Below are 230,686 nucleotides of genomic sequence, written 5' to 3'. Positions count from 1 at the left end.
CTGATATTTCAGAAGACGGTCATAAAATTCCAAAAACAGTTTCCTACTCCAATGGTTTTATTATCGGTATCTGCCAGGGAATAGCTACTCTACCTGGTCTGTCCCGTTCCGGAACCACAATTGCGGCATGTCTTTTAAGCGGGTTTGACCGGAAATTTGCTGTAAAATATTCATTTATTATGTCAATCCCTGCTATTTTAGGGGCAGCAGTTCTGGAACTAAAAGATATTGGAAAAGAAACAATTACTTTTTCCCAGTTTGGTATTTACCTGATTGGAGCTATTGTTGCCGGTGTAGTAGGTTATGTATGTATGAAAACTATGCTTGTAGTAGTACGTAAGAAGAAATTTAAAGGATTTGCATTCTATTGCTTTGCAGTAGGTATATTTGCAATTGTTGCGCATTTTGTATTTTAAGTAAGGAGAGACAGATTCATGACTGCGAATTCGCAAAGAACCAGTAACGGAACGAAGAAAGGAAGCACCGCCAGAAAAACCAGTACGGCGAAGAAGACAAACGGAAGAAAACCACAGACCAAAAACAAAAGACAGACTTCCAGGAAACAGTCTTATAACAAACCAGGTGCCATACTTCGGGATGAAATTATATTGTGGGCGATATTGGCAGTTTCCGTAATTATCTTAATCAGTAATTTCAATCTCGGGGGTTCTCTTGGCCAGAAAATCAGTTCCCTTTTTTTTGGTGTGTTTGGTTTTATGGCATATATCGTTCCATTTATTTTATTTTTTACAACAGCATTCATCATTTCTAACAAACAAAATTCAGCCGCATGGAGAAAAACGGCAGCTGTATACGCATTTTTAATTGCTCTGTGTTCTATTTTTGAATTAATCGTAAACAGTTACGATCCGGAGAAAAAAATTCTCGAATTTTACCAATTCAGTTCTAAGTATAAGACCGGTGGCGGTCTTGCCGGCGGATTGCTCTGCAAGGCATTTTGCCCAACTATCGGCATCGTAGGCGCCTATGTGCTTATCATCATTCTGATGCTGATCTGTATTGTTTTAATCACTGAGCGTTCTTTATTTGCGGGTATGAAAAACAAAACCAGCAGAGTTTATGAAAACGCAAGAAAAGATGCTTCCAGAAGAAAAGAAATCTCCGCTGCAAAAAGACAACAGCGGGATATGCAAAGAGATCAGCAGAAACAGCAGGAGTTAAAAGAAGTACTGGATCAAATCCGTGCTGAGACTGCGGGCGTAGTGGTAAAACCACGGGAAGAAGCAGCCGCCGGGAAGCGAAGTACTAAAGCCAGTAAACGGCTGGGTAAGAAGATATCAGGAGTGAGTATGGATACGGCACTGCAGAACGGCGACAATACCTTTGATGAAATACATGAGGTAATACCGTCTGTTCCCCCGTCTCCGGCCATGGCACAGATTGACTTTACAATACAGCGTAATGACAGTGAGACAGCAGCGCCTGCTAATGACAGCAGCGGTGGTATTACGATCATGGATTCCGAACCGGGCAACCCGGAGACAGAAATCGAAAAAGAATCTTCTGATATTGATTTTGTGATTACAAACAATAATTCGGACGATATAACAGATACGGAACCGGTAATAGACGAGTCTATTTTTGATGTGAAAGACGAACCTGCTCCTACCCCGGAACCTGTTTTTGAAACGTCACCGGTAATGGATCCTATAGAAGAGGAAAAAATGCCGGATATCACGGTTCCGAAACTTAAATTTCCAGATGCAGCTCCTCCGGCCAAAGTGAACAGGAGCTCCAAATCTTCTCCTGCAGAAGTACAGGCGGGAATCCAAACGGTAGAGCAGGAAATGGAAATAACCGCACAGGTTGTAAAACCCCAATATGTATTCCCATCCATCGATTTGCTGAAAAAGCCAAAACGAGGAAAGAATGGCGATACAGACAAAGAATTGCGTGAAACAGCAATTAAACTACAGACTACTCTTCACAGCTTTGGTGTTGACGTAACAGTAACCAACGTTAGCTGCGGGCCTTCTGTAACAAGATATGAACTAACCCCTCAGCAGGGTGTAAAAGTCAGCCGTATCGTAAATCTTGCAGATGATATTAAATTAAATCTGGCTGCAGCTGATATTCGAATTGAAGCACCGATACCTGGCAAATCTGCTGTTGGTATTGAAGTTCCAAACCATGAAAACAGTGCTGTTATGTTAAGAGAACTTCTGGAATCAGATGATTTTAAGAATCATCCCTCCAATCTGGCATTTGCTGCCGGTAAAGACATTGCCGGAAAAGTAGTTGTAACGGATATTGCAAAGATGCCCCATCTTTTGATCGCAGGGGCTACCGGGTCCGGTAAATCCGTCTGTATCAATACCATTATCATGAGTATTTTATACAAAGCGAAGCCAGAAGATGTGAAACTCATTATGATCGATCCTAAAGTCGTGGAGTTAAGTGTTTATAATGGAATTCCTCATCTTATGATTCCTGTTGTAACCGACCCTAAAAAAGCAGCGGGAGCCCTGAACTGGGGCGTAGCTGAAATGACCGAACGATATAAAAAGTTTGCGGATCTAAACGTGAGGGATCTGAAGGGATATAATGCAAAAATTGAATCCGTTGCAGATATAGAGGATGAAAATAAGCCGGAAAAACTACCTCAGGTCGTTATCATTGTAGACGAGCTTGCAGATCTTATGATGGTGGCACCGGGAGAAGTAGAAGATTCCATCTGCCGTCTGGCACAGCTGGCACGTGCTGCCGGAATTCATCTGATCATAGCGACCCAGCGTCCTTCGGTCAATGTAATCACCGGTCTGATTAAAGCGAATATGCCGTCCAGAATAGCATTTTCCGTTTCATCCGGTGTGGATTCCAGAACGATTATCGATATGAACGGGGCTGAAAAGCTGCTGGGTAAAGGTGACATGCTCTTTTATCCACAGGGATATCAAAAACCTGCACGAGTTCAGGGTGCTTTTGTTTCTGATTCCGAAGTTGGTGATGTGGTAGAATTCCTCGCTCAGACGAATATGAGCGGTGATTATAACAAAGAGGTAGAAGAGCAGATCAGTAAAGTCCAGCAGGCTGTTAACGACAGTTCTTCCGGCGGCAGCGAAGTAGATGCTTATTTTACAGATGCAGGAAAATTCATCATTGAAAAAGATAAGGCTTCTATCGGGATGCTGCAGCGCGTATTCAAAATAGGTTTCAACAGGGCAGCCCGTATTATGGATCAGCTTGCTGAAGCAGGGGTTGTTGGCGAAGAAGAAGGCACGAAGCCCAGAAAAGTTATCATGTCAATGGAAGAATTTGAAAATTACATTGACGAGTACATTTAATATTGAATTTTTGATAGGTTTGCTTTATAGTAGTAATGAGGTAAAAAATAGAGCCTATAAGACTCTGTTAAAAATAGGAGGATGATTATGTACAAAATACGTAAAGCAGAAAAACTTGCGGACAAGATTTTTCTCATGGTAGTTGATGCACCAAGAATTGCCAAACATTGTCTGCCAGGACAATTTGTCATCGCAAAAGAGGATGAAAAAGGGGAGAGAATTCCACTTACCATCTGTGATTATGATGCAGAAGAAGGAACAATTACCATCGTATTCCAGATCGTAGGTGCTTCCACAGAAAAATTCTCAAAAATGCAGACGGGAGATTATTTCAGAGATTTTGTAGGACCTTTAGGACAGCCTTCTGAACTTTGCACAGAAGACCTGGAAGAAGTAAAAAAGAAAAAAATCTTATTTGTAGCGGGTGGTGTTGGTACAGCTCCGGTATATCCCCAGGTAAAATGGCTACATGAACAGGGAATTGCAGCAGACGTTATTATGGGTTCAAAAACGAAAGATTTATTAATTCTGGAAAAAGAAATGGAAGCAGTTGCAGGCAATCTTTATGTCACAACTGATGATGGTTCATACGGCAGAAGCGGTATGGTTACAAAAGTCATTGAAGACCTCGTTCAGAACGAAGGAAAAGAATATGATGTTGTAATCGCAATCGGTCCGATGATTATGATGAAATTTACATGTCTGACCACAAAGAAGCTGGGTCTTCCTACTGTTGTCAGCATGAATCCGATAATGGTAGATGGTACCGGCATGTGCGGCGCCTGTCGTTTAACCGTAGGCGACGAAGTAAAATTTGCATGTGTAGACGGACCTGAATTCGACGGACACTTAATTAATTTCGATGAGGCCATGAAAAGACAGCTGATGTATAAAACAGATGAAGGCCGTGCAATCTTGAAATTGCAAGAAGGAGATACACATCATGGCGGATGTGGAAATTGCGGAGGTGACAAATAATGGGTGACGTATTAAAAAAGGTTCCGGTAAGAGAACAGGCTCCGAAAGTCAGAGCCGCCAATTTTGAAGAAGTATGTCTTGGATACAATCAGGACGAAGCCATGGAAGAAGCAGTACGCTGCATCAACTGTAAAAATGCAAAATGTATTACCGGCTGTCCTGTTTCCATCAATATCCCGGGATTTATCAGTGCAGTGAAAGAAGGAAATATAAAAGAAGCTTATAACGTTATTTCCGAATCCAGTTCCCTCCCGGCTATCTGCGGACGTGTATGCCCTCAGGAGAGCCAGTGTGAAGGAAAATGTATCCGCGGAATCAAAGGTGAACCTGTTTCCATCGGTAAACTGGAACGTTTCGTAGCTGACTGGGCAAGAGATAATGATGTTAAACCACCTGCACCGGCATCCTCCAATGGACATAAGGTAGCTGTGATCGGTTCCGGTCCTGCAGGACTTACCTGTGCCGGTGATCTTGCAAAAATGGGATATGATGTTACTATATTTGAAGCCCTTCATGAGCCGGGTGGAGTATTAGTATATGGTATTCCGGAATTCCGTCTTCCGAAATCAGATGTTGTTGCTAAAGAAGTAGAAAACGTAAAATCTCTTGGCGTAAAGCTGGAAACAAACGTTATTATAGGTAAATCCACAACCATTGATGAGTTGATGAATGACGAAGGATTTGAAGCGGTATTTATCGGATCCGGCGCAGGTCTTCCAATGTTTATGGGCATTCCTGGCGAAAATGCAAACGGAGTATTCTCTGCAAATGAATATCTGACCAGAAATAACCTGATGAAAGCATTCCGGGAAGATTATGACACACCAATCGCACGTGGGAAAAAAGTAGCAGTAGTCGGCGGAGGAAACGTTGCAATGGATGCTGCAAGAACAGCTCTGCGTCTGGGTGCAGAAGTACATATTGTTTACCGCAGAAGTGAAGCTGAACTTCCAGCCAGAGTAGAAGAAGTACATCATGCAAAAGAAGAAGGCATCATCTTTGATTTATTAACCAATCCGATTGAGATTCTGGTGGATGAAAACGATGCTGTGAAAGGCATGAAATGTATCCGCATGGAACTTGGGGAGCCGGATGCATCCGGCAGAAGACGTCCAGTGGAGATTCCGGGATCTGAGTTTGAATTAGAACTGGATACGGTAATCATGTCACTTGGAACTTCTCCAAACCCATTGATTTCTTCCACAACCATCGGTCTGGATATTAATAAACGTAAATGTATTATCGCTGATGAAGAAACCGGTAAGACCAGCAAAGACGGTGTTTACGCAGGCGGAGATGCCGTTACAGGCGCAGCTACCGTTATCCTTGCTATGGGTGCCGGAAAAGCCGCAGCAAAGGGAATTGATGAATTTTTAAAAAACAGATAATTGGTAAAATCAATAATCATTATGTATAGAATGAGGGCGGAAGCGGTACCTTCCCCCTCATTTCTAATATAAAAGTTTTAGATAATATAAAATCACAAAAAAGCATAAGGAGCAATCGCTATGGTAAAACACATTGTACTTTGGAATTTTATAGAAACTATGTCAGCAGATGAAAAAAAAGAAGCGGGGCTGAAAATGAAATCTGTCCTGGAACCTCTGAAAGACGTAATACCAGGCGTTATTTCATTAAAAGTAGTTCTGAATGAACTTGACAGCAGCAACCGTGACATCGCCCTGATTGCAGAATATGAGAGCGTAGAAGCACTGAATAATTATACCGTTCATCCTGCACATGTAGAAGCCGGTAAATTTGTCAGAAGCGTAACCTGCAACCGTGCCTGCCTGGACTTTTAATTCTCAATGAAAATAACATTAATTACCGTAGGCAAAATAAAAGAAAAATATTTTACAGATGCCATTAAGGAATATGCCAAACGCCTCAGCCGGTACTGTAAGCTTGAGATTCTGGAACTGGCTGATGAAAAGACACCGGATGGGGCAAGTGAAGCAGAAGAGTTGCAGATTAAAGCAAAAGAAGGCGAACGTATCCTAAAAGCCATCAAAGAGGGTACTTATGTATTTGCTCTGGCAATTCAGGGAAAGAAAATGTCTTCCGAAGACTTCGCAGACACAATCAACCGTCTTGGCATCGGCGGTGACAGCCATCTGATGTTTATCATCGGCGGTTCTCTGGGACTGGATGAGCGGGTATTAAAAAGAGCTGACCGCCTGATCAGTTTTTCTGACATGACCTTTCCCCACCAACTCATGCGGGTAATTTTATTGGAGCAGATTTACCGTTCCTATCGAATTATACAAAATGAACCCTATCACAAATAAATCATGTATAAAATGAAATCTTAGATTATGCTATAGCAGAGGATTACATGATAAGAACAACAACGAAGTAATTATGAAAATTTTTTACTCAAAGAAGATCAGAAAGCAAAAGTTATTTTCAGAAATGAAAAGACTTTTGCTTTTTTATTATGCAATTTCCATTTCTATTGACAATATCAGATCCACCCATTATAATAACATTAGTTATATAACTATAGTTATTTATAAGGAGTGTTATGCCTAAACAAAAAATAACCAAACAAAAAATTCTGGATTCCGCTTTTGAATTACTGCGTTATAGCGGTCATGAAGCGGTGAATGCACGCAGTGTAGCGAAAGCGACAGGCTGTTCCGTCCAGCCAATTTACAGTTATTATGAGAATATGTCTGAGCTTATGCTTGATTTATTTGACCATACCCAGCAGTTTTTAAGCCAGTATATTGAAAAAAATGCATCACAGGAATGCTACTTTGCGTCCATTGGCAAATGCCATATCGGATTTGCCAAAGATGAGAAGTTTCTATTTCGTTTTCTGTATCTGTCTGAATATATGAATGCTGCTAATTTTGAAGATATTATCCGACAGTGTACCAGAGATGATGTTACGGAATCCATTATGAATTCCCTTGATTTGAATAGGGAAGAATCAAAAAAAATTTACCTGAACATGATGCTCTATACTCACGGCATTGCTTCCATGATCGCTACAGGAGCCGCGGATATTCCCTATGAGGATGTACAGAGTTTAACGGATGCGGCATTTAGAGCATTTTTAGACCAGTCCAGAAAGGAGACTTAAACATATGAAACTCATAATTCATGATCTGCAGAAAGAAGAATTTCATAAACTTATGCCGGATATAAAAAAAGATACCCCGATTATTGGGGATGACCAGAGTATCCATCCATGCATTGGCTGCTTTGGCTGCTGGTTAAAAACACCTGGCACCTGTATGATACGCAGCGATGCCTACGGTGACATGGGTTATCTGATTTCACAATGTGAAAAAATAACCCTCATCAGTAAGTGTTGTTATGGAGGCTTTAGCTGTTTTGTCAAAAATGTATTAGATCGGAGTCTGCCTTACCTCCATCCTGATTTTGTAATTAAAAATGGTGAAATGCATCACAGACAGCGCTATCAAAAAGAGTTAGAGCTGAACGTGCATTTTTACGGAGAAGATATCACTGATCAGGAAAAGGAAATTGCTAAAGAACTGTTAAAAGCAAATTCCATTAATTTGTACTGTAGCTTAAACTCTGTTACTTTTTCAAAAAGTCCTTATCAAATAAAAGGAGGCTCTGAGATATGAAAATTGCACTGATAAATTGCAGCCCCAAGACCAAAGACAGCAACTCAGAATTCCTGTACCAAAAGCTTCTGACTCTTTTTGCGGGGAAGGCAGAGTTGCTAGAAATGCATCTGCGAAAAAAAGAACTTGATGAAGATTCCATCACCCATATTTGTGAATGTGATACCCTGTTATTCATTTTTCCACTCTATATAGATGCACTCCCTTCTCATATGACCGGATGCCTGGTTCAGCTGGAAAGTGTATTGAAACGATACATACCAAAGAAAAAACGAATGGTATATGCAATCGCTAACTGTGGTTTTTATGAAGGGAACCAGAACAAAATTGCTTTGGATATTTTAAAATGCTGGTGTCTAAAGGCAGGTGCCGACTGGGGATATGGCATTGGAGTGGGCGGCGGCGGCATGCTTCCTATGCTGGGCAAATCTTCAGCAGATAATGGACCTATGAAGAATATCATTCATTCACTTGATCATTTTACCGATATGATTTTATACGGAAAAACAAGAAATAATATTTATATATCTCCTGGATTTCCCCGATTTGCTTATAAATTTGCAGCAGAAATGGGCTGGAGACAGGGGATTAAACGAAATGGTTTGAAGAAAAAGGAAATTCACAGACATGCGGTAAACCAGATAAAACAATGTAAATTTAAACAGTCTGATTCATAAAAAAACAGAAGTTTATCAGTATACGATAGACTTCTGCTTTTTTTGATTGGCTTCCTTGACACGGTAATGTATAATAGCTGTAGAATGTAAAACAATTCAATTTTTGATACAGGAGGCAAACAATATGAGAGATGAACTACAGAAACGCTGTCAGCTTTTTATAGAAAACAGAGATATTGTAAAATACGCATTCGGTTGGGAAAGTGCCTATATTTATCCACTGTGTGCAAGCTTATATACAATAAAAGGAATACATGCAGATGCCGGAGTTATGAAGGACTGCCGGGATCTCCTGAGGGAGAAGACTGGTTTTCTCTCTAATTTCAGAGGCATATCGAAAATGGCAACGGTTACCATGCTTTCCCTTTCTCCCAACGCGGAGTATAAAATGAACCAATTACTGGATATTTACGGGAGGCTAAAGGAAGTGTTCTGGGGATCTGAATACCTGACCGTAGCTGCATCTGTTATATCGGATATGGCAGAGCCCCGGCAATACGAACAGATTACCCAGAGAACCAGAATGATTTATAATCGAATGAAAGAAGCACATCCTTTTCTTACATCGGGAGAAGACAGCTCATTTGCTGCCCTGCTAGCCCTTTCCGAACTAGATGATATCTATATAGAGCAGGAAATGGAACGGTGCTACTCACTTCTGAAACCATACTTCTATTCCGGTAATGCCGTACAGTCCTTAAGCCATATCCTTGCACTGGGTGAAGGATCTCCAGAGCAGAAGTGCACAAAGGCAATAGAACTATTTGAATATCTGAAATCCCACGGCCATAAATACGGCACAAGCTACGAATTGGCTTCCCTTGGAGTTTTGGCACTGTTAGATACGGATGTGAAAACCCTGGCGCAGGATATCATGGAAGTGGATGATTATCTTCATTCCCAAAAAGGGTTCGGTGCATTTGGTATTGGCGCAAGGCAGCGTTTGATGTATGCAGGCATTCTGACCATGTGTGACTACATGCCGGAGTTACAGCCTATGAAGACGGCAGCACTTAATGGAGTGGTATCACTTGTGATCGCACAGCAGGCGGCACTTTGTGCTTCCGCAGCCGCTGCCAGTGCCGCCGCAGCATCTGCTTCCAGTTCATCGTGCTGATAGGGACACCCGGGATGAAATGTCCGCAAAACAATTGGGCATGACCCATGACGGGAGATTTTCCCTGCAGCAGTATGTACGGCTTGTAGAAGTTAAATTCCCCTCTGACGGGAAATCAAATGACTAACGTATAGGGGAGCGCGCCGATGACGGAATGCATTTTCATACACACCCTATGTAAATATACAATATAAATCAGGAGATCAGATACATGAAAGATAACAGTAACTTAGAAAAAATGGAAGCGCTGATCGCTTCCTATCCCATCTGCCAATACGGCTTTCTGGACACCAGAGATCTGGTTTTTTCAGATCACGTCAGGCAGATATGCCAACAGGAATGTGAATGCTACGGTACAACCTGGTCCTGCCCGCCGGCAGTAGGCAGTGTGGACAAATGCAGCAGAAAATGCCTGAACTATCGAAAAGCACTTTTATTTACCACTTTGGCTGAGGTCAGCGATACCGCTTTACTGGAAGAGACCCTGGCTACCCGCAAAGATCATGAGGAGGTCACCAGAGGGTTGCTTCTGGATATCAAAAACAGCATGTATGAAGATTGCATGGCTCTTTCCAGTGAATCCTGCCATATCTGTGAACAATGCACTTATCCGGATGCTCCCTGCCGCCACCCGGATAAAATGTTTCCCTGTATTGAAAGTTATGGCATCCTGGTAACCGAATCCGCCGAAAAATGTCAGATCGATTTCTTTTATGACAGCACTACCGTGACCTGGTTTGGAATGATTTTTTTTGACAGGTATAAGTAAATAATTCTCTCATATATTGTGTAATAAAAGGCAAAAATAGTATATGAGTTCGAAGAAAAAGCCGTTGTATTATAAGATGACCCAGGCAATGGAAATACCAGACGACCTGACTCTTGGTGCAGTACTGGTATCACTTACAGGACAAGAGGAAGCCTTTATCGAAAATTATAGAGGTATTATCGAATATACGGACAGCAGGCTTATGTTAGCCACTAAAACCTGTAAATTGGAGATTCTGGGAAAACATCTGGTAATTATGTATTATACCAGCGATGAACTGAAAGTGAGAGGACATATCGAACAGATAAACTATTTATAAACCAGGAGGGGCTCTGTTTGATAAAAAGGCTGTTGCAGTTCATAAAGGGCTATGTTAGAGTCCGGGTACAGGGAAATTCCTATGAACGGTTTTTAAACCTCTGTGCCAACCACTATATTTACTTATGGAATTTACTACCTACCGATACCTGTTACGAAGTGAATATGACAATTAAGGATTTTCGCCAGATCCGGCCTCTGGTCCGTAAGACAGGGACAAAAATTGCAATTAAAAAACGTTATGGGCTTCCCTTTTTTCTGCACCGCCACAAAAAAAGGAAGTTATTTCTGGCAGGCTTTCTGGTCTGCCTGGCAATGTTGTTTTTGCTTTCCTGTTTTATCTGGGATATCCGTATTGAAGGAAATTACTCAGAAACAAGGGAAGTGATATTGGAATACCTGAACGAAAACGGTGCCGGACACGGTGCTAAAAAATCCAGCATTGACTGTAAAGAACTTGCCGCTGCACTGCGGCGCCAGTTTTCAGACTTTATCTGGGTATCGGTGAAAATTAAAGGTACCCGCCTTTTTATTGATGTACAGGAAAATACCGATCTGGAACTGGCAGAAGAAAAAGAATACGATGACAGTGATATTATTTCCAATGTAAACGGAACCATCGTAAAAATGATTACGAGAGCCGGTACTCCCCAGGTGAAAGTGGGGGATGAGATCAAAGAAGGCGATTTATTAGTACTTGGGAAACTGGATATTTTAAATGACAGCGGAGAGGTAAGTAACGTGCGATATGTCCCCTCTGATGCAGATATCTACGTGAAAACCACTTATCCCTATGTAAACGAATTTCCACTTGCCTACAAAAAGAAGCAATATACCGGACTGGATAAAGAAGGCTTTTATCTGAAAGTATTTCAGGATATCATTGGAATAAATCGTCCTTCTTCGAATTTTGAGCAGTCCGATACCGTAACGCAGGAATACCAGGCAATGCTGACAGAAGACTTTTATCTGCCTTTAAGCTTCGGCAAATCAGTAGTAAAAGAATACCAGATTGTGGACAAAAAATACAGTAAAGATGAGGCAAAAAAGAAAGCTACAGAAACTCTTAATAAATTTCTTGAAAAAATTCAGGAAAAAGGGGTTCAAATATTTGAAAATAATGTTAAAATAGACGTAGGTGAGAAAACCTGTAAAGCAGAAGGAGAATTAATTTTGATTGGGAAAGCAGGCAAAAGAGTCCCTACTGAAGTCATTACTTCTCCGCAGGAAGGAACTATGAGTGAATGAGCATCGTTGAAATCATAACCTCTGTTCCCATGGAACATGAGAAGAATGTGTTCGGGCAGTTTGACCAGCACATTAAGAAAATTGAAAAAACACTGAACGTAACGATAATCTCCAGGGAGGGCGCCTTAAAAATTCTTGGAAGCGAAGCCGCCGCCCTGAAGGCGAAGAACATTATTTTACAGCTGGTGGAATTATCAAAAAAAGGCAATATAATCAGCGAACAGAATGTAGATTATACGATTGCCTTATCTTTTGAAGATAAAGAATCTGCAATTGTTGAAATCGACAGGGACTGTATCTGCAATACCATCAGCGGTAAACAAATCAAGCCAAAGACACTGGGTCAGAAAAAATATGTGGATGCCATCCGTGAAAAGATGATTGTATTTGGAATCGGGCCTGCCGGTACGGGTAAAACTTATCTTGCGATGGCAATGGCAATTAATGCATTTAAAAATGATGAAGTAAGCCGCATTATTCTGACCCGGCCTGCCATTGAAGCGGGAGAGAAGCTGGGCTTTCTGCCTGGTGACCTGCAGAGTAAGGTTGATCCGTATCTGCGTCCGCTGTACGATGCCCTGTATCAGATTATGGGGCCGGACAGTTTTCAGAAGAATATGGAAAAAGGATTGATCGAAGTTGCACCACTGGCATATATGAGGGGACGAACCCTGGATAATGCCTATATCATTCTGGACGAGGCACAGAATACTACGCCTGCACAGATGAAAATGTTCCTGACCAGAATCGGTTTTGGATCAAAAGTTATTGTTACCGGGGACTTAACACAGAAAGATCTTCCCGCTGCTGCAAAATCAGGTCTGGATGTTGCCGTTCAGGTTCTGAAGAAAGTAGAAGATATTGCATTTTGTATGTTAACCAGCAAGGATGTTGTAAGGCATCCGTTGGTACAGAAAATTGTACAGGCATATGATGATTTCGAAAAGAGATCTAAGTCCCGGGAGTCCACAGGTAAAGTCCGGCGTACGAGAACTTAAGTGGAAAATATAGTAAAAACAGAAAGGACGTCACAATATGACAATACAGTATGAAGAAGAATGCCGGATACCCTTTTCTTTTGATTACCGGGCAATGGCTGAAAAAGTAATTCGGGAAGCTCTGGACTACGAGAAGTGTCCCTACGAAGCCGAAATAAACCTTACTTTAACTTCGAATGAAGAGATCAGAGTCATGAATTATGAATACCGCGAAATCGACAGGGCAACCGATGTGTTGTCTTTTCCTATGCTGCAATATGACGAACCTGCCGATTTTGAGTATTTGGAAGATGTATGGGCGGAATGCTTTAATCCGGAATCCGGGGAATTATTATTAGGCGATATTGTAATTTCCGTAGAAAAGGTTTTGGAACAGGCAGAAGCTTATGGGCATTCTGCAGAAAGGGAATTTGCTTTTTTGATAGCGCACAGTATGCTTCATTTAATGGGTTATGACCATATGGAGCCGGAGGAAGCGAAAGTTATGGAAACCAAGCAGGAAGAAATTTTAAATGCGCTGAAAATAAACAGATAAGAAGGACGAAAACTATGAAAAAATTAACAGTACTTGCATTATTGACTTTGACAGCAGTTACTTTTACCGCCTGCCAGAAAAAAGGAGAGACCGAACCTGCAACACAGACAGCACAGAATGATACCACAGCTGATCTGGAAACAGATTCAGAACTGGAGACCGGTTCATTTACCGTCAATAACACGGATGACCAGAATCCCACACGTGAGACACCAAACGCCCAGGGGCAGGTGCACAGCTATCTGACAGGAGCATTAACCGATGTCAATCTTGCATATAAGCGTCCGATTGCGATTATGCTGAATAATATCATAGACGCCTGCCCACAGGCAGGTATTGCCCGTGCAGGCATTGTATACGAAGCACCGGTGGAAGGCGGCCTGACACGTCTTATGGGCATCTTCGAGGATTATACAGATATGGAGAAAATCGGTTCCGTAAGAAGCTGCCGTGACTATTATGTACGGTATGCCTTAGAATTTGATGCAATCTATACACACTTTGGACAGGCTGTTTATGCTTTTGATCTGTTAAATTCTGACCGGGTTAATAACATCAGCGGACTGGAATACCAGGAGAAAGCCGGCAAACTAAAAGGCTACGCAGGAGAAGATATTTTCTACCGCTCCTCAGACAGGCCTTCCCCACACAATGTATATATCAGTGCCGAGGGAATCGAAAAAGCAATTGAAAAGAAAGGCTACAGCACAGAATTAGCGGATGATTATACCGGGCATTATAAATTTGCCAAGGACGGCGAAGAAGTTACCTATACAGATGGTTCCGCCCAGCATATAGAGCCGGCTTACCAGATCAACAAACCCTGGTTTGATTACAACACAGAGGACAAGCTTTACTACCGTTCCCAGTATAAGAAAGAGCAGATTGATCAGCTTACCGATGAGCAGCTGGCATATAAAAATGTAATTTTCCAGTATTCCCAGATAGAGAATTATGACGACAACGGTTATTTGAACATAGACACAAAATCAGGTGGAAATGCAATTGTATTTTCAGACGGTACTTACCAGAAAGGAACCTGGAAGAAAGATGATGAATGGGGTCCTGCAAAATACTATGACGCCTCCGGGAAAGAGATCGTATTAAATCAGGGCAAAACCTGGGTCTGCATTGTACCTAAAAATTATGAAAGTAATGTAGTAATTCAGTAGTTAAATGCTGCCGTCCGCGGCAGGATATTTGGTCTGCGCTTCGCTCCGGTCGTTGCCAGACGAACGTCCACTGGACGTTCAGCAACCCTCGGCAGTTGCCAAATGGTTCCGCAATCGGCGCCCGTTTGGCTCGCTGCTCGCGGGAATAAAACATGAGATGAACGAGGTATGACGTGGGAAAGAAGAAGAAGAGTAATTCGTTTTTAGTGCAGGGTACGATTCTTGCGGTAGCTTCTATTCTTGCCAAGATTATAGGCATGATTTACCGCATTCCGCTGACAAATATTCTGGGTGATGAAGGAAACAGCTATTATTCAACAGCAAATGAAATTTACACCATTCTGTTGATGGTATCCTCCTTCAGTCTCCCTCTGGCAGTATCCAAGCTGGTATCTGAACGGTTACATTTAGGACAGAAAAAAAATGCATATAAAGTTTTTAAGTGTTCCCTGAAATTTGCGGTAATCGCAGGAGGAATCGTCTCTGTTTTAACCTTCCTGCTGGCAGGTGTGATTTCAAAAGACATTATGAAGACAGAAATGGCTTCCTATGGACTGCGGGTGTTAGCTCCGGCGGTATTTATATTTGCGATCGCAGGAGTATTCCGTGGTTTCTATCAGGGGCATGGTTCTATGGTGCCTACGGCAGTGTCCCAGGTCATTGAACAGATTGTAAATGCTGTGGTATCCGTTGCCGCAGCAGGCATATTATTTAATTATGGAGCGAGTCTTGTCAAGGAAAAAGGCAACAGTTCCCTCGCCCCGGCATTTGGTGCTGCCGGCGGTACACTGGGTACGGTTGTCAGTGTTGCTGTGGCACTTATTTTCCTGGTAGCCATATTCAGCTCCTATCAGCGAAATTTTAAAAAACAGATGCGGCAGGATCCAACCAAAAGGCTGGAACCAGATGCACTGATCTACAAAGCAATCCTCTGGACAATCATTCCGGTTGTTTTAAGTACGGTAATTTACAACATTATTACTGTATTGGACCAGGGTATTTTTAATGCTGTTTTATCCGGTCAGGGATTCTCGGAAAAGCAGTATACCACCATCTGGGGCGTCTATGTGGGAAAATTCCGGGTATTAATGAATGTACCCCTGGCACTTGCTTCCTGCCTGGCACCGTCTGTGGTTCCCAGTCTGACTAAGGCGATGGTCGATCATGATTTTAAAGATGCCTCTTTAAAGGTGCGCAACACCATACGGTATACCATGGTACTTACCATTCCTTGCGCTGTTGGAATGGCAGCACTGGCTACTCCCATCATGAAACTCCTGTTTAATGACGGACGTGCCCTTACTTCCGGAATCATGCAGACCGGTGCATTAATGATCGTTCTGTTTGCGCTGTCAACGCTGACGACGGGAATACTTCAGGGCCTTAACCAGTTGAGGGCTCCATTAATTCACGCAGCAATTGCCCTGGTACTACATATATTTGTATTAATGTTTTTATTAACAAAAGCATCTCTGAATATTTACAGTGTTGTCTACGCAAATATATTCTTTGCCTTTGTAATCTGTATACTAAATGCCCTTTCCATCCGGAAACATCTGCATTACCGTCAGGAGCTGAAAAAAACTTTTTTAATTCCGCTTCTGTCATCAGCAGTTATGGGTCTTGTCGTATTTGGGGTACAATGGCTTTTAAATAAACTTATGGGCAATACAGTTTCCACGGTTATTGCAATTTTAATCGGTGTAATCGTTTACAGTGTCTGCCTGATTAAGCTTAAAGGCATCAAAGAGCGGGAAATACTGGATCTTCCAAAAGGCCGGCTGATGGTAATAATATTAAAAAAATTCCGCATTTTATAGAAAGGCAACCGATGAAACCGATAAAAAGAGTAGCTGTAATCCATGATATGTGCAGTGTGGGAAAAGCTGCTATGACTAATATACTACCGGTATTTTCCATTATGGGAATCGAACCCTGTCCGGTACCGACTATGATACTTTCCACTCATACCGGCGGTTTTGGAAAACCGGTAATGATGCCGCTTCCATCTTTTGTGACAGAAGCGGCCAAACATTTTAAAAATAATCAAATTTCTTTTGACTATATATTTATAGGGTATCTGGGCAATATCCAGGTTGTCCGTGAAGTTTTGCAGTTTTTAAAGTACTTTCCGGATGCAGATGTTTTATTTGACCCTATTATGGGAGACCATGGAAGCTTCTATATGAATTTTGACGAATCTTATAATCAGGCAATGTGGGAATTGCTTCCCTATAGTACACTGGTGACACCCAATTATACAGAAAGCTGCCTGCTTACGGGAGAGTCCTGTCTGGAATACAGCAATGAAGAACAGATCGCACGGATAGCAGAAAAGTTAAGGCGAAAAGGCTGTCGCTGTTCTGTAATTACAAGTGTTCCATTACAGGATTTTCCACAATCCATCGCATTGTGTGAAGGTGAAACAGTAGAAATTCTTTCAAAAGCCAGCACCGGAAGATCTTATCACGGTACCGGTGATTTGTTTGCCAGCGTACTGCTGGGGAAACTTATGAAAGGTTTATCTTTGGCTGCTGCTGCTAAAGAAGCACATCAGTTTGTCTGCAAATGTATACAGTCCAGTGATCAGAACGGATATCCTGTAAAAGAAGGAGTTCTCTTAGAGCCAAATCTTAAATATCTATTGCCGTGAACAATGAGCCAAGCGGATGCGCTTGCGGAACCATTTGGCGACTGCCGCGAGGGTCACAAATTCCGCGTAATGCGGATTTTTGACTGAATAGTGACAAAATTCGTGAATAAGTAATCAAAGAATGCCGATACTATTTCCAAAGGAGTGATCTTATGAAATGGAAATATAGTGTCGGCGTTTTATTTAGTGTCTGCTTATTGTGTTTCGCCTATTATGCCAGCTACCGCTGGACACAAAGCTATGAACTGCAACCCGGACAAGATAATATATTGAATATGCAGGCAAAAGACGTATCTTTTAGCAAAGATAAAAAAGTATCCGCATCCGATGTTTCTGATAAAGGAAAATTCTATCTAAAAGAAGAAAATGGAAAAATAACCGTATACCGTACGAACGGGGATATCCTCTATGAGTATACGAACATCAATATGAACCGCCTCCCGGAAAGTGTACAGGAGGAGATCGAAGAGGGTAAGTATTTAAAAGATTTTAGTGAGTTGTATGATTTTTTGGAAAACTATTCAACTTGAGAGAATAGTTAGGTTTTTCTGAGTAAAGACGCTTTGTATTAGGAGGTTGTACGATAATGTGGGTAATGGCAGGCCTTGTTGATTACACAAAGCGTCCCCAATCAGTAATCTCCAACTACCACTAGACGATTTCCTAAAAATGGTGTAAGATAGTTTGGAAATAGTGAAGGAGGCACAAAGTGAACATTCGTGAAAAACTAATAGATAAAAAAAGAATCGTTGTAAAAATCGGTTCCTCATCTTTGACACATGAGGAAACAGGTGCATTGAACCTGACAAAACTTGAAATTCTGGTACGTGAATTAAGTGATCTTCGCAATATGGGGAAAGATGTTATTTTAGTATCTTCCGGTGCAATTGCGGTTGGAACAAAAGCAGTAGGTATGGAATCCAAACCGGATGAAATAGCGAGAAAACAGGCATGTGCCGCAATTGGACAGGCTAAGCTTATGATGATTTACCAGAAGCTGTTTTCGGAATACGGACAAATGGCTGCCCAGATTTTAATGACAAAGAACACAATGGTAGATAATTTAAGCAGAAAAAATGCATTGAATACCTTTCAGGAATTATTAAAGCTTGGCGCAATTCCTATCGTTAATGAAAATGATACAGTATCTACCTATGAAATGCGCTTTGGTGACAATGATACTCTTTCGGCCATTGTAGCCGCCCTGGTTGGGGCAGACCTTCTGATTCTGCTTTCTGATATTGACGGACTGTTTACCGACGACCCTAATCAGAATCCCAATGCAAAGTTTATAGATATCGTAGAAACTCTGGATGATCATTTAATGGGCATGGGAAAAGACAGCAGCAAAAGCAGCGTTGGAACAGGCGGAATGGCAACCAAACTGGTTGCAGCCAAAATAGCTACTTCCGCAGGTACCGATATGGTAATTGCCAACGGGGAAGATTTTCATGTTCTACATAAAATAGTCCAGGGACGTAACCATGGAACTCTGTTCCTGGCAAAATCCGATGCAGATTTCTTCCTGATTGATTACCTGGAAGAAATGCAGTAATATAATACAGTAAGTAGTTTAAGGTTGAAAGAAAATTATGATATAGAAAGGACGCCACGATGTGATTCTTTCAACCTGTTTAATTGTGGCAGCATTGCAGGCTTGCCTGCAATATGCAATGGGAATCATTATGAATCAGGAAAAATTAGATCGAATCAATGAACTGGCAAGGAAATCTAAGGCCGAAGGACTTACCGAATCAGAGAAAAAAGAACAGGCAGATCTTCGAAGAGAATACATTGAATCCATCCGCAGCAATCTTAGAAGCCAGTTAAATAATATTGATATGCAGGAAGAAGACGGCACCATCATTAATTTAGGTGAAAAGTATGGAAAAAAAGGAAATTAGAACACTGATATTTCAAAAACGTGCACACCTTACAGAAGAGCTAATCCGCTCAGACAGTCATGCAATCTGCCGCAAAATTATAGATTCAGAAGATTTTCAAAAAGCAGAGTGCATCTACGTCTATATGGATTATAATGGTGAAGTTTCTACCAGAGAACTTATCGAAGAGGCCTGGCGGCAAAAGAAACGCGTAGCGGCACCAAAGGTAACAGGTGCGGATATGGTTTATTATTATATTCATTCTTATGATGATGTAGCTCCCGGATATTTTCATATTCCGGAACCGGTTACCACAGCCCAGGCGCTGGAAGAAAATGCCCTGTTAATCGTACCCGGCGTGGCTTTCGATACTGCGTGCCACCGATGCGGTTATGGTAAAGGATTTTATGACCGCTATCTGAATATACATAAAAAACACAGAACAATTGCGATTGCTTTTGATTTTCAGTTAGTAGGCAGCGTCCCATCTGATGCACATGATATCCTGCCTCAGATGCTGATTACACCTACTGCAAGCTATTTTGCATAACCGGAAACACTAATACCCATAAAATGATTGTGAGGAGGATTAAGATGCAGACATTACAGGAAATCGGGCAGAAAGCCCAAAAGGCAAAGCCATCATTACAGACTTTAGAAACCCTGAAGAAAAATGCCGCACTGGAAGCAGTAGCAAATGCCCTTTTAGAGGAAAGCGACACCATATTAAAAGAAAATGAAAAAGACATCGAAGCTGCCCGTGCAAATCAGATGAAAGAAGGACTGGTTGACCGCCTTCTTCTGACCCGCGCACGAATTGAAGGAATGGCAGAAGGTCTGACACAGCTGGTTACCTTAGAAGACCCTATTGGAGAAGTTCTTTCTATGAAGAAGCGTCCCAACGGACTGATGATCGGACAAAAAAGAGTTCCCCTTGGAGTAGTTGGCATCATCTATGAATCCCGCCCCAATGTTACGGCAGATGCCTTCGGACTCTGTTTTAAAACGGGAAATGCAGTCATTTTAAAAGGCGGAAGCGATGCAATTCATTCCACTAAAGCAATCGTTTCCGTAATACAGAATGCATTAGCTGATTTAAATATTACCAGGGATGCAATTCAGCTGATTGAAGACAGTAACAGGGAAACGACTACTGCATTTATGAAATTAAATCAGTATGTGGATGTACTGATTCCCAGAGGGGGCGCCGGCTTAATTCAGGCAGTTGTCAATAACAGCACCATTCCGGTAATTGAAACGGGAACTGGAAACTGCCATGTCTATGTAGATGAAACGGCAGACCTTGATATGGCAATTGATATCATTTTCAATGCAAAAACCCAAAGAATCGGCGTATGCAATGCATGTGAATCCATTGTTGTACATAAGAATGTAATAAATAATCTGCTTCCGGCACTAAAAGAACGTCTGGATGAAAAAAATGTGGAGCTTCGGGGCGACCAGCCTGCAATTGATGCTGTTTCGGGTATTCTGCCTGCTGTAGAAGAGGACTGGGGCAGTGAATATCTGGATTACATCCTGTCTATAAAAACCGTTACATCCATAGAAGAAGCCATTTCTCATATCAACCGGTATAATACAGGACATTCAGAAGCAATCATAACGAATGATTATTCCCATTCCCAGAAATTCCTGGAAGAAATTGATGCTGCCGCTGTCTATGTAAATGCCTCTACCCGCTTTACGGACGGATTTGAGTTTGGATTTGGTGCTGAGATCGGAATCAGTACGCAGAAACTTCATGCCAGAGGACCAATGGGTCTCCTTGCACTGACGACAACAAAATATATCATTTACGGGAATGGTCAGATCCGTAAATAAAATTTAAATTCCAGATTGGCGATCGTGATTGCTGATCTGGAGTTTTGTCATATTTGCACATTTTAATTCATATACTGATAAGAGGAAGGGGTGTGCAGATGTGGTAAAATTAAATCAAACTTATACATATGATGAAATCATGCAGTGTATCTATGAACTGGAATGCCGATTTTCCGATCTTTTGAAATTGTCCGTCATAGGATACAGCCACGATGAGCGAAAAATACCAATGCTTCAGATGGGAACGTCTGAGAAATGCCTGATTTGCAGTGCTGGGATACATGGCAGAGAAAGCATTAATCCGATCTTAATGTTAAAAATAATTGAGGATTACTGCATTTGTCCGGAATCCGGGAGTAAACTGTTGGAAGAATACAGTCTTTGTTTTCTGCCGCTTATGAATCCGGACGGATATGAAATCGCTTTATGCGGATATCAGTCCATCCGCAATCCAATCTACCGCCATACAATTTTAATGGATGGTATCCCCTATGAGGAATGGAAATTCAATGGCCGGGGAGTGGATATTAACCGTAATTTTCCATGCAAATCATTCCGGGTGCAGGGGAGGATGCTTTATCCCGGAAGCGAGAATGAAACACAGGCTTTAATCGGAGTATTCAGGCAATTTCCAAATTCAGTTGGGTACATAGATTTTCACTCCAGAGGACAGATCATTTATTACTTCCGTAACGCAATGCCAGCGTCTTATAATAAGGAAAGTGAACGAATGGCAAAACACCTTCAGTCACTTGCCCATTATGACCTTGGCAGCAGTGCAGAAGAATTCGGGGATGTAAGCAGTGGTGGAAACTCCGTAAACTATTACTCAGAGATATTCAAAAAGCTGGCTCTGACAGTGGAAACCGTCGCAGACGAAGCCGTATTTCCCCTGGATACCGAATATCAGATCCATACTTATGAAGAAATCAAAAAGATTCCTTTTTCTTTCCTTGAGAAATATTCTAAAAAATAATGATCGCTTTTTTTGTCGGTTTTTGTTATAATATTTTCATATGCCTTGAGCATGTCTGAAAATTACAGGTACCTGACAAGTACAGCATTGCGAAATGATAAGGAGTAAGATACATGAATCTGGAAAAAGAATTTGAAGAAGCATTAGACAAAATAGATTTAAATAAAGAACCCCCGGCAACGGAACCTTCTCGTCAATACTATTTTATAAAAAAGTGCCGTGAAATGGTTCGCCAGCAAAGCGAACATCTGGGCCGGAGGTTAACTGCATCCACCGTTACCTTTGGCTGTCAGATGAATGCCAGGGACTCCGAAAAATTAACCGGTATCCTGGAGCAGATCGGATACGAGATCATAGAAGATGAACATGCAGATTTTGTAATTTATAATACCTGCACCGTAAGGGAAAATGCAAATCAGCGAGTATACGGCAGACTGGGTGCTTTAAACAGCATCAAGAAGAAAAATCCCCACATGCTGATTGCTTTATGCGGCTGCATGATGCAGGAACCGAAAGTTGTTGAAAAATTAAAACAAAGTTACCGTTTTGTAGACCTGATTTTCGGTACTCATAATATCTATAAGTTTGCTGAATTAATTGCCACACGTTACGATTCCGGCCGTATGGTGATTGATATCTGGAAAGACACAGACAAAATCGTGGAAGATCTTCCAAGCGAACGGAAATATCCGTTCAAATCAGGCATTAATATCATGTTTGGGTGTAACAATTTCTGTAGTTACTGTATCGTACCTTATGTGCGTGGAAGAGAGCGAAGCCGGAATCCTAAGGATATCGTCCGGGAAATTGAACGTTTAGTGGCAGATGGCGTGGTGGAAGTCATGCTTTTAGGACAGAACGTAAATTCCTATGGAAAGAACCTGGAAACGCCTATGAGCTTTGCCGGACTTTTGAAAGAAATCGAAAAGATTGAAGGACTTGAACGAATTCGGTTTATGACCTCCCATCCAAAGGATCTGTCAGAGGAACTGATTGAAACTATGAAGAACTCGTCAAAGATTTGCAGACACATGCATCTTCCCCTGCAGTCCGGCAGTTCCAGAATTTTAAAAGAAATGAACCGTCATTATTCGAAAGAGCAGTATCTGGATCTTGTGGACAGGCTTCGCTCGGCTGTACCTGATATTTCCCTGACCACAGATATTATAGTAGGTTTTCCGGGTGAGACGGAAGAAGACTTTCTGGAAACGCTGGAAGTAGTGAGAGAAGTCCGCTTTGACAGTGCGTTTACCTTTATTTATTCCAAACGTACCGGAACTCCCGCAGCAGCCAAAGACGATCAGGTGCCGGAAGATCAGGTGAAAAACCGCTTTGACCGGCTTTTAAAAGAAGTGCAGGAAATTTCCAGAGAGATGTCAGCCAGATATACCGGCGCCGTTCTTCCAGTGCTGGTAGAAGAGGTAAACGACCACAATAACAGTTACATGACAGGACGTTTAAGCAATAACCTGCTGGTACATTTTCCGGGTACACCGCAACTGCTTGGCAAAATTGTAAATGTACACCTGCAGGAATGCAAAGGCTTTTACTATATGGGCGAAATTGTAATATAGAGAGGAACAAAAAGCGTGGAACAACTAACACCAATGATGAAACAATATATGGCTACCAAGGAACAGTATAAAGATTGTATTTTATTTTACCGCCTTGGTGACTTTTACGAAATGTTTTTTGATGATGCCATAACTGCATCAAGAGAACTGGAAATTACATTAACAGGGAAAAATTGTGGACAGGAGGAGCGGGCGCCAATGTGCGGCGTTCCTCATCATGCTGTAGAAGGCTATTTAACAAAGCTGGTAGCAAAAGGCTACAAGGTGGCGATTTGTGAACAGGTAGAAGACCCGAAACTGGCAAAAGGAATTGTAAAAAGGGAAGTTTTGCGTATCGTAACGCCCGGTACCAATTTAAATACCCAGGCTCTGGATGAGACCCGGAATAATTATCTGATGTGTATCGTCTATATGGCCGACAAATACGGCGTATCCATTTCTGACATTACAACCGGCGATTATTTTGTAACTGAACTGGATTCTGCCCGGAAATTAATGGATGAGATCACCAAATTTTCTCCAAAAGAAATTATTTGCAATCATTCCTTTTATGTCAGCGGTATGGATATCGATGATCTGAAAAACAGGCTTGGCATCACCGTATATTCACTGGAATCCTGGTACTTTGACGATGATTTGTGTAAACGGTGCCTGATGGATCATTTCAAACTAAACAGTCTGGAAGGACTTGGACTGGCTGACTACGACTGTGGCGTCATTGCTGCTGGAGCAATCCTTCAGTATCTGACGGAAACCCAGAAGACATCCCTTGCCAATCTGACCAGCCTTACTCCCTATGTAACAGGAAAATATATGATTATCGACAGTTCCACCAGACGAAATCTGGAACTGTGTGAAACCCTGCGTGAGAAACAAAAACGCGGCTCCCTTCTGTGGGTTCTGGATAAGACCAAGACCGCCATGGGCGCCAGGATGCTGAGAAGCTTCATTGAACAGCCGCTCATTGACAAATCTGAAATCAATTCCCGTCTGGATGCCATTGAAGAATTAAATCAAAATGCGATTTCCAGGGAAGAAATTCGGGAATACTTAAATCCGGTATATGACCTGGAACGGCTGATCAGTAAAATCAGTTATAAATCAGCCAATCCCAGAGATTTAATTGCTTTTAAAAGTTCCCTTTCCATGCTCCCCCACATTAAATACCTGCTGGGTGACTTTAAAAAGGAACTGCTTATGGATATCTTTGAGCAGATGGACGAGCTTAAAGACCTGTGTGATCTCATCGACAGCTCTATTATGGATGAACCGCCAATTACCATAAAAGAAGGTGGAATTATCAAAGAAGGATGTAATGAAGAGATCGATAAGCTGCGCCATGCAAAAACCGAAGGAAAGACATGGCTGGCTGAATTAGAAGCCAAAGAGAGGGATAAAACCGGGATCAAAAACTTAAAAATTAAGTTTAACAAAGTTTTTGGTTACTATCTGGAAGTTACCAACTCCAATAAAAACATGGTTCCTGATTATTATACACGTAAACAGACTCTGGCAAACGCAGAACGATATATTACACCGGAATTAAAAGAGCTGGAAGATATTATTCTGGGAGCAGAAGACAAGCTGTTTGCTTTAGAATATAACCTCTTCAACGATGTGCGGGACCGGATAGCTGCAGAAGTTGTTCGAATTCAGACGACGGCAAAAGCAGTGGCTAAAATTGATGTATTTGCCTCTCTTTCCCTGATAGCGGAACGCAATAACTTTGTACGCCCTATAATCAACGAAAAAGGGATCATTGATATAAAAGAAGGCCGCCATCCCGTAGTTGAAAAAATGATCTCCAATGATATGTTTATTTCCAACGATACATATCTGGACAATGGCAGTAACCGTATCTCCATTATCACAGGTCCTAATATGGCGGGTAAATCCACTTATATGCGCCAAAGTGCCCTGATTGTATTAATGGCACAGATTGGCTGCTTTGTACCGGCGGCAAACGCAAAAATCGGCATCGTAGACCGAATCTTTACCCGTGTGGGTGCTTCTGACGACCTGGCATCCGGGCAAAGTACCTTTATGGTGGAAATGACTGAGGTTGCCAACATACTGAGAAATGCCACTTCCAACAGCCTGCTGATCTTAGATGAAATCGGACGGGGTACCAGTACCTTTGACGGTCTGAGTATCGCCTGGGCAGTGGTAGAACACATTAGCAATCCAAGACTTTTAGGTGCCAAAACCCTTTTTGCCACCCACTACCATGAACTTACGGAACTGGAAGGCAAATTAAGCAGTGTCAATAACTACTGTATTGCCGTAAAGGAAAAAGGAGATGATATTGTCTTCCTTCGTAAAATAGTCAAAGGCGGTGCAGACAAGAGCTATGGTATCCAGGTTGCAAAATTAGCCGGGGTGCCGGAAAGCGTTATTGAACGTGCCAAACAGCTGGTAGAAGAACTGAGTGATGCGGATATTACGGCAAAGGCAAGGGAAATCCAGGCTGACACCGGCAATAAAACAAAAGTTAAAACAAAGAAATATGATCAGGTAGATTTAGAGCAGATGTCTCTTTTTGATACGGTCAGCGACCAGGATATTCTTCAGGAACTAAAGGAGATGGATATCAGTACACTGACTCCAATTGATGCACTTAACACAATTTACCGTCTTCAGAATAAGTTAAAGAATCGGTGGTGATACAAGTGTGAAACAAAAATCATTTCAAACTTTCTATTAGCGCAGTACCGCAGACTAATCTGCGGTATGCAGGAGGTATACGCATGAAGACGATCGAAGTTTTAGATCAGCAGACAATCGATAAGATAGCGGCAGGAGAAGTGATTGAACGCCCTGCTTCCGTGGTAAAAGAGTTAGTGGAAAATGCCATTGATGCAGGCGCAAATGCAGTAACCGTTGAAATCCGGGATGGCGGTACTTCTCTGATCCGCATTACGGATAACGGAGAAGGGATAGTTCAAGGTCAGGTTCCCCTGGCGTTTCTACGCCACGCTACCAGTAAAATCAAACGGGTAGAAGACTTGCTGGGGGTTACTTCCCTTGGATTTCGCGGAGAAGCGCTTTCCAGCATTGCTGCCGTCTGCCAGGTAGAATTAATTACGAAAACCGCAGGCAGTCTTACCGGTACCCGTTATATTATTGAAGGCGGGATCGAAAAATCCATAGAAGAAATCGGTGCTCCTGAGGGTACGACTTTCCTTGTGCGCAACATTTTCTTCAATACTCCCGCCAGAAAAAAGTTTTTAAAATCCAGTATGACAGAAGCAGGTTACATCAATGACCTGATGGAGCGTCTGGCATTATCCCATCCCAATGTTTCCTTTAAATTCATTAGCAATAACCAGACGAAAATGCATACCTCCGGGAATGATAACCTGAAGGATATCATCTACAACGTCTATGGGCGTGACATCGCAAACCATCTCATCACCCTGGAGAATGCCAATGAACAGGTATCTCTGAAAGGCTATATCGGTAAACCGATTATTTCCAGAGGAAACCGCAATTACGAAAATTATTTTATAAACGGGCGTTATATTAAGAGCAGCATTATAGCCCGGGCAATCGAAGATGCCTATAAAACATTTATGATGCAGCATAAATATCCCTTTACCGCCATTCATTTTACCATGGATGGAGACTTACTGGATATCAATGTACATCCCACAAAGATGGAGCTTCGATTTGCAGATAATGAAAAAATGTACCAGCTGGTTTATGACTCTGTTAAGCAGGGGCTGACTCAGAAAGAACTGATCCCGGAAGTTACCGTCAAAGAAGATAAAACAGAAAAAATAAAAGAAGCAAAAGTTCTGCAATCCATTCCGGAGCCTTTTGAAAAGAAAAGGCTGGAACAGATGCGTGAGAAAAGCAATTATCAGGCCTCGCCGGCAAAACCTTTTGCACCGAAATCAGATACTTCCCGTTCTTTTGCAGAAAATGCACCAGTTCCGCCACGTAAGCCCGTATCCTCTGCATCATTCGTTACCCCTGCGTCGGCAAATACACCTGCCAGCCATTCAGAACGGAATATGCTTCCGGACGCTCAGGCTGATACATCTGTACAAACGGATGCAGCGGGAACTTTGCATAAAGCTTTGCATAAAGACGTTGCCGCAGACCTAAAGAAGACTTCAGAATCGCAGGTAGAATCAGACCTGAAGAAAACAGCAGATTCAGATGCTGGTGCAGATCAGGCGGACCAGGCATTGATAAAATCTTCCCAGCAGCTGGACCTCTTTGAAGGAAAACTGCTTTCGAAGGAAAGTGTATCAGAGCACCGGATTATCGGACAGGTATTCGGTACTTACTGGCTGGTTGAATTCCAGGAAAAGCTTTATATCATTGATCAGCATGCGGCACATGAAAAAGTTTTATATGAAAGAACCATGAAGAATCTCAATGACCGCACTTATACTTCCCAGTATTTAAGCCCGCCCATTATTTTGACACTCAGTATGCAGGAAGAAGATCTGTTAAATCGTTACATGGATAACTTCACCCAAATCGGTTTTGAAATCGAACCATTTGGAGGCAAGGAATATTCCATTCGCGCTGTACCCGATAATTTATTCGGGATTACCCAGCAGGATCTGTTTATCGAGATGCTGGACAGTCTGGGTGAACAGACCGGGCGTATGAAAGCAGAAGTAATTAACGAAAAAATTGCTTCCATGTCCTGTAAAGCCGCTGTAAAAGGCAACCATAAAATGACTGCCATGGAAGCAGAAAACCTGATTGCCGAACTTCTCACATTAGAGAATCCATACAACTGCCCTCATGGAAGACCTACGATTATTTCTATGACAAAGTATGAAATGGAAAAGAAATTCAAGCGTATTGTTTAAATTGAAGAAGGGAAAGGTTCCTATGAAAAAACCACTCATTATATTAACCGGTCCCACAGCCGTTGGAAAAACCGAGCTATCCATCGCCCTGGCGAAAGCAGTAAACGGCGAAATTATCTCTGCCGATTCAATGCAGGTATACCGTGGAATGGATATTGGCTCTGCAAAAATAAAGCCCCCGGAAATGGATGGGATACCGCACTATCTTATAGATGAATTTGATCCGGACGAGGAATTCCATGTAGTGAAATTCCAGGAATATGCGAAAAAATATATGCAGAAAATCTGGGACAAAGGAAAAATCCCGATTTTAACAGGCGGCACCGGTTTCTATATACAAGCTGTTTTATATGATATTGACTTTACGGAAACCACAGGCAACATTGCTTACCGGCAGGAACTGGAAAAACTGGCATCCATAAAAGGAAGTGAATATCTGCATGAAAAACTGCGCATAGCAGACCCCAAATCAGCTTTTGAAATTCATCCAAACAATGTGAAGCGGGTAATTCGGGCACTGGAATTTTACCACGACACCGGTCAGCCCATCTCCGAACACAATGAGCATGAGCGCCAGAAAGAATCCCCTTATAATTTTGCATATTTTGTTTTAAATGATTTGCGGTCAAACCTGTATGATCGAATCAATATCAGAATAGACCGTATGCTGGAAGAAGGGCTTTTAAAGGAAGTTGCGCAGTTAAAAGAAAAAGGTTATACCAAAGAAATGGTGTCCATGCAGGGACTTGGCTATAAAGAAATCCTGGATTATCTGGAAGGAAACTGCACCCTGGAAGAAGCCGTTTATATCTTAAAACGGGATACCCGGCATTTTGCTAAGCGCCAGATTACCTGGTTTAAGAGGGAAAAAGATGTTATCTGGATGGATAAAGACCATTTTGCTTATAATAATACGGAGATACTCCAAGCTATGCTGAGCATTTTGAAAGACAAAAAAATAATGTAACACGTTCTATAGCGTGTCTGAAAATTGCTTTCTGACACGCTATAGGCTCTGACATATGCTTTTGAAAGGATATTATGAATAATTACAAAATAGAAGAGATGTATGAGACACTTGGGATTAATAAAAAAGTGTTTGCATATGGAAAAGAGATCGAAAGCGGACTCAAAGACCGTTTTGAAAAAATAGATGAAACCGTAGAATTCAATCAGTTAAAAGTCATCCGCGCATTGCAGCAAAACCGTGTATGTGCAGAACATTTCACCTCCAGTACCGGTTATGGATACAACGATGCCGGTAGAGAAACGCTGGAAGCTGTTTATGCCAGTGTTTTTCATACGGAAGCTGCCCTTGTTCGCCCGCAGATAACCTGTGGCACACATGCTCTGGCAGTAGCACTTTCCGGAAATTTAAGACCAGGTGATGAACTTATTTCTATTTCCGGAAAACCTTATGACACATTAGAAGAAGTCATAGGTATCCGTCCTTCCAACGGTTCCCTTGCAGAATATGGGGTATCCTATAAACAGGTAGACCTTTTAGAAGACGGAAGTTTTGACTATGAAAAAATAAAGGAAACACTAAGTCCAAAGACAAAAATGATTGAGATCCAGCGTTCCAAAGGCTATCAGACCCGTCCAACACTGTCTGTTACAGCCATTGGCGAAGCAATTGCATTTGTGAAATCCATAAATCCGGATATCATCTGTATGGTAGATAACTGTTATGGTGAATTTGTAGAATGCATAGAGCCTTCTGATGTAGGCGCAGATATGGTAGTCGGCTCCCTGATTAAAAATCCGGGCGGGGGACTGGCTCCCATCGGCGGATATATTGCAGGTACCGAGAAATGCATTGAAAACGCTTCTTACCGTCTGACCTCTCCGGGACTGGGAAGAGAAGTCGGCGCGACATTGGGCATCATGCAGTCCTTTTACCAGGGTCTTTTCCTTGCCCCGACCGTAGTGGGCGGAGCACTGAAAGGCGCTGTTTTTGCTGCAAATATCTATGAGAAACTGGGATTTAAAGTAGTTCCAAACGGGCAGGAAAGCCGGCACGATATCATACAGGCAGTAGAATTTGGCTTCCCTGAAGGCGTCATTGCTTTTTGCGAAGGCATTCAGGCTGCCGCACCGGTGGACAGTTATGTTACACCAGAACCCTGGGCAATGCCGGGATATGACAGCGATGTCATCATGGCTGCCGGTGCGTTCATTCAGGGTTCCTCCATTGAGTTGAGCGCAGATGGTCCTATAAAACCGCCTTACGCTGTTTATTTTCAGGGAGGGCTTACCTGGCAGCATGCGAAGCTGGGAATTTTAAAATCTCTGCAGCGGCTGATAGAAAAGGACTTAGTACAGCTTCCTTAACCGGAAGATAAGGAGTGTATTATGAAAAATGTTTTCGTCATCGGAGCAGGTGCTTCCGGTCTGCTCGCTGCAATTACAGCCGCCAGAAACGGGGCCGCCGTCACCATATTGGAAGGCATGGAAAAGCCAGGTAAAAAGCTTCTTACAACCGGCAACGGTAAATGCAATATCACCAATACTGCCATGTCCGATCCAAATGTCTTCCGATCCAGTGACCCGGAATTTGTAAAACAGATTCTGGAGCAATTTGGCGTATCGGATACACTGGCGTTTTTTGAAGACCTGGGACTGCTGCTCAAAGACCGCAGCGGCTATATTTATCCTTACGTGGAACAGGCATCGGCTGTTTTAGACCTGCTTTTAATGGAAGTAAAAAGGCTTTCCATAAAGCTGAAATGTATGGAAAAAGTAAAACAGCTTTATCATGCACAGGGAAAATGGCAGATCCAAACAGCCAGCTGGACATATACGGCAGATGCTGTGATCTTAAGCACCGGGTCAAAGGCTGCCCCCGTTACCGGATCAGATGGCAGCGGCTATGAACTGGCTGAGAGCGTGGGACACCGGATTATTCAACCTCTTCCTGCACTTGTGCCATTAAAAGCAAAAGGAGACTGGTTTAAAAGCCTTGCCGGGGTACGCAGTCATGCCCGGCTGACACTTTATGCAGATCAGAACTGCATTTTGAATGAGACAGGTGAATTACAGTGGACAGATTACGGCATTTCAGGAATTGTGGTATTCCAGCTTAGCCGTTATGCAGTCCGGGCTTTACAGGACAATAAACATGTCATGGTAAGTGTGGATCTGATGCCTGATATTCAAACAGAAGATCTGGTAAAAATAATGCAGAACCGATGCCATCATTATCCCAAACGGTCGGCAGAAGAGATTCTGACTGGTCTTTTAAATAAGAAAATGATTACGGTAATACTGAAAAAAGCCAAAATCAAAAATACGAAGCCGGCATCTTCCGTATCACCCAAAGAAATAAAAGAACTTACTGACTGTATTAAAAACAGTTTGGTGCAAATCAGCGGTTTCCGTGATTTTACCCAGGCTCAGGTGTGTTCCGGCGGTGTTCCTACAAAGGAAGTACAAAATATAACCCTGGAATCCAGAATCGCCCCAGGGCTTTTCCTTACGGGAGAAATTCTGGATGTTGACGGAGCCTGCGGCGGCTATAATCTGCAATGGGCATGGTCCAGCGGTTATGCAGCCGGATTTCACAGTACCATATAAAATAGACAGAATAAAATGAGATAAAAAAGAGGAGGATATGAATGATTAGGATTCCCCAGATAAAATTACAGCCGGAACATTCCAGTGAAGACTTGACAAGGGCAATCTGCAAAGAGCTGAAAATAAAGGAAACAGAACTAAAAAGTTTCCATATTATAAAACGTTCCATAGATGCACGCAAAAAGCCGGATATCAAATACAGCTATACCATCGATGCGGAGGTTGAAAAAGAGCATTTGATATTAAAAAAATGCAAAAACAGCCAAATCGTAAAATCCACGCCGGTTTCTTATCAAATACCGCCTTGTGGAGAAGAAGCATTAAAAAACCGTCCGGTTATTGTAGGAATGGGACCTGCCGGATTGTTCTGCGGCCTGCTTCTCGCAAAATGCGGTTACCGTCCATTGATACTGGAACGGGGCGAAGACGTAGATGCACGCCAGGAGACAGTGGAACGCTTCTGGAAAGGAAATCCCCTGAATCTATCCTCCAATGTCCAGTTCGGAGAGGGCGGAGCAGGAACTTTTTCTGATGGAAAACTAAACACCATGGTAAAAGATCCCAAAGGCCGCGGCCGTTATGTACTGGAAACATTTGTGGACGCCGGTGCGGACAGTTCTATTTTATACCTGAATAAGCCCCATATCGGTACGGATGTCCTTCGCAGCGTAGTAAAAAATATGCGAACAGAAATACAGCGTCTGGGCGGAGAAGTACGATTTAAAAGCCAGATGACAGATCTTCAGATCCGGGACGGGAAACTTGAAAGTATCTGTATCAATGACAGTGAAATCTTAAAAACCGAAATTGTGGTTCTTGCAACCGGTCACAGCGCCAGAGATACTTTTACCATGCTTTCAAGGAAACCGCTTGCTATGTCGCCAAAATCTTTTGCTGTAGGACTTCGTATCGAACATCCACAGAGTATGATAAACGAATCCCAATATGCAAGAACCGAACTGAAAACGCTGCCTGCGGCTGATTATAAGCTTACGAAAAAACTGGATAACGGCAGAGGTGTATATTCCTTCTGTATGTGCCCGGGTGGCTATGTGGTAAATGCCTCTTCTGAAAACAACATGACTGCAGTAAACGGTATGAGTTATCAGAAACGAGACGGTAAGAATGCGAACAGCGCCATCGTCGTAACGATCACACCGGAAGATTACGGTGCGACAGATCCATTGAGCGGTGCCAGATTTCAGCAGAGTCTTGAACAGAAAGCTTATCAGCTGTGTAATGGCAAAGTTCCGGTACAGCTGTTTGAGGATTTTGTAAAACATCGCAGTAGCAGCGGGCTTGGTGATTTTGCTCCCGCAATAAAAGGTGCATATGACTTTGGGAATTTAAGAGAATGTCTGCCAAAATTCCTGGGCGACTCAATCGAACAGGGCATTCTGGGCTTTGACCATATGATCCGGGGTTTTGCAAGAAAAGATGCCATTCTTTCCGGAATCGAGAGCAGGACGTCATCTCCTTTGCGTATTACAAGAGATGATTTCTTTGAAAGTACCATAGGCGGTTTGTATCCCTGCGGGGAGGGTGCCGGCTATGCAGGAGGGATCACCAGTGCGGCAATGGACGGCTTAAAAGTAGCGGAAGCTATTATCAAAAAATTCCATTCTTTTTAAGACATCACAAAATTTTAAGATTAATAAGTGTGTACTTTGTCATAAATCTATGATAAAATGATGATTATTTATAGTCTTGTTTTGACAGGATAAATCCTGATTCAAGGCTTCCTGCCGGGAGAGCTTGAAAGGGAATACTATGAATGAAGCAATTACAATGAAAGAATTACCTACAGATGACAGGCCTTATGAAAAATGCCTTGCGATGGGAGCACAGGTGCTGTCAGACGCTGAACTTCTGGCTGTTATCTTAAGGACCGGATCCCAGGGGATTCAGGCACTGGAACTGGCACAGGAGGTTTTGCAATGTTCAAAAGTAGAACATAACCTTTTGGGTCTCCATCACTTAAGTATTTCCGACCTTATGAAAATGAAGGGAATCGGAAAAGTAAAAGCCATACAGATCAAGTGCATTGTGGAATTGTCCAGAAGAATTGCAAAATCTTCTGCAAAGGGCAGCCTATGCTTTACAAAACCGGAAACCATTGCTGACTATTATATGGAAGATTTCCGTCACTGTACCCAGGAACAGATGCTTTTATTAATGCTGAATACCAAAAGCAGGCTCCTGTGTGACCATATAATTTCAAAGGGTACGGTAAACGGAGCACTGATTACGCCCCGGGAAATTTATCTGGAAGCGCTGCATCATCATGCGGTATTTATTATCCTTGTGCATAATCACCCAAGCGGTGATCCCTCTCCAAGCAGAGAGGATATCCTTTTAACCAAGCGGATCCGGGATGCAGGTCTTATGATTGGCATTGAACTGCTGGATCATATTATTATTGGTGATAAAAAGTATTTAAGCTTCAAAGAACGAGGACTTTTGTAACTATGAGGGAGAGAAGAAGCCATGTTATTAGGAATTGACCTTGGCACAGACACGATAAAAATATGTGATAAAAATAATAAAATAATGATTGCAGAAAAAAATATGATTGCAATCCGGGACGAGCTCCAGGTTATCGGCATCGGTGACGAAGCATACGAAATGTATGAAAAGACGCCTGTGAATGTACAGGCCGCCTGTCCTATGATGCATGGTGCAATTGCCGATGCCAAAAATATGGAACTGCTTCTCGTGGGACTTCTGCGGCGGTGTTCTTCCCTTTTACCAGTTCATCCAACGATTTATATTGCCGTTCCAAGTGACATTTCCGCAGTGGAAAAGCGGGCATATTACAATGTGTTAAGCGGTAATATTAAAGCGAAAAAAATCTGTCTGGTTGATAAAGGAGTCGCTGATGCCATAGGCATTGGACTTCCCATCGATGTACCAATTGGAAACATGGTAGTAAATATCGGAGCCGGTACCACTGATATCTCCGTATTAACCGGCGGGCAGATACTGCTCAGTAAAATGCTCCAGTATGGAGGCCGGAAGTTAGATGAAGATATCTGTACCATGGTACGGCGTATGTTTCAGCTGAACATTGGTATGCGGACGGCAGATAAACTGAAAAATGCCCTGGCTTACATCATTGATGGGCCGGCTGCTTCCCTTGAAGTATATGGTATCAGTACGGTGTCCGGATTGCCTAAAAGCGCTGTGATACCGTCTCTTTCTGTAAGTGTCTGTATCATGGAAACCATCGACAGCATTATCCAGAACATAAAAAGTACACTGAACCGCATACCACCGCAGTTTCTGGCAGATATCCGGAAAAACGGCATTTATCTAAGCGGCGGTGTCTCCGGGATACCGAACCTGGCGGAATATATGAGAAGAGAACTGGAAGTTCCCGTATATCTTGTCAGAGAACCTGTTACCAGTACACTTCGCGGACTTCTTGCTATCATGAATCATAAAGAATTAGAAACGTGTACTTATTCATTAAAAGATCTAACAGGAAATACCATATAAAGAGGAATCGTTATGAAGAAAAAGAATTCGATAAAAAGCAAAGCAATTTTACTGATCATTTCAGCTGTATGCGGTGTTATGATTGTACTGTCTTTCACAGTAGATATGAGCAGCGGACCGCTGAAGCAGGTTGGCGAATTTGTAATTACCCCCCTGCAAAGCGGTATTAACCAGGTTGGAACCTGGATCGCTGGAAAAGGGGATTATTTCCAGAATTCTGCAGATCTGGTTACTGAAAATAAATCCCTGCAGAAAAAAGTGGATGATCTGACGATTGAAAATACCCGTCTTATTCAGGATCAGGAAGAATTAAACCGTCTTAGAGATCTCTACGAACTGGATCATCAGTATGAAGACTACGAAAAAGTCGGCGCCAGAGTAATCGCAAAACAAAGCGGAAACTGGTTCCATATGTTTACTATCGACAAGGGCAGCAATGACGGATTTGCAGTAGATATGAATGTCCTGGCAGGCGGAGGCCTTGCCGGAATCATTACCGAAGTCGGGCCGAACTGGTCTACTGTCCGTTCCATTATAGACGATTACAGCAATGTAGGCGCTATGGTTTCCCCAACGAATGAACAATGTATTATTGCCGGTGATCTCAGGTTAATCGATGAAGATAAGGTAAACCTGATTAAATTAACGGATACCGACAATAAAGTAAGTGTTGGAGATAAAGTAGTTACTTCCAATGTCAGCAGTAAATTTTTGCCTGGCATATTGATTGGTTACATCAGCGAGATAAATGACGATTCTAACCACCTGACAAAATCCGGATATATTTCTCCGGCTGTTGATTTTAGAGATATCCAGGAAGTACTGGTAATCAAATCTTTAAAACAGCAGATCGAAACTAAAGAGACGGAACCAAAGCAGACGGAAGCCAAAGGGCTGGACGAAACCGGTGATACCGAAAGTGAAACATCATCTGAGACGGAATCACAGTCAACGGAAGCACCTAAGTCCGTTGAGTAACATACAGATAGGAGATAAGATATGAAAAGCAAGGTGATACTTTTTTTTGTGCTGTTAATATGTGTTATTCTACAATGCACATTGCTGCCGGCACTTTCTATCGCTTCTATTACACCAAATTTACTGATCATTGTGACCGTATCCTTTGGGCTGATGAGAGGTAAACGTTCCGGACTGTGGATTGGCTTTGTCTGTGGACTCATGGCAGATCTTCTCTTTGGTGATACCATGGGATTCCATGCCATCATCTATATGTATATTGGTTATTTAAACGGATTCTGCTACCACATATTTTATGATGACGATATTAAAATGCCGGTTGTTTTAACCGCTGCCAGTGACCTGGTATATGGAATCATTGTTTATGGATTCCAGTTCCTGCTTCGTGGAAGGGTTGACTTCTTCTTCTATCTGAGGCGGATTATCATGCCGGAGGTCATCTATACCATTGTATTGACATTTCTGTGCTACCGTATACTATTATTTATCAACCGTAAACTGGAGAAGTCAGAACAGAGGAGTGTAAATAGTTTTGTTTAAGTATGTAAAAGATACCATTTCAAAAGCAGCAAAGTCGCGTATGGTAATACTTGTAGTCGTATTCCTGATACTTGCATTTATACTGGTATACCGCTTATTCACACTGCAGATTGTAGAAGGTGAGAGTTACCTGAACGACTTTACCATGCAGATTGAAAAAGAGAGAACTCTAAAAAGTACCCGGGGAATCATCACGGACCGAAACGGAAAGTTACTGGCTTATAATAAGCTTGCCCATTCTGTTTCATTTGAAGATACCGGAGCTTACGATAACCTTACCATGCATGAAAAAAATCTTGCCCTGAATGGCAGCATGTATGGCATACTGAAGATTCTCGAAAAAAATGGAGATAAAGTAACCGATAATTTTGGAATTACCCTGAACAGTGCCGGAGAGTATCAATTTGTCTACAGCGGAACAAACTTGCTGCGATTTAAAGCAGATATCTATGGACAGGCTTATATTGAAAACCTGACCGAGGCGCAGACCAATGCATCCGCCTCCCAGATGATGGATGACCTTTGCGCAGAGAAAGGGTACGGTGTACTTTCCAAAGAAAATACAAAAGAAGAACTGGCTAAATATGGTCTTCCGGAAACGTTGACAAAAGAAGAAACTCTCAGTATTGTAATAATGCGAAGCAAAATAGCCGCAAACAGTTTCCAAAAATATTTAGCGGCAACTCTGGCTACCAATATCAGTGATAAATCCATGTCCACAATTATGGAAAGCAAAGATAAATATCCAGGTGTGGATGTAGTGGATGACACAATCCGGGTCTATGATAACAGCATCTATTTTGCGCCGATTATCGGCTATACCGGTCAGATCTCTTCCGAAGAATTAAATGAGCTGAACAAAGACAGTGAAGTGTATAACCAAAACGACATTGTAGGTAAAATCGGTCTGGAACAGGTTTATGAAAACCAGCTTCAGGGATTAAAAGGTTCTGAAAGAGTATATGTAAACAACCTTGGAAAAATTCTCAAAAAAGATAACCGTGTGGAACCCCAGGCCGGAAATAACATTCAGCTGACACTTGATACCGATTACCAGATAGCTGCATACCGGATTCTGGAACAGTATATAGCCGGTATTGTTTACACCATGCTGATCGATACGAAAGAAGTGAATATAGAAGATTATGCTACCACAGATGATATCAAAATTCCGGTATACGACGTATATTACGCGCTTTTTGAAAACAACGTTCTGGATGTAAACCATATTTCATCAGCAGATGCCAGTACAACGGAAAAGCGGGTATACCAACAGTTTTTAAGTGAACAGTCCAATGTTTTTGCTGCTATCAAATCGGAACTGACCTCGGATTCACCGGCGGCTTATAAAGACTTGGGTAAAGATATGCAGGCCTATATGACCTATGTGGTTAATAATATGCTGATGGAAGGAACCGGTATTCTGCAGAAAGATGCTATTGATAAATCTGATGAAACATATCTGGCATGGACGAATGACGGGAGTATCAGCCTTCAGGAGTATTTAACTTATGCAATTTCAAAAAACTGGGTTGACATCTCCAAAATACCGGTAGATACGGAATATCTGGATTCCAAAGAAGTATACAGCGCGCTTTCCGACTATATTGCGAAATATTTATCTACGGACACGCATTTCAGTAAAAAAATCTATCGATATATGATAGAATCCGATACGTTAAGTGCTACAGATGTATGTCTGATGCTCTTTGACCAGGGTGTTATTAAAATGAACGAGGAAGATTATAATTCCCTTGCCTCCGGCAGTCTGACTGCATTTGACTTTGTACATGCCAAAATTTACAGCCTGGAACTTACCCCTGCGCAGTTAGCGCTTGATCCATGTTCCGGATCTTTGGTAATAAATGACCCGAATACTGGAGAAGTACTTGCCTGTGTGACTTATCCGAGTTATGATAATAACAGGCTGGCAAATGATATGGATTCCGAGTATTATGCAAAATTGGCTACTGACTTGTCCAGCCCGTTTTATAATAAGGCAACTCAGGAAATTACGGCTCCCGGTTCTACCTATAAGATGGTGACGGCTGCCGCAGGTGTTACCGAAGGTGTTATTGGAATTTATGATACAATTAATTGTACCGGTACTTTTGACTTAGTTGATCCGCCAATCAATTGCTGGAACAAATTCGGACACGGTGCCGAGTCGTTAGTTACTGCACTACGTGACTCCTGTAACTTCTATTTCAACACGATTGGTTATACGTTAGGTGACGTAGGTGCAGAAGATGGCAAAGCTGTAGATGAAGTAGGTATCGAAAAGCTTGCTAAATATGCTGAGATGTTCGGTTTCGATGCTCCTACCGGAATTGAAATCGGTGAAACAGATCCTCATATTTCCGACAATGGTATGGCACCATCCGCAATGGGACAGGGTACCAATGCATTCACAACCTCACAGCTCTCCAGATATGTAGCAACGATAGCAAATGGAGGAACCTGTTACGACCTGACACTGCTTGATAAAATTTCGGATTCCGATAACCGTGTACTGGAAGAGAAAAAACCGAAAGTTCATAATAATGTTGAATTGGATCCTGAACTCTGGACTGCTATTCATACAGGTATGAATGAAATGGTAAAATCAAATAATATTCTAAAAAATATCAAAACAGATATGGCAGGTAAAACCGGTACGGCACAGGAAACAGGCGTACCCAGTCATGCTCTTTTCGTTGGGTATGCACCTTACGATAACCCGGAAATCGCCATCGCCGTTCGAATTACTAATGGTTATACCTCTACCAATGCAGCTTCTGTTGCAGGGGATATGGTGAACTATATATTTAAAAACAAGGAAGCAGATGAAATTATACCTGGACATGCTATTCAGGTAGACGCAAACACTCAGAGATTCGACTAACATCCATCTGTCAGGCAGCGTGTAAAGGAATCCCTTTACACTGTCTGATACAGGCGGTACCCCAAATTACTGCGGTACTGAACGATGTCAGGGTTGAAAGAAAATTGAGAAATGAAAGGACGCCACGCTGTGCTTCTTTCAACCTATTTTATTTGTGGCAGCATTGCAGGCAGGCCTGCAATATGCGATGGGTATCACTATGAATCAAAGTTCCGTCATTATTAAAAGCAATAAGTATGGACTTATTGTAATACTGGATGATAAACTTCCCTTTGATGAATTGCTTCAGGCAGTCGCAGATAAATTCCTGGAATCTACAAATTTTTTCCAGGATGCTAAAATGGCGATTACCTTTCGGGGGAGAGTACTTACGAAACAGCAGGAGAAAGACATGGTTTCTGCCATTGTAAATAATTCAAGAATCCATATCCTATGTGTGGTAGACGAAAGAAAAGACGATGAAGAGTACTATAAAAATGCCGTCACTGCTGCTATGGAAGAGTTGGACAGGCGTGACGGACAGTTCTATAAAGGTACACTGCGTGCAGGGCAGGTATTAGAGGTTGAAACCAGCATTATTATTCTCGGGGATGTAAATCCAGGGGGGATCGTGACTTCCAAAGGCAATATAGTAGTACTTGGTTCCTGCCGTGGAAATGTATATGCAGGTGCCAGCGGCAACCGGGAATGCTTTGTTGCCGCACTGGTAATGAAACCTAACCAGATTCGCATTGCCGATAAAATAGCGCGAAGCGCAATCACAAAAAAGGCAGATACCGGGGAATATGCCATTGATCCCAAGATTGCTTACATAAAAGATGATCATATCTTTGTTAAAAACATATCTCAGGATGCGTTAAATGACATCTCCCTTTAACAACCAATTGAAATCTAATCCCCGTCAGGCTGATGGGGCATTAAAGAATGAAAACACACCAGATAACGAAAATAAATAAGTGTTATTTTGGAGGATAGAGCATGAGTGAAGTAATTGTAATAACGTCCGGAAAGGGCGGCGTTGGTAAAACAACCGCTACAGCCAATATCGGTACCGGTTTGGCGAAATTAAATAAAAAAGTCGTTTTGGTTGACACAGATATCGGGCTTCGTAATCTGGATGTTGTCATGGGACTGGAGAACCGGATTGTCTACAATCTTGTGGATGTTATAGAAGGAAACTGCCGTTTAAAACAGGCACTGATCAAAGATAAACGGTATCCCAATCTGTATTTGCTGCCATCAGCACAGACCCGGGATAAATCCGCAGTCACTCCGGAACAAATGGTAAAACTCACAGAAGATTTAAAAGAACATTTTGACTATATCCTGCTGGATTGTCCCGCCGGAATCGAACAGGGCTTTCGTAATGCCATTGCAGGCGCTGACAGAGCCGTTGTAGTAACTACACCGGAAGTATCCGCCATTCGGGATGCTGACCGCATTATCGGGCTTTTAGAAGCCGCTGATATCCGAGACATTGATTTATTAATAAACCGTCTGAGAATGGACATGATTAAAAGAGGAGATATGATGTCGGTAGAAGATGTAATCGATATCCTTGCCGTGAATCTGATCGGAGCCATTTTAGACGAAGAAAGCATAGTTATTGCCACCAATCAGGGTGAACCGCTGGCTGGAAACGATACCCGTGCCGGACAGGAATTTTTAAGTATCAGCCGTCGTATTACTGGGGAAACTGTTCCTATGACGGATCTAACTAAGACAACCACGTTCTTTTCAAGATTTTCCAACATTTTCAAGAAAAATTGAGAGGAGCCGGCATGATAAATTTCCATGGATTTCGAAAAACATGTTCTAAAGATGTAGCCAGAGACCGGTTAAAGCTTTTGCTCACCAGTGAGCGGCTGGATTGCTCTGCTGAAAATATGGCACTTATGAAAAAAGACCTGATCAAGGTAATACAAAAGTACATGGACATTGATGAAGAAAGCATGGATATACATATTGACGTGATAAATGAGATAGAACAGGGTGCAGGGAATGTTAAAACAATACAAATTAAAGGATTATAAATTTAGATTAGTTATATGGGTTACGGCACTGTCCATACTGGGCGTAATGGTTGTTGGAAGCGCACAGGAGGATTTAATGTCCAAGCAGATCATCGGTCTGATTCTTGGACTTGTCTGTATGGTCATCATTTCCTTGATTGACTATACCTGGATTATGAATTTTTACTGGATCGCCTATCTGGGTGGTGTTATATTAATGGCATTGCTTCCTGTATTGGGCAGGGAGGTAAACGGAGCACAGCGTTGGATCGTAATCGGAGGTCTTCAATTCCAGCCTTCCGATATTGTAAAAATTATATTAATCGTATTTTTCGCCAAATTTCTTTCTAAATATGAAGAAAAACTGAATAGCCCTAAGATTATATTACCGGCATTGGTACTGCTTGCCATTCCATGGTATCTGATATACCGCCAGCCTAATCTTTCAACGAGTATTCTGGTTGTTTTAATTTTTTCTACAATGATGTTCGTTGCGGGGTTGAGTTATAAAATCATTGGTGGTATTATAGTAGTAGCTGTTCCGGCAGCGGTGTTATTTTTCAGCATTATATTACAGCCAAACCAGACGCTGCTGCAAGGTTACCAGGCAGGCCGTATTCTGGCATGGTTAAAACCGGAAGAGTATCCCGAGCTGGCATATCAGCAGATGAATTCTGTCATTGCTATTGGCTCCGGCCAGCTATATGGCAAAGGTCTGGATACCAATCTTGTTTCATCCGTGAAAAACGGTAACTTTATCGCAGAGCCCCAGACAGACTTTATCTTTGCCGTTGCAGGTGAGGAATTAGGATTTCTGGGATGTTGTATCATTATCATTCTGGAACTTTTGATTGCGGTAGAATGTATCCGTATTGGGAAAAAAGCAAGAGATTTAGCCGGAACATTGGTATGCTGTGGTATGGGAGCACTGATATTCCTGCAGACATTCATCAATATCTGTGTTACAACGAGGATATTGCCAAATACCGGTCTGCCGCTGCCATTTGTAAGTGCAGGTCTGACATCGCTGGTTACGCTTTTTATAGGTATCGGAATTGTTCTGAATATAGGACTTCAGGTTCGAAAATATTAACGGAGGTAAAGAGAGAATGAATATTGGCTTAATTGCACATGATTCCAAGAAAAAACTTATGCAGAATTTTTGTATCGCCTATCGGGGGATTTTATTAAAAAATGATTTATACGCAACAGGAACTACCGGAAGGCTTATTGAAGAAGTAACATCTTTAAATATCCACAAATACCTTGCCGGTCATCTGGGTGGAGAGCAGCAGATGGGAGCACAGATCGAAAATAATCAGATTGACTTAGTAATCTTTTTAAGAGATCCGCTGTCACCTAAAAAACATGAGCCGGATGTGAAAAATATTTTCCGCTTATGTGATACCCATAACATACCTCTTGCAACCAATCTTGCAACTGCGGAACTATTGATTAAATCATTAGACAGAGGAGATTTAGAGTGGCGTGAAATGTACAAGTAATAAACGATTAACTCCAAGAGAATTACGGCATCAGCAGCAGAACAGGCAAACTATGAAAACCGTAATCACATTTTGTGTTTTACTGGTTGTTTTACTTGTAATACTTGGCTTTTTAGCATATTTCTTTTTAATTAAAGGCCAGAAGGATGCTGAACTGGTGATGCCTTTTGACCGCAATCAGGTAACCCTTGGCTTGCAGAGAGATGAGGCTCAGACGACAAACTACGCTGTACCATTTACTCAGGATCTCTGTGTAGCAGGTGCAGATGTTCCAATGGATGGTCTCAATTTAACCTCTAAAGGTGCAGGATTGTTTGATTTGACCAAACATGAAGTATTATATTCCAAAGATGTTCATGAACGTCTCTATCCGGCCAGTCTGACCAAAATCATGACAGCCCTTGTAGCGTTGAAATACGGGAATCTGGATGATGTAATTACTGTTGATGAAAGTGCTCTTGACATCGATCCGGAATCTTCTGTCTGTTATCTGCAGTTAGGAGATAAATACACCTTAAGACAACTGCTTTACGGTCTTTTAATTGCATCAGGAAACGATGCCAGCGTAGCAATCGCAGAACACGTAGGGGGCAGTGTGGAAGAGTTTGTGCAGATGATGAATCAGGAAGCTTATGATATCGGCGCTACAAACACACACTTCACAAATCCTCACGGATTGCAGGACGAAGAACATTATACTACCATTTATGATGTATACCTGATGTTCCAGGAAGCACTCAAATACGATGATTTTTGTGATATTATCAATCAGAAAAGTTACGTTGCCAAGTTTAAACTGGCTGACGACACCGAAGTGGAACGTGTGTGGGATGCTACCAACCATTACTTTATGAAGCTGGCACAGGCGCCGGAAGGAGTTACTGTATTTGGTGGAAAAACAGGTACTACGGATGAAGCAGGAGCATGTCTGGCACTGATGAGTAAAGACCCGTATGGAAACCCATTTATTTCAATTATCATGGGTGCTGAGACCAAAGATCAGCTATATATTGAAATGAATGATTTATTGTCTAAAATTAACAAATAGAGGTTGTAATTTCAAAACTTATGCAGTATAATTGTACATATAAAATCGTGCATGAAGAAACTGAAGGAGGAGATTACAATGATACAGATAATCGCAGGCAAAAAAGGAAAAGGCAAAACAAAGCTATTACTTGACAAGGTGAATGCCGAAATTAAGTCCGTACATGGTAATATTGTCTACTTAGACAAAAGCGCTAAGCATATGTATGAATTAAACAATAAGGTTCGTTTAATTGATACATCGGATTTTTCAATCACTAATTGTGATGAGTTCGTAGGATTTATTTATGGGATAATTTCTCAGGATAACGATTTGGAACAAATGTATTTAGATAGTTTCTTAAAGATAGCAAAATTGGAAAATGATGATATTACAGCGACTCTTCAAAAACTGGAATCTGTCGGTGAGAAGTACAACATCACGTTTGTGTTGAGTGTATCTGTGGATGCTGATGAACTGCCGGAAATTGCAAAATCAAAGGTAATCATATCCCTGTAATACATAGAACGAATATAAGGCTGGGTCCTTTTGTGGATACCCAGCCTTTTTTGCGGCATGTAACAATTAATCTCTGCCCATCTGGCCGATGCGGCCATAGATACTAATCATATATAATCCCGCAAGCCCAACCAGAGCATAAACAATTCTTGAAATCCAGCTCATATTGCCGAATAAAAAGGCTACGAGGTCGAATTTGAAGAATCCGATTAATCCCCAATTGATCGCACCAATGACCACAAGTGTCAATGAAGTATAATCTAACCATTTAGAATTCATTTGCTTTTTACCTCCTTATAGTGGTTATTTTCTATTTTTTCCAATTTACTAAATTTTATACAAAAATCTAGGTTGTCCAATCGAAATGAACGTGGTAAAATGTTCGGGAAGGGAGGCTACAATGTTGCCTATTAAGAAAAAAAACAAAAAAATAACGAAAATGAAGCGTTTTCCACTTTTTAATATCGGTACTCTGATGTTTGGAATCGTTTTTGTATATATGATAATCTGCATAGTGATATATCTGACAAGTACTCATGTAACAGCCTATGAAGTCACAGCCGGCCCGCTGTCCGGAAACTACCGATTCAGTGCTTTGGCATTAAAGTCCGAAAAAATAGTAACAGCCGAACAATCCGGCAATATTAATTATTATGCCCGGGAAGGCTCAAAAGTAGGTGCTGGAAATAACGTTTATTCTATTGGCGGAGCGCTTCAGACAACGACACCTGCCACGACACCTGCCACGACGCCGGCTACAACAACTGATACCCCAAAAAAAGAATCAGAAACCAATGCTGAAGGACAGTCAGAGTCCTCATCCGGTACCGAGTCAGAAACTACCCAGGTACCAGCCGAAACTGAAGCTGCAGTTGATTATCTGGACAGTAAAAGCTTATCCAAGGTAAGAAGTAATATGGCAAACTTTGCTTCCGGTTTTAACGAAATGTCTTTTCAGAATGTCTACAATTTTAAAGCAGATACCGAAAGCACTGTCTTAGAACTGGCAAATGAAAAAACGTTGTCCGATCTGGAAAACTCTGACGGTCAGCTTTCTGTCCTGGGCAGCCTCTATCAGGCTCCACAGGAAGGAATAGTAGTATATGCGGTAGATGAGTATGAGAATCTGACCATAGAGGATATAAAACCGGAATCTTTTGATCAGAAAAATTACCATAAGCAGAATCTCCGTCTGAATAAATCGGTAAAAACAGGAGATGCGGTATATAAACTGGTCACCGATGAAAACTGGTCACTGATTATTCCTCTGGATAAAAAACTGTTAACGGAACTGACCGATAAAACAACAGTACGTTTTCGTTTCCTGAAGGATGGCACTGCATTTAACGCAGATTTCTCCATTATTCAGAATGGAGAAAATTCTTATGGAAAACTGGATATCAGTAATTCTGTCATTCGGTACGCCGGAGAGCGTTTTGTAGATATTGAGCTGGTGTTAAACAGAGAGACCGGACTCAAAATACCAAAAAGTGCAATCGCGGAAAAGCAGTTCTTCAAAATCCCTAAAGAATTTGTTACAGAGAACAAAGAAAATGACAATGAAGTCAGCATTCTGAAAGAGAGCGTGGGAAAAGACGGAAAAACTGTAACGAAATACATAACTGCAACTGTTTATGAAAAAACGGATACGGATTATTATGTGGGTACGACGCTTTTTAAGGTGGGTGACTATATATTGAAGAAAGATTCTTCCAAAAAGTACCAGATTTCAGAAACTGGAAGCCTGCAGGGTGTTTATAATATAAATAAAGGATATGCCGTATTCCGGGAAATTACTATCATAGATGAAAATGAGGAATACTGTATTGTATCAGCGGGTTCTTCATACGGCCTGTCTCAATATGACCGTATTGTTCTGAATGCAAATACGGTAAATGATGAAGATATTGTTTATTAAAGCTGAGGATATTGTCTATTAATAATGAGGATATTGTCTATAAAGCAAATAAGATAGTTAATTAAAGATATTGATATAGTCAATTAAAGCTAAAGCTATAGTCTATTAACAGGAGGATTCAATGATGTTAAAAGAAAATCTATATGATATACAAAAGCGGGTAGAAGCCGCTTGCAAAAGGGCCGGACGGGATAGTTCAGAAGTCACCCTTATTGCAGTCAGTAAGACAAAACCCGTATCTATGATCGAAGAAATCATGGCTGAGGGAGTCGTTGATTTCGGTGAAAATAAACCACAGGAATTAAAGGATAAATACGAAATTCTTCCAAAAAACTTAAAATGGCATATGATTGGCCACCTACAGAGGAATAAAGTGAAGTATATTATAGATAAAGCCTGTATGATCCATTCCGTAGACAGTTTACGTCTGGCGGAAACCATCCAGCAGGAGGCAGAAAAACAGGGGCTGGTCATGCCTGTGCTGATTGAGGTAAATATTGCCAAAGAAGAGTCGAAATTTGGCGTATCCCTGGAAGATACCGAAGAATTGGTACGCCAGACGGCGAAACTCCCTAATCTCAGAGTGGAAGGTCTGATGACAATTGCGCCTTTTGTCGAAAAAGCTGAACGAAACAGGGTATATTTCGAAAATTTAAGAAAATTATATGTTGACATCAAAAGCAAAAACATTGATAATGTTAATATGTGCAATTTGAGTATGGGCATGACAGGTGACTACGAAATTGCCATTGAGGAAGGTGCAACTCTGGTACGCGTTGGGACAGGCATCTTTGGTGAAAGAAATTACGTGAAATGATAAAACGATAGGAAGATAGGAGATTTATAATGAGTGTTTTGGATAAGTTCTTGAATGCAATGAAGTTGAATGACGACGATTACGACGATGATGATTTTTTAGATGATGAAATCGACGATTATGAGGAAGAACGTCCGAAAAAGCGTTTCTTTAATAAAATAGAAGAAGATGACTATGATGACTATGACGATTATGATAACAGGTCCGCTCAGGTTCCAAAAATGAAGAGTCAAAATAAAGGGCAGCAGAAGGTGAAACCTGTTCATCAGCAGCAAAGCACTAGCAGTAAAGTATCACCTATGCGTCCCAGAAAGTCAGGGATTGGTATGGAAGTATGTGTAATTAAACCAAGGAGCATGGAAGATGCGAGAGAAATTACGGAGACACTTCTTGCAAGCTGCACAGTGGTATTAAACATGGAAGGATTAGATCTGGATATTGCCCAGAGAATCATAGACTTTGCTTCTGGTTCCTGCTATGCTATCAATGGAAATCTGCAAAAGATCAGTAATTACATTTTCATTATAACTCCATCGGGTGTAGATGTCTCCGGTGATTTCCAGGAAATATTGAGCGGAGCGTTTGACGTACCCTCTATTCACACAGGTTACTAGGTTTCATTATGAATAAAGACGAAGAATTGTTTCAAAAGCGGCTGGCTGATCTGGCTGACCGGGCTTTATCGAAAGGTATCACGCTGTACAGTGATTTTATGAATCTGAATGAACTGAATATTTTTCATAGCTCTACCCAAAAGTTTTCCTATATCAGCTGGAAAACTTTTGGTGGTTATGAACTCGCAGAGCGTCAGATGGCAGCCTTTATTCCTGATGCTTTTTCTTTGCGTTCGGAAGTAGAAATAATAGAGAATTTCCCTATAGCGTGCATACAGATCGCACCATTAAACCAGAAATTTGCAGATGTACTGAATCACAGGGATTACTTAGGCGCCATTCTAAATCTGGGAATTGAACGAAGTAAAATAGGGGACATCCTGGTGATGGATCAGTCTGCCTATCTTTTTTGTTGTAAAGGAATGTCTGAGTTTATCTGCAAGGAACTGACACGTATCAAACATACGGTAATATCCTGTAAAGCAGTTCCTTTTTCTGAGCTCGCTTATACGCCCAAAACAGAGCTCATCAAGGGGACAGTAGCTTCTATTCGTCTGGATTCCCTTTTGGCGCTTGCTTTTAAAACTTCCAGAAGCAGCCTGGTATCTCTGATCGAAACCGGAAAAATCTTTGTAAATGGGAAGTTAATTACTTCCAATGGTTATGCCTTGAAAGAGGGAGACATAATATCAGCCCGTGGCTATGGGCGTTTTCGTTATGTTACAGCACTCTCTCAGTCAAAAAAAGGGCGAACCTTTGTTGAAATCGAAAAATATATATAGGAGAAACCACCTTATGAAATATACAGCAGAACACAAAAGCCTTCCGGTACATAAAGAAGGAAAAGAAATTTATCAGATTCATTTTGAGAATGATTTTGAAAAATTAGAATCTTATTTAAGCGAACTGGATGTAAAAACTAAGAAACTTTGTATCGTAACCGATTCAAATGTAGGCGCACTTTATGCCGGTACACTTACCGGGATATTGGAAAAAGTGTGCGCCAGAGTCACTGTATTCACTTTTCCTGCAGGAGAAGAAAATAAAACATTGGATACCGTCAGGAATTTATATGAACATCTCATTTTAGAACATTTTGACCGAAAAGATATGCTGGTAGCTTTAGGCGGCGGCGTTGTCGGTGACCTCACCGGATATGCTGCAGCTACCTACCTGCGGGGCATTTCCTTTATACAGGTTCCCACTTCTCTTTTAGCCCAGGTGGACAGCAGTATCGGCGGTAAAACCGGAGTCGATTTCGATCGTTACAAAAATATGGTAGGTGCTTTTCATCAGCCCAAAATGGTATATATGAATATGTCGGCACTGAAGACACTTCCGGATGAACAATTTTACTGCGGTATGGGTGAAATTTTAAAACATGGCTTAATCAAAGATGCCGGTTACTATGAATGGGTAATCGAACGGATGAGTGAAATTACCGAACGGGACAGTCAGACACTACTGGACATGGTTGAGATCAGCTGTAAAATCAAACGCCGGGTCGTAGAACAGGATCCATATGAAAAAGGAGACCGGGCACTGTTAAACTTCGGGCATACCATCGGCCATGCCATTGAAAAACTGAAAAATTTCGAATTGCTTCATGGACAGTGCGTTGCTCTGGGATATGTTGCCGCAGCTCACATTTCCTGGAAACGGGAACTGCTCAGTACCGAAGAGTTCTTTGAAATCCGGGATATGAATGTGGGATTTGATCTTCCTGTATCTTTTTCAGGGCTGGATTCTAAAGACATCCTGGATGCTACCAAACTGGATAAAAAGATGGAAGCCGGGCAAATCAAATTTATCTTACTAAAAGGAATCGGCCGTGCTTACATTGACAAAACGGTAACGGATGAGGAAATACTTGCTGCTGTCGACTTTTTGAATGCGGAAATAGAGGATGAAAATGAATAAAAATAACAAAAAATTAATATGCTGGGTAATGGGCATTATTGCTTTCGCTTTATTACTAGGACTGGATCAGTTCACAAAGCATCTGGCTGTATCCAATCTGGCAGGGCAGGAGCCATTTGTACTGATCCCGGGTGTCTTTGAACTGCAATACCTGGAGAACCGCGGTGCAGCTTTTGGTATGTTTCAGAACCAGCGATGGCTGTTTCTAATTATGGCAGTGATTATTTTAGCTTTTATCGGCTACTGCTATCAGAAATTCCCGGTTACAAAGCATTATCTTTGGCTTCGCATTACCTGTGTTCTCCTTGGCGCAGGTGCGGTTGGGAATATGATTGATCGCGTTGTAAATGGATTTGTAGTTGACTTCTTCTACTTTTCACTCATCGACTTCCCGATCTTTAATGTAGCTGACTGCTATGTGGTTGTCTCCCTGATCTTACTGATTATCCTAATCTTTTTCTACTACAAGGAAGAGGACTTCGCCTGTCTGTCCCTCAGGCATAAAACTGCATCAAAAGAGGAGAACTAGATGGAAACCATACATTTTACCGTATCCGCAGAAGATAACAGTCTGCGGATTGATAAATATCTGTCGGATAATATGGGCGAGATGTCCAGATCTTATCTTCAAAAACTGCTCAAGTCAGAAGATGTGAAGGTAAATGATAAAACCGTTAAGGCAAATTATAAGGTGGCTTCCGGTGATGTGATAAGCGTTACCGTACCAGAACCGGAAGAAGTAAATATCCAGCCGGAAGACATTCCACTGGATATTTTATATGAAGATGAAGACCTTATTGTGGTAAATAAACCAAAAGGCATGGTCGTACATCCCAGTGCCGGTCATTTCAGCCAAACCCTGGTTAATGCCCTTATGTTCCACTGCCGTGAAGAATTATCCGGTATCAACGGCGTTATGCGCCCCGGAATCGTTCACCGGATAGATATGAATACCACCGGCTCTTTGCTGGTATGCAAAAATGATTTTACACACAATCATATTGCGGAACAGTTAAAGGAACATACTATTCAGAGAAAATACCGGGCTATCGTCCACGGCGTCCTGAAAGAAGATGACGGTATTGTGGACGCCCCCATCGGCAGACATCACACAGACCGAAAGAAGATGGCAGTAAACTATAAAAATGGAAAACCTGCGGTCACTCATTACCATGTCTGCCAGCGTTTTTCCAATTTCACGTATATTGAATGCCAGTTGGAAACCGGTCGTACCCACCAGATACGTGTCCATATGAAAAGTATCGGACATCCCATTTTAGGGGATGATGTCTACGGTCCCATAAAGTGTCCTTATCACCTGCAGGGGCAGACACTGCATGCTATGCTCCTTGGATTTATACATCCCAGAAAAAAATGCTATATGGAATTTACGGCACCTCTGCCAGAGTATTTTATAAATTTACTGAATAAATTATAATAATTAAGTGAAATTAGTATACATTGTACCAAAATTGTTTTATAATAGTAACATAAAGCAAAGGTAGAAAGGATGTGTTTTGTATGGCTTGTAAATCAATTATAACAATCGGAAGAGAATTTGGTAGTGGCGGTAAAGAAATTGGTATGAAGCTGGCAGACTCCTTAGGCATCAAGTGCTATGATAAGGAACTTCTCGACAGAGCAGCAAAAGACAGCGGCATCTGTCAGGAATTATTTGAAAATCATGATGAGAAACCGACAAACAGTTTCTTATATTCACTGGTTATGGATACATATTCCATGGGATATTCATCAGCAGCATTCTCAGATATGCCAATTAATCACAAAGTATTTTTGGCTCAGTTCAATGCTATTAAAGATATCGCTAAAGAAGGTCCATGCGTAATCGTCGGCCGTTGTGCAGACTATGCGTTAGCAGATTTTCCGGATTGTATCAATGTCTTTATCCATGCAAGTATGGAAAATAAAATTAACAGAATTGCCGCTAAATATGACCTGACGAATGCAAAAGCAAAAGATCTGATTATTAAAACAGATAAAAAACGTGCCAGCTATTACAATTACTTTTCCAGTAAAAAGTGGGGGGAAGCAACCGGATATCATCTTTGTGTAGACAGTGGTTTTCTTGGCGTTGACGGCACCGTTGAAGAACTGTTAAGTTTTATTAAGATCAAAGAAAGCAGATCATAAGTCAGAAAGGGCAGCACGGAAGATGAAATTTGTAATTCAAAGAGTAACACATGCCAGCGTTAGAGTTGATTCCGAAGTTATTGGCACTATCGGAAAAGGGTTTCTGGTACTGATTGGCATCAGCCAGACAGATAACCGTGAAACAGCGGATTCCCTGGTAAAGAAAATGACCGGGCTTCGCATCTTTGAAGATGAAAATGGTAAGACCAATCTGTCCTTAAAGGATGTGGATGGCAGCCTGCTGCTGATTTCCCAATTCACGCTTTACGCAAACTGTAAGAAGGGCAACCGCCCAAGTTTCATAGAAGCCGGTGAACCAAAGATGGCAGAAGAGTTGTATGAATACATTATTGCAGAATGTAAAAAGCAGGTGCCAAATGTCCAGAGAGGCAGTTTTGGTGCCGACATGAAAGTAGAGTTATGTAATGATGGACCTTTTACGATCATCTTAGAATCCTGACTTCAAAGCTGTAGGATAGCCCGAAGTTTACATAACAATATTACGTAAACTTCGGGCTTTGTTTTATATTTTAGAAAATCCGGACACAATATATGTTATAGATGCATTAAAAGATCTGACGGATGTAGTGAATTTATTTTTGAAGACAATGGAATCGGAATGAAACCTGAATTTATAGATCATATCTTTACGAGTTACAGGCAATAAATACCGCATTGACACACATAGATGCAGAAACGATACTAAAAAAGATACCCATCATCGCCATGAGTGCAAATACTTTTGCAGAAGACATAGACATGGCATTACAATCCGGTATGAATGATCAGCTGGCAAACCCGCCTGACATACCGAAAATTATGAATATTCAAAACAAATGGTTGTAAACAATATTAACAGAAAAACACTAGGAGGTTTCAATTGAAAAAGAACACAAATATAGGCAGCGTGAAAATAATCCCGTTGGGAGGCTTTGATAAAATAGGTATGAATATTACCGCATTTGAATACGAAGACAGTATTATCGTCGTAGACTGCGGGATTTCATTTCCGGACGAAGATATGCTTGGAATCGATAAAGTTATTCCGGATGTCACTTATTTAATCGAGAATAAGGATAGGGTTAAAGGATTTGTCATTACCCATGGCCACGAAGACCATATCGGGGCTCTGCCATACATCCTGCCCCAGATCAATATTCCGATCTATGCAACCCAGCTGACTATGGGATTAATCGAGCATAAATTAGAAGAAGCCCATCTGATGAAAAATACCCGCCGTAAAGTAGTGAAGCATGGCGGTATCATTACCCTGGGCTCCTTCCGTATTGAATTTATCAAAACCAATCACAGTATTGCGGATGCCAGCGCACTGGCAATCTATTCACCCGCTGGTATTATCGTGCATACCGGTGACTTTAAGATCGACTATACACCGCTGTTCGGTGATGCAATCGACTTGCAGCGTCTGGGCGCACTTGGTAAAAAAGGTGTACTTGCTCTTATGTGTGACAGTACCAACGCTTTGCGTCCCGGCTTTACTCCATCAGAGATCAAGGTTGCAAAGACATTCGACACACTGTTTGAAGAAAACAAATCACACCGGATATTTGTTGCCACCTTTGCTTCTAATATAGACAGGGTACAGCAGATTATTAACACTGCATATAAGTTTGGACGTAAAGTTATTCTGCAGGGGCGCAGTATGCTGAATGTAATTCGGATTGCATCGGATCTGGGCTATGTTAAAATACCTAAGAACACCCTGATCGATATTGATCTTATGAAGAATTATCCCGACGAAAAACTGGTTTTAATCACAACCGGAAGTCAGGGAGAATCCATGGCAGCTTTGTCCCGTATGGCTGATTCCACCCATAAAAAAGTCTCCGTAAAACCGGGGGATGCTATTATATTAAGCTCAACGCCAATTCCCGGAAACGAAAAAGCCGTTTCCAAAATTATAAATGAATTATCCATGAAGGGCGCCAATGTTATTTTCCAGGATACCCATGTATCCGGACATGCATGCCAGGAAGAGATCAAACTGATCTATTCCCTGGTTCATCCGAAATATGCTGTGCCAATGCATGGAGAATACCGTTTCCGTGCTGCTCAGGCAAACCTGGCACAGTCACTTGGTATCCCAAAAGAAAATACATTTCTGATTGAATCCGGCAATGTACTGGCACTTTCCGAAGATAAAGCCAGTGTTATCGGACAAGTTCCTGCAAGAGGCGTCATGGTAGATGGACTAGGCATCGGTGATGTGGGGAATATCGTCATGCATGACAGACAGAGCCTGTCTGAAAATGGTATCATGGTTGTTACCGTTACCCTGGAGAAAGATACAAACCAGGTTCTGGCTGGACCGGATATTATCTCCAGAGGATTTGTTTATGTCCGGGAATCCGAGGAATTAATGTCCCAGCTGCGCAGCCTTGCCGCTGATACGCTAGAACGCTGTAATAAGAAGAAAATAACGGATTGGGGTAAAATTAAATCCGCACTCCGGGATGATCTTGGAGATTTTCTGTGGAAGAAAATTAAAAGATCGCCTATGATACTGCCAATCATTATGGAAGTATAAATAAAAGCTTTTACAAACAAGGAGCATTTCGCTTTGATATTACGCGAAATGCTCCTTGTTTTATGTTAGAGCACACTCCCATAGTAGAATGAAGAAAACGTCCTACGCTGAAAAGATCCAGCTGCTTTATAGGTTTTATACGTTCTCTGCCATGGTCCGCCCCCTTCTCTTTCCGAGCACTACATCATTTTACAAAGCGTCACCTTTCTCACCTAAACGCAAAAACATTAATCAGTTTTCTTCTTTTTCATGGACAGCAGTTTATCCAGATAAATTGATTTCATCTGCCTGCTTGCCAGCATCTGCTTCACCGGTGGAAGTTTTAAAATAGTTCCGAATACAGCTGCCATCGCTCTGTGGTTGGCAAAGGCATGATTATCAAAAATCAGGTTCTGAAGCGTTCCCTTTTCGATTGCCTGCAGTACAAACCGGTGGGTACTGTTTACCGGAGTAATAATCTGAACCGCCCGGCGTTTCAGCTCAATGGCTTTTGTGGGACAGTTTCCAGCACACACACCGCAGCCAAGGCAGATATCCGTATCAATAACGGCATTCTTGTCCTCCATTTTAATTGCCAGGATTGGGCAGACTTTTGCACACTTGCCGCAGGAAATACATTTTTCTTTCGATACCTCCGGTATATAATTTGTGGTTGCAACCGGCTGCATGGGGCTGAACTTCCTTGCTGCCTGTAAGGCCTCACAGCAGCATCCACAGCAATTGCAGATAAACATTGGATCTTCCCTTACATTCTCACCTATCTGTACCAAATTAGACGCATAAGAGCGTTCCAGCGCATCGTAAGCTTCTTCTTTGGAGATAAGCCTGGCATGGCCTCCGTGTTCTGCAAGTGAACGTGCCACATTTCCAAAGGTCAGACAGACATCCAGGGGAGCGTCAATTTCACAGGGATGTCCCGCATGAAACATCTTGTGCCTGCAGTAACAGGTGCCAAGTCCGATATACTGCGCATCTTCCACAATGTGGCTGGCACGCTCATGATCCAGTATATGGAGTGTATTTTCTGTAGACAATACCGGTTCCTGTACAAAAACGCGCCCCAGTCTTGTTTCTGTTGCATAAAAGAGATCTTTTACAAAATCCTCCTCCACATTCATGTACTGATAATACAGTTCGCTTAAATACTTCTGATCAATGTCCCCTCTGGTCCTCATCAGGGCAAATTCAAAGAATCCGGCCATAGGCGGCGGCATCACAAATTTTCGTTGTCCATTATGAAAAGAATCAACCAGTAATGCTTTTTCACATAGGTGATCCAGCACCTTTTCTGCTTTTAATTCTGTCGTACCCCAGATCTGTGCCGCTTTTTTAGCCGTAAAAGGCCGTATCGGCAGCAGCGATATCCATTTTGCTTCTTTTTCCGAATATAAAACCTCAAGGATTTTGTATAGTGTTTGCGAAGCAGGAGCACCCTGGGTAAACCAATTAATTCGTTCTTCCAAATTTTTATAAGCTTCTTTTGAAGTAATATGTCCCATATTCTCACGCTTTCTCAGTGTCATTACACCAGTTTCATTTTGTATTGCAATAGAAATATTTTAAAGTAAAATATTTCTATTGTCAAATTACTTTCGGGACATTTTTTAAATTAGCAGAGCTTATGGTCTTTGCGGCATGGTAAATGAAGCTAATGCCCGATTCAGATAATCATTAAAAGGCTTCATTTTACGGAAGATATCAACAGACAGATCCAAAAATCCATCTACGTCAGCAAACTGTGCATCACTGATTGCATATTCCAAAGCCCATGATTTATGTTTCAGAAATTCTGCAAGGGGATGGTTCTTATCATAACCTCTTGGAACATTTTTCAGCTTTTCGCCAAATACCTGGAAATTCTCCCGAAAATCCTGATTGTTTATAATATCCAAAAATTCCACACCATGTCCGGTCAGGTAGTCCCGTACTAAAGTGGTGGCATCCGGGAATTGCGTGGCAAAGACACCGCCGCCAAGTATGGATTCCCCGGGTTTCACGCAGATAAAATATCCTGCCGGAATAGGGAGACGTCCTGCGGATGAAATATGTGCACGAAAAGAGGGATTATATGGGGATTTGTCCTTGCTGAAACGGGTATCCCTATTTAATCGAAACACCAGATCTTTTGCTTTCAGCCATGCGATGGAATCGTCAAACGCTGAAATCCGTACAATCATTTCCTGGATTAGGCCTTCAAATTTTTCCTTTGCTTCCTGATACAGTTTCTTATTTTCCTGCATCCATTCCAAAGAATTGTTTTCCTGCAGCATTGTTAAAAACTCTAAAATTACCTTGTTGTTCATCTTTGTCCTCCTTGATGATTGCATAATATATGCGCTTTTAATTCGTTACACTTAATTAGACAACTGTGGCTTGCGGTTGTGACATCTTTTTTAAGAAAATTTTCTATTTACAATACCCGCTGCACCGTTGTATGCTTATAGCGTATAGCCGATATACAAATAGAAACTTTAAGGACAGATAAATAAGCTTATGGATAACCTGGAAAAGAAACAATTACGATTTCAAAATGCCTGTCACAAAATACGATATGGCAAAAAAAACTTCAATGGCATCGGAACCCTGTCAGAAAAGACGCTCCATGCAGTATTAAAAGAATATTATGAGCCACGGGCTGACCATCAGGAAATACGGGTAGCTTCTTACGTAGCAGATATCATGACAGACCAGGAGATCATTGAAATACAGACCCAGAATTTTAACAAACTCAGAAAAAAGCTGGAAGTATTTACGGAAGTCAGTGACGTTCGAATCGTTTACCCTATAGCCAGTACCAAATGGCTGCTCTGGGTAGATAAAACTACCGGTGAGATATCTTCACCCAGAAAAAGTCCGAGACGTGGTAACTCTTATGATATTTTCCATGAGCTGTACAGAATTAAGGAGCTTCTTAAAAATCCCAGAATTAAGTTAAGCATTGCCATGATTGAGATAGAAGAGTACCGCTATCTGGATGGATGGAGCCGTGACAAGAAAAAAGGATCCTCCCGCTGCGAACGGATCCCGATAGCCCTAACGGATGAAATCCTCATAGACAGCCGGGAAGATTACCATAAGCTCATTCCCCCGGGGCTAAAGCCTGATTTTACATCCAGAGACTTTAAAACTGCTTCTAAACTGTCCCTTTCCAAAGCACAGCTGGCATTAAATGTGCTTTATAACTTAGAAGTTGTTCAAAGAACGGGAAAGAAGGGAAACTTGTACACCTACTCTACGGAGCGTTGATTGCAAAGTTCCCCCGGGTGGTTTATGCTGATAATTGGAGGTGAACGTAATGGATTGTAATAAAGTGGGATTGCTGATATTGGAATTGCGTAAAGAAAAGAATATGACACAAAAAGAAATTGCAGATGCCATGAATATCAGTGACAAGGCTATTTCCAAGTGGGAGAGAGGACTTGGCTGTCCCGATGTATCACTGCTTAGTGAACTATCCCAAATATTAGGAGTAAATATAGAAAAAATACTGCAGGGGGATTTAGACCCCAACCATACAGACGGAGGCAATATGAAAAGAGTAAAATTTTATCTGTGCCCGACTTGCGGCAATGTCCTGACAAGTACGGCAAAAGCAGAACTTTCCTGCTGCGGCAGAAAATTAGAACCCCTGGAAGAAAAGCCAGCGGATGCAGATCATCAGATAACGGTAGAAGACATCGATGATGAAGCCTATATTACCATAAATCACGAAATGACACGGGAACACTACCTTACCTTTGCAGCATATGTTACCTGCGACCGGTTACAGCTAATCAAATTATATCCCGAACAAAATGCAGAACTTCGCATCCCTAAAATAAGGAGTGGGAAATTCTACATCTGCTGCAGCAATCATGGTCTGTTCTCGCTTTTACCGCCCCGAAAGAGCCGGAAAAGTGAAAATAACTAAATTGCAGGATGGTATGGATACAGTCAATATTACTGTTGACTGCATCCATTTTTACAAAAATTCTATTTCTATTTTTTCTGTTGGCTGACCTCTCATTTCACTATATATTATATCGCAGTAATCTATATTTCCCTTATTATCCAGTTCTTCGGTAATATGTAATAATATTTCCAGACTTTCCTTTCTGAAATTCTCCTTTACGGGCGGCACAATCTGTTGAAACGCCTTCTTATGTATAACGCGTCCTTTAACAATGTAAAAAAGCTTCCTGCCACTGTCAGTTTCCAGATTCAAAAGTACATGCCCCTTCATCCAATGGTCATAAGAATCTATCCCCTTTTTCAAGTATTTCAGGTTTTCAACAGCATCCCGATAGAATGCCGCTGTTTCGTATTTTTCTTCTTGTGCAGCTTTGCTCATTTTCTTTTGCATCTCTCTTATAAACTGTTCCCGTATAGAAGCTTTCTTACAAAATTCCATCAGCGCCCGCTGTGTATCCTCCCAGTTATCCCGGGTAAGCGGTTTGGGAAAGATATGATAGGTAAGCTGGTATGTTCTTTTCACTTTCTCAATCGGATACACATTTTTCATAAAGTCCATAATCTGCAACAGTGTGCTTCTGCTGCGAAAAGGCCCAAAGCAGTTTTCTTCCCTGCGGTTAGCAATGGAAAGCAGTCTGTCCGGAAATGTCTGTCCTACCTTCAGGTAAACGTACCGGTCATCGTATTTCATCATTACGTTAAAATAAGGGCGGACTTGTTTAATAAGTTCACATTCCAAAAGCATAGCTTCCAGATGGGTATCGGTAACCACATAGTCGATATCTTTTATAAAAGGTGCCATTCGATTTACCTTATCCCATTTTGGAGTTTCCACAAAATAAGATTTCACCCGTTTCTTCAGGCATTTACTTTTCCCAATATATATTATTTTTCCTTTTTCATCCAGCATTTTATAGACTCCCGGGGCTTCCGGAAGATGTTCTAATTTTTCTGAGATCTGATCTGTCATAGGCGCACCATGCCTCCGCTTTATCCTTGGTTTATAACACTTTCCATTATCATAATATAGAATTGCGCCTGCGTCAAATTTTCCCTGGAGCGTGTTTGAAAAATACTATTGGCACTGCATGAAATTACCATTCCGGAATCTGATGACAAGAAATTACGATATAGAATCATTATTTCCGGTCATCATTCCTCACTGTATCCGTTATGCATTCCTGCTAAAATAAAACCATCAAATACAGCAGGAGGTATTAAAATGAGAAAAGCTTTTATATGTCCAACCAAATACGTACAGGGAGAAGATGAAATCCGAAACCTGGGTTACTTCGTAAAAACATTCGGATCATCCGCATTACTGATTGCCCACCCGGATGATGTCAGCCGAGTTAAGGAAAAGCTGCTGATAACTGCAAAGGAGTATCAGATCTCTTTTGTCGAAAGCGGATTTAAAGGCGAATGTTCCAGACAGGAAGTAGCACGCCTGCAGGAACTGGCAAAAGAAAAAGGCTGCCACTGTACCATTGGACTTGGCGGCGGAAAGGCGATTGATACCGCAAAATGCGTTGCAGCAGGCGAAGCTTTGATCATTGTTCCCACGATTGCAGCTACCGATGCCCCAACCAGCCACTCAGCAGTTCTCTACACACCGGAAGGTGCATTTGATGACTATGCATATTTCAAACAGAGTCCCAGTGTTATCTTAATTGACACCACGGTAATTGCCCAGGCACCTTCCCGTTTTCTGGTTTCCGGAATGGGAGATGCCCTGTCTACTTATTTTGAAGCAAGGGCAACTGCTGCCTCCTATTCAAATGTAAATGCCGGACTTCCCTGCGGGTTTCGGGAAGGATACTGCGGTCCTGCCAAAGGTACTAATACCGCAATGGCGCTGGCATCTCTGTGCTATCAGACTCTGATGGAAGATGGGGAGAAAGCCAAAACAGCCTGTGACTGTAATCAGGTCACTCCGGCACTGGAAAATATTATTGAAACCAATATTCTATTATCGGGGCTTGGATTTGAAAGTGCCGGACTTGGAGGTGCTCATGCCATTCATGACGGACTTACCATTTTTGAAGGTACCCACAAATATTTCCACGGTGAAAAAGTAGCCTTTGGTACACTGGCGCAGTTAGTCCTGGAAAATGCTCCTTCAAAGGAAATCGAAGAAGTTTTGGACTTCTGCCTTAAAATTGGACTTCCGGTTTGCCTGGAAGATATCGGGGTGGATCAATTTACGACGGAAGAACTGATGGAAGCTGCAAATAAAGCTTGTATTCCGGAAGAATCCATCCATGCCATGCCTTTCCCGGTAACACCTCAATCAGTGGCTGCTGCAATCATTACAGCAGACCGTATCGGAAAAAACTTCAAAGAGGAAAGCAGGTGCGGCAAATGAAAAAAATAATAAATAATCCTCAAAATGTTGTTATGGAAATGTGCAATGGCATTGTCCTTGCACATCCTGATCTGGAACTCATACCGAAATATAAAATTATCAAAAAGCGAGACGTAAATAAGGAGAAAGTAATCCTGATCAGCGGAGGCGGCAGCGGGCATGAACCTGCACATGCCGGCTTTGTAGGGGATGGACTTCTGGATGCCGCCGTATGCGGCGATGTATTTGCTTCTCCCTCACAGATTCAGGTATATCAGGCAATCCGGGAAACAGCCGGGGACAAAGGCACCCTGCTGATTATTAAGAATTACAGCGGTGACATAATGAACTTTAAAAATGCAGCATATCTGGCAAAAGAAGATGGCATATCTGTTGATTATATAAAAGTTGATGACGATATCGCCGTAAAAGACAGTCTGTATACCGTTGGAAGAAGAGGTGTTGCAGGTACCGTGTTTGTACATAAAATTGCAGGTGCCGCAGCGGAGAGGGGTATGGATTTAGCACAAGTGAAGCGCCTGGCTGAAAAAACCGTAGCTAATGTAAAAAGCATCGGCTTTGCCTTTACCTCCTGTACGGTTCCAGCCAAGAGGACGCCTACTTTTGTTCTTGGTGACGATGAGATGGAATATGGCGTGGGAATTCATGGTGAGCCGGGGATTAAGCGTGAAAAACTCATTACCGCCGATGAACTGGCGATGAAAATGGTGGATGCACTTTTAGAAGAGCTTAAGCCGGATACGGACCAGGAAATTGCCCTTCTGGTAAATGGCTTTGGTGCAACCCCTGCCCAGGAATTATACCTGTTGAATAATTCAGTAAATAAGGAACTGGCAAAGCATCCGGTTATAGTTTCCCGAACCTTGGTAGGAAGTTACATGACCAGTATCGATATGGCAGGCGCATCTTTGTCTATTCTGAAACTGGATGAGGAATTAAAGGGCCTGCTGAGCGCCCCCTGCAGTGCTCCGGTTTTTACGATTCAGGATTGGAAGCAAAGTATTCCTTATACCCCAGCCGGGAACATGTCTGGTACCGGAGTTAAAGCCAGCTATGAGATCGAAACAAGCCCGGATTACGCAATCATTCATCATAACTGTATCAGCCTGCAGAATATGGTTTACATGATCGATTGTATGAGTGCATCCGTAATAAGAAATGAAGTACCTTTCTGCGAGCTTGATTCCCATGCAGGAGACGGCGATTTCGGTATGAGTATTGCCAAAGGATTCCGCCGGCTTAAAATGGAATGGAACGAGATCATCACCCATCATACAGACACCATCGGGAATTTCCTGGATGCTTGTTCTATGGTTATCATGGAACACTGTGGAGGAGCTTCCGGTCCCATCTGGGGATCTGCCTTCCGTGCAGCAGGAAAATACGCGCAAGCAAAAACGGAGCTGACCATTTCTGAATTTGCACAAATGCTGCAGGCATCAGTAAAAGGGATTCAGGCAACCGGAGAGAGGTCGTTTGGAAGAGGTGCAGAAATAGGCGATAAAACACTGATTGATGCCTTTCTTCCCTGTGCAAATACCTGGAGCCTTTGTGCTAAAGCCGGGGAGGATATTTCCACCACTCTTATAAGAGCAGCTAAGGCAGCAGAAGACGGTGCCAAGGCCACAGAAAAAATCGTTGCCCGCATGGGCAGAGCCGGAACAGTGGGAGAGCGGAGTCTTGGATATCCGGATGCCGGAGCCTATGGGCTGGGTGTCATATTCCGGGATATAGCAGAAGCAATGAAAGTGCATGGAATCGATTACTAGATATACAAGTAAACCATTAAAATATTTCATTTATGAAGGTAATTGTGAAAATGATATCTTTTTTACACTTACCAAAGAAGATGCGATTAACCGATTAAAAGATAAATTACAGTAAACAGAAGTACCGATTCCCATACATGAACCAGAAACTCCAATGAAATGATCCCATACAAAAACCTTGTGAAGAAGACTCCCCTGCAATAGGCGGACCATTCTTAACAAGGTTTTTTTACATGGAAATCGGCATACTCATAAGAAACAGGCTGTAAATATGGCTAATTCTACAGACTCATTTCTGTGAATAAGTAACTATTGTTTTCTTTCCCAAATTATATTATTCTTAACGTAAAGATTATAGTTTCCTTTGGAAATTATTTTATTTATGAATGAAAATTAATTTTGGGGGAGGTGGTTTTATGAAACTGGAATGGATGGGAGAATACCGGTCATTTGTGGAGAAATTGATTAAGTATGCAAATGTATATGCTTCAATTTATAACAAAGAGGATTATTATGGAACAAGTATTCCGATTTCATTTTCACAAATCCAGGTATTGGAATATTTACTGGAAAATGAGGAACTCAATCTGAACATGTCTGAAATTGCAGGAAGGCTGGGAATCAGTCCCAGTGCTTTCACAAAACTGGTAAATAAATTAACGCAAAAGGATCTGTTGGAAAAGTTTTATCTGGAGGGCAACCGGAAAAATATTATTATCCGGGTAACGGATCATGGACGACGCCTGTATCAGAATTACTCCAATTATATCTATGAAAAATCCTTCTCGAAAATGTTCCGTGCCGGAGAAGGACTTCCGAAAAAATATCTCCCCGTCGTAGCCCGAATGCTGGAAGCAGGCATCTGGCTGGATCAGGAGAAAGAAGTAAAAACACCCCAGGTATTAATTCCGGTTGGAAAAAACCATAAATAGTGCAGGTAGATGATTTTAAAGGAGGACCGTGTATTATGAATAAATTACTTGCCATTGATCAGATCTTCGATATGGAACAATGGACGAACCTGCAGCGCTCCCTGGCTGAGGTGACAAACATGGCAATCCTTACCGTGGATTACAAAGGTGTACCGGTAACAGAACATAGCTGCTGCCATGAATTTTGTAAAAAGGTACGGAACGATCCGACACTGGGCAAATTCTGTCAAAAGTGTGATTCCAGAGGCGGATTGGAAGCGGTACGGATAAATGAGCCCTATATATACCAATGCCATTTCTCTATAGTTGATATTGCTATCCCCATTATTGTGAATGACAAATACCTGGGTGCTGTAATGGCTGGACAGGTACGTCTGCCCATTCATAAAGATGACAGCTTTATGGAGAAGATATTCAGTCCCGCCAACCCCAGAATTATCGAGGAAGCAAAAGAAAATTTCCGACAACTCTATAACGAAATCCCATTTTTATCCTATGAGCGTATGCAGATGATTGCTATGATGCTTTATTTTCTCTGTAATTATATGGTCAAAGAAGCAATTCACAAAGAACAGATTATAGAAATGTATGAAACTGTAGTCAACAGACACCAGGAAATCCTGGAGGAGCCTCCTGGCGCTCATTATACGATGGAATCCGCCCGTAAAATGAAAGCAGCTCTATCTAATGTAATTTTGAATTCAAATATAGAGAATGCCGGATGTGATGTTCCTGTCTCCACAAACAGCATTATCATAAAAGCATTTGATTACATCTACCACCACAAAGGAGAATCGCCTTCTTTGAAAAACATGGCTGCATACTGCAATGTCAGTTCCAGCTATCTGAGCAGGCTTTTCACAAAAGAAGTGGGAGAGAGTTATTCTTCTTTTACGGCCAGGTTAAAAATTGAATGGGCAAAAGCTCTGCTGGAATCATCGGATGCGCCCATTTCCGAAATCAGTGATGAACTGGGCTACAGCGAAGCCGGTTATTTTATAAAATCCTTTAAAAAGTATGTAGGCGTAACTCCGGCTGTGTACCGCACTTACTGTAAAGGCTGAAAACAGACTGTTTGAAAACCTCAAACAGTTCTTTTTTATAACGGAAATCTCATGGATACGATACCGTATAACGGTTACAATACTTTTGTGCAGTAAATAAACCTACTTAACGAAAGGATGCGATATCATGGATATCTGGGAATTACTTTTCAGAAGCGTCCTGACAATTATCATTTTATCAGTTATGACAAAGATCAGCGGCGCCAAACAGATTGCGCAGATGACCTTTTATGATTATATTGCAGGAATCGTAGTCGGAACACTTGCTGGAGAGCTTACAATCAATCATACGGTACCTATTTTTTACGGTATTCTTTCTATCCTTATTTTTTTTCTTCATTCCATATTGCTTTCTTTCTATTCCAGAAAGAGCATTACGCTGAGGAGGATCTTAGTTGGTAAGCCAATTTTTCTTATTGCAAATGGACTCATACAATACGATGGGTTAAAGCAGGCCAAATTTGACATCAATTTACTGTTAAGCCAGCTTCGCACTCAGGGTTATTTTGATATCAGTGAAGTTCAATATGCCATTCTTGAGCCGGAAGGCAGTATCTCTGTAATGCCAAAAGACTTTGCACGTCCACCGAAATCCTCCGATTTTTCCTTTCCGGCTAAGGATGATTCCCTCCGGGCAAATATCATTATTGATGGAAAGATCATGAAGCACAATCTGGCGCCTTATGGTAAAGACCAGGTATGGTTGATGGAAGAACTGGATAGGCAGGGATACCAGGATCTTAAAAAAATAACCCTGGCTACACTCAGCGACTCCGGGATTTTAACAATTCTTCCCAAACACAACAACAATAGCAAACGTTCTTCTTTAATGTAATCAGCTGTTTTACCTAAAGGGAGCAATAGGAGTAAACCATGAATTGATATGAAGAGTACAGACGAAAGGGACAAGTTAGGGGTGGATTCTCCGATTACAAAAAAATCGAGAGGGAGTCGACCTCTTTTTGGCATACTTATTTTTATTATCATACGACAATAAAAGCAAAAAATCAAACTGCATTTCAGTTACAAAAACGGCTTTTGGTTTACAAATCATGTATTTCAATTACAAAAGTGGCATTTCGTTTACAAATATTTAATTGTCAGTTACAAAGATAGTCTTTCACTTTACAAAGTGGCATCTCGTCTTACAGGTGAGTAATCAAACTGCAATCAAGTGCGTATTTTTATGTATAGCAATATAAATATATCGAAAAACGATAAATTATACTTGAATATCAATATTTACCATGCTATAATACAAACAGCTTAAGAAGCAATGACTTATAAAATCATTTTATCTAATTATATTGTAAAAGGAGGCAATCAAATGAACTGGAACAAAGACAAGAGTCTGGCGCTGTCCAGAATCTGTGTACTGTTATTTTCTCTCTGCCTGATTGCAGGCTGCATTGGCGCTCCATGGCTGTTTGGGATATTTATAAAGACAGTGGGGCCGTACTTAGACAATAAACTGACTTTATTTTTAATCACGGTATACACATCTGCGGTATTTGTAGCAGTTGCACTGTACAATTTACATTGTCTGTTAAACAATATCCGTAAAGACATTGTATTCGAAAAATGCAATGTAAAATGCCTGCGTCACCTTTCCTGGTGCTGTCTGGCAGCAGGTATGATTTATCTCTTAAGTGGATTTTACTTTGCACCATTTTGGGTACTGGCTGTTATGGCTTTATTCATGAGCCTGATTCTAAGGGTGATTAAAAATGTATTTGCCCAGGCTGCCGAACTTAAAGAAGAAAATGACTATACCATATAGAAGGGATGTGCCGGTATGGCTATTATAGTAAATCTTGACGTGATGATGGCACGTCGTAAAATCAGTTCCGGAGATCTTGCTGAAAAAGTTGGGATCACACCGGCTAACCTGTCAATCTTAAAAAATGGAAAAGCAAAAGCAATCCGTTTTTCGACATTGGAAGCCATTTGTAAAGCATTACAATGTCAGCCTGGTGATATTCTGGAGTTCCTGGAAGAAGAATAACCGTACGTAATCGAACAGAGGAGGTTTATTTTATATGGAAAATCAAGAAATGGTAAGCCAAAGCGGCCTGCCTTGTGAAAGTGCGCCTATTTTAGATCAAATATCAACGGTAAACGAATCAAAACCCCTTATTTCCGATGGTAAAGACAAAGGATTTGCATTAACCTATCTGATACTCGGCTATGGCCTTGTATATGTTTTTTCGTCATTTCTTAATTTTAACCGCAATATAGCACTGTTCACGATAGCATATGTTATCGGAGTTCTGGCATACGTCTTTGCCCGCAAACAAAGACCTGCGAAGGAAAGTTTCTTTTGGCTGGCTATTCTGCTGGGTGTGGGAATTCCCTATGGTTTTTGGAGCGTTATGAGAGTCATTCAGATACTGGCACTAATCGTGATTGCCGCGTATTGGACACTTTCCGTAACCGGAATACTACTTAAGGACAATAAATCCAGTGAATGGGTAATGCTGGACTTATGGAATGCATTCATTATTATCCCCTTCTATAACTTCACTTGCCAGTTTCGCGTACTAAAATCAGCACTCCGAAAATCCAGGTCAGGAAATAAGGTGATTTCGGCAGCTTTAGGGCTTTGTATTGCCATTCCGGTTCTGGCTGTCGTGCTTCCGTTACTCTCAAGTGCAGATAGTGGTTTCCGACAATTATTAGTTGAAACAAGAGATTATTTTTACCGACATTTATTTGCAAATATTCTTCGTTTTGTGTTATCATTACCTATATCAGCTTATATGTTTGGACTTATATATGGATGCCTTTATCACCGCAATACGGATCATTTTCATATGGATTCCATCAGTAAAATAATGATAAAGACTCACTGTATCGCAGATACTGCCATTGATACAGCGGTCCTATTAGTTTGTATATCCTATGGGTTATTTATCGGATTACAAAGCAGTTATTTATTTTCAGCATTTGCCGGGATACGCCCCGAATATTTTACCTATGCCCAATATGCCCGTCAGGGATTCTTCGAGTTATGCATTATTGCAGTCATCAATGTACTGATTATCCTCGGAGCAAACGCTTTCAGCAAAACACAAAAGTGCGATAACAGGATTTTACGATGGATAAATGTTATCCTTTCCGTTCTGACCCTGCTTTTGATTGCAACAGCAATGAGTAAAATGTTCTTATATATTTCTGTGTACGGCCTTACGGTAAAGCGGATACTGACAAGTGTCTTTATGATTTGGCTGACCGCAGTATTTCTAATGACTATAATATGGCAGTGGAAGAGGATTCCAATCATCCGGCTAGCAATTATTTTTGGAGCAATTCTATTTTGTTTTCTATGTATCCTGCCTGTCCAACAATATATTGCAAACTTTAATATGTTATAAGAAACTAAATAATAAGTTGTATATACCCCCTTTTAAGAATCGCAGATTTAATTCGTTTTGTGTAATAAAATTATTAAAATTGTAATAAGGAGAGAGAAACCATGGATAGAGAAGACTGTCCGGTTCAAAAACTGGGCTATGAATACTTTGAAAAGGTAGTCAATATGATCGGCGGTAAATGGAAGATGCGTGTACTTTATATACTTGGCTTAAACAAAATTTTATCCTATGATGAATTAAAAAATGCACTGGGAAATGTTCCGCACAACAAATTGACCAAACAGTTAAAAGAACTGGAAGAAGATGCACTTATCATCCGAACAGAAAATTCAAAAATTCTTACTAAAGTAGAATATTCATTAAGCAAAAAGGGATACGATCTGCTTCCAATGTTATTAGAAATGTGTAACTGGGTATTAAAATATGAAGTGGAAAAGTTTGCATCAGCGGAAAACCAGACACATAGCACTGTTAATTAAAGAACCATATAAGTAATTAGACAGAATTACTCTTTAATTGATGGAATTTTAATACTGTAGATAAATAATAAATAATTAAAATCGCAAGCTTTTTCGAACACACGTTCTGCAAGGTGTAAATTGACAGAAGAGTACATACAAGAAATTTATCTATGAAAGATCCTGGCGAGTAATCGGATATTTATTAATTAAAACAAGTAGTCCATAAAGTTTAAAATCACAATATAGACGCAGGATATTTTACACACTGCAAGACGGTGTAATGTGATGTTGCGGGCTGGTCAATTATTTTACCGAAGTATACCTTTTACAAAGATATACCATAATAAGGTTGGCAAATATATTGATTATTATGGTATATCAAAAAAGATTTAGCAGCGTAAACCTATAATGATATCATTTTAAAGTATAATGATAAGACAAGCATAAACAGATAAAATGAAATAACATTAATAGATTATAAAATGAGTATGAACAATATACATAAGGACTAAAATATTAACTTAAACTAATAACCACGGTGATCAGGCAAAATAATATAAATAGCCGGTTATACATTGTTTCCTTGTTAGTTAGTCGGAAAAAACTGTATTTGTCCGCTTAACTATTCTAACTCCCATCTGCTTCTAAAATCTCCGGTTAATTCCTATATTACCGAATATCTATAAATAATGTCTATTTTCGTTTTCTAAATTATACAGCCATGTTCTTTTTTCCAAAACCATAATCTGTTCACCCTTCGTATCCAGCTCTCCGTTAAGCATAAAACCTAAATTTTCATATAAAGTGAATGCCCGCTGGTTATCCGGATAAAGACTCAGATAAATTTCGCTGCATGAGTATTTCCGGAACAAATACGCAATAAGGCTAGACAAAGCTTTTTTTCCGTGACCTTGCCCCTGAAATTTGTGATCGATTAATAATCGGTCCATCCATACACGTTTTTCCGATAAAATCTCTCCATACATGGTAAACCCGATTAGCTGGTCTCTATAGTAAATTCCCCGTGGCTGCCAATCATTCAATTCTTCCGCCTCTTTTAGGCATTCCAACGGGGTTTCTATGAAATGCTTCTGTTCTTCTGGCAGATGCAAATTCAGTATGTCCTGTAAATTTGATTTCGTTACTTTTTCAAAATGGTATTCGATATTTTCACCCATTCGAACATATATTCTCTTTTTGCTGTCATTAAAAGATTTCTCCATATTATTTTTCATTTTTCTTTACTCCTATGAATATTTACCTATTTTCCTACCAGTATACCACAATATGGTACATTAATTTTTAAAAAAACCGCCGAGAAAAAATACTCGACGGCCAACTGGGGCTCTTTTACGTTGTTACTATAATGCTTTTATGTTCTAAAATCTCTATTAGGAAGAACTGATTCCTCTATTGTTTTAATTCTGTTGAGTAATAAGGTACGACTATCCTTTGTCCATAATGCACATCTTCTGTTAACATAGAATTAATATTCAATACTTCGTTTATATAGCTATTTACAGAATCATAATCATCGGTAATATATTCATTTGCTATACCCCATAATGTATCATTATGTCCTATACGGACTTCTGTATAGTATTTGTATGTCTGTGGTTTTGTCTTGCTGCTTGCGCTGACAATAAAGCTATTGCAGGCAATTAAGATCATTGCTGCTATTACTAACGAAGCCAGACTTAAAATCACTCTGCGGTCAAATAATAACTTCACTATTTCATTTTTCATAGAATGCATATTCTCTCTCTTTCCCATAATAACTAAATCCCCCTTCTACACTTGATTGTATTCATTTTTGATTATTTTATACAAAAAACTTGTCCGAACATTTGTTACGAACGAGTGTTCGATTTACTGACATTATATTACAAGAACAGACGTTTGTCAACACTGTTTCGACAAAATTACGAACAAGTATTCTAAACATTTGTTTGCATTTTGCACAAAAATATGATAGTATAAGGAAAATAGATGTATTAGGAGGTATGTGTAATATGGCATATGGCAAAATTTCTAAAAAACAAGCTGAAATATTAGAATATATAAAAAATGAAATTTTAAACCGTGGTTTTCCACCAGCAGTTCGGGAGATCTGTGAGGCAGTACATTTAAAGTCGACCTCTTCTGTTCATTCCCACTTGGAAACATTAGAGAAAAACGGTTATATCCGACGTGACCCTACGAAGCCAAGGGCGATTGAAATACTCGATGACAATTTTAATATGGTCAGACGTGAGGTTGTGAATGTTCCAATTGTTGGAAGAATCGCTGCCGGCCAGCCTATCCTTGCAGTGGAGAATGTAGAAAGCTACTTTCCTATCCCATCCGAGTTTATGCCGAATGCACAGACCTTTATGCTTACCGTTAAAGGTGAAAGTATGATTAATGCCGGCATCTTCGATGGTGATCAGATTCTCGTACAAAAGCAGAACACCGCACAAAATGGTGATATCGTGGTTGCCTTAATAGATGACTCTGCTACAGTAAAAACATATTATAAAGAAGATGGGTACTATCGCCTGCAGCCGGAAAATGATACAATGGAGCCAATAATCGTTGAAAATGACGGACTTTGTATACAGGGAAAAGTAATTGGAGTTTTCCGTTTCATTCATTAAATCATGCATTTTCGTTTCTATTTATAAGGAACAACTTAACTTTTACATATTTAAAGGAGCTATTTCACTGAATGATAAACTGAACCTTTACAGGTCAGTAATAATTATATCATCGGTGTATAGCTCCCTCTTTTTACCAAACATTATTACGTTATTCCACTGACTCTCCTTCTGTATCCTGCTGCACTGACCATTGTGCAAACACTTTATGTCCAATACGTACACAGTTATCCGGCTGTAGTTCTTTAACCATCCCTACCCCCTGACCGGAACCGGAATTAAAAGCCAGTTTCAGGATACTGTCAGCCTGTTTTCTTGCGTCATTGATAACCGTTCCCAGCATCTCTTTATTTTCTACCGCTTTGATTGCAGACTCTGTTCCATCTACCCCCACAACCTGGATTTTCCCTTCATATCCTGCCTTTTTAATTGCAGATATTGCGCCTAGAGCCATTTCATCATTATTACTGAAGACTACTTCTATCCTATCTTTGTATTCTTCCAGCCAACCTCCCATTTTTTCTTCCCCCTGGGATTTTTGCCAGTTTGCAGTGGCATTGGCAAGCTTCTCCAGCACGATATTATTGTCTAACAATGGCTTCAGACAGTATTCAGTACGGATCAGGCTATCCTGATGTCCCTGTTCTCCCTCCAGAATAACATATTGAATCCTGCCGTCATGGTTGCGGTCTACGCTTCCCGGGTCTTTTAGATATTGTTCTAAAACGATTTCACCCTGCATGGTTCCGGCTTCCTCCGGTCTGGAACCTACATAATAAACTTTATCCCATCGCTTCATATCCGCGCTAACCGGCTCCCGGTTAAAGAATATAACCGGTATATCCGCATTCTTAACCTTGTCAATTATCGTAGCTGCTGCAGTCCGGTCAGCAAGATTCATGCAGATCACATCATATCCCTGAGAGATGAATTTATCAGCCTGTTCATTTTGCAAAGTCTGGCTGTTCTGACCGTCTACGATATTCAGAGTAATGTTGTAACCCTCTTCCTTTTCCATCTTCTTTACCGATTCTTTCAATCGGCTGATAATCGATTCAATAAACACATCATCCTGATAATAGACCGATACACCTATTTTCAATTCCGGCAATTGCTCCTTTTTCTGTTCTGTTGCCAGCGTACTGCATCCAGCCAGACAAAGAATGACCATAGCTGCTTCCATTAATAATTTTTTCACCTTCATAATCTCTCTCCTGATTTACCTTACAAAAGGGAATAGTAACCTCTGATTCTCTTCTGAATACATGTGTTCGTGATCCACAATTTTAAATGCAATTTCTGTTCTTTCTTTTTCTTCCCTGCCGTTGATTGCATTGATGGCATCCCTCACTCCCAGATACCCCATGCTGTAATCATCCTGGACAACAATGCTGACAATGTTATCATTTTCTAGATAACGAATAACTTTGCTGCTGCTTCCCACACCATACAGCTCTGTAAGCTGCGGCGGATACTGATCTTCATATTCCTTTAAAGCCTTTGCGGCATTTTCCAGTATTTCCGTATCGAACGCCACAATCACATCCACATTGTTTGTTCGCAGATAGTTTAAGATGGTTTCACTGCTGTAGTCCGCATGCTCCCATTCCAGTATCTCATTATAACTGATCTTCATGGTATCCCGAAATGCTGCCTCCCGGTCTAAAACGCTGCTGCAGGAAATGTCTCCGTTAATCAGAAGCACTTTTTTACGGAAATTTCCATGTCGCATCACTTCTTCTGCCAATGCAGTTCCCATCTTCTTATTGTCACAGGCAATAACTTCATAAGGCAGCTTGGAATCCACATTCGATTCCACAAGAACCACCGGGATATTTCTTTTCATTTTAGCCAGAGATTCTGCCATATGCTCATGATCTACAGGAGCGATAACAATGGCATCTGCATCGGAATTCACTTCCCGTTCCAGTAATTCGATTTGTTCTTCCAGTTTATTCGCTTCCTCATTCCCCAGACTGATCATGCGGATATTTGCATTCAGATCTGTTCCTGCCTGCTCTGCCCCCTGTTTAAAATTCTCCCAGCTCTCACTCAGCTTTCCTCTTGTAATAACGGAGATATTTTTCACCGGAATCTCTTTTACATTTGTCTCCCGGGATAAGATATAGAGGCTGAAAAATAAAATTGCTCCTAATATGAAGACAGGAAAATAATATTTCTTTTTCAAAATGCTCCTCCCTCCTGACCGATCTCTTCTATCGGAATCCTTGGCAAATGAATCGTCACCCTTGTCCCTTCATCCGCTTCACTTTCTACGTGTACGCCGTAATCCCTGCCAAAATACAGACAGATTCTTTCATGCACGTTATTCATTCCGATACCGGAGCCTCTGCTCCTTACCCGCTGTTCCCTTGATAGCAGGCTTGCCAGTACATCCGGAGCCATTCCGATACCATTATCACATACCTCTATGAAGAGATCCTCATCCCTGATATAAGACTTAATGACAATCTTACCCCCATCATCTTCTAACATGTATTCCATTCCGTGATAGATGGCATTTTCCACCATAGGCTGAATAATCAGCTTCATAGTAGCCAGCTGCAAAGTCTCTTCCTCCGCCTGAATCTCATAAGTAAACTTATTTTTATAACGGATGCTCTGTATGGTGAGATAGTTGCGGGCATGTTCTAACTCGTCTTTAACCGTGATAATAGACTTCCCTTTACTGATACTTATCCGAAACAGTCTCGCAAGGGAGGTAACCATGGTAATTGCTCCTTCATAACGTTCATTTTCAATCATCCAGATGACAGAATCCAGCGTGTTGTACAAAAAGTGGGGATTAATCTGGGTTTGCAGCGCATCCAGTTCACTTTTACGTTTCTGTTCCTGCTCCACTACAATGTCATCCATTAATTTCTTCATCTGTTCTACCATAGAACGCACCGTCTTGCCCAGATGCATAATCTCGTAGGGACCACTGGCTGTAATTTCTACATTCAAATCTCCTTTTTCCAGCTTCTTAACAGATTTTTCCAGGCGCTTAATGGGGTTTGCAATTCTGGCGGATACCAAAAGGCTGACAAATATTAATACGAATAATCCAAAACAAAAGATAAACAGAACAAAGATCCGGATCTGGGAATATTTTGCCACAACTTCTGTAAGGGGCGTAACTGCCACCAGTTTCCACCCGGTATAACCTACGGTTTTTATGGTTACCAGACGCTTTTCGCCCTGAAAGATCTCCGTATGGTTTCCATCATCTAACCCTGCTGCTTCCACATTGGATTCTTTCTCTAATTTCGAATATAATAACTGCTGCTTTGGATGATAAATAATCTCTCCATCTGCATCCATGAGATAGACATATCCGGAATCACTGATATTTGCACTTTGGCACACCCGCTCAATTCCGCTGAAATTCATATCTACCAGCAAGACGCCATTTTCCCTTTTGCCATTCTTCGTGATTTCAACATCATTACTCATCGATACTACCCAGCGGTATCGGTTATCCGGATCATTAAACAGATTTTGTACATGGGGTTTTGAAAAATGCAGATTTTCAATCTGAGCTTCCGCATTTCTGAACCATTCCTCATCCCTAGGATCAATATTTTCTTTGAGATTAGATAAGGGAGCTGCAGCTTCAACCTTTCCGAACAGATTAAAAATAGCGATACTCACCAGCTGTTCCCGGTTGGTGTTGTAAAGCAGGTCCAGCTGCTCTACGATAGTGTCTTTGGCAAGATCCGCATTTTTAATTACCTGATAATAAACAGAATTGGAGACATTCATAATATTTCTCAAATAAGTATCCAGAAATTGATTCGTCTGGTCAATGACATGCTTGTTTTCCTGTTCCACCATATGCTCTGCCGTATTGGTAAAATTCAGATAGAGGGGCACAGCAATCAATACCATTCCAACTACGGAAAGCAGTGTAAAATAAATGGAGAGCATGTTCTGAATGCTTTTTTTCTGGTACCATTTTTTTGCTTTAGATATGTACTTTTTAATTATTGGAATCATAGCAACCTCTATTAGGTATTACGGTATCTGGATGGGGACACACCAAACTTTTTCTTAAACACATAACTGAAATAGTTTGGTTCCAGATATCCTACCTTTTCTGCAATCTGATAGCTCTTGTCGTTGGTTGTATTCAAAAGTTCCACTGCTTTTTCCAGCCTGGTTTCTGTCAAATACCCGATAAAACTGCTTCCGGTTTCCTTTTTGAAAATCGTAGAAAAATAAGTAGGACTGACATGAAGGAGTTCGCTGAGCCTTTCTACAGTCAGCTCACTGTCTGCATAATTGTCCCGTACATATTGTACTGCCGTATCCACCATATAACTGGACGTATGAACACGCTCACTTTTTATCATACTGCTGATCCGCAGGCTGATTTCCTGTACCCATCTTTGCAGGTTGTCCATGGAACCCAGTTTTTCCAATTGATTGTCGTTATTAAAATTTTCACCTAATGCCTCTTCCAGATCTAAGCCATAAGTCTGGCAGAGACGCAGCAGGGAAATCTTAATTTCCATAAAATAAATCCGGTACTGCTCTATTTCCAAAACCGTATCACCGAACTTGGCAAATACCTCTTCAATTTTTTCTATAATGTCTTCTCTTTTTCCCATTTTTATAGCAGTGACTATCGCATGTTCATCCTGACCTTTAAACTGCAGCAGCACAGAAGTATCCGGCTCCACATCACCGATATAAATAGCTCTTCCGGACCCCAGAACCAGTCTGTAATCCAAAGCAGACTGCGCTTCTTTTCTGGCGTAGCGTAAGGTCTGTGGCTCATGGCACATAAGGCTGATACCACCGGATATCACAAGCCCGTAAATTTTCTGGGACTCCCTGCATACCTCATCAATTCCGGAAATCAGATCATAGATTTCTTCTCTGCATCTGGCATTGACGATAATTGCAATAATATCTCCATAGAAAAAACTTGTAAAATCACAGTATTTTCTAATTTCCTCATCTACGAGATGTTTGATCGTGATAGGAATAAGAGCATCATCATGATTTTTAAAGATATTTTCTACCGACTCTTCCAAAACCCCCTTTTCAATCTGAATCAGGCAGACGATAAATCCTGTGGCATCTACATTAATTCCCGCCATGGCTGCACTGCGGTTAAATTGCTCCTGGGTAACCCTCCCTTCCAGAAGGCTGACTAAAAACTGCTCCCGGATAACCGGAAGACTGTCCATATAATGCTGCCTGAGATTCTCCAGATTTCTCATACTTTCATACCGTTCATCCAGAGAAAGCCTGAGCTTTGTCAATATTTTTCCCATATCCTCTGCATTCACAGGTTTAAGTACATACTCTACTACATTAATAGAAATTGCTTTGTGGGCATATTCCAGATCGTCAGAACCGGAAAATACAATCAGCTTCGTAGACGGATTTTTCTTGCGCAAAGCTTTTCCCAGTTCAAGTCCATCCATAAAGGGCATCATAATGTCTGTCATCATCACATCCGGCTGAAGCTTTTCAGCCAGATCCAGAGCCTCCTTGCCGTTTTCCGCACTTCCAATCACCTGGAAACCATACTTTGCCCAATCAATTTTACGGATAATCCCCTCCCTGATTTCTGCTTCATCGTCCGCTATAATCACCTTATATAAGTCCATATACACTCCTAAAAAATATATTTTTTTATTTGAAAATTAACGCGAAATTATTTTGTTATTATAACATAAAAAGATGCGTAAAGGAATTTTTTCTTTCCATTACGCATCTTTTTCGCGTGCATATTAATAATTGAAAATGCTAATATAAATTCCTTTGTATGTTAAAATATAATCCCACAGATTAGTGCCGCTATAATTGCCAGAACCAGGCTGAATATAATCCTGTCCATAGTTTTTAGCGAAACATTTATTCTGCCATAGAGACAGTCCCGCACGGTTTTCTTTTGCTCTATATCATCCTGCTGCTCTGCTGATGATAAATCATTTATTTGTTCTTCCATATCTTTATGTTTACTCCTCCATAAGTTCTGATCCTTTTCCTCAATGTATCATTATGTTATTTCTTAGCAAGATATTTACGTACATCCAATGATACGGCAACGATAATAATTAAACCACGAATGATATACTGCCAGTATGGACTTACGCTGATAAAAATTAGTCCATAGTTGATAACCTGTAATAGAGTTGCTCCAATCAATACACCTGGAATGGTTCCCACACCCCCTGTAAAGGAAACCCCACCAATTACACATGCTGAAATTGCGTCCAGCTCATAATTTAATCCGGTGTTGCTGGTTGTCGATCCTGATCTAGCAGCCTCTAAGAAACCTGCAATACCATACAGCACACCAGAAATCATGAAGATAATCATAATATTTTTTACAACATTAACTCCAGACACTTCAGCTGCCTCCGGATTACCGCCAATTGCAAACATGTTTTTTCCAAGCTTTGTCTTATTCCAGATGATATACATAATTACTGCAATTACTGCCAGATAACATACCAGATATGGAATCTTAAATTCACTGGTAATTTGAAAACCGCCCGTTACAAAATGAATATATCGCTGATCAAGATTAGCAACCGGCTGTGCCCCAAGCGGCGGGCGATCAATATAAAGACAAGATACACCATATGCTATTAACTGAGTGCCCAAAGTAATTATAAATGCATGTACCTTCAACTTAGCAACACCAAACCCATTGATTAATCCAAATATAACTCCTACCGCAATTGCACCCAGCAGAGGAACAAACAGCGGTAATGCCGGAAGGTTTGGATACATTCTTGCTGCATATGTAGTTGACTGCAGCAAAGATGCTGAAATGATCGCTGTAAGACCTAAGATACGGCCGGCAGAAAGGTCCGTTCCCTGTAGTACGATCAACCCTGCAACCCCTAACGCCAGAATAGCTCTTGTAGAAGCCTGGCTGAGTATATTCGTAAAATTACCAAGTGATAAAAAGCTTGGTTCTTTTATGATAAAGAAAACGATCATTAGTATCAATACAATATATAACGCGTATTTTATGAGAAATTCTCCAACGTTAAATTTCTTTCCTTCTGTTTTTAATTTTTCCATATCTGCACCTTCCGTTCTTAAACATATTTCGCTGCCTGAGCCATAATCCGCTCCTGATCCAGCTCTTCAGTATTTGTAATTCCCGACACATGTCCATTTGACATAACTAGTATACGGTCACAGATGCCTAGCAGCTCGGGCATCTCAGAAGAAACCATGATTACTCCTTTTCCTTTTGCAGCCAGGTCAATAATCAACTGATAAATTTCATACTTCGCACCAACATCAATTCCTCTTGTTGGTTCATCTAAAAGTAAGATCTCCGGCTCTGTTAATAACCATCTTCCTATAATTACCTTTTGTTGATTTCCACCGGATAAACTTCGTATTGCTGTCTTTTGGGATGGGGTTTTAACATTCATACTGTCAATTACCCATTTAGTATCTTCTATCATTTTTCTGTTATCTAACAGTCCCATTTTACTATAACGGTCTATATTAGCGATTATGCTATTAAAAAGAATATTCAGACCGCCAAAAATACCTGTCGCACGACGCTCTTCTGTAAGAAGGGCAAATCCATTTTTAATTGCTGTTCTGGAATCTTTATTATCGACAGGTTTTCCGTGGAGCAGGATCTCACCCTCGCTCTTATGGGCAATGCCGAAAATGGTTTCGATTAACTCTGTTCTCCTGGATCCTACCAGACCTGCAATTCCAAGAATTTCTCCCTTATGAAGTTCAAAAGATGCATCAATAACGGAGGGTTGGTATTTCCCGGTTAAATGTTTTACCTCCAGAATGACTTCTCCCATTTTATTGGTCTTAGGCGGAAAACGGTTAGTCAGATCACGTCCAACCATCAGCTTAATGATCTTATCCGTGGTCAGTTCTGCCGCAGATTTGGTATCTACCCACTGTCCGTCACGCATGATGGTAACTTCGTCTGATATTTCCAAGATCTCTTCCATTTTATGAGATATGTATACAATTGCACATCCCTGGTCTCTTAAACGGTTAATAATGCGAAACAGATGATCTACTTCTTCCTGAGTAAGAGAAGAGGTCGGCTCATCTAATACCAGAATCTTCGCATTGTAAGATACCGCTTTGGCGATTTCTACCATCTGTCTTTGGGATACAGACAGCTTCGCCATTTTTGATTTGGGATCTACATCGATTTCTAATTTATCAAATACTTTTTTTGTTTCCTCATACATAGAACGCTGACTGATAATCCCACCTTTGCTTGGATATCTTCCCAGCCAGATATTATCCATAACATCTCTTTGCAATACCTGATTCAATTCCTGATGTACCATTGCAACTCCATTTTCCATTGCCTGTTTGGGATTGGAAAATTTAGTCTTCTTTCCCTCTACGATTATCTCTCCGCCATCTTCATCATAGACACCAAATAAACATTTCATTAAGGTAGACTTTCCGGCGCCGTTTTCACCCATCAGTGCATGGACGGTGCCAGGCCTTAATTTTAACTGTGCATGATCAAGGGCTTTTACACCTGGAAACTGCTTTTCAATATCTATCATTTCCAAAACATATTTTTCTGCCATATTCCATTCACCACTTTTCCTTTACTTAGCAACTGCACAATGAAGATTACCTACACTGTGCAGTTACCTATTCCATATTTATTTGCCTGTAAATTCCTGATAAGGGATACGGATTGCATATCCGGTATCATCAAACTGATATTCTGTTCCATCAATAGCACTTTTGCCTTCAGCCAGGTTCATGCCTGTTGTAAATAACGCTTCTGCCATTGCAGGTGCATCCTGAAGAACTGTTCCAGACATAAAGCCCTGTTTGATTAAATCCTGTGCTGCTTCTGTTGCATCTACGCCATATACCGGTATAAATTTTTCTGCATCGCCATTGTTATATCCCTGTGCCTGTAACGCTGCAATAGCCCCCTGTGCCATTCCATCGTTATTAGCAATAACTACTTCAATCTTATCACCTAATTTAGAAAGCCATGCTTCTGTTGCATTCTGTGCCAGAGACTGATCCCAGTTACAAACCTGAATTTCCAGCTGCTCTGTTTTAATCCCTGCTTCTTCTACTGTCTTAACAGAATATTCTGTTCTTGCAACTGCTTCCGGGTTATCCGGCTCACCTTTTAACATTACATACTGCAGAACGCCATCGCCGTTTTTATCATATTTTGCTGTATCTGAACTCCAAAGGTCTGCAATCATCTTGCCCTGGATAATCCCCGCATCTTTTGCATTGGTACCTACAAAACATGCTTTGTCATAAGATTTAATTGCTGCCTGGTCAACTGGCTCTCTGTTAAAGAATACAACCGGCTTGTCCGCTGCTTTGATTTTATCCACTACAGTCTGAGCCGCTCCGGTATCATTTAGATTAACCATTAGAAGATCCACATCTTTTTGAAGAATGGTATCAATACTGTCATTCTGTGTAGGCTGGTCACCCTTACCGTCATAGAAGGTAAAGTTAACCTTGTCCGGATTTTCTTTTTGAATCTTTTCCAGATTCTGTCTAACGGTAGAGATATAAGTATCATCAAATTTATAAAGAAATACTCCTACTTCCTTTACCCCGGCTGTATCTCCGCTTCCTTCATCTGTCTTTGCAGTGTCTCCCTGAGCTTCTTTTGTTTCAGCAGTTGTACCTGCTTCTGTGGTTTTCGTTGTTGAATTTGATTCTGTGGTTGAAGAACCACAACCTGCCAATAAAGCTACTGATGTACATGCCGCTAAACCTAGTGCTAAAAATCTTTTTGTCTTTCTCATGGAATGTCCTCCCTTTTCTTTGTACATTTTGTACATGTTTTATATTCATCTTTCGTTGTTATTATATATTTTTTGGCCATAATACTCCATACAAATTTATTAGGAAAAATATAGAATTTCTTAAGCAAAAACAGTGAAAAAATAGATCCTCTTCTATAAAAACTTATAGATGAGGACCTATTTTATCATCTTACTTTTTTATTTCGGGCATATCCAGATCATCGTTTCGAATGATTATTTTGCTTGCAATTTGATCTCGTTGCTGTACTTACCATAGACATTCTTACCATTTGATTTCCTGTAAGCACGTACTCTGTAAGTATAAGTTTTTCCTTTTTTCACTTTCTTATCTTTAAAAATGGTGGTATCGCGGTCTACAATTCCAATACGGCTCCAGGTTTTGCCTGTTTTCCTGTAAATTCGGTATCCGGTTACAACAGAAGATACTTTTTTCCATGTTACTTTTACGCTTCCTTTTGATGCCTTGGCTCTTATAGCCGGGCTCTGGGGAACTGCTTTAATGGAAACTTTTTTATACTTGCTGTAAACTGTTTTACCATCTGCTTTCTTATATGCCTTTACTGCAAATTTGTATTTCTTACCAAGCTCAGCTTTTTTGTATACATAGGATGTAGTGCTGTTTTTCTTGATTGTTTTAACTGTTTTCCATCCCTTGCTGGTCTCGTTCATTACTACGTATCCGTCAGCATCAGCAACTTTATTCCAGCTTAATTTAATGTATCTGGAAGCCTGATTTGCCGCTTTTACAGTTACGGTAGATGCCTGCACCTTCGCTGCTGCTTCTTTGTCTGGGTCTGCTTTTAATCCCTGAATTGCTTTTGTCAGCGCTGCAGTCTGGGCATCGATTGCTGCCTGGGTTGCTTTTGGATCTGCTGCCACTTTTTCTGCCTCTGCAATTGCTGCAGATAATGCATTAAAGGATGCATCGGTATAGTTGCCTTTTTTAATTGCCTTTGCTTCAGCAATCTTAGCGTTTAATGCAGTCTTAGATGGCTGTGGTGTTACGACCTGCAGATTCTTTATCGCTGCATCCAGTGCTTTTACCTGGGCATCGATTACTGCCTGGGTTGCTTTTGGATCTGCCGCTACTTTTTCTGCTTCTGCGATCACATCGGTTAATGCCTTAAAGGATGCATCGGTATAGTCACCTTTTTCTATCGCTTTTGCTTCTGCGATTTTCTTGGTTAACTCTGTCTTAGATGGCTGTGGTGCTTCTACTTCCAGATTCTTTATTGCGTTATCCAGTGCTTTTACCTGGGCATCGATTGCTGCCTGGGTTGCTTTTGGATCTGCCGCTACTTTTTCTGCTTCTGCGATCGCATCGGTTAATGCCTTAAAGGATGCATCCGTATAATCGCCTTTTTCTATCGCTTTTGCTTCTGCGATTTTCTTGGTTAACTCTGTCTTAGATGGCTGTGGTGCTTCTACTTCCAGATTCTTTATTGCGTTATCCAGTGCTTTTACCTGGGCATCGATTGCTGCCTGGGTTGCTTTTGGATCTGCCGCAACCTTTTCTGCTGCTGCAATTGCATCGGTTAATGCTTTAAAGGATGCATCCGTATAGTCGCCTTTTTCTATCGCTTTTGCTTCTGCGATTTTCTTGGTTAACTCTGTCTTAGATGGCTGTGGTGCTTCTACTTCCAGATTCTTTATTGCGTTATCCAGTGCTTTTACCTGGGCATCGATTGCTGCCTGGGTTGCTTTTGGATCTGCCGCTACCTTTTCTGCTGCTGCAATTGCATCGGTTAATGCTTTAAAGGATGCATCAGTATAATCGCCTTTTTCTATCGCTTTTGCTTCTGCGATTTTCTTGGTTAATGCTTCTTTTGATATCTCAGATTTTACCATCTGCACTTTTCCAACAACAGAAGAACTCTCTGCCTTAACTTCTACTTCAGCTGCTCCTGCCTCGTAACCAGCTTTTGTAAATGCCAGCTTATAAGTTCCGTAAGGAATTTTGCTAAAGTTATAGATACCGTTCAGATTGGTAATCGTAGAAGCAATTTCATTGCCGTCTGCATCTGTTAATGCAACATTTACCTGATAAATCGGTGCATCATTCTCATCAACAATAGAACCTTCTATTGCATTGGAGTTTTCTACCTCATCATAGCTTGTTACTTCCAGATTGTCAAAGATCATGCTTCCACCGTTTCGTTTGTTAAATCCTACAGATCCGGCTTCATTAAATAATCCATTTACGACTGCTTCTTTCATGACTTCCGTGCCGTCTACCCAGAGTGAAAGTTTATTACCAACTAACTCTGTCTTTATGTGGCTTGTTTTTCCGATTTCCATCATAGGACCGCTAAACATTCCGGAATAATTATTGGAAGTGCCATTCCAGTATTCCCAGAACCATTTGCCTTCGGAATCACCATATCCTACATAAAGTCTCTGGTTATGGTTATTTGCTCTTAATACAAAGCCGAAACGAAGCGGGCTTGCCTGAGGCGTTACATCTGCTTCAAAGATTCCGTCTTTAAATTTCGGTGCTGCTGTGTCAATAATACTTGGGCGGTCGGAGCCAAATGAGGCTTTCAGCGCGCCGCTGCCATTGTACTGCACGGATTCGATTTCAACCTGGGATGGATTGCCTGCCAGATTTTGAATACTGTCTACTCCATTTTCGAAGTAATTGAAGTATTCCGGAATCTCTTTCACCTGAAGTGTGAAATCAAAGGTGGTCATCGTATCTGCCACCGGTGTTACCTGCTGTGCGTAAAGGGATCCATAACCATCTTTTACAACCTTTGCAGAATAATTACGGATAAAGATATTCTCTAACTTGTAGCTGCCCTTGTCATCCGTGCGGATTTCAATTGGAGCCAGGTTATTGGAGGAAAGTGTAATCTGTGTGTCTGCAATTGGTTTTCCATCTGCATCTTTGACTGTTCCGCTGACGGAACCAATAATTGCAACCAGCTTTTCAGTTGCAGCTGTTAGTTTATCAGTTGCTGTTTCAACCTGTTCTTTTGTCGCATTCTGGTTGTTTAAAACTTCTTCTGCTTCTGCTAAAGCTTCCGCAAATACACCCCAGGTTTCAGTTGTGTAATCCTGCTGGAATTTTGTGTTTGCTGTGTTAATCGCTTTTTGCAGATCTCCTTTTTGGATATCGCTCACTTCAATTACCAGGTCATCCAGAATAAAATCTTTGTAACCGCTGAAGTTTTTCGCTCCATCACCTGCACTGGCATATTCTTTCAGATCCGGTGCTGTACTGGTTGAATAAATACCAAACCAGGACTGTCCGGATTCTCCTCCGATTAAGGAGAAGCTATATTCCTTTGTCTGACCGATTGCTTCCGGCATGGTGTATAACTGAGTATTGCCTGCAAATTCTCCTTCGCCTACCGTTACTTTATAGGTGTCCCTGCTTCCCATCTGATATTTGAACTTGACGTTATAGGTAACACCCGGCTCAAAATGGAAGTTCTGCGGAATCGTCTGGTAAATCATGGAATTATTGGAGGTAAGTCCATTGATTTTAACAGACCAGTCGCCATTTAATACATCGTCTAATTTCTTCTGTCCCTGTTCATTCGCGTTATATCCAGCCTGGGTATACGGTGCATGACGCTCAGAGAGATGGATACGGTTGTCGGTAACTGCACCTGCACCTGATCCGGGACCTGCGATTACGAATGGGAAAATACCCTGTGCATTATTTTCAAAATCCTGCTGGAACCTGGTAACCATACCGTCCTTGTCTGTTTCTTTAACAAGATCCATACCGGTTTCCACAACACGAAGATCATCAAAATACGTATCTCCGTCACCTTGATCCCGTTTCAGAGTCAAAGTAACTTCACCGCCTGCCGGTGCTTCAAAGAATACATACATATTCTGAACATAGCTGGTACCGCCTGTTGTTGCTCCGCTTCCCGTATGATGCTGATTTGAAGAAACGATATTCTGTACAATAGAGCGTCCCGTATAATTAGAAGCAATTTCCTTGCCATCTGCATTTACGGTCATATATGCTTTCGCATTGCTTCTGTTATCAACTCCTACATACAGTGCATATTTCTTTCCTGCTTCCAGATTTGTTAAAGCCTTACTGGTTACGGATACGTCGCCGCTTAATTTTAACATCGGGTTTTCGCTGGAGTTACGGAAGATTTCAGCCAGACCGGTTCCTGCTTTTGTCCAGTAAGAATCCAGACTACCGCTGTTGAATCCAACATCATAAATATATGGTGTGGACTGCCAGTCTACCGGAAGCTGTCCTTGTTCGCCCTGGTATACAACGTAAGGTGTCTCTGCTTTCACATTTGCTAAGGTTACCTGACCATTAGCTACCGGAACTACGGTTTTATTCTGCTTTCCTTCATCGGTCAGTTCATATACAACAACATTTGCAAGGCCTTCCCATCCGCCTGGAAGTTCCCAGGTAGTATCGCCGCCTTTGGTATTCCAGTGATACAGTTTTTCCTCTGATGCAATCTCGCCGTTTGTATCCCAATACCATGGAAGCAGATAAGTCTCATCTCCCGGATTGGAACCGTCACCGCCGGTAGGTGCACCTTTGGAAACTACTTTTCCATTTAATGTGATTGTTCTGGAACGGTAAGCCTTAAGATCTCCTGCGTAATCATTGGAATCTCTGGATACAACAACGGTATTCTCTTTTGCGTCATCCTGCAGTGTGATTTCCATTTCCGGTGTCCACTGGAAGGTTCCGCCGCCGTTCTTCATAGTTACCGGCTCTCCGTCTACCCACTTCATTACCTTATAATGCTGCAGGAATTTAGTCAGTACGTTATGGGTAAATGTGGTATTGATATAGTTGCTGTAATCGGTTCTTCCACTCCAGCCCTCGAAATCGGTCATGTTTAATCCACCCAGCAGAGGTGACTGTGCAGCTCCGTTATAGCTTGGGTAATCAGCAACCCAGGAATCCTTCTGGTGGTTACGTAAGAATCTCATTACTTCACTGTTCTGTCCCTTTGCTGCATATCCGCCATACCCCAGATCTGCTGCCCAGTGCTGCAAAGTAGAATCATATTCCTGTGTGGGACCCCATTCTGTGGTAAATCGCCAGCCATGGTCATTCATCTGTTTTGCAATCTTTCTGGATTCCCATGCATCCTCATTTCCACTGGTATTATTTCCCCACACATCCAGGTAGATAAAGTCCAGATTATTTCCAACCTTTGCCTTTAGTTCATCTAACCTGCTTTCACGCCTGTTGCTTGCAAGGTCATACATACCATTGATACCGATTCCCTGGTCTAACCAGTTCCAGCCAAAATTGTGTCTGGATAAATCATCATCAAAAGCTTTTGCTTCCGGATACATTTCACTTGCATTGATGTGGATACCAAAACGTGCGCCTAATGCTCCACCTTCAGTCATCAATTCGTTCATATCCTTGGCACCGCCGATTCGCTCACCGATATTGCCATAATCAGGATGTCCGGAATCATGTCCTTCGGAACCATAGCCTTTTAAAATAATACTCTGTCCGAGTCCATCGGTATTCAGGTAAACGCGTTTCACACCATCTAATGTTGTAAGGAATGGATTTGCAGCCTCACTACCAAAATTCATTGCAATACGCTGTGATACCAGATCCGGCACTTCCTCAGATTTAAACGGATTGTTCATGATTGCACGATATGCAATTGCACCATCCTGCCAGTCAATCTGATCATCCGCATTCTCATCACCGGTAATGACTACTTTTGCGCTTGGCATAACATCAGCATCATGTTCTACCACATATGCTTTTTTCACTCCATTCACAGAAGGTTCTACCTTGCGGTCATAATACCATAATGTGCTGGAAAGCCCCAGTGATTTACCGGCAGCCAGATTCGTTGTTTCCGCCCATACTCTGGTATTGCTGGATCCGCCGGAACCAACATAAGCCGCTTTATGTGTACCGTTATACTCTGAATTACTCCACAATCCGGCACTTAATTCATCATTGGATACAAAACCATACATGAAATCTTCCTTAGAAAATGTCATGCCGTCTTTCACATCCACATAGCTGTCACCGGAGATAGACGTATTGCTGGATACCTTAGCTGCCTTTAAGTTTGCGCCCTTTTGGGTGCTTCTTACAGAAATCAGGCTGTGATGGGGTATTTCAATCGTCTGAACCGGATATACATCATTATCCAGGTTATTCAAAACCTTCGTAATGTCAAATGACAGTTCATTATCTTTTACTGCGATTATGGCAGTCAGAACAGCATCAATATTCTGTCCTTTTAAAGTCATCGTATAGGTAGCTTTATCCTTATCAAACTTCACATCCAGATTATCTTCCGTTACCTTAATTTCGGTCCCATTGATTTTAATTACATCGATAGCTTCGGTCTGACCGTAGAATACTTTTCCCTTTAAATCACCTTTCATGGTGTATTTTACAACACTTGGGAATTTCTCTGCCACATCAACATCCATTTGATCGGATGAAATGGTTCGATATGCCACTTCTGGTGCTTTTTCCAGTACAATAATTTCAACTGCAACAGCACCGTCTGCAACTGTAATATCTTTTTCTGCAACCAGGTAGCCCTCTTTTGTTACGGTTACTTTATACTTTCCTGAAGCTACATCAGCAAAATTATAATTACCATCTTTATCGGTTTGAACAGTCTTGCCGTTTAATTTTACCGTTGCACCTTCTACCGCCTGTGTTTTCCCATCCACATTTTCCATTACTTTACCGGATACGGCAAATGTTTCTGCTTCGGCCTGACCAGTATAATGAATATCTTTCAAATAGACATCTGTGAGTTCAGTTCCAAATGTCCCTGCCTTAATACCAATTTGATTTCCCTGATCTACAATTTTGCTAAAATCAACATCACTGAATAAAGCAGTTCCATCTACATAGAAATTAGCCTTTTTATCTGCAGTCCATTCCACTTTAACCTTCACGGTAGAACCTGCAGCAGGTACGGTGCCAACATTGGGACTCCATGGGTCAGTTGCTTCCCCGTATTTCTGCCAATACCAGCCGGATGCATTGTAACCAAAGAACATACCGTGGTTCTGGTCTTTGTATCCTATGTAAATACCGGTACGATTCAGGCTCCCTGCCTGTTCTGTCTTGAAATTTGCTTCAAAGTATCCCGCTTCATTAAAATTATATTCTTTCCCATTTGTAAAAATAGCAGGAGGATTAGTTGCACTTGGGTTATTTCCATTAGCTGATCCGGATTTTAAATGAAGGTATCCATCTGCCACTTCACAGATTTCTCCACCTTTTTGCGTGGAAGTATCCTGTGCCCAGCTATCATGAATACCATCCTCCAGAGCGCCTTTGTTGTTTTCCTCAGTAGTTTCCTGCTTTGCATCAAGAGGCGTTTCTGTTTCTGCCAGTGCTTCAGATTCGGATTCAGTAACGATTTCTGTCTCTGTTTCAGACTGTGATTCTTGTACTTTTGAATCATTTTCTGAAGAATCAGACTCATCATTTGCTTCTGTTAAATTCGTTTCTCCCGACTCATTTTCTCCCTCTGACGGCTCAGTTTCAACACCATTATCAGCCGCATTTTTGGCACCACCCGGTACCACTTCCGCTTCCATATTTACGTCTTGTGATTCTGTTCCATTGCCTTCCGCGTATGCCGTAGCAGGTAATGCAGAGCTCAAAACCATAGACATGGATAGCATAAAACTTAGTGACTTAGTTAAGTTTTTTCTCTTCATAAACTCTTTCTCCTTTGATGGATTTATAACATAAAAAGCATCAGATCAATCGCAGCCAGCTTTCACAATTGACCGAAACTTATGCTATACATATTGCCAATTTTTTAATGATATTGCGCGTTTTATATAGCTGTTTTTATCATTGAAACTATTATAACATTTCTATAGTATATATTTATTTGTATATTCGTTTCCTTTTTTTGCACTAATTGCACATTTTTACCAACTCTAATTTTGTGCTAAATCCCTTCATTATCTGTCTTTTTCCCGTACCTGTCTCCAAGAATTCTTTCTATTCATTTTGTATTTTAAATTTGCATTATCTGCAGCTAAATTATACGAAATATGAGCAAAAAAACCGGCAGCAAAAATCAGTTTAACTACTGAAATTTGCTGTCGGTTTTTCTCAGACTCAGATACATAATTAGAAAGATTGCAGACTTATTTTATTCAGGGAACCCGCAGCTGTCTTAAACAATAATTTAAAATAGCAGCGTAGGTGGATGCGTCATAATGAAGGCCATCCGCTGTTCCATATCCATTCTCAATTAAATATTTATAAGTATCAATATATCCTATTTTTTGTGAAAGTGTTGCTGTCATCGTACTATTAAATTGTTCTACTGCGGCATTTGTCACACTGCCGCCATAACCATCCACAACCGGATTAACAGACATAAAATACACATCTGCTCCTGCGCCAACCCAACCGTCAATTTTACTATTTAAATATCCAGCATAATCACCCGGCCGGTAAACATCATTTACACCAAGATTTATGACGATCGCACAATTTGGTACAATGCTGGCATCTATCACCGGTGCAGCTTCCGATACCAGCCAGTCATAACCCATGCTGACCTCGCAGATCCACTGACATAAAGGATGATTCGCAGCCGAACTCATACCTACAAATCTGGAATCTCCAACCATGATAACCTTATCGTATACCTGAAGCTGATCTCTTGAAAATTCCGACTCTGCTGTCTCTTTTTTCCCCGTTCCTTCGGTGTTTTCAGCATTTTCAGCATCGCCGGTCTGTTTACTTTCTTCCTCATCTTCCTGACGCAGTACTAACTGGGGACCTTCCTCTTTTATGGCTTCATCCAACTCTTCTTTTGTCTGAATACCAAGTTCCGTACTGAGATCAAAAGGAAGTGGACTGCCTTCATCAGTATCTGGACTTTTTTCTGATATTTCCACTGGTTTTGCAGATGCCTGAGGTATAATGATCGTATTTTTTATTATTAAATCTAGATTCGCTTTTGTTTCTATTCCTGTTCCAAACCGGAGATTAAACGGAAGGTCACTTGCCCAGACAGTCATTGAATTTTGATACATTCCTGCTGAGAAAACAATCATAAATGTAACAGCTAAATGGATTCTTTTTTTCATAAATAAACGCCCCTGATCCTAAAATTTAATTATTATTGAAACAATCCTTTTATCCAATTGATAAATTTATCAATTAAGTTTTCTGCCTTTGCAGCAGTATCTGATTCTGATGAAGATTCCGTCTGATCCGCAGCATTTATACTGCCTGGTTCATTTTCTTCCGGAGTAATTTCAGTACCGGTCTGGCTATCCATACTTTCGGAATCTGCCGGATTTTCTATTGTACTATTCTCAGTCGTTTCCATGTTTGTTTCCATACTATTTGTCTGAATTTCTGATGCATTTACCGTCTCTGTTTGTGATGCTGAGTCTGTTTCCAAGACCGCTCCTGATTCAGTTTTTTTCGTTTCATTTTCTCCCTCAGTTGTTGGATTTGCCTGATCATTTGTGGCATCTCCTACAACATCTCCAAGTATAGAATCATTGGTGTTGTTTAGAATATTATCCGGTGCAAGCGTCTCGGATTCCTGATTATTTTCTTCTTTATCAAACAAATTTGAAAAGAAATTTTTTATAGAATCCCATAACTTTGAAAAGAAGTTCTTTTGTTCCTCCGATGCATTATCCAGGGCATCTTTTACATTATTTTCCACCCTGTTTAAAGTATCTTTTAGGGATTCATAGTCATAATCCTGTGCACCGATTTTTTCCATCAGGGAAGTAAGAGATGCAACCTGTTCTCCGGTAAGTGTAACAGAAGCTTCACTTGCTGCCTTTTCAACAATCCCTTTTATTTCCTCCGGACTGGTTACTTCACCTTTGATCACTTCCATTTTTACACCATTGATCAACTGGATAGCTTTATCTTTTCCGATCGTATCACCAAGCTCTCCGGTCTGAATCAGTTCATCCGTGGCAAGCTGCTTTTTTTCTTCGCTTAATGTGCCATCGGAAGCTTTTTCATACGCTTTTAAAATTCCAGTCAATGCTCCTGTACCCGATACTTCGATGGGGCATGCCGCAACCACATTACAATTTGTAACGCCGGCTGTTGTCAGAGTAGATGCAATCATATTACTGGTAACCCAGGTCAGATTTGCTGTTTTTACCTGTATTCCGCCGGAAGTTGTCGGTTCAATATAGGCACAGCTGTAAGTCCTTGTCCCAATTACCTCTTCGGAAGCAATCCCTTCCAGATACTGGCGCTCTTCTGTATTATTTACTTCGATTACCTCAACCGCATTTTTCTCTACTCCAAAGTATTTAAACATCGTATCTTTTTGTTCCTGAGACAGATTCGCTCCAAGAGTCACCACCTTACTGCTGTCTGCAAAGGCAGTGATCGATACCAGACAAGACAGGCAAAATGCCGCCACTGTCATTTTCAATAATTTTTTCTTCACGTTTCTCCTCCAATCCGAGATTTAGAATCCCTGCATCTTGATAAAGCACTTCAGACACGAACTGGTCTGTCTGCTTACAGATGTCCATTATTGTACCATATTTTGTGAATTTTTACTATCATCTGGTTTATTCTTAAGTTTTCCATAATAAAATTAACTTTTATTTTACCTTCAAAAGAGTTATAATACTTACCATAATGAGTTCGAAACCTTCCTCATTTAAAACAAAACTAAAGGAGAAAATTATGAGAAACAAAAAAGTATTATTTATGGCACAGGCGTCCATAATTGCTGCGATCTATGTAGTGTTGACAGTCCTGTTTGCCCCATTCGGATTTGCCAGCATCCAGATCCGGATATCAGAGGCGCTGACAATCCTGCCTTTTTTTACTCCGGCTGCAATTCCGGGATTATTTATTGGATGTATATTTGGTAATCTGATCAGCGGTGCAATTCCCATCGATATTGTGTGCGGCAGCTTTGCAACACTAATTGCAGCATACTGTTCTTATTTGCTCCGACGCAGAAAATATCTGGTTGTGCTTCCACCGATTATTGCCAATACTTTGGTTGTGCCTTTTGTCCTTTATTATGGATACGGCATCAATTTACCAATTCCACTGATGATGCTTACAGTGGGAATCGGAGAAGTTCTCTCGTGTGCAGTCCTGGGACTTATTGTACTTAACGTGCTGGATAACTATAAACATATTATTTTTCGAAAATGGGTAAGTTGAATCTGTTACAGTTTTCATGCCAATAGTCATGGAAAATACATAAAAAGAGCCTGAATGGGCTCTTTTTATGTGCTTAAATCTTATACCATTTTATTTCGTTCGCTTCCATACTAAGGTTGAAGCTGCTTCCGTCTCCACGGTAAACAACGGTTTCCTGTGGTTCATATGTGTTGTTGACCACGCAGTATTTACCATTTTTTATGTAAGCATGAACCTCAACATTATAATTCGTACTAAACCAATTATGGATATTTTCTTCATCATGGGTACTCCATAAGATTGAGCGGTAGAGCATACGGCTGTTTTCAAAGCTGTAAGGAAGTCCGCTGATATAAACGGCACGTCCCTTTCCGAATTCATTGACTGCCAGCTGCACTTCTTTTTCCCGCTGAACAAGTACCTGGGTTCCTTCCAGTGCGAACATATTTTTCTTGCCTTCGCCAAAATCAATCACTTCTCCGGAATCTTCCATAATAAAATGTTTGTGGTTTTCCCAGTTATATTTATCATAGCCAAGGGTGAATCCCCGTTCTTCTTCTACACCGAACACATTTGCCAATTGAATGAAACGTCCATTTTCCTGATGGGCAGTAGGTTCGCCAACACCGATAATACCGCCGCCATTGTGTACAAACTTTTTAATACTGGCAGCAATTTCCGGATCGCACCACCATTCACCGCCGGTATGTGCTGTATCTGCATCGCCTACGTTCAGAATCACATCAATATCATTGAGAATCCCGGGATTTTCTTTGATATCCTGGAAACTAATGAACTTTACGTCAAATGGTGCACCAGCCAATGCCTCGATTACACCGGCATACGAATAATTCTGTTTGTAGTAAAGTGCATGATGAACCATATGACATCCCCAGGCTCTCATTTTACCCCAGCAGTTTAAGACTGCAACTTTTTTAATACAATAAGGAACTGTGCCTTTGATATTTTCATAAAGTGTCCTGAATTCTTCGCAGACATCCTCTACATAATCGACAAATTCCGGAAATTCCAGCGCCAGTTTCAGATATCCGCCATAACCGATACGGTCAACAGGCTTTCTTAAAATAGCACGTCTTGCAGTTACCCAGCCTTCTTTTGCTTCCTTTACAGGATCTTTTCCTTCACAAAAAGTGTCCGGGAAGAAGTATGGCAAAAGTCTGCCTTCTGTATATTTTACACCCTCAATATCACTGATCAGGCGAAGGGTGGAACCATTTCCAACACTTCCTACCACCGCATCCAGTCCCAAAGACTTGAATTCTTCCATAAATGGTTCTGTTCCAATCCAGTGGTCTCCTAAGAACATCATTGCTTCTTTCCCGCATTCATGGGTAAGTTCTACCATTTCTTTTACAATTTTGGCAACTTCCCTTCTCTGGAATGCCTGGAAATCCTGGAATTCCTTTGTGGGTATGCGGTATTGGTTATTATAATAACCCTGATCGATAATATATTCCGGGCGGAACGGGTATCCCATTTCCTTTTCAAACTGTTCCAGAATATATGGACTCACCGATGCGGAATAGCCATACCAGTCTACATATTTTTCTCTGGCCAGTTCATCAAATACTAAGGTGAACTGATGAAAAAATGTAGTGAATCGAAGTACATTTACGTAAGGATGGTCCTCGATAAACTTTTTAAGTCTGTCTAAAGTATAGGCATGAGTCTTTGGCTGTCTTACATCAAAAGTAATCTGATGTTCTACATCCTTCCAGTCATTCGTTACTGCATTATACATATGTACCGGATCCCACATGATATAAGCCAGAAAACTAACCGTATAATCATGGAACGGAACTGCCTTAAGTGTCACATCTCCAGTTGCTTCATCATAGCTCCAGGCATCTGTCGAAACTGCTTCGCCAGTAGTTCGGTCAATTACTTCCCACCAGCGTTTGATATCATCCCTGCAATTGGGTGTCAGCATATCCGGATATAATCCTTTCATCAGATGAATGGATAATTGATTTTCTTTTGCTGTATAAAACGGTGTCATCAGATACATCTGCTGTATCTCTTCCGGATTTGCCATCGCCCAGCTATTATCTTTACGGGTCGTATAATAAGTAGAGTAAATTTTAGCATCCACATCACGAAGTTCTGCCGGGAAATCTGTACCGTCACAATCCCGGATCGCATCTGCTCCCCAGCGTTTCATAACTTTTAGAGTTTCCGGAATTACATCTATGTCGGTTGGTATCGTAACACGACCTTGCTTTTGGTTCATATAAAAAGTCCTCCTAAATTATCCGGAGCCTGCGCCCCGTTTATTTATATTTTCTGTTATAAAGCCAAAGTAAGAAAACCAGCCCTGCCAGACCCACCAGCATCATACACAACCAGGGTGCGCCTACATTTTTCTGCCCGATCACAATCAGTGATACGCAGACTACAAATATAATGAAGACTATTATGCCGGTGATTACTTTTTTTGTTGTTTCATTCATAATATTATCCCCCTTATCCTTTCAGGCCGCCAAGTGTCATTCCCTGGGTCAGCTTCTTCTGGACGCACATATAGAGAACCAGTGTCGGAATCATAACAATTACAAGTCCGGCATACATCTGGCCATACTCAACTGCTGATTTCTGAGCCGCCATAAGGTTCATAAGGCCCACAGGCAGAGTCTTGATCTCCGGCTTAGTAAGCAATGTCATAGAAATAATATATTCATTCCAGAATGCAAGGAAGTTAAATAAGATGACGGTTACAACACTTGGTTTTGCCATGGGCATGATAACCTGTACCATGGTGCGGCAGTAGCCGGCGCCATCCACATAAGCAGCTTCTTCATAATCCTTTGCCAGTGATTTAAAATATCCAGACAGAAGGTAAATGGTAAAAGGAAGTGCTGTAGCTGCATAAACGATCGATAAAATAAACAGATTATTCAGGAAAAACGGATGTCCTAAGATTCCGCGGGCTATCTTATCTCCATTATTCAGCATTAAGAAAATCGGCACTACGATATAGTTAACATTGATAAACAAACCGGCCATAAATATAATATTCCAGAATGCGCTGGATTTAAATTTAAATCTGGCAAGAACATATGCAGCCGGAAGTGCAATCACAACCAAAAGAACAATTGCAACTACGGTAACGATTGCTGAATTTAACATGTAAGACCCCATGTTGGCTTTCTGCCAGGCATCCACAAAGTTTTGCAGATGTATACCTTCCGGTATGGACCATGGATTTCCATAAAACTCAGAATTTTGCTTAATAGAAGCAATAAATACCCAGGCAACCGGAACGATAATTACGATTGCTAATATTGTTAATACAATATAGATGACCGCTTTATAAACTTTTGAACCACTTGATTTCTGATCATTTTTCATTCCAATCCACCTCCTTAAAATTCCAGTTCTTCACGTTTTGTTACCCCATTCAGAATTGCAGCCAGGGCAAATGAGAATAAGAATACCATAACGCCGATTGCCATACCATATCCATAAGATGAATTTGTATATGCCTCCTGGTACATGTAACTCAAAAATACGCTGGATGCTCCATCAGGACCGCCATTTGTCATTGCTCTTACGAACAGGAAACTCATATTGATGGTACTGATGATAAAGAACGTAAGCGTTGTACGAATATTCGTCCAGATCAGCGGAAGTGTAATGGAGAAAAACTGTGTTATGCGTCCTGCTCCTTCCAGGCTGGCAGATTCATATAAGCTCTCCGGTATGTTTGCCATACTGGCCATATACATAACCATGTAGTAACCAATTGCCTGCCACACCATTGCAATCACAATACTGTAAATTACGATTTTTTGATTTCCCAGCCACAATGTTGGATTATCAACGCCTGCCTGTCCTCTGAACAGATTCAAAAAGGAATTTAACAAACCAAGATTCGGATCATAAATCGCTGAGAAAATAGCACTGATAACAACTACGGATAAAATGTTCGGTATGTAGAAAATTACTCTGTAAAAATTTTGTCCTTTAATCTTTTCACGGGATAACATAGCCGCAAAAATCAATGACAGTGAAAAAGTAACGATTGTTACAAGAACAATTAATAATACTGAATTTTGAAATGCCTGATAGAACTTATCGCTCTGAAACAGCTTTTGAAAATTCTGGAGTCCCACAAAAGTTTTATCATCTGTATATCCACCCCATTTAAACATAGACATGCGGAATACGTCAATTGTAGGTATAATCATAAATATTATAAACAGGATTACGGCGGGAGCTAAACAAAAGAATATGAATCTCCCTCTCCCTCTTCTATTTTTCATGGCTTCATCTCCAATTCTAAATTTGCAGCTGTAATACTGCCTGATAAAAAACAGACGGTGAACATTCATTCACCGACTGTTTTTTCGTTTATAAATGTTACTTTAAAGCTGCACGCAGCGCATCGCTGTCTTTTTTCACCTGCTCTACCCATTCATCAACGGTCTTATCACCACTTACCAGTGAGTTGATCGGATCGAAGAATGTAGTACGAACTGTGACACCTTCTACTGGATCTGTAGTTGCAAATGCGTCCATAACAGCAACAGCACCTGTATCGTAGATTGAGTAGTAAAGTTTAGCATCGCCGTCTAATTTGTCTGCCATACCCTGGATTGGCTGAACTGCTCCGCCTTTTTCTGCGAAGATTCCAGCTGCTTCATCTGTATACAGATAAGCAATAAACTGTTTTCCAAGATCCTGGTTTTCTGCTCCCTTAGGCATCCAAACCTGCTCAAAGAATGTGTAAGAAGCGCGTTCTCCACCGTCTTTTACAGCCGGAAGAGCTGTGAATCCCCATTTGAAACCATCTGCACGAGGTGCATCTGCCATTTCACCGATAACCCAGTTACCATTTGGCATAAATAATGCTTTGTTATCCAGAATCATCTGCTGATTCTTACGGAAGTCATTGTCATTTGCATTTGCCGGTGTTGTGCTTTCTGTGTATGTAGCCAGTTTAGCAACAATATCAAATACTTCTTTTGCTTCCGGTGTATCCCAGATACCTTCTTCATAACGAAGTGCTTTCTGGAAATTGTCGTTGCCCATTGCTTCATGCATCAGTGAATAGAAGAATGCATCAAAATATCCTGCTGTAGGGTATGTAAATAATGCAATGCCTTCTGCTTTTGCTTTGTCGCCTAATTCCCACATTTCATCCCATGTTGTAGGAACTGTCCAGCCTTTTTCTTCTAACAGCCCTTCATTATAGAATAATCCGCAAGGACCATAGAACATAGGCATAAGATAAGTTTTGCCATCACCATAAGGATTTGTTATGGAGTTGTCAACGAAACCTGGAAGAATCTTATCACCTACTGTTTTGTCTTCGCCAGGAACTGTCATTGATAAAACATCTGTTAAGTCAACAATATTGTTGTCTTTAATAAAAGTTTCTGTCAACGCAGATTCTCCGCCTACAGGACGCATGATAACATCCGGATAATCACCGGATTTCATTGCTGGTGTAATGATATCTTCTAATTTCTTGTCAATGGTTAATTCAACTGTAACGCCAGGATTTGCTTTTTCGAAAGCTGCACAAACTTCTTTCCACATATCTTGTCCATAAGCTGTTTCTACTGCTGCTACTTTCAGAGTCTGCTCTTCTCCGGCTGCCGCTGTATCAGCTGCCTGCTCGGTATCAGCTGCTTCAGATTTAGCTTCTGTTGCCGCATCTGTTCCTGCCTCAGATTTTGCTTCTGTTGCAGCGGTTGTATCTTTTGCTGCTGATGTGTCAGATGAACTACCACTTCCACACGCTGTAAGACCAAGCGTCATAGCTGCTGCCATAGTCATACAAAGTACTTTTTTTACCTTTTTTGCCTTCATAACATTTTCCTCCTAATAATTTAAATGTTTGATACGTTGCCGCATCATTACTTTGTACATTAAGAATAATCGAAATTACGGGATTTATCAATACATATATTGCTCCATATTTTATATTTATTGCTTTTTACTTCTAAATAAATAAAATACATTTTACACAAGACTTTTTATACTTTATCTCTCTAAAGTTTCAATTCACCCAATATATTGCACAATTTTTTTCTGTTTTATCTGGTTTTATTATTTTATTGTAATAACAAAAGACATCTGATATAATCATTATATCTAAATTGGATTTTTTTCATTAGCGCAATATAACTAATATTATAGGAAAATTTTTTTAACATTCGACAGAAAACGACAGAAAAATCCCCATAACTATATGAATTGGAAGGGAGAAAATATGGGAAATACACGCTATCAACTGACAGAATCAGGACATGAAAAAATGCCGGTAAAACTGCTGTATGTAACTTCTGCCCGCTATGAAGGAGACTGGCCGAGCATTAAACATTCTCACTATTTCACGGAACTATTCTATGTACGAAAGGGTGCCGGCAATTTTATTGTTGAAGATAAATCCTTTCCCATTATAAAAGATGATCTGGTAATAATCAACCCGCATTTGGAACATACAGAAAAATCCCTCGACACCACACCTCTAGAATATGTAATCTTGGGGGTCGAAGGACTTAGTTTTTCTTTTGGCGATAATCAGGAATATACGGTTTTTAACTGTCAGAACAACAAACATAACATGATGTTCTATTTTACCTCTATGCTTCAGGAGATTGAACAGAAGCAAAAAAATTACGAACTGGTTTGTGCGGATCTCCTTGAAGTTTTAATTATTAACCTGATCCGCCATGCAGATTTTGCATTTGAAATCGCTCCTGCCCAGAAAGCAAGCAGGGAATGCAGCCGTATTAAGCGTTATATCGACTCCAACATTTCCGATAACATTACACTGGATACCCTGGCGGAGATGGCTCATCTGAATAAATATTATTTCGCTCACGCTTTTACGGATTCCTACGGACTTTCACCTATTAATTATCTGAGCGAAAAACGGATACAGGCCAGCAAAGAACTGCTTACCGCTACCGATCACAGCATTGCTGAAATTGCCCAGCTGTCCGGTTTTTCTTCTCAGAGTTATTTTGCCCAGAGTTTCCGAAAAGCCTGTGGGATGAGCGCCGGAGACTACCGCAAGATGATGAAGAAAACATAAATTTCCAATTATTCAGTATATTGATTTTCTGCTAAGCAGCCTGCATTCAAGCTTCCAGAAATGATTGAAAATCCTTAAGTTAATGACATTGGTTCATAGACCTAACTGGCTGTAGTGCTGTAACCAAAGATATATGTAGTAGAATGAAGAAACAAGCTGCAGTGAGAAGATCAGCTGCTTTATGCATTTTATATGATCTATGCCAATAACGTCCGGCATGCCACAACCCCGGGGGTCCACCATGCTGAGAAACCAGCTTTGTGGCGACAACCTGCATCCCGGAAAGAGAAGGGGGCGCACCATGGCAGGCGTTTGGAAGGCGTATAGCAGATCTGAGCATTTACTTACCTTGCCGGAGTGTTTTTTGGCGGATAGTATTCGACTGGCTCCCATCGGATACTAAGCGGGCACTGAACCGAGAAATGCATCAGGATTTCTCGGTGAATGCCCGCGTGCCGCCAAAAAGCGCTCCGGGAAGGTTAGAAAATGCCAGTTCTGCGGTAAGCCTTCCAAACGCCTGCCATGGTCCGCCCCCTTCTCTTTCCGCGCACTACACCTATCTACAAAGCGTCCCCTTAATCAGCTAAACCCAAATTCAAGATAAAATTGTTCGCTGTAGTCCTAATACTTCATCGCTTCTAACGCTGATATCTTTACTGCCTTATTCGCGGGATAATAGCCTGCGATAACACCGATCAGAGTGGAGAACAGCATTGAGAACCCAGCCAGCCACAATGGGATTACCGAGGTCCTGCTGCCTTTTTCCATCAAAAGATTTACCAGGGCATCAAATGAGGTAAATACAAAATGCTGGGCAGACATATTCATAATTACGGATACGGCAAAGCTTACCAGTATTCCAATGATTCCTCCCAGGAGTCCGATGATTGCAGCTTCCATAAGGAACATACTTTTAATATCGCTGATAAAGCAGCCCAGGGATTTCATTATACCGATTTCCCTGGTTCGCTCGGTAATAGACATAATCATGGTATTTGCAATACCAATTGCAGCAACCAGCAGGGAAATAGCTCCCAGGCCGCCCAGCATAAACTGTTTCTGCCTGGCTTCCTTAGCCATAGGTTCCCTTATGCTTTCCATTGAGCTGGTCTGAAACCCCATGTCTTTAATCGTTTGCTCTACTTTTCCCACTTCTTCAACATTGTCCGTCTGAACCATAACCTGGGTAAATTCCGGCGCTGCTTTTACTTTTTTATTTTTTGTCAACAGTTTTTGAATTGCCTGAAGGTCTTTCAGCTTCATAATCAATCCTCCGGAGGTCTCTTCTCCTTTTCCAAAGTCCTCTTTCATGATCCCGCTGATTTTAAGTACGGCCAGCTCTTTGTACTTTTTAGTTTCTTCTCCTTGCGGACTATCCATATCGGAAGAAGGGGCATTCCCGGATGTCTCCTGTTCCATTAAAAAACTAATTTCTTCTTTCAGGGGTTCAAAATAAGGCTTCGCCTCGGGATTGGTCCAGTAATCTACCATATTGCTGCCGTCCGGTCTTTTCGTATCCGCAAACTGATAGGCAAATGCAGACCCTGCCAGAACTTCATAAGGTTTCTTTCCCGGATAATCCCCTTCCTTCAAACGATATCCCAGCTTTTCAATTGCATCCTCCGGCATTCCGATAATACTGATTCCCTGTCCCTGATACCGATGATTTTTCCCGGTGGCAATGAGCGTATTCTCACTGGTTAAACTTACTTTAGGTGCCGCCAGAACTACGTGTTCTATAGCCTGAAGGCTTTTCACCGCTTTCTCGTCCAGCTTTAATTTCCCTTTTTGATTACCAGGTGTGGGCATCACTGTAATCATGGTCAGATCTCCCATTTCCGAAAGCATCTTCTCCTGAGACTCTTTCATGCCTATACCAATTGATATCATTATGATAATAGCACAGCAGCCAATGACGACCCCCGAAACGGTCAGAAAAGTTCTTCCTTTTCTCCGATAGAGGTTTCTGGCACACATCCGAAGTTTATCATACATTTTCATTCTATTGAAACCTCCGTTTATTCATCATCATCCTGCTCCTCGAACTCTTCGTACAGAAATGCTTTCTTTCGCTTCCTTTTCTTCACAACCGCAATGACAATGATCAGAATCAGTATGAGTCCTCCGGCTCCTGCTGCGTAAGAAAGCATATTTGTACCGCCTTCCGGTGGAAGTTCCTCTCCCATTGCGGCTTCCTCTCCAAAGTTCATATCTCCTGCCGGATCTTGCGGCTCCAGCACATTAATGGGTACCGCTATATTTATAGTTCTTGATTTATTTGCAGAATCCTCATATTTAATTTTGACCTGAAGCTCCTGTTTTCCGATATTCTGGGGAGTTATAAGAAAGTCAATGGTGCCGTTGGAACCGGATTCAAAATTCCCCAGATACTTATAGTTTTCCGTTGTTTCCACATCCCCTTCCAGAGAAGCCTCTACATTGTAAACGGCACTTTTGCCTTTATTTACATAGGGAAGACTTAAAGTAGCTTCCGCAAATTGATGCATTTCTTCCTGGCTCTGGGGCACATTCACCTTGAGTCTGTCCGGCTGTATAACCGGAATAGAGAGCTTTTCTGCGGATGTTGCCTGGGTGCGGGTTTTGTCATGCACGTACTCATACTTAAAACTAATATCCACTTTCGAATTTTCAGGCTTTCCATTTGCCAGTGCTTTGATGGTAACTTCCTTTTCCATTACCCCTCCCGGCCCTATTTTATCTATGTAAAAGGAGTTGGATGAATCGGTAATTGCAAGTGCATCCCCCAGTTCCAGAGACATAATCATATTTTCAGCCGCCGTTATGGAACTGGTATTCTTTATCTGCAATTTCAAATGAAATTCTTTTCCTGCAGTTACTTTTTTCCCATACTCATATTTGCTTACGATTATATTGGGAACCGGCGTATCGATATTTTTTTTATCATCTGACGGAGCCGGCTGCCCGCCAAAAGAATCTCCTGATCCGGATCCTTCCAATGGGTTGAAAACTTCCTGGCTATCATTTGGCTCTTCTGTTCCCTGTCTTTTTGATACTACCGTGGGAATCATGATTTTTTCCACTTTCTGCTCATGGATCATACCTTCTGTTGTTTGGTAATCGTATTCAAGCGTTACGGTAATGGTCTGGACTTCAGATTGAATCTCCTCTGCTGTTTTCAGATGCAGTTTACAGCTCTTTTGGCTTTGCGCCCCTACTTTTCCTACGTCCAGCGAACCGGTAAGTTCCTGGGACAAAAGCCCTTCTCCTGTTTCAACGCTTAATCGGGCATTTTCTATCGGCAGCTCTTTGCTTTTATTTTCCACTATCAGAACTGTCTGAAATGATTTTCCCGCTTTGATCGGCTTTTTTATTTCTCTTCTGCTGATCCTGATTACAGGTGGGGAGACTGCAGGAATATTTTCTCCCTTTGTTTCATCGGTAACTGGCTCTGTAATCCCTTCTGCAGATGTTTCTGTACTGTTTGCCCCTTCACTGCCTGATGATTCAGCAACCGGCGGCTTCTCAGGCGGATTTGCTGCCTCTTTGGCTTCACTTATAATACCGGGATACCCCATGGCAATGCTGATTATCAACCCCCAGATACCGATCTTCTTTAAATATTTCTTTAAATTCATTCCCTTCACCTTTTAACCTCCTGATTATTTTCTCATAATTAATCTTTGTATTACTTTTAGTCACGTTTTCTTAAGCATTTTTAATACCGGGGTCTTTCTGAACCGCCGTATCTTTCACAATATCCCCATCGATTAAAGTTACTATACGGTCAGCATACTTTGCCATTTCCGGGTCATGGGTGACCAGTACAATTGTCTGATTGTATTTATGAGCCATACCGACAATCATGTTCATTACCTCTGCCGTTGTTTTGGTATCCAGATTTCCAGTTGGTTCATCTGCAAATATTACTTCCGGATGGGTAACAAACGCCCTGGCTATCCCCACACGCTGCTGCTGGCCTCCGGACATCTGTGAGGGATAATGCGCACCTCTTTTGCCCAGACCAACCTTATTCAACAGCTGCATTGCCCTGTGCATCCGTTTATCCATCTCTACCCCGCGGAACACCAGGGGCAGAGCTACATTTTCAAGTGCCGTTAAATTAGGCAGTAAATTATACGCCTGAAAAATAAATCCAATATGCAGCTGACGAAACGCAGCCATGTTTTTTTCACTTAGCTTCGTAATTGAAGTATTTTTAATAAAAATTTCGCCTTTTGTGGGTTTTTCAAATCCTGCAAGATGATTCAGCAGTGTACTTTTTCCAGAACCGGAAGTACCAAAAATACAGCAAATTTCCCCTTTATGAATAGAGAGGTTAATTTTTTTAAGAGCGACTACCTTTTCATTTCCTACGATATATTGTTTACGGATATTTGATACTCTGATAATTTCTTCCATTTTGTCCTGCGCCTATTACAGGCTTACCTGCAATACTGCCGCTTCCTCCTCCTTATTACTGTTCAGAAACCAGAATAACAGGAAAATTTTAAAAAATAACAGCAGATTTAGTGAAGAAATATGAAGATTAAAAAGATAAGATACTCCCAGATCCGATTTCATGGTACAATAATATTACTTCGGGTATCTGTTTATATGAAAGGTATCCTGTAACAGAGGAGGTAATACATGAACAAGTTGCAAAAAATTATGATTGCAGACGATGATGCTGAAATCCGGGAAGTAATCCGTATTTTATTAGAAGGGGAAGGATATCAGGTTATTGAAGCGGCAAATGGGAAAGAAGCCATAGAGATGATGGAAAGTTCCATTGTTTTGATTATATTAGACGTAATGATGCCCGGATGTTCCGGGATTATCGCCTGTAATGAAATCCGCAAAGAACATATGGTTCCTATTTTATTTCTGACCGCTAAGTCAAAAGAAGAAGATATTGTGATCGGTTTTTCTGCAGGCGCTGATGATTATCTTGTAAAACCATTTTCTTACACTGAGCTGCTCTCCAGAGTAAAGGCATTAATCCGCAGATACTGCATCTACATGGGACAGGATACCAAAAGCCTGGGACATATTTATCTCCAGGATATAGAAATCGATATGGATGCTCAGCGAGTGACAAAATCCGGAAAGGAAATTACATTGACGGATCTGGAATATCAGATTCTGGCACTCCTTGCTACTCATCGGAAAAAGATTTTTTCCGCTCAGAATATATATGAAAGCGTATGGAAGGAGCCTTATTATTCCTTTTCCAGCAATACGGTCGCCGTCCATATCCGAAACCTGAGAAAGAAACTGGAAGATGATATACAGAATCCGCACTATATACAAAACGTTTGGGGAAGGGGTTATCGCATTGTCTAAAATCAAGAATATTTTTTCTAAGAAATTAGCCAGAGAGCTGGTGCTCGCTGTTACCGTTTCTTTGCTGATCGCCTACCTGGCATACGAACCGCTTTCTGGATTTGGATATTATCTGCTGGATAAAACACTTATGTCTCCCTCCTATGTAAAACGTACAGAAGAAGATTTCGTCCAGAAACTGCAGAGTTTTATTGATGAAAATGAGATTACATCCAAAGAAATTTCTCAGATACACAAATGGATGAAAGAACAGGGTAATACTTCTATATCTTTTTACTATAAAGATTATGAAATATTCAATTCTGATTTTGGTGCGGTTCCTCCGGAAGGAGACAGTCTGGAAAATTATTTTAACCAGTATATTAAAAACAATTTTACAGAACCGGTACAGGAACAGGGGGATATTCCCATGTATCAAATAACTTTTTCGGACCATATCACGCTGGATACCCAGGTTTTTTGCTACTTTTATGTGAAGTATTATGTGGTGCTGTACTATGCCTGCCTCTTTCTCTGCTTTTTGATTTTCCTGCTGCTTTTCTTATTTTTCATCCACAGGAAAATCCAATATATTAACAAACTCGCAGAAGATCTTGAAATCTTAGAAGGTGGGGATCTGAATTATAAAGTCCGGGAAAACGGCTGTGACGAGCTCTACCGCCTGGCGGTGGGCATCAATCAGATGCGGAAGTCTATTATCGAGCGGGATGAAAATGAACAGGCTGTAAAAGAAGCACACCAAAAGCTGATTACCGCCATGTCCCATGATCTGCGCACTCCCCTGACCTCCCTGATCGGATATGTGGAATTGCTGATTCTGGGCAGATACCAAAACCAGGACCAGCTGCACAACTTTTTAGGGCATATTAAAAATAAAGCCTATAAGATTAAGCAATTATCAGATAAATTATTTGAATACTTTCTGGTATCCGAACGAGGGGAAGAAGCATATCAAAAAGAACTGATCCCTACGATCAATTTGATTACCGGTCTGTCAGACGATCAGTTATTTACACTGGAAAGTGAAGGCTTTGAAATTGAATCCCAGTTTGATCTGGATTCCCTGAAGAGCAACTGCTATCTGGACATTGAATATGTACAGAGAACCCTGGATAACATTTTATCCAATATTCATAAGTATGCCGATGCCAGCTACCCGCTGCATGTTATTTCCAGAGAAAAAGACGGATACTTTGTACTTGAATTTCATAATAGAATTGAGGAAGATCTGTCCGCACACGAAAGTACCGGAATCGGTATTAAGACATGTGAGCGGATTATGCACATTCACGGAGGATATTTTGAATGCTACAAAGACGGGATCTGGTTTATCAGCAGAATTAAAATGCCTGTAATTTCTAAAAGCACTTCATCCGAATAAACAAAACAGAACACCCCTGCATTTTTACGCGCCATATGCGGCACTAAAATCCAGCAGGGGTGTTCTGAACTAAAAATCAATCGTAAAATTTCCCTTTATAAAAATTCTCATTTCCAAGCTTCTTTGCAGTCAGCCGGAACATAACGCAGCCATCTGGGCAAACAATATCCTTGCTGTATTTATCATTACCGCCGATGTTCTCTAAATCTCCACCGCTTCTGACAGCTTCCATGATTGGATATAACATCATCATTACTTTTGAACAAATTCCCTGTCCATCCCCATTTACAGGGCATCCATAGGTACAGGTATATTTATCTCCTATTTCCTCGCCATTTCGGCAATACCGCTCTGTATGGTCGCTGCGTAGAAATCCTGTTACCTCAATCTCAAATTCGTATTCTTCATCATACCATTTTTTCATTTATAGACCCTTTCTATTTTTAATTATACTGCCTGATAGACAGTGATATTGCTGCATAGCAGAAATGCACCGTATTCTGCTAAAATACGATGCACAGCCATTCTATTATTATAATTCTTCTACTGAAATGCTCTTGCCATCTCTCCAGATTCTCTCCAGATCGTAGAATAAACGATTTTCCGAATCAAATACATGAATGATAATATCACCATAATCCAGCAGAATCCAGTTTGCTGTCTGGTAACCCTCTACCTGCTTTGCCTGATATCCTGCTTTGCCCAGGGCTTCTTCTACGTTATCTACTAACGCCTGCACCTGATTTTTATTAGTTCCGCTGGTAATGATAAAATAATCAGCCAATACGGATACTTCTTCAATATTGATGACCTTCAAATCCTCTGCCTTTTTTTCTTCTAAAGCAGCACATGCGATTTTAGCCATTTGTTTTGACTTGTTTTCCAAATTATTTTCCCTCCTGTCTCATTATTTGCTTTTCTCTGTTAACTTCTTTATAATACTCAAAAGCTCTCTCTGTCATTGGGTCCAGTACATTTTTTGTAGACCTCAGATACGAAAGGGTGTCCCGTAAAATGATATACAGAGCTTCATCAATGTCAGAAAATGCCATTTTCCTTGTCAATTCCAGATTCTGGGCTTTGTAACGCCACGGCTCTATATAATCCGCTATATAGACGATTTTCTCCAAAAGAGACATGCCTGGCCTTCCTGTGGTATGATATGCAATGGCATTTAAAATATCCAGGTCTGTAATCTTATACTTTTCTTGCGCGATCTGTGCTCCTGCTTTTGCATGAAGTAAATATGGATTTTCCCGTTCTGCATCCGATATGGGAATCCTGTTCTTTTCGCAGATACTGATTTTTTTCTCGTTGGGAATACATTTCGCACAATCGTGCAGCAATCCGGCTGCCTGTGCTTTTCTCACATCCTCCCCATAACGCATTGCCAGTGCGGCACTGGTGTACATAACGCCCTGGGTATGGGTAAAACGATCTTCATCCAGATATTTTTTCAGCTTATCCTGCATTTTTAAAATATTGAATTCACTCATTTTCTTCACACTCCTGATACATGCAATGCTCTTCAATATATTGTATTACTTCGTCAGGAACATAATACTTAATTGATTTGCCCCTGCAGATCCAGTTTCGGATCGTACCGGATGAAATATCAATATTTGGAGTATCCAGCTTTTCTATTTTAGCTTGAAAGAGCTCTTTTAAATAATCAATCTGGCGGTTTAATTTCTCCGGTTTCACATGGTCTCTTACCGCTACTACAAGGGTACAGAGGCGGCAGATATCTTCCGGCTCTTTCCATGTTTCAAAAGTAAACAGGGAATCGGCTCCCATAATAAAGTAATAATCTGTATCGGGGTTCTCCTTCACCAGACGGCTAAGCGTCTCCCTGGTATAGGTATAACCCTCGTCATGTGTCTCTGCCATAGAAAGTTCAAAATGCGGATTACTGCTGACTGCCCGGGAAACCATTGCCACCCGCTGTGCTGTTGTCGCACGCCCCTGGCGCTCCTGCTTGTGAGGAGGATTGCCGGAGGGCATAAACAGCACATAATCCAGGTCAAACTGCAGATATGCGTTTTCTCCCAGAATCAGATGTCCGATATGGATCGGGTCAAAAGTTCCGCCCATGATACCAACTTTTTTACGTCGCTGCTTCATTCTTTGAATTCCCCGCTTTTATAAAGGAAGTTGAATCTTTTTCTTTTCGTCTTTTCCTTCTTTATAAAGTACAATTTTCTTTCCGATAACCTGTACTACCTGTGAACGGGTACGCTCCGCTACCATAGATGCCAGCTCTTTCGGATCGTCCATACAATTCTGAAGGACATTAATCTTTATTAATTCTCTTGCTTCCAGGGCTTCTTTGATCGCCTGGGTATTTTCTGGTGTAAGACTGGATTTTCCAATCTGGAAAATAGAATCCATAGTCATTGCCAGACCTTTTAAATACGCACGTTGCTTACTTGTCATCTTTCCCTCCGATACGGATGCCTGGTAATCACGTTATCCGGGCACATGTATCCTCTTTATCTATATAAAATTATTTATAGTAATCAAACTGCAGTCCATACATACGCACGGTGTCGCCTTCTTCAATGCCTGCAGCTTCTAATTCATTCAATATGCCGGTATCTTTTAAGAACTTCTGGAAGAATGCAAAGCCTTTTTCCGACTCCAGATTGGTATAACCCAGCATTTTTTCAATTTTCGGTCCTTCTACAATGTAGGTATGCTCTTCCTCCGTAGATTTTTCTACCGTATATGGAAGATTCTCAGTCATATTAAATTGATCCGGGAAAAATTCCTGTTCAAATACCATCGGAGTTTCCGGCACCGTATCTAACAGTTCCCGTACATAATACAATAACTCTTTCAAACCTTTTCCGCTGACTGCGGATATGGCAAACACCTTAATTCCCTGAGGTTCGAATTCATCCCTGATCTTCTGAACAGGATCTTCATCACCCTCAAAAATGGCATCTATTTTATTTGCCGCAATCACCTGAGGCCTTGCTGCAATTTCTTCATTATAAGCTTTTAATTCTTCGTTGATTTTATAGATATCTTCGATTGGATCACGTCCTTCTGTGGATGCTGCATCTACCATATGGATCATCACTTTTGTACGTTCAATATGACGTAAAAACTCATGTCCAAGACCAACACCTTCGGAAGCACCTTCAATCAACCCCGGTATATCTGCAATTACATATCCTTTTCCACCGTCCAGGTCTACTACTCCCAGATTGGGATTTAAGGTTGTAAAGTGATAATTGGCAATCTTAGGTCTCGCATTCGTAACGCGGGATAACAACGTAGACTTTCCTACGTTTGGAAATCCAACCAGTCCCACATCTGCAATCACCTTTAATTCCAGATTCACCATAAGTTCCTGAGCCGGCTGTCCCGGCTGTGCATATTTTGGTACCTGCATAGTGGGTGTGGCAAAATTCATATTGCCAAGTCCGCCTTTTCCGCCCTTTAAAATAACCTGCCTGCGGTTATCTCCGGACATATCTGCAATTACCTTATTGCTTTCAGCCTCTTTTATTACCGTACCTTCCGGAACCTTCAGTATCAAATCACTGCCGTTGCCTCCATGGCAGCGTTTCTTTCCGCCCTGCTCACCGTCCTGCGCACTGAACTTGCGTTTATGGCGGTAGTCTGCCAGCGTATTCAAGCCTTCGTCTACTTCAAAAATAATATTTCCGCCTTTTCCGCCGTTTCCTCCGTCAGGACCGCCGTTGGCAACATATAATTCTCTTCGAAAGCTTACATGGCCGTCCCCGCCTTTACCAGAACGTATGGATATTTTTGCTCTGTCTGCGAACATTTCCATTCACCTTCTTTCTAAAAAAATAGGCTTCAAACCAATTTGATTTGAAGCCACCTTTACTATTCTGCTGATACTGGAACGATAGAAACTTGTTTCTTATCTCTTCCTTTTCTTTGGAATCTTACAACACCATCAACTAAAGCGAATAAAGTATCATCTCCACCACGTCCAACGTTAACACCTGGGTGAATTTTAGTTCCACGCTGTCTGTAAAGAATATTTCCAGCTTTTACAAATTGTCCGTCAGCTCTTTTCGCGCCTAATCTCTTAGATTCGGAATCTCTACCATTTTTAGTAGAACCAACTCCCTTTTTATGAGCGAAAATTTGAAGGTTCATTTTTAACATAGTCTTACACCTCCTTGAATATAATCTTGATATATTCGTTACCGTAATTATTTTGGATATCCTTTAAACCAAGAATCATCGAATCCAGCAAGAGCTTCGTCTCTTTTGAAACTGCACCTTCCAAGATCAACTCTACCAAGCCGTCATCATCCTGCCTTACGGCGAATTTATCCTCAGTAAACTGCTCTATGGAATTAATTGCATTCACAGTCAGTACAGATACGGCAGCACAGATAATATCCTGTCCTTCTTCCCCGTAACCCGCATGGCCTTTGGCTACAAATCCTCTATATACTTCTGAACTCTTATAAACTGTGATTTTAATCATTGACAATTAACCGTTAATTTTTTCAATTTTAACTTGTGTAAACTGCTGTCTATGACCGTTTTTCTTATGATATCCAGTTTTTCTCTTATACTTGTAAACAATAACTTTTTTCGCTTTACCGTTTTTCACAACGCTACCGGTTACAGTTGCGCTTTCAACGTCAGCTCCAACTTTAAGACCATCATTGCTTACTGCAAGTACTTGATCAAAAGTAACAGTCTCTCCAGCTTCTACTCCAAGCTTTTCTACGTTAATGATATCGCCTTCGGCTACTTTGTACTGTTTACCACCTGTTGCAATAATTGCGTACATATGGCACCTCCTATTATCATTACTCGCCAGATTTGGTGATCATCTGCATGACTCTTAGACCTCTCTGTGCGGCATACTAGAGTATAATATCATACTGAAGATTTTACGTCAACTATTTTTTCAAAATTTACCCAATAAATAGCGCAAACAGGCTAGGGTGTGTTTAAATTCTTATTTTTCCGGGACAATTTCAATCCAGTATCCGTCCGGATCTTCAATAAAATAAATTCCCATCGCTTCATTTTCGAAACAGATGCATCCCATTTCTTTGTGTCTCTGATGAAATCCTTCATAATCATCGGTTACAAATGCCAGATGGTATTCGAGATCCCCCAGATTGTATGGCTCTTTACGTTCTGTCAGATAGGTGAGCTCCAAAGTAAAATCGGTAATGCCATCACCCAGATAAACAAGCTTAAAAGAACCGTCAGATGCATTTTTTTCTCTCACCGGCTTTAATCCAAGTGCTTTTTCGTAAAAAGTGAGGGATTTTTCTAAATCCAGAACATTAAAGTTAAAGTGGTTAAATTTAATCATAATTATACCTCCCGCATATCGCAGGCCTGCCTGCAATACTGCCTTAATAAGTAGTTTGAAAGCGCTTTTCTATCAAACTAGTTTACTCCTGCTATTATGTGCAATTTTATATCATTGATTCATATTTTATTCAAGCGTGGCACACTGCTGTCAGAATGCCATTTCATGCCATTTCAAGTGCGCTCTGCATTGGCTTAAAAATTTCATGGAAATCCTTAAATTCCATAACACATTCGCCTACCTGTCCGCCTTTTGGGGAAAGCAGGCCGTGATAGTCACTGCCCCCTGTAAGAAATAAATGATAATATTCCGCCGTAGCTGCAATCTCCTTCATATCAAACGGTGTATTAGACGGATGCAGTAATTCCACACCGGTAAGCCCCGCTTCCACTAATTTTGGAATCAGCCGGATATTCTGCTGCTGTCCCGGATGGGCAAGTACTGCCTTTCCGCCTCCTTCTGCAATGGCTTTTACAACCTCTTTTGTGTCGGGATACTCATAGCTGACCCTTAAGGGTCCGTTTTCCCGGTACATCCGCTGCATCCAGGAGCCGAACATGGCATCGATCTGCCCTGTTTTATAGAGTACATAATTAATATGCTGGCGATAAATGCAGCACCCATCTGTCTCTTTTTCTGCTTCTTCGCGGCTGATCTCATAACCCATTTCCCGAAGCCGTTTAATCTGCCATAAGCTCCGCTCATGTCGCATTTCAAGTACCGGCTTCATCAGTCTGGCAACCGGCTCATAATCGGCTATATTGTATGCCAGGATATGGGCATCCAGTTTTGTCTCAGGATCCCTGCTGCCGCATTCCATTCCCATAATTACCTGAATATGGTGTTTTCTGCCAAGCGCTTTCAGAATATCTTCTTTTGGCGGCGCATCATGGTCTGTAAGTGCAATCACATCCAGTCCTTCCCGGACGCTTTTTTCAAAAACCTCTTCTGCTGAATCACTGCCATCGGAATAACGGCTGTGTAAATGTAAATCCGCTCTGATCATTAAGTCACTTCCTTTGTATCTCAGTAATTGCTTTTACCTGTTCTGCCAGGGATTTTTTTACTTTTTTCCTGGTTACTTCCACCAGTTCTAATGCCGTCATATCTACCAGTGACGCTTTGACGGGATCTTTGGACAGATATGCCTCAAATCCATCCAATAACTGCTTTTTAGAATCCGGAGATTTCATATTAATAAAATCAACAATAATAATGCCCGAAATATTGCGCAGCCGCAGCTGCCTGGCAATTTCCCTGGCTGCTTCCAGATTGATTTTTAAAAAGGTTGCTTCCTGATTCTTATGACCGTCATATTTGCCCGTATTCACGTCGATGGATGTCAGGGCTTCCGTAGGCTGAATGACCAGATAAGCTCCGGATTTCAGCCATACACGCTCTTTCAATGCATCTTTTAAAGCCTGATCCAGACTGTACAGTTTTTTCAGGGGCAGCAGTGAATCTTCATAAAATGACAGTTTATCCAGATCCTCCGGCTGGTATTCGGCAAGGAATTCCTGCATGGAATCATACAACCCCTGGTCATCTGTTAGAATTGTTTCCAGTTTGCCGCTGTAAGTATCCCGCAGCTGGGTCAGATAATTCTTGGGGGTCTGGTAAAGACACGAAAAACAGGTCCTGAATCTGGCCCGTTCCTTTAAGTTTTCATATTGTCCTGCCAATTGGCAGACTTCCTGCCTTAACTCCTCATGTGATGCCTGCGCTGCATTGGTACGGATAATCCAGCCATATTGGTCTGAGCGGTATTCTTCCAGCAGGTTCTTAAGGTCTTTTCTCTGAAATGGAGACAGTTTACCTGATACCCCTATCCGTGTGTTTCCACTTGTCAGAACTAGATATTTGCCGGTAAAGCTTAAATTAGAAGTGACAGTAGGTGCCTTCGTTTTCATATTTTCACGGCTTACCTGCACCAGAAGCTCATCTCCCGCCACCAATCTGCGGGAGTTCATTTTACTGGTATAGTAAGGTGTAGGATTTTCTTCCAAAGAATAGTAACAAGGCAAACCACTTTTGATTTCAATAAAAGCAGCCTGGATATTTTGTACAATATTCTGTACTTTTCCGATATAAATATTTCCCAGAAGTGAATCTACCCCTTCCGGTTCTAAATGAAATTCTACCGGTTTTCCATTCTGAAGGAGCGTTGTTAAAATCTGCCCCTCCTCCCTTGTGATAACCAGCTTACTGTTTTTTTCTTCCATCTCCATTGCTACCCGGGAATATCCTCTCCCAGATCTTCCAGAGAAACCAGACTGCGCTTTTTCTCATTTCCAAGATCTGCATAGACTTCCAGCCGATGAACCAACAGACTGAATGGTTCCATTTCCATTCCCAGATACTGGGCAAATGCCTCCATCACAAGTTCCGGCTTCAGATTATTGACACTTCCTGTAGCAAGCTGCATATATATTCCGTCTTCCCGAAGTTCCAAAGCATATATCATAGGCTTGATATCTACTTCTTTTTCACTTTTTTTTGTTTTCTTTATAATTGTGATGGTTTCCCGGTCATAAAACTCCGCCAGCCGGCTCTTATAATCCTGATCCGGTTCTTTCCCTTCTCTGAAGTTTACCAGATAATCGGCAGCAGCAACCAGAGACATCGCTTTGCTTGCTTTTTCCTGGGGAATTCTTCGGAAACTTAAGACTTTCATTCCTTCCACCATGCAAGCATTTAACTGCTCAATTGCGTCTTTTGATGAAATTTCAGTCTGAACTTCAATATCCAGATATTCTCCCGTACTGGTAAGACCCACACCCAGAGGGGCTGCAAATGACATAATCATATGGGGGCTGAACCCTTCAGTAAAAGCAATGTCAATATTTCCCCTTCGCATTGCTTTTTGAAAATAGCGCATGATATCAAGGTGTCCGATAAATTTCATAGCACCCTCTTTGGCAAATTTAATTCTTACTTTCAATACACACGCCTCCTTTGTATATTCCCGCACCGCATCCAGAGCAACCCTGACGGCAGTTATTTGTAATTGTTTCTGAAACCGCTTTTTTCCATTCTTGTATCAGGAAATTCTTTGAAACACCGATTTGTATAAAATCCCAGGGAAGTATTTCATCCATGGAACGTTCTCTGGTCGTATAGAAATCCGGATCTATGCCCGTGTGTACAAATGCTTCCATCCAGGTTTGATTCTTAAAAGTCTCGGACCATGCATCATAAAGTGCACCGTTTTGATAAGCATCCAGTATGGCTGCCCCTACTCTGCGGTCTCCTCGTGCCAGCAGCCCTTCCAAAACAGTAACATCCGCTTCATGCCAGTTATATTTAATACTTTTGCGATTTAACTGGTCCTTCACTTCCTGGTTAACTATTCTGGCTTTTCCTAAAAATTCTTCTTTTGTGTTCATCCCTACCCATTGGAACGGCGTAAAAGGTTTTGGCACAAAAAATGAGGTACTGACCGTAATCTGGCATTTACCGTTTCGCTCCTCTTTGGGTATCTCATAATACCGTCTGGCAATGCGGTCAGCCAGATGTGCGATCTCTTTCATATCTTCTTCCGTCTCAGTAGGAAGTCCCAGCATAAAATACAGCTTTACCCTGTTCCAGCCGCCTTCAAATGCCTGGCCTGCACCCTCTATAATATTTTCTTCGGTCAGCCCTTTGTTAATTACATCGCGCAGGCGCTGGGAGCCGGCTTCCGGGGCAAATGTAAGGCTGCTCTTTTTCACATCCTGCACTTTGCTCATAACATCCAGGGAAAAAGCATCGATACGAAGGGATGGCAGGGAAATATTAACCCCTTTTCCTTTGAATTCTTCGATTAAATAGTTAACTAATCCTTCCAGTTGGGAATAGTCACTGGAGCTTAATGAACTTAAGGAAATTTCTTCATGCCCGGTATTTTTCAGCATTTCATATGCGTATTCCTTCAGCATAGCAAGATCCCGCTCTCTGGTGGGCCGGTAAAGCATTCCCGCCTGGCAGAAACGGCATCCGCGGATACAGCCCCTTTGTATTTCCAGCACTACCCTGTCCTGGGTTGCTTTAATAAACGGAACAACCGGTGCTTTCGGATAATAAGTATCCGTAATATCCATTACAATCTGTTTTTCTACAAATGCCGGTGTATCCGCACTTTTTGGTAGAAAAGAAGCAATGGTTCCGTCTTCTTTGTATGTTACTTCGTAAAGAGACGGTACATAAATTCCGGGGATGAGGGCAGCAGCTTCTAAAAATGCCTTCCTTCCTTTTCCATTGGATTTATATTCTTTATACAGATCAATCAATCGGAAATATACCGTTTCTCCTTCTCCTATATAAAACAAGTCAAAGAAATCCGCCAGGGGTTCTGGATTATAACTGCATGGACCACCGCCGATTACGATTGGACAATTCTCATCTCTGTCTTTGCTTAGAAGCGGAATTTTACTCAGATCCAGTATCTGCAGTATATTTGTATAGCACATCTCATATTGAATGGTGATTCCAAGAAAATCAAATTCTTTGATTGGCTCCTGTGATTCCAGTGCAAACAACGGGATATCCTTTTCTCTTAAGACCTTATCCAGATCCATCCATGGAGAATACACCCTTTCACACCAGATATCCTCTCTTCGATTCAGCATATCATAAAGAATCTGAATTCCAAGATGTGACATCCCGATCTCGTAGACATCGGGAAAGCACATGGCAAAGCGGATATCCACCTTTTCTTTATCTTTTATAACCGAGTTGACCTCATTACCGATGTAGCGGGCAGGCTTCTCGATTTTTAGCAGTATTTCATCATTTAAAGCTAGTTTTCTCATATATTTCCTTTCTATTTATATCTATTGCACAAATTCATTCGAACCTATTTTTAATTTTTCCGAGTGAAAAATGGATATAAAACACGATTCAACATTGCAAAAGCAATTGATATATGATTGAGACAATCTAATCTATACCATTATATACAGTTTAGGAAAGAAATTCAAGCAAATATCTTTCGTCAAGCGGAATCAACTGTGCATCTTTATTTTGGAGAAAACATCTAGAGCAAAGGATATTGAATCGTTTGCTTCTACTTTCTGCTGCTTAACTTTTCCTGATATGACCAGTATAACTGCCGTATCTTACAATTTCTTTACAAACATATTGAAAAAGCACGATGGCAAAATCAATTCAGATTTTTACTCTCGTGCTCTTTTCACTCTTATTTTTGATTACTTGCTTTTTACATAGGTGTTCATTTCGTGTACTCAATATTCATAATATGGCTACTTATCTGTTGTGACCACCGCTCTCATACCTGTCAAGATCACAATATCCAACCCCTGTCAGTGTACAGTTTCTCTCATTCAACGCATTCACTACCGCCTCATACAGTGGCCTTGCTTCCGGAGCCAAACCAAGTACTTCTGCAAGTGTCATCTGCTGTGCCATTGCAAGCATCGGATTGTCCAGCATTCCCGGAGACATCTGATTGAATAATTCCACCGCCAAAGGCTGGGACAAGATTTCTTCCCATGTACTGTCCAGACTAAAGCGCTCATATGCCAGGTTCGTTGTAGTCTCATATTCATACTCATATATTCCAGAGCCTACAGTAATCACATCTTCTTTCTCCGGCAAATGAATCTCTGCCTCTGTATTTGCAGGAACGCTCACATACCCATGAATCTTTCCATTTTTGCAGCTCCAGTTGCTTTCAATCCTGCCGTATACCGACTCGAATTCCACTCCTGCTTCATCGATCCCTTTTACAAACAGCGGCTGTACTTTGAACTTTTTATAACCTGGCTTCAACTGGCTCACACCGGCAATCTTCCGGTACATCCAGTCGCCAATGGAACCATAGGCATAATGATTCAATGAATTCATTCCCGATACATCAAAACTTCCGTCCGGCATGATGGAATTCCAGCGCTCCCATATTGTCGTTGCTCCCATATTCACAGCATAGAGCCATGACGGATAATCTTCTTTCATAAAAATAGTTGCCGCCAGTTCATGTTCTCCGTTTTCGGATAATACATGACACAGATACGGTGTTCCGACAAAACCGGTTGCCAGGTGATTTTTGTGATTTTCAATATTGGTTTTCAAGGTCTGTAAAATACGCGTCCTGTCTTTTTCTCTCGCCAGGTTAAAATACAAAGATAAAATCGCTCCGGTCTGCGTCTCACTGACAATACGCCCCGTATTCGTATAATATTCCTGCCGGAATGCTTCCAAAGTCGTATCATACAATTTCTGATATTTTTCTGCATCTTGTGCAAATCCGAGTACTTCTGCGGTCTGTTTCACCAGATTTGTCACATACAAATAATATGCATTTGCAATCATATATTTATCTGTCGCACCGGTTCTGTCTGCACTTTCCTCCTTATCCAGCGCCAGCCAGTCTCCATACTGGAATCCGGTCTGCCAGAGTCCGTTTTCCCCGCGCTGATTTCGGATATAGTCTACCCATTCATGCATACATTTCCAGTTTTCTTTCAGAATGCCTTTATCACCATAGGTCTGATATACCACCCATGGCACAATGACTGCCACGTCACTCCATGCCGCAGAGCTGTATGAACCCAGAATATCCGGTACGACATGCGGAACGCCCTTTTCTAAGGAGGACTCTGCCGATACATCTCTCATCCATTTCCGGAAGAACAATGCCGTATTCCGGTTAATAGCTGCTGTCCATGAAAAAATCTGTGCATCCCCTGTCCATCCGAGACGCTCGTCCCGCTGCGGACAGTCCGTCGGAATATCCAAAAAATTGTCCCTCTGCCCCCACGCAATATTCTTTTGCAGTTGATTTACCTTTTGGTTAGAACACTGAAAATCTCCCAGCTTTTCCATATCAGAATGCATCACGCAGGCGGTAAACTGCTCCGTTGTCAACTCCTCCATTCCCTCTACACAGATATATCGAAAACCATGGAACGTAAAATGCGGAAGAAATGTCTGTCCCCCTCCATTGCAAATATAGGTATCCTCTGATTTCGCCTGACGTAAAGTCTCTGTATAAAAATTCCCGTCTTTATCCAACACTTCTGCATGACGGATCACAATCTTCTGCCCTTTTCTGCCATGCACTTTCACTTCTACAATACCGGTCAGATTCTGTCCGAAGTCCACCAGCTTTTCCCCTTTTGGTGTCACGATCAGTTCCTTTGCCGGAATTCTTTCGGTAATACGAACCGGCTCATTTTCCTGGGCTGTCAGAGTATGCTTGTTAAAATCCATGATAGACACAGTACCTACCCTGATTCCGGAATCCTCACCACTGCTTTCTTCACAAACGGTTGTATCAATTGTTTCGCCCATGTAGATCTCACTGTAACGGACTTCACCTGTCCGGACTTTCCAGGTTTCATCGGTGCAGATTATCTCTCTGCTTCCGTCCTCATATTCCATATGTATTTCCGCAAATACACCAACTCTGTCACCGTAAATATTCGGTGTCAGCATAAAACCAAAGATTCCTTTATACCAACCGTTTCCGACCATGATTTCAATTTTATTTTCTTCCCGGAGCATTTCGGTAATGTCATAGATCTGGTATTGAAGACGGTGATGATAGCTTGTCCAACCTGGTGTCATCTGGTCTTCTCCGATACGCTTACCGTTCAGTGATGCCTCATAGACACCTCTGGATGTGGCGTAAATTCTGGCTCTTTGAACTTTTCCTTTTGCTGCAAATGTCTTAGAAAAAATCGGACATGCCGTTTCTTCTTCGGGAAAATCATGTGTAATCATTTTTGCCTTAAATACTTCCGGGTTCAGGATCCCTGTCTCAAAAGACATTTCTCCGGATGCCGTATTCTCATGATTATCTGTCACTTCTACTGTCACATTGTAGAGTGTTTCATCCTGTAAATCGTCTCCTGCATAGGCAATCAGCACGGAATCTTCGCTCTCCACTTTTATTTCCCAGTCAACTTTTTGGCAATCCTTTACTACAATGTGATAAAGCTGTTGTACGGTGTCATTTACCTCTGATTCCAGCTTCCATGAAAACCGTGGATTTTTCTCCGCGATTCCGATTGGATTTACTCTATATTCTGTTCTCAAATCATAAAGTTTCATGTTATCTATTCCTCCACTTTTTAAGAATTCTCTTTTAAACATCGTTTCCCGATATTATATTACTTTTTATATCTCCATTTTTATTGCAGATTTGTTCGATTTCTTTTATAATTTAACTGTAACTTGCTATAACACACCAAATACATATTTGTTATAAAATGGAGAAAATACATGATTTCCTTACAAGACATTAAAGATTTTTGTCATCTGAATTATCTGGATTCCGGTATTCCTGTTTACCTGTATCAGAAAGATACTTTATTGCAGACATTTCCAGAGCAGTCCCCCTGCACATATCCGCCAAAGCATTACATTGAGGAATTTGTCGATACGACAGATAACATCGCACATCTTTCCACTCCATACGGTGCTTATTTTGTTGCCATAAAACCAAAAGATTTACAGAAATTTCGCATTGTGTTAGGCCCAGCAAGTTATATTCCGTTTACCGACGCAGATTTTCATGCCATGTATACAGAATATGCAGTTGTTCAGGAAGAACGGGCAGCTTTTAAAGCATTCTTTCAAGTTATTCCGCCGATTGCTTTAAAAGGTCTTATGGCAAAAGCTGCCGTTTTTAATTATTTTCTGAACCACGAAATTTGTTCTCATTTTGACCTGTTGGAACCTGTTAGCATTTCAGACTCTTCTGCACACGCAGAAAAACATATAGAATCCATTTATCAACAGAAAGAAGATTTTCACCACAATAATTCTTCTGAAATCGAATCCCTGATTCTTCATTTTGTAGAATCAGGAGATGTGGATGGTCTGAAAAAAATGACTTTGCAGCCTTCCATCATACATTCTGGTACTGTTGCACCAAATCAGCTCCGTCAATTGAAAAATCTGAATATTATTATGACTGCACTTGCATCACGTTCTGCAATCTCCAGCGGTGTAGATGCAGATGATGCATTCCAGATGTCCGATTTATATATTCAAACAACAGAAAAATTAAATGATCCCTCCGCTGTTCAAAATCTGAATTTCCAGATGCTTCTGACATTTGCACAAAAAGTAAAAGATAAATTGATTCCAAAAACCTCTGATGAAGCACTGCAACAAGCCATTCGGTATATTCTTCAACATACCAACTGTCCGATTACAGCTGCCGAGGTTGCCCACCATGCGGGATTCAGCCGTTCCTATTTTTCCACCTATTTTAAAGAACAGCTGGGTTTTACTATCAGTGCATTTATCCTGCGCTGTAAACTAGAAGAAGGAAAACATCTGCTGCAGTTTACAGACAAACCGCTCAGTGTGATCAGCAATTACCTGTGTTTTTCCAGTCAAAGCCATTTTCAGACTGCCTTTAAAAAGCAATACCATGTTACACCTCTTCAGTTCCGCAAACAACCAGAGCTTTACGGACGAGGGTTGCTGGAAAATGAGAGATAATCGACTGTTTTACCTCTGTAATTCTGCGGATCAGTTTTTCCTGCCAGTTCATCATCAAACGTACGCAGGGTTCCTCTCATTGCAGCCGTATTGGGAATAATGTTCGGAGCATCTCCCGCGTGAAACTGCCCAATCGTCAATGAAACCTCACTTCCAAACGGACATTCTCTGGCTAATAATTCCTGTAGCCCGAGATGTACATGTACCCCTGCCGTGATCGGATCTATGCATACCTCCGGAGAAGATCCATGTCCTCCCTTTCCGATCAATACAATTTCAAAACCATACACAGACGATAACGGTGTTCTTCCATATGTAATCATACATTCGATTCACTCCCATATACTTTATATTTCTGTCTCACTTCACATTTTTCTTTTTCCATTACTTCTTTTTACGCTTTTCGTTTTGCAATTTCCTCTCTCAACTGAGGAAGTCTCTTTTCTAAGTCAAACTTCATGCTCATTATAAACATAACTACAAACATTGCTGCCGGAATGTAAATGGAAAATGAGAAAATTGCCTGTTTTGTTGCCGATGTAGCTGCGGTCATTGCTGGATCATATGCTACCAATGCGAGACACCATCCAATAATAGAACCTCCAATACCGCTTCCAACTTTTCCTCCAAAACTGGATGCAGCCTGTGAAGATGCTACCATTTTCTTACCATATTTGTACTCATTATAATCAATAGACATTGCTGTCATAACTCCCATCAGACACATCATCGGAATATTTGCAAGTGAAGAAAAACAGCTCATAACCACGTTAAATACAAAATTATACGGGTTTCCAATTCTTACAATCGTACAAATAGCTCCAACAGCAAAGGACACTCTCAATGTCTTAGTAACACCAAGATGTTTAATCATTGGTCCTACAATAATGAATCCAACCAATGTCGGAATCAAGCCGATTGCTCCCATAATTCCCATCAGATTATCATTTCCGTAAATCCATTTTGCATAATAAACACCTGATGAACTTGTAATTGCATACAGAACAGCACTTATAAAGTTCATGATCAAAATCATAACCCAATACTTATTCTGGAACAGTTTTATAACCGCTTCTTTAAACGGAACTGCTTCTTCCTCTTCTTTTTCCTGTACTTCTGTTTCACCCGAAATCACTTCTTTACTTGTCTTATAGCAAAGTAAAAATGCTAAGATTACAAATGCTCCTGCAATTGCACCAAATTTGATCCATGCACTCTGTGTACCACCTAACATATTTGTAACCGGAATTATTGCAACTGCCATGATCATACCGGATACATATCCTGATGCTGCACGCCATGTTCCCATTCTGCCTCGTTCTTCCTGACTGTTTGTACGAACAATCATCAGAGATGCATACGGGATACATACTGCCGTATAAGCAACTGCCGTAAATAACAGATTTGTAATTATCAAATAAGCAAGTTGCAGACCTGCGTTTCCTTTCGGCACAGTGAACATCAATACGGTGAGAATACCGGCAGGTATACCGGCTTTCAAAAGCCATGGTCTGTATTTTTCTTTCCCCGGTTTCGTATGGTCTACGATATTTCCCATGATCAGATCTGTAAATGCATCCACAATCTTACAGAGCATCAGAACCGTAGCAACCGCTCCTGCTGCCACTCCTACTTTATCTGTATAAAAGTAGGTTATCTGTCCGATCAATCCACTCATCGCATTCAATGCGAACTGTCCCAGTGAATCCCCCAGAAAATCTCTTCTGCGCATTGTCCGCTGTACGCCAAACTTATCTTTTCCTAATTCTTTCGCCATCTTATGCATCCTCTTTTTCCTTTTCTTTTATTGATTTACCGCTGCGAGAATCTGCTCCAATACTTCTCTCTTCATTCCCGGTACAAAGCTCAACAACTGCCGAAGCGGCATATCATTCATCATCGCTGACATCATTTCATCATTGACCACTTCATTATTCTGATTTGCTTCCGCCATCTCCGCTGCCTGCTGGTTGCCGCCCATCATCTGACTGAACACAGCTTTGCCTTTCTCATCTCGCATCAGTTCGCCTATACAGGTATTCAAAGTAAATACTTTCTTTATCTTTCTGGTTCCTTCTACCTGAATCGTTGTGTGCAGCAGTACTTCTTCTGCATTCTTACCAACTTGAATCTCATAAGCGCCGCTCTCCACATACCAGCCATGAATCTCGGTATTCCAGTAAGCGAATGCTCTTGCGTCTAATTCAAAGGATACTGTCTTCTTTTCTCCCAGCGCAAGTTCAATTTTGTCAAACGCTCTCAGTTCTTTTACCGGGCGGGCTGTTTCGGTTTCTCCCGGAGCCACATAGATTTGAATAACTTCTTTTCCGGCTCGGTTTCCTGTATTTTCCACATCAACAGAAACGGTGATAATTTCATTATCTGTCATCTGCGTTCTGTCAAGATTCAAATTGCTGTATGTAAATGTCGTATAAGAAAGTCCGTAGCCGAACGGGAACAATACTTCCTGCTTTTTACTTGTATAGTATCGGTATCCCACGAATACACCTTCGCTGTAAACCGCTTCATCCACACCTTTTCCATAAGTCAGATAACATGGGGTATCTTCCAGACGAAGCGGAAACGTCTCTGCCAGTCTGCCGCTTGGATTTGCCGTTCCATAGAGCACGTTGACAACTGCTTTTCCAACTGCCTGACCTCCTAAGTATGCTTCTACGATTCCTTTCACCTGATTTTTCCACGGCATTGTCACAGGAGAACCATTATGCAGTACGACGATGGTATTCTTCTGTACTTTACTGATCTTCTCGATCAAGGTGTTCTGACAATTTGGAAGATTCAGATGCTTCCGGTCATATCCCTCTGATTCGAAGTTGTCCGGCAATCCGGCAAAAACAACAGCAACCTCAGCCTCTTCTGCGACGCGTACCGCTTCATTCTGCAACTCTTCATTTACTTCATCAACAATATCATCAAATCCTTTTGCAAAGGATACATCTGAGATTTCCTTAACCGCCTCAACCGCAGACTCTACTTTCCAGCTATTGATGTGAGAACTTCCGCCTCCTTGATATCTCGGTGTTTCTGCATATTTTCCGATAAAAGCAACTTTCTTGTCTTTCACAAGCGGAAGTATCTCATCCTCATTCTTCAAAAGAACAATACATTCCGCCTCCGCCTCGGCTGCAAGTTCATGGTCTTTTTCATATTCAAATGTAACACCCTGCTGACGATTTTCTATGAATTTGAAAATAACATTTAAGATTCTTTCACATGCTTGATCCACAACCGCCTCATCCAGACTTCCGTCCTGAACTGCTTTTACAATCATTGCGTCATTGATTCCCCCTGAGGCAGGCATTTCCAGATCCATTCCGGCTTTTAATGCCTCTACACGGTCATTGACCGCTCCCCAGTCGGACATTACATATCCGTCAAATCCCCACTCATCACGTAAGATATCTGTCAGATATTCTTTGCTTTCTCCGACATAAGTTTCGTTGATACGGTTATAAGAATTCATAACCGTCCACGGTCTTGCCTGTTTAACTGCTCCTTCAAATGCCGCCAGATAGATTTCCCGAAGTGTCCGTTCATCCACCTGGGAGGAATTGGTCATACGGCGTTTTTCCTGATTGTTTGCCAGAAAATGCTTCATGCTGACGCCCACATTTTGGCTCTGTATACCTTCTGTCAAGGCTGCCGCCATCTCAGATGCCACAAGCGGATCTTCGGAATAATATTCAAAGTTACGACCACATAGTGGGGAACGCTTGATATTCATTGCCGGTCCGAGAATAGTGCTAATATCTTTTGCCTGGCATTCCTGTCCAATCGCCGTTCCAATCTTTTTTAATAACTTTCTGTCAAAGCTGGCTGCTGTTGCACATCCTGTCGGGAAACAAACCGCCTTAATGCTCTCATTGATTCCCAAGTGATCAGTCTGTTCGTCCTGTGCACGAAGTCCATGCGGTCCATCCGTTACTTTCACGGAAGGAATCCCCAACCGTTCTATGCTTTTTAACTGCCAAAAATCTGCACCGGAACACATCCCGGATTTTTCTTCCAAGGTCATCTGCGCAATCAGATTTTGGATATCTTCTCTCTTCATGTTAAGTTTCCTCTTTCTTTTCTAATAGAATTGATTCATTTTATAATCCTATTTTACTTATTGAAAGCAGGATTGAATTTCATTTTTGTTCTTTATATTGTATTTTTGTTCTTTGTTTCGAATGTACCGCTTCCCAGCGCTATTTGGATAGTATTCGACTGGCTCCCATCGGATACTAAGCGGGCACTGAACCGAGAAATGCATCAGGATTTCTCGGTGAATGCCCGCGTGCCGCCAAAAAGCGCTTCGGAAAGGTTAGAAAATACCAGTTCTGCGGCCAGCTGACGGAGTCCATACAAGTTTCCCACACCCATCTTTCCGTACACTACCTACATCTACAAAGCGTCATTACTCACCTAAACCCAAATTTAAGATAAAATCGTTCCCTGTAGTATTAGAGCATATCAGAAAAAGAGGAACTGCCTCAGCAATCCCTCCATTGACCAACCGGGTACACAAAAGACCTAATTAAATCAATCAATCTCTAATTCATGTATACCCATATCTGACTCTATTTCCACATAGATCTTTCTTATGCCCGTTCGTCTAATAAACACCATCAACTGTCCATTGTATGTTTTTCGCTCATTCGAAGAATACGGCGTAACATCGGACAAATCTCCATTTTCGATTCCGGCAAGTTCCCCATCTCCATTTACCTGGATTTTAATCTCTCGGTCATCCCCGATTGGGATCTGACCGGCATCATCCATAAGTTTGATCTCTAATTGATATAGATAACCCGGTCTTGCAGAAATTTCATTCCAGCAAGTATTTGTTATAGCATCTTTTCCTTTCCACAAATCCCATACTATTTTCTTTGCTCCATCTGAGGTTTTTAGTTGATGGGTCAAACAAATCCTTCCACTCGCATCACAAGCGACTGCTTTTAAAATGCCAGGTTCAAACGGTATCCGAAAGCAAAACGTACCATCATCATGGAGCTGGTTCTGTCTGCCTGCCTGTTTTTCATTTAAATATAGTTTTACTTCCGGGAGATTAGAAAAACATTTAACTAAAATCATCTCTCCTATTTCATAATTCCAGGTATCACTAACCGGAATCCACTCTTGCGTTCTTCCATCATCCTTTCTTGTGGAAATGTGCAAGACATCTTCTTTACTCCAAAAGGATTTTCTTTTATAAAATTCTGGTTTTCTATATCCGGCACAGGTTATAATTCCAGCCGGTGAACCATGCACAGGCCAGCCCTGTGCCTCTCCCAGGTAGTCAATACCGGTCCATAAAAATTGTCCACTGATATATGGATTTTCCTTTACTGCCAGCCATGCCTGGTAGCTATGGTTGTTCTCACTTCCCAAAAATGGTTTGTCAGGGAACTCCTTGTGATCGTCTGCATACAGGTGTTCCTTATAGTTATATCCTACAACGTCTAATGGATGCAAAAGACCAAGTTTGGACGAAAGTTCCGGAAATGCTGCTGCTAAGGTAACTGGTCTTGTCTTGTCCTCCTGCTTAACAATATCTGAAAGCCTCTTCGCCAAAACTGTCAAACGCTTTGTATTTGGTCTGTTAGGATCATACATACGCTCTGCAGCGGGCTTATTTGAATCGTTATTACCAGTCATAGTTTCAAACATGGGATGACAATAAGGATCATTTGGATAATCTACTTCATTACCAATGCTCCATAAGATTATAGAAGGATGATTTCTCCCCCGCCTTACCATCGCTTTTAAATCAGCTTCATGATATTGGGGGAAATCCTCAAAATATCCCTGATGCTTAGGGGGATATACATTATGCCCGTCAGACCATTTGTTCTTGGCATTCTCCCACTCATCAAAAGCCTCATCCATCACGAAAAATCCCATACTATCACAAAGTTGATATAACTCCGGCATATGTGGATTATGGCTGCATCGAATTGCATTACATCCACAGTCTTTCAGTATTTCCAGTCTTCTCTGCCATACTTCTGCCACCATAGCCGCTCCCAGACAGCCTCCATCATGATGTATACAGACTCCTTTTAGCTTTGTTTCTATGCCGTTTAAAAAGAATCCTCTTTGTGCATCGAAGCAGATCGTCCGAATACCGACCATCTCTTCCTGCACCTGATAGGGTGCCTTATCATCAATTTTGTAAAAGGTTTGCATCTTATATAGATTCGGTTCTTCGGGTGACCACAGTTTTGGATTAGATACCATGCCAGACATGATACATTTTTTGGTCTCAAGAGCATTTAAAACTGTTTTATCCTTTATTCGTAAAGCGATATTTCCACATGCATCTGATAAAATAGTCTCTATATTAACCGTGACGCTTTGATCTGACGTATTCTCGATACAATTAGCTACCTCTATCTGTGCAGCATCCCTATTCATCTGTTTTGTCTGAAAAAAGATTCCATACTCTTTTGGATGCACTTTCTCTTCTATCAAAAATGTAACTTTTCTAGTAATACCACTTCCGGTAAACCATCTTGAATCTGCAATATCCGTATGGTTCACCTTTACACTGATCTCATTATCCATTTCCTCCCCAAAACATAAAAACGAAGTTAAGTCATAGGAAAAGGTAGTATATCCATTTGGTCTTTTCCCCAGATAGTAACTATTACACCAAACCTGGCTGTTTTTATAAATCCCGTCAAAAACCACACGGATGCATTTTCCTTCATATTCTTTGGGAAGTGTAAAATGCAGCCGATACCAGCCGACTCCGCCGGCAGTGTATCCCGTTCCACTGGAATATTCTTTTGAAAATGGAATTTCAACGGACCAGTCATGAGGCAGCCTGACACTTCTCCACTGACTATCATCAAATCCTTTATACCAGGCTTCTTCACATTCTCCTAAATGGAATTTCCAATTTTCATTTCTATTTTCTATAATTGTATTCAAGTTTTTCACCATCTCTTTCATCTATTGAAATCTGCCGCATTATTCCGGCTAAACAGTTTTTTTTAATTCAAAGTTTCCCGATTTGTATTCTCTGGCCTTTCATTAACGAAATGTATGATAGGCACGAAATTCTTATAGCATAAGAAACCCGCCAGAGCAAATCCATAAAGTATCATATAGACAGGTACATATTGCAGCAGTATAAACGTGCCAAGACAAATCATTAAACTTAAATTATATCTGCCCGCCTTAACAATGCTTAGTTTCGCGTTAAGTATAACTGCCTCTTTTCCCGTCTGCTTCCATGTGCTAAAGACTATAAATAAATTCACACTAAAGGTAATCAGAATGCACATAAAGAAAATTAGAAACCATCTGAAACCTTCCATAATTTGTAATCTGTCCGTCATCGTTAATTCACTTAAAATTAGGATCATCAGAAAATCCAGTATTATCGTAACTTTTAAACAGGGTAAAAAATTCGCTTTAAGGGATTTCAGGTAGCAAATAATGATCCCATTGTTTTTTTCCACATCCCGTAAACTTTCAAACATCGCATAAAGAGATGGTCCAACCGTCACTCCCGCTGCAAAAAACAACGGCGCTGTCGTGAGCTGAAATTTTACAAATAAGAAAAGGCCCATTATCGGCAAGTTTACCAGAAAGAACAGCATATTTAGTTCCAACAGCCAGAGAATATAATTCAAATAACTGATATATCCATAAACCTTATAAAAATCTTTCTTCATTACACCGCTGCCTTCCTACTTTTACTTTGTACCACTGTTGCCAATTCCAAGATTAATATGGAACAGACTTTTCTGCCCCGCAAAATAAACTACAATCTGAGGTATGGATAAAAGCAGTGACATGCACATACATACAGATAAATTAATTGCTCCTGTAGGATTTGAGGATGCAGAAAGATTTGCTGCTCCAAGCGCCAGAGTCATCCTGTTGGTATCCGAAATATAGATTAATGGTCCAAATACATCTCCCCACGTTGCATTAAAAGTGAAAATTGCGATAGCACACAGAGCAGGTTTAACTAATGGTATTACAATCTTTCGGTATATACCCATGTAACTTAATCCATCAATCTCAGCCGCCTCATATAGCTGACCTGGTATAGCAGAAATAAACTGTCTTGTAAAAAATATATTATAGGCTGATCCAACCCACTGTGGAATAATGAGCGGCCAGACAGAATTATAAAGTCCAACCCTGGTAAATAAATAAAATACCGGAATAAGTGTAATCTGCCCTGGCAGCATCATTGTACACAGCATAATTAAAAACAATTTATTTTTATGTTTGTAACGCATTCTCGCAAAACCAAATGCTACAAAAGTACTGGAAAACAGCTGACCGGCAATACCTAATGCTACTACTAATAACGTATTTAAAAACCATGTTCCAATTGGTTTTTCTCCGTCAAATGCACCGGAAAACAGCTCCGTAAAATTCTTCCAATAAAACTCCTTCGGCATCATGGTGAACAGCTCTTTGGCATTGGTATCCGGAGTTGCCAGTGCAATGCTAATCATATATAAAAAAGGGCAAAGAAGGATACCTGCAAATAAAATCAATATAATATACGTAATTATTTTTGAAGTCTGCGACATATTTTTATCTAACATTATTTTATCTCCTCCTCATAAAAGACCCATGCGCTGGATGATTTCAGTACCAATACAGACAGAATCATAACAATTATAAACAGCACCCAGGCCATAGAAGACGCGTATCCCATTCTGAAATAACTAAAAGCATTGCGATACAGGTAAGGCACAATCATACTGCTGGCATAATCCGGTCCGCCATCCGTCAGCATGTATACCTGGGTAAAAGTCTGTAAGGAACCAATGATACCTGTAATAAGATTAAAGAAAATAATTGGTGTAATCTGAGGAATTGTAATCTTGCGAAACATATAAAATCTGGTTGCACCATCAATAAGAGCTGATTCGTACATTTCCTCGCCCACACTATTGATAGCAGAAAGCAAAAGAATCATGGTGCCTCCCACTCCCCAGATTGCAAGAAATACAAAACCGAACAGTACATAATCCTTACTGAGCAGCCATGCAGGTCCCTTTATTCCAAAAATCCCCAGAAATTGGTTAACCAGACCATCTGTTGCCAGAATACGCTTAAACAGGATACAGGAAGCAACTGCCGGTACCACAGCCGGTAAATAGTACAACGTTCTGAAAACCCTCATCCCTTTTAATCGGAAACTAAGTAAATATGCCATAGCAAGGGATATCAGTAAACTCAGCGGTACGCTGATGATCGTATAGACAAACGTATTTCTTAAACTAATCATGAACCTGTCATCTTCCAACAGCCTTTGATAATTATGTACACCAGTAAAATTTATCTTGGAAATAGAATCCCAGTCTGTAAAGCTAATCAGAAAGGAAAAAATCATAGGACCAATCGTCAAGACCAGAAAACCGATCAGCCATGGAGATATAAATATAAAAAACCACCGTTTTTGATTTGCTTCTCTTCGGGAACTTACCGCTTTTTTTGAATGTGACATCTCTTATTCCTCCTGTCCTATTTGTAATACTTGATAAGTTTCTTCAATTTCCCATCCATATTTCTAAGTGCCTCATCAACAGTTTCTCTTCCTAAGAGCATCTCTTTAATTCTCGACTGCAGTTCACCTGTCAATTCACTGCTATATGCTCCTTTGGAGATTCCATCTACTTTCACCCTGCTTTGTTCCAATCCAATAACATCCAGACTTAACTTTTTACCATTTACCTCCTGATTGACGAAGGTATCACTTCCTAATACCTTGAGATTCGCCGGACAGTCTGCAAGGGTTTGCGCCAGCATATTTTGCCCCTCTTCTCCTGTCATAAATTGGATAAACCGCCATGCTGCCTCTTTTTTCTCAGGGCTGGACTGCTTGTTAATGGACAATGCACTTCCCATAGCCCATGCTGCCGGTGTCTCTTGGGTTGGTGTAGGCGCAATATCAAAGTTGAGTTCATCCATTTTTGTATATGGTTCTACATTCCAGAATCCGGTTAAAATCATGGCACAACGCTGCTGTGCAAAAAAGTTATCCCCATTAGATCCAGACTTTTCTAACTCTTCATAAGGAATAATCCAACCATTTTGATAACATTTATTATAGTCTTCCATGAATTCTTTCATCTGAGTTGAATCTACACCAATTTCATAATCCTCATTTACGATATTTGCCCCATAGCTTAAAATTAGTGGACCACATGTTCCCAGATAATCTGTAGAAGCAGCCCCCCACTGGTCAGTCTCACCATCTCCATCGGTATCCTTTGTCAACCGTTCACATGCTTTCATATAATCATCCATCGTCCAGTCCTTATCCGGATAAGAAATACCGGCTTCATCAAACATATCTTTGTTATAATAAGTGATTGTTGTACCGCCTCTGTCAGGTAAAGCATAGATACCTTCATCTGTTTCATATCCATCCATACCCCCACCAAATGTTTCCTCCAAATCTAAATCCGATTCTTTAACCGGTCCGCTTAAATCCTCCAATACCCCTTTTTCTGCAAATGTAGTGCAACTGCTTGGCTGTACCTGCAGAACATCCGGTGCATTTTTACCAACAAACATCGTTTGTACTTTTGTATCATAATCTGAAGCAACCGTAGTTACTTTCACCTTAATATCCGGATTCTCTTTTTCAAACATGGCAATGCGGTCTTTATAACAACCGATGTAAGTAGAGTCACCACCCCAGTGTATAAATTCAATCTCAATTTTTCCGTCTGTATCTTTTTTTTGACAACCGCAAAAAAGAAAGGTACAGACAGATGCTGCCAGCATAAGCTGCAATAATTTCTTATTCATAATTCTGCCCTCCTGCTTCTAAAAATGATACCCGTTCCAAATTCCTGACCTGTGTTTTACCTTGTCTTAGTTGATTGTAATAGACTGAAAGCGATTTCACATTTTTATAGAGCAATAAGATATTATGCATAATATTTTTATCTTATCCTGTAACAAAACGACAAATATATACAATTTTTTAATTATTTCTCTAGTTATTATTTTATATTTTGCAACCGCTTTCAAAAATTATTATAACAAACCATACGAAATAATCAACATGTTTCTTGCCATCATTCATGAAAATAGCAGAATCCACAATTTGTATGAACTCAAATTGTGGATTCTGTATATATGTATTTTTAATTTTATTTTATCATCCTGCAGGATGACCTGATAATTAACGAAACATCTGTAATCTGCTCTTTTGGCATCTCTCTTCTCTCTGCAGCCCCTATTGCAGTTTCAACCAGCTTCTTTGAAAAATCCTCGTAATCGCAGGCAACACCGGTTAAATCCGGAATTAATATACTAGATAAAATGGTATTGTCAAACCCTATGATTGAAATATCCTCCGGGATTTTCAATCCTGCTTCCCCTATGGCTTTCATGACGCCACAGGCAAAAAAATCATTGATACAGATCACCGCTGAGGGAAGTGATTTTTTTAATAATTCTTTCATGCTATTGTAGCCTGAATCAAAATTATAATTTTCGGTTTCTACCAGGTACTCTTCGCGGTATTCCAAACCATGTTCCCTTATAAGGCTTCGGTAACGAATTCTTTTATCTAAGGTTGATTTCACCGTCTTACAACCTCCCATAGCTGCAATTTCCTTATGGCCTAAATCAACTAAATAATTCATGGCAAGTTCCATCGCATATCCTTCATCCATCCCAATCTTATAACAATTTACACCTTGAGGCCGTCCTGTAGCTACTACTGGAATTGTTTCAGAAATCCGATTTATAATCTCTACATATTCCTCATCTGCTACTACCTGATCTACATTTCCCCCTAGTATAATAATTGCATCTACACACTGTTCATACAATTTTTGTATCTGTCGCTTTTCCAGTTCAAAGTCACTCAAAGAACTGAGCATCATTAGCATATAGCCTCTTTCATTTGCTACACGTTCACATTCTGCAGCCATCTTGGAATAAAACACATTCTCAATATGCGCTACCACAATTCCAATCATTTTTGTTCTCGAAGTACTTAGCCCTTGCGCCAGAGCATTCGGTTTATAATCATATTTGCGGATAGCCGCTTCCACTCGTTTACGTTTTTCTGCACTGACTCTGGCCGCATTGCTCATTACCCGTGAAACGGTAGAAGGTGAAACGCCAGCTTCTTCTGCAATTGTATAAATATTAGCTCGATCTTTTGCCATTCTATTTTCCAGCTTTCCTTCCAACTCTATTTTTCTTCATTATAGACTAAAATCGGAAATGGTACAACCCGTAAATGCCAGTTGTTACAGCATGACGGTTCAAAAGCAAAGGAATATCAGACTGCCTTATTCCCGGGAATTTGAAATCAGATAACTCTTGTCAGCATTTCATGATACTGTTCTGCTATATTTAATGCATGGTCTCCGATACGTTCAAAATCTGTCAGCAACTCGGAAAAGAAAATACTTGCGTCAGCGATACATTCGCTCTTTCCCATCCTCTCCATCTGCTGTTTCAGATTCTCATTTCTTATATCATCAATTTTCTGTTCGTCACGGGAAGTTTTCTCCAACATCGTTTTTATATCAGATACATTGCTGCCAGCCACATCTTCCAGAATCTGAAGGCTCATATCTCTCATAATCAGTATCTCTTTTTTTGCCTTATCTGAAAAATTAACATTCATTTTCTTCATACTGACAGCATATCCGAGAATATTCATGGCATGGTCACCGATTCGCTCCAAATTACCAAGAATCTTGTAATATCCACTGATTTTGACCGAATCTTCCGCTGCCATCTCATGGTGCATAACAGACACAATATACCGGGAAACCTCTGCATTCAGATAATCAATATAATCCTCCTTCTGCTCCAGCTCCTCTTTATCATTTGATGAGCTGTGAAGTACGGCATCAAAACTACCGGTAACGGTCTCACAGACCATGTTCCGCATCCGCTCGATCTCCTGGTCAATCTGTGTCAGAACCAATGCCCCCTGCCCCATTGCATAGTGGCTTTCAAAGGGCTGTATGTATTGCAGATGCAGCATTTCTTCCTGTTCACTTTGTTTATCCGGCAGAATCTTTTCTGCCAGATGTGCCATATAAGTACCAAATGGCAGCAAAAGCAGCGTGGTGACAATATTAAACACCGTATGTACATTGGCAATCTGAGCCACTGAATTCCCGGGAGTAAGTTGCTCCATAAGAACTGTAAATGGAGTGATCAGACAGATTACTGTAAATATAAAAGTTCCGATAACATTAAACATCAGGTGAATGACCGTCGTCCGTTTTGCATTGGTCTTAGTGCCAATGGCTGCTAAAACTGCTGTGATACAGGTTCCGATATTCTGTCCGAACAAAATGTATACTGCGCTGGACAGAGGAATCATACCGGTACCGGCCAGAGCCTGCAGGATGCCGACCGAGGCTGAGGAAGACTGTATGATGGCAGTAAAGACAGCACCAATCAAAATACCTACCAGCGGATTGCGGAAGGTTGTCATGAAATGGATAAAGGTTTCGGAGTTCTGAAGAGGTACCATAGCAGAACCCATCATATCCATACCGATGAAAAGCACACCCAGACCTGCAAATATTTCACTGATATGCTTTACTTTTTCATTCTTAACAAAAAGAATTGCTGCAACGCCCAGAAAGGCGATCAGCGGAGCGATCATACCGATATCCAATGCGATCAGCTGTCCGGTGATGGTGGTACCGATATTGGCGCCCATGATTACCCATACCGCCTGTTTTAAGGTCATAAGACCAGAGTTTACAAAACCAACGACCATAACAGTCGTAGCTGAAGAGGATTGGATTACTGCCGTTATGGCTGCTCCCGCCAAAACTCCTTTAAACCGGTTGGAGGTGAGTTTTTCGAGGATTTGTTTCATCTTGTTTCCGGCGGCCATCTCTAAGCCGCTGCTCATCATCTGCATGCCGTATAAAAACAAGGCAAGACCGCCGAGAAGCATTAAAATATCAGCTAGTTCCATTCTTTTTTCTCCCATTCTTGTCATAATATTTACACTGTAACCTGTGCATAACCAAAAGATACGCAGAATTTACAGCGGACGCTTTTTCCCGTCTGACTCATGGGTAATATTCAGTTTGTCATAAAACTGGACGGGCAGCGAAGCCCGATATAAGAACAGCAAAAATACGCCTCCGCCGAACATCATGTAATAGATACTCTGAGGCATATACAGTTCTGAGATCCAGGAACCAGAAGACAGATCTCCGCGAAACAGACTGTATACCTGATTTAAAAGGACTCTGCCCGGAGGCACAGAATGTTCCAAAACCTGCTCATTTATGGTGTGCTCCGCAGTATAAATGCTATACTGGTTTTCCGTACCGGCAGTCTGGGAATGGTAATTATCCCGGTGAGCGGAAGCAGCTGGAAAAAAAGTGTTTCTTACTGCTGTCTGCACAAAGAAGACAGCTGCTAAAATAAAGATCACACAGGCAATTTTGTTTATTATATGAAAGCTTTTCATCTCTTAATACAGCACTACTGCGCATGCTGAGCCGCATTCTTGAAGTATACGGCCTAAATTTCCGTTTTTGATACGCATAGTATTTTCTCCTCAGTACATTTGTTGCTTTCTCTATTATAATCTTACTTTTCTTTTTCTGCAATCATTTCGTGGATAAATCAAATTTTCTTTCGAAACTGACAAATACTGACATGGAACCCTTGAATCCGGGTTTTCTATGGGCACCCTGGATGTTAAAGGATATGTGCCACTTATAAAGCGGTTTTGGGTAGCAAAAAGCCGCCTGCTCCTTTTTGGAGCAAACGGCTGTGGTTAATAGCGGGTACTTATGTATCACATGTGTTTAATTAGTAAAATAAAGAAAATCCGCACAGGGGCGTTCCGCTCCACCAGAAGGCCTGTTTAAAACCTTTCCATCGTAATAAAGTGTTGTGGATCCTCCGCCATCTAAATTGTAAGCATAGCGGCATCCCCATTTTTGAAGCTCCGCTATTATTTCATAATGGTTTAGCCCAAGTGAATATCCTTGTTTTCTTCCATCGGCAACAAGAAGTACATAATCATTTGGTCTAATCATCCCTACCACTGTTCGTGGATCTTTATAACTTGTAACACCTAAATTTTGAATTATATCTGGTGGTAGTGCAATTCCATTATTTATCAACACTGGGCTAAAATTATAGGTATCTTTGACTCCCATATCTAACAAAGCTTGCCCCCAAAGCCCCATTGGCGGCGTAAACATTGTTCCATCCTTCTTAATGGCCATCGTTGTATAACTTGTAGCATAATTACCATAGATCTTCCCATTTTTGATACACATTCCCTTTGGTGAGGGTTGGCCTGATGCATAATCAAAAGCGCTTCCATTAACACCAATTATACCACCATTTTGAGGCACAGCTTGTGAAGTTAATTGTCTTGTACCACCATAAGTCCCATATGACAAAGCAGATTTTAGCTGCTTAGGACTACTAGTCTTTATTCTCGCCACCCAGTACACAGAACTATAATTCTGCTTTTTATTAATCTTCACTGACAAGGTACTGCTGCGGTATTCCAGATAAGTAGCCGTATTGATGCTTTTGGTATTCATTTTTCTGGAAGCATCCATAACCCCTTTGGAATTCACATAGTAATAATACTTGCCTTTTTTCAGCCAGGTATTTTTTTGCAGTGCACCGGAGCTGGAAAAATAGTAATTCTTTTTCTTAACTGCTGTCCACTTTGTCTTCATTACACCTTTAGAATCCAGGAAATAGCGGTCTCCCTTTGAAGTAATCCAGCCCGTTTTCTTTTTCCCTGATTTGGTATAATAATACCATTTGCCGCCGATTTTCTGCCATCCACCTCTGAATTTCGGAATCCATTTACCGTCTTCCCCGACAAAATAGCTTTTGATCCATCTATTCGTCAACATGTAGCCCTTTGAGCCAAGATAATAATCCCCAACCCAGCGCTTCTTCAGCATTTTGCCTTTTCTGTCGAAATAATACCATTTTTTATTGATCTTTTTCCACTTATTTTTTACCTTTTTCCCGGAAACATAGTAATACTTCGAACTTTTTACCGTCTTCCAGCCGGTTCTCTTTGCCGCCTGTGCCGTAGAATCGCTCAAAGCAAAACCGATCAATACGCAGAATAATAAAAGGATCATCCGCAATTGTGTCTTTTTCCTGTTGTACTTCAAAGAATAGCTCCCCCTTTTTATTTCTTCAGAGCATATGTAAAGAATACTCTTAGTAGATTTTAACAGAATTGTAACATTTTCGCAATAGGGGGACTACAATTTATAGGATAAACTTTTACGGGGAAATTTTTATGGGATGTTAATAAATCCCGGGAAAAGAGCGGGAAAACACCACTCTTTACCTCTGCGCAAGTTCTTTCGTAATATCCTCCCATGTAACGCCTCTCTCAACCATGAGTACCATTACATGATACAGGAAATCCGATACCTCATATTTGATTTCTTCCGGATCCGGATTTTTAGCTGCAATTACGATTTCCGTAGCTTCCTCGCCAACTTTTTTCAGGATTTTATCAATGCCTTTATCAAAGAGATAATTTGTATAAGAACCTTCTTTCGGATGATCCTTCCGGTCTTTGATTACTGCATATACATCATCGAATACTTTCATTGGATTAGTATTGTCGTATTCTTTCTTTACCAGATCACGGTAGAAGCAGCTTTGGTGTCCCGTATGGCAGGCTGCACCTACCTGGGAAACTTTTGCCAGAATCGTATCATTATCACAATCGATCCGAAGTTCTTTTACATACTGCAGGTGTCCGCTTGTAAGCCCTTTTGTCCAAAGCTCGTTCCGGCTTCTGCTCCAGTATGTCATCTTGCCTGTCTTAATTGTAGTCTCGAATGCAGGCTCATTCATATATGCCATCATAAGTACTTCCTGTGTTTTATAATCCTGGACTACTACTGGCATCATTCCATCGGAATTTAACTTAAAATCAGACCATTTAAGCTTGCTTTCATAGGTGTTCACCACAATGTCCCTTCTTTTAAGTTCCCCTTTTAAATCCATCAGATCTATGGATGGATCTGATAATAGATTACCGGATATGCCGGATACCTGTTCGATGGATAAAAGTGCAATCATCTTTTCCTTATCCAACAGCGACAGAATCGGTACGGCTCCTACAGAAACAGCACTTACTGCTTCGTATAAATGAAGGTTATCACCTAATAATAAGACTTCGCTTGTATAGGTCTCAAGGAGTTCCTTTTGCTCTTTTAATAATGCAAAATTATCTGCACATGCCGCAATTTTCTCTTTGCCAAAGCGCTTGGATACTTCCGGCATTAGATCCAGGTTGCTTTTCTTAGCCATATTTAAAAAGGCTTTTTTGCAGCCTGCGTATATCAGTTTTTTTACATCTTCTACTCTTTTTATATTTCCGCCGCCCAGGATGGGAATATCTATTTCTCTTGAAATTTCTTTAATCAGCTTTAAAGATTGGTCATGTTCGCTGTCCGTATTGGATAAATCAAAGATGATTAATTCATCCGCACCATTGTTGCTGTAATGCTGTGCGAGCTTAACCACATCTCCATCTGCAAATACACGGTTATCGAAAAATCCCGTTACGGCAATTCCTTTTTTAATAAAAATATGAGGTATTAATTTCTTATGTATCATTACAAACTCCCTTTCGTTGATAACACGTCCATTATTCTGGAATCATAAGTAACTGCTTCATCTAAAGCCTTGGCAAATGCCTTGAACATTGCTTCTGCCATATGGTGGTTATTCCCCGGTGTCAAGACCTTCATATGCAGATTCATTGCCGCTGCATATGAAACGGCATAGAAAAACTCTTTTACCATCTCGGTATCCATATCGCCCATACGGTCCGCGCTAAAAGATGCATCATAGGACAGATACGGTCTGCCGCCTAAGTCAATGGCACAAAGCACCAGTGTTTCATCCATGGGAAGTATAATATCACCATAACGGCGGATTCCCCTTTTGTCCCCTGCAGCTTCCCGGATAGCCGTACCCAGTACAATTCCGGTGTCTTCGATTGTATGATGGCAGTCTACGTCCAGATCCCCGGTTACACAAACCTTAAGGTCAAATAATCCATGTCTGGTAAAGCCATCCAGCATATGGTCAAAAAAACCTATGCCGGTATGGATATCTGATTTTCCCGTTCCATCCAGATCCAGAGTAAGGCTGATCTGGGTTTCCCGGGTATTTCTCTCAATTGTTTTTATCCTGGTCATAAATGCCTCCTATTTTTCAAAGCGGACTTTAATAGAATTCGCATGGGCGGTTAGCTGTTCCGCTGTTGCAAATTTAATAATGTCCTCATGAATTGGCTCCAGAGCTTCCCTGGAATAATAAATAATACTGGATTTTTTAATAAAATCATCAACACTTAAAGGAGAAAAGAATTTCGCTGTGCCATTCGTAGGCAATACATGGTTTGGTCCTGCAAAATAATCGCCCAAAGGCTCACTGCTGTACTCTCCGATAAAAATGGCACCTGCATTTTTAATTTTGGTCATTACCTGGAAAGGATCTTTCGTTACGATCTCCAGATGCTCTGATGCGATTTCATTTACCGTATCAATTGCATCTTCCATATTTTCAGCGATTAAAATATAGCCGTAATTATCAAGGGATTTCTGAATAATTTCTTTTCTGGATAGCTCCGCGGTAAAGGCATCCACTTCTTTCGATACTTCCTTTGCCAGTTCCAGGCTGGTTGTAATAAGAATCGCCGAAGCCATCTCATCATGCTCTGCCTGGGATAAAAGGTCTGCTGCAACAAACCTGGGATTGGCTGTCTCGTCTGCAAGAACCAGTATCTCACTCGGGCCTGCAACAGAATCGATGCTCACATGCCCATAGACTGCTTTTTTCGCCAGCGCCACATAAATATTGCCGGGTCCTACAATCTTGTCTACTTTAGGGATACTTTCCGTACCAAATGCCAGTGCCGCGATTGCCTGGGCACCGCCTGCCTTATATACTTCATCCGCCCCTGCCTCATGGGCTGCCACAAGAGTAGAAGGATTTACTTTACCGTCTTTCCCAGGTGGTGTTGTCATAATAATCTTCTCAACACCTGCTGCCTTGGCTGGCACAATATTCATTAAAACAGAAGATGGATAAACTGCCTTGCCCCCAGGAACATAAACCCCTACTTTAGAGAGCGGTGTTACCTTCTGGCCCAGCATTGTTCCGTCCGGTTTGCTGTCAAACCAGCTGTACTGCCGCTGCTTTTCATGATAGGAACGAATATTTACCAATGCTTTCCGGATCACCTCTACCAGACTTTTATCCACCTGTTCATATGCTTCCTGAATTTCCTCTTCCGTCACCCGGATATTCTCTGCACCTATATCTGCCCCGTCAAAACGCCTGGTATAATCAAAGACTGCCTTATCCCTGTCATTTTTTACATTCTGGATAATCTCTGTCACACGTCCTTCAAACTCTCCGTAACTGTTTGGACTCCGCTTCAAGAGGTCTTCCAGTACATTCTGCATGGTATCTTTCGTCAATTCAACAATTCTCATAATAACCTCCTAGGTTTTCCTGCACTTATAAGACTGCTTTTAAATCCGTTAAAAGCTTCGTAATTCTGTCGTTTTCCATTTTCATACTTACCTGGTTTACTACCACCCTTGCAGATAACGGACAGATTTCTTCTAAAATCTCCAATCCGTTTTCCCTGAGCGTGGAACCCGTTTCCACAATATCCACAATTACTTCCGAGAGTCCCACAATGGGCGCTAACTCAATCGAGCCGTTTAGTTTAATAATCTCCACCGTCTGATGCTTTTTATTATAAAAATAATCTTTTGCAATGTTCGGATATTTCGTTGCAACCCGGATTAATTCCTGGTGCTTTAATAATTCTCTTGCAGAAGCCGGACCGCAGACACACATCCTGCATTTTCCGAATCCCAGATCCAGTACTTCATACAGCTTCCTCTGTTCCTCTGCAATGGTATCTTTTCCTACAATTCCGATATCAGCCGCACCATACTCTACATAAGTGGGTACATCCGGACCTTTAGACAAGAAAAATTTCAATTTCAGTTCCTCATTTACAAAAATCAGTTTCCGGCTGGTCGGGTCTTTCATTTCTTCACAGGTAATTCCTATTTTTTCAAAAACCTCCAGGGTCTGTTTCGCCAATCGTCCTTTCCCAAGGGCAAACGTTAAATATCTCATTATCCTCCTCCAGTGCTGCATTTACTGCAGCTTTAAATATAGTGGGTGTGAAATGTTTTCTTTCACACCTTATCCTCCAGTGCTGCATTTACTACAGCTTTTTTTATTATAGCAATAACGTTGTAAGTTCCGCAGGTTTCATAACCTTCGTTTCTGTATTTACAGAGAGTATTCTATCCTTTTCTTCGAAATACAAGATTTCCGTAATGCGGCTGCGCCTTGCAAATATCAGATAATCCTCTAAGGACAGACTTTCCTTCTGACAGATCAGTTCCACATAATTATTTTCTATCCGAAGATGCTTTGCCAGTGTAATCGCTTCTTTTCTCTGCTCTTTTTTATATAAGATCAGACGGTTTACCTGCTCCACCGGCACATCGATTTTCTGTCTGGACAGAGCTGTCAGCAGCTGGTCTACTACCACTACGAAACCTATAGACGGCGCATCTTTTCCGAAATGTCCCATCATATGGTCGTAACGTCCGCCTTTCACTATGGCATCCCCTGTTCCAAAGGTATATCCCCGGAAAATAATCCCGGTATAATACATATAATTGCTGATCATTCCCAGATCAAAAGAAACATATTTCTCAACACCGTAATATTTCAAAATGCCATATAGTTCTTCCAGTCTTGCAATTGCTTTCAGTGCTCCTGGATTAGAAGTAAGGAGTTTTGCCCGTTCCAGTGCATCCACTGTTCCAAACAGCTGAGGAAGGGTTGCAAACACATTTTTTAATTCTTCACTGATATTCTTTTCAGATAACAGTTCTTCCACACCAAACATATTTTTATTGGAAATCAGTTCACGCAGTTCTTCCTCTGTCCCCACATTTTCCTCATCAATCCCTGCTTCCGTTATCAGGCTTTTGAAGAATTCCACATGACCGATGCTGATCTGGAAATCTTTGAGTCCTGCACTGCGCAGTGTCTCAATGACCAGGGTGATAATCTCCGCATCTGCATCCACACTGTCATCTCCGATAAATTCCGCTCCCAGCTGGGTTGTTTCTTTTAAACGCCCCTGATAACTGGAGTTGTTAATAAAGGTGTTGCCCATATAGCAGAGACGCACGGAAAGATCTTCTTCCGTGAAATACTTTGCTGCTGCCCTTGCAATGGACGGTGTAAAGTCCGGTCTTAAAACCAGTGTGTTTCCTTCTCTGTCAAAGAACTTATACAGATCTTTGGATGGAATGGTTCCAACATCCTGACCAAATACATCAAAATATTCAAAAGTCGGCGTTTCTATATCCCGGTAGCCATAGGATTTTAAGACTTTATGCAGATTGTCCTGTAAAGTAAGTTTCTTTTCACACTCTGCATTATAAATGTCCCTGACACCTTCCGGCGTATGTAATAATCGTTGATTCATCTCTCTCTCCTCTTTCTGAAAATCTTAATTCGCTTTACTTTATCGTGGTAACGTGATAATTCACTACTATATAAAATTATTTAACATTATAATAGATGGACGAAAAAAAGTCAATCCCTCATATCTAAATCCTTTTGCAGTGCATCTAAATAAGGTACTAAAATACCACCTTTACTCTCCAGCTTAAATTCCTGGGGAAGTTCTTCATAACGAAAGCTTTTTCTGCCGCCTTCTGCCGCCCTGTCCCAGAAAAATTTCACTCGCTCATAGGGCAGATAAAAAAATTCATTCTTTTTGGTATAGAAGATAATCAAAAAAGAAATCCCACCCTGCTGTTCAAAGGTTCCCATAAACTGTACCTGATGCTCGTGGATATTCTGGAGCGCGAAAGTATCCGCATTACATTCTTTTGCGTCAAAACAAACAGGTATTCCCTGCACTGCTCCAATATAATCAACCGTACTTTTCTGTTCAAAATATGCCAGTGTAATATGACGGTTTTCTTTATCAATTCTGATTGGAGTAATCGGAGTGGGGATTTTCTGAATCAATGCCAGTCCCTTTTCCTGATACTGTTCGTTAGAACGGTTGATTAAGTCTTCCAATGTGGACCCTCGAAGTCCTCTTGAATTCCATGTAGACATATGGATGATCCTTTCTTTTTTATGTTTCAAATCAATCAGGAAACGTTTAACATATCCCAAAGACCTTGTCAAACACAAGCGGCACTTTAGCCGTAAATTCTTTTCCAGAAAGATAGCCCAGTTCCCCTTTGATCTGCGGCATCACCAATTGATAGGAATGAAGCATCTGATATTTGACTCCAAATGCTTCTGCAAACTTCTGATTTACTTTTCGGTTTCCATATTTGGCATCTCCGATTATGGGATGTCCGATGGATGCCAGATGAGCGCGGATCTGGTGGGATCTTCCTGTGATCAGCCAGACTTTTAATAAAGTAATACCATTTTTCGTTTCCAAAGGCGTATACTGGGTGTGTATGGGAAGCGCACCTTCTGTACATTCCCGGCTGATCTGTACCTTATTTTGCTTTTCATCTTTTGTAAGCCAGCCATCAATCGTCTGCTCTTTAGCCACTTCTCCAGAAACCAGGCAGAGATAATATTTGTGCAGGCTCCTGTCCTTAAAAACCTCAGCCATGGTCTGCAGTCCAATCAGCGTTTTCCCTGCTACGATCAAACCACTTGTATTGCGGTCTAAACGGTTGCAGACTGCCGGACGGAAAGTCTTCAGTTCTTCCCCGGTAATCTGCTCTGTTTCAAGAAGATATGCAAGCATTTCTTCATTTATGGAAATATCACTGCTCTTCGCCTTTTGGGAAAGCATATTTGCCGGTTTATTCAATAGGAGTATATGCTTGTCTTCATAGATAATCTGAAGTTTACTGGTCATTTTAATGTTGGTAATATCCGTATTTTTCTTTGAAAATTTTTCAAAAGTTTCATCAGAGAGAAAAAACCGTATTTCATCATGAAGTGCGGTTTTTTCATTTCCATTTGCTTTTTTGTTGTTCAAAGTTATATTTTTTTTACGAAGCATTTTATAGAGGAAGCTTTTGGATGCTTCACTTAGATATTTTGCCAGCAGTTTATCCAGACGCTGACCGGCTTCATTTTCATTTACAATTACTAATTTCATATTTGTACCGCTGCATACTGCAGTCCAGAGGGTTTCTGAAAATTCATTCCCGCCATTTGTAGAAAGCAATTTTCAAACACTCTTTTGCCTGCAAAGCTGTCACCTTTCTTCCTCGTTCTTATAAAGAGATCGCCAGTATTACATGCTTCATCAATTCGCTTCTGCTAAGATCCGGATAATCTTCACTGGGGGTAAAGGTTCCCTCTGCTTCCAGTTCCTCTTTCTTTGGATAAAGCATATCAATTCTTTCCAGATAATGTTTCAGATCGGTAAAAATTTTTACATTTGATTTATATCCGTTGCCTTTCAGTATCTCCTTTATATGCTTTTCTGCAAAAGATGGGTCTGCCTTTGGACTGCTGCTATACCCTATGACGTGAGTGCCGCATACCACCAGACTGTCAATGGGGGTATTTTTCTCATAAGCAGTAATCGTCAGCTCATAAGCGCAAACCATATCTTTTACATGAGACTGAATCTTCTGATAAATCTCTTCACTTATAGGCTTTTGCATAAACATCATCACCATTCCAACTGCAGAGCGGCTTGCCGGAAGGCATCCCATAACTGCCACGAAGGTAAACATATTAAGTCTTGTGCCTGTTTGAATCAAACCGGTCACAAATATAATTACCGGAATCAGGAACAGAATAAATGTTATCAGTCCCCGCTTTTTCTTCTGGGAAAGAATATAGCCGCGTTTTCCCTTTGAAACTTTCTTCATCCGTAATCTCCTCACAATTCTACTTATTTTTCTGCCGTTATTATTTACCGGGACGCTGGGTTTTTACTTATTTCTTCTTATGCACGTTCCGGATTGTTTTCTTCTTCACCGGCTTATTCTTATCTTTTCCATTGCCAAACGAAGCACCATTATTTTTTTCACTTTTTCCCCCATTTTTATCCCCCGACGGCTTACCATACCTGCCGGATGAATAACTGGAAGATTTCCCTTCCCCTCTTATAGGGCGAATCAGGCATTTTTTATCAAACCCAATCAGATCTGTGCGGTGTGCTTTGGTCAGAGCCTCCGTTACCAGTTCCAGATTTTTTGGATTCCGGTATTGAATCAGCGCTCGCTGCATTGCTTTTTCGTGGGGATTATTGGGAACATAAACCGGTTCCATTGTCCTTGGATCTACGCCTGTATAATACATACACGTTGAGATAGTCGACGGCGTCGGATAAAAGTCCTGTACCTGTTCCGGCATATATCCCAGATCGCGAAGATATTCTGCAAGTGCCACTGCTTCTTTTAAAGTAGAACCCGGATGGGATGACATCAGATATGGTACCAGGAACTGATTCTTCCCACATTTTGTATTCAGGTCTTTATATTTATGCACAAATTTTTCATAGACACTACGCTCCGGTTTGCCCATTTTACTAAGTACTTTATCCGAAATATGCTCAGGGGCTACTTTTAACTGGCCACTCACGTGATGCTCCACCAATTCTTTAAAAAATGAATCATCCGGATCATAAATTAAATAATCAAAACGAATGCCGGATCGGATAAATACCTTTTTCACATTTGGCAGTTCCCGCAGTTTACGCAAGAGCGACAAGTAATCACTATGGTCTGTTTTCAGATTCTTACAAGGAGTGGGGAACAGGCATTGCTTTTTGGGACACACACCTTTTTCAAGCTGTTTGTCACATGCCGGCTGCCTGAAATTTGCAGTAGGACCTCCCACGTCATGAATATATCCTTTAAAATCTTTCTCCCATATAAACTGGTTTGCTTCAGCCAGGATTGATTCGTGGCTCCTGGTCTGGATGATTCTTCCCTGGTGAAAAGTCAGGGCGCAGAAGCTGCATCCCCCAAAACACCCCCGATTGCTTACCAGACTATACTTCACTTCTTCAATTGCCGGAATCCCGCCTTTTTCATCATAAGAAGGATGCCAGGTTCTCATATATCCAAGAGAGTAGACCCGATCCATCTCTGACTGGCTTAAGGGCTTTGCAGGTGGATTCTGCACCACATGCCACCCGTCCTTATAGCTTTCTACCAGACGTTTCCCGGTAAATGGGTCGGTGTTGCAATACTGGACATAGAAACTTTTTGCATAGTTCAGCTTGTCTGCTTTCAGTGCTTCATAGGGCGGCAGTGAAACCGCATCATAAACGATGGATAAATCTTTCGTTTTAAATACGGTTCCATCAATAAAGGTCAGATCTTTCATTTCAATACCGCTGTTCAGTGCATCTGCAATTTCTACAATGGAACGTTCTCCCATACCGTAAGAAATCAGATCAGCACCTGAATCCAGTAAAATGGAGCGTTTTAGTGCGTTCGCCCAGTAATCATAGTGTGCCATCCTGCGCAGACTGGCTTCGATACCGCCAATGATAACCGGCACCTTTTTGTACACCTGGCGAATCAGATTGCAGTAGACAATTGTCGCATTGTCCGGCCGTTTCCCCATTTCTCCTCCTGGACTGAAAGCATCTGTTTTTCTTCGCTTCTTGGATACCGAATAATGGTTCACCATGGAATCCATATTTCCTGCTGAAACAAGAAAACCAAGCCTCGGCTCTCCAAGCGCCATGATACTTTCTTTGTCTTTCCAATCCGGCTGGGCAATAATCCCTACCTTATATCCGTTTGCCTCCAGCATGCGGCTGATCACCGCGTGGGCAAAGGAGGGATGATCCACATAGGCATCCCCTGTTACATATACAAAATCCAGCTGGGCAATGCCGCGCGCCTTCATATCTTCCCTGTTTACGGGCAGAAACTGCTTACTCATTCGTACTCCTGTCCGCCTGCTGTCTGCAGGCATAAATCAATTGTAAAACACGCTGCTAACGAAGATGTTCATACGTATTATTTAATACATCATGATAATTCAAAATATAATAATCTGCCAGGGCTTTCTTTTTCTCAATCTGCCCCATGGAGAATGCATCCTCCACTGCACATACCTTCATTCCGGCGTTCTTACCCGCCAGAATCCCCATGCTGATATCTTCAAATACCAGGCATTCCTTTGGTGCAACCCGAAGATCCTCACTTACTTTAAGGTATATATCCGGAGAAGGTTTTCCTTTTGCCACCTCACAGGCGGTCCGGACTGCATCAATCCGGTCATCCAGATGCTGTGCATGCATCACTGCCTCCACAAGTCCTCTGCCATTACTGGTTGCAATCCCCGTTTTAATACTGCGCTGCTTCAGTTCGTCCAGGAACTCAGATGCGCCGGGTTTTAGAGGCACCTCATTGGCATACTTATCATACGCCATATCCATCCAGTCCTGTTTGATCTCCTCTGTGGTTTTGGGAAGGAAAAATGCGGTCCTGAAATAATCAGCGGTCTCTGTAAAACTCATACCTTCAATCGCCTCATGAAGTCCTGCCGGTACCTGAATCTGAAATCTGTTCAGGTATTCTATATCTATCTTGGGCCACATCCACATGGAATCTGCCAAAGTTCCGTCTAAGTCAAATATGACCGCTCTGATTCCTTCTAACATCCGCTTCCTCCGATCCTTTCTATTTCCTCTCCGGTCAACGGGCGGTATTCTCCCTTAGCCAGATGTTCATCCAGACTGATTGCTCCCATTGACAGGCGTTTTAAATACACAACCTGCTTTCCTACCGCTTCAAACATCCTTTTTACCTGGTGAAATCTCCCCTCCCGTATGGTAAGGCACACTTCTGATATTTCACCGCTGGTTAAGATCTCAAGATTCGCCGGCAGTGTAGGTTTGTCTTCACCGATATCCACGCCCTGCAAAAATGTTTCCTGATCCGCTTTTGTTACCATTCCATCGACTTTTGCATAATAAGTTTTATCCACATGTTTTCTTGGAGAAAGCAGTTCGTGGGCAAGGGCACCGTCATTTGTAATCAGCAAAAGCCCTTCTGTATCTTTATCCAGCCTTCCCACCGGGAAAAGTTCCTCTTTCTTCCCCGAAGAGATGAAATCCATCACTGTTTGATGCAGGTTATCCTGGGTGGCTGTCACACAGCCTGCCGGCTTATGGAACATGTAGTACTCATATTTCCGGTATGTCACTGGACTTTGACCGACACACACCGCATCCCTGTCCGAATCCAGCTTCATCTCAGGCTTCTTAACAACTTCTCCATTAACTGTAACCAATCCTTTTCGGATCTGGCTCTTTACTTCTGTTCTGGTTCCCGCTCCTGCGTTAGCCAGATATTTATCTAATCTTATCAGACTCATTTACTGTAATCTCCATCCAGGGTAATATTTATTCTTCAGCGAACCATTGGCTGCTTTCGCAAATCCCAGCGGATATCCATCCACACAGACCAGAATCCAGCCTTTTAAGCCCTTCGCCTCGGCATCCTCAAGTTCTATCGTTTCACCCTTTAAGTATTTCACCGTCCGCTCATCACTGCCTGAAAAAGAGATGCTGTATGCTGCCTGGTCTCTTTTCAGACTCATCGCCAGTGCCTGGCTTGGCTCAAAACGGTTTTTCTTTATTTCTCCCAGATATAATCCTGTACGCAGAAACCGCAGTCCCCGGATATTACCAAGGGCTTTTGGTATGGCATAAACCCGGTTATCATATACAGTAATATTCCTGTCCGTAAAATCCAGCCTTAAATACTGGTCAAAAAATTCCTGGCATTCTTTTGGCAGCACCTGCTTCTTCTTTTTTGTCTTTGCGCCGGTATCCGTGGCAACGAAATCCCCGTTCTTTTTTAGAAGTGCCGCAAAATGTCCCTCTCCAGCCATTTTATGGGGCCAGATACGGACGCAGTTCCTTAACTGCTCATCTCCACCGGCAGCGCCTGGAATCCCTTTATCGAATCCCTTATAGCCTTTCATCGGTATCACTTCAAATTCCGTTCTTTCCGACAGCAGAGTGGCAATCGAACACTCATCCTCCAGTGCAGAGAACGTACAGGTGGAATAAAGCAATAAACCGCCCGGCTTTAACATATCGGCTGCCATCAGCAATATTTCCTTTTGAATGCCGGCATAATATTCCGGTCCATGTTCTATCCAGCTCTTGATCATAGCCGGATCTTTGCGGAACATCCCTTCTCCGGAACAGGGTGCATCGATTAATATTTTATCGAAAAAGCCTTTAAAATAAGGCAGTAGTTTCTGTGGGGATTCGCTGGTTACCAGAATATCCGGTAGTCCGAACAGCTCCAGATTCTTCAAAAGACCTTTTGCCCTGGAATTGCTGATATCATTGGCAACCAGGACTCCCGTCCCCTTTAATTTAGCTCCCAGCTCCGTTGCCTTTCCACCGGGCGCCGCACAGAGATCCAGCACACAGTCCCCCTCTTTTACAGGAAGTCTGTCTGCAGGTATCATCGCACTTGGCTCCTGCACATAGTATAACCCTGCATGGTAATGAGGATGCTTCGTAACGGCCTGTGAGTCGTCATAAAAAAATCCATTTTCCACCCAGGGTATTGGCTCTAATGAAAAAGGCGTCAGTTTTAAAAATTCTTCTACCGTTATCTTACTTGTATTCACACGAAGACCATGAACCCGTTCCTGGCCTGCGCTGTTTAAATATGCTTCATATTCCTCTGCTCCCAGCAGTTCCTTCATGGAATCCGCAAAGTCCTGTGGTAAATTCATTTATTGCTCCTTTGTTGAAGAGCGTCTGCACGCTCTAATCTATGTATTTTATTTCGCCAGTGACTGGGCGCGGTATCCTTCTGCAATAATATCCAGCTGCTTGTGAAAACGTTCCAGCTGTTCAATATCGTTCAATTCATAGATACGGTAAAATTCATCCTGAATCTTAATGATCTCTCTCTTATTCGCCAGATGATACAGATTCTGTATGTTATTTAAGATATCTGATACCAGATTCGCCTGAATCTGGAAGGAATTCTGCGCATCCATAATTTCACTGCGCACCGAAGACATCTCATTATCCAGCACAATAATCGCATCCGCTGCTTTGCTTAACTTCATGCGGATATGCTCCGGAATATTTCGTTTATATTTGTACTGCAGCGAATGTTCGATTGTTGACCAAAAATTCATTGCCAGTGTCCGGATCTGTATCTCAACCTGAATCCGTTTACTTCCTGCTAATGTCTGGACCTCATAATAGACGATCATATGATAGCTGCGGTATCCGCTGGATTTCATATTGGCAATATAATCCTTTTCGCTCTTTACAGACATATCTGTACGGTTTCGGATAATCTCCACTACTTTTTCAATATCCTCCACGAACTGACAGATAATGCGTACACCTGCGATATCATCTAATTTTTCTTCTATTTCATTCAGCGGTATTTTCTTTTTCTGTGCCTTTTCCAATATGCTGGATATGGCTTTCACCCGCCCCATAACCTGTTCTATAGGTGAATACTTCCCACGTGCCCGATGCTCTCTGATCAGATGCTCAAACTTCACGGTCAGTTCATTCACTGCTAATTCATATGGATCCAGAATTTCTCTCCATAATTGTATTTCCATATACCTGATTCTCCTCTTAACTATAATAATTCCCCTTAATATTTTAGTATATCACACTTCATATGCATATTTCAACTTTCGATCTTCTAAATAACGAAGAACCCAGTAGGGGTTAACACTGACTTCTTCCTTTCGGTCTGTTCTGATATAGATTCCAAAATGCAGATGTACGTCAAAATTTCCTGTCGTACCCTCCGTTTTACTATACCCGGTATCTCCCATATATCCCAGAAGTTCTCCTGCCTGAACCTCATCACCTTTCTTAAAATCCCCTGCATAAGAACTCAGATGCGCATAGTAAAAATATCCGCCATGCTCTGAGCGGATACCAATACGCCAGCCGCCTTTTTCCAGCCATCCCACCTGTTCCACAATACCCTTTGATACGCTGACCACCGGATATTTCCCTCTTACATTTTCTTTGGGGAAAATGTCTGTTCCTTCATGCCCCCGTTTGCCGCCGTAATTGCGCTCCAGCATCCAGGAGTCTTCAAAAGAAGTCTGAGATTCATCCTCACTGGTACTGTCCGGCACGGGGTAATACAATACGTCCTCCCATACAGCAGCATAGCTTTGCTGAATCTCCTGCAGCGCATGTAAATTATACGCCTGAAAATAAGTCCGCCATAAATAATAATCCGAAGGGGTAAGTACGGACGTTTTCACATGATCCAATTCAAACTGGTATTTGGGCATCCACACGGAAAGCAGGTCATAAACCGGAACGTCTTCCGCCTTACTGACTTCCATTAACCGCCGAAAATTATCTTCCCCAATTTTCTGGCTGCGAAATCCCATTGTCTCATTGGAGTGATACGTTAAATTGAATATTTTTCCCTGGGTATGTAAATAATCGATGCATCCATAACAAAAAATGCCCACCAGAAGAATTACACAGATATTTCGAAGAAGCTTTATTTTATTCATCTATTCGACTCTTCCTCTAGAGCCTGTTTGAAAACGCTTGTGCCCAAACACGCTCTGATAGCAAGCCCAAGCCACAGACTTTCTATTCTCATGATTAATATATGCGTAGATTTGCTGATTTAGAATCAAAAAATGACATTTTTTCAGGAATGAATCTCTTCAGGCACTTCATATACTATAAAAAACATATTCGCGCTGTCTGACGTAAATAACGATATATAATTAAAATTTACTTCCTGTTAGAGCGTGTTGAAAATTGCTTCTAAAACACGATCCAGAAATTATATATTGTTATTTATGCCAGATAGTCACAGGTACAGCATCTATGAAAAAAATGCTCTATGGCCTGGTCATTACGACCGCACTGGTCTTCCTCTATCTCTGCCCCGCAGACGGCTTTGATGCCTCACTTGCCGGACTGCTCCTTTGGTTCCAGACACTGGTGCCTACCCTGCTTCCCCTGATGATCCTGTCCAATCTGATTATTAATCTGGGACTGATCGAACCGCTGATGTTTCTGTTTGCTCCCATCTTTCGCTTTCTGTTCGGCGTGGGTACAAACGGAAGCTATGCACTCACTGTGGGATTCTTCTGCGGATATCCCATGGGTGCCAAGGTCATTGCAGACCTTACCAATGAAAAACAGATTACCCTTCCCGAAGCACAATATCTTCTGGGGTTTTGCAACAATGTAAGCCCCATGTTCATTATCAATTTTCTGGTATTGGAACATCTGCATAAGGAAGAACTGATTATTCCCACCATTGTAATCATATACGGTGCCCCATTACTTTATGGATTGTTTACCGGCATCAGATGCAGAAAACAATTCCGTGAATCCACTTCTTTACATACAAATACAGCACCTACCACGACATTGAATTTTGGACTGGTAGATGCCTGTATTATGAACGGTATAATAAATATTACAAAACTGGGGGGATACATCATGCTCTTTGCCATACTGGCAAAAATCGTATTATATCTGCCCATCTCAAATGCAGTCATAAAAGCTTTCCTGGTTGGCATCATGGAAGTGACCAATGGGATTCATACTATATCTATGGAAAATGCCTCCTTTACCATCCAATACCTGCTTTTGATTGCAATCTGTTCTTTTGGCGGATTGTCTTCAATTGCGCAGACAGAAAGCATGATACACGAAAGCGGTCTTCGCCTTTCCAAGTATGTAATATCAAAGCTCATCATTACTGTCATCGCCCTTGCTCTTGCCGCATGTTATCTGCTGTAAAAAGGGGTTCACCCAAGTGTTCAATGAAACGCTTTACTCTGCAGCTTCGCCTTCGCCGCTCTCTTCCATTGCTGTTGCAACATAATTATTTGGAACAGACTGCGGAGACAGTTCGCTGCGGTTTTTATTTACAATATCATAACAAGACTGAATAGAATTCAGGAATGTATTATATTTAGCACCTGCCGTATCAATCGTATGGCTCATAATTTTTTCTAAGTTTTCCAGCATCTCATCCGTATATTGAATCGCGCTCATACGGATACTGTTAGCATCATTTGTTGCGTTGTCCAGAATTTCCTGTGCCTGGCGGTTGGTATGTTCCAGAAGTGCATTTGACTGTGCAACTGCCTGCTGCATGATTTCATCCTGGCTGATCATCTGCTGCTGCTGTGAAGTAGCATCCGCCAGCATACTGTCTGCTTTTGCCTGGGCATCTGCCAGTATGGCATCTTTATTGCTGATTATCTTCTGGTATCTCTTTATCTCATCCGGAGTCTTCATGCGAAGTTCTCTAAGTAATTCTTCCAATTCTTCTTTATTTACAACAATTTTAGTAGAAGACAAAGGCTGAAATTTACAACTGTCTACATACTCTTCAATTTCTTCAATAATTTGTTCGATTCTGCTGCTCATTATAATCTCTCCTTATTATTCTTTCTTTCCCATATTTTATTATAAATTCTATCAACTACGACCGGTGGAACGAATTTCGAAATATCACCGCCATATGCGGCTACTTCCTTCACAGTTGTCGAACTCAAATAAGCATATTCCAAACTTGTTGTAAGAAATATTGTATCGATATCCTGATCCATAATACGGTTCGTCTGCGCCATCTGCAATTCATAGTCAAAGTCTGTTATCGCCCTAAGTCCCCTTACGATAAACTTTGCATCACATTTTTTCACAAAATCTATGGACAGTCCCGTAAACGATTCTATCCGGATATTCGTTATGTCTTTTGTCGCTTCAAGTAATATATTAACACGTTCCTCTACAGAAAACAACGGGGTTTTTGTATTATTATTCAAAACTCCTACGATCAGCTCGTCCACTAATGCTGCCGAACGTGCCATTACATCCAGATGCCCAAACGTTACCGGATCAAAACTTCCCGGATATACTGCTCTTCTCATGCTAATCTCCCTTCGGCCCGCTTTATGAAGACGTGGGCGTTTGTCTTATATTCTTTATACTTTTCGATTATATAGCCAATACTTACCAGATAAGAAAAATCTGTCTCTTTTGATGCTTCCACGATAATCAATGTATCTTCCGTAATACAGGAAGAATCTGCAAATGCCTCTAAGACACGCCTTTCCCACTCCAGATTATAAGGCGGATCCATAAATACAATATCAAATGGCTCCTGCCCCTCTAATTTATGTATTGCACTAATGGCATCACAGGGCATTACCTGTGCCCGTTCTTCAAGTTTTGTAAATTTGAGATTCTCTTTAATACACTCCACAGCCCTGCGGTTATTTTCTGCAAATGCAGCAAAAGAAGCGCCCCGGCTCAGGGCTTCTATCCCAATCGCCCCGCTTCCGCTGAACAGATCCAAAAACCTGCAGTCGTAAATATCATTTTGCAGCATATTAAACAAAGTCTCTTTTATCCTGTCTGTCGTAGGCCTGGTCTCAAGTCCAGGTACCGTTTTCAAAGGCAGGCGTTTCGCCGTCCCTGCTACTACTCTCATAGAATCTTCCTACCTTTATTGTAATGTTATTCCGTACTATTATAGTTGTTTTTTGGTGTTCATGTCAATTACTTTTGTTGACATTTATGGTAGAATTAAGAAATATGGACCGATAATCACACAGGCACTGGAGAAAGAGGGGGAAATTGGAAGAGATGGGGGGCGCTGATTAAGTCGGATACTATCCGCAAAAAAACACTCCGGCAAGCTTTCCGGGATTAAGTTTATTGATACAAAGCTGGTTTTCTCAACATGGTGGAACCCCGGGGGTGTGGCATGCTGGACGCTATTGGCAGTAATATATTACCCGGATTACCTAAAACATACTATAAAAAAGCACAGCATATCACAACTTCAGGTTGTGGTGCTGTGCTTTTTCGTGAAAAGTATGGAATTTATAAAACAAAAAGGAAACAGTATTAATTTAAATACTGTTCCAGGTCCCCTGTTACGATAAAAGACACCCACTCTGCTATATTGGTGGAATGGTCAGCCATACGTTCTACATACTTTACAATGAGCAGGTAATCTGTATACGCTTTAATCGCTTCCGGTTTGTGTTTCATCGCCACACAGAGTTCGTCCTTTATCTGGAAGAAATAATCATCCACGGTATCGTCCATAGCGATGATTTTTTCGATTGGCCAAACATCTTCTTTAATAAAACACTGGATTGTCATATTTACCATCTTTTTCATGGCGTCAATCATTTGTGTAACACCTTCCGGCATCGGCACCGGATCTTCTTTTGCCAGTTCGATGATATATTCGGATATATCGCTGCAATGGTCTGCAATGCGCTCTATATCGGCAATTAAACGCATAATAGAAGTAACTCTTCTTAAATCAGTAGCTACCGGCTGCTGCTTAGCCACAATGCGGATACAGGCTTTTTCTGTCTCCCGTTCCAGACAGTCCATTTCATCATCCTGTTCCATAATTGCCTTTGCCAATTCTGCATCCGTCTCCGTAAGTGCCTTGATCACTTTGTTAATCATGACTTCTAGAAGTAAACCCATTTTTTCTACATTAAGCGTAATATCATCTAATTCTGCTATATAAGATTTTCTGGTTGTCATTATACTATTCCCCTTTCTGACCTGTATCAACCGAAACGTCCTGTAATATATTCTTCGGTTTTTTTCTCTTTTGGATTGTTGAATATCTGTGTAGTATTTCCATATTCTACCACATCACCAGTAAGGAAGAAAGCAGTTTTATCAGAAATACGGCTGGCCTGCTGCATATTGTGGGTAACGATGACGATCGTATACTTTTCTTTTAACTCAACAGCCAGATCTTCTATCTTTAAGGTGGAAATCGGGTCTAATGCACTGGTCGGCTCATCCATTAAGATAACTTCCGGTTCCACAGCAAGTGCTCTGGCGATACAGATACGCTGCTGCTGTCCTCCTGACATGCCCAGGGCATTTTTCTTTAACCTGTCTTTTGCCTCATCCCAGATCGCTGCCTGTTTCAAACTGCGCTCTACAATTTCATCTAATTCCTGTTTCTTTTTAATTCCGTGAATCCTGGGACCATATGCAACATTGTCATAGATACTCATAGGAAATGGATTCGGCTGCTGGAAGACCATACCTACCCGCTGACGCAGTTTTATTACGTCAATATCACCGTAAATATCCACGTCATCCAAATATATCTTACCTTCCACTTTTACACCTTCAATCAAATCATTCATCCGGTTGATTGTTTTCAAAAAAGTAGACTTTCCGCATCCGGAAGGACCTATAAAGGCAACAATTTCATTTTTTGGTATATTCATATTAATCTTATTCAGAGCTTTAAAGTCTCCATAATAAAGATTCAGATCCTCTACACGAAATTTAGGATTTTCTATCGGATTCATAATGCCTACTCTCCTTTTTTACTCAGAAGTTTTTTTGTAACCACTTTTGATGCAAAGTTTAAGACAATGATGATGACCAGCAGAACAATACCGATTGCACAAGCCGTTGTCAAATCATTTTCTTCTTTCATCAGGGTATACATTTTAATCGTTAAAGTAGCGCCGCTTGCAGAATTTCCAAACAGGGCACCGGGAATCTGTGCAACGGTACCTGCAGTTAACAGAAGTGCCGCTGATTCTCCTACGATACGCCCGATACTCAGCAACACAGCAACTAAAATTCCAGGCAGTGCGTTTGGTAAAACAACCCTGGATACTGTCTGCAGCCTGGTTGCACCCAGTCCTAAGGAAGATTCCCGATAAGTTCTGGGAATGGCTTTTAATGCTTCTTCTGTGGTTGTAATAATCGTTGGAAGCAGGATAATACTAAGAGTTAAAGCTCCAGCCAGCAGAGAATACTGCAGTCCACAGATTTTTACAAAAAACAGTGAACCAAACAAACCATAAATAATGGAAGGAATTCCCGCAAGATTCTCTATTGCAAAATGTATCGTCCTCATTAGTTTACCCGGTTTTGCATACTCAATCAGATAAACGGCAGACAAAATTCCGATTGGCGCTGCAATCAGCAGTGATAATCCAATCATATACAGCGTCGTTACAAGCATCGGCACAATACCGCCGCCGGGACGAACAACTTTTATTTTCAGATTACTGTCTTTGAGACCCTGAATCTGGGTTTTTAAATCAGCTACAGCAGCTTTTACTGCTTCCGGATTTTCCGGATCTGTCTCTTTTACCAGTGTATCTACATTAATACTTCCTATTTTTGAAAGTATATCTTTCTTTTCAATGGGATATGCTTCTTTTTTTTGGTTTAAAGCATCCTTCAAAGGAGATGTTTTATCCATATCACTGATATAAACTTTTTTGTCTTTATTTATATTCAGCGTGATTCCCAGGGATGGAATATATCCTTCCTGTCCGTTATCCGGCATATCTGCTGCCACCTGTGAATTTACATAAGTAGTTTTATCTTCATAATTTCTGGTAAGGAAATCAAAGCTGATTCCCGGCAGCCCTTTTACAACAATAAATCCAATGATTACTACAAGTATAAATACCGTAAATCCGGCAGAACCATAGATCAGGCCTTTTACAATTGAGTCTTTCGTTTTCCTGCTCATGATTTTTCACCTGCCTTGCGTGTAATTTTTAATAAGGTTAAATTAACAATCATAATAAAGATAAATAAGATTACACCGGTTGCAAAGAGCATCTCCTGTTGTCTTCCGGATGCATAGCTCATTTCCATGGCAATATTCGTTGTAAGCGGACGCACCATTGACCAAATACTGTCCGGCAGCCCCTGTGTTGGATTTCCCGCTATCATCATAACAGCCATCGTCTCACCGATTGCACGTCCGACACCAAGCACGGTAGCCGAAAGGATACCTGATTTTGCTGCTGGCAGCACTGCTTTGAAAATCGTCTGCACTTTGGACGCACCAAGGCCAAGGGATGCCTCCCGGTATGATTTCGGTACTGATTTAATTGCGCTTTCTGATAGGGAAACAATAGTCGGTAATATCATAATTGTCAATACAATGATTACTGCCAGCAATGACTGTCCCTGCACTTTAGGGGATATTTCCTTAATAATCGGAACGATCACACCCAAACCAAATGCACCGTATAGAACAGAAGGAATGCCAGCAAGTAATTCAACTGCTGGCTTAATTACCTTCACGGCACCTTTTGGCGCTATTTCAGCGATGAAAACCGCTGTCAGAACACCAATCGGCACACCTATTACAATTGCTCCCGCTGTAGCCAGTACAGAAGCTACAATCATATAGAAGATTCCGTAAACATTTTGTCCGGGAGCCCATCTGGTTCCACTGATGAAATCTAAGAAACTGTAGCTGTCAGGACCGAAAAACGGTCGTAATCCTTTGTAAAAAACAAATACTATAATTGCTATTACCGAAATAACTCCCACAAGGGCACAGAGCAAAAAGATTCCTTCTACTACTTTTTCAAATACGTCTCTCTTTACATTTCGGTTCATATTTATACCCATTGCATATTACAGGCTTGCCTGTAATACTGCCACAAATTAAAACAAGGTGAAAGAATCACAGTGTGGCTCCCTTTCTATTTCTAATTTTCTTTCACCATTTACTCCAGGTCCGCATTTCCTGCGGCTTAAATTAATGAAGCTTATATCAGTAGAATTAGTCAATACGAATTCCGCCGTGAGTATCAACTGCCGCCTGTCCTTCTTCAGAGATAGCAAATTCTAAGAATGCTTTGCCTGCATCTGTTACTTTGTCATCATAATAGCAGAAAAGGAATGGTCTGCTCAGTGGATATTCTCCGGATTTTGCTAATTCAGCGGTTGGTTCTACACCTGCTACTGTAAGAGATTTTACTGTGTCATCAATAAATGAGAAAGATACATAACCGATTGCATTTTCATTTCCTGCTACTGCCGCCTGTACTGGTCCATTTCCTTCAGATACAGATGCGTTTCCGGAAAGTCCGCCAGCATCTTCCAGCTTAATTAACTCTTCAAATGCACTTCTTGTTCCTGAACTTTCTTCACGGGATACTACAAAGATGTCTTCATCATTTCCGCCTACCTCTTTCCAGTTTGTAATTTTACCGGAATAAATATCAGCCAACTGCTCTTCTGAAATATCTTTCACTGCTTCATTTGCCGGGTTTACAATAATTGCAATTCCGTCATATGCGAAAATTTCTGTCTTAAGTGCGTCTTCTTTTTCTTCATCCTTAATTTCTCTGGATGCTGCACCGATATTGTTTGTTCCTGATTTTGTATCTGTAATACCTGCTGATGAACCGCTGCCTGTATATTCGATTGTAACGTCAGGATTTTGTGCTTCGAATTCATCTTTCATATCGTTTAAGATCTTCTCTACTGAAGTAGATCCTGTAATTACTATATTTCCGCTGATATCTCCTGCGGGAGCTTCGCTTCCATCTGCACTTGCTGATTCTGAAGAAGCTGCTTCTGTTGTTGCTGCCTGTGTATCACCTGCTCCTGCTTCTGTAGCTGCTGTTGTAGATGGTGATGTTTCTGTTGTACCTGTATTGCTTCCACAAGCAACCAGTCCTAATGTCATAATTCCAACTACCGCCATTGCGATTAATTTCTTCATAATTTTTTCCTCCAAAACTTTTCTAATTTGTTATTACATGAATGTATTCTAATTGATGCGTATAAAGATTATATATTGTATATGTAAAGTTTATGTAAAATCAAAAAATATACTTATAAAAATAAAAAATGCTTTTTTTTGACAGCATTGGAATCAGAAAAAATAAATTTTTGCATAAAAAAACAGCTGTTCTTTCAAGATATTTCCTGAAAAACAGCTGTTTTTTATTTATAAATGAATCGTAATTGCAGTTCCCTCTTCCGGCGTACTGTGCACTTCAATATATCCGCCCTGATATTCAACCACGTGCTTTACAATAGACAGTCCTAATCCCGTACCACCCGTCTGTTTGGAATGGCTTTTATCAATTCTGTAAAATCTTTCAAAAATACGTTCCTGGTATTTACTGGGAATTCCAATGCCTGTATCCGACACTTTTATGACCGGATGCTGATCCTCTTCATATATGGATATGGTAACCGAACCGCCCTGACGGTTATACTTTATTCCATTTTCGCAAAGATTATAGATCAGGTCCAGCATCATTGCCCGGACTGCAATCAATTTTACGCTAGAACCTTCCAGGTGAAGCGTTACCATATTACGTTCTGCTACGGATGAAAGGCGTTCTACTATTTCCGTGGAAATCTCATACAGATCCACAAGTTCTTTTGTTGTACGCGCATCTTTTTCATCCAGACGGCTGATTTTGATAATGTCCTCCACCAGGGAAATCAGTCGTGCTGCTTCCTTATAGATTTTACCTGCAAACTGAGATATATCCTGTGGCTGTACCATTCCGTTCTGCATCAATTCCGCATATCCGGAGATAGATGTCAGCGGCGTTTTTAATTCATGAGAAACGTTTGCTGAGAATTCTCTTCGCATTTTCTCTGCTTTGTATTTTTCTGTAATGTCCAGTACAAAAAGTACAACCCCCTGGATACTGCCATCCTGTATTACCGGATTTCCAAAAAACTGAATTGTGGTTTCATCCAGCTTTAAGATCTCACTGTGGGTTTCCCCTTTCAATGACTTTTCCACTGTATTCTGAAGCTGTTGGCTGCGGTTGAACAGTGAAATATTTTTACCAATATAGTGCATACTGGGTGCACCTAATATATTTTTACAGCTCTGGTTAATAAATACAATCCTGGAATCTTTATCCAGCAGGATCAATCCTTCATTCATATTGGTAGTTATCGTATTGAATTTTTCCTTTTGTTCAATCAGGTCTGTCATCTGATCCTTGATCTGATAATTCTGCTTTTCAATCCGGTTTAATAACGGAAAGAGCTCATTAAAAGAAACGTCCTGGGTTGGATGCTGCAAATCTATGTTATTAATATTGGATATGATTCCATTTGCCAGCTTTGTGGCGATCATAAAGGAACCCAGTAAAATAATCAATGAAATAACACAGGCTGCCGGCAGTACCTTCATAAACGTGGGTATCAGGCCGTCAATAGTACCGGAAACCCGCAAAAAGCTTCCCGTTGACAATTTTATTGCATAATAATAAGTATGCTGTCTCAGCGTGTCAGAAGTCCTCTTGGAAATACCGGTTCCATCTTTCGCGGCATCTATAATTTCCGGTCGTTCCAGGTGATTTTCCATTTTGCTGGCATCCGCCTGACTATCGTAAATAACCTTACCTTTCGGATCGATATATGTGATTCTGGAGGGCGTCTGTGCCTCTATATCATCCAAAAAAGAAACAGGATCCGCCAAACCTTCATAGGCCTTGGCGATGTACACTGCTTCTGTCTTTAATTCGTTTTTTAATTGTTGCTGCATATTGTAATTAAAAAATAACACAAATGCAGCCGTAATGAAAATTACAGTCAAAATCCCCAGTCCGAATACATTTTTATAGATTTTCTTTTTCATTCTTTGGTTCCCATTTTATAGCCCACCCCGCGAACGGTTTCTATCATATTCCCGCTGCTGCCTAATTTCTGCCTCAGCGAGCCGATATGAACATCAACGGTACGGCTTTCCCCTTCGTAATCATAATTCCAGATTACTTCCAGTATTTTATCCCGGGAAAGTACAATTCCCTGGTTTTTCATCAAATACGTAAGAAGTTCAAATTCTTTATAGGTCAGGATGACCTCTTTGCCGCTGACAGTCACTTCATGCTTCTGGATATCCAGATGAATATCCCCAAGTACCATCATATCGGTGGAAATGCTTTTCTGGCTCCGGCGAAGTACCGCTTTGATTCTGGAAATCAATTCCATAACACCAAAAGGCTTCGTTACATAGTCATCTGCACCCACATCCAGTCCCTTGACTTTATCATATTCCGTAGATTTTGCGGTCAGCATAATTACCGGGATATCCTTGTGCTCATTTCTGGCACGCAATTTCTTCAAAATACTGATGCCGTCTTCGTCCGGCAGCATAATATCCAGCAGAATCAAATCCGGATTTCCGTTTTTTAAGCCTTTATAAAATTCTGCGGCATTCTCAAAACCAATTGCTTCATACCCTGATGTCTTCAGGGCATAAGCGACCAACTCTCTGATATTCATATCATCTTCTACACAATAAATCATCTGACTCATAATCTTATCAAAACCTCCATATGCCTGTTTACAGGAGCTTAATACTTAGATCTTTAGTGCGTCTTAATGCTCGCTCATTACGTACCCTGCCAGATTATAGGCATGATCCGAAATTCTTTCCAGGTTGCTGATAATATCCAGGAAAATTACTCCGTTTGTAGGGTTACACAACTGCTTGGAAAGTCGTTCGATATGAGTTTCCCGCAGTTCTTCCTCCATATTATCAACCATATCTTCATAAGTTACTACTTTCGTTGCAGCATCTATACTCTCTTCTTCTCTTGCCTTCATGGCATAAACGAATGAATTGGTAACCAGTTCCATGATCTCGCTTAATTCCTTACCTGCCTCTTCGGAGAACTGAATATCATCCTTCGCTTTATTTTCCGCCAGTTCTGCGATATTTTCCGTATGATCTCCCACACGCTCAATGTCGCTTACGGAATAAAACAAATTATTAATAATCGTATGCTGATCTTCATTCAATGAAAGATTACTGATTTTAACCAGATATTCGGTAATCATTTTTTCCATGCTGTTAATAGTTTTTTCCGTCTTATAAACAGTATCTATTTTTTCAGTATCATTATTAAGTACTGCATCAAATGCGTTCTGCATATTTGTCTGAGCAATTCTTCCCATATGAACAACTTCCAGAATTGCATTTTCTACTGCAAAAGAGGGAGTCTCTAAAATACGGTCATCTAAATGACGTAATGTAATCACTTCGTCTGATTCTGTTCCTTCCAAAGCTTCGCCGCCTTTATCCGAAACAATAAGCCCGGACAGCTGAACCAGTTTGTTTGCAAACGGGAACAGAATAATTGTACAGATAATATTAAATATAGTATGAAAAATAGAAATTCCCACGCTGCCGATTCCGGCTGCCGCAAATACAGGATTCAGCTGGAATATGGCAAACATTGCCGCACCGAATATTACCGCACCTATCATATTAAATGATAAATGGATTACAGCTGCCCGCTTCGCATTCCTGGGTGCTCCAATACTTGATAAAAGTGCAGTAAAACAAGAACCTATATTCGAACCAAGGCTGATATAAATTGCCGAGCTTGCCGTAACAACACCGCCGGTAGCAGCCAGTGTCTGCAGAATACCAACAGAGGCAGAAGAACTCTGCATAATACCGGTAACCAAAGCTCCAATTGCAATACCAAGGAACGGATTGCTGCCAAATAATGCAAATGCCTTTGTGAAGATCGGCAGTTCCGTATAAGAAGAAGCAGAATTTTTCATAAAATCCAGACCGATGAATAATAAGCCCAGACCAATAATGATTTCACCAATCGTTTTCTTCTTCTGCTTTTTGGAAAACATAATAAAAAATGCTCCGATACCCACTAATAAGGGCGCATAAAGAGATGGCGATACAGCTTTAAAACTGTCCCCAAGCTGTCCCAGGGATACAATCCAGGATGTGATACAGGTACCGATATTGGCACCCATGATTACTCCCACAGCCTGTCCCAGATTCATAATGCCTGCATTTACAAATCCAACTACCATTACCGTAGTCGCACCACTGCTTTGAATAATTGCCGTAATCAAGGCTCCAACCAGAATTGCCATTACCCGGTTATTGGTTAAAACTCCCAGCAGCTCCCTCATTTTGTTGCCGGTCGATTTCTGAATTCCATCCGACATGCTGTGCATACCGTAAAGGAACATTCCAAGGCCTCCGCAAAACATAAACAAATTCTGTACGTCATTAATTGACATCTGATAATCCTCCTAATTTAAACCAAATCTTTTTCATAATAAGTCCTATGTATCCGCAGGCGCATCCGTCTGGCTCGCTGCCCGCGGGAATAAATTCACAAAAAAATAGGGATGCTGCTACACCCCTCTCTTAGATTTTAAATCTGTAATCTCCATTCAAGATCACCATGAGCTAATCCAAGAATTAAAGATTCCGCAGTTGCAATATTGGTTGCAATTGGGATATTATATTTATCACAACATTTTGATATTGTATAAATATCCGGCTCCTTAGGATCTACCATAGCCGGGTTGTAGAAAAAGATTACCATATCTAGGCCATTTCTCTCAAGCATTTCTGTAAACTGCTTATCTCCTCCCACGCTTCCAGGGAGAAATTTGTGGACGCGGAGATTCGTTACATCTTCTACACGGCGCCCTGTAATTCCTGTCGCATAAATTTCATGTTTGCTAAGTATATGCTTATATGCAAGACAAAAATCTTCAATTAAACTCTTTTTACTGTTATGTGCAATAATACCGATATTCATCTAACCATCCTTTTTTCTCTTCTTTCTACCGATTATAACATATAAATAGGGAAAATGGAAAATGTTTTTTTGTTTTTATCTAAATTTGTAAAAAATTGCAAAAATTTCCAGTTTAGAATTTCAATTAATTCATATACTAGGAAGGCAATAACAAATTGCAAATAAAAAAAAACAGACAGAAAAAAAGGAGGGGTTATGATGTCAAACAGATCATCTAACACAGCAGCAGTACCAGAAGCAAAAGGAGCTTTAGACCGTTTCAAATTTGAGGTAGCTAACGAATTAGGAGTACCGTTAACAGACGGATACAATGGTAACTTAACTTCCAAACAGAATGGTAGCGTTGGTGGCTATATGGTTAAGAAAATGATCGAAGCTCAGGAAAGACAGATGTCCGGCGGAGCAAGCATGCCAGCAGGTAACATGTCAGCAGGTAGCACTTCTCAGTACTAATCTCAAAAACGAATTCATTCGTATTTGACAAAGAAAGGGCCCAGATAATTTTATCTGGGCTTTTCTCTGTTATATGATTTTATCTATAAGTACACATTACCGGTTACATCGCCGTTGATTACAAAATATGCAGCATTTTCTTCCGGTTTTAAATATATGTCTATGGATTTGATATCCGCAGCTTTATTTTTTAAAACTTTTGTCCAATGTTCTTTTGCCTGTTTCGTAATTTCCTCTGTATTAATCTCTTTCCCCAGATACTGAAGATAGATTGTTTCTTTTACATCTGCCTTTTTAGCCGGTGCTTTTCTTGCTGCTGTCTTTTTCTCTGCCGGAGCTTTTTCAGCCGCTGGCTTTTCCTCTGCTTTAACTGCTGCCTTTGCTGCAGTCTTAGCTGCTGTTGTTTTAGCTGCCGGAGCTTTTACTGCTGCTGCTTTCTCTTCTGTTGCATCTTTTACTTTTTCTTCTGTAGTCTTAGCAGCCGGCTCTGCCTTCTTCGCTGCTCTCTTTGATGGTGTTTTTGTTGCTTTAGTGGCTTCTGTCGTAGCTGCTGCTGTCTCTTTTACGTTTGCTTTTACGGTTTTCATACATTTTCCTCCTCGCAAAACACTTCCATGCATATATATCATTTACATAAAGCATAATATACCATTTTTTCAAAAATAGCAACTATTTCTTCTATAAGTTGATGCGGCCAAAGCCCTGCAGCATGTATTCCTGCAGTTTTTTATCCAGATAGCAGTACTCGGGTTTTCCTGCCAATTCACCCTGATCCAGAATAATCTGAGCCGCTTCGCTGGCCTTTTGCAGGATGGATGCATCGGTAAATACATCCCCGATTTTAAATTCCAGCAAACCGCTTTGGCGCACGCCAAATACATCTCCCGGTCCCCGAAGCTTTAAATCTTCGCTGGCAATAAAAAAGCCATCGTTGGATTTATTAAGGATCTCCAGACGCTCCTTTACCTTTTTACTGTCTGATGCACGCACCATAATACAATAGGACTGGTATTGTCCCCGTCCCACCCTGCCCCGGAGCTGATGCAGCTGTGCCAGACCGAACCGCTCTGCATTTTCAATCATCATCACAGTGGCATTGGGTACATTCACGCCGACTTCTACTACTGTAGTAGAAACTAATACATCAATTTCATGATTTAAAAAACGTTCCATAATGCTGTTTTTTTCTTTTGGTTTCATCTTCCCATGCAGATATTCGATCTGAATATTTTCAGCCAGCGCCGCCCTCAGCCGCTCGGTATACTCGATTACATTTTCTGCCTCAATCGCTTCACTCTCTTCTACCATAGGGCAGATGATGTAAGCCTGGCGCCCTTCTTCAATCTCATTTTGAATAAAGGAATATGCCTTCGGACGATACCTGGTATCTACTACACAATTTTTAATTGGCAGACGGTTTGCAGGAAGCTCATCAATAACAGAGACATCCAGATCACCATAAAGAATAACTGCCAATGTCCGCGGAATCGGTGTAGCACTCATAACCAGTACATGGGGTAATTCTCCCTTTTCGGAGAGCGCCTCTCTTTGGCGTACCCCGAAGCGGTGCTGTTCATCCGTAATTACCAGGGCCAGATTTTTATAATTTACTTTTTCCTGAATCAGTGCATGGGTACCAATTATGATATCGGCTTCGCCTGTTTCTATTTTTTCATATACTGCCCTTTTTTCTTTTGCCGTCATAGAACCTGTTAAAAGCACCGTATTAAAGTCAAGATGCTGTTCCTCTAACAGGCCACAGATGGATTCAAAGTGCTGTACAGCCAGAACTTCCGTAGGAACCATTAAAGATCCCTGATATCCGTTCTGTGCCGTCATAATCAATGCCAAAATGGCAAGGATGGTCTTCCCGGAACCAACATCTCCCTGAACCAGTCTTGCCATAACTTTCGGACTTAATAAGTCTTTTTCAATTTCTTTCCATACCTTCGCCTGGGCTTTGGTAAGTGAAAACTTAAGATTGGCAATAATCTGATCTGTCAGCGGTGTTTGCTGCATATGAAAACTGTGATACAGCTCTTCCGTACTGTCTTTGAGGCGGCGCAGTGCCAGAATAAACAAAAAGAATTCATCAAATACCAGCCGGTTTCTCGCTAGCATAACATCATGCATGTCTTTTGGAAAATGTATCTGTTCAATGGCATAGTGGAATTCAGCCAGATGATATTCTTTTCTGATTTCCTCCGGAAGATAATCATGGTACTCCTCCAGCAGAGGAAGTGCCTGGCGCACAGCTTTGGTAATCATATTGTTGGTAAGCCCGGGCACTAAGGTATAAATTGGCTGCATCACATGGAGCATTTCCTGGTATTGGTCTACACGAAAAACAGCAGGTTGTTCCATCAACAACTGCTGTTCTTTACGTGAAATCTTCCCACGGAATATATATTTACTTCCCCTTTTCAGGGTATTTTTTAAATAGGGCATATTGAACCAGGTCAAACGGATCATGCCGCCGCTGTCGTCCCGAATGACCGTATTGGTAATCTGCAGCCGTCTGACTCTTTTTACATCCAGAGTCTGTACAACCGTACCATAGACGGCTGCCGACACATCATCATCCGAGATCTCAGATACCTTAACGATGTTATCATAAGTATCATAATTTCTCGGATAATAATTTAGCAGATCATCAATTGTTCTAATCCCTGCTTTTTGAAAAACCAGAACCGTCTTCTCTCCGATTCCTTTTAATTCCTGAATGGATGATTCCATATTCATCATAAATCACCTGTTACTCTACTGAAATCACGTAATAATAAATCGGCTGCCCACCAGAATAAACTTCTACATCACATTCCGGATATTCCTCCCTGAATTTATCTCCAAGTTCATTTGCCGCCTCTTCCGTCACTTCTTCTCCATAATAGATACTGATCAGCTCTGATTCATCATCCATCATCAGATCAACGGTCTCATTTGCTACAGCTTCCAGTTTTTCACCGACTGCCAGGATAGCATGATCCCCAATACCCATAATATTGCCTTCTTTGATTTCTTTGTCGTCAATGTGGGTATCCCGAACTGCATAGGTAATCTGACCTGTCTTAACATGCTGAATCTCTTCTACCATTGCAGCTTCATTTTCTTCCGGTGTTTTTTCCGGAATATAATTGATAATAGCTGTAATACCCTGTGGTACAGTCTTTGTAGGAATTACAATTATTTTCTTATCTTTTGTCAAAAGTTTTGCCTGATTAGCTGCAAGGATAATATTTTTATTATTTGGTAGGATATAGATGGTATCTGCATTTACTTTTTCTATTGCATTTAACATATCTTCCGTACTGGGGTTCATAGTCTGTCCGCCTTCAATGAGGTAATCCACACCAAGTCCCTTAAATATTTCACCAATTCCTTCTCCTATGGAAACGGAAATAAAGCCAACTTCTTTTGGTGGTGTTGCCGGCATTGACTGCGCTTTCACCTGATTTTCTGCCTGCTGCTGTAATGCAAGTTTTTCGGCATCTTTGATCAGTTTCTCCTGATGTTCTTCCCTCATATTATCAATCTTCATGCGGGACAGTTCACCATAAGTTAATGCGCGGGAAATTGCCTTTCCAGGGTCATTGGTATGTACATGAACCTTGACAATATCCTCATCAGCAACAACAACAATAGAATCACCAATGGATTCTAAGAATCCCTTAAATTCCATTTCCTGTTTATCTGACAGTTCACTCTTCGTCATGATGATAAATTCAGTACAATATCCAAATTTAATATCAGCTTCTGCCTGCGGTGTAATCTTCATTACGCTTCCCTGGGCAGATACGCCTTCAATTGTATAATCGATTTCTTTTCCAAGGAATCCGTCGTAAGCCCCTTTCAGAACCTGTACCAGCCCCTGTCCGCCGGAATCTACCACACCGGCTTCTTTTAATACCGGCAGCATCTCCGGAGTCTGTGAAAGAACATAATCTGCATGTTCAATCACTTCTTTCAGGAACTGCTCCATTCCGATATCCGTTTCCGCAAGCTCTGCAGCCTTTTGTGCTGCGCCTTTGGCAACCGTAAGGATTGTACCTTCCTTGGGCTTCATAACGGCTTTATAAGCGGTTTCTACCGCTTTCTGGAATGCACCCGCCAAAATCTGAATATCGATTTCGTCATGCATCTTAATCCCTTTCGTAAAGCCACGAAACAGCTGTGACAGAATAACGCCCGAATTTCCTCTCGCTCCCCTCAGGGAACCAGAAGAAATTGCTTTCGCCAACACCTCCATGTCAGGATCGGTAAGTGCCGCCACCTCTTTTGCCGCAGACATAATTGTCAATGTCATATTCGTTCCTGTATCTCCATCCGGAACAGGGAATACATTTAATTCATTGATCCATTCTTTCTTAGACTCCAGATTTTTAGCACCCGCCAGAAACATCTTTGCACACAGACTGGCATTTATCGTATTTGTTACCACAACAAGTTCCTCCTTAATCAATCGATCTTACGCCTTCAACGTAAACATTTATTTTTTCAATCTCCATGCCGGTAAACTCTTCTACCTTATATTTTACATTACTGAGTAAATTATCCGCAACGGCTGAAATGCTTACGCCATATGCCACAATCACATGAAAATCCAGTGATATTTTATTGTTTTCTACCCGGACGTTAATCCCATGCTTCAAGCTTTCTTTTCTTAAGAGCTTTACTAAACCATCTTTCATATTAACAGCAGCCATACCTACGATACCAAAACATTCAACGGCAACGCTGCCTGCATAAGTAGCGATTACATCAGTATCAATCAAGATAGAACCCAGATCTGTATCCATGCGTCCCTTCATATCGTTACCTCCAACTTTTAAATTATAATATCTCTGCGTACATTATACCCTCTTTTCACACAAAATGAAATATTAATTTTAATTTTTAACAATTTATTTCATAATTTTTTATTTTTCACTTGCAAAATATGGTGCCATCTGATAGAATAACTAGTGTTGTGAGTCTATATCTAGTACAGACTTGCGCAAATAATTAAGTAATACACGCTGAACATTCTCTGTCACGGATAGACAAAGTGTATTGTTTCATTATTTGTGCAATGTTGTACAAGAGTGATAGACGAATATTAAAGTCAAGGAGGTGCTTATTCATGGCTAAATGTGCTATTTGTGAAAAGGGTGCTCATTTCGGAAACAATGTGAGTCATTCTCATAGAAGATCGAACAAAATGTGGAAATCTAACATCAAATCAGTTAAAGTAAAAGTTAACGGAGCTGCTAAGAAGATGTATGTATGTACTTCTTGCTTAAGATCCGGTAAAGTTGAAAGAGCTTAGTTAGAGGAACCTCTCACCATTGGTTGAGGGGTTTTTTTGCAGAAACCGACTTCGTACACAACAAGCTAAGAGCCAGTCCCAATGCTGAAAACCGGCATTGGGACTGGCTTATTTTAATCCATTCGCTTCACAGAATTGCTTCACCGTTTTGATAAATTTCGTGCTGTTAGGCAGAACTAAGCGATGTCTCTATACATTATGGATAGTTTTATATATCAACTATTCCTCTAGAGCGTGTTACTAAAATTGCTATCTGACAGCTGTGCGTCACACTTTGTGGAAGATTCGTTCCAAATAAAAGGCACATAGCGGGCTGTGTAATCTGAATTTGGAGCTAATATACCGCGAAGTGGGGCGTATAGATGGCGGGAATGAATTTTCAAACACACTCTAACACATAAACAGGTTATATCCTATTAATAAGAGCACAAAAATTATCAGAACGGTTATAAAGGCATTTGGCATGCATAAAGCTAAGAGCATCCCTACAGCCACCCAAAACAGTGTATAACCTACAATCCGTTTCATAACCGTCCACCTGCATATCTCGTTTCTATATCATATGCAGGAACTATCGATTTAACACATTTTATTCTTCATCTGTTTCATAATCCTTTGTACTTTCCGTTTCTGTTTTCCCGGAAGCTGTAGAAGTATCTGTTTCCGTCTTGCCTGCTGCAAATTTATTTACAAAATCAGGCACCATATCCAGTATTTTTGTAAGACCATCCTGATTCTTCACATTTACAAGTTTCGTCGTTCCATTTTGAATCACCAGTACTGCACTGGGGGACATTTTTCCGCCCATTGCTCCTCCGCCATTATTTTTAGCGTCTCCGGAAAGAGCACCTGCGGCAACTCCAAAAGAAACGTCAACCAGCGGAAGAATTATAGTGTCTCCTACGGACATTGCCTCTCCTACTACAGTTTTTGTATTGATAAAGCTGTCCATCCCCTTGAATAATGAATCTACGGTTGTCTGAAAATTATTGTCTGAAGCCATGTTTATTTCCTCCTTATTGTCTGATACGTTTTAGGAATTTCTTAGTGTTTTTATCTTTATAGATTTTCCATCCGGATTTCAAAAGATGGCATGCACGGATATGCCCGGTAATTACTACAAAACCCTCATAGATGGATTTATCAAAATCAGGATAAACCTGAATTTTGGTCGAATATATTGGCAGAATAAGTCCGGCTATTCCCAGAATCTGACCTGTTGTTGCCGGATCTCCGGTACCAAAACGAATATACCCTTTTGCCTGTCTTGGTTTAAAGTGCTTCAGCAGATAGAGAAATTCCGTCCGTGAACTCCCAAACAGTAACTTTGTTTCTTCTGCACGAATGATCTCCAGGTATTTATGAACCTGTCCCTTTACATGGGTAAGCTTATAAAGTATATTTCGAATTTTCTTTGGAATTCCTTTTAAAATACTCCAAATCTTTTTTAACACAGCCTGTACTTTCTGTACAATGGCTTTTCCTTTTGTAAATATACTCCTGTGCTCTGTTTTATCTGTTTTGTCTGTATTTTCTTTCTTCTCTGTTTTATTTGTTTCCCCTGTTTGCTTTTCTTTCTCTTTTTGCTCTGTCGTTTCCGGCAATTCTTTCTGCTGACCGTCTTCTGCTCTGTCGCCGGGAGCTTCTGACTGCTCTGCCATCTCTACTCTGCCGGCAACCGGCCGGGATTCCTGCTCTTTTCTGTGCTCTTTTGTTTCCTCTTTATCATCCATCTTATCTGCTGTCTTAGCTTTTCCTGGCTTTTTGAACTTTATAAATTTCTTTAGAACTTTAAATTTCTCCACCGGTATTCCAAAAAGCCTGATCTCATATCTGGGCTTACCTTCTTTATATTCTGCCATTATCGTTATAATATGAAACAGATAACTGGCTTTTCCCTGTCCATAGAGAATATCGCCTTCTCTTTGAAGTGTTAAGCGGTATCGCAAAGGCACAAACACCACTGCCAGGAGAACCAGAAGTAACAGTGCCAAAATAACAGCCAGCAGGATACCTATAATCTTAAGTATTACCAAAATGATATGTAGCATATTCTCACACCTGTCAATTTCTTTCTTTTCTCTCCTTACGGGCTAAATATTGGCGTACCTGAAAACCTCCGGTTTCTTTATAAACCTCAAGGGCAATATTCAGAGCTAATTGTACAGCTTCATCATAGCCGCATGCTATCCCTACAATCAAAGGGCAGTTACGCCTTACTGCCTTCTGCATCAGGACGGCGGATGAAACGATATCAAATAAATCAGTCCCATTGGCCGCAAGCGTAACAACATACACATCTATCAGGCCTGCGTTATGATTTATTTTCCAGATTATTCTCTTTTTTTTCTTTCTGGCTGTTTCGCCTACATATAGATTTTGATACCATTTCATCTTTTTTATTCCTGACCTTGCTTCTTTTTTTATTTTATACGTGCTTCCAAAGCTTTTACGATCGTTTCCAACACCTTTATCCGGGCATAATATTTACAGTTTCCCTCTACAATGATCCAGGGCGCATAAGTTGTGGATGTACGGATTAACATTTCATCCACTGCCGCTTCATAAGCATCCCATTTTTCCCGGTTCCGCCAGTCTTCGTCTGTAATCTTCCATTGCTTGTCCGGATTTGCCATCCGCTCTTTGAATCGGCGCTCCTGCTCCTCTTTATCTATCTGCATCCAGAATTTTAACACAACTGCACCACTGTGTGCAAGGGTAGCCTCACAATCATTAATTTCTTTATATGCCCGCTTCCATTCCTGGGTACTGCAGAATCCTTCGATCCGCTCTACCATAACTCTTCCATACCAGGTTCTGTCATAGAGCGCAATGTGACCGGCTTTTGGAAATGTCTGCCAGAAACGCCACAGATAGTGGTGTGCTTTCTCTATATCGTTAGGTGCCGCAGTGGGATTCACTGCATAGCCTCTTGGATCCAGGCACTGTGTTACCCGCTTGATGGCACCGCCTTTTCCGCCTGCATCCCATCCTTCAAATCCTAAAATGACCGGAATCCGTCTGCGGTACAGTTCACTGTGCAGTAAAGAGAGCTTTTTCTGCAGTTCATCCAGCCTTTCTTTATATTCTTCCTTTGTATAGGTTAAAGTAAGATCCGCACTGCTTAGCACCGATGACTTAAAACCTGGTTTTACTTCAACCGATTCCACATTTTCCAGCTTTTCTTCTTCCCTGGCAAGTCTCTCCAGCTCTTTTTGATTTGAAACTCTCTTCTCCAGACAATCTACCACCGTACTGATAATCTTCACCGCAGCATATTCCCTGTCCATGGCTTCAATAATGGTCCATGGTGCAAAATCTGTATCCGTTTTCTGAAGCATTTCCTCATTCATCATTTTGTATTCTGCAAAATGTTTGTTTCTTTTTAAATCCCCTCTGGAAACCTTCCATGCCGTTTCTTTTGACTCCAGCATTTTATCAAAACGCTTTTTCTGTTCCTTTTTCGTAATATCCAGGAAAAATTTAATCATTACATTTCCCCCGTCGGTAAGCTGCTGTTCAAAAGAAACAATTTCATTATAAGCGTATCCAAGCTGTTTTTCTGTGGTTAACCCATCAAACCGGTCAATCAGAACGCGCCGGTACCAGCTTCGGTCAAATATGGCAATCCGCCCATTCTCAGGTGTCTTTGTCCAGAAACGCCACAAAAAGGGCCGCAGCTGTTCTTCATCTGACTCCCCGTTAATGGCATATACGTTAAATCCCCTGGGGTCAAGCGGCTGAATCAGCTGATTGATCAGGGTTCCTTTTCCTGCTGCACCAAATCCTTCAAAAACGATAATTACCGGTATCTTTAAATTCCTGCACTCTCTTTGCAGCGTTCCCAGCTTCCCAGAGAGTTCTTCCATCGTTTGTTTAAATTCTTTTTTCCCCATTTTCTTTGTCAGATCAATCTTCTCCAGCATATATTGCTCCTTTCCAGGCAGCCACTGCGCCTCTGGTATATATTACTAACTATTTTATATTTTAACAGATTTCTAAAAATAATTCATCTTAATAGAGGAAATTTAAGAAATATTTCAGACACAGGACATCACAAAGTGTGACGCACAGCTGCCAGAAAGCAATTTAAAACACGCTCTGGCAAATTTAAAAAGAAAAAAGAAAGAAGATACAGATTCGTATCTTCTTTTCATCCTAAAAATATTTGCGGCTTCCCCAAAGATTCGACTTCTTCAAGTCTAAATATTCGTTATATGCTTTTTCAAGAATTATTCTTTCATTAGCAAATTTCAATAAATGATACGCTTCATGAAATTTATAATAACCTGAATCTACAAAATATTCTTCGCGCTGCGGTTTACTGTAATAGCTGTCAGACATCATTAAATACCAATGTACGTCCTTTGCTACTGTGTCTTCCGGCACATTAAAGGTATATTGACTTTTACCAATATATTTAATAATTGATGCTTTGGCTCCTGTTTCCTCCAATACTTCTCTTATTGCTGTATCCTTATACTCCTCGCCAGCTTCTACAGTTCCTTTTGGCAACACCCATCCTTCATACTTATTCTTGTAACTCTTGTATAAAAGAAGAATCTTACCACGAAATATTACCACACCGCCACAGCTCGTTGCTTCGACCATTGCAATCCCTCCTGTTATGCGTTGTGCACTCCTAACTGGTTTTAGTATAACTCTTTTTTTTAAATCATGCAACCTTAATTATTGGTAAGATTCATACTGTTATTGTAGTAGGCATCGAATACAGCCTGTGCAATTGGCACTGCTGCAGAACTTCCGGTACCACCGTCTTCTGCAATTACACTAACCACAATATCGGGACTGCTGACATTTGAGAACCCTACAAACCAGGAATGAGTTCCTTTGTCCGCAGCGTTCTGCCCAATTTCATACTCGGCAGATCCGGTCTTTCCGGCAACTGTATAACCAAGTCCGCTGAGGGATTTTGCTGTACCGCCCTCTACAACCTGTGTCATAAAATCAGATAGAACCCCGGCTTCCTGAGCTGACATTAATTCCTTATATATCTCAGGTTTATTTTCTTTTACCATATCCCCGTCAAAAGTTTCAAGACGGTCAATAATATATGGTTTCATTAAAGTACCTGCATTTGCTACTGTTGATGTAATCAACGCCATATGAAGGGGAGATACCAGGGTATTTCCCTGTCCGATTGCCGTTGCCATCTCTTCTCCATAAGATGTGTGTTCATTCAGTTCAAAACGGCTTGTGCTGGCTTCCATAGCAATAGGCAGTGTATTGTTAAACATAAAATCTTCACATAAACTTCGGAATGCATTATTATCCAGTTCCAGACCTATATTGGCAAACGAGCTGTTACAGGAATATTTAAAAGAGTCTGCCAGATTGATCTGGCCATGTGCTTCTCCTCCAAAACAGGTGATTGTAACATCTTCCTTTGAAATGCTTCCGGTACAGTTATAGCTATAGTTCTGGTAATCCGGATGTTCCCTCAGATATTCTAATGCCGTCATAATCTTAAACGTAGACCCAGGAGGATAGAGACCCTGTACAGCCCGGTTGAGAAGGGAACTGTTCGTTTCATCAGAGACAAGGGCATCCCAGTCACTGGAAATGGTATTTGGGTTAAAGTCCGGTTTAGAAACCATTGCCAGAATTTTACCTGTACTTGGTTCCATGACCACGACTGCTCCTTTGTACACACCCATGGCATTATATGCCGCTGACTGAAGTCTGCTGTCAAGGGTCAGTACCACACTGTCTCCCCTTACCTTCTCATGATTCGCCTCATTTTGTACCTGTTCCAGAATAGACGCATGGGAAGTAAGGAGATCAAAATTCGAGGTTGCCTCTACCCCTGCCTTACCATTGCTGGCATACCCTACTACATGGGCAAATATATTATTATAAGGATAAAGACGCTCCTCATTGCCTTCAGCATCCACATTCGTTCCGGCAAGAGTCTCTCCGTCCGAAGAAATGATTGCCCCGCGGACAATCTTCTGAGATTGTGCATCCTGTTTCGTATTATTTACATTTGAATTAATTGTATCCGCTTTTATTGTATTAAAATATACCAGATAACCAATCAGCATAAAAAACATTGCAGCAAAGAGATATGCAACTTTCATCATATCTTTATTTCTGCCGCCCCGGGACTCCGGGCCCATATTCTGCTTCCTCTGCGGTTCATTAACCGGTATCTCATTAATTTGGATATTGTCCGTAGATTTTTTCCTTCTCAATGCTATCTTCCTCGTCTTCCCTAAGAATGTACAGTCCCTGTATGACTGCAAACATGATCAGCGTGCTTAGCATGGAACTTCCTCCGTAACTGACAAACGGCAGGGTCACACCGGTCAGAGGGATAAATTTCATCGTTCCGCCTACCGTCAGAAATACCTGGACTGCATACATCGTGCCAAGTCCCAATGCAACCAGCCGGTAGAAGGGATTGGATAATCTCATGGCGATATTAAGAATCATAATAAAACAGCTTAAACATACCAGAATCAGACAGATAGAGAAAATCCCGCCCAGTTCTTCCGTCACTGCCGAGAACATAAAATCCTGTTCTACAATAGGGATTGCCGTTGGAGATCCCTGAAATAATCCGGTTCCGAACCAGCCGCCTGCACCAATGGCAAATAGTGACTGAGCAATCTGATATCCGTTTCCAGCATAATCAGCAAAGGGATTCAGCCATACCTCCACTCGCACCCGCACGTGTGAAAATAAAAAATACGCTGCAACCGCAGCCAGACTTCCTGCTCCAAGCCCTGCCGCCAGATATATTGCTCTTCGTGAAGCTACGTAAAGCATAATTAAATACGTAACAAAGAAAATCAGTGCACTTCCAAGGTCAGTAGACACTACCAGTATCAAAACATGAAGTGCCGCAAGCCCCGTTGCCACTACAATATCCTTAAAAGTTTTGGCGCGGAGCAGAAGACCCGCCATACAGAACACAAAGATTATTTTTACAAATTCTGATGGCTGCAGGGTAATTCCTCCCACTGTAAATGCAATTTTTGCTCCATAGGTTGAACGAGCCGCAACTGCAACCAGTCCAAGCAGCCCGATACCCAGAACAGCATACACCCAAGCCCATTTTGTAATAAGACGCAGCTTACGTATAATAACCGGAATAAACAGTGCTATCACGGTAGAAGCTGCTGCAATTTTAAACTGCTTGATTGACTGGTCATAAGATATTCTGGTAATCATAATCATACCTATGGATATCAGCATACACATATGATTGATTAATAATCTGGACGCCTTCGGATAAAGATTCCGAAACAGCACCAGAGTGGCAGCCAGATAAATAACCTGGGCGCCATAGAAGAACAGCAGCTGCGATTCTTCCATTTCCAGATAAAGCACCATAAATGCCACAAAATGCATACAGAACATAATTACATTCTGCCTTAAAAATAAAAAATCGGCATCGTCTTCATCCTTCTTGCGAAATACCACATAGCTTTGCAATGTATAAATCGCCATTAAAATAATAATTACATATTTTGAAACCTGAATGATTAGATTTGTCACTTTTTCACCTACTCCACGCCTCTCTTAAAATGCCCTCTTGTAAACTCCGGCAAATCAAGCCTGCTATTTTTCCCCTTGCAAAATGCGTCAATATATTTTTCCGTAACAGACATAACCTGTGCCTTATTTTCTAATGTAAAACTCAGACGTATCGCTGCCGGACATAATTTTCTGATCTCTTCCCGGTTATCCAGAAGTACCACCGGCGCACTGTTATAGATTACATTATAACAGAACTGGCAGTTTGTTTTAACTGGAAAATCTTTTTTCATACGGTCACGTAAATACAGCACTTCCGGCACTTTATTACATCTCCCGGCTGTTTTTTTCAGACACTGGGCACTGACCATCATTGGCAGATGACCGTAAACCAGAATCTCACTGTTTTCACAGCCCCTTTTTCCTATTTCCTTTGCATTCAGCTCCAAAGGCAATGTGTCGGAAGCAAATCCCTGTTCTTTAAAGAAGGATTCGGAATCCCGATTAAAAGCATAGAGATTGTAGTCTGCTATCAGGGGATTGGTCAAGCCGCGTTCCTTAAGATAACCTGCTTCATCCAGACTTTTCACAACCAATGCATCGTAAGCCGCCAGCATTTTTAAAGCAGATTCCGATTCATAATATTTTCTGGTCTCTGACCGGAAAATATACGGCATAATATAATTGCACTTTTTACCTGCCGCATGACACTGCGCGATGTATTTTCCAGAACTTTGAAACTCCCGGTTATCTTTAAACGCTGAACTGTCCAAATAAATTGCGGATACTTCTTCCAGTCCAAGGAGCATTTCAAATGCATCCAGAGATTCTAAGGATACCATGAACTTCATATCTGTCTTTCGATCCCCCTGACCCTTTGGACTGCCACCTTTATCACCATATGTGTAACCGACAGGCTTTGGGATGTCCTTAGATGAGCGGTTTATTTCTCTTTCATCCTTACTCTCTTTTGATGGAATGTTTCTTCGGTAACTGTCCTGAATTTCAATGGTCAGCTGTTCTAGTCCCATGCGCCGCAGTTCATTTAAAGACTGTACCGGAAGAAAAATATCATTGTCCATTTCAATATCAAGCTTTTCAAATATATAAGGCGTGTTCCCCGTTTTTTGCATTTGTTTTTTTACTTTTTCATAAGACAATGGTTGATTCATCGCTTCTGTTACTACGTCGCCCGTAACATGAACTGCAAAATCCCCCATTCTTAATTCGAGTATAGCAGGATTTTTTTTGTAAAGTCTTAATTTCCCATTAATTTTTTCTTTAAATTTGCCAAGAAGAAACGTATCCTCCAGCTGTTTTAACAACTGTTCATTTCTTGTACGGATAATCGTTTTATATGTCTCCTGTTTTTTTCCTGCCGGGATTTTAACCTGGAAGACTTCTCCTGGTTTTTTTTCTTCCCGCATTGTAAATTCTGTCCCTTTCTGCCCTGACTTTTCATCCAGGCATTCCAGAACATCTCCGGGATGAAGTGCTTCTGCTGCTTTTAGCTTTAATATATTCTTCCCGGTATCCACAACTTTAGCCGCTTTGGTTCCAATGTGGTTAGGGCGAACAAGAGACATCATTTCTTTTCCGTTCCCGGTTTTATAATATCCTGTAGAAAAACCACCCCGGTTATAGAGATCCATCAGTTCCAGACGGTCATTTTCTTCAATATGGAACCCTCTTCTTCCTTTTTGTAAATATAAATCAATATATTTACGGTAAATTCGAACCACACCTGCGGTATATGCAGGCTTTTTCATTCTTCCTTCAATTTTAAATGAATAGACACCAGACTCTACCAGTTCCGGAATAAGATCCAGGGTACACATATCTTTAGGGCTCATGAGAAACTTGTCCGCTCCATAATTAAGCCTGTTCCCTTTCTGGTACAGATCATAAGGAAGTCTGCAGGGCTGGGCGCACCTGCCCCGGTTGCCGCTTCGTCCTCCGATCAGACTGCTGTACAGGCATTGTCCGGAATAGCAGTAACACAGAGCCCCGTGCACAAAGCTTTCAATTTCAATATCTACCTGTTTATGGATTCCGGCTATCTCCTGCAATGACAATTCTCTTGCAGTTACAATTCTGGAGGCACCAAGATCTTTTAAAAGCTTAGCCCCATCCGGACCTGTAATTGTCATCTGGGTGCTGGCATGTATGGGCAGATCGGGAAATTCTCTTCTTAAAAAAGTAAAAACACCCATATCCTGTACAATAACTGCATCCAGCCCTCTGGTATAATAGGGAAGAATGTAATCATAGAGTTCTGCCATCTCATTGTCTTTTAAAAGGGTATTTACGGTTAAATAAAGCTGTTTTCCTCTTAAGTGGCACTCGTCAACCGCCTGAAGCAGTTTCTCTTCCGTCAGATTATTTGCAAATGCCCTGGCTCCAAATCTGCTTCCCCCTACATAAACAGCATCTGCTCCTGCATTTACTGCTGCTGTTAAACTTTCGTAAGACCCTGCCGGGGCCAGTAATTCTACTTTCATCAGTCACCTCATTATTTATCATTATCACAGAGCCTGCATGGGATTTCATCAATCTGCAGAACGCTCTGATCAAAAAAGAGGCAGTTGCACGATTTATCTTAAGCAACAGCCTCTCTTTGTCTATTTCCTCAATAATTCATCCAGCTCTGTCTCAAGCTTCACAATTTTTTTCTGATATTCCGTGGATTCTTTCTGCAGTCTTTCTAAATCTTTTTCAGCAGTCTCATATCTGATCTGAACACCGATTACTTCATGCTTCAAATCATATAATTCCTTGTCCTTGGAAGTCAATTCTTCCTCTACAAGTTCTACCTGCTTTTTCGCCTTAAAATAATCATCCGCAATATTCAGATCCAAAAGAATCCCTTTTGTCTCCTTTGACAGATGATTATATCCTTCCAGTTTTTTAAATTCTGCCAGTTTATTATTAATGTATGTAGCTACCTTTTGCAGATATTCTTCACTCTCATATCCACTCAAAGTATATATTTTTCCCGCAATCAAGACTTCTGCTTTGTTCTTGGCTGACATATGACTTCCTCCACTTTTTTCTCTATTATCACAACATTCTATAAAATACTACAAAATATTGGAGTTTACTGTTATTCATTATACAGAGAAGTGGAAGAAAAATCAAGGTCGATTTATAAGACAATTTATAACATTATGCCGAGATGATGATATGCCAGCTCAGAAACAACCCTTCCCCTTGGTGTACGCATGATAAAACCATTCTTAATCAGGTAGGGTTCATACACATCTTCAATGGTTCCGGCATCTTCTCCAATGGCCGCTGCCAGGGTATCAAGGCCTACCGGACCTCCCTTAAATTTTTCAATCATAATCGTCAGAATACTTCGATCCATCATATCCAGCCCGTATTTATCAACTTCCAGCAAATCCAGAGCAAACGCCGCCACATCTTCCGTAATATGCCCATTATATTTTACCTGTGCAAAGTCTCTTACACGCTTTAAAAGCCTGTTCGCAAGCCTTGGCGTGCCTCTGGATCTCTTTGCCAGTTCTTTGGCACCATTTGTATCAATCTCTACACCCAGCACTTTTGCAGAACGCACAATAATCGTCTGCAGTTCAGATTCCGTATAAAACTCTAAGTGATGGATAACTCCGAAACGATCCCGCAGGGGCGCTGTCAGAAGCCCTGCACGGGTGGTTGCCCCAACCAGTGTAAATTTAGGAAGATCCAGGCGAATCGAACGCGCTGCCGCACCTTTTCCGATCATAATATCAATGGAATAGTCTTCCATTGCAGGATAGAGCACTTCTTCCACCTGTCTGTTCAGCCGGTGTATCTCATCTACAAAAAGGACATCTCCTTCTTGCAGATTATTGAGAATTGCTGCCATTTCTCCGGGCTTTTCAATTGCCGGTCCGGAGGTGATTTTCATGTTCACCCCCATCTCATTCGCAATAATACCCGCCAGCGTAGTCTTACCAAGACCTGGCGGCCCGTAAAAAAGAACATGGTCTAAAGCGTCCCCTCTTTGCTTTGCCGCTTCTATATAAACCTTAAGGTTAATTTTTGCCTTTTCCTGTCCAATATATTCATCTAAAGTCTGCGGGCGCAGAGCCGGCTCTATCTTTATATCTTCTTCTAATGTATCCGTTGTGATAATACGTTTTCCCATGTTCCGCCTCCAAAGACCTGTTTTGAACTCCCCATCATTAAAATGACGGGATTTATAAAAATGCCATTTGCTTCAGCGCTGCTTTTAAGATTGCTTCTGTGTCCATTTCCTCGGTAAGTTCTGCTTTATTCACGGCTTTTAATGCATCCGTATTGGAATATCCAAGTGCAACCAGCGCCTGAACTGCTTCCCCTTTGTTATCCGTCATTCCGGTGGACACAGCCAGATCATTCTGATTTGTCAAACGCTTTTCAAATGCGTCTTCCAGACTTAGTTTATCTTTCAGTTCCAGAATTACTTTCTGGGCAGTCTTATTTCCAACACCCGGAGCTTTTGCAATCGCTTTGGCATCTTCTGATAAAATTGCAAACCGCAGGTCATCTGCAGAAAGCGCCGTCAATACACCAAGCGCCGCCTTGGGTCCAATCCCGTTTACGCCAAGAAGCAGTTTAAATATTTCAAGATCATCCTGGGTACAAAAACCGTACAGCTGTAAAGCATCTTCTTTTACATGCATGTAAGTGTGGACACAAACCTCTTTTTTTGCTCCTGCAAGCCTGTCAGCATCTCTGCCCGAGACATATACCAGGTACCCGATATTATTCACTTCCAGTATTACGCTGTTCTCATTCAGGGCAGCTACGTCCCCACGTAAATATGCTATCATCTAAAAATCTCCTTTGGCAGTCTTCTCTGCAATTCTTTTCCTAATATTCCGATCAGCAGCCCGGTAACCAGCCCGGAGATCAGTAATACCGGGAGGTAGTAAAACAGGTTAAAATTATCCACCACTGCCATTGCAACCAGCAGCTGTCCTATATTATGGGTGATTCCGCCGCACATGCTGACCCCAACGATGGAAAACCCTTTGCTTTTTTTCAGCAGATACATCACTGCAAGACTTAACAGTCCTCCTGCAAGACTGTATATAATACTGTACATATTTCCAAACAGGAATCCTCCCAGTACAATTCTTAAAACAGAAAGCAAAAGTGCATCTCTGGCACTCATAAAATATAAAACACATATGATGACAATATTAGTAAGCCCCAGTTTCACTCCCGGGACACCAAAATAAAATGGAATCAGTGTCTCCACATAACTGACAATCAATGCCAAAGCAGTAAACACGCCAAAATATGCCGCTTTTGTTCTAGTTCCCATCTTAATCTCCCTAAGTAGCACAAGCTGACTTGCGCTAAGCGTATCTAAAAATTGCTTTCTGACAGCTGCGCATCACAGTTTGTGGGAGAATTCTCCCCAATGAAGGGCGAGTAGATAGTTCGAAAGCGATTTCCTTTCACACTTTTCAAACTTATTCTTCCTATGTAAACTGCGAAGTTAAATCCAATATCAATGTATGCTTCACAAAAAATGATTCTTTCAGCCGGCTATGGAATCATAATCGGAGGCATCCTTCGCCCCTTCCACCCGGACTACAATTTTATAGGGAAGGCAGATAATCGATTCTCCTGATTTACTAATGGCTTTCTGCTGGACACAGAGCTTATCCGGACACTTTGCCGAAATCATATCTGCTTTCCCGCCTTTAATCTCAAGAGTATTGGTATCATTGATCTCAATCACCTGATCCTCAGAAAGGGAATAGACTCCGTATTCTTTTCCATCTACCATTATCTGAACCATATTTCCGTCTTTTTGAAAAATTGTATATCCAATAAATGCAATGAAAGCAACCGCTATTACAGCACCTGCCAATATCCAGTCATTTCTTTTCATCATTCACCGCCATGTATTGTGATGCTCATATTTTGTAAATATCTTGTACATGATAGCACATATTTTTTATAAATTCAACCATATGTTCGAAATTGACGGGTTTAGATAAGAAGGGGACGCTTTGTAGATGGCGGTGGTGTACGGAAAGAGAAGGAGGCGGACCATGCCAGTTCTGCGGCCAGCTGACGGAGCCCATGCCAGTTTCCCACACCCATCTTTCTGTACACTACCTATCATTTACAAAGCGTCTTGATCAGCTAAACCCCAATTTTCTCTACCACCCGAATCTTCTTCTCTTCCCGCCAGGCCGCCTCATCTAATGCCACCAGGAAGCCCTGCGCATTCTTTACCTGCCAATCATAAAATGCTCTTTTCGGAACAGCAAACGCTTCCATAATGCTCATGATGGTACCGCCATGAACCACGATAGCAGCTCTTGAAACTTTTTTGCTTATAATATCATTCACGGTATTTTGAAATGCATGGCAGCATCTGCTGCGAAATACTTCCTGGCTTTCTCCGCCCGGGAAAGGTATTGTTCCCTGGCTGTCTATCCATGCCTGATACGCAGGGTTTCCATCCAGTTCTTTATAGTTTTTATTTTCAAATTCTCCAAAGCTGCATTCCCGAAAATCCGCTATAATTTCGCAGGGCATACCGGGATAGATTCTCTTGGCTGTTTCTATACATCTTTTCATCGGGCTTACATAAAGGCTGTCCGCTGTAGGATATTTTTTCTGCTTCAGCAGTTCAACTCCTTTTTCACAGAGTGGTTCGTCTGTAGTTCCGATATAACGCCCCAGCAGGTTTCCTTCTGTTTTGGAATGGCGTATCAGTAAAATCTCAGGCATGTTTGATCACCGTATCCAGTCCGCATACCACCCGCACTACTTCATCCGAATATTCAGCGGCTTTGCAGCAAAGCCTTCCTACTGTTTCCCGATATTCCCGGTCAAACTTTTCCATCGGGACTACCCCATATCCAAGTTCATTGCACACAATGATAATCTCCGGATTGGTTTCATATAACATATCTATCAGCCCTGTTGGATTTTCCCCCTCCCGGATCATTCTCTTTATATATTCATGAAAGTGAAAAATCCCCCTGCAGCTTTTTAACTCTTCCGGCATACAGGTAATGCCGTCTATAAAGTCTGAATCCGACAACTGATACCGCTCACAGGCTGCTTTTTTCTTGCCCTGGAAAGCACCGCCGATTACAAGTTTCATAGTCTATTCCTTTCTGTTATTTCTATGTTTACGAAATTTCGTTCATTTGCTGGTTCATGTTTACATTGATTCTATACTATTCCATATCTTTACTTGTTCCATACTTTTTTAATAACTTACATCCCGATAATCTTTGCTGTTATTACAACGGCAGCCGCCATTACCAGTTCGCATACCTGCAGGAAAAATCCTGCCAGATCTCCGGTAATCCCGCCAAACTTCTGATAGGACATATGGCGGTAGTAAGCAAACATGAAAAGGGCACTGAGGAAACAAACGGTTCCAAGAACCGGTTCAAGGAGAATCATCCCCACAGCGCACAAAATGATATAAATGATCATTACCATCTTTACCCTGCTTTTTACAGCCATATCTGAGAAGGTTGCTGCCAGCCCGGTATTCTTCGCCATACGAAAGCTGACAATCGCAAGTCCGCTAAGTGCCCTGGACAGCATAAAACCGATTGCCAGTACCGAAAGCATTCTGGCATTTGTCTCCGAATAACATCCAAACAGTAAAAAAAAGTAACATATCCCTACGATAATTGCAAATGCCCCCGCATGGGAATCTTTCAGTATTTCCAGTTTCTGATCCATTGGTTTATAGGAACTCAAAGCATCCGAGGTGTCCAGCAAACCATCCAGATGGATTCCTCCGGTTATCAGAACCGGTATCATCATCAGAACAACTGTATAAAATGAATTTCCAAACCCAGCATACCCCTGGATATAATTCCACAGAAGTATAACTGCTCCAATCACCGCTCCAATCACCGGAAAAAAGCACATTGCATATTTCATGTTATCCTTTGTCCATTCGGTCCTGGGCATAGGGATCTTGGAGTACATTGCAAATGCAATGATAAAACTATTACCTATCTTTTTCATGAATCCAGCCTCTCTTTTCTAACCAGGGGAATACCACATACCACCTCTGTAACTGTATCTGCCTTTTTAGCCAGTTCCTGATTGATGATTCCCAAATATTCAAGATACTGCATGGTCTGGGAATCGTATTCCTGTCCATCGGAAAATACCTCATTCGTCACAACCACCAGCGCTTTTACCTGGGATAAAACAGATTGTATGCCATGCAGAATGGATTCTACCATATTTTCACCTGCACCGCCCGGTGCATACATTTCATTTGCAGCCAGATTGGACATACATTCCAGTAATACAATTCCGTCCGGGGGAAGATTGACAGAGCTTAAATCCATATAGCACTCAATGGTTTGGAAGTTCTTGGCTGCCCGCATTTTACGGTGCCTTTCAATCCTTCTGTCGCCTTCTGCGTCAAAGCTCATCATCGTCGCAATATATATTCTGCTTCCTTCTCCCAGTTTCATAATCTGTTCTTCTGCGTAGGCAGATTTGCCGCTTCCGCTGCCTCCTGTTACAATCATTAACATATCTGTACCTCCTGCATACCGCAGACAGATCTGCGGTACTGCAACAATAGAATGTGTGAAAGTAATTTTCTTTCACACCTACCCCCAGCAATAGCACAAGCTGGCTTGTGCTATTCCCAAATCAATAGTGTGAAAGTGATTTTCTTTCACACTTACCCCCAGCCCTTTTATGATAAAGGCTTATATTCCTCCACTTGTATATCCTGGAATGTACTCATCCCGTTATAAACTGCCACTGCCATCTCCAAAACCGGAAACAGGGTAACTGCACCTGTACCCTCACCCAGACACATGTCACAGGTAAGTGCCGCTTCCATCTTCAGCGCTTCCAGAATCAGGTGTGCCGCAGGTTCTTTGGATACGTGGGAAACCAGCATATACGCTTTTGCCAAAGGACAGATATTCACAGCTGCAAGCGCCGCCACGGAAGAAATAAATCCATCGATTACAATGGGAACCCCGTATGCTGCCCCGCCTAAAAATACACCTGCAAGTCCGGCGATATCCAGACCGCCCACTTTCGATAACACATCTATGGCATCCTGAGTATCCGGCGTGTGAAGCGCAATCGCCTTTTTAATAGTGTCGATCTTACGTTTGAAGCCTTCTGAAGAAAGTCCTGCTCCTTTTCCTGTTACCACTTCCACCGATGTATGTAAAAGAACCGAGGCAACCGCACTGCTCGTTGTAGTATTACCAATACCCATCTCTCCGGTAGCTATGATACGGTAACCTTTCTCTTTTAATTCTGCAACCATCTGAATACCAGTTTCAATGGCCTGAACCGTCTCTTCTCTGGTCATTGCCGGTTCTTTTGCCATATTCCTGGTTCCATAGGCAATTTTATGATTAATGATACTGGTATCTCTTGCAACTCCTATATCCACCGGGAAAATATCTGCTCCTGCCACCCGGCACATAATACTTGCCGTCGCCTGCTCTTTCAGAAAATTTTCCGATACGATTGCGGTTACTTCCTGCCCGGTCTGGGTCACACCCTCTTCTACCACACCATTGTCTGCACACATTACTACCAATGCTTTTTTCGCCAGATCAATATTACTGCTTTTTGTCATTCCGGAAATCTTCACAAGATAATCTTCCATTTTACCCAGGCTATGCAGCGGCTTTGCAATACTGTCCCACCTTTTCCTGCAGTTGTTCATTGCACCCTCATCTGGCTCTTTCACAGTCAGAAGCACTTCTTCTAATGTCATTTGTAAGTCCTCCATGATTAAATTTTCAAAAAACTCTTTAAATAATATAATAAGTTACAATAATTTTCATGTCAAGGGAAAGAATGAGGGGATCGACGCAAAAAAGGAGACGATGACTAAGCATCGCCTCCTAACATCTCCCATGAACTACAAATAACTTAAAGCTTCTGCTTTCTCACTGTTATATCTAGTTCGATAAAGTGGGAAATTACTGATTCTGTGATTATATAATCTGTTAATAAAACTTCTGTTTGACGTTCCATTATTTATTCCCGCTGCCTTCACTGCAAGTGCCGCAGAATAGGCTCCATGCTGGATAGAGTAGCTGAATACACTTCCTTTTACCACGTCCGGGCGGAACTTAATATTGATCCCCATATTCATGAGATATCTTTCAGTTTCATCATAGTATTCCTGTTTTGCAAATTCATCCTGATATGAAGCAAATAATCTTGGTGCTCTTGCATAAATTGTCTGCCATGCCCGGAAGAATTTCTGGTTGCCTTTCAGCTTCGCCTTATTTTTCTCCGTAAGGGCATATGCTGCATATGGCTGAAATTCTTTAAAAGTTACCGGATCTTTGGAATAACAGTATTTTACCAGAGGAAGCAGTGAATAGCGATAATCGAACTGATACTTTCCACATGCGTTTCCATTGTCTCCACCAGTCTGTCCATAAGCCTCCGGACCCGATTCATATTTCGTAAAGAATAACATTTCCTGGGAAACTGACCCGCCGCCGCTTGGATCATTCACATTCTGATTACATTTTCCGCTTGCATCGACCTGATAGGTGACTCCATTGACGGTTATTGTGGTATTTTTAAACATGATTCCATTATCACCAAAATAATACAAAGCTCCGTCAATATTCTGCAAACCTTTTACCATAATGCCTTTGTTTGTAAAATAATATGTATTTCCGCTGATGTTCTCCCAGCCGGTAGCTGATTTACCATCGCTCTGGAAGTAATATTGGGCATTGTTAACCGTCTGCCAGCCCTTTTGCATAATACCGGTTGCCGAGAAATAATAATACTTTCCGCCCATTTTACGAAGTCCGGTAAATGCATAACCATCTTTATTAGTCTTGCGGAAATAATAACGATTTCCCTTCACTGTCCGAAAACCAAATTTCATCGCTCCGCTGCTGTCAAAATAATATCGCTTTCCACTGATTTTACGGAGTCCTGTAAGCATGATCCCTTTGCTGTTGCAATAGTATTTTTTCCCTTTTACCGTAAAAAATCCAGTCTTCATCTTACCTGAACTTGTATAATAGTACCATTTCTTTCCGATCTGATACCATCCCTTACGGAAATTTGGAATCCATTTCCCGTCTGCCCCGACAAAATACTTTGTTCCGTTGCTTACGACCCACTTATTTTTTACCATGTAGCCTTTAGAATTGAGATAGTAATCCCCAATCCAGCGGCCTTTTACCTTTTTACCATCATTACCAATATAATAGTAATTCCCTTTTGCAGTCTGTCTCCAATCCGCTTTCGCATTCAATGGCTGAGTTACGATAAATGCGACAAACATCACTGCTACAGCTGTTAATATCTTTTTTTTCACTTGTAAAATCTCCCTGTTCAATCTTCATCATAGGATGTTAATAAGTTTTGCGGAAGTAATGGTCACCAATCTTTAACGGCCCCCATACTCCAGTTGTAAAATACAGATATCCAGGTACATTATTCACTCCCGTAAGAGCATCTTTTGCAGCCTTGATACATTCGGATGGCACAGCCTGACCGCTTTCTAACAACCAGCTCAGCATTCCATTCATTGCAGGCGTAAACTGCCCGCTTTGATATACGACCTCCTGTATCGTATTCGGGAAACTGCTGTCATTGACACGATTTAAAATTACATTTGCCACTGCCAGTTTTCCTTCATAGGACTGATTCCCTGCTTCCAGATAAGTAATCGCAGACAACAGCCGTACATCTTTTGTATTCCGAATTTTTCCAGGAACTTTTTTGCCGTTCTTACCGGCATAATACATACCCACCCATTTGTTCCTGACCATAACTCCATTCCTGCCATAATAGTAGTCTCCTACCCACTGGTTAGAAATACGCCCTTTCTCGTAATCGCAATAATACCATTTCTTCTTTACCTTAATCCGTCCGGTTTTCAGCCATCCCTTTGAATCAAAGTAATAATATTTACCATTAATTCTTTTCCATTTGTTCTTAACATACTTTTTTCTGACCGTATTTTCAGACGAAACTGTGTATTTCCAGCGGTCTCCTTTGTAACGTTTCCATGCTGCCTGGCTGTCCATAGATATAGAAGCCAGCAAAACAAACAATAGAACCAATGACAATATTCTTTTTAATTCCTTCATACTCGTTCCTTTCGTGAAACTCCCCGTGGAACCCCTCGTATATTTATTACGATTATATTAAGAATATGAAGATATTATAAAACATTTACTAGTATTTGTCAATTTTTTGTTTCATTTCTATTTCGACAGAAACAGCGGCATCCGAAATTGATCGAATGCCGCTGCACGATTCTGATTACCTATATGATGATACAAATAAGGCTTCCATTAGACTCATTTACAATTTTCTTCATCGTATCCTGAAGTTTTGTCTGGCTTTCTTCTCCAATTTTCGCAAGCTTTGTATGAATTCCATCATCTACCAGCTGTTCGATTGATTTTCCAAAAATATTTGTATTCCAGATTCCATCCTTGGCACTGTTTTCATTAATAAATGACATCAGATCCTGCGCCTGCTGCTCACTGCCTACAATGGGTGCAATTTCCGTCTCAATGTCAGCCCGGATCAGATGAACCGATGGGCTGGCTGCTTTGATTTTCACGCCGAATTTACTGCCCTGCTTAATGACTACCGGGGCATCCAGAACAATTTCTTCCTGATTCGGCGTAATAATTCCATATCCGGTATTTCTGACTGCTTCCAGGGCATTTTCTACTTTTTCGTATTCGCCCTTTTTCCTGGAAAGTTCTTTAATAATAGAAAGAAGCTGATATTCGCCCTGGATCGGAACTCCCGCCATATCACTGAGCATCTCGTAGTAATATGTATCGTCCAGATCTATACGGACTTTGGCAGTTCCCTGGGATAGCTCGATTGCGTCAAGCTTCACACTATTAATAAAGTCATAGTCCATCTGCAGCGCTTCATTGGAAATATCCCGGATATGCTGCATTTTTTTCATGATATCCCGTATGCTTTTAATCAGGCTTTCCTTTATCACATGGTCGCCCGGAAGCATTTCTACCCATTTGGGCACATAAAATTCAATCTTAACCAGTGGGAATTCGTATAGTACCTGTTCCAGGATTTTGCTTACATCTTCTTTTTTCAACTGCTCACAGTTTACCGGCATCGCAGTAACCCCATAAGTATCGAAGATATAAGATGCCGCCTGCTTTGCCTCTTCTCCATAAGGGCGTTCTGAATTAACCAATACCAGGAATGGTTTTCCGATGTTCTTTAATTCTGTGATCGCACGTTTTTCCGGCTCCAGATAATTTTCTCTTGGTATTTCTCCAAATGTTCCGTCACAGGTAACTACTAATCCGATGGTAGCATGGTCACGAATAACTTTTCTTGTTCCGATTTCTGCCGCCTGGGTAAACGGAATTTCTTTTTCCGACCAGGGTGTCTTAACCATACGGACCTTCTCATTGTCATCCATTCCTGCTGCGCCTTTTACCATGTAGCCTACGCAGTCGATCAGCCGCATTCTAACATCCACATCTTCAGATAAAGACAGTTTTGCTGCTTCTTTTGGTATGAATTTCGGTTCTACGGTAGTTATGGTACGTCCTTTGCCGCTGGTTGGCATTTCATCTGTTGCAATCGCCTTGTCGTTTTCTTTTAACGCCGGCAATACCATCAGTTCCATAAATCTACGGATGAAGGTAGATTTTCCTGTCCTTACAGGCCCAACTACGCCGATGAAGATCTCACCTTTGGTACGGGCTTGTATATCTTTGTATAAATTGAATTCTTCCATTAAAATACCCCCTCTATATACTGGTATAGTATATGCAGAGGGGGCCAATGATAGAATCATTGATGAATCATTTTTCAAAACTGAATCTAGTAAAGTGACCGATTATTCTTCTCCCGGCATCTTCCAGCTATGATGATCGGTATGCAGCAGTTCATGGGCACGATGTGACAGAGGACGCTGCAAATAATGCTGGTAACATTGTACAATAGACGGATTCTCATGAGAGAACCGTATATCGCTTACTTTATCCAGTCCATAGAGATTTGCTGCACGCACTTCCGCCAGTTCTTCTCCATCCTGAATTGGCTGTCCGCCGCCGCCGGAACATCCGCCCGGACATGCCATAATTTCAACAAAGTCTACGTCCGTCTTTCCTTTTCGGATAGCTTTGATTAGCTCCCTGGCATTTCCAAGACCACTGGCTACCGCTACACGCAGGGGAGTTCCGGCCAGATCAAAGGTTGCTTCTTTCCATCCTTTCATACCACGTACATCTTTAAATGCGTCAGGATCCGGATTCTCATTTGTTACGAAATAATAAGCTGTACGAAGAGCGGCTTCCATAACGCCGCCTGTTGCACCAAAGATCACACCGGCACCTGAGCCAATACCAAGAGGCATATCGAATTCTTCCTCTTCCAATTCCTTTGCCGCGATATGTTCGGCTCGGATCATCCGGTCTATTTCTCTGGTTGTAAGCACTACATCCACATCCGGTCCAGCACCGGCATCATTGATGGTGGGTATTGCACACTCATGCTTTTTCGCAAGGCATGGCATAATGGAAATGGAATAAATTCTGGAAGGATCCACCCCAAGTAAGTCCGCATAATAACTCTTCGCCATTGCTCCAAACATCTGCTGCGGTGATTTGGCGGTAGACAACTGATCTACCATATCCGGATACTGTGCTTTTAAGAAACGTACCCACCCCGGACAGCAGGAGGTAAACATCGGAAACTTCTCCTTTTCTTTATTTTCCACTTTCTTTAAGAACTCGCTTGCTTCTTCCATAATTGTGAGGTCAGCAGAAAAATCCGTATCAAAAATATAATCAAATCCCATCTTCCGAAGGGCAGAAACCAGGCGGTTCACAGTGGCAAATTCCCGGTCCAGTCCCAAAGGCTCGCCCCATGCTGCACGGACGGATGGTGCAATCTGCACTACCGTAATTTTATCCGGATCTGCGAGGGCATCGAATACCCGGTCTGTATCATCTCTTTCCCGAAGTGCCCCAACCGGGCAATGGGTAATACACTGTCCGCACAGGGTACAGTCTGCCTCTTCCAAAGTACGGTTTCCGGATACATCTACCGTGGTACGGGAACCGGTATTGGCAAGATCCCATACATTTAAACTCTGGATCTTATCACAAACCTGAATGCAGCGCATACATTTGATACATTTCTCATAATTACGAAGCAGCGGAAATTCCTTCGACCCTTTTATATGGGACAGCTTCGTCTTATAAGGTACATGATAAATACCCAGATCATTGGAAATCTTCTGGAGATTGCAATTCCCGCTTCGGACACAGGAAGGGCAATTACAGTCATGCTGAGATAAAATAAGTTTCACATTAGTCATTCTGGTTTTACGTACCTTCGGGCTGTTGGTATGGATTACCATTCCGTCTTCTACCACGTTGTTGCATGCGGTAACTAATTTGGTGATCCCTTCTACTTCAACTACACAGACTCTGCAGGCTCCGATTTCATTTATTTCTTTTAAATAACACAGAGTCGGGATATGAATTCCTGCACTTTTTGCTGCTTCTAAAATGGTAGTGCCTTCCGCTGCTTCTATCTGCTGTTTATCGATTGTCAATTTTACCATTTTTCTATCCTCCCTCCTTTAAATACGCCAAATCCAAAATGATCACAGCGCAGACATCTTCTGGATTCCTGACATGCTTCTTCATGAGTGATGCCGCATTCAATCAGTTCAAAATCATCTTTCCGTTCGGAAGCATCCCGTTCTTTCATGGTAACACGTCCACAGGCATTTCTGTCATCCAGCCTGATTTTCGGAATCTCTACATCTGATTTGATCGTGTGTTTAAATCCAAGATATTCATCGATATTGGCAGCCGCCACTTTACCTGCAGCAATTGCACGAATAACCGTAGCCGGTCCGGTAACACAGTCGCCTCCGGCAAATACGCCCGGGATATCTTTGATTCCGCTCCAGCTTAGGGCTTCAATAACTCCTCGTTTTACCGGAATTCCATATTCTTCAAAGGCCTTGGACTCGATACCCTGTCCGATTGCCACAATAACCATATCGCAGTCCAGGCGAACTTCTTCCTGCGCAGCTGTTGCAGGTGCCGGTCTTCCTCTTTGCACCAGACCAATAATCTGAGGCTGAACCCAGAGTGCACATGCATTTCCATTTTCATCCTGTTCAATGCGAAGGGGTGCCTGGAGTTCTAATACTTCACAGCCCTCTGCAATGGCGCCCTGTACTTCTTCGGGCATTGCTGTCATATCTTCAATACGCCTGCGGTAGACGATTCTTACTTTTTTCGCACCAAGGCGGACTGCTGATCTTGCAACATCCATAGCAACATTACCGCCACCGACTACAATGATATCTTTTCCGTCAAATTCAGGCATTTCATTATCACCGATACTTCTAAGCATTTCAACTGCAGATACCACTCCAGTGGCTTCTTCACCTTCAATACCAATCTTTTTATCAATATGAGCACCAATGGCAATATAGACCGCATCAAACTGGTTGCGGATATCCACGATATTGGGATTTTCCCCAACCGTTACTTCCGTCTTAACTTTGACACCGATTGACAACAGTTCATCTATTTCCTTATCCAGAGCGATGCGGGGCAGCCTGTAATTAGGAATCCCGTAACGAAGCATACCGCCCAGCTGCTTTCTCTGCTCATAAATCGTCACTTGATGCCCCATTAAAGCTAAATAATAAGCAGCACTGATTCCGCCCGGTCCGCCTCCTATGATTGCAACCTTTTTACCGGTTGCTTTTGCCGGCTCCGGTACCGGCACGTCACCTGCATGATCGATTGCATAACGTTTTAATCCACGGATATTAACCGCATCATCTATCATATTCCTGCGGCATCTGGCCTCACAGGGATGTTCACAGATCAATGCGCATACGGACGGCATAGGATTATCTTTACGGATTAATGCTACCGCATCTGCATATCGTTCTTCAGCCACCAGGGCGATGTATCCTGGTATATCTACTCCCGCAGGACACAGAGCAACACATGGTACCGGCTGATTTAATTCACAGGTACATCTTCCGCGCAGTATATGCTCTTCAAAATCATCTCGAAAGCCATGCACGCCTTTTAACACCATATTTGCTGCTTCATAGCCAATTGCACAATCTGCGGAATAATAAATGCTTCTGGCTGTTTCTTCGATCAAATCAATGGTTTCCATCTTTGCATTTCCATCCAGAACATCTTCCAGCAAACATTGAAGCTGTCCTAATCCTACCCTGCAGGGAACACATTTTCCGCAAGTCTGTGCATGACAGACCTTCAGGAAAGATACTGCCAGGTCTACCGGACACAATCCTGGTGGACTGGCAACGATTCTGCGTTCCAAATCCTTGTAGAGCTCTTCGACTGTGGTCTGGGCCTGATTTCTAGTAATAATACTAAGCCTGCTCATATTTCTTTCATCTCCGTTTCTTAAATTTTCTTTTGTTATTTAAATAACACAAGGAGGGACTAACCCTTTCGGGCAGTCCCAAAATGTATATATTTACTTAATTACGTTTCCTGATTATGCAGTAACTGATGTACCTTTCCTTTCAGCAATCCATCATACAGAGGTGCAATCAGCGGATTCTCATCCGATTTCTTGATAATCGTTATATTATCTGCATTGTACAATCCTCTTTCTCTGGCATTTTTGGTCCGGTCTCCTGCTCTGGTTGGCTGTCCGCCACCCATGATACACCCTCTTCTGCATGCCATTACCTCGATGAAATGGTAATCTGCTTCGCCCTTTTTCACCCGTTCCATGACGTCTCTTGCATTGGCAAGACCGCTTACAATACAGATCTTCAAGTCGGTGCCATTGTAAGGTACCGTAACTTCTTTGATACCATCTTCTCCACGTACCCCGCACTCTGCAATTGCGTCCAGGGTTGCTTTGTCATGCTCATCTGTCAGACGCCTTAAAACAGCTTCTGTCACACCGCCGGTAACACCAAAGATCATTCCGCCGCCGGATCCAAATCCAAATGGCATATCACATGCCTCCGGATCCAGGGTTTCAAATTCAATACCGGAATTTCGAATCATTCGTATTAACTCTGTTGTAGTGATAACTAAATCGGTATCTTTTTTCCCTTTTGTATAACTATTTGGTCTGTTGGCTTCCATTTTTTTTGCCGTACATGGCATAATGGACACCATAATCGTCTTTTTCCCATTTGCATTTTTGGGATGACGGTAAAATTCTTTTACAACTGCGGAGAACATTCCCTGTGGAGATCTGCAGCTGGAAATATTTTTCACATATTCCGGATACTGGTCATGGACAAATTTCACCCATGCCGGGCAGCAGGATGTCAGTAGCGGAAGATTCTCACCTTCTTCGATACGTTCCAGAAATTCTTCTGATTCTTCCATAACGGTAAGATCTGCACTGAATGCAGTATCATATACTTCATCAAATCCCATGCGGTGCAGCACATTTACAATCTTGCCCATTACGCTCCTGCCTTTTGTCAGGTTAAATGCATCTCCTACCGCAACCCGGACAGCCGGGGCAATCTGCGCAACCACACGCACATCTTTATCTGCAATAGCATCCCAGACTTCATCTACATTGGTACGGATACTGATTGCTCCTGTAGGACAGTAAATACGGCACTGTCCGCAGTTTACACAATCGGTTTCTGCGATGGTTTTATTAAATGCCGGCATAACCATGGCATCCGTTCCCCTAAATGCAAATCCCAATGCACCAATCCCCTGGATTTCTTCACAGGCACGTACACAGTCTCCGCAGAGAATACATTTATTGGGATCACGAACGATGGATGGTGAACTGTTATCCACCGGTCTGATCTCACGGGTATTCTGGAAACGGACATTGGTAACACCCATTCTGTGAGCTAATTCCTGAAGCACGCACTCCCCGCTTTTTACGCAGGTCGTACAATCTCTGCAGTGGGCTGCCAAAAGCAGTTCCACAATTAATTTCCGATGTTTTTTTATTCTTCCGGTATTGGTGAAGATCACCATCCCGTCTCTTGGTTCTTCTGAACAGGAAGCAAAGGTTCTTCCTCTGTCGTCTTCTACGGTACACAAGCGACAGGCGCCAAAAGTAGAAACTTCTGAATGATAGCACAAAGTAGGTAATGAAATACCGGCCTTCCTAATCACAGAAAGGACATTCCGCTCGTCGGTAAATTCTACTTTTCTACCGTCTATTGTCATAAATCCCATATATAATCCCTCCTATGCTTCGATGTAGATTGCATCAAATGCGCAGTTGTCCTTGCAGGCACCGCACTTAATACAAAGGTCATTGTTGATCGTATATGCTTCTTTTAACTTTCCAGTAATTGCTGCTACAGGGCAGAACTTCGCACACTTACTGCATCCTTTACAGAATTCCGGATTAATGTGATAGGAGCGCAGTGCCTCACAGGTCTTAGATGCACACTTCTTATCAACAATATGCTCTACATATTCATCACGGAAAGTTTTCAGGGTACTTAAAACAGGCAGCGGGGCACTCTTGCCAAGTCCGCAAAGAGCCATACTCTTTACCATCTCAGCCAGTTCTACCAGCTGATCCAGATCTTCCAGTTTTCCATTTCCTGCAACGATTCTTTCCAGAATTTCCAGCATCCGTTTTGTTCCCTCACGGCAGGGTACACATTTACCGCAGGATTCTCTTTGTGTAAAACTCATGAAGAAACGGGCTACTTCTACCATACAGGTATGTTCGTCCATAACAACCAGTCCGCCGGAGCCTACAATTGCTCCAAACTTCTTAACGGAATCAAAATCCAGTCCCACATCCAGATGTTCTTCTGTAAGACATCCTCCTGAGGGGCCTCCGATCTGAACAGCCTTAAATTCACCGCCATTCTTAACGCCGCCGCCGATATCATAAATAATTTCACGCAGGGTAGTTCCCATTGGAACTTCGATTAATCCTGTATTTTCAATTGCTCCGGTTATTGAAAATGTCTTGGTACCCGGACTTCCTTCTGATCCAATGGTACGAAGCCACTCGCCGCCTTTTAAAATTATCTTAGGCACGTTGGCAAAAGTTTCTACGTTATTTAAAACGGTTGGTTTTTCCCATAGTCCTTTTTCTACCGTTCTCGGCGGTTTTACACGGGGCATTCCGCGATTTCCTTCAATGGAAGCCGTCAGTGCACTGCCCTCACCGCATACAAAAGCACCTGCACCGCGGTTAATGTGAAGATGGAAACTGAAATCACTTCCCATAATGTTATCACCCAAAAGGTGGTATTCTTCTGCCTGCTGAATCGCCATGCGCAGCCTTGCTACGGATAATGGATATTCTGCCCTTACATAAATATAGCCTTCGTGGGATTGTACCGCATAGGCTGCAATAATCATACCTTCTATTAATTTAAACGGATCCCCTTCCATAACGCTTCCGTCCATAAAAGCACCGGGATCGCCTTCATCGCCATTACATACAATATAGCGGATTTTTTCCTTTTGCCGCGCTACCTGTTTCCACTTTCTGCCTGCCGGGAAGCCGCCGCCCCCACGTCCTCTGAGCCCGGATTTATCAACCTCTTCCACGACTTCTTCCGGTTTCATATCAAAAATTGCTTTTGCAAGGGCATTAAATCCGCCGGATGCTATGTATTCATCAATGGATTCTGCATCTATATTTCCACAGTTTTCAAGTACGATCCGAGTCTGCTTTGAAATAAAAGGGATATCCTTTGGATGGGCAAATACTTTGTCCTTTTTATGATAAAACAGTCGTTCAACCGGTTCCCCTTTCATAATGGTACGGTCAAATATTTCCTTACAATCCTCTAACTGCACCTTAACATACTGAAAATTATAAGGTTCGATCTTCATTAAAGGACCCAATTCACAAATTCCCTGACATCCGCTCTTTACTACACCGATGTGGGGAATTTCTCTTTGCATCTCTACCACAACGCCTTCCAAATCGCCGCAAAGCTCTTTCATGCGTTCATATATTTTTTCAGAACCGGTTGCGATACAGCCGGTGCCGGAACAGACCAGAATTCTGCAGGAAAAAGATTTAATCACTTCTTTGGAATCTTTTCTATGTTTTTCTAATGTTTTTTTGCTATCAATGATCATACGCCTGCACCTCTCAATTCCGCAACTAATTCCAATGCTTTCTCCGGTGACATTGTGGGATGTACTTCATTATTAACAGTCAGCGTAGGCGCCAGTCCGCATGCCCCAAGGCAGGATACCGTCTCTACCGTAAAAAGCATATCATCAGTTGTATGCTTTTTCTGACTAAGCCCTAACTCTTTAAAAAGTGCTTCTAATATGGGTGCTGATTTTCGCACATGACATGCTGTTCCATCACAAACTTTAATGACATACTTCCCTTTTGGTTCAAAAGAAAAATTTTCGTAAAAGGTAGCAACACTATAAGCCTTTGCCTCTTTAACTCCTATTTCTTTTGCCACATACGTAAGCAGTTCGCCCGGCAGATATCGGTATTCCCCCTGAATATCCTGCATAATCGGAATTAACGAACTGGCCTTTTTGCCATAATGTGCGATGATTTCGTCTGTTTTTTGGTAAAATGACTGATCAAGCATCCGCAATCCTCCTTCTTCTTCTAAAATATCCTTATATATCTTGTCTATATATATTGATGATATTATACCTTATATCAATAAATTGCACAATACCCATTCCAAAAGTTAAGAAATTAACTTTAATTTCGCACAAAACAGGGTGTGCAGACAGAGAAAATGAATTTTTAATATGAAATGGCTTGTTTTAAATACACAAAAAAAGAACAGCTGATTTTTGCGGGAAATCAGCTGTTCTTCCGATATATACAAGTTTGCGGGAACCTGCATACATCATTTGGTCATGACACTTTTTCTCCCAGAATCTTTGCGGAGGTCATCTAAGAGATGTTATGAATACAACGGTCATGAAGGAGGTATTTTGTGAATTTATATATGCTTTGAGATTCATCGCAATCTGCGTGTTTATCAATCTTTTCCAGAATTGATAAACCAGGCTCTCATCAGTTTCTACAATAAAATATGCCTGCTCACCCTAAGCCGACACCTGATACAGATTAATGTACTGCACTTATAGAATATGTACATACACTAAACTGGCTGGATGTTTCGCTCTTCACGGAAGCGCATCTCATACATTAAGCAGGTTTCCTGACTTACAGATCATAGTTTGCCTTCTCCTTCTCACACAATGGGTTATGCAATGGATTATGAAGGTTCACTCCCTGAATACAGTGACCGGATCGCTTAGGATTCTCACCTAATTCCCTCTTCTAAAATTAATACCCTTCGTCCTGATATTAACCTTAGCACTTAATATAGCAATATTAAATTACACAACTACATTATAAGCATGTATGCTGGATTTGTCAATTACCATTTTTATATTTTTCAATATTTTTTGGAATTTTTTTATATTATCTATTATTTTTTACAAAAAACGAAAATTAATTCCAGCTGTATAACACAAATTATTTTATAATATGTCCAGAACGTGTTTAAAAATGAAGCCATCTTGCACGCTCCATTTCCCAGGGGATTTTCCCCGGATAGTTCCTATTAAATTTACATTTCCGGCAATACCGGATCAGGAGGAATTCTTATGATTACAGAATTATTAAAAAAAGCATCGGTTGCCGAGCTGACAAAAGAGAATGCCGTTGCCCTGCTGCAGACGAAAAACGGAAGCAGGGAATTCTACGATTTATTAGCACTAGCAAATGAAATGACCCGTAATGAATATGATAATAAGTCATACATTTTTTCTCAGATTGGATTGAATGCCCAGCCCTGTCCTATGAACTGTAAGTTTTGTTCTATGGCAGAGAGCAATTATGTGATGGATGGCACATTTCTGAAGACTATGGACGATATTGAGGATATCTTAGAAACGGTCCGTCAGTTAATTGCTGCCGGAACCCATGATCTGTTTCTAATGACAACAGCACATTATGACTTTGAAGAATTCCTGAATATTTCCAGGGAAGTAAAAAAAGTATTGCCTGATCATATCCGGTTTGTAGCTAACATCGGTGATTTTGATGAAGATAAAGCAATGCTCCTGAAGGAAACCGGGTTCACGGGTGTCTACCATATCCGGCGTCTGGGGGAAGGCATTGATACGGACATTTTACCGGAACGACGCATACAGACATTGGATGTCATTAAAAAAACAGGTTTGGAACTCTATTACTGTGTAGAACCAATCGGTCCGGAACATACCTATGAAGAAATTGCAGATGAAATGCTCCGTGCCAGAGACTATGGCGTGGAAGCAATGGCTGTTATGCGAAGAACTCCGGTTCCCGGAACGCCGCTGGCTGACAAAGGCCGGATCTCATCCCTTGAACTTGCTAAAATTGCTGCCGTGGCAAGGCTGGTAACCAAACCCTCCCGCTCCATGAATGCTCATGAAGTAACGCCTCTGACCCTGTCAGGGGGAGTTAACCAGCTTTATGCCGAGGTAGGCGCTAATCCCAGAGATCTGGTTCAGGATACGGCTGGCAACCGGGGATACGGAGTACTTGCTGCCAGGGATCTGCTGCTGGATGCAGAATATGAACTATAGCGCACGCCCCACTTTATGACCCGCAGGTGCAGCCGCTTTTAGAGACAAATGAAAAAACGTTCTTCGCAGGTGATGGAACTCACTTGTGCAAAGAACGTTTTTTCAAACTCTTCTGCTATTCTTAAGCATTCAAAGATGTCATAATGGCATCTTTTAACTCTTCTACATTTGCAAGCCCCGCTGGCTTTAACGTAGATTTAATCGATACTTCTCCAAGGATTTCAATCTCTTTCATTTCCTCTAAGATTTTCTTCACCTGTTTGGATGCGGTAGGTGCCCAGGTACCGTTATCCAGAATACCGACTTTACGGTTACGAAGCCCAAGCGCCTTCATATCCAGCAGGAAGGATTCCATGGATGGGTAAATTCCACCGTTATAGGTAGGCGTTGCAACTACGATTACGCTGCAGCGGAATGCCTCTGCAATTAAATGGGATACATGGGTTACGGAAGCGTCATATACCGCAATATTTTTCACGCCTGCGTCCGCCAGTGACATTGCCAGCACATTGGCTGCATTTTCCGTATTGCCGTACATGGAACCATAGATAATTACCACGTTGTTATCTTCCGGCTCATAGCGGCTCCATTTGTCGTATTTGTCTATGAAATATCCAAGATCACTTCTCCATACGGGACCGTGAAGCGGGCAGATCATTTCGATGTCCAGAGTTGCTGCTTTTTTCAGCAGTGCCTGTACCTGCACACCGTATTTTCCTACAATATTGGTATAGTAGCGTCTGGCATCATCCAGCCAGTCCCTGTCAAAATCCATCTCGTCATTGAAGATGTTGCCGTTTAATGCTCCGAAAGTTCCAAATCCGTCTGCGGAGAACAATATTTTTTCTGACTGTTCATAAGCTACCATTACTTCCGGCCAGTGCACCATAGGTGCCATAAAGAACTGCAGGGTATGTACTCCAAGTGAAAGTTCATCTTTTTCTTTGACTTCAATCACTTTTCCTTCCAGATCCATTTCATAGAACTGTTTGATCATTTGTACCGTCTTGGCATTTCCAACCAGTTTCATCTCGGGATATAACCTTACCAGCACTTCAATATTTGCACAGTGGTCCGGTTCCATATGATTAATTACTAAATAATCCAGAGTTCTGCCGGCTAATACATATTGAACATTTTCAATAAACTGACGGCTGATGGAAAAATCCACGGTATCCATCAGTGTTGTTTTTTCATCCATAATTAAATAGGAATTATAAGATACTCCTCTCGGAATTGGGAATAAATTTTCAAATAAGGCAAGTCTTCTGTCGTTTCCGCCTACCCAATAAATGTTGTCCGTTACTTTTCTTGTGCAATGCATAGGTATTACCACGTTCCTTTCCAGCTTCTATATTGTACTTCAATACTTTCCTTTTAGATTGTAACATTTATTAGAATAATTGCAAGAGATAAACACTTTAAATTTCCTTTATCCATGAATTTTATAAAGATTTGTCGAATGAACACTGCTTAAGAGAATACTGATTATACAGCCAGCACAAATTTTTTTCCTTTAACGTCAGCAATATCCAGACGGATTCCATAGAGGGACTGAATTGCATCAGAGTCAATCACCATTTCCGGATTTCCATAAACCGCAATTTTCCCTTTTTTCAAACCGATTACATTGTCGCTGAAGTACATAGCCTGATTGATATCATGAAGCACCATAATAATGGTGATGCCATATTCCCGGTTTAATTTTTTTACCAATTCCAAAATCTCTATCTGGTATCGGATATCCAGATATGTGGTAGGTTCATCCAGAAACAATATCTTTGTATTCTGGGCAAGTGCCATCGCAATCCAGACACGCTGTTTCTGACCTCCGGAAAGCTTTGCTACTTCCCGGTCTTTATATTTTTCAATATTCGTCACTTCCATCGCCCAGGAAATCATTTTTTCGTCGTCTTCATTCTGTCCATGCATCATCCTGGCGTAAGGGGTCCGCCCATAGGATACCAGTTTTTCCACAGTTATATCACTGCTTGAGGAGTTGTACTGATGAACGATGGATACCTTTGTGGCAAAATCTTTTAATTTCATGTTACGGATATTCTTTCCATTCAGATAAATCTTTCCTTTGTCGGGCATCAGATTTTTTGTCATGAGCGAAAATAAGGTCGACTTTCCACACCCGTTTGCACCCATGATTGTTGTGATCTTCCCCATTTCCACTTGAAAAGATATATCATCCAGGATCTTATTTTTCCCATAGGAAAACGACAGGTTTTTAACTTCCATACTTTGAACTCCTCCTTAATAATACAATAAAGAATGGTCCTCCCACCACCGACATAATAATGGATGCGGAAACCTCGTAAGGAGCGGCGACGGTTCTTCCAATGGTATCCGCCAGAAGAAACGTAAATGCTCCAAGCAGCATGGAAAAAGGAAGCAACACCTTATGGTCCGATCCTACCAGAATTCTGCCAATATGGGGAACAATCAGCCCTAAGAATCCAATCACACCTGCCACAGCTGTAGAAATACTGGCGAGCAGTACGGCGACACAGGAGATTACAATACGAACTGTATTGACATTTACCCCAAGTCCTCTTGCTGTCTTATCTTCCAGGGATAACAGGTTGCATTTCCCAGAAAATACCATGGATAAAATCAATCCTGCTGCAACATACCAGACAAGTGTGTGGACATCATCCCAGGTCTTCATGGTAATATTCCCATTCACAATAGCCGCTACACCGGACATATTTCCGCCGTTCATGGAATTAAATGCGCTGGAAAGCCCTGCAAACATGGAATTTACGGCTACACCAACTAAAATAATACGCAGAGGGCTTAGGCCGCCCTTCCAGGAAAGTCCATAGACTAATAAAAAGGCTGTTAATCCACCCAGAAAAGCAAATATCGGAGTGAAGAAAAACCACTGGGGTGCAAATGCCGTTATTAATACTGCCGTAAAGCTGGCACCGCTGGATATGCCTATAATACCAGGGTCTGACAAGGGATTTTTCAGCACCGCCTGAAACAGCACACCGGAGACGGATATGGCAGCCCCTGCAAGCATGGAGATCATAATTCTGGGGAAACGCAGGTCATAAATAGTAGCAACCTGGTCATCAAACGCAACAAACAATCCTTTTAATAATTGTATAAAAGATACTTTCAGGCTTCCTATATTTACTGCTAAAAAGAACAGCGTGATTAAAAGGATGATCATCACCATGAAAGAAACTGTTTTCCGCCCGGTTTTCGATATTTTTCTTTTCCTGCCGGCTTCCTGTCCCACCTGTCCTTTAATTGCTACCATGTGTCTGCTCCTCGTTTTCTGTTTTGTCTTCTGTTTTGTCTTCTGTTATGTTTTCTGTTTTGTCTTCTGTTATTTCTTCTGATAAGTTCTCTGTATCCTTAAGCGCATCCTCTTTTTTGACACTGCTTCCGCTTTCCGGATAGAGAATGGGCTGTAATTCCTCCAAAGCTTCCGGATAATTAAAGGTAGCGCTCATTCCAAATTTATCATAGGATAGATCGTAAACCCTGCCTTCTTTTACGGCACTGAAATGTTTCCAGATGTCATTCGTCTCAAATTCATCGGCAAACATCTTCACGACCTGATCCGGCATGGCATGCGCCGTTCTTAATATAATATCCGGGTCTTTGCTCTTCATATCTTCTGTATTTGCCGTAAGGAATTCCTGATCGCTCCCCTCATATACATTGATTCCACCTGCCAGTTCCACCAGGCTTCCAACGTAGGAATTTTCTGTGGCTACAATATAAGAGCCGGGCAGGCCCATCAATACCAGCACCCGTGGTTTTTCCTGATCTGCATTTTTATCTTTGTAAGAATTATAAAAATCCAGGAATTCATTTACCAGGACCTCTGCCTCTTCCTCACGGTCAAAGAGCTGCCCCAGTTCCTGAATTGACTTATACATTCCTGGAACACTTTTTAAATTCAGAAAAGCATAATCCAGACCCGCTGCTTCGTATTTACTCTGCAGGTCTGACTGCAGGCTGGACGGGCTTAATACCCAATCCGGTTTTATTGACTTTAAAATCTCCATATCCGGAGACATAGGTGTTCCGATTACTTCCACGTCTTTATATCTGTCCGGGAGGGTTGTTAGGCTGCTTTTAGGCACCCCTGCCAGATCCAGATCCAGCTTTTCGCAGATGGCAACGGTTGCCATAGAGGTTGCGGCAATGCAAAGGGAATCCGTAACTTCCGCGGTTTGGGATAAGGTCTTATTACCCTGGGTCTGATCAACGCAGCCGCCCAGGGTCACCATGGTAAAGAGCCCAAGTAAAAGGATTCCGGCTTTTTTTAGTAGTTTGCGCTTAATCATCATCCTCCTCCTTACTGCGTTTGTAGATTACATATAGAATACCACCTGCAGCTGCCATCAATACCACTCCTGTCACAACACCGGCAACGACTGTAACTATGGTTAATTTCACCATCTGTCCCATGTCGCCTGAACTGCTGCCTGCACCCACAGTCCGATCCTCGTTATCCTTGCGTAAAGCTGTTTCTTCTTCACTTTCCTCTTCCGATGCTGCAATTGGTTTTGATGCAGATAACCCAACTGCATCATCCAGTGGATTATCAGATTTGCTATTATCCTGTTTCTCCTCTTTCTTCTTCTGCCCGGTCTGATTTGAAGCTTCGGTTACAGGTGCCGCTGTCGGTGCTGCTGCTGTTTCTTTTTGGGACTCCGTCTGAGGGGCTGTTGTCTGAGGCGTTGTCTGAGGTGTTTCCTGGGAGGACGCTGTCTGGGGCTCAGCCTGGGGTGCCGGCGTCTGGGGCGCTGCTGCCTGAGTCTCTGGAGCCTGGGTCTCTGGGGCCTGGATGTCATTTGTGACTGTGACAGATTGTATGAAGTCCGTATTGTTTCCTTCCGTCAGATCTGTAAAATAATAATAAAAGATTACATATCTTCCCATTGGTTCCACATAAAACGTACTCCTGACTACTGTAGTTTCGGAAGTCAGAAGGATGCGGTAATCGGTACAATAGGTTCCGCCTGCATTTTCCTGCATCACGCTGCCATCCGTACTCATCCAGTTGCTGTCTCCCCATTCCTGCACGGCAAACTGCACATCGGATATCTGGTCCGCCAAAAAATATCTCACATTAGCATAGGTGTTTCCGCTTTCGTCTACCTCCAAAAGAGCCTGGGTATATAATACACTCTCCACCATAGACTGTCCCAGTACCTGGGACGATTCTCCTCCGGAATCTTCAATTTCCCCTGATACCGGATGGCTGTAACTCGGATGGACGACTGCGGTATAGACTCCATTTGCCATTGCTGCCTGTACCGGCATCACAGAACCGGCTGATCCTGCTGCCACTGCAGCTGCTGCTAATACGGCTATCAATCTTTTCAAATACTTTTTCACACTTCTCACCCATTGCCTATTGCAGTCTTATCTGCAATACTGCCACAATTATGCAGGCCGAAAGAATCGCAATGTGGCACCCTTTCTATTTTTAGATTTTTTTTCATTCTGCTCACCTATTCCTTGTTTTCAGTCTTCTGCTAACAGCTAAGGATAAAATCCCAAGTGATGCCATAAACAACATTCCAAAAAGTACGATCTGTGTTGTATCTCCTGTCTTTGCATTTGCTGCTGTTTTTACAGCCGTACCGCCTGTGCTTGGGGTTGTGCCCGCGGATGTTTTCGGGGTATTTACAGTGGGTTTATTTGTATTTGGTGTAATAGATGAAGCTGTCTTCTCACCAATTGCAAACAGCCCGGTCTTATTTGTTTTGAATACATACATCCCGTCTTCCACGCTGCCCGCTAAAAGAGATTTCGTTCCGTCACTGTTCACACGATAAACTCCGGCTTTTGTTCCGGATAAACTGCCCAGTGGAATACTGATCGTTATAAAACCTTCGGGCTGTATTTCGTTCCCGTCCATACTCAGGGTAATTTTGTAAAGTTTAAAATTGCTAAACACGGATGAAAGTGCTGTCTTTGCACTGGTATACTCCTCTCCCTGGGCAATCTCTGTAACCTCTGCTTTGGCACCTTCGGGTATCATTCCTTTTTCGGCTGCTATACGAACCCCATTTACCGTTTTATCAAATGCCGGTGACTGCTCTGCGGGATCATCCGGCTGCAAATCCGGATCGTCATCCGTTGTGCTTTTCAGCGTAGTCCAGTCTAATTTCATCAATACATTCTGCGTACCTGCTCCTGCAGAAATAGCATCCATGATAGGCACAAATACCTGTAAGGGTACTAATCCATTTTCATCGTTCAAAGCCGTCTTTACCAGTTCAAAAGAAACGGTGTCCGGGTATGGGCTTTGCGCATCATTATAGATATCCACAACCACATTGCCATCACTGTCTTTCTGGGTTGTCAGTACGGTTACGTCCTTTAAAGTCCCCTGGGGATTTCCAAGGGAGTCATAGGTGTACCCATCCGCATAGTACTTCAATTTACTTAAATAACCGAAACTGCCATTAATTTTAAGACCTGTAAAATCCAGAGTCAGATTGTACGTTCCATCCTTCACCGTTAATTTAATTGTATGGTTAATGGCATCATTGGACATGGACTTGCTGACCCGGTCTGTCTTAATCATATCCGTATAAACAGAATAGACACCATCTTTTAAATTCTTATAGTCCAGTGTTTCATCCGTGGTTTTCTTTAAACCTCTGATTGCAGCCGTAAGAGCCTCTGTCTGTGCATCTATGGATGTCTGGGGCGCATCATTTGCGTCATAAACTGCCTGTGCTGCTTTCATCACCGTTTTCAGTGCTTTTAGGGTAGATGACGTATATGTATCACTTTGTTCTGCCAGTTTTTCAGCTTCTTCCAGTTTCGCTTTTAACTTGCTCTTATCTGCCGTTTTCTTTTTTTCCAGGTTTGCAATTGCTGAATTCAGAGATTTCACAACTTCATCTGCATCGCTTTGAACCGCCTGGGCATTGTCAGAAATCTTTTTGGCGCCTTCGACTGCGCTTTTCAGGACATTTAAGGACTCTTCGGTATAGACACCGGTTTGCTCCAGATAGCCCTGTGCCTCTTTGATCTTTGCTGTTAGTGCAGTCTTATCAGCCAGTTTTACCAGTGCTGCAACCCCCTGCTCCAGAATTGTAACCTGACCGTCAATTTCTGCCTGGGATGCATCTTCTTTCCCGAAAACGGTTTCCGCTGTTTCAATTATTTTCTTTAAAGATGCCAGGGATGCAGCCGTATATTCTTTCGTCTTAGACAAATACGCGTTCGCTTCTGCAAGTTTTGCCTCCAGAGCACTTTTATCAGTGATTAAAATTTTTCCGGTAATTATTTCTGCTGCACACTGCAGTGCGTCTGTCTGGGCATTTACCTGATCCTGGGATGCATTCATATTGGCAGCCAGTTCTGCCGAAGCTGCAATGGATGCCTGCAGAGCTGCATATACCTCATCGGAAGCCGTTCCCTGGGCAACGTTTTTCGCCCGGTTAATCATTGCATTTAGTATGGATTTATCTGAATCCAATCCGGAAACCTGCTCCATGTTTCCATAATCCAGCTGTAGTCTTGCAAACTGTTTTCCAGCTCCTGCTGAGATGCCTTCCATGATTGGCACATATACCTGAACCCAGATCTCACTGTCGCCCAGTGTCACGGGCATGGTCATGGATTTAGGATAAAGCTTTCCTTTCATCAACGCGTCAATTCCATTTACCGGATTATTATAAGTATCGTATACCCCTTCATAATAAGCTGTCACCGTTGGGGAAAAAACTTCCGTACCTGCAGGCGGATAGCCTTCCTGGTCATAGGTAAGGTAATAAAACTGTCCCAGATAGCCGGTGCCAAGGGCAATGGACAAGGATACAAAATCAAGAGTTAACGTCCCCTTTCCGTCTATTACCGTTAAGTGAGATGGTTTTTTCAGAGCCGCATTTCCCATAGAATCCTGCCTGTTATTTGCATGTTTTAAAACAGAAGGAATGGTATAAATGCCATCCAGAATTTTTCCTTCTACCGTTTTTTCTGTCAGCGCTGCTATAGACGCCCAGACTGCAGATGTATAAATGTCTGCCGTCTCCTGATTAAGCGCGGCATCATTTACCGTTAATTCTGCTGCTGTCACTATTTTTTTGAGAGCATCATAACTCTTATCGGTATAATTTCCCTTAGCTATCCCGGCTGCCTGTGCAATTGCTTCATTTAAAGCCGACGGGTCGGTTTGGGATTCCTGGCCTTTTAACTCTGCTTCTGACAAATTCTGGCTGAAACCTTCCGAACCTTCTGCTTTGGATAAACCTCCTGATTTGGCCTGTGTTGTCTGATCCTGGCTTTCTTCATATGTATTTAAGGTCTCAATCACCATGTCCAATGTTTCCATTTGTGTTCTTGCTTCTTCATCTGAAGCTTGCGGATCATCCGCAACTGCATGGGCTCCGTCAATATATGGCTGCAGCCATGTCTGGATATCACCTTCAAATTCCTGCAATAAGGCTTGCGTATAAGCCAATTTTCCCTGAAGTTGTTGAAGACTTCCCTTTTCCCCGGCCATGGCCTCATATGGACAGGAAGTAACGATCACTAATAGTGCCAAAAGTAGTGCAATGGCTCTTTTTATCATACCTTTCATGTTTCACTCTCCTATTTTTATAATCTCTGTATCAGAACGTGTCTTAATCACTTATGCCTGGGTGCAATAATGATTCAGACACGCCCTGTCGTTAGTCTCGGCTAACCTCTTTTCTCTATTATAATGATAAATTAAATATGATCAAGGAAAGAAAAAGTTGCTCCCATGCAACCTGACTTTATGTAAAATCCTTACCACAGCGCATTTAATAAAGGAAATACCGGGTTGCACCTGCGCAACTATGATAAATCTTATCATTTCGGTATCCTTTACAGCACCAGTGCCATAGTAAATATTGCTACACTTTCGGGCATATACATACTGCCTGAAGAACATTTCATTTTCAGAGGAGCACTTCCAAGCAAGACCCCTTCTCCTTTATTGTAGGTAAATTTCATACAGGAAGTAGGAAAGCTCCAGATATTGTTATTACGTACTGCTGCCTGAAATTGATGGTTCATCAGATATGCCACCTCATCTACCTGTCCGGACATCATTCCTTTTCCCGTAGGAAGCGGGCGAACCAGCCGTTTTGACTTCAGATATACGTATCCCACACCATCTTTCACACGTAGAATGCCAGGGTGGCAGAAGCCTTCATTTGCCATGGATACCTGGAGATGTTCTTTGGAATTATCTTTATAAATCGTATAAGCAATAGAATATTCCCCGTCAGCCAGAAGATAGTCAATACACTTTTCACAGAATCCATCCACATCGCAGAGGGCACATCTGTTAGCGGCGCTTGCCAGTTTTTCGATCAGCAGCTCCCTGGTCTGGTCAGCAGTGCATAGCAAAAGATGAATCGCCTGATCTTCTGCCTCTTGAAAAGACATTCCGCCTTCACTGATAAACCAGTTCTGGAGGATCTCTTTTTCATGATCAATTCTTTTGACCTGTTTTTCTCCATAAGGCGTAAATTTTAACTCTTTTTCATACAGTATTTTCTCATTTGCAAAACTGTCTGCCGCACGGCTTACCGTTGACTTGGAAATATGCAGTTTTTTTGCAATATTTGCCGCACTTAATTCGTTTTTCTCCATTTTCAAAATATTTAACAGAATTTTCACACGTACCGGTGTCAGCTCTGTTCTCATACGCTCACTCCTCCCGAAAAGGGGATGCCGCATATCTTATGCCGCATCCCTGTTAAAATTAAAATCTGTTGGAATTACTTCACTTTTATTGTAACTGTTTTTTTCAGTCCATTACACCGGACCGTAATCTTCGCAGTTCCTTTTTTCTTCGCCTTTACAACACCTTTACTGGTTACAGCTGCTACTTTTTTCTTATTGGATGTATAGGTGATTTTTCCACTTGGCACTACCTTTGCCACGATTTTAACTTTTTCGCCCTTCTTTAATTCTATAGAAGATGACTTAATTTGAAGCTTCTGCTTTTTAACTGTGATAGTGCAAGTCTTCGTAATGCCGTTTGCGGTAGCTTTTATTTTAACTGTCCCGGTCTTTTTCGCCGTTACTTTTCCGTTCTTTACCACTGCAATCTTTTTATCGGCGGATTTCCAGGTCACTTTGCTGCTCGCACCTGTTACGCCTGCCTTCAGGGTTATTGTCTTATTTCCATTGATATAAAGGGTTGCTTTGGATCTGCTTAATTTTAAAGCCGGTGCTTTTACGGTTACCGTACAAGTCTTGCTGATGCCATTAGCTGTGGCGGTAATCACTGCAGTACCTGCTTTTTTTGCTGTCAGTTTTCCGTTTAAGACTTCCACAACAGCCGGATTACTGGATTTCCATGTCACTGCCTGACTACTTCCTGTCACAGTCGCTTTTAATGTAGCGGTAGTGCTGCCCTTGGTATAGAGAGTGATATTGCTCTTGTCCAATGCCAGAGTTGCTGCGGGCACAGGGCTTTCCTTTACTAGTCCGTTCACCGCATTTTGCAGTTCCTGAAGTGCCTGATCCACATCCGCCTGCTTGCTGTTCTTATTGCCTGCAACCGCCTGAGCTTTGGCAATGGCATTCTGTAAAGCATCAAAGCTGCTCTTTGTATAAATTCCATTGTTATTGTTGATTGCTCTGGCACTGTTAATCTTTGCGTTTAAAGCAGAAAAATCTACTGCCGGCTCTTCCTCTTTAACTGGGGTAAGCTTTGTCCAGTCTAATCTTAAACGGGCATTTTGTGTACCTGATCCAGATTGTATACCTTCCATAATCGGTATGTACATCTGAATTTCCATTTCATTTAGATTTATGTCAACCGGAAATGACAGACTGCTTGGATATGCCTTTCCTTTCATCTGGGGATCTGTTCCATTTTCCTTATCGTTAAAACTGTCATAGACATCAAAGGTGGACAGCACTTCTGCATCTACAGTTCCATCTGCAGTTACTTTTTTCATCCACCCGAGGTAACCTTTTAACCCCTGTAAATCAACAGGCAGCAATGTCAGTTTTAAGATTCCTTTTCCATCTTTCACAGTTAGATCTGCAGTCTTTATAACCGCATCATTTCCCATGGAAGGCTGTTCAGCTAATGCATGCCATACGCTGACCGGAATAGTGTAATTTCCATCTGCCACTGACGCTTTTTTTACCAGTGCGTTTACCGCTGCCATCAGTGCATCCGACTGATCAGATACTTCCTGCTGCATTGCAATGGGGCTTTCAGCTACAGCTTTCGCTGCCTGAAGGGCTGTCTGCAGATTTTGAAAACTTTCGTCCGTATATTCAGACGCTGTATATTCAGATGCTGACTGTATCTGTGCATTCAGGCTGCTCTTATCCACATTTTGGACTTTTGCATTTTCCAGATCCAGATATAATCTCGCCGGCTGCACTCTTCCGCTGTCCAGTTTGATATCTGTCAGTATCGTATTTTTTGCAAGAACCAGTTCGACCTGGGAAATGTTCCCTTCACTGTCTCTGGCTGTCACATCTGCATCCACATATACATCTCCACTTAAATACTGCAGCCCCTGCATGTATGAAGTTATGACCTGCGATCCCATCTCTACCGATAAAGCCTGGGCATCCAGATAAACTTTCATCTGTCCGTTTTCAGATAAAATTCTGCAGGACTTTACAATTCCATTGGACATGGACAATTCATCTTCTGTTGACTTCCAGAACTGTGCCGTAACTTTGTAAAGACCATCATTAAGCAAATACTCCTTATCTGCCGTCTTCACCAGTGCGGCTATTGCTGACGCAAGAGTTTGTGAAGCGTTATTTATCTCATCCTGGAATGGAGCAGGATCTGCTGCCGTCTTAACGGCTGCTGCCAATGCTTCTGTAAAAACTGTGTAACTTTCTGGTGTATATGCTGCTTCCTCATAATCAGATGCTTTTTGAATCTGGTCATTTAACGCTGATTTGTCGATATCCTGCAATACTGCATTTTCCAGATCCAGATATAATCTTGCCCCCTGTGTCCCCATCATACCGCTGTCCAGCATAATATCAGTAAGTCCTGTATTCTCAGGAAGTACCAGTTTTACCTGAGCGATATTTCCGTCCTGGTCGCGTGCGGTTACCTCGGCATCTGTATACTCTGATGCTGAGGAGTTTTCCTCATTGCCGGACTTATACTGCAGACCCTGCATATATGCACTGATCTCATTCCCTCCCATACTGACTGTTAATTTCTGTACGTCCAGGTACACTTGCATTTCGCCGTCCCCTGATATGAATCTGGCACTTTTTATAATTCCATTGGACATGGAAACTTCATCTTTATCCGTCTTCCAAAACTGGGCGCTTACCTGAAATAACTCTTCTTGCAGGTTATACGCTGCTTCCTGCTGATATTGTGACACGATCAAATCTGCTGTATCCTGCTCAGCCGCAAACGCCTCTGCCGAAAAAGAGCTCATGGTCATCATTGCTGCCATCAACACTGACAGACCTTTTGCTTTTGTCGTTCTTTTCATCTTACTGATTCCTCCTGGTTTCTTTCTGTATGTATTTAATTAGCCATAGCTAACTTTGACTCCAACAGTATATAGCCAGCTGGAATATTTTGCAATCCTTATTTTGTTGCTGCTGTGCAACTGTTTTTCCAAATGATATCCATTTTTGCCTTTATTTACAAGGCGTTTCGTAGTTGCTCCAACGCAACTTGTGATATATTTTCTCATTATAAGCACTTAATAGCCTTGTGATAATTTCAGCATGTGATTAATAATTGCTTTTATCACTCCATTTGCAAAAAGAGCGTATCAATTGTTCGATACGCTCTTTCGTATATTTTATTTTACCTTGACTTTGAAAATTTTCTTAATTCCATTGCAGCTTACTGTAATATTCGCATTTCCTTTTTTCTTTGTTTTCACAAGTCCTTTACTGGTTACCGTTGCTACTTTTTTATTATCTGACTTGTATTTGATTTTTCCCCCTGGCAAAGCTTTGGCGGATATCCGGATACTTTTTCCTTTTTTCAGGGTCTTACTATATTTCGCCAGCTTCAGACTTGGTTTTTTCACTGTAAGCTTACAGGTCTTGGTGATTCCGTTTGCAGTTGCAGTAATCTTTGCACTTCCTGTTTTTCTCTTAATTGTGATCTTGCCGTTTTTCACAGTTGCAACCTTAGTATTACTGGATTTCCAGATTACCTTTTTGCTGCTGCCTGTAACGGCTGCTTTTAGTGTAAAGGTTTTGGCACCTTTTGTATAGAGTGTTAGCTTGCTCTTATTCAGTGACAGAGATGCTGTAGGCTTTGGCACTGGTTTCACTTCTTTTGCTTTGACTGTAATATTACAGATTGAACTTACACTGTTTATAGTTGCTTTGATGGTTATGCTTCCTGGCGCAATGGCATTTACCGTTCCATTCTTATCAACAGATGCAATCTTAGGATTCGAAGATGTCCATTGAATGGAAGTGCCGGTTTCATTTACGAAAGCCTTTAATGTTATTGTCTCTTCAACGGTCATGGACACAGCCTTTTTATCCAGACTTATGCTGGTCTTCACTAATCCTGTGACTGCATTTTGCAGCTGGTTAATTGCCGCCTGAACGCTTTCCAGGGTTCTGTCATCATCCTCTGCAGCTGACTGCGCTTTTCCAATCGCTGTCTGCAAAGCCGCAAAACTTGCCTTCGTATAAATTCCACCGGTATTCTGGATTGCTTTTGCACTGTTAATTTTCTGATTCAGATCCGTCACATCCGGTCTTACGATTTCATGAAGACCCTGAACAGCAATATTCAGTGCATTTATTATGGCGGTAATTTCAGACTCAGATGCCCTTTCTTTGTCATAGACCACCCTTGCCTTATCATAAATATTCTGCAGTACTGCCAATGAATGGGCCGTGTAAATACGTGTTTGTCCAAGATACACCTCTGCCTCTTCCAGTTTTTGCAGAAGAACCGTTTTGTCCGCTCCCTGGGAATCCGCTGTTACCGCTTCCACAGCAAGCTTTAAAACATTTTCCTGTGCCTGAATCTGCGGTTCCTCTGCACGTATATTATTTACCAGTGCAGTTGATGACTGGATTGCTGCGGTGAGTACTCCGTATAGTTCATCGGATGCAGAACCCTGTTCCAGGGAACCAGCCGTTTCAATCAGTGCTTTCAGTACGGTGGTATCTGTTCCGCCGCCATCTTTCCATGCCAGGTTATCCCAGTCTAATTGCAGTCTTGCAAACTGTGTTCCTGCTCCTTCGCTGATGCTTTCCATAATAGGGACGTACACCTGCATCCAGATTTCAGAATCATCAATGGCAACCGGCATTGACATGGTTTTCGGATAGAACTGTCCTTTTATACTCTCATCCAGACCGGTTTCCGGATCATTGTAAGCATCATAGATATCGGTATATTGAGCGTCCACGGTCAGCGGGATTAATTCACTGTCTTCCGGTGGATATTCATCTCCTTCATAAGTCAGATATTGTAATCTTGCTAAATATCCTTTTCCAAATGCTGCAATGGTCAAAGGTTCAAAATCCATGGTTATTGTTGCAGTTCCTTCTGCTACAGTAAGTGTGGATGGTTTTATAAGCGCTGCATTTCCCATTGAATCCTGTTGATTACTCGAATGGCGCAGAATTGCCGGGATGATGTAAGTACCGTCTTTCAATACACCTTTTGTATCCTCTGTTAATGCATTTATGGCTGCATCTAATAAAGCACTCTGCCGGTCAACTGCTTCCTGGGAGACATTTACATCTTCATTTACAAGAGATGCTGAAATTATCGCTGTCTGCAGGGTATGAAAACTCTCCGTTGTATAGGCACCCTGCTCTGTATAGGAATTTGCCTTCTCAAGCGCTAAATCCAGAGCCGTTTTATCTGCCGCTTCCGGTGTCTGGGATTTCACAAGGGATGCCACCGCCGCCTGCACTGCAGTTACCTGTGCATCTACAGACTGCTGATCCGCATTTTTATCATCTGCAACTGCCTGGGCTTCTGCAATAACTGCCTGTAAATCGGCAAAACTTTCCTCTGTATAGTCTTCTGCCTCAAATGTTTTTGCTTCTTTTAGTGCTTCTCTGAGAGCCTGTTTCTTTACTTCTCCTGGTTTGTCGGCAGGCATCAGTCCTGCTATGGCAGCTTCCAGTAATGTTGTCTGTTCATCAATCTCTGTCTGATTTGCAGCAGCATGATCTGCTATTTTCTGGGCAGTGGTCACTGCATTATGTAACTTTTCCCAGGTATCTGCCGTAAACCCGTCTTTTTCATAAGATTTTGCTTCTGCAAGTTTTTCCATTAAGCCGGTCTTATCCGACTGTTGTTCTTTTACATTCCTAAGATCCAGGAATATACGGCCTTCCTCACTGATATCAGAGAACGATGCCTTTACATTTGTACATGTTACGCTGGAAGGCAGGGTGAGTTTTACCTGTGTAATATTCCCATCTTCGTCTTTCTGCGTAACTTCTGCATCTTTATATGCTTCCCCATCCTGGTAACTGAGACTTGTAAGGCAGATATCACCCGAACCTGCTTTTACTGACTGCAAATCAATAAATGCGGTAACTTTTCCACCTTTAACTGCAAGGCGCGCTCCTTTGATGACACCATTATATTCGCTCTCACTGTTAGAACGCATAATCCAGAGTGCACTGTCTGTTGTATAAATACCATCATTTACAAGGACTGTCTGCTGTCCTGACGGTGGGATTTCTTCCGGATCAGGATCTAGCGTATCATCTGATACTTTTTTAATATTTGCATAGTCAATAGAAAATCTGGCATCCTGGGAATTGTCTCCGGTTTCAGAAAATCCATCCATGACCGGAACACGGAACCTTACCGGGAATTGTGCTTTATCGCTGGGCAATACAAAATATCCGGTCTTAGGGTAATACCTCCCTGTTCCCTCATTGAATATATCTGTGAGATAAGATCCGTCATCATATTTAAAATATGAGTCAAAGGTTACCCGATGTATCTCACCCTGAGGGTATCCTGCGGCATCGTAAGTTACATCCTTGTCATAATACCACATGTCCGTCATATAAGACTCTAGCAATCCATTGGTCACCATACGGTAATCCAGCCACATGGTCTTCACACCGTCTTTCACTACGATTTTCGCTGTTTTGCCAACGCATTTAGAAGACATGGACTGTTTTCCTTCATCCACGATATGCCATACGGTAACAGGGACCGTATAGGTTCCATCTAAAAGCTCTGGTGCATCCTGGTCTGCATTTTTAACTTCATATAAGGCATAATTTGATATGTCGTTGGTCTGGATTACATAATAATCCCCTTCCACTTTTCCGCCCTGAACGCTTAAGTCCGGACCCTCTGCTGCCATTCTGAATAACTGGATTCTTGTCTTATCCCAGTCATCCGGTATCTTAAACTTAAAAGTTACTTTTTGTGTTGGTTTTGTTATCTTATTCTCACCGCTTTGTATATAATAGCGGAAAGCCAGTATATTTTTGGCTATGCCCCCTATATTATTATCGATATCATCATATAAATCCCACTCATCCGGATTATCTGTAACTTCTTCTGATTTCAGCACGGCATCTTCAGAGACCACATAATTGTTGCTTTCCAGTATGGTGCCTGACAGGGGATCTTCCAATGAAATTGTTTTGACATCCAGTTGGGGGATCATATCGTAGGCGCGATATGTGGTACTGAGGAGATTCGATATCAGCAAGTACCTTTTTCCAAAAATTAAATCATTATAATCTTCGTAAACAGCTGAAAATTCACCATCGTCCGTCAAATCTATAAGATTCTTATTCCAGTCATATAAATTTACCGGATCCTTAATCTGTTCCTGCTGCTCTTTATTATCAAACCGGTAGGTCAGAGTCATCTTTCCCTGGGAAATTGTATATCTCCCCAACTCATCCGGGAAACATAGTGCGTCAGCCTCATAAAGCACTCCTTTACTACAGCCCGCTTCTCCTTCACTATCTGCAAGCGGAAGCTCCTGCATTTGCTTTATGCTGCTTACATCTAAGGATGCCAAAAAATAATTGAACAGATAATATTCTTCATCATTCTTCTCTACAGAATAAACAATGTCTCCATAGATATCCTGGGATAAATCGTTCACTTCAAACGAAACATAAACGGAATCATCAGAATCCTCTTCCATTTTCACATCCGACCAGAAATTATCATTTTCAGCAGAAAATCTATTTATAACGTTTGGATGTAAATTGCTCTCCAAAGGATTGAAGTTATGTAAAAATCCTTTCGTTCCAAAGTTATAAAGTAAAGTCCAGTCATCAGCTGTCTGGTTTTTTTGATATTCGGGTTTTAATACCTCTATGGACTTCATATCAGAATAATGGTAAATCTTTAATGTTAATGTATATTTACCGTCTTTTGCCGTAATCATCCCATTTTTCACAATCGGGACCGGAATTTCCTGTGTGAAAAAATCAACACTTTTTTGAAAATTTCTCCAAAGGGATAAGCCCACGGAATACACTCCGTCTTCTAATGTGGTAGTATCTGAATTCACCGGTACCAACTGATCGATGGCTGCATTTATACCGCCAAGAAACATTGCCGCCATGGGTTCCAGATATTCATTCCCCTCTATTCCCTGCATAAATTCCGAAAAATAATTCCAGGAAGCCGGAGTATAATCTTCTTCTTTCAGCGTTTTTGCATAACTAATTCTCTCCAGCAATTGTTCATAGACTGTCTTTTCCTTTTCTTCCAACTGATCCAGATACGCAGTAATGGAATTTAGATAATGTTCAATTACACTCTCCGGATAAGTAGCTATGTCCGGATTGACCGCCATTTGGTCCAATACATACTCCTTAAATGGTTTCCACGTTTCCGGCGTGTAATCTTCTTCTTTTAGAGTCAAAGCATATTCCAGTTTTTCTTGAAATTGTTCCAAAACGTTTTTTTCCTCCGCTGCAGATACATCCAAAGAAAAACAAGTCATAACCATGACCAATGCGAGCATAACAGCTATGCCTTTTTTTAGTATTATTTTCATGATTTCCTCCCGTTATTTTTCTTTTCTAAACAGTAATTAAGAAGAATTCACGTATAAACGAAAATTCTTCTCAATTTGTGATATCGATAATCATATACATTCACAAATATTTTTTATGATTACTTATACCTTACACAACCAATGCTGATTTATTGGATACAATATTGCTATTCTGCATGGTTTTCAATCACCAGATCACCGATAGAATTCATTGGCATCAAATTTAATACGCTGATTGTAAAATCACCTATTATCTTTAAATTCTCTATATCTGATACAGGACCCGTGTAAGTAAATATAAGAGCATCCGTTTTACCATTACCGTCGCGGTCAGCTACCACATTCACATCTTTATTGATTACACCATCCCCATCCGTATCCATATATACTTTTGTGAGAGACCCGCTCATCCCATAAGCCTTAAAACCTTCATCTACATTTACCGTAACCTGAATCCCACCTGAAGTCTCAGTATATACAGCATCCAAAAGTGCCCCATCACCCATGGATAATGTCGTAGTACCTGTTTTATACAATTTTGCATCAAATGGTCCCTGCTGTTCTGCTGCAAATGCAGTCAGTCCCATACTAAGTGTCATGCTTCCTGCTAATCCTGCTGCGAATAATTTTTTTGCAATTCTGTTCATAATGTGTTCCCTCCTATTTGGGTTAAATATAAATTATTAGTTCCAATTAGCACTTGCTAACTGGTTGTCATTATATTACTGCATATTTTTAATTGCAATACTTATTTTCGTTGCTTTTGCGCACCGTTTATATCCATATATTTCCATAACTCACCGCAGTTGCTAATGAAATCAGGGTTGTCTCACGGCAACAATGATATTTTTTCTCAAAACAAAAGCAGCTGCAAACAGGATTTTACCCATTTGAAGCTGCTTACAGGGAAATAACTTTAAATGCCATTTATAAAATCCGCAAACTTCCTCTGGCAGATCTTATCCCCCTGAATCCGGTCCCCTGCTTCATCAAAATAAAAAATATGTTCATAAGGCAGACAAACATCTGCAAGCTTATCCTGATCTTCCCACAAGCAGACGGATTTCGCCTTGATATTGCCGATTTCGGTTCTCACACTGTAAATACTGTCACTGCCCAGCTGCTCTACCGTCTTTATTTCGCCCTTTAGATGAATTCCTTCCATCAGCGGTTGATTTAAGCTAACGTGTTCCGGCCTGACCGCAACGCTTCCCATATTCCAATGGATGATATTTGCCGGAGGAGAGCCTATGAATCCGGCTACAAATACATTGCGCGGATTGGTATAAATCTCCCTTGGAGTCCCCTGCTGCATGACGATTCCCTGATTCATGATCACAATATTGCTCCCCATAGACATCGCTTCCACCTGATCATGGGTTACATACAAAAAAGTAGTTTTAAGCTGCTCATACAGCATCGTTATTTTTTCCCGCATCTGGTTTCTCAGTTTGGCATCCAGGTTAGACAGGGGTTCATCCATGAGAAATACTTTTGGATTTTTGACCACAGCTCTTGCAAGAGCCACTCTTTGCCGCTGGCCCCCGGACATCTGTGCGGGACGCTTATCCGCCTGATCCGTAAGCTCTACCATCTCCAGCGCCTTTTGCACCTTTTCTTTCCGCTCTGCCTTAGGCACTTTCTTCACTTTTAATCCGTATTCTACATTTTCACGCACCGTCATATGAGGGTACAGCGCATAGTTTTGAAAAACCATCGCCAGTTCCCTGTCTTTCGGTTCCACCTTTGTGACCAGGCGCTCTCCAATGCAGATATCCCCGGCATCCGCTTTTTCTAATCCGGAAATGATGCGGAGCAGCGTAGATTTTCCACAACCGGAAGGTCCTAACAACACCGTAAAAGATCCGTCCGGTATCTGAATAGATATCTCTTTTAATACCTGAATGTCCTTAAAATTCTTTACGATATTTTTTACTGCTACACTGCTCATCTTATACTTCCCTCCATTTTCCTCTGAATTGCATACATCTCTTCCCTGTCCAGATTCAGGCTTTCCGTATATTTTCTCACACTGCCATACTGTCTTTTCAGATATTGAATAGTCTGCTCCATCTCTTCCGGTCTGGAGGCGAACAGATACTCCGGCATTTTGATTCCCGCACTTAACAACTGTTTCTTTTGTTTTTCAAACAGAGGCCTTATATTTTCTTCGCTGGCTGCATAATCCGCAATGATCAATTTTTCCTCCACCTCAGCCAGATCCAATAGCAGCATAGCAATAACTCCCGTCCGGTCTTTACCTGCAGTACAGTTAAATACCACTGCCTGGTGAGGATAGCCGGCGATAATGCTCATTACTTTTGCAATCTCTTCCTTACTGTGTTCCAAAAGTTCAATGTAAAGCCCCGCCATACTATCCGGAAATCCTCCCTGCAGCCCATTTGACTGGATCTGATCCAGTAACGGCACCTGGTGATAATCTACATCTGCTGCATTGCAAAAAACACAGGGAAGTATTTGCACCTCCTGACAGCTTCTCAAATCAATAACTGCCGCTATACCGGCTTGTTTTAATTTTTCCTGATCCTGTCCGGTGAGGCTGTGCAGCCCGTCTGCCCGGTACAGTTGGTTCTGTACTAACTTCTCCCCCCTGCAATTAGTATACACACCTAAATCCCTGACATTGTATGCCATTTCTAAATCCAGCGGTTTTGATACTTCCTGATTGTTTAACATAATTTCATCCTCCATCTGTAAAAGTCCGGGCGTATTTTATCTTCCGGCACCTTCATTATTTGATTCCCCATTTCATAAAAGAGTCCACAATATTTTTCTGCAATACCATATAGATCAGAAAAATCGGAATACAGGATACTGTTGTAGCTGCCATCATGGATCCCCACAGATTTACATCAGAACTTACAAACATTTTAAGCCCAATCTGTATGGGCGCCTCTTCCAGCTTCTTAGCTATGAGCATGGGCCACATGTAATCATTCCAGGAATTGATAAATAGCAGGATTCCAAGTGATGCGATGGATGCTTTCATGCTCGGCAGCACAATATCTTTTAATATCTGAATCTCCCCGCTCCCATCCATTCTTGCCGCATCGATTAAGGCTCTGGGAAAGGACTGGAACGCCTGGTACATAGAAATACAGGCAAATGCCGATGCCAGATAGGGAAGTACAATGCCGAACAGCTGTCCGTTCAGGCCCATATTGTTGATCTGGGTATAATTGGGTACCATAATTGCCTGGAAAGGGATCAGCCAGGTTAAAGTCAGCAGAGCATAGACCAGCCCCTTCCCCCGGAATTCCCATCTGGTAAGGGCATAGGCTGCCAGTACCGAGGTAAATACCTGTCCGGCTGTTTCAATGATACTGATTACGATGGAATTAAATAGCATTTTCAGAATCGGCATTTGAGAAAATGCATAAAAATAATTATTTAAAGTAAATTCTTTGGGAAGCGGCAGGTAATTAAAAATTTCCGCCTCACCTTTTAAAGAAGAGATAATCATCCAGTATAACGGAAAAATTGCCAGAAAAGATAACAGGATCAAAAGACCATGCTTAACGCCATTTAACATTTTACGCTTCATCATCTTCGCATCCTCCTAATTGTCATAAAAGGCATATTTTTTTGTAAGCCTTTGCATCGTCAGTGCGATGATTCCAAATAAAACGAGAAACAGTGTTGCCGCTGCTGCACACAGACCTACATTCAGATCTCCAAACGCAAACTTATACATCATATAATAGATATTGGTTGAAGTTGCAAAGGGCCCACCCTGAGTCAGTACATCGATATAAGCAAAAGACCACTGGCTGGAAAAGAGTACGCTGACCATCAGCATCAGCATTGCGGTGGGTGACAGTAAAACCAGTGTCATATCAAAAAACCTCCGGATACTCCCTGCACCATCTAATTTCGCAGCTTCGTAATACTGTGTATCAAACCCGCTTAAGGCAGAGGAAAACATCAGGGTGCTAAATCCAATCATTTTCCACCCGGAAATCAGTATAATCATCAGTCTGGCAAACTTCTGGTCTGCAAAAAAAGCAATACTCTCCCCGGTAAGCCCCATTGTCTGCAGTAAATGGTTCACTAATCCATTACTAGGATGCATCAGCCATTGAAAAATAATACTCACGGCTACCGGAGCCATAATCATGGGAATAAAAAAGATTGCACGGTAAATCTTTTTTGCCTTTTCGTTTAAGTCCTGTGTAGCCGCGGCTATAAAAAGCGGCAGTACAATGGAAAACGGCAGCATCCCCAATATATAAATAAGGGTATTTTTAAGCGCAGGAACAAAGTCTTTGTTATGGAATAACTTTACGAAATTTTGAAATCCAACATACTCCGGCACAGTCCCCGGCACCATGCTCCATTTGTACATACTGTATTGCAGAGTCTGCAGCAAAGGTTTGTAAGTCCAGAAAATGATCAGTCCGATAGCCGGCAGGAGAAAGAGATAGGGTTTTATCCCTCCCGGAATTCTCTTTCTAACAGTTTTTTCCGCGACTGATGATGCCGCCGCATATTTTTTCTCCAGAGATAATGTACTCATTCGTTCCTCCTATTCCAACAACTGGTTAATGTTACTCTGGGCTTTTTCCAAAACCGTTTTAACATCAGCATCTGTGGTTAGTGCCTCCACCGTTGCATCTCTGAAAATGGTGAACGCTTCATTGGCAATACCGCCGGGCCAGATGGTAACCGGACGAATTTTCTTTAACTGGTCCAGATTCACACGAAGGAGCGGATACTGGTCCACAAAATCTTTCAGATAATCCGGATCATCAGCAAGCTCCGTTCGAAGAGGAAGATACCCGATTTCCGAAGTGATAATTGTGTAGCCTCTCTTTCCTGTTGCAAATTTGATAAATTCCCAGACTGCCTGGGCTTTCTGATCAGTATCCGGGCGTACAGCCAGACAGCTTCCGGAGTTCACCGGTACAGCCTCATTTCCGTCAAATCCTGGCATAGCAGCGCCATACAGTTCCCATCCTCCTGCTTTTGCTGCACTTGCAAAACCGCTCAGCACCGAAGTAGATTGTATATGCATTGCCACATTTCCCGCCATAAACTGCTGCATCAGATCGTTATCCGTACCTTTTGCACCGCAGCCTTCCGTAAAAAACTGTTTCCATATTTCAAAAGCTTTGACTGTGTTATCCGCAGCAAAAACAGCTTTCGTCCGATCTGCATTGATCATATCCGATCCGCTGCTATATACGATTCCTTCTGTCACCCAGCCATTATCTGCCGCCAGGCCAAACCCATCCTTACCCGTCTTTTCTTTAATCATCTTAGCCATTGCAAGCATCTCATCCCAGGATTTCGGTGGTGAATCAGGATCTAAACCGGCATCCTCAAATAACTTTCCGTTAATGTAAAGAATTGGAGTGCTGAAGGTAAATGCAAGGCCATAAGTCTTATCATTAATCTTTCCAAGAGCCAGTGCGTTTTCAGCAATCCCATTAAAATGCTCCTTTAACTCTTCTGCAGAAAATACATCTTCGTAAGCTTTTATCCCCAATGATTCCCTGGATGCATCCAGAGTTCCGAAGGTATGCTGAATAATATCTACCTGATTGCCAGCCTGTATATCCGTTTTAAATTTAGTCATATCATCAGGGACACCCTCAACTACTACCCCTTTTTCTTTTCCAACCGTATCATTGAATTCCTGGATCAGGTGCTCCATACCTGCCTTCATGGTCGGATAATTCAGACTGTAACTATAAAAAGTAACGTTTGTGGGATTCGCCGGATCCAGAAGATTCTGAACTGCCACATCATTTCCTTTAGCAGGACTTCCTGCTGCTTCGATACCTTTTGGTGTACAACCTGCAAGAGCTGTCGTTCCTACTATAATCGCCGCAGCAAGCGCTGTCATTCTTTTCCACATAAATCTCTTCTTTTCTCTGCCCATTTTATTTTCTCCTCCTGAGTTATTGCAATGCTTTCTTAAATGCTGAAAGTTCAAAGGTCACATATGCCGCTGGCTTTGGAGTACTTGTTTCATAATGCACCTGAAGCCTGCCGTCATTGATTTCACAAAGGCAATAACCTGTTTTATCCGTAAAGCTTAACATCTGTCCCTCAATTCCCAGCCCAAATGCCATGGAATCTGCCGTGATCTGAGGTATATGCTCCAGATAATTTAAACTGTTTGCATGGGTATGACCACAGAAAATCCCCAGCACATCACTGTTCTTCAATATATCCCACATTCTGTTTGTGATCTGCATTCCCAATTCTTTTACTTCCCACTCCACCGGATGATGAAAAGTAATGATCGAACCTACCGGTGCTTTTTCCGCAAGAATGCCTTCCAGCCATTCTACCTGCTCTTCGCTGATATATCCGCTCTCTTTCCCAGGTACCGCTGAATCCAGCACGATTACCCGAAGTCCGTTTATCTCTTTTACATAGTACAGGGAACGGTCATCCGGCTCCATTTGAAGCCCTTCCCGAAATTCCAGTTTTTTGTCGTGATTTCCAAGTGTATAGATCACTTGGGTCGTAGGCATACAGGAGCATACCATATCATTCAGATACCGGTAATCCTCTCCGGTTCCTTCGTGTACCAGATCCCCGCTGATTAAGACGAAGTCTAACTGTCTGGCCTCCAGTTCTTTCAGGCTTTTTTCCAGATTAGCCGAAGGGCTTCCGGCTTTTTCAAACAAATCTTTCATTTGATTCCCACTATAGTCTTTGCAGATATGAGTATCTGATAAATGTGCAAATCTAATTTTTTCCATATATTCCTCCTGGTATATTCTTTGCTTGTTCTTATCTACACTCTTATCTTAAAGAACTTTTGTAAATTATACATGCTGTTCAATGTTAAGTTTTTGTAAATTAAACATAGTGTTCATTTTTCATTTTTTGGAAATAAACCGGATCAAAATATATTTTTGCATACAAAAACAGGACGAACTGCGTTTATTCTTTTTGCAGTTCGTCCTGTTTTATTTAATGTGCTGACTACTCGTTACCTTAACAGATTTTGCGCCAGTTTTGATTCGTATCCGTCTTTTTTGGCAGCCTCCAGATATCCACGTAATATTCCTTTTAGTACCTGCAGTGCCGACAGATTATATTTCAGCGGCAGACTGTCCCGATTATTATTAACAATATGAATCGCTCCCAGCGTGCCATATACCAGGGAAACACAGAATTCCTTACTGTCCAGTTCCTCACGGACGGAACCATCATGGAAATTTTTCATAAGGAATGCCACGGTAGACCCAGAAGTTAATCCGGTAGTCTCGTAAAGTTCCTTAGTAAATCGGGTATCCGGATATAATTTATTATTTAGATACTCCTTACTGAAATGAAAAAAGAATTTGTAGTAATCAGGTAGTTTTTCAAATACATCTACCATATTTTGCAAAAACAATGCTATCTTTTCATAGGTCGACAAACCACTATCCATGAACTTCTCTTGCTGCATCTGATTAACCTGCTTGTTAAAATCAATATAGATTTCCCATGCAATGGCATCTCTATTCTCAAAATAGCGGTAGACCGTGGCACGCATCAGATTACTCTGCAGCGCAATCTGTGACATACTGACATCCTTAATATCCTGCTCTAAAAATAATTCTTTCGCCTTTTCCAGTATAAAAGCCCTTTGTTTATCACTGTGTTTTACATATTTATATTCCTGCACGATCCCACACCTTCAGTCTCTCTTTTTTATTTATTATAGCGACTGATCAAAAAATATACAACCTGTTTCTTTTTCGTATTTAATTTAATGCACTATTTTTCCCTGATAATTCCGGCAGCACCATACAAAGCATGGTAATAAAGCATGCCAGGCCCCCGATAAAATTTGAAACCGGTTCTGCGATAAACACTCCCTTTACTCCAAGGCTTCCAATCTGAGGAAGCATAAGGGTCAGTGGTATCACGATAACAGCTTTGCGCAGCAGCGAAAAGAACACCGCCTGCTTTGCCTTTCCGAGAGATACGAAAACTGTCTGCCCTGCAAACTGCAGTGCCATCATAAAAAAACCAAAGAAATATAATTGGATGGCTTCAACACTTGCCTGTATCATTTCAGGCTCATTATTAAAGATACGGATAAAAAATTCCGGAAACAGTATAAGTATCAGCCAGGATACTGTAGTTATAACTACACATACTACAGACATAAATCGAATTGCTTTTTTCACCTGCCCAAAATTTCCGGCACCATAATTAAAGCCTAATACCGGAGTCGCCCCATTCGTAATTCCCTGCACTGGCATGCTTAAAATTTCCCGTATGGAGTTTAAAATCGTCATTACTCCAACGTATAAGTCACCGCCATAGGACTGCAGGCTTGCATTACAGACCACCTGTACTGCACTGCTAGTAACGGACATAATAAATCCAGACAGTCCCAATCCTACAATCTCCCTAAGTCGATGCCATTTCACTTTCATCGTCTTCAGATGGAGCTTTAAGATCGCCCGTTTTCCAGTCAAAAATTTCAGAACCCAGATTGCTGAGAGAAACTGGGAAATAATCGTAGCAAGCGCCGCACCCTTTACCCCCATACCAAATACAAAGATAAATATAGGGTCCAATATAATATTGGTCACAGCCCCCAGTAAAACCGTCAGCATACCCATCTGTCCAAATCCCTGGCTATTGATAAAGCTGTTCATTCCAAGTCCAATCATCACAAAAACGCTGCCACACAGGTAAATCATAGTATAATCCCTGGCAAATGGATAAGTCGCGTCACTCGCCCCAAAAGCATATAATATAGGTCTGTTAAAGATCAGTCCTAAAATCGTAAGCAAAACACCGCAAAGTATCATCATGGAAAAGGATGTACCCATTATCTTCTCTGCTTCCCGAATTTCCCCCTTGCCACGTTCAATGGAACAAAGCGGAGCCCCACCCATACCGAATAAATTTGCAAATGCCGATACCATTGTAATAATCGGAAAGCAGAGACCCAGTCCGGTAAGCGCCAGAGTACCCTGTTCCGGTATTCTGCCGATATACACCCGGTCAACGATATTGTACAAAAGGTTAATTAGCTGTGCCATGGTCATTGGCACAGCTAATTCTAATATATTCTTATAAACATTTCCTTTGGAAAAGTCCGTCTGATGTGCCTTCATATCCTTCCCCCAAACTTATCAAACATTCTATTTTAACCATAATTTATAAGCGCCGTACTTCATTTTCTGAAATACGACGCTCTTTATCATCTTTAACGTAAATTAATTTGCCATATATACATTCGTATACTGTACGCCAAAATTAACTGCTTCCTGATGGTTATTGAGATAAATATCCACATGACCATAAGGTGTGCCCCTGTCTTCAACGGTATAGATCTGACCATTAATTACCAGTCTGGTTCCAAATGGAACACCTGCCATAGCTACGGTTCGTCCCTGAATTGGCATTGCACCGCTGGCTGTAGGACCTCCGGACCACTGACCGCAACAAATCGGGCAGCTGCAATATGCTGTTAATTTAAATGTACCCAGAAGCTGTCCGATATCGGAATCGCTTGCTGAAGTATACTGACCTGTATTATTGGATACCAGTTCCACATTGGCTACATCATCATCTGATATGATTCGGGTTGCCCAGACAGCTTCACCCGTATTAACATTAGCATTTACAATACCGGTTGCCGTACTCTGTGCCTCTACAGTCTTACCATCTCCTATATACATAACGACATGGTGAATATAACCATCCCTGGCATAGAAAATTAAATCACCCGGTGCTGCTTCTTCAACTGGAATTTTCATTCCATACTGAGCCTGATCCTCAGCTACACGCGGAAGACTGTAACCGTACTGTGCATAGATACTTTGTACAAATCCGGAACAATCCGCTCCATTTGTCAGACTAACACCACCCCAGACATAAGCATTGCCTACGAACTGCTGTGCAAACCGAACCATAGAATCACGGATGGAACTTGAGATTGCACCCTCTTTGGTTGAGGTTAATGTATAGTACAGTACTTCATTTTCTTCCGAGTCAATCAGCTCATCTGCTAAAGCGATTTCATCTTCGCCGGTTTCTTCTACGAGCTTTTCAGCTTCTTTACCCTGCATAAGGAGTTTGCTGCTTACAAATCCCCTCACATCACCGGATTCTACGTAAACCCAGTCTTTTTTTGCATCTTTCAACACATAGCAAAGAGCACCTTTTGGAAGTTTTCCAATGATACGGGATTCTTCTGATTTACCTTCTCTGATATTCAATCCTTCTGTCTTAGCGATTGCATATCTCTTTTTAACTACTGTTGTCTTCGTAGTTGTTTTTGTAAAAGTTAAAGCCGGATTCTTTAAGGGATTCACTAACGCAGTTGCTTTCTGCAACTTTTTCTCTGTCTTTTTCTTTACATAATTATTGGCTTTTTTACCAGTCGTAAGTTTATCTGCTTTTACAAAACCTCTGACGGATCCGGACTCTATGTATGTCCACTCTTCATCTTCACTTTGCAGCACATAACAAAGTCCATTCTTAGGCAGTTTTCCAACTACCGTAGAAGAAGTATCTTTGTCACTGTATACCTTTAAATTTTTCTGTTTTGACAGCGCATATACTTTCTTTACCGTAACAAAACGGAATGAAGATAGAATCTGAGGCGGTATCACGATCTGCTGGTTTGCAACCAGTTCCTGATTGCTGCCATATTGTGAATTATTCGTTTGATTTTGATTGGATTCAGTCTGTTTATTACTCTCAGTCTGATCTTTCTTTTCGGTCTCTTTTTCCGTTCCTACGATTTGAGGCTGCTTATGTAGATCTTCCGTCTCACTTTCTGTAGGTTTTTCTGTATCTGACCCGTCCTGTGAGTTGGATTCTGAATCATCACCCGGATTCGTGCCATCTCCCGTTTCTCCTGTTGAAGGCGTCTCTGTCTCAGTGGGTGGTTCTGTTTCCGGTTTGGTATTTGGCTGTGATTCCGATTCAGTCGGAGTCGTTGGTTCAGTTGGTGTTTCTGATGGTGTATTTGATTCTGATGGCGTTGTCTCTGACGGCTGAGTCTCTGGCGGAACTGGTTCAGTCTCCGGATTTGTTACCGGCTGTGAATGAGCCTCCGTGTGATTCTCTGATGCGACCGTCGTGGGTTCTGCTGCCATAGAAACATTGGGAACTACCAGGGAAAGCGACATAGCTGCAACCATGACCCTGCACAATGATTTATAATGCATATTTTTGTATTCTCCTTTTGTCTCCTGCTGCGAATTTCGTTTTTAATGCTTAAATGCCAAATTGAATTTCATATAATTATGTAAATTAATTCATAATACTAGTATACCTTACTTAACAATTGTGTCAAGTGTTTTATCCCCAAAACATAATTGTTCACAACAAATTCACAATCTAAATCTACATATTTTCAAGATTTGCTGTATATAACCGTGAATTATTGTACAGATTTAATATTGTAAAGTATTTTAATAAGTTTATAATTATTTTGTAAATAATATCATACTGTTTTGGTATTA

Annotated in this window: 204 protein-coding genes and 1 riboswitch (1 of these 205 only partly in view); of the genes, 74 read left to right on the top strand and 130 right to left on the bottom strand. The window is 41.4% G+C overall.

Annotated features, from left to right (window positions below):
* The 43 genes from CD03_RS0113595 to CD03_RS0113380 form a co-directional block, all read left to right on the top strand.
* Nucleotides 1-416, top strand: partial view of an undecaprenyl-diphosphate phosphatase gene (locus CD03_RS0113595; RefSeq protein WP_027294119.1) — the 3' portion only. 460 nt of this gene lie to the left of the window's left edge; 416 of the gene's 876 nt are visible here — the last part of the coding sequence; the start codon falls outside the window, past its left edge; its stop codon occupies nt 414-416.
* 18 nt (nt 417-434) lie between these two features.
* The gene (locus tag CD03_RS0113590; RefSeq protein WP_027294118.1) at nt 435-3,305 is read left to right on the top strand and encodes an FtsK/SpoIIIE family DNA translocase; all 2,871 of its coding nucleotides are present in this window, start codon (nt 435-437) and stop codon (nt 3,303-3,305) included.
* An 87-nt stretch (nt 3,306-3,392) separates the two neighbouring features.
* Complete coding sequence (locus CD03_RS0113585) at nt 3,393-4,283, top strand: sulfide/dihydroorotate dehydrogenase-like FAD/NAD-binding protein (RefSeq protein ID WP_027294117.1); 891 nt, start codon at nt 3,393-3,395, stop codon at nt 4,281-4,283.
* Entirely contained in the window at nt 4,283-5,671 is a 1,389-nt protein-coding gene (gltA, locus tag CD03_RS0113580; RefSeq protein WP_027294116.1) for an NADPH-dependent glutamate synthase, read from the top strand. The genes CD03_RS0113585 and gltA overlap by 1 nt, the downstream gene beginning before the upstream one ends.
* Nucleotides 5,672-5,791: 120 nt before the next feature.
* Complete coding sequence (locus tag CD03_RS0113575) at nt 5,792-6,085, top strand: Dabb family protein (protein ID WP_027294115.1); 294 nt, start codon at nt 5,792-5,794, stop codon at nt 6,083-6,085.
* Between the two features lie 6 nt (nt 6,086-6,091).
* Nucleotides 6,092-6,571 carry a 23S rRNA (pseudouridine(1915)-N(3))-methyltransferase RlmH gene (rlmH, locus tag CD03_RS0113570; protein WP_027294114.1) on the top strand — a complete coding sequence of 160 codons (480 nt, stop codon included), beginning with the start codon at nt 6,092-6,094 and terminating at the stop codon, nt 6,569-6,571.
* Between the two features lie 236 nt (nt 6,572-6,807).
* Nucleotides 6,808-7,371, top strand: a complete 564-nt coding sequence (locus CD03_RS0113560; protein WP_027294113.1) for a TetR/AcrR family transcriptional regulator — start codon at nt 6,808-6,810, stop codon at nt 7,369-7,371.
* 4 nt (nt 7,372-7,375) lie between these two features.
* Nucleotides 7,376-7,885, top strand: coding sequence for a flavodoxin family protein (locus CD03_RS0113555; protein ID WP_027294112.1), 510 nt, complete (start codon nt 7,376-7,378; stop codon nt 7,883-7,885).
* Nucleotides 7,882-8,562 (top strand): hypothetical protein, encoded by a 681-nt coding sequence (locus tag CD03_RS33485; RefSeq protein ID WP_044289372.1) that lies wholly within the window; start codon nt 7,882-7,884, stop codon nt 8,560-8,562. The genes CD03_RS0113555 and CD03_RS33485 overlap by 4 nt, the downstream gene beginning before the upstream one ends.
* A gap of 124 nt (nt 8,563-8,686) precedes the next feature.
* The gene (locus CD03_RS0113545) at nt 8,687-9,679 is read left to right on the top strand and encodes a DUF4003 family protein (RefSeq protein WP_027294111.1); all 993 of its coding nucleotides are present in this window, start codon (nt 8,687-8,689) and stop codon (nt 9,677-9,679) included.
* Between the two features lie 211 nt (nt 9,680-9,890).
* A complete protein-coding gene (locus tag CD03_RS0113540) occupies nt 9,891-10,448 on the top strand; it encodes a DUF2284 domain-containing protein (protein ID WP_027294110.1) in 558 nt (185 codons plus the stop codon).
* 43 nt (nt 10,449-10,491) lie between these two features.
* On the top strand, nt 10,492-10,767 hold the full coding sequence (locus tag CD03_RS0113535; RefSeq protein ID WP_027294109.1) for a YabP/YqfC family sporulation protein: 276 nt from the start codon (nt 10,492-10,494) through the stop codon (nt 10,765-10,767).
* A gap of 17 nt (nt 10,768-10,784) precedes the next feature.
* Nucleotides 10,785-12,014, top strand: coding sequence for a sporulation protein YqfD (yqfD, locus tag CD03_RS0113530; RefSeq protein WP_027294108.1), 1,230 nt, complete (start codon nt 10,785-10,787; stop codon nt 12,012-12,014).
* Nucleotides 12,011-13,012, top strand: a complete 1,002-nt coding sequence (locus CD03_RS0113525; RefSeq protein WP_027294107.1) for a PhoH family protein — start codon at nt 12,011-12,013, stop codon at nt 13,010-13,012. The genes yqfD and CD03_RS0113525 overlap by 4 nt, the downstream gene beginning before the upstream one ends.
* Nucleotides 13,013-13,049: 37 nt before the next feature.
* Nucleotides 13,050-13,547: an rRNA maturation RNase YbeY gene (gene ybeY / locus CD03_RS0113520; protein ID WP_027294106.1), complete on the top strand. Its 498-nt coding sequence runs from the start codon at nt 13,050-13,052 to the stop codon at nt 13,545-13,547.
* A gap of 14 nt (nt 13,548-13,561) precedes the next feature.
* Entirely contained in the window at nt 13,562-14,719 is a 1,158-nt protein-coding gene (locus CD03_RS33480) for a DUF3048 domain-containing protein (protein ID WP_044289371.1), read from the top strand.
* Nucleotides 14,720-14,892: 173 nt separating this feature from the next.
* Nucleotides 14,893-16,539, top strand: coding sequence for a putative polysaccharide biosynthesis protein (locus CD03_RS0113510; RefSeq protein WP_027294105.1), 1,647 nt, complete (start codon nt 14,893-14,895; stop codon nt 16,537-16,539).
* An 11-nt stretch (nt 16,540-16,550) separates the two neighbouring features.
* Nucleotides 16,551-17,372 (top strand): pyridoxamine kinase, encoded by an 822-nt coding sequence (locus CD03_RS0113505; protein ID WP_027294104.1) that lies wholly within the window; start codon nt 16,551-16,553, stop codon nt 17,370-17,372.
* A gap of 152 nt (nt 17,373-17,524) precedes the next feature.
* Nucleotides 17,525-17,902 (top strand): hypothetical protein, encoded by a 378-nt coding sequence (locus CD03_RS33475; protein ID WP_052377795.1) that lies wholly within the window; start codon nt 17,525-17,527, stop codon nt 17,900-17,902.
* A 179-nt stretch (nt 17,903-18,081) separates the two neighbouring features.
* Nucleotides 18,082-18,927 (top strand): glutamate 5-kinase, encoded by an 846-nt coding sequence (gene proB / locus CD03_RS0113495; protein ID WP_027294103.1) that lies wholly within the window; start codon nt 18,082-18,084, stop codon nt 18,925-18,927.
* Nucleotides 18,928-19,057: 130 nt separating this feature from the next.
* Complete coding sequence (locus CD03_RS0113490) at nt 19,058-19,276, top strand: DUF896 domain-containing protein (RefSeq protein WP_027294102.1); 219 nt, start codon at nt 19,058-19,060, stop codon at nt 19,274-19,276.
* On the top strand, nt 19,257-19,805 hold the full coding sequence (locus tag CD03_RS0113485; protein ID WP_027294101.1) for a 5-formyltetrahydrofolate cyclo-ligase: 549 nt from the start codon (nt 19,257-19,259) through the stop codon (nt 19,803-19,805). Before CD03_RS0113490 ends, CD03_RS0113485 begins: the two co-directional genes overlap by 20 nt.
* A 23-nt stretch (nt 19,806-19,828) precedes the next feature.
* A complete protein-coding gene (locus CD03_RS0113480) occupies nt 19,829-21,097 on the top strand; it encodes a glutamate-5-semialdehyde dehydrogenase (protein WP_255348086.1) in 1,269 nt (422 codons plus the stop codon).
* A 100-nt stretch (nt 21,098-21,197) separates the two neighbouring features.
* Nucleotides 21,198-22,073, top strand: coding sequence for a M14 family zinc carboxypeptidase (locus CD03_RS0113475; RefSeq protein ID WP_138001643.1), 876 nt, complete (start codon nt 21,198-21,200; stop codon nt 22,071-22,073).
* Between the two features lie 113 nt (nt 22,074-22,186).
* Nucleotides 22,187-23,647, top strand: coding sequence for a tRNA (N6-isopentenyl adenosine(37)-C2)-methylthiotransferase MiaB (gene miaB / locus CD03_RS0113470; RefSeq protein WP_027294098.1), 1,461 nt, complete (start codon nt 22,187-22,189; stop codon nt 23,645-23,647).
* A gap of 33 nt (nt 23,648-23,680) precedes the next feature.
* Nucleotides 23,681-26,311, top strand: a complete 2,631-nt coding sequence (mutS, locus tag CD03_RS0113465) for a DNA mismatch repair protein MutS (RefSeq protein ID WP_027294097.1) — start codon at nt 23,681-23,683, stop codon at nt 26,309-26,311.
* Nucleotides 26,312-26,394: 83 nt separating this feature from the next.
* Nucleotides 26,395-28,479 carry a DNA mismatch repair endonuclease MutL gene (mutL, locus tag CD03_RS0113460; RefSeq protein WP_027294096.1) on the top strand — a complete coding sequence of 695 codons (2,085 nt, stop codon included), beginning with the start codon at nt 26,395-26,397 and terminating at the stop codon, nt 28,477-28,479.
* Nucleotides 28,480-28,501: 22 nt separating this feature from the next.
* A complete protein-coding gene (gene miaA, locus CD03_RS0113455) occupies nt 28,502-29,446 on the top strand; it encodes a tRNA (adenosine(37)-N6)-dimethylallyltransferase MiaA (protein ID WP_027294095.1) in 945 nt (314 codons plus the stop codon).
* 74 nt (nt 29,447-29,520) lie between these two features.
* Nucleotides 29,521-30,813 (top strand): methionine gamma-lyase family protein, encoded by a 1,293-nt coding sequence (locus CD03_RS0113450; RefSeq protein WP_027294094.1) that lies wholly within the window; start codon nt 29,521-29,523, stop codon nt 30,811-30,813.
* 21 nt (nt 30,814-30,834) lie between these two features.
* The gene (locus CD03_RS0113445; RefSeq protein ID WP_044289368.1) at nt 30,835-32,055 is read left to right on the top strand and encodes an NAD(P)/FAD-dependent oxidoreductase; all 1,221 of its coding nucleotides are present in this window, start codon (nt 30,835-30,837) and stop codon (nt 32,053-32,055) included.
* A gap of 41 nt (nt 32,056-32,096) precedes the next feature.
* Complete coding sequence (locus CD03_RS0113440; RefSeq protein WP_027294092.1) at nt 32,097-33,686, top strand: NAD(P)/FAD-dependent oxidoreductase; 1,590 nt, start codon at nt 32,097-32,099, stop codon at nt 33,684-33,686.
* A 139-nt stretch (nt 33,687-33,825) separates the two neighbouring features.
* The gene (gene radC / locus CD03_RS0113435; protein WP_027294091.1) at nt 33,826-34,521 is read left to right on the top strand and encodes a RadC family protein; all 696 of its coding nucleotides are present in this window, start codon (nt 33,826-33,828) and stop codon (nt 34,519-34,521) included.
* Nucleotides 34,522-34,542: 21 nt separating this feature from the next.
* Nucleotides 34,543-35,553: a rod shape-determining protein gene (locus CD03_RS0113430; protein WP_027294090.1), complete on the top strand. Its 1,011-nt coding sequence runs from the start codon at nt 34,543-34,545 to the stop codon at nt 35,551-35,553.
* Between the two features lie 12 nt (nt 35,554-35,565).
* Complete coding sequence (gene mreC / locus CD03_RS33470) at nt 35,566-36,531, top strand: rod shape-determining protein MreC (protein ID WP_063837247.1); 966 nt, start codon at nt 35,566-35,568, stop codon at nt 36,529-36,531.
* Between the two features lie 21 nt (nt 36,532-36,552).
* Nucleotides 36,553-37,071 (top strand): rod shape-determining protein MreD, encoded by a 519-nt coding sequence (gene mreD, locus CD03_RS0113420; RefSeq protein ID WP_027294089.1) that lies wholly within the window; start codon nt 36,553-36,555, stop codon nt 37,069-37,071.
* Nucleotides 37,064-39,955 (top strand): penicillin-binding transpeptidase domain-containing protein, encoded by a 2,892-nt coding sequence (locus CD03_RS0113415; protein WP_044289367.1) that lies wholly within the window; start codon nt 37,064-37,066, stop codon nt 39,953-39,955. Before mreD ends, CD03_RS0113415 begins: the two co-directional genes overlap by 8 nt.
* Before the next feature lie 154 nt (nt 39,956-40,109).
* Nucleotides 40,110-40,832, top strand: coding sequence for a septum site-determining protein MinC (locus CD03_RS0113410; RefSeq protein WP_156042890.1), 723 nt, complete (start codon nt 40,110-40,112; stop codon nt 40,830-40,832).
* Between the two features lie 101 nt (nt 40,833-40,933).
* On the top strand, nt 40,934-41,725 hold the full coding sequence (gene minD / locus CD03_RS0113405; protein ID WP_027294086.1) for a septum site-determining protein MinD: 792 nt from the start codon (nt 40,934-40,936) through the stop codon (nt 41,723-41,725).
* An 11-nt stretch (nt 41,726-41,736) separates the two neighbouring features.
* Nucleotides 41,737-41,988 carry a cell division topological specificity factor MinE gene (gene minE, locus CD03_RS0113400; RefSeq protein ID WP_027294085.1) on the top strand — a complete coding sequence of 84 codons (252 nt, stop codon included), beginning with the start codon at nt 41,737-41,739 and terminating at the stop codon, nt 41,986-41,988.
* Nucleotides 41,957-43,060 carry an FtsW/RodA/SpoVE family cell cycle protein gene (locus CD03_RS0113395; RefSeq protein ID WP_027294084.1) on the top strand — a complete coding sequence of 368 codons (1,104 nt, stop codon included), beginning with the start codon at nt 41,957-41,959 and terminating at the stop codon, nt 43,058-43,060. Before minE ends, CD03_RS0113395 begins: the two co-directional genes overlap by 32 nt.
* Before the next feature lie 16 nt (nt 43,061-43,076).
* The gene (gene mgsA / locus CD03_RS0113390) at nt 43,077-43,472 is read left to right on the top strand and encodes a methylglyoxal synthase (RefSeq protein ID WP_027294083.1); all 396 of its coding nucleotides are present in this window, start codon (nt 43,077-43,079) and stop codon (nt 43,470-43,472) included.
* A complete protein-coding gene (locus tag CD03_RS0113385; RefSeq protein ID WP_027294082.1) occupies nt 43,456-44,520 on the top strand; it encodes a D-alanyl-D-alanine carboxypeptidase family protein in 1,065 nt (354 codons plus the stop codon). Before mgsA ends, CD03_RS0113385 begins: the two co-directional genes overlap by 17 nt.
* 78 nt (nt 44,521-44,598) lie before the next feature.
* Nucleotides 44,599-45,018 carry a twitching motility protein PilT gene (locus tag CD03_RS0113380; RefSeq protein WP_027294081.1) on the top strand — a complete coding sequence of 140 codons (420 nt, stop codon included), beginning with the start codon at nt 44,599-44,601 and terminating at the stop codon, nt 45,016-45,018.
* A 66-nt stretch (nt 45,019-45,084) separates the two neighbouring features.
* Here the strand turns inward: CD03_RS0113380 and CD03_RS0113375 are convergent, their stop codons facing one another.
* A complete protein-coding gene (locus tag CD03_RS0113375) occupies nt 45,085-45,297 on the bottom strand; it encodes a DUF378 domain-containing protein (protein ID WP_027294080.1) in 213 nt (70 codons plus the stop codon).
* Between the two features lie 121 nt (nt 45,298-45,418).
* Between CD03_RS0113375 and CD03_RS0113370 the strand changes: the two genes are divergently transcribed.
* The 10 genes from CD03_RS0113370 to CD03_RS0113320 all read left to right on the top strand — a co-directional run bounded on the left by CD03_RS0113370 (nt 45,419) and on the right by CD03_RS0113320 (nt 54,986).
* The gene (locus CD03_RS0113370) at nt 45,419-46,936 is read left to right on the top strand and encodes an HlyD family efflux transporter periplasmic adaptor subunit (RefSeq protein ID WP_027294079.1); all 1,518 of its coding nucleotides are present in this window, start codon (nt 45,419-45,421) and stop codon (nt 46,934-46,936) included.
* 124 nt (nt 46,937-47,060) lie between these two features.
* Complete coding sequence (locus CD03_RS0113365) at nt 47,061-47,753, top strand: YggS family pyridoxal phosphate-dependent enzyme (RefSeq protein WP_027294078.1); 693 nt, start codon at nt 47,061-47,063, stop codon at nt 47,751-47,753.
* A gap of 29 nt (nt 47,754-47,782) precedes the next feature.
* Entirely contained in the window at nt 47,783-48,367 is a 585-nt protein-coding gene (locus tag CD03_RS0113360; protein WP_027294077.1) for a cell division protein SepF, read from the top strand.
* 8 nt (nt 48,368-48,375) lie between these two features.
* Complete coding sequence (locus tag CD03_RS0113355) at nt 48,376-49,149, top strand: YlmH family RNA-binding protein (protein WP_027294076.1); 774 nt, start codon at nt 48,376-48,378, stop codon at nt 49,147-49,149.
* A gap of 13 nt (nt 49,150-49,162) precedes the next feature.
* A complete protein-coding gene (gene aroB, locus CD03_RS0113350; RefSeq protein ID WP_027294075.1) occupies nt 49,163-50,287 on the top strand; it encodes a 3-dehydroquinate synthase in 1,125 nt (374 codons plus the stop codon).
* Nucleotides 50,280-50,816 (top strand): signal peptidase II, encoded by a 537-nt coding sequence (gene lspA, locus CD03_RS0113345; RefSeq protein ID WP_027294074.1) that lies wholly within the window; start codon nt 50,280-50,282, stop codon nt 50,814-50,816. Before aroB ends, lspA begins: the two co-directional genes overlap by 8 nt.
* Nucleotides 50,817-51,725: an RluA family pseudouridine synthase gene (locus CD03_RS0113340; RefSeq protein WP_027294073.1), complete on the top strand. Its 909-nt coding sequence runs from the start codon at nt 50,817-50,819 to the stop codon at nt 51,723-51,725.
* Between the two features lie 83 nt (nt 51,726-51,808).
* Nucleotides 51,809-52,438, top strand: a complete 630-nt coding sequence (locus CD03_RS0113335; RefSeq protein WP_027294072.1) for a cytidylate kinase-like family protein — start codon at nt 51,809-51,811, stop codon at nt 52,436-52,438.
* A 22-nt stretch (nt 52,439-52,460) separates the two neighbouring features.
* A complete protein-coding gene (gene dtd / locus CD03_RS0113330) occupies nt 52,461-52,898 on the top strand; it encodes a D-aminoacyl-tRNA deacylase (protein WP_027294071.1) in 438 nt (145 codons plus the stop codon).
* 420 nt (nt 52,899-53,318) lie between these two features.
* Nucleotides 53,319-54,986, top strand: coding sequence for a ribonuclease J (locus CD03_RS0113320; protein WP_027294070.1), 1,668 nt, complete (start codon nt 53,319-53,321; stop codon nt 54,984-54,986).
* A 227-nt stretch (nt 54,987-55,213) separates the two neighbouring features.
* Here the strand turns inward: CD03_RS0113320 and CD03_RS0113315 are convergent, their stop codons facing one another.
* Both CD03_RS0113315 and CD03_RS0113310 read right to left on the bottom strand, forming a co-directional pair.
* Nucleotides 55,214-56,485 carry a 4Fe-4S binding protein gene (locus tag CD03_RS0113315; protein ID WP_027294069.1) on the bottom strand — a complete coding sequence of 424 codons (1,272 nt, stop codon included), beginning with the start codon at nt 56,483-56,485 and terminating at the stop codon, nt 55,214-55,216.
* A gap of 120 nt (nt 56,486-56,605) precedes the next feature.
* Nucleotides 56,606-57,289, bottom strand: a complete 684-nt coding sequence (locus tag CD03_RS0113310) for a DUF2461 domain-containing protein (protein WP_027294068.1) — start codon at nt 57,287-57,289, stop codon at nt 56,606-56,608.
* A 190-nt stretch (nt 57,290-57,479) separates the two neighbouring features.
* Here CD03_RS0113310 and CD03_RS0113305 point away from each other — a divergent pair, with 190 nt between their 5' ends.
* Together CD03_RS0113305 and CD03_RS0113300 are read left to right on the top strand one after the other, a co-directional pair.
* The gene (locus CD03_RS0113305) at nt 57,480-58,232 is read left to right on the top strand and encodes a hypothetical protein (protein ID WP_044289366.1); all 753 of its coding nucleotides are present in this window, start codon (nt 57,480-57,482) and stop codon (nt 58,230-58,232) included.
* A 49-nt stretch (nt 58,233-58,281) separates the two neighbouring features.
* Nucleotides 58,282-58,896 carry a helix-turn-helix domain-containing protein gene (locus CD03_RS0113300; protein WP_027294066.1) on the top strand — a complete coding sequence of 205 codons (615 nt, stop codon included), beginning with the start codon at nt 58,282-58,284 and terminating at the stop codon, nt 58,894-58,896.
* A gap of 51 nt (nt 58,897-58,947) precedes the next feature.
* Here CD03_RS0113300 and CD03_RS0113295 read toward each other — a convergent pair whose 3' ends face one another.
* A complete protein-coding gene (locus CD03_RS0113295; RefSeq protein WP_027294065.1) occupies nt 58,948-59,907 on the bottom strand; it encodes a GIY-YIG nuclease family protein in 960 nt (319 codons plus the stop codon).
* A gap of 252 nt (nt 59,908-60,159) precedes the next feature.
* Between CD03_RS0113295 and CD03_RS0113290 the strand changes: the two genes are divergently transcribed.
* The 9 genes from CD03_RS0113290 (at nt 60,160) to CD03_RS33460 (ending at nt 68,920) form a co-directional block, all read left to right on the top strand.
* The gene (locus tag CD03_RS0113290) at nt 60,160-61,302 is read left to right on the top strand and encodes a glycerol dehydrogenase (RefSeq protein ID WP_027294064.1); all 1,143 of its coding nucleotides are present in this window, start codon (nt 60,160-60,162) and stop codon (nt 61,300-61,302) included.
* On the top strand, nt 61,299-63,071 hold the full coding sequence (gene dhaK / locus CD03_RS36755; protein ID WP_063837246.1) for a dihydroxyacetone kinase subunit DhaK: 1,773 nt from the start codon (nt 61,299-61,301) through the stop codon (nt 63,069-63,071). Before CD03_RS0113290 ends, dhaK begins: the two co-directional genes overlap by 4 nt.
* Before the next feature lie 416 nt (nt 63,072-63,487).
* On the top strand, nt 63,488-64,003 hold the full coding sequence (locus tag CD03_RS0113275) for a MarR family winged helix-turn-helix transcriptional regulator (protein WP_027294063.1): 516 nt from the start codon (nt 63,488-63,490) through the stop codon (nt 64,001-64,003).
* A 35-nt stretch (nt 64,004-64,038) separates the two neighbouring features.
* Nucleotides 64,039-65,067 (top strand): PocR ligand-binding domain-containing protein, encoded by a 1,029-nt coding sequence (locus CD03_RS0113270; RefSeq protein WP_330377192.1) that lies wholly within the window; start codon nt 64,039-64,041, stop codon nt 65,065-65,067.
* A 127-nt stretch (nt 65,068-65,194) separates the two neighbouring features.
* The gene (locus CD03_RS0113265; protein ID WP_027294061.1) at nt 65,195-65,902 is read left to right on the top strand and encodes a DUF421 domain-containing protein; all 708 of its coding nucleotides are present in this window, start codon (nt 65,195-65,197) and stop codon (nt 65,900-65,902) included.
* Nucleotides 65,903-66,394: 492 nt separating this feature from the next.
* Nucleotides 66,395-66,847: a DUF2975 domain-containing protein gene (locus tag CD03_RS0113260; protein WP_027294060.1), complete on the top strand. Its 453-nt coding sequence runs from the start codon at nt 66,395-66,397 to the stop codon at nt 66,845-66,847.
* A gap of 15 nt (nt 66,848-66,862) precedes the next feature.
* Complete coding sequence (locus tag CD03_RS0113255) at nt 66,863-67,072, top strand: helix-turn-helix domain-containing protein (protein ID WP_027294059.1); 210 nt, start codon at nt 66,863-66,865, stop codon at nt 67,070-67,072.
* Nucleotides 67,073-67,106: 34 nt separating this feature from the next.
* Complete coding sequence (locus tag CD03_RS0113250; protein WP_027294058.1) at nt 67,107-68,441, top strand: DUF4153 domain-containing protein; 1,335 nt, start codon at nt 67,107-67,109, stop codon at nt 68,439-68,441.
* Between the two features lie 101 nt (nt 68,442-68,542).
* Nucleotides 68,543-68,920, top strand: a complete 378-nt coding sequence (locus CD03_RS33460) for a winged helix-turn-helix transcriptional regulator (RefSeq protein WP_044289364.1) — start codon at nt 68,543-68,545, stop codon at nt 68,918-68,920.
* A gap of 662 nt (nt 68,921-69,582) precedes the next feature.
* Here CD03_RS33460 and CD03_RS33455 read toward each other — a convergent pair.
* Together CD03_RS33455 and CD03_RS33450 are read right to left on the bottom strand one after the other, a co-directional pair.
* The gene (locus CD03_RS33455) at nt 69,583-70,137 is read right to left on the bottom strand and encodes a GNAT family N-acetyltransferase (RefSeq protein ID WP_242849092.1); all 555 of its coding nucleotides are present in this window, start codon (nt 70,135-70,137) and stop codon (nt 69,583-69,585) included.
* 175 nt (nt 70,138-70,312) lie between these two features.
* On the bottom strand, nt 70,313-70,675 hold the full coding sequence (locus CD03_RS33450) for a LysM peptidoglycan-binding domain-containing protein (RefSeq protein ID WP_052377792.1): 363 nt from the start codon (nt 70,673-70,675) through the stop codon (nt 70,313-70,315).
* A gap of 239 nt (nt 70,676-70,914) precedes the next feature.
* Between CD03_RS33450 and lexA the strand changes: the two genes are divergently transcribed.
* A complete protein-coding gene (gene lexA, locus CD03_RS0113230; protein WP_027294057.1) occupies nt 70,915-71,538 on the top strand; it encodes a transcriptional repressor LexA in 624 nt (207 codons plus the stop codon).
* A gap of 151 nt (nt 71,539-71,689) precedes the next feature.
* Here the strand turns inward: lexA and CD03_RS33445 are convergent, their stop codons facing one another.
* The 11 genes from CD03_RS33445 to CD03_RS33430 form a co-directional block, all read right to left on the bottom strand.
* On the bottom strand, nt 71,690-72,742 hold the full coding sequence (locus tag CD03_RS33445) for a galactose ABC transporter substrate-binding protein (RefSeq protein WP_052377791.1): 1,053 nt from the start codon (nt 72,740-72,742) through the stop codon (nt 71,690-71,692).
* 15 nt (nt 72,743-72,757) lie between these two features.
* Nucleotides 72,758-73,726, bottom strand: a complete 969-nt coding sequence (locus CD03_RS0113220) for a substrate-binding domain-containing protein (RefSeq protein ID WP_052377790.1) — start codon at nt 73,724-73,726, stop codon at nt 72,758-72,760.
* The gene (locus CD03_RS0113215; protein ID WP_027294055.1) at nt 73,723-75,537 is read right to left on the bottom strand and encodes a sensor histidine kinase; all 1,815 of its coding nucleotides are present in this window, start codon (nt 75,535-75,537) and stop codon (nt 73,723-73,725) included. Before CD03_RS0113215 ends, CD03_RS0113220 begins: the two co-directional genes overlap by 4 nt.
* Nucleotides 75,538-75,548: 11 nt before the next feature.
* Nucleotides 75,549-77,162: a response regulator transcription factor gene (locus tag CD03_RS0113210; RefSeq protein WP_027294054.1), complete on the bottom strand. Its 1,614-nt coding sequence runs from the start codon at nt 77,160-77,162 to the stop codon at nt 75,549-75,551.
* Nucleotides 77,163-77,323: 161 nt separating this feature from the next.
* A complete protein-coding gene (locus tag CD03_RS0113205) occupies nt 77,324-77,503 on the bottom strand; it encodes a hypothetical protein (protein WP_027294053.1) in 180 nt (59 codons plus the stop codon).
* 56 nt (nt 77,504-77,559) lie between these two features.
* Entirely contained in the window at nt 77,560-78,591 is a 1,032-nt protein-coding gene (gene mglC / locus CD03_RS0113200) for a galactose/methyl galactoside ABC transporter permease MglC (protein ID WP_027294052.1), read from the bottom strand.
* A gap of 17 nt (nt 78,592-78,608) precedes the next feature.
* Nucleotides 78,609-80,105: a galactose/methyl galactoside ABC transporter ATP-binding protein MglA gene (gene mglA / locus CD03_RS0113195; RefSeq protein ID WP_027294051.1), complete on the bottom strand. Its 1,497-nt coding sequence runs from the start codon at nt 80,103-80,105 to the stop codon at nt 78,609-78,611.
* Between the two features lie 78 nt (nt 80,106-80,183).
* Nucleotides 80,184-81,311, bottom strand: a complete 1,128-nt coding sequence (locus tag CD03_RS0113190; protein WP_027294050.1) for a galactose ABC transporter substrate-binding protein — start codon at nt 81,309-81,311, stop codon at nt 80,184-80,186.
* A 234-nt stretch (nt 81,312-81,545) separates the two neighbouring features.
* Nucleotides 81,546-89,003: an endo-alpha-N-acetylgalactosaminidase family protein gene (locus CD03_RS36075; RefSeq protein WP_052377789.1), complete on the bottom strand. Its 7,458-nt coding sequence runs from the start codon at nt 89,001-89,003 to the stop codon at nt 81,546-81,548.
* A 450-nt stretch (nt 89,004-89,453) separates the two neighbouring features.
* Nucleotides 89,454-90,398 (bottom strand): SGNH/GDSL hydrolase family protein, encoded by a 945-nt coding sequence (locus CD03_RS36070; RefSeq protein WP_052377788.1) that lies wholly within the window; start codon nt 90,396-90,398, stop codon nt 89,454-89,456.
* Between the two features lie 32 nt (nt 90,399-90,430).
* Nucleotides 90,431-91,741 (bottom strand): DUF1002 domain-containing protein, encoded by a 1,311-nt coding sequence (locus CD03_RS33430; RefSeq protein WP_052377787.1) that lies wholly within the window; start codon nt 91,739-91,741, stop codon nt 90,431-90,433.
* A 245-nt stretch (nt 91,742-91,986) separates the two neighbouring features.
* On the opposite strand from CD03_RS33430, the gene CD03_RS0113165 reads away from it, so the two are divergent.
* Nucleotides 91,987-92,478 carry a QueT transporter family protein gene (locus tag CD03_RS0113165; RefSeq protein ID WP_027294049.1) on the top strand — a complete coding sequence of 164 codons (492 nt, stop codon included), beginning with the start codon at nt 91,987-91,989 and terminating at the stop codon, nt 92,476-92,478.
* Between the two features lie 73 nt (nt 92,479-92,551).
* On the opposite strand, the gene gnpA is transcribed toward CD03_RS0113165, so the two are convergent.
* From gnpA to CD03_RS0113140, 5 genes are all read right to left on the bottom strand, one after another.
* The gene (gnpA, locus tag CD03_RS0113160; protein WP_027294048.1) at nt 92,552-94,708 is read right to left on the bottom strand and encodes a 1,3-beta-galactosyl-N-acetylhexosamine phosphorylase; all 2,157 of its coding nucleotides are present in this window, start codon (nt 94,706-94,708) and stop codon (nt 92,552-92,554) included.
* A 40-nt stretch (nt 94,709-94,748) separates the two neighbouring features.
* Nucleotides 94,749-94,928: a DUF6903 family protein gene (locus tag CD03_RS0113155; protein WP_027294047.1), complete on the bottom strand. Its 180-nt coding sequence runs from the start codon at nt 94,926-94,928 to the stop codon at nt 94,749-94,751.
* 13 nt (nt 94,929-94,941) lie between these two features.
* Nucleotides 94,942-95,826 (bottom strand): carbohydrate ABC transporter permease, encoded by an 885-nt coding sequence (locus CD03_RS0113150; RefSeq protein ID WP_027294046.1) that lies wholly within the window; start codon nt 95,824-95,826, stop codon nt 94,942-94,944.
* 14 nt (nt 95,827-95,840) lie between these two features.
* The gene (locus tag CD03_RS0113145; protein ID WP_027294045.1) at nt 95,841-96,740 is read right to left on the bottom strand and encodes a carbohydrate ABC transporter permease; all 900 of its coding nucleotides are present in this window, start codon (nt 96,738-96,740) and stop codon (nt 95,841-95,843) included.
* Between the two features lie 97 nt (nt 96,741-96,837).
* A complete protein-coding gene (locus tag CD03_RS0113140; protein WP_044289362.1) occupies nt 96,838-98,292 on the bottom strand; it encodes a carbohydrate ABC transporter substrate-binding protein in 1,455 nt (484 codons plus the stop codon).
* A 382-nt stretch (nt 98,293-98,674) separates the two neighbouring features.
* On the opposite strand from CD03_RS0113140, the gene CD03_RS0113135 reads away from it, so the two are divergent.
* Nucleotides 98,675-99,523: an AraC family transcriptional regulator gene (locus CD03_RS0113135; RefSeq protein WP_242849091.1), complete on the top strand. Its 849-nt coding sequence runs from the start codon at nt 98,675-98,677 to the stop codon at nt 99,521-99,523.
* 621 nt (nt 99,524-100,144) lie between these two features.
* Here the strand turns inward: CD03_RS0113135 and CD03_RS0113130 are convergent.
* The 3 genes from CD03_RS0113130 to CD03_RS33420 form a co-directional block, all read right to left on the bottom strand.
* A complete protein-coding gene (locus CD03_RS0113130) occupies nt 100,145-101,524 on the bottom strand; it encodes an ABC transporter permease (protein WP_027294042.1) in 1,380 nt (459 codons plus the stop codon).
* A 17-nt stretch (nt 101,525-101,541) separates the two neighbouring features.
* Complete coding sequence (locus tag CD03_RS36065; RefSeq protein ID WP_304413415.1) at nt 101,542-103,140, bottom strand: GGIII-like transmembrane region-containing protein; 1,599 nt, start codon at nt 103,138-103,140, stop codon at nt 101,542-101,544.
* Nucleotides 103,141-103,210: 70 nt separating this feature from the next.
* Nucleotides 103,211-103,924 (bottom strand): ABC transporter ATP-binding protein, encoded by a 714-nt coding sequence (locus tag CD03_RS33420; protein ID WP_044289361.1) that lies wholly within the window; start codon nt 103,922-103,924, stop codon nt 103,211-103,213.
* Nucleotides 103,925-104,152: 228 nt separating this feature from the next.
* Here CD03_RS33420 and CD03_RS0113110 point away from each other — a divergent pair, with 228 nt between their 5' ends.
* A complete protein-coding gene (locus tag CD03_RS0113110; RefSeq protein ID WP_027294040.1) occupies nt 104,153-104,848 on the top strand; it encodes a response regulator transcription factor in 696 nt (231 codons plus the stop codon).
* Nucleotides 104,841-106,229: a HAMP domain-containing sensor histidine kinase gene (locus tag CD03_RS36060; RefSeq protein WP_052377786.1), complete on the top strand. Its 1,389-nt coding sequence runs from the start codon at nt 104,841-104,843 to the stop codon at nt 106,227-106,229. Before CD03_RS0113110 ends, CD03_RS36060 begins: the two co-directional genes overlap by 8 nt.
* Before the next feature lie 76 nt (nt 106,230-106,305).
* Here the strand turns inward: CD03_RS36060 and CD03_RS0113100 are convergent, their stop codons facing one another.
* From CD03_RS0113100 to CD03_RS33410, 15 genes are all read right to left on the bottom strand, one after another.
* Nucleotides 106,306-106,653: a TIGR04076 family protein gene (locus tag CD03_RS0113100; RefSeq protein WP_027294039.1), complete on the bottom strand. Its 348-nt coding sequence runs from the start codon at nt 106,651-106,653 to the stop codon at nt 106,306-106,308.
* 108 nt (nt 106,654-106,761) lie between these two features.
* The gene (gene rsfS, locus CD03_RS0113095) at nt 106,762-107,094 is read right to left on the bottom strand and encodes a ribosome silencing factor (RefSeq protein ID WP_044289966.1); all 333 of its coding nucleotides are present in this window, start codon (nt 107,092-107,094) and stop codon (nt 106,762-106,764) included.
* Between the two features lie 22 nt (nt 107,095-107,116).
* Nucleotides 107,117-107,725, bottom strand: a complete 609-nt coding sequence (gene yqeK / locus CD03_RS0113090; RefSeq protein WP_027294037.1) for a bis(5'-nucleosyl)-tetraphosphatase (symmetrical) YqeK — start codon at nt 107,723-107,725, stop codon at nt 107,117-107,119.
* Nucleotides 107,718-108,353, bottom strand: coding sequence for a nicotinate-nucleotide adenylyltransferase (gene nadD / locus CD03_RS0113085; RefSeq protein ID WP_027294036.1), 636 nt, complete (start codon nt 108,351-108,353; stop codon nt 107,718-107,720). Before nadD ends, yqeK begins: the two co-directional genes overlap by 8 nt.
* Before the next feature lie 18 nt (nt 108,354-108,371).
* Entirely contained in the window at nt 108,372-108,665 is a 294-nt protein-coding gene (gene yhbY / locus CD03_RS0113080; protein ID WP_027294035.1) for a ribosome assembly RNA-binding protein YhbY, read from the bottom strand.
* Between the two features lie 70 nt (nt 108,666-108,735).
* Nucleotides 108,736-110,028, bottom strand: coding sequence for a GTPase ObgE (gene obgE / locus CD03_RS0113075; protein ID WP_027294034.1), 1,293 nt, complete (start codon nt 110,026-110,028; stop codon nt 108,736-108,738).
* Between the two features lie 62 nt (nt 110,029-110,090).
* A complete protein-coding gene (rpmA, locus tag CD03_RS0113070; protein ID WP_027294033.1) occupies nt 110,091-110,378 on the bottom strand; it encodes a 50S ribosomal protein L27 in 288 nt (95 codons plus the stop codon).
* Nucleotides 110,379-110,382: 4 nt separating this feature from the next.
* Complete coding sequence (locus CD03_RS0113065; RefSeq protein ID WP_027294032.1) at nt 110,383-110,706, bottom strand: ribosomal-processing cysteine protease Prp; 324 nt, start codon at nt 110,704-110,706, stop codon at nt 110,383-110,385.
* Nucleotides 110,707-110,712: 6 nt separating this feature from the next.
* On the bottom strand, nt 110,713-111,018 hold the full coding sequence (gene rplU, locus CD03_RS0113060) for a 50S ribosomal protein L21 (protein ID WP_027294031.1): 306 nt from the start codon (nt 111,016-111,018) through the stop codon (nt 110,713-110,715).
* Nucleotides 111,019-111,189: 171 nt separating this feature from the next.
* The gene (locus CD03_RS0113055) at nt 111,190-111,555 is read right to left on the bottom strand and encodes a VOC family protein (RefSeq protein WP_027294030.1); all 366 of its coding nucleotides are present in this window, start codon (nt 111,553-111,555) and stop codon (nt 111,190-111,192) included.
* Between the two features lie 163 nt (nt 111,556-111,718).
* On the bottom strand, nt 111,719-112,561 hold the full coding sequence (locus tag CD03_RS0113050) for a PHP domain-containing protein (RefSeq protein ID WP_027294029.1): 843 nt from the start codon (nt 112,559-112,561) through the stop codon (nt 111,719-111,721).
* A gap of 4 nt (nt 112,562-112,565) precedes the next feature.
* On the bottom strand, nt 112,566-113,777 hold the full coding sequence (locus tag CD03_RS0113045) for a ribonuclease E/G (protein ID WP_027294028.1): 1,212 nt from the start codon (nt 113,775-113,777) through the stop codon (nt 112,566-112,568).
* 8 nt (nt 113,778-113,785) lie between these two features.
* A complete protein-coding gene (locus CD03_RS0113040) occupies nt 113,786-114,496 on the bottom strand; it encodes a TIGR03936 family radical SAM-associated protein (RefSeq protein ID WP_044289355.1) in 711 nt (236 codons plus the stop codon).
* Complete coding sequence (locus CD03_RS0113035; RefSeq protein WP_027294026.1) at nt 114,480-116,345, bottom strand: TIGR03960 family B12-binding radical SAM protein; 1,866 nt, start codon at nt 116,343-116,345, stop codon at nt 114,480-114,482. Before CD03_RS0113035 ends, CD03_RS0113040 begins: the two co-directional genes overlap by 17 nt.
* A gap of 454 nt (nt 116,346-116,799) precedes the next feature.
* Nucleotides 116,800-119,607, bottom strand: coding sequence for a glycoside hydrolase family 78 protein (locus CD03_RS33410; RefSeq protein WP_081820239.1), 2,808 nt, complete (start codon nt 119,605-119,607; stop codon nt 116,800-116,802).
* Between the two features lie 171 nt (nt 119,608-119,778).
* Here CD03_RS33410 and CD03_RS0113025 point away from each other — a divergent pair, with 171 nt between their 5' ends.
* Entirely contained in the window at nt 119,779-121,008 is a 1,230-nt protein-coding gene (locus CD03_RS0113025; RefSeq protein ID WP_027294025.1) for a helix-turn-helix domain-containing protein, read from the top strand.
* Here CD03_RS0113025 and CD03_RS33405 read toward each other — a convergent pair.
* The 27 genes from CD03_RS33405 to CD03_RS0112885 form a co-directional block, all read right to left on the bottom strand.
* Nucleotides 120,975-121,331, bottom strand: a complete 357-nt coding sequence (locus tag CD03_RS33405; RefSeq protein WP_052377785.1) for a peptidase dimerization domain-containing protein — start codon at nt 121,329-121,331, stop codon at nt 120,975-120,977. The two genes, CD03_RS0113025 and CD03_RS33405, sit on opposite strands and share 34 nt — an antisense overlap.
* A 71-nt stretch (nt 121,332-121,402) precedes the next feature.
* Entirely contained in the window at nt 121,403-122,785 is a 1,383-nt protein-coding gene (locus CD03_RS0113015) for an MFS transporter (protein WP_330377189.1), read from the bottom strand.
* Nucleotides 122,786-122,812: 27 nt separating this feature from the next.
* A complete protein-coding gene (locus CD03_RS0113010; protein ID WP_027294023.1) occupies nt 122,813-125,080 on the bottom strand; it encodes a glycoside hydrolase family 3 C-terminal domain-containing protein in 2,268 nt (755 codons plus the stop codon).
* Nucleotides 125,081-125,283: 203 nt separating this feature from the next.
* Nucleotides 125,284-125,406 (bottom strand): hypothetical protein, encoded by a 123-nt coding sequence (locus CD03_RS38865; protein ID WP_255348080.1) that lies wholly within the window; start codon nt 125,404-125,406, stop codon nt 125,284-125,286.
* A gap of 147 nt (nt 125,407-125,553) precedes the next feature.
* Nucleotides 125,554-127,968: a glycoside hydrolase family 2 TIM barrel-domain containing protein gene (locus CD03_RS33400; RefSeq protein WP_242849090.1), complete on the bottom strand. Its 2,415-nt coding sequence runs from the start codon at nt 127,966-127,968 to the stop codon at nt 125,554-125,556.
* Nucleotides 127,969-128,009: 41 nt separating this feature from the next.
* On the bottom strand, nt 128,010-128,696 hold the full coding sequence (locus CD03_RS0112995; RefSeq protein ID WP_027294022.1) for a hypothetical protein: 687 nt from the start codon (nt 128,694-128,696) through the stop codon (nt 128,010-128,012).
* Between the two features lie 21 nt (nt 128,697-128,717).
* Nucleotides 128,718-129,587 (bottom strand): carbohydrate ABC transporter permease, encoded by an 870-nt coding sequence (locus CD03_RS0112990; RefSeq protein ID WP_027294021.1) that lies wholly within the window; start codon nt 129,585-129,587, stop codon nt 128,718-128,720.
* Nucleotides 129,587-130,495: a carbohydrate ABC transporter permease gene (locus CD03_RS0112985; protein ID WP_197041662.1), complete on the bottom strand. Its 909-nt coding sequence runs from the start codon at nt 130,493-130,495 to the stop codon at nt 129,587-129,589. The genes CD03_RS0112990 and CD03_RS0112985 overlap by 1 nt, the downstream gene beginning before the upstream one ends.
* A 17-nt stretch (nt 130,496-130,512) precedes the next feature.
* On the bottom strand, nt 130,513-131,805 hold the full coding sequence (locus CD03_RS0112980) for an ABC transporter substrate-binding protein (protein WP_044289352.1): 1,293 nt from the start codon (nt 131,803-131,805) through the stop codon (nt 130,513-130,515).
* A 347-nt stretch (nt 131,806-132,152) separates the two neighbouring features.
* On the bottom strand, nt 132,153-133,181 hold the full coding sequence (locus tag CD03_RS0112975; RefSeq protein WP_027294018.1) for a LacI family DNA-binding transcriptional regulator: 1,029 nt from the start codon (nt 133,179-133,181) through the stop codon (nt 132,153-132,155).
* 146 nt (nt 133,182-133,327) lie between these two features.
* A complete protein-coding gene (locus tag CD03_RS0112970) occupies nt 133,328-134,968 on the bottom strand; it encodes a Na/Pi cotransporter family protein (RefSeq protein ID WP_027294017.1) in 1,641 nt (546 codons plus the stop codon).
* Nucleotides 134,969-135,037: 69 nt separating this feature from the next.
* Nucleotides 135,038-135,436, bottom strand: coding sequence for a hypothetical protein (locus CD03_RS37820; RefSeq protein WP_156042885.1), 399 nt, complete (start codon nt 135,434-135,436; stop codon nt 135,038-135,040).
* Between the two features lie 379 nt (nt 135,437-135,815).
* A complete protein-coding gene (locus CD03_RS36055; protein ID WP_027294015.1) occupies nt 135,816-137,162 on the bottom strand; it encodes a phosphodiester glycosidase family protein in 1,347 nt (448 codons plus the stop codon).
* Between the two features lie 178 nt (nt 137,163-137,340).
* Entirely contained in the window at nt 137,341-138,630 is a 1,290-nt protein-coding gene (gene hisIE, locus CD03_RS0112950) for a bifunctional phosphoribosyl-AMP cyclohydrolase/phosphoribosyl-ATP diphosphatase HisIE (protein WP_081820238.1), read from the bottom strand.
* A complete protein-coding gene (gene hisB, locus CD03_RS0112945) occupies nt 138,630-139,217 on the bottom strand; it encodes an imidazoleglycerol-phosphate dehydratase HisB (protein ID WP_027294013.1) in 588 nt (195 codons plus the stop codon). The genes hisIE and hisB overlap by 1 nt, the downstream gene beginning before the upstream one ends.
* Nucleotides 139,218-139,226: 9 nt before the next feature.
* Nucleotides 139,227-140,519, bottom strand: coding sequence for a histidinol dehydrogenase (hisD, locus tag CD03_RS0112940; RefSeq protein ID WP_027294012.1), 1,293 nt, complete (start codon nt 140,517-140,519; stop codon nt 139,227-139,229).
* A 25-nt stretch (nt 140,520-140,544) separates the two neighbouring features.
* On the bottom strand, nt 140,545-141,180 hold the full coding sequence (gene hisG, locus CD03_RS0112935; RefSeq protein ID WP_027294011.1) for an ATP phosphoribosyltransferase: 636 nt from the start codon (nt 141,178-141,180) through the stop codon (nt 140,545-140,547).
* 106 nt (nt 141,181-141,286) lie between these two features.
* Complete coding sequence (gene hisZ, locus CD03_RS33390) at nt 141,287-142,555, bottom strand: ATP phosphoribosyltransferase regulatory subunit (protein ID WP_044289349.1); 1,269 nt, start codon at nt 142,553-142,555, stop codon at nt 141,287-141,289.
* A 110-nt stretch (nt 142,556-142,665) separates the two neighbouring features.
* Nucleotides 142,666-143,199 (bottom strand): Holliday junction resolvase RecU, encoded by a 534-nt coding sequence (locus tag CD03_RS0112925; RefSeq protein ID WP_027294010.1) that lies wholly within the window; start codon nt 143,197-143,199, stop codon nt 142,666-142,668.
* Between the two features lie 46 nt (nt 143,200-143,245).
* Nucleotides 143,246-144,214 (bottom strand): RluA family pseudouridine synthase, encoded by a 969-nt coding sequence (locus tag CD03_RS0112920; protein WP_027294009.1) that lies wholly within the window; start codon nt 144,212-144,214, stop codon nt 143,246-143,248.
* A gap of 118 nt (nt 144,215-144,332) precedes the next feature.
* Nucleotides 144,333-144,938: a hypothetical protein gene (locus CD03_RS0112915; RefSeq protein ID WP_044289347.1), complete on the bottom strand. Its 606-nt coding sequence runs from the start codon at nt 144,936-144,938 to the stop codon at nt 144,333-144,335.
* 67 nt (nt 144,939-145,005) lie between these two features.
* The gene (locus CD03_RS0112910) at nt 145,006-146,970 is read right to left on the bottom strand and encodes a YgiQ family radical SAM protein (protein WP_027294007.1); all 1,965 of its coding nucleotides are present in this window, start codon (nt 146,968-146,970) and stop codon (nt 145,006-145,008) included.
* Between the two features lie 55 nt (nt 146,971-147,025).
* The gene (locus CD03_RS0112905; RefSeq protein WP_027294006.1) at nt 147,026-147,694 is read right to left on the bottom strand and encodes an HAD family hydrolase; all 669 of its coding nucleotides are present in this window, start codon (nt 147,692-147,694) and stop codon (nt 147,026-147,028) included.
* On the bottom strand, nt 147,688-148,410 hold the full coding sequence (locus CD03_RS0112900) for a pseudouridine synthase (RefSeq protein WP_044289345.1): 723 nt from the start codon (nt 148,408-148,410) through the stop codon (nt 147,688-147,690). The genes CD03_RS0112905 and CD03_RS0112900 overlap by 7 nt, the downstream gene beginning before the upstream one ends.
* Nucleotides 148,411-149,793: an RsmF rRNA methyltransferase first C-terminal domain-containing protein gene (locus CD03_RS0112895; protein ID WP_027294004.1), complete on the bottom strand. Its 1,383-nt coding sequence runs from the start codon at nt 149,791-149,793 to the stop codon at nt 148,411-148,413. It lies immediately after the preceding gene.
* Between the two features lie 48 nt (nt 149,794-149,841).
* Entirely contained in the window at nt 149,842-150,648 is an 807-nt protein-coding gene (locus CD03_RS0112890; RefSeq protein ID WP_027294003.1) for a GTP pyrophosphokinase, read from the bottom strand.
* A gap of 51 nt (nt 150,649-150,699) precedes the next feature.
* Nucleotides 150,700-151,575 (bottom strand): M23 family metallopeptidase, encoded by an 876-nt coding sequence (locus CD03_RS0112885; RefSeq protein WP_027294002.1) that lies wholly within the window; start codon nt 151,573-151,575, stop codon nt 150,700-150,702.
* A gap of 325 nt (nt 151,576-151,900) precedes the next feature.
* Between CD03_RS0112885 and CD03_RS0112880 the strand changes: the two genes are divergently transcribed.
* Entirely contained in the window at nt 151,901-152,827 is a 927-nt protein-coding gene (locus CD03_RS0112880) for a hypothetical protein (protein ID WP_027294001.1), read from the top strand.
* A gap of 33 nt (nt 152,828-152,860) precedes the next feature.
* Here the strand turns inward: CD03_RS0112880 and CD03_RS0112875 are convergent, their stop codons facing one another.
* The 12 genes from CD03_RS0112875 to CD03_RS0112815 all read right to left on the bottom strand — a co-directional run bounded on the left by CD03_RS0112875 (nt 152,861) and on the right by CD03_RS0112815 (nt 164,424).
* Entirely contained in the window at nt 152,861-153,463 is a 603-nt protein-coding gene (locus CD03_RS0112875; protein WP_027294000.1) for an ATPase, read from the bottom strand.
* Nucleotides 153,463-153,966: a pantetheine-phosphate adenylyltransferase gene (gene coaD, locus CD03_RS0112870; protein WP_027293999.1), complete on the bottom strand. Its 504-nt coding sequence runs from the start codon at nt 153,964-153,966 to the stop codon at nt 153,463-153,465. The genes CD03_RS0112875 and coaD overlap by 1 nt, the downstream gene beginning before the upstream one ends.
* Nucleotides 153,963-154,529, bottom strand: coding sequence for a 16S rRNA (guanine(966)-N(2))-methyltransferase RsmD (rsmD, locus tag CD03_RS0112865; protein WP_027293998.1), 567 nt, complete (start codon nt 154,527-154,529; stop codon nt 153,963-153,965). The genes coaD and rsmD overlap by 4 nt, the downstream gene beginning before the upstream one ends.
* A 419-nt stretch (nt 154,530-154,948) precedes the next feature.
* Nucleotides 154,949-155,608 (bottom strand): phosphate signaling complex protein PhoU, encoded by a 660-nt coding sequence (gene phoU / locus CD03_RS0112855; RefSeq protein WP_027293997.1) that lies wholly within the window; start codon nt 155,606-155,608, stop codon nt 154,949-154,951.
* 26 nt (nt 155,609-155,634) lie between these two features.
* On the bottom strand, nt 155,635-156,399 hold the full coding sequence (gene pstB / locus CD03_RS0112850; protein ID WP_027293996.1) for a phosphate ABC transporter ATP-binding protein PstB: 765 nt from the start codon (nt 156,397-156,399) through the stop codon (nt 155,635-155,637).
* 5 nt (nt 156,400-156,404) lie between these two features.
* On the bottom strand, nt 156,405-157,586 hold the full coding sequence (gene pstA / locus CD03_RS0112845; protein ID WP_052377784.1) for a phosphate ABC transporter permease PstA: 1,182 nt from the start codon (nt 157,584-157,586) through the stop codon (nt 156,405-156,407).
* The gene (gene pstC, locus CD03_RS0112840) at nt 157,583-158,482 is read right to left on the bottom strand and encodes a phosphate ABC transporter permease subunit PstC (RefSeq protein WP_027293994.1); all 900 of its coding nucleotides are present in this window, start codon (nt 158,480-158,482) and stop codon (nt 157,583-157,585) included. Before pstC ends, pstA begins: the two co-directional genes overlap by 4 nt.
* 154 nt (nt 158,483-158,636) lie before the next feature.
* Nucleotides 158,637-159,584: a phosphate ABC transporter substrate-binding protein gene (locus CD03_RS0112835; RefSeq protein WP_044289344.1), complete on the bottom strand. Its 948-nt coding sequence runs from the start codon at nt 159,582-159,584 to the stop codon at nt 158,637-158,639.
* Between the two features lie 228 nt (nt 159,585-159,812).
* Nucleotides 159,813-161,474 carry a sensor histidine kinase gene (locus tag CD03_RS0112830; RefSeq protein WP_027293992.1) on the bottom strand — a complete coding sequence of 554 codons (1,662 nt, stop codon included), beginning with the start codon at nt 161,472-161,474 and terminating at the stop codon, nt 159,813-159,815.
* A complete protein-coding gene (locus CD03_RS0112825) occupies nt 161,471-162,145 on the bottom strand; it encodes a winged helix-turn-helix domain-containing protein (RefSeq protein WP_027293991.1) in 675 nt (224 codons plus the stop codon). Before CD03_RS0112825 ends, CD03_RS0112830 begins: the two co-directional genes overlap by 4 nt.
* Before the next feature lie 72 nt (nt 162,146-162,217).
* On the bottom strand, nt 162,218-163,894 hold the full coding sequence (locus CD03_RS0112820; RefSeq protein WP_027293990.1) for a Na/Pi cotransporter family protein: 1,677 nt from the start codon (nt 163,892-163,894) through the stop codon (nt 162,218-162,220).
* A gap of 137 nt (nt 163,895-164,031) precedes the next feature.
* Nucleotides 164,032-164,424: a methylglyoxal synthase gene (locus tag CD03_RS0112815; RefSeq protein ID WP_027293989.1), complete on the bottom strand. Its 393-nt coding sequence runs from the start codon at nt 164,422-164,424 to the stop codon at nt 164,032-164,034.
* A gap of 198 nt (nt 164,425-164,622) precedes the next feature.
* Here CD03_RS0112815 and CD03_RS0112810 point away from each other — a divergent pair, with 198 nt between their 5' ends.
* On the top strand, nt 164,623-164,877 hold the full coding sequence (locus tag CD03_RS0112810; RefSeq protein WP_044289342.1) for an alpha/beta-type small acid-soluble spore protein: 255 nt from the start codon (nt 164,623-164,625) through the stop codon (nt 164,875-164,877).
* Between the two features lie 83 nt (nt 164,878-164,960).
* Here CD03_RS0112810 and CD03_RS0112805 read toward each other — a convergent pair whose 3' ends face one another.
* From CD03_RS0112805 to CD03_RS0112790, 4 genes are all read right to left on the bottom strand, one after another.
* A complete protein-coding gene (locus tag CD03_RS0112805) occupies nt 164,961-165,464 on the bottom strand; it encodes a DUF6465 family protein (protein ID WP_044289340.1) in 504 nt (167 codons plus the stop codon).
* Between the two features lie 91 nt (nt 165,465-165,555).
* Entirely contained in the window at nt 165,556-167,622 is a 2,067-nt protein-coding gene (gene recG / locus CD03_RS0112800) for an ATP-dependent DNA helicase RecG (RefSeq protein WP_330377186.1), read from the bottom strand.
* 10 nt (nt 167,623-167,632) lie between these two features.
* Nucleotides 167,633-169,276 (bottom strand): DAK2 domain-containing protein, encoded by a 1,644-nt coding sequence (locus tag CD03_RS0112795; RefSeq protein WP_044289961.1) that lies wholly within the window; start codon nt 169,274-169,276, stop codon nt 167,633-167,635.
* Between the two features lie 52 nt (nt 169,277-169,328).
* Nucleotides 169,329-169,685 (bottom strand): Asp23/Gls24 family envelope stress response protein, encoded by a 357-nt coding sequence (locus CD03_RS0112790; protein WP_027293984.1) that lies wholly within the window; start codon nt 169,683-169,685, stop codon nt 169,329-169,331.
* A gap of 311 nt (nt 169,686-169,996) precedes the next feature.
* On the opposite strand from CD03_RS0112790, the gene rpmB reads away from it, so the two are divergent.
* Nucleotides 169,997-170,182, top strand: coding sequence for a 50S ribosomal protein L28 (gene rpmB / locus CD03_RS0112785; protein WP_027293983.1), 186 nt, complete (start codon nt 169,997-169,999; stop codon nt 170,180-170,182).
* Between the two features lie 227 nt (nt 170,183-170,409).
* Here the strand turns inward: rpmB and CD03_RS39510 are convergent, their stop codons facing one another.
* The 28 genes from CD03_RS39510 to CD03_RS0112650 form a co-directional block, all read right to left on the bottom strand.
* The gene (locus CD03_RS39510) at nt 170,410-170,571 is read right to left on the bottom strand and encodes a DUF6783 domain-containing protein (protein ID WP_334291654.1); all 162 of its coding nucleotides are present in this window, start codon (nt 170,569-170,571) and stop codon (nt 170,410-170,412) included.
* A gap of 200 nt (nt 170,572-170,771) precedes the next feature.
* On the bottom strand, nt 170,772-171,185 hold the full coding sequence (locus CD03_RS0112775) for a GerW family sporulation protein (RefSeq protein ID WP_027293982.1): 414 nt from the start codon (nt 171,183-171,185) through the stop codon (nt 170,772-170,774).
* A 13-nt stretch (nt 171,186-171,198) separates the two neighbouring features.
* Nucleotides 171,199-172,233: a DUF2953 domain-containing protein gene (locus tag CD03_RS0112770; RefSeq protein ID WP_027293981.1), complete on the bottom strand. Its 1,035-nt coding sequence runs from the start codon at nt 172,231-172,233 to the stop codon at nt 171,199-171,201.
* 13 nt (nt 172,234-172,246) lie between these two features.
* The gene (locus CD03_RS0112765) at nt 172,247-172,576 is read right to left on the bottom strand and encodes a hypothetical protein (RefSeq protein ID WP_027293980.1); all 330 of its coding nucleotides are present in this window, start codon (nt 172,574-172,576) and stop codon (nt 172,247-172,249) included.
* Between the two features lie 29 nt (nt 172,577-172,605).
* Nucleotides 172,606-174,108 carry a phosphate--AMP phosphotransferase gene (locus CD03_RS0112760; RefSeq protein ID WP_027293979.1) on the bottom strand — a complete coding sequence of 501 codons (1,503 nt, stop codon included), beginning with the start codon at nt 174,106-174,108 and terminating at the stop codon, nt 172,606-172,608.
* Nucleotides 174,109-174,340: 232 nt separating this feature from the next.
* Nucleotides 174,341-174,793, bottom strand: coding sequence for an NUDIX hydrolase (locus tag CD03_RS0112755; RefSeq protein ID WP_027293978.1), 453 nt, complete (start codon nt 174,791-174,793; stop codon nt 174,341-174,343).
* Between the two features lie 74 nt (nt 174,794-174,867).
* Nucleotides 174,868-176,397 carry a peptidoglycan D,D-transpeptidase FtsI family protein gene (locus CD03_RS0112750; RefSeq protein WP_242849089.1) on the bottom strand — a complete coding sequence of 510 codons (1,530 nt, stop codon included), beginning with the start codon at nt 176,395-176,397 and terminating at the stop codon, nt 174,868-174,870.
* Nucleotides 176,360-177,706, bottom strand: a complete 1,347-nt coding sequence (locus CD03_RS0112745) for an FtsW/RodA/SpoVE family cell cycle protein (RefSeq protein ID WP_027293976.1) — start codon at nt 177,704-177,706, stop codon at nt 176,360-176,362. Before CD03_RS0112745 ends, CD03_RS0112750 begins: the two co-directional genes overlap by 38 nt.
* Nucleotides 177,707-177,714: 8 nt before the next feature.
* Nucleotides 177,715-180,186, bottom strand: a complete 2,472-nt coding sequence (locus CD03_RS0112740) for a U32 family peptidase (RefSeq protein ID WP_052377783.1) — start codon at nt 180,184-180,186, stop codon at nt 177,715-177,717.
* Between the two features lie 120 nt (nt 180,187-180,306).
* The gene (zapA, locus tag CD03_RS0112735; RefSeq protein WP_027293974.1) at nt 180,307-180,717 is read right to left on the bottom strand and encodes a cell division protein ZapA; all 411 of its coding nucleotides are present in this window, start codon (nt 180,715-180,717) and stop codon (nt 180,307-180,309) included.
* 125 nt (nt 180,718-180,842) lie between these two features.
* Nucleotides 180,843-181,835 (bottom strand): Holliday junction branch migration DNA helicase RuvB, encoded by a 993-nt coding sequence (ruvB, locus tag CD03_RS0112730; protein WP_027293973.1) that lies wholly within the window; start codon nt 181,833-181,835, stop codon nt 180,843-180,845.
* 52 nt (nt 181,836-181,887) lie between these two features.
* Nucleotides 181,888-182,502: a Holliday junction branch migration protein RuvA gene (gene ruvA / locus CD03_RS0112725; protein WP_027293972.1), complete on the bottom strand. Its 615-nt coding sequence runs from the start codon at nt 182,500-182,502 to the stop codon at nt 181,888-181,890.
* On the bottom strand, nt 182,499-182,999 hold the full coding sequence (locus CD03_RS0112720; RefSeq protein ID WP_027293971.1) for a Gx transporter family protein: 501 nt from the start codon (nt 182,997-182,999) through the stop codon (nt 182,499-182,501). The genes ruvA and CD03_RS0112720 overlap by 4 nt, the downstream gene beginning before the upstream one ends.
* A 219-nt stretch (nt 183,000-183,218) precedes the next feature.
* The gene (locus CD03_RS0112715; protein WP_330377184.1) at nt 183,219-183,578 is read right to left on the bottom strand and encodes a NusG domain II-containing protein; all 360 of its coding nucleotides are present in this window, start codon (nt 183,576-183,578) and stop codon (nt 183,219-183,221) included.
* A gap of 98 nt (nt 183,579-183,676) precedes the next feature.
* The gene (locus CD03_RS38860) at nt 183,677-183,802 is read right to left on the bottom strand and encodes a hypothetical protein (RefSeq protein ID WP_255348079.1); all 126 of its coding nucleotides are present in this window, start codon (nt 183,800-183,802) and stop codon (nt 183,677-183,679) included.
* Nucleotides 183,803-183,832: 30 nt separating this feature from the next.
* A complete protein-coding gene (locus CD03_RS0112710; protein WP_027293969.1) occupies nt 183,833-184,426 on the bottom strand; it encodes a histidine phosphatase family protein in 594 nt (197 codons plus the stop codon).
* Entirely contained in the window at nt 184,419-184,805 is a 387-nt protein-coding gene (locus CD03_RS0112705) for a bifunctional adenosylcobinamide kinase/adenosylcobinamide-phosphate guanylyltransferase (RefSeq protein WP_027293968.1), read from the bottom strand. Before CD03_RS0112705 ends, CD03_RS0112710 begins: the two co-directional genes overlap by 8 nt.
* 116 nt (nt 184,806-184,921) lie before the next feature.
* Nucleotides 184,922-185,692 (bottom strand): adenosylcobinamide-GDP ribazoletransferase, encoded by a 771-nt coding sequence (locus tag CD03_RS0112700; RefSeq protein WP_027293967.1) that lies wholly within the window; start codon nt 185,690-185,692, stop codon nt 184,922-184,924.
* Entirely contained in the window at nt 185,689-186,216 is a 528-nt protein-coding gene (locus CD03_RS0112695; RefSeq protein ID WP_027293966.1) for a bifunctional adenosylcobinamide kinase/adenosylcobinamide-phosphate guanylyltransferase, read from the bottom strand. The genes CD03_RS0112700 and CD03_RS0112695 overlap by 4 nt, the downstream gene beginning before the upstream one ends.
* A 167-nt stretch (nt 186,217-186,383) precedes the next feature.
* Nucleotides 186,384-187,433, bottom strand: coding sequence for a nicotinate-nucleotide--dimethylbenzimidazole phosphoribosyltransferase (gene cobT, locus CD03_RS0112690; RefSeq protein WP_027293965.1), 1,050 nt, complete (start codon nt 187,431-187,433; stop codon nt 186,384-186,386).
* Between the two features lie 147 nt (nt 187,434-187,580).
* Complete coding sequence (locus tag CD03_RS36050) at nt 187,581-189,011, bottom strand: N-acetylmuramoyl-L-alanine amidase family protein (protein WP_027293964.1); 1,431 nt, start codon at nt 189,009-189,011, stop codon at nt 187,581-187,583.
* Between the two features lie 37 nt (nt 189,012-189,048).
* The gene (locus CD03_RS36045) at nt 189,049-189,789 is read right to left on the bottom strand and encodes a cell wall hydrolase (protein ID WP_052377782.1); all 741 of its coding nucleotides are present in this window, start codon (nt 189,787-189,789) and stop codon (nt 189,049-189,051) included.
* Nucleotides 189,790-189,968: 179 nt separating this feature from the next.
* On the bottom strand, nt 189,969-191,435 hold the full coding sequence (spoIVA, locus tag CD03_RS0112675) for a stage IV sporulation protein A (RefSeq protein ID WP_027293963.1): 1,467 nt from the start codon (nt 191,433-191,435) through the stop codon (nt 189,969-189,971).
* Between the two features lie 102 nt (nt 191,436-191,537).
* A complete protein-coding gene (locus CD03_RS0112670) occupies nt 191,538-193,271 on the bottom strand; it encodes an NADH-dependent [FeFe] hydrogenase, group A6 (protein ID WP_027293962.1) in 1,734 nt (577 codons plus the stop codon).
* Nucleotides 193,265-195,097 carry an NAD(P)-binding protein gene (locus tag CD03_RS0112665; protein ID WP_027293961.1) on the bottom strand — a complete coding sequence of 611 codons (1,833 nt, stop codon included), beginning with the start codon at nt 195,095-195,097 and terminating at the stop codon, nt 193,265-193,267. The genes CD03_RS0112670 and CD03_RS0112665 overlap by 7 nt, the downstream gene beginning before the upstream one ends.
* A 101-nt stretch (nt 195,098-195,198) precedes the next feature.
* The gene (locus tag CD03_RS0112660) at nt 195,199-196,887 is read right to left on the bottom strand and encodes a [FeFe] hydrogenase, group A (protein ID WP_027293960.1); all 1,689 of its coding nucleotides are present in this window, start codon (nt 196,885-196,887) and stop codon (nt 195,199-195,201) included.
* A gap of 12 nt (nt 196,888-196,899) precedes the next feature.
* Nucleotides 196,900-198,771 (bottom strand): NADH-quinone oxidoreductase subunit NuoF, encoded by a 1,872-nt coding sequence (locus CD03_RS0112655; protein WP_027293959.1) that lies wholly within the window; start codon nt 198,769-198,771, stop codon nt 196,900-196,902.
* Nucleotides 198,768-199,247, bottom strand: coding sequence for a complex I 24 kDa subunit family protein (locus tag CD03_RS0112650; RefSeq protein ID WP_027293958.1), 480 nt, complete (start codon nt 199,245-199,247; stop codon nt 198,768-198,770). The genes CD03_RS0112655 and CD03_RS0112650 overlap by 4 nt, the downstream gene beginning before the upstream one ends.
* A 561-nt stretch (nt 199,248-199,808) precedes the next feature.
* A riboswitch (cobalamin riboswitch) is annotated at nt 199,809-200,016 on the bottom strand.
* Between the two features lie 270 nt (nt 200,017-200,286).
* On the opposite strand from CD03_RS0112650, the gene CD03_RS0112640 reads away from it, so the two are divergent.
* Entirely contained in the window at nt 200,287-201,252 is a 966-nt protein-coding gene (locus CD03_RS0112640; RefSeq protein ID WP_044289338.1) for a radical SAM protein, read from the top strand.
* Between the two features lie 121 nt (nt 201,253-201,373).
* Here the strand turns inward: CD03_RS0112640 and CD03_RS0112635 are convergent, their stop codons facing one another.
* The 19 genes from CD03_RS0112635 to CD03_RS36020 all read right to left on the bottom strand — a co-directional run bounded on the left by CD03_RS0112635 (nt 201,374) and on the right by CD03_RS36020 (nt 230,389).
* Nucleotides 201,374-202,576, bottom strand: a complete 1,203-nt coding sequence (locus tag CD03_RS0112635; protein ID WP_027293956.1) for an FprA family A-type flavoprotein — start codon at nt 202,574-202,576, stop codon at nt 201,374-201,376.
* Between the two features lie 164 nt (nt 202,577-202,740).
* Nucleotides 202,741-203,499 carry an ABC transporter ATP-binding protein gene (locus CD03_RS0112630; protein ID WP_027293955.1) on the bottom strand — a complete coding sequence of 253 codons (759 nt, stop codon included), beginning with the start codon at nt 203,497-203,499 and terminating at the stop codon, nt 202,741-202,743.
* Nucleotides 203,489-204,445 carry a FecCD family ABC transporter permease gene (locus tag CD03_RS0112625; protein WP_377139008.1) on the bottom strand — a complete coding sequence of 319 codons (957 nt, stop codon included), beginning with the start codon at nt 204,443-204,445 and terminating at the stop codon, nt 203,489-203,491. The genes CD03_RS0112630 and CD03_RS0112625 overlap by 11 nt, the downstream gene beginning before the upstream one ends.
* Nucleotides 204,446-204,515: 70 nt before the next feature.
* Nucleotides 204,516-205,571 carry a heme ABC transporter substrate-binding protein IsdE gene (isdE, locus tag CD03_RS33375; RefSeq protein WP_044289336.1) on the bottom strand — a complete coding sequence of 352 codons (1,056 nt, stop codon included), beginning with the start codon at nt 205,569-205,571 and terminating at the stop codon, nt 204,516-204,518.
* Nucleotides 205,561-206,625, bottom strand: coding sequence for a heme-binding Shp domain-containing protein (locus CD03_RS36040; RefSeq protein WP_052377781.1), 1,065 nt, complete (start codon nt 206,623-206,625; stop codon nt 205,561-205,563). The genes isdE and CD03_RS36040 overlap by 11 nt, the downstream gene beginning before the upstream one ends.
* 112 nt (nt 206,626-206,737) lie before the next feature.
* Nucleotides 206,738-209,830 carry an NEAT domain-containing protein gene (locus CD03_RS36035; RefSeq protein ID WP_027293953.1) on the bottom strand — a complete coding sequence of 1,031 codons (3,093 nt, stop codon included), beginning with the start codon at nt 209,828-209,830 and terminating at the stop codon, nt 206,738-206,740.
* Nucleotides 209,831-210,099: 269 nt separating this feature from the next.
* Nucleotides 210,100-210,927 carry an HTH domain-containing protein gene (locus tag CD03_RS0112605; RefSeq protein ID WP_027293952.1) on the bottom strand — a complete coding sequence of 276 codons (828 nt, stop codon included), beginning with the start codon at nt 210,925-210,927 and terminating at the stop codon, nt 210,100-210,102.
* A gap of 74 nt (nt 210,928-211,001) precedes the next feature.
* Entirely contained in the window at nt 211,002-213,722 is a 2,721-nt protein-coding gene (locus CD03_RS36030; RefSeq protein WP_027293951.1) for an Ig-like domain-containing protein, read from the bottom strand.
* Nucleotides 213,723-214,040: 318 nt separating this feature from the next.
* Nucleotides 214,041-219,224 (bottom strand): Ig-like domain-containing protein, encoded by a 5,184-nt coding sequence (locus tag CD03_RS36025; protein ID WP_027293950.1) that lies wholly within the window; start codon nt 219,222-219,224, stop codon nt 214,041-214,043.
* 167 nt (nt 219,225-219,391) lie between these two features.
* On the bottom strand, nt 219,392-219,871 hold the full coding sequence (locus CD03_RS0112590) for a hypothetical protein (protein WP_027293949.1): 480 nt from the start codon (nt 219,869-219,871) through the stop codon (nt 219,392-219,394).
* A 269-nt stretch (nt 219,872-220,140) separates the two neighbouring features.
* Nucleotides 220,141-221,175 (bottom strand): ABC transporter ATP-binding protein, encoded by a 1,035-nt coding sequence (locus tag CD03_RS0112585; protein WP_027293948.1) that lies wholly within the window; start codon nt 221,173-221,175, stop codon nt 220,141-220,143.
* A complete protein-coding gene (locus CD03_RS0112580; protein WP_027293947.1) occupies nt 221,172-221,921 on the bottom strand; it encodes a tyrosine-protein phosphatase in 750 nt (249 codons plus the stop codon). Before CD03_RS0112580 ends, CD03_RS0112585 begins: the two co-directional genes overlap by 4 nt.
* A 55-nt stretch (nt 221,922-221,976) precedes the next feature.
* On the bottom strand, nt 221,977-222,792 hold the full coding sequence (locus CD03_RS0112575) for a carbohydrate ABC transporter permease (RefSeq protein ID WP_027293946.1): 816 nt from the start codon (nt 222,790-222,792) through the stop codon (nt 221,977-221,979).
* 12 nt (nt 222,793-222,804) lie between these two features.
* On the bottom strand, nt 222,805-223,761 hold the full coding sequence (locus CD03_RS0112570) for a carbohydrate ABC transporter permease (protein ID WP_027293945.1): 957 nt from the start codon (nt 223,759-223,761) through the stop codon (nt 222,805-222,807).
* A gap of 9 nt (nt 223,762-223,770) precedes the next feature.
* Complete coding sequence (locus CD03_RS0112565; RefSeq protein WP_027293944.1) at nt 223,771-225,129, bottom strand: ABC transporter substrate-binding protein; 1,359 nt, start codon at nt 225,127-225,129, stop codon at nt 223,771-223,773.
* Between the two features lie 19 nt (nt 225,130-225,148).
* Nucleotides 225,149-225,961 carry a metallophosphoesterase family protein gene (locus tag CD03_RS0112560; protein WP_027293943.1) on the bottom strand — a complete coding sequence of 271 codons (813 nt, stop codon included), beginning with the start codon at nt 225,959-225,961 and terminating at the stop codon, nt 225,149-225,151.
* A gap of 233 nt (nt 225,962-226,194) precedes the next feature.
* Complete coding sequence (locus CD03_RS0112555) at nt 226,195-226,875, bottom strand: TetR/AcrR family transcriptional regulator (protein WP_027293942.1); 681 nt, start codon at nt 226,873-226,875, stop codon at nt 226,195-226,197.
* A 79-nt stretch (nt 226,876-226,954) separates the two neighbouring features.
* Nucleotides 226,955-228,325: an MATE family efflux transporter gene (locus CD03_RS0112550; protein WP_027293941.1), complete on the bottom strand. Its 1,371-nt coding sequence runs from the start codon at nt 228,323-228,325 to the stop codon at nt 226,955-226,957.
* Between the two features lie 102 nt (nt 228,326-228,427).
* A complete protein-coding gene (locus tag CD03_RS36020; protein ID WP_052377780.1) occupies nt 228,428-230,389 on the bottom strand; it encodes an NlpC/P60 family protein in 1,962 nt (653 codons plus the stop codon).
* Nucleotides 230,390-230,686: the final 297 nt, after the last annotated feature.

Source organism: Robinsoniella sp. KNHs210 (assembly GCF_000686105.1).
Taxonomy (GTDB): domain Bacteria; phylum Bacillota; class Clostridia; order Lachnospirales; family Lachnospiraceae; genus Robinsoniella; species Robinsoniella peoriensis.
This window is presented reverse-complemented; position numbering and strand designations above follow the sequence as displayed.

What these genes read in the sequence shown, in the direction of transcription:
- CD03_RS0113590 (WP_027294118.1), top strand. Translation starts at nt 435, where the DNA reads ATGACTGCGAATTCGCAAAGAACCAGTAACGGAACGAAGAAAGGAAGC.
- CD03_RS0113585 (WP_027294117.1), top strand. Translation starts at nt 3,393, where the DNA reads ATGTACAAAATACGTAAAGCAGAAAAACTTGCGGACAAGATTTTTCTC.
- gltA (WP_027294116.1), top strand. Translation starts at nt 4,283, where the DNA reads ATGGGTGACGTATTAAAAAAGGTTCCGGTAAGAGAACAGGCTCCGAAA.
- CD03_RS0113575 (WP_027294115.1), top strand. Translation starts at nt 5,792, where the DNA reads ATGGTAAAACACATTGTACTTTGGAATTTTATAGAAACTATGTCAGCA.
- rlmH (WP_027294114.1), top strand. Translation starts at nt 6,092, where the DNA reads ATGAAAATAACATTAATTACCGTAGGCAAAATAAAAGAAAAATATTTT.
- CD03_RS0113560 (WP_027294113.1), top strand. Translation starts at nt 6,808, where the DNA reads ATGCCTAAACAAAAAATAACCAAACAAAAAATTCTGGATTCCGCTTTT.
- CD03_RS0113555 (WP_027294112.1), top strand. Translation starts at nt 7,376, where the DNA reads ATGAAACTCATAATTCATGATCTGCAGAAAGAAGAATTTCATAAACTT.
- CD03_RS33485 (WP_044289372.1), top strand. Translation starts at nt 7,882, where the DNA reads ATGAAAATTGCACTGATAAATTGCAGCCCCAAGACCAAAGACAGCAAC.
- CD03_RS0113545 (WP_027294111.1), top strand. Translation starts at nt 8,687, where the DNA reads ATGAGAGATGAACTACAGAAACGCTGTCAGCTTTTTATAGAAAACAGA.
- CD03_RS0113540 (WP_027294110.1), top strand. Translation starts at nt 9,891, where the DNA reads ATGAAAGATAACAGTAACTTAGAAAAAATGGAAGCGCTGATCGCTTCC.
- CD03_RS0113535 (WP_027294109.1), top strand. Translation starts at nt 10,492, where the DNA reads ATGAGTTCGAAGAAAAAGCCGTTGTATTATAAGATGACCCAGGCAATG.
- CD03_RS0113525 (WP_027294107.1), top strand. Translation starts at nt 12,011, where the DNA reads ATGAGCATCGTTGAAATCATAACCTCTGTTCCCATGGAACATGAGAAG.
- ybeY (WP_027294106.1), top strand. Translation starts at nt 13,050, where the DNA reads ATGACAATACAGTATGAAGAAGAATGCCGGATACCCTTTTCTTTTGAT.
- CD03_RS33480 (WP_044289371.1), top strand. Translation starts at nt 13,562, where the DNA reads ATGAAAAAATTAACAGTACTTGCATTATTGACTTTGACAGCAGTTACT.
- CD03_RS0113505 (WP_027294104.1), top strand. Translation starts at nt 16,551, where the DNA reads ATGAAACCGATAAAAAGAGTAGCTGTAATCCATGATATGTGCAGTGTG.
- CD03_RS33475 (WP_052377795.1), top strand. Translation starts at nt 17,525, where the DNA reads ATGAAATGGAAATATAGTGTCGGCGTTTTATTTAGTGTCTGCTTATTG.
- CD03_RS0113490 (WP_027294102.1), top strand. Translation starts at nt 19,058, where the DNA reads ATGAATCAGGAAAAATTAGATCGAATCAATGAACTGGCAAGGAAATCT.
- CD03_RS0113485 (WP_027294101.1), top strand. Translation starts at nt 19,257, where the DNA reads ATGGAAAAAAAGGAAATTAGAACACTGATATTTCAAAAACGTGCACAC.
- CD03_RS0113480 (WP_255348086.1), top strand. Translation starts at nt 19,829, where the DNA reads ATGATTGTGAGGAGGATTAAGATGCAGACATTACAGGAAATCGGGCAG.
- miaB (WP_027294098.1), top strand. Translation starts at nt 22,187, where the DNA reads ATGAATCTGGAAAAAGAATTTGAAGAAGCATTAGACAAAATAGATTTA.
- mutS (WP_027294097.1), top strand. Translation starts at nt 23,681, where the DNA reads ATGATGAAACAATATATGGCTACCAAGGAACAGTATAAAGATTGTATT.
- mutL (WP_027294096.1), top strand. Translation starts at nt 26,395, where the DNA reads ATGAAGACGATCGAAGTTTTAGATCAGCAGACAATCGATAAGATAGCG.
- miaA (WP_027294095.1), top strand. Translation starts at nt 28,502, where the DNA reads ATGAAAAAACCACTCATTATATTAACCGGTCCCACAGCCGTTGGAAAA.
- CD03_RS0113450 (WP_027294094.1), top strand. Translation starts at nt 29,521, where the DNA reads ATGAATAATTACAAAATAGAAGAGATGTATGAGACACTTGGGATTAAT.
- CD03_RS0113445 (WP_044289368.1), top strand. Translation starts at nt 30,835, where the DNA reads ATGAAAAATGTTTTCGTCATCGGAGCAGGTGCTTCCGGTCTGCTCGCT.
- CD03_RS0113440 (WP_027294092.1), top strand. Translation starts at nt 32,097, where the DNA reads ATGATTAGGATTCCCCAGATAAAATTACAGCCGGAACATTCCAGTGAA.
- radC (WP_027294091.1), top strand. Translation starts at nt 33,826, where the DNA reads ATGAATGAAGCAATTACAATGAAAGAATTACCTACAGATGACAGGCCT.
- CD03_RS0113430 (WP_027294090.1), top strand. Translation starts at nt 34,543, where the DNA reads ATGTTATTAGGAATTGACCTTGGCACAGACACGATAAAAATATGTGAT.
- mreC (WP_063837247.1), top strand. Translation starts at nt 35,566, where the DNA reads ATGAAGAAAAAGAATTCGATAAAAAGCAAAGCAATTTTACTGATCATT.
- mreD (WP_027294089.1), top strand. Translation starts at nt 36,553, where the DNA reads ATGAAAAGCAAGGTGATACTTTTTTTTGTGCTGTTAATATGTGTTATT.
- minD (WP_027294086.1), top strand. Translation starts at nt 40,934, where the DNA reads ATGAGTGAAGTAATTGTAATAACGTCCGGAAAGGGCGGCGTTGGTAAA.
- minE (WP_027294085.1), top strand. Translation starts at nt 41,737, where the DNA reads ATGATAAATTTCCATGGATTTCGAAAAACATGTTCTAAAGATGTAGCC.
- CD03_RS0113395 (WP_027294084.1), top strand. Translation starts at nt 41,957, where the DNA reads ATGTTAAAACAATACAAATTAAAGGATTATAAATTTAGATTAGTTATA.
- mgsA (WP_027294083.1), top strand. Translation starts at nt 43,077, where the DNA reads ATGAATATTGGCTTAATTGCACATGATTCCAAGAAAAAACTTATGCAG.
- CD03_RS0113380 (WP_027294081.1), top strand. Translation starts at nt 44,599, where the DNA reads ATGATACAGATAATCGCAGGCAAAAAAGGAAAAGGCAAAACAAAGCTA.
- CD03_RS0113375 (WP_027294080.1), bottom strand. Translation starts at nt 45,297, where the DNA reads ATGAATTCTAAATGGTTAGATTATACTTCATTGACACTTGTGGTCATT.
- CD03_RS0113370 (WP_027294079.1), top strand. Translation starts at nt 45,419, where the DNA reads ATGTTGCCTATTAAGAAAAAAAACAAAAAAATAACGAAAATGAAGCGT.
- CD03_RS0113365 (WP_027294078.1), top strand. Translation starts at nt 47,061, where the DNA reads ATGTTAAAAGAAAATCTATATGATATACAAAAGCGGGTAGAAGCCGCT.
- CD03_RS0113360 (WP_027294077.1), top strand. Translation starts at nt 47,783, where the DNA reads ATGAGTGTTTTGGATAAGTTCTTGAATGCAATGAAGTTGAATGACGAC.
- CD03_RS0113355 (WP_027294076.1), top strand. Translation starts at nt 48,376, where the DNA reads ATGAATAAAGACGAAGAATTGTTTCAAAAGCGGCTGGCTGATCTGGCT.
- aroB (WP_027294075.1), top strand. Translation starts at nt 49,163, where the DNA reads ATGAAATATACAGCAGAACACAAAAGCCTTCCGGTACATAAAGAAGGA.
- lspA (WP_027294074.1), top strand. Translation starts at nt 50,280, where the DNA reads ATGAATAAAAATAACAAAAAATTAATATGCTGGGTAATGGGCATTATT.
- CD03_RS0113340 (WP_027294073.1), top strand. Translation starts at nt 50,817, where the DNA reads ATGGAAACCATACATTTTACCGTATCCGCAGAAGATAACAGTCTGCGG.
- CD03_RS0113335 (WP_027294072.1), top strand. Translation starts at nt 51,809, where the DNA reads ATGGCTTGTAAATCAATTATAACAATCGGAAGAGAATTTGGTAGTGGC.
- dtd (WP_027294071.1), top strand. Translation starts at nt 52,461, where the DNA reads ATGAAATTTGTAATTCAAAGAGTAACACATGCCAGCGTTAGAGTTGAT.
- CD03_RS0113315 (WP_027294069.1), bottom strand. Translation starts at nt 56,485, where the DNA reads ATGGGACATATTACTTCAAAAGAAGCTTATAAAAATTTGGAAGAACGA.
- CD03_RS0113310 (WP_027294068.1), bottom strand. Translation starts at nt 57,289, where the DNA reads ATGAACAACAAGGTAATTTTAGAGTTTTTAACAATGCTGCAGGAAAAC.
- CD03_RS0113305 (WP_044289366.1), top strand. Translation starts at nt 57,480, where the DNA reads ATGGATAACCTGGAAAAGAAACAATTACGATTTCAAAATGCCTGTCAC.
- CD03_RS0113300 (WP_027294066.1), top strand. Translation starts at nt 58,282, where the DNA reads ATGGATTGTAATAAAGTGGGATTGCTGATATTGGAATTGCGTAAAGAA.
- CD03_RS0113295 (WP_027294065.1), bottom strand. Translation starts at nt 59,907, where the DNA reads ATGACAGATCAGATCTCAGAAAAATTAGAACATCTTCCGGAAGCCCCG.
- CD03_RS0113290 (WP_027294064.1), top strand. Translation starts at nt 60,160, where the DNA reads ATGAGAAAAGCTTTTATATGTCCAACCAAATACGTACAGGGAGAAGAT.
- dhaK (WP_063837246.1), top strand. Translation starts at nt 61,299, where the DNA reads ATGAAAAAAATAATAAATAATCCTCAAAATGTTGTTATGGAAATGTGC.
- CD03_RS0113275 (WP_027294063.1), top strand. Translation starts at nt 63,488, where the DNA reads ATGAAACTGGAATGGATGGGAGAATACCGGTCATTTGTGGAGAAATTG.
- CD03_RS0113270 (WP_330377192.1), top strand. Translation starts at nt 64,039, where the DNA reads ATGAATAAATTACTTGCCATTGATCAGATCTTCGATATGGAACAATGG.
- CD03_RS0113265 (WP_027294061.1), top strand. Translation starts at nt 65,195, where the DNA reads ATGGATATCTGGGAATTACTTTTCAGAAGCGTCCTGACAATTATCATT.
- CD03_RS0113260 (WP_027294060.1), top strand. Translation starts at nt 66,395, where the DNA reads ATGAACTGGAACAAAGACAAGAGTCTGGCGCTGTCCAGAATCTGTGTA.
- CD03_RS0113255 (WP_027294059.1), top strand. Translation starts at nt 66,863, where the DNA reads ATGGCTATTATAGTAAATCTTGACGTGATGATGGCACGTCGTAAAATC.
- CD03_RS0113250 (WP_027294058.1), top strand. Translation starts at nt 67,107, where the DNA reads ATGGAAAATCAAGAAATGGTAAGCCAAAGCGGCCTGCCTTGTGAAAGT.
- CD03_RS33460 (WP_044289364.1), top strand. Translation starts at nt 68,543, where the DNA reads ATGGATAGAGAAGACTGTCCGGTTCAAAAACTGGGCTATGAATACTTT.
- CD03_RS33455 (WP_242849092.1), bottom strand. Translation starts at nt 70,137, where the DNA reads ATGAAAAATAATATGGAGAAATCTTTTAATGACAGCAAAAAGAGAATA.
- CD03_RS33450 (WP_052377792.1), bottom strand. Translation starts at nt 70,675, where the DNA reads ATGGGAAAGAGAGAGAATATGCATTCTATGAAAAATGAAATAGTGAAG.
- lexA (WP_027294057.1), top strand. Translation starts at nt 70,915, where the DNA reads ATGGCATATGGCAAAATTTCTAAAAAACAAGCTGAAATATTAGAATAT.
- CD03_RS33445 (WP_052377791.1), bottom strand. Translation starts at nt 72,742, where the DNA reads ATGAAGGTGAAAAAATTATTAATGGAAGCAGCTATGGTCATTCTTTGT.
- CD03_RS0113215 (WP_027294055.1), bottom strand. Translation starts at nt 75,537, where the DNA reads ATGATTCCAATAATTAAAAAGTACATATCTAAAGCAAAAAAATGGTAC.
- CD03_RS0113210 (WP_027294054.1), bottom strand. Translation starts at nt 77,162, where the DNA reads ATGGACTTATATAAGGTGATTATAGCGGACGATGAAGCAGAAATCAGG.
- CD03_RS0113205 (WP_027294053.1), bottom strand. Translation starts at nt 77,503, where the DNA reads ATGGAAGAACAAATAAATGATTTATCATCAGCAGAGCAGCAGGATGAT.
- mglC (WP_027294052.1), bottom strand. Translation starts at nt 78,591, where the DNA reads ATGGAAAAATTAAAAACAGAAGGAAAGAAATTTAACGTTGGAGAATTT.
- mglA (WP_027294051.1), bottom strand. Translation starts at nt 80,105, where the DNA reads ATGGCAGAAAAATATGTTTTGGAAATGATAGATATTGAAAAGCAGTTT.
- CD03_RS0113190 (WP_027294050.1), bottom strand. Translation starts at nt 81,311, where the DNA reads ATGAGAAAGACAAAAAGATTTTTAGCACTAGGTTTAGCGGCATGTACA.
- CD03_RS36075 (WP_052377789.1), bottom strand. Translation starts at nt 89,003, where the DNA reads ATGAAGAGAAAAAACTTAACTAAGTCACTAAGTTTTATGCTATCCATG.
- CD03_RS36070 (WP_052377788.1), bottom strand. Translation starts at nt 90,398, where the DNA reads ATGAAAAAAAGAATCCATTTAGCTGTTACATTTATGATTGTTTTCTCA.
- CD03_RS0113165 (WP_027294049.1), top strand. Translation starts at nt 91,987, where the DNA reads ATGAGAAACAAAAAAGTATTATTTATGGCACAGGCGTCCATAATTGCT.
- gnpA (WP_027294048.1), bottom strand. Translation starts at nt 94,708, where the DNA reads ATGAACCAAAAGCAAGGTCGTGTTACGATACCAACCGACATAGATGTA.
- CD03_RS0113155 (WP_027294047.1), bottom strand. Translation starts at nt 94,928, where the DNA reads ATGAATGAAACAACAAAAAAAGTAATCACCGGCATAATAGTCTTCATT.
- CD03_RS0113150 (WP_027294046.1), bottom strand. Translation starts at nt 95,826, where the DNA reads ATGAAAAATGATCAGAAATCAAGTGGTTCAAAAGTTTATAAAGCGGTC.
- CD03_RS0113145 (WP_027294045.1), bottom strand. Translation starts at nt 96,740, where the DNA reads ATGAAAAATAGAAGAGGGAGAGGGAGATTCATATTCTTTTGTTTAGCT.
- CD03_RS0113140 (WP_044289362.1), bottom strand. Translation starts at nt 98,292, where the DNA reads ATGAAGGCAAAAAAGGTAAAAAAAGTACTTTGTATGACTATGGCAGCA.
- CD03_RS0113135 (WP_242849091.1), top strand. Translation starts at nt 98,675, where the DNA reads ATGAATTGGAAGGGAGAAAATATGGGAAATACACGCTATCAACTGACA.
- CD03_RS0113130 (WP_027294042.1), bottom strand. Translation starts at nt 101,524, where the DNA reads ATGAAAATGTATGATAAACTTCGGATGTGTGCCAGAAACCTCTATCGG.
- CD03_RS36065 (WP_304413415.1), bottom strand. Translation starts at nt 103,140, where the DNA reads ATGAATTTAAAGAAATATTTAAAGAAGATCGGTATCTGGGGGTTGATA.
- CD03_RS33420 (WP_044289361.1), bottom strand. Translation starts at nt 103,924, where the DNA reads ATGGAAGAAATTATCAGAGTATCAAATATCCGTAAACAATATATCGTA.
- CD03_RS0113110 (WP_027294040.1), top strand. Translation starts at nt 104,153, where the DNA reads ATGAACAAGTTGCAAAAAATTATGATTGCAGACGATGATGCTGAAATC.
- CD03_RS0113100 (WP_027294039.1), bottom strand. Translation starts at nt 106,653, where the DNA reads ATGAAAAAATGGTATGATGAAGAATACGAATTTGAGATTGAGGTAACA.
- rsfS (WP_044289966.1), bottom strand. Translation starts at nt 107,094, where the DNA reads ATGGCTAAAATCGCATGTGCTGCTTTAGAAGAAAAAAAGGCAGAGGAT.
- yqeK (WP_027294037.1), bottom strand. Translation starts at nt 107,725, where the DNA reads ATGAGTGAATTCAATATTTTAAAAATGCAGGATAAGCTGAAAAAATAT.
- nadD (WP_027294036.1), bottom strand. Translation starts at nt 108,353, where the DNA reads ATGAAGCAGCGACGTAAAAAAGTTGGTATCATGGGCGGAACTTTTGAC.
- yhbY (WP_027294035.1), bottom strand. Translation starts at nt 108,665, where the DNA reads ATGACAAGTAAGCAACGTGCGTATTTAAAAGGTCTGGCAATGACTATG.
- obgE (WP_027294034.1), bottom strand. Translation starts at nt 110,028, where the DNA reads ATGTTCGCAGACAGAGCAAAAATATCCATACGTTCTGGTAAAGGCGGG.
- rpmA (WP_027294033.1), bottom strand. Translation starts at nt 110,378, where the DNA reads ATGTTAAAAATGAACCTTCAAATTTTCGCTCATAAAAAGGGAGTTGGT.
- CD03_RS0113065 (WP_027294032.1), bottom strand. Translation starts at nt 110,706, where the DNA reads ATGATTAAAATCACAGTTTATAAGAGTTCAGAAGTATATAGAGGATTT.
- rplU (WP_027294031.1), bottom strand. Translation starts at nt 111,018, where the DNA reads ATGTACGCAATTATTGCAACAGGTGGTAAACAGTACAAAGTAGCCGAA.
- CD03_RS0113055 (WP_027294030.1), bottom strand. Translation starts at nt 111,555, where the DNA reads ATGATTAAATTTAACCACTTTAACTTTAATGTTCTGGATTTAGAAAAA.
- CD03_RS0113050 (WP_027294029.1), bottom strand. Translation starts at nt 112,561, where the DNA reads ATGATCAGAGCGGATTTACATTTACACAGCCGTTATTCCGATGGCAGT.
- CD03_RS0113045 (WP_027294028.1), bottom strand. Translation starts at nt 113,777, where the DNA reads ATGGAAGAAAAAAACAGTAAGCTGGTTATCACAAGGGAGGAGGGGCAG.
- CD03_RS0113035 (WP_027294026.1), bottom strand. Translation starts at nt 116,345, where the DNA reads ATGAGAAAACTAGCTTTAAATGATGAAATACTGCTAAAAATCGAGAAG.
- CD03_RS33410 (WP_081820239.1), bottom strand. Translation starts at nt 119,607, where the DNA reads ATGAAACTTTATGATTTGAGAACAGAATATAGAGTAAATCCAATCGGA.
- CD03_RS0113025 (WP_027294025.1), top strand. Translation starts at nt 119,779, where the DNA reads ATGATTTCCTTACAAGACATTAAAGATTTTTGTCATCTGAATTATCTG.
- CD03_RS33405 (WP_052377785.1), bottom strand. Translation starts at nt 121,331, where the DNA reads ATGATTACATATGGAAGAACACCGTTATCGTCTGTGTATGGTTTTGAA.
- CD03_RS0113015 (WP_330377189.1), bottom strand. Translation starts at nt 122,785, where the DNA reads ATGGCGAAAGAATTAGGAAAAGATAAGTTTGGCGTACAGCGGACAATG.
- CD03_RS0113010 (WP_027294023.1), bottom strand. Translation starts at nt 125,080, where the DNA reads ATGAAGAGAGAAGATATCCAAAATCTGATTGCGCAGATGACCTTGGAA.
- CD03_RS33400 (WP_242849090.1), bottom strand. Translation starts at nt 127,968, where the DNA reads ATGAAAGAGATGGTGAAAAACTTGAATACAATTATAGAAAATAGAAAT.
- CD03_RS0112995 (WP_027294022.1), bottom strand. Translation starts at nt 128,696, where the DNA reads ATGAAGAAAGATTTTTATAAGGTTTATGGATATATCAGTTATTTGAAT.
- CD03_RS0112990 (WP_027294021.1), bottom strand. Translation starts at nt 129,587, where the DNA reads ATGTTAGATAAAAATATGTCGCAGACTTCAAAAATAATTACGTATATT.
- CD03_RS0112985 (WP_197041662.1), bottom strand. Translation starts at nt 130,495, where the DNA reads ATGTCACATTCAAAAAAAGCGGTAAGTTCCCGAAGAGAAGCAAATCAA.
- CD03_RS0112980 (WP_044289352.1), bottom strand. Translation starts at nt 131,805, where the DNA reads ATGAATAAGAAATTATTGCAGCTTATGCTGGCAGCATCTGTCTGTACC.
- CD03_RS0112975 (WP_027294018.1), bottom strand. Translation starts at nt 133,181, where the DNA reads ATGGCAAAAGATCGAGCTAATATTTATACAATTGCAGAAGAAGCTGGC.
- CD03_RS0112970 (WP_027294017.1), bottom strand. Translation starts at nt 134,968, where the DNA reads ATGGAACTAGCTGATATTTTAATGCTTCTCGGCGGTCTTGCCTTGTTT.
- hisIE (WP_081820238.1), bottom strand. Translation starts at nt 138,630, where the DNA reads ATGATACATAAGAAATTAATACCTCATATTTTTATTAAAAAAGGAATT.
- hisB (WP_027294013.1), bottom strand. Translation starts at nt 139,217, where the DNA reads ATGACCAGGATAAAAACAATTGAGAGAAATACCCGGGAAACCCAGATC.
- hisD (WP_027294012.1), bottom strand. Translation starts at nt 140,519, where the DNA reads ATGAGAATTGTTGAATTGACGAAAGATACCATGCAGAATGTACTGGAA.
- hisG (WP_027294011.1), bottom strand. Translation starts at nt 141,180, where the DNA reads ATGAGATATTTAACGTTTGCCCTTGGGAAAGGACGATTGGCGAAACAG.
- hisZ (WP_044289349.1), bottom strand. Translation starts at nt 142,555, where the DNA reads ATGAATCAACGATTATTACATACGCCGGAAGGTGTCAGGGACATTTAT.
- CD03_RS0112925 (WP_027294010.1), bottom strand. Translation starts at nt 143,199, where the DNA reads ATGTCTACATGGAATTCAAGAGGACTTCGAGGGTCCACATTGGAAGAC.
- CD03_RS0112920 (WP_027294009.1), bottom strand. Translation starts at nt 144,214, where the DNA reads ATGAAATTAGTAATTGTAAATGAAAATGAAGCCGGTCAGCGTCTGGAT.
- CD03_RS0112915 (WP_044289347.1), bottom strand. Translation starts at nt 144,938, where the DNA reads ATGAAGAAAGTTTCAAAGGGAAAACGCGGCTATATTCTTTCCCAGAAG.
- CD03_RS0112910 (WP_027294007.1), bottom strand. Translation starts at nt 146,970, where the DNA reads ATGAGTAAGCAGTTTCTGCCCGTAAACAGGGAAGATATGAAGGCGCGC.
- CD03_RS0112905 (WP_027294006.1), bottom strand. Translation starts at nt 147,694, where the DNA reads ATGTTAGAAGGAATCAGAGCGGTCATATTTGACTTAGACGGAACTTTG.
- CD03_RS0112900 (WP_044289345.1), bottom strand. Translation starts at nt 148,410, where the DNA reads ATGAGTCTGATAAGATTAGATAAATATCTGGCTAACGCAGGAGCGGGA.
- CD03_RS0112895 (WP_027294004.1), bottom strand. Translation starts at nt 149,793, where the DNA reads ATGAATTTACCACAGGACTTTGCGGATTCCATGAAGGAACTGCTGGGA.
- CD03_RS0112890 (WP_027294003.1), bottom strand. Translation starts at nt 150,648, where the DNA reads ATGGAAATACAATTATGGAGAGAAATTCTGGATCCATATGAATTAGCA.
- CD03_RS0112885 (WP_027294002.1), bottom strand. Translation starts at nt 151,575, where the DNA reads ATGAATAAAATAAAGCTTCTTCGAAATATCTGTGTAATTCTTCTGGTG.
- CD03_RS0112880 (WP_027294001.1), top strand. Translation starts at nt 151,901, where the DNA reads ATGAAAAAAATGCTCTATGGCCTGGTCATTACGACCGCACTGGTCTTC.
- CD03_RS0112875 (WP_027294000.1), bottom strand. Translation starts at nt 153,463, where the DNA reads ATGAGCAGCAGAATCGAACAAATTATTGAAGAAATTGAAGAGTATGTA.
- coaD (WP_027293999.1), bottom strand. Translation starts at nt 153,966, where the DNA reads ATGAGAAGAGCAGTATATCCGGGAAGTTTTGATCCGGTAACGTTTGGG.
- rsmD (WP_027293998.1), bottom strand. Translation starts at nt 154,529, where the DNA reads ATGAGAGTAGTAGCAGGGACGGCGAAACGCCTGCCTTTGAAAACGGTA.
- phoU (WP_027293997.1), bottom strand. Translation starts at nt 155,608, where the DNA reads ATGACAACCAGAAAATCTTATATAGCAGAATTAGATGATATTACGCTT.
- pstB (WP_027293996.1), bottom strand. Translation starts at nt 156,399, where the DNA reads ATGAATCCGATAGAAAATCCTAAATTTCGTGTAGAGGATCTGAATCTT.
- pstA (WP_052377784.1), bottom strand. Translation starts at nt 157,586, where the DNA reads ATGAGCAGGAAAACGAAAGACTCAATTGTAAAAGGCCTGATCTATGGT.
- pstC (WP_027293994.1), bottom strand. Translation starts at nt 158,482, where the DNA reads ATGGGTATAAATATGAACCGAAATGTAAAGAGAGACGTATTTGAAAAA.
- CD03_RS0112835 (WP_044289344.1), bottom strand. Translation starts at nt 159,584, where the DNA reads ATGAAGAAATTAATCGCAATGGCGGTAGTTGGAATTATGACATTAGGA.
- CD03_RS0112830 (WP_027293992.1), bottom strand. Translation starts at nt 161,474, where the DNA reads ATGAAAAAGAAAATCTATAAAAATGTATTCGGACTGGGGATTTTGACT.
- CD03_RS0112825 (WP_027293991.1), bottom strand. Translation starts at nt 162,145, where the DNA reads ATGATTTATTGTGTAGAAGATGATATGAATATCAGAGAGTTGGTCGCT.
- CD03_RS0112820 (WP_027293990.1), bottom strand. Translation starts at nt 163,894, where the DNA reads ATGTCAATTAATGACGTACAGAATTTGTTTATGTTTTGCGGAGGCCTT.
- CD03_RS0112815 (WP_027293989.1), bottom strand. Translation starts at nt 164,424, where the DNA reads ATGAATATCGGTATTATTGCACATAACAGTAAAAAGAGTTTAATTGAA.
- CD03_RS0112810 (WP_044289342.1), top strand. Translation starts at nt 164,623, where the DNA reads ATGTCAAACAGATCATCTAACACAGCAGCAGTACCAGAAGCAAAAGGA.
- CD03_RS0112805 (WP_044289340.1), bottom strand. Translation starts at nt 165,464, where the DNA reads ATGAAAACCGTAAAAGCAAACGTAAAAGAGACAGCAGCAGCTACGACA.
- recG (WP_330377186.1), bottom strand. Translation starts at nt 167,622, where the DNA reads ATGATGAATATGGAATCATCCATTCAGGAATTAAAAGGAATCGGAGAG.
- CD03_RS0112795 (WP_044289961.1), bottom strand. Translation starts at nt 169,276, where the DNA reads ATGTTTCTGGCGGGTGCTAAAAATCTGGAGTCTAAGAAAGAATGGATC.
- CD03_RS0112790 (WP_027293984.1), bottom strand. Translation starts at nt 169,685, where the DNA reads ATGAAGGGACGCATGGATACAGATCTGGGTTCTATCTTGATTGATACT.
- rpmB (WP_027293983.1), top strand. Translation starts at nt 169,997, where the DNA reads ATGGCTAAATGTGCTATTTGTGAAAAGGGTGCTCATTTCGGAAACAAT.
- CD03_RS0112775 (WP_027293982.1), bottom strand. Translation starts at nt 171,185, where the DNA reads ATGGCTTCAGACAATAATTTTCAGACAACCGTAGATTCATTATTCAAG.
- CD03_RS0112770 (WP_027293981.1), bottom strand. Translation starts at nt 172,233, where the DNA reads ATGCTACATATCATTTTGGTAATACTTAAGATTATAGGTATCCTGCTG.
- CD03_RS0112765 (WP_027293980.1), bottom strand. Translation starts at nt 172,576, where the DNA reads ATGAAATGGTATCAAAATCTATATGTAGGCGAAACAGCCAGAAAGAAA.
- CD03_RS0112760 (WP_027293979.1), bottom strand. Translation starts at nt 174,108, where the DNA reads ATGCTGGAGAAGATTGATCTGACAAAGAAAATGGGGAAAAAAGAATTT.
- CD03_RS0112755 (WP_027293978.1), bottom strand. Translation starts at nt 174,793, where the DNA reads ATGGTCGAAGCAACGAGCTGTGGCGGTGTGGTAATATTTCGTGGTAAG.
- CD03_RS0112740 (WP_052377783.1), bottom strand. Translation starts at nt 180,186, where the DNA reads ATGAAAGTAGAATTACTGGCCCCGGCAGGGTCTTACGAAAGTTTAACA.
- zapA (WP_027293974.1), bottom strand. Translation starts at nt 180,717, where the DNA reads ATGTCAGCCAAGAACAAAGCAGAAGTCTTGATTGCGGGAAAAATATAT.
- ruvB (WP_027293973.1), bottom strand. Translation starts at nt 181,835, where the DNA reads ATGGGAAAACGTATTATCACAACGGATACATTAGAAGAAGATATAAAG.
- ruvA (WP_027293972.1), bottom strand. Translation starts at nt 182,502, where the DNA reads ATGATAGCATATTTACGTGGGGACGTAGCTGCCCTGAATGAGAACAGC.
- CD03_RS0112720 (WP_027293971.1), bottom strand. Translation starts at nt 182,999, where the DNA reads ATGGGAACTAGAACAAAAGCGGCATATTTTGGCGTGTTTACTGCTTTG.
- CD03_RS0112715 (WP_330377184.1), bottom strand. Translation starts at nt 183,578, where the DNA reads ATGATGAAAAGAAATGACTGGATATTGGCAGGTGCTGTAATAGCGGTT.
- CD03_RS0112710 (WP_027293969.1), bottom strand. Translation starts at nt 184,426, where the DNA reads ATGCCTGAGATTTTACTGATACGCCATTCCAAAACAGAAGGAAACCTG.
- CD03_RS0112705 (WP_027293968.1), bottom strand. Translation starts at nt 184,805, where the DNA reads ATGAAACTTGTAATCGGCGGTGCTTTCCAGGGCAAGAAAAAAGCAGCC.
- CD03_RS0112700 (WP_027293967.1), bottom strand. Translation starts at nt 185,692, where the DNA reads ATGAAAAAGATAGGTAATAGTTTTATCATTGCATTTGCAATGTACTCC.
- CD03_RS0112695 (WP_027293966.1), bottom strand. Translation starts at nt 186,216, where the DNA reads ATGTTAATGATTGTAACAGGAGGCAGCGGAAGCGGCAAATCTGCCTAC.
- cobT (WP_027293965.1), bottom strand. Translation starts at nt 187,433, where the DNA reads ATGACATTAGAAGAAGTGCTTCTGACTGTGAAAGAGCCAGATGAGGGT.
- CD03_RS36045 (WP_052377782.1), bottom strand. Translation starts at nt 189,789, where the DNA reads ATGAAGGAATTAAAAAGAATATTGTCATTGGTTCTATTGTTTGTTTTG.
- spoIVA (WP_027293963.1), bottom strand. Translation starts at nt 191,435, where the DNA reads ATGGAAGAATTCAATTTATACAAAGATATACAAGCCCGTACCAAAGGT.
- CD03_RS0112670 (WP_027293962.1), bottom strand. Translation starts at nt 193,271, where the DNA reads ATGGTAAAATTGACAATCGATAAACAGCAGATAGAAGCAGCGGAAGGC.
- CD03_RS0112665 (WP_027293961.1), bottom strand. Translation starts at nt 195,097, where the DNA reads ATGAGCAGGCTTAGTATTATTACTAGAAATCAGGCCCAGACCACAGTC.
- CD03_RS0112660 (WP_027293960.1), bottom strand. Translation starts at nt 196,887, where the DNA reads ATGGGATTTATGACAATAGACGGTAGAAAAGTAGAATTTACCGACGAG.
- CD03_RS0112655 (WP_027293959.1), bottom strand. Translation starts at nt 198,771, where the DNA reads ATGATCATTGATAGCAAAAAAACATTAGAAAAACATAGAAAAGATTCC.
- CD03_RS0112650 (WP_027293958.1), bottom strand. Translation starts at nt 199,247, where the DNA reads ATGCTTGATCAGTCATTTTACCAAAAAACAGACGAAATCATCGCACAT.
- CD03_RS0112640 (WP_044289338.1), top strand. Translation starts at nt 200,287, where the DNA reads ATGATTACAGAATTATTAAAAAAAGCATCGGTTGCCGAGCTGACAAAA.
- CD03_RS0112635 (WP_027293956.1), bottom strand. Translation starts at nt 202,576, where the DNA reads ATGCATTGCACAAGAAAAGTAACGGACAACATTTATTGGGTAGGCGGA.
- CD03_RS0112630 (WP_027293955.1), bottom strand. Translation starts at nt 203,499, where the DNA reads ATGGAAGTTAAAAACCTGTCGTTTTCCTATGGGAAAAATAAGATCCTG.
- CD03_RS0112625 (WP_377139008.1), bottom strand. Translation starts at nt 204,445, where the DNA reads ATGGTGATGATCATCCTTTTAATCACGCTGTTCTTTTTAGCAGTAAAT.
- isdE (WP_044289336.1), bottom strand. Translation starts at nt 205,571, where the DNA reads ATGATGATTAAGCGCAAACTACTAAAAAAAGCCGGAATCCTTTTACTT.
- CD03_RS36035 (WP_027293953.1), bottom strand. Translation starts at nt 209,830, where the DNA reads ATGAAAGGTATGATAAAAAGAGCCATTGCACTACTTTTGGCACTATTA.
- CD03_RS0112605 (WP_027293952.1), bottom strand. Translation starts at nt 210,927, where the DNA reads ATGAGAACAGAGCTGACACCGGTACGTGTGAAAATTCTGTTAAATATT.
- CD03_RS36030 (WP_027293951.1), bottom strand. Translation starts at nt 213,722, where the DNA reads ATGAAAAGAACGACAAAAGCAAAAGGTCTGTCAGTGTTGATGGCAGCA.
- CD03_RS36025 (WP_027293950.1), bottom strand. Translation starts at nt 219,224, where the DNA reads ATGAAAATAATACTAAAAAAAGGCATAGCTGTTATGCTCGCATTGGTC.
- CD03_RS0112590 (WP_027293949.1), bottom strand. Translation starts at nt 219,871, where the DNA reads ATGAACAGAATTGCAAAAAAATTATTCGCAGCAGGATTAGCAGGAAGC.
- CD03_RS0112585 (WP_027293948.1), bottom strand. Translation starts at nt 221,175, where the DNA reads ATGAGCAGTGTAGCAGTAAAAAATATCGTAAAGAATTTTAAGGACATT.
- CD03_RS0112580 (WP_027293947.1), bottom strand. Translation starts at nt 221,921, where the DNA reads ATGTTAAACAATCAGGAAGTATCAAAACCGCTGGATTTAGAAATGGCA.
- CD03_RS0112575 (WP_027293946.1), bottom strand. Translation starts at nt 222,792, where the DNA reads ATGATGAAGCGTAAAATGTTAAATGGCGTTAAGCATGGTCTTTTGATC.
- CD03_RS0112570 (WP_027293945.1), bottom strand. Translation starts at nt 223,761, where the DNA reads ATGAGTACATTATCTCTGGAGAAAAAATATGCGGCGGCATCATCAGTC.
- CD03_RS0112565 (WP_027293944.1), bottom strand. Translation starts at nt 225,129, where the DNA reads ATGGGCAGAGAAAAGAAGAGATTTATGTGGAAAAGAATGACAGCGCTT.
- CD03_RS0112560 (WP_027293943.1), bottom strand. Translation starts at nt 225,961, where the DNA reads ATGGAAAAAATTAGATTTGCACATTTATCAGATACTCATATCTGCAAA.
- CD03_RS0112550 (WP_027293941.1), bottom strand. Translation starts at nt 228,325, where the DNA reads ATGAAGGCACATCAGACGGACTTTTCCAAAGGAAATGTTTATAAGAAT.
- CD03_RS36020 (WP_052377780.1), bottom strand. Translation starts at nt 230,389, where the DNA reads ATGCATTATAAATCATTGTGCAGGGTCATGGTTGCAGCTATGTCGCTT.